The sequence below is a fragment of the Bradyrhizobium sp. USDA 4541 genome (assembly GCF_024171085.1).
GTDB classification, from domain to species: domain Bacteria; phylum Pseudomonadota; class Alphaproteobacteria; order Rhizobiales; family Xanthobacteraceae; genus Bradyrhizobium; species Bradyrhizobium australafricanum.
In genome coordinates this window covers 2,168,331-2,397,274 of sequence record NZ_JALJZF010000001.1, presented here as the reverse complement: position 1 = coordinate 2,397,274, position 228,944 = coordinate 2,168,331, and the positions used below count along the sequence as shown (strand labels likewise).

The 228,944-nt window shown below is 63.0% G+C and carries 208 protein-coding genes, 2 tRNA genes and 5 pseudogenes (2 of these 215 cut by a window edge); 95 read left to right on the top strand and 120 right to left on the bottom strand.

The features are described from left to right. Positions 1-636: the 5' portion of a sorbosone dehydrogenase family protein gene (locus tag J2R80_RS11165; protein WP_253638582.1), read on the bottom strand. It extends 666 nt beyond the left edge of the window; the window shows 636 of its 1,302 coding nt (coding positions 1-636); its start codon is at positions 634-636; its stop codon lies off the left edge, out of view. Between the two features lie 459 nt (positions 637-1,095). Between J2R80_RS11165 and J2R80_RS11160 the strand changes: the two genes are divergently transcribed. Further along, positions 1,096-1,383: a hypothetical protein gene (locus tag J2R80_RS11160; RefSeq protein WP_075969423.1), complete on the top strand. Its 288-nt coding sequence runs from the start codon at positions 1,096-1,098 to the stop codon at positions 1,381-1,383. A 111-nt stretch (positions 1,384-1,494) separates the two neighbouring features. Here the strand turns inward: J2R80_RS11160 and J2R80_RS11155 are convergent, their stop codons facing one another. After that, positions 1,495-2,763: a serine hydrolase gene (locus J2R80_RS11155; RefSeq protein WP_253638581.1), complete on the bottom strand. Its 1,269-nt coding sequence runs from the start codon at positions 2,761-2,763 to the stop codon at positions 1,495-1,497. A 67-nt stretch (positions 2,764-2,830) separates the two neighbouring features. Continuing rightward, complete coding sequence (glf, locus tag J2R80_RS11150) at positions 2,831-4,039, bottom strand: UDP-galactopyranose mutase (protein ID WP_253638580.1); 1,209 nt, start codon at positions 4,037-4,039, stop codon at positions 2,831-2,833. A 197-nt stretch (positions 4,040-4,236) separates the two neighbouring features. Here glf and J2R80_RS11145 point away from each other — a divergent pair, with 197 nt between their 5' ends. Both J2R80_RS11145 and J2R80_RS11140 read left to right on the top strand, forming a co-directional pair. After that, positions 4,237-5,469, top strand: coding sequence for a hypothetical protein (locus J2R80_RS11145; protein WP_253638579.1), 1,233 nt, complete (start codon positions 4,237-4,239; stop codon positions 5,467-5,469). A gap of 72 nt (positions 5,470-5,541) precedes the next feature. After that, positions 5,542-6,696, top strand: coding sequence for a caspase family protein (locus J2R80_RS11140; protein ID WP_253638578.1), 1,155 nt, complete (start codon positions 5,542-5,544; stop codon positions 6,694-6,696). 41 nt (positions 6,697-6,737) lie between these two features. On the opposite strand, the gene J2R80_RS11135 is transcribed toward J2R80_RS11140, so the two are convergent. The 5 genes from J2R80_RS11135 to J2R80_RS11115 form a co-directional block, all read right to left on the bottom strand. Continuing rightward, positions 6,738-7,301, bottom strand: coding sequence for a DUF488 domain-containing protein (locus J2R80_RS11135; RefSeq protein ID WP_256527830.1), 564 nt, complete (start codon positions 7,299-7,301; stop codon positions 6,738-6,740). Further along, entirely contained in the window at positions 7,294-7,503 is a 210-nt protein-coding gene (locus tag J2R80_RS11130; RefSeq protein ID WP_057017689.1) for a DUF2945 domain-containing protein, read from the bottom strand. The genes J2R80_RS11135 and J2R80_RS11130 overlap by 8 nt, the downstream gene beginning before the upstream one ends. Positions 7,504-7,820: 317 nt before the next feature. Beyond that, positions 7,821-8,432 carry a DUF502 domain-containing protein gene (locus J2R80_RS11125; protein ID WP_253638576.1) on the bottom strand — a complete coding sequence of 204 codons (612 nt, stop codon included), beginning with the start codon at positions 8,430-8,432 and terminating at the stop codon, positions 7,821-7,823. 232 nt (positions 8,433-8,664) lie between these two features. Next, positions 8,665-9,009: an HdeA/HdeB family chaperone gene (locus tag J2R80_RS11120; protein ID WP_233475664.1), complete on the bottom strand. Its 345-nt coding sequence runs from the start codon at positions 9,007-9,009 to the stop codon at positions 8,665-8,667. 60 nt (positions 9,010-9,069) lie between these two features. After that, positions 9,070-10,494: a lytic transglycosylase F gene (locus J2R80_RS11115; RefSeq protein WP_253638575.1), complete on the bottom strand. Its 1,425-nt coding sequence runs from the start codon at positions 10,492-10,494 to the stop codon at positions 9,070-9,072. Here J2R80_RS11115 and J2R80_RS11110 point away from each other — a divergent pair. After that, a complete protein-coding gene (locus J2R80_RS11110; protein ID WP_253638574.1) occupies positions 10,493-10,666 on the top strand; it encodes a hypothetical protein in 174 nt (57 codons plus the stop codon). The two genes, J2R80_RS11115 and J2R80_RS11110, sit on opposite strands and share 2 nt — an antisense overlap. Here J2R80_RS11110 and J2R80_RS11105 read toward each other — a convergent pair whose 3' ends face one another. The 6 genes from J2R80_RS11105 to J2R80_RS11080 all read right to left on the bottom strand — a co-directional run bounded on the left by J2R80_RS11105 (position 10,667) and on the right by J2R80_RS11080 (position 16,270). Continuing rightward, a complete protein-coding gene (locus J2R80_RS11105) occupies positions 10,667-11,971 on the bottom strand; it encodes a DUF3300 domain-containing protein (protein WP_253638573.1) in 1,305 nt (434 codons plus the stop codon). It abuts the gene before it with no gap. A 96-nt stretch (positions 11,972-12,067) separates the two neighbouring features. Continuing rightward, complete coding sequence (locus tag J2R80_RS11100; RefSeq protein ID WP_253638572.1) at positions 12,068-13,081, bottom strand: haloacid dehalogenase-like hydrolase; 1,014 nt, start codon at positions 13,079-13,081, stop codon at positions 12,068-12,070. A 74-nt stretch (positions 13,082-13,155) separates the two neighbouring features. After that, on the bottom strand, positions 13,156-14,862 hold the full coding sequence (locus J2R80_RS11095; protein ID WP_200844473.1) for an arylsulfatase: 1,707 nt from the start codon (positions 14,860-14,862) through the stop codon (positions 13,156-13,158). After that, positions 14,862-15,836 carry a formylglycine-generating enzyme family protein gene (locus J2R80_RS11090; protein WP_141342794.1) on the bottom strand — a complete coding sequence of 325 codons (975 nt, stop codon included), beginning with the start codon at positions 15,834-15,836 and terminating at the stop codon, positions 14,862-14,864. The genes J2R80_RS11095 and J2R80_RS11090 overlap by 1 nt, the downstream gene beginning before the upstream one ends. A 15-nt stretch (positions 15,837-15,851) precedes the next feature. Next, positions 15,852-15,992, bottom strand: coding sequence for a hypothetical protein (locus tag J2R80_RS11085; RefSeq protein WP_253638571.1), 141 nt, complete (start codon positions 15,990-15,992; stop codon positions 15,852-15,854). 32 nt (positions 15,993-16,024) lie between these two features. Continuing rightward, a complete protein-coding gene (locus J2R80_RS11080; protein WP_229192917.1) occupies positions 16,025-16,270 on the bottom strand; it encodes a hypothetical protein in 246 nt (81 codons plus the stop codon). Positions 16,271-16,542: 272 nt separating this feature from the next. On the opposite strand from J2R80_RS11080, the gene J2R80_RS11075 reads away from it, so the two are divergent. Continuing rightward, a complete protein-coding gene (locus J2R80_RS11075; protein ID WP_253638570.1) occupies positions 16,543-18,330 on the top strand; it encodes a hypothetical protein in 1,788 nt (595 codons plus the stop codon). Positions 18,331-19,465: 1,135 nt separating this feature from the next. On the opposite strand, the gene J2R80_RS11070 is transcribed toward J2R80_RS11075, so the two are convergent. Further along, positions 19,466-22,522 carry an autotransporter outer membrane beta-barrel domain-containing protein gene (locus J2R80_RS11070; protein ID WP_253638569.1) on the bottom strand — a complete coding sequence of 1,019 codons (3,057 nt, stop codon included), beginning with the start codon at positions 22,520-22,522 and terminating at the stop codon, positions 19,466-19,468. 160 nt (positions 22,523-22,682) lie between these two features. Further along, positions 22,683-23,009, bottom strand: coding sequence for a hypothetical protein (locus tag J2R80_RS11065; RefSeq protein WP_253638568.1), 327 nt, complete (start codon positions 23,007-23,009; stop codon positions 22,683-22,685). Positions 23,010-23,163: 154 nt separating this feature from the next. Here J2R80_RS11065 and J2R80_RS11060 point away from each other — a divergent pair, with 154 nt between their 5' ends. Further along, positions 23,164-23,616, top strand: a complete 453-nt coding sequence (locus J2R80_RS11060) for a hypothetical protein (protein WP_076827284.1) — start codon at positions 23,164-23,166, stop codon at positions 23,614-23,616. 364 nt (positions 23,617-23,980) lie between these two features. Here J2R80_RS11060 and J2R80_RS11055 read toward each other — a convergent pair whose 3' ends face one another. Next, a complete protein-coding gene (locus J2R80_RS11055) occupies positions 23,981-24,469 on the bottom strand; it encodes a MarR family winged helix-turn-helix transcriptional regulator (protein WP_057017678.1) in 489 nt (162 codons plus the stop codon). Positions 24,470-24,718: 249 nt separating this feature from the next. Here J2R80_RS11055 and ectA point away from each other — a divergent pair, with 249 nt between their 5' ends. The 8 genes from ectA (at position 24,719) to J2R80_RS11015 (ending at position 32,055) form a co-directional block, all read left to right on the top strand. Continuing rightward, positions 24,719-25,264, top strand: a complete 546-nt coding sequence (gene ectA, locus J2R80_RS11050) for a diaminobutyrate acetyltransferase (protein WP_225160841.1) — start codon at positions 24,719-24,721, stop codon at positions 25,262-25,264. Between the two features lie 4 nt (positions 25,265-25,268). Next, positions 25,269-26,597: a diaminobutyrate--2-oxoglutarate transaminase gene (ectB, locus tag J2R80_RS11045; protein ID WP_253638567.1), complete on the top strand. Its 1,329-nt coding sequence runs from the start codon at positions 25,269-25,271 to the stop codon at positions 26,595-26,597. 15 nt (positions 26,598-26,612) lie between these two features. Next, positions 26,613-27,026, top strand: coding sequence for an ectoine synthase (locus tag J2R80_RS11040; protein WP_076827282.1), 414 nt, complete (start codon positions 26,613-26,615; stop codon positions 27,024-27,026). A 65-nt stretch (positions 27,027-27,091) separates the two neighbouring features. After that, on the top strand, positions 27,092-27,970 hold the full coding sequence (gene thpD, locus J2R80_RS11035; protein WP_283812345.1) for an ectoine hydroxylase: 879 nt from the start codon (positions 27,092-27,094) through the stop codon (positions 27,968-27,970). Further along, the gene (locus tag J2R80_RS11030; protein ID WP_253638566.1) at positions 27,967-28,419 is read left to right on the top strand and encodes a hypothetical protein; all 453 of its coding nucleotides are present in this window, start codon (positions 27,967-27,969) and stop codon (positions 28,417-28,419) included. Before thpD ends, J2R80_RS11030 begins: the two co-directional genes overlap by 4 nt. Positions 28,420-28,439: 20 nt before the next feature. Then, positions 28,440-29,690: an MFS transporter gene (locus J2R80_RS11025; protein WP_141342790.1), complete on the top strand. Its 1,251-nt coding sequence runs from the start codon at positions 28,440-28,442 to the stop codon at positions 29,688-29,690. After that, a complete protein-coding gene (locus J2R80_RS11020; RefSeq protein ID WP_206601512.1) occupies positions 29,687-31,003 on the top strand; it encodes an MFS transporter in 1,317 nt (438 codons plus the stop codon). Before J2R80_RS11025 ends, J2R80_RS11020 begins: the two co-directional genes overlap by 4 nt. A gap of 109 nt (positions 31,004-31,112) precedes the next feature. Beyond that, a protein-coding gene (locus J2R80_RS11015; RefSeq protein WP_253638565.1) for an IS630 family transposase occupies positions 31,113-32,055 on the top strand; the annotation gives its coding sequence in 2 pieces (ribosomal slippage) (positions 31,113-31,451 and positions 31,453-32,055; 942 coding nt in all). Between the two features lie 222 nt (positions 32,056-32,277). On the opposite strand, the gene J2R80_RS11010 is transcribed toward J2R80_RS11015, so the two are convergent. From J2R80_RS11010 to J2R80_RS11000, 3 genes are all read right to left on the bottom strand, one after another. Continuing rightward, on the bottom strand, positions 32,278-33,012 hold the full coding sequence (locus tag J2R80_RS11010; RefSeq protein ID WP_076827272.1) for an AMP-binding protein: 735 nt from the start codon (positions 33,010-33,012) through the stop codon (positions 32,278-32,280). Between the two features lie 582 nt (positions 33,013-33,594). Then, on the bottom strand, positions 33,595-35,001 hold the full coding sequence (locus J2R80_RS11005; protein WP_143270850.1) for a DUF1254 domain-containing protein: 1,407 nt from the start codon (positions 34,999-35,001) through the stop codon (positions 33,595-33,597). A 574-nt stretch (positions 35,002-35,575) separates the two neighbouring features. Then, positions 35,576-36,121, bottom strand: a complete 546-nt coding sequence (locus tag J2R80_RS11000; protein WP_143270848.1) for a hypothetical protein — start codon at positions 36,119-36,121, stop codon at positions 35,576-35,578. Positions 36,122-36,504: 383 nt separating this feature from the next. Here J2R80_RS11000 and istA point away from each other — a divergent pair, with 383 nt between their 5' ends. Next, positions 36,505-37,812 carry an IS21 family transposase gene (gene istA / locus J2R80_RS10995; protein ID WP_253587187.1) on the top strand — a complete coding sequence of 436 codons (1,308 nt, stop codon included), beginning with the start codon at positions 36,505-36,507 and terminating at the stop codon, positions 37,810-37,812. After that, entirely contained in the window at positions 37,812-38,672 is an 861-nt protein-coding gene (istB, locus tag J2R80_RS10990) for an IS21-like element helper ATPase IstB (protein WP_141343233.1), read from the top strand. The genes istA and istB overlap by 1 nt, the downstream gene beginning before the upstream one ends. Positions 38,673-39,031: 359 nt before the next feature. On the opposite strand, the gene J2R80_RS43665 is transcribed toward istB, so the two are convergent. Both J2R80_RS43665 and J2R80_RS10985 read right to left on the bottom strand, forming a co-directional pair. Continuing rightward, positions 39,032-39,346 carry a helix-turn-helix domain-containing protein gene (locus J2R80_RS43665; protein WP_375162646.1) on the bottom strand — a complete coding sequence of 105 codons (315 nt, stop codon included), beginning with the start codon at positions 39,344-39,346 and terminating at the stop codon, positions 39,032-39,034. A gap of 340 nt (positions 39,347-39,686) precedes the next feature. Then, positions 39,687-40,049, bottom strand: a complete 363-nt coding sequence (locus J2R80_RS10985) for an AraC family transcriptional regulator (RefSeq protein WP_057017764.1) — start codon at positions 40,047-40,049, stop codon at positions 39,687-39,689. Between the two features lie 501 nt (positions 40,050-40,550). Between J2R80_RS10985 and J2R80_RS10980 the strand changes: the two genes are divergently transcribed. The 4 genes and pseudogenes from J2R80_RS10980 to J2R80_RS10965 all read left to right on the top strand — a co-directional run. After that, entirely contained in the window at positions 40,551-41,549 is a 999-nt protein-coding gene (locus J2R80_RS10980; protein WP_253638564.1) for an AraC family transcriptional regulator, read from the top strand. Positions 41,550-41,729: 180 nt separating this feature from the next. Beyond that, positions 41,730-42,131: a transposase gene (locus J2R80_RS10975; RefSeq protein ID WP_139486052.1), complete on the top strand. Its 402-nt coding sequence runs from the start codon at positions 41,730-41,732 to the stop codon at positions 42,129-42,131. After that, positions 42,128-42,475, top strand: a complete 348-nt coding sequence (tnpB, locus tag J2R80_RS10970) for an IS66 family insertion sequence element accessory protein TnpB (protein WP_092084175.1) — start codon at positions 42,128-42,130, stop codon at positions 42,473-42,475. The genes J2R80_RS10975 and tnpB (J2R80_RS10970) overlap by 4 nt, the downstream gene beginning before the upstream one ends. A gap of 47 nt (positions 42,476-42,522) precedes the next feature. Then, a pseudogene (locus J2R80_RS10965) lies at positions 42,523-43,155 on the top strand (IS66 family transposase zinc-finger binding domain-containing protein); the annotation flags it as partial. A 136-nt stretch (positions 43,156-43,291) separates the two neighbouring features. On the opposite strand, the gene ltrA (J2R80_RS10960) reads toward J2R80_RS10965, so the two are convergent. Continuing rightward, a complete protein-coding gene (ltrA, locus tag J2R80_RS10960) occupies positions 43,292-44,488 on the bottom strand; it encodes a group II intron reverse transcriptase/maturase (RefSeq protein ID WP_253638548.1) in 1,197 nt (398 codons plus the stop codon). Positions 44,489-45,105: 617 nt separating this feature from the next. Between ltrA (J2R80_RS10960) and J2R80_RS10955 the strand changes: the two are divergent. Next, positions 45,106-46,137 (top strand): annotated as a pseudogene (locus J2R80_RS10955) (IS66 family transposase); the annotation flags it as partial. An 814-nt stretch (positions 46,138-46,951) separates the two neighbouring features. Here the strand turns inward: J2R80_RS10955 and J2R80_RS10950 are convergent. Further along, positions 46,952-47,665 (bottom strand): HNH endonuclease, encoded by a 714-nt coding sequence (locus tag J2R80_RS10950; RefSeq protein WP_253638563.1) that lies wholly within the window; start codon positions 47,663-47,665, stop codon positions 46,952-46,954. Between the two features lie 295 nt (positions 47,666-47,960). Between J2R80_RS10950 and J2R80_RS10945 the strand changes: the two genes are divergently transcribed. From J2R80_RS10945 to J2R80_RS10935, 3 genes are read left to right on the top strand one after another with little or no spacing between them, the layout of a single operon-like run. Continuing rightward, positions 47,961-49,070, top strand: coding sequence for a hypothetical protein (locus J2R80_RS10945; protein WP_253638562.1), 1,110 nt, complete (start codon positions 47,961-47,963; stop codon positions 49,068-49,070). A gap of 49 nt (positions 49,071-49,119) precedes the next feature. Then, on the top strand, positions 49,120-50,064 hold the full coding sequence (locus J2R80_RS10940; RefSeq protein ID WP_253638561.1) for a DUF2971 domain-containing protein: 945 nt from the start codon (positions 49,120-49,122) through the stop codon (positions 50,062-50,064). A 3-nt stretch (positions 50,065-50,067) separates the two neighbouring features. Next, the gene (locus J2R80_RS10935; protein WP_253638560.1) at positions 50,068-50,340 is read left to right on the top strand and encodes a hypothetical protein; all 273 of its coding nucleotides are present in this window, start codon (positions 50,068-50,070) and stop codon (positions 50,338-50,340) included. A 91-nt stretch (positions 50,341-50,431) separates the two neighbouring features. Here the strand turns inward: J2R80_RS10935 and J2R80_RS10930 are convergent, their stop codons facing one another. Then, positions 50,432-51,214: a hypothetical protein gene (locus tag J2R80_RS10930; protein WP_253638559.1), complete on the bottom strand. Its 783-nt coding sequence runs from the start codon at positions 51,212-51,214 to the stop codon at positions 50,432-50,434. A gap of 213 nt (positions 51,215-51,427) precedes the next feature. Here J2R80_RS10930 and J2R80_RS10925 point away from each other — a divergent pair, with 213 nt between their 5' ends. The 13 genes and pseudogenes from J2R80_RS10925 to J2R80_RS10865 all read left to right on the top strand — a co-directional run. Next, on the top strand, positions 51,428-51,649 hold the full coding sequence (locus J2R80_RS10925) for a hypothetical protein (protein WP_253638558.1): 222 nt from the start codon (positions 51,428-51,430) through the stop codon (positions 51,647-51,649). 10 nt (positions 51,650-51,659) lie between these two features. Continuing rightward, a complete protein-coding gene (locus J2R80_RS10920) occupies positions 51,660-52,118 on the top strand; it encodes a hypothetical protein (RefSeq protein ID WP_253638557.1) in 459 nt (152 codons plus the stop codon). 276 nt (positions 52,119-52,394) lie between these two features. Further along, a complete protein-coding gene (locus J2R80_RS10915; protein ID WP_253638556.1) occupies positions 52,395-53,528 on the top strand; it encodes a DGQHR domain-containing protein in 1,134 nt (377 codons plus the stop codon). After that, positions 53,525-53,863, top strand: a complete 339-nt coding sequence (locus J2R80_RS10910) for a GIY-YIG nuclease family protein (RefSeq protein ID WP_253638555.1) — start codon at positions 53,525-53,527, stop codon at positions 53,861-53,863. Before J2R80_RS10915 ends, J2R80_RS10910 begins: the two co-directional genes overlap by 4 nt. A 190-nt stretch (positions 53,864-54,053) precedes the next feature. Further along, complete coding sequence (hsdR, locus tag J2R80_RS10905) at positions 54,054-56,426, top strand: EcoAI/FtnUII family type I restriction enzme subunit R (protein ID WP_253638554.1); 2,373 nt, start codon at positions 54,054-54,056, stop codon at positions 56,424-56,426. Positions 56,427-56,454: 28 nt separating this feature from the next. Further along, positions 56,455-57,975 (top strand): class I SAM-dependent DNA methyltransferase, encoded by a 1,521-nt coding sequence (locus tag J2R80_RS10900; protein WP_253638553.1) that lies wholly within the window; start codon positions 56,455-56,457, stop codon positions 57,973-57,975. Then, positions 57,972-59,111, top strand: a complete 1,140-nt coding sequence (locus J2R80_RS10895; protein ID WP_253638552.1) for a restriction endonuclease subunit S — start codon at positions 57,972-57,974, stop codon at positions 59,109-59,111. The genes J2R80_RS10900 and J2R80_RS10895 overlap by 4 nt, the downstream gene beginning before the upstream one ends. 61 nt (positions 59,112-59,172) lie before the next feature. Beyond that, positions 59,173-59,982, top strand: a complete 810-nt coding sequence (locus tag J2R80_RS10890; RefSeq protein WP_253638551.1) for a hypothetical protein — start codon at positions 59,173-59,175, stop codon at positions 59,980-59,982. Between the two features lie 143 nt (positions 59,983-60,125). Next, a complete protein-coding gene (locus J2R80_RS10885; RefSeq protein WP_253638550.1) occupies positions 60,126-60,749 on the top strand; it encodes a tyrosine-type recombinase/integrase in 624 nt (207 codons plus the stop codon). A gap of 409 nt (positions 60,750-61,158) precedes the next feature. After that, entirely contained in the window at positions 61,159-62,331 is a 1,173-nt protein-coding gene (locus J2R80_RS10880; protein ID WP_253638549.1) for a hypothetical protein, read from the top strand. Between the two features lie 384 nt (positions 62,332-62,715). Beyond that, positions 62,716-63,114, top strand: a complete 399-nt coding sequence (locus J2R80_RS10875) for a transposase (protein ID WP_057016786.1) — start codon at positions 62,716-62,718, stop codon at positions 63,112-63,114. Further along, positions 63,111-63,458, top strand: coding sequence for an IS66 family insertion sequence element accessory protein TnpB (gene tnpB / locus J2R80_RS10870; protein WP_057016787.1), 348 nt, complete (start codon positions 63,111-63,113; stop codon positions 63,456-63,458). Before J2R80_RS10875 ends, tnpB (J2R80_RS10870) begins: the two co-directional genes overlap by 4 nt. A 47-nt stretch (positions 63,459-63,505) precedes the next feature. Next, positions 63,506-64,129, top strand: a pseudogene (locus J2R80_RS10865) (IS66 family transposase zinc-finger binding domain-containing protein); the annotation flags it as partial. 136 nt (positions 64,130-64,265) lie between these two features. Here the strand turns inward: J2R80_RS10865 and ltrA (J2R80_RS10860) are convergent. Continuing rightward, positions 64,266-65,462 carry a group II intron reverse transcriptase/maturase gene (gene ltrA / locus J2R80_RS10860; RefSeq protein WP_253638548.1) on the bottom strand — a complete coding sequence of 399 codons (1,197 nt, stop codon included), beginning with the start codon at positions 65,460-65,462 and terminating at the stop codon, positions 64,266-64,268. Positions 65,463-66,079: 617 nt separating this feature from the next. Here ltrA (J2R80_RS10860) and J2R80_RS10855 point away from each other — a divergent pair. Next, positions 66,080-67,120, top strand: a pseudogene (locus tag J2R80_RS10855) (IS66 family transposase); the annotation flags it as partial. A gap of 168 nt (positions 67,121-67,288) precedes the next feature. Here J2R80_RS10855 and J2R80_RS10850 read toward each other — a convergent pair. The 4 genes from J2R80_RS10850 to J2R80_RS10835 all read right to left on the bottom strand — a co-directional run bounded on the left by J2R80_RS10850 (position 67,289) and on the right by J2R80_RS10835 (position 70,732). Then, positions 67,289-67,753, bottom strand: a complete 465-nt coding sequence (locus tag J2R80_RS10850) for a hypothetical protein (RefSeq protein ID WP_253638547.1) — start codon at positions 67,751-67,753, stop codon at positions 67,289-67,291. Between the two features lie 134 nt (positions 67,754-67,887). Then, positions 67,888-68,478 carry a hypothetical protein gene (locus J2R80_RS10845; protein WP_253638546.1) on the bottom strand — a complete coding sequence of 197 codons (591 nt, stop codon included), beginning with the start codon at positions 68,476-68,478 and terminating at the stop codon, positions 67,888-67,890. A 2-nt stretch (positions 68,479-68,480) separates the two neighbouring features. Beyond that, positions 68,481-69,491 (bottom strand): hypothetical protein, encoded by a 1,011-nt coding sequence (locus tag J2R80_RS10840; RefSeq protein ID WP_253638545.1) that lies wholly within the window; start codon positions 69,489-69,491, stop codon positions 68,481-68,483. Positions 69,492-70,546: 1,055 nt separating this feature from the next. Continuing rightward, positions 70,547-70,732 (bottom strand): hypothetical protein, encoded by a 186-nt coding sequence (locus J2R80_RS10835; protein ID WP_253638544.1) that lies wholly within the window; start codon positions 70,730-70,732, stop codon positions 70,547-70,549. A 445-nt stretch (positions 70,733-71,177) separates the two neighbouring features. On the opposite strand from J2R80_RS10835, the gene J2R80_RS10830 reads away from it, so the two are divergent. Together J2R80_RS10830 and J2R80_RS10825 are read left to right on the top strand one after the other, a co-directional pair. Further along, entirely contained in the window at positions 71,178-71,687 is a 510-nt protein-coding gene (locus tag J2R80_RS10830; RefSeq protein ID WP_253638543.1) for a hypothetical protein, read from the top strand. 83 nt (positions 71,688-71,770) lie between these two features. Further along, on the top strand, positions 71,771-72,100 hold the full coding sequence (locus J2R80_RS10825; protein ID WP_253638542.1) for a DUF3768 domain-containing protein: 330 nt from the start codon (positions 71,771-71,773) through the stop codon (positions 72,098-72,100). A gap of 5 nt (positions 72,101-72,105) precedes the next feature. Here J2R80_RS10825 and J2R80_RS10820 read toward each other — a convergent pair whose 3' ends face one another. Then, positions 72,106-72,408: a helix-turn-helix domain-containing protein gene (locus J2R80_RS10820; protein ID WP_253638541.1), complete on the bottom strand. Its 303-nt coding sequence runs from the start codon at positions 72,406-72,408 to the stop codon at positions 72,106-72,108. Positions 72,409-72,510: 102 nt separating this feature from the next. Between J2R80_RS10820 and J2R80_RS10815 the strand changes: the two genes are divergently transcribed. From J2R80_RS10815 to J2R80_RS10805, 3 genes are all read left to right on the top strand, one after another. Next, a complete protein-coding gene (locus J2R80_RS10815) occupies positions 72,511-73,047 on the top strand; it encodes a hypothetical protein (protein ID WP_253638540.1) in 537 nt (178 codons plus the stop codon). Between the two features lie 96 nt (positions 73,048-73,143). Beyond that, positions 73,144-73,317 carry a hypothetical protein gene (locus J2R80_RS10810; RefSeq protein ID WP_253638539.1) on the top strand — a complete coding sequence of 58 codons (174 nt, stop codon included), beginning with the start codon at positions 73,144-73,146 and terminating at the stop codon, positions 73,315-73,317. 462 nt (positions 73,318-73,779) lie between these two features. Continuing rightward, positions 73,780-74,736 (top strand): dienelactone hydrolase family protein, encoded by a 957-nt coding sequence (locus J2R80_RS10805; protein WP_253638538.1) that lies wholly within the window; start codon positions 73,780-73,782, stop codon positions 74,734-74,736. A 179-nt stretch (positions 74,737-74,915) separates the two neighbouring features. Here the strand turns inward: J2R80_RS10805 and J2R80_RS10800 are convergent, their stop codons facing one another. The 3 genes from J2R80_RS10800 to J2R80_RS10790 all read right to left on the bottom strand — a co-directional run bounded on the left by J2R80_RS10800 (position 74,916) and on the right by J2R80_RS10790 (position 78,793). Continuing rightward, positions 74,916-77,222: a phage/plasmid primase, P4 family gene (locus J2R80_RS10800; protein WP_253638537.1), complete on the bottom strand. Its 2,307-nt coding sequence runs from the start codon at positions 77,220-77,222 to the stop codon at positions 74,916-74,918. Further along, a complete protein-coding gene (locus J2R80_RS10795; RefSeq protein WP_253638536.1) occupies positions 77,215-78,261 on the bottom strand; it encodes a ParB/RepB/Spo0J family partition protein in 1,047 nt (348 codons plus the stop codon). The genes J2R80_RS10800 and J2R80_RS10795 overlap by 8 nt, the downstream gene beginning before the upstream one ends. A gap of 142 nt (positions 78,262-78,403) precedes the next feature. Then, positions 78,404-78,793 (bottom strand): hypothetical protein, encoded by a 390-nt coding sequence (locus J2R80_RS10790; RefSeq protein WP_253638535.1) that lies wholly within the window; start codon positions 78,791-78,793, stop codon positions 78,404-78,406. Positions 78,794-79,357: 564 nt separating this feature from the next. Between J2R80_RS10790 and J2R80_RS10785 the strand changes: the two genes are divergently transcribed. Beyond that, positions 79,358-80,395, top strand: a complete 1,038-nt coding sequence (locus tag J2R80_RS10785) for a tyrosine-type recombinase/integrase (protein ID WP_253638534.1) — start codon at positions 79,358-79,360, stop codon at positions 80,393-80,395. Positions 80,396-80,460: 65 nt separating this feature from the next. Here the strand turns inward: J2R80_RS10785 and J2R80_RS10780 are convergent. The 9 genes from J2R80_RS10780 to J2R80_RS10740 all read right to left on the bottom strand — a co-directional run bounded on the left by J2R80_RS10780 (position 80,461) and on the right by J2R80_RS10740 (position 86,860). Next, positions 80,461-80,536 (bottom strand) — tRNA-Phe (locus J2R80_RS10780). Positions 80,537-80,675: 139 nt separating this feature from the next. Continuing rightward, complete coding sequence (yacG, locus tag J2R80_RS10775; protein ID WP_057018155.1) at positions 80,676-80,870, bottom strand: DNA gyrase inhibitor YacG; 195 nt, start codon at positions 80,868-80,870, stop codon at positions 80,676-80,678. Positions 80,871-81,317: 447 nt separating this feature from the next. Continuing rightward, complete coding sequence (locus tag J2R80_RS10770) at positions 81,318-81,947, bottom strand: Maf-like protein (protein WP_018269043.1); 630 nt, start codon at positions 81,945-81,947, stop codon at positions 81,318-81,320. 192 nt (positions 81,948-82,139) lie between these two features. Next, positions 82,140-82,604, bottom strand: coding sequence for a low molecular weight phosphatase family protein (locus J2R80_RS10765; protein ID WP_076828053.1), 465 nt, complete (start codon positions 82,602-82,604; stop codon positions 82,140-82,142). A 114-nt stretch (positions 82,605-82,718) separates the two neighbouring features. Beyond that, the gene (locus J2R80_RS10760) at positions 82,719-83,225 is read right to left on the bottom strand and encodes a UPF0262 family protein (protein WP_016841326.1); all 507 of its coding nucleotides are present in this window, start codon (positions 83,223-83,225) and stop codon (positions 82,719-82,721) included. Beyond that, complete coding sequence (gene hisD / locus J2R80_RS10755; protein ID WP_253638533.1) at positions 83,222-84,517, bottom strand: histidinol dehydrogenase; 1,296 nt, start codon at positions 84,515-84,517, stop codon at positions 83,222-83,224. The genes J2R80_RS10760 and hisD overlap by 4 nt, the downstream gene beginning before the upstream one ends. Positions 84,518-84,715: 198 nt before the next feature. Continuing rightward, the gene (locus J2R80_RS10750; protein WP_057018152.1) at positions 84,716-85,144 is read right to left on the bottom strand and encodes a DUF2948 family protein; all 429 of its coding nucleotides are present in this window, start codon (positions 85,142-85,144) and stop codon (positions 84,716-84,718) included. A gap of 88 nt (positions 85,145-85,232) precedes the next feature. Beyond that, positions 85,233-85,892 carry an epimerase gene (locus tag J2R80_RS10745; RefSeq protein WP_253638532.1) on the bottom strand — a complete coding sequence of 220 codons (660 nt, stop codon included), beginning with the start codon at positions 85,890-85,892 and terminating at the stop codon, positions 85,233-85,235. 29 nt (positions 85,893-85,921) lie between these two features. Further along, complete coding sequence (locus J2R80_RS10740; protein ID WP_253638531.1) at positions 85,922-86,860, bottom strand: SDR family oxidoreductase; 939 nt, start codon at positions 86,858-86,860, stop codon at positions 85,922-85,924. 169 nt (positions 86,861-87,029) lie between these two features. Between J2R80_RS10740 and J2R80_RS10735 the strand changes: the two genes are divergently transcribed. Further along, positions 87,030-87,635, top strand: a complete 606-nt coding sequence (locus tag J2R80_RS10735) for a TetR family transcriptional regulator (RefSeq protein ID WP_253638530.1) — start codon at positions 87,030-87,032, stop codon at positions 87,633-87,635. A gap of 349 nt (positions 87,636-87,984) precedes the next feature. Here the strand turns inward: J2R80_RS10735 and J2R80_RS10730 are convergent, their stop codons facing one another. The 4 genes from J2R80_RS10730 to J2R80_RS10715 all read right to left on the bottom strand — a co-directional run bounded on the left by J2R80_RS10730 (position 87,985) and on the right by J2R80_RS10715 (position 91,802). Continuing rightward, positions 87,985-88,809: an alpha/beta fold hydrolase gene (locus J2R80_RS10730; RefSeq protein WP_050382324.1), complete on the bottom strand. Its 825-nt coding sequence runs from the start codon at positions 88,807-88,809 to the stop codon at positions 87,985-87,987. A 140-nt stretch (positions 88,810-88,949) separates the two neighbouring features. Next, entirely contained in the window at positions 88,950-89,450 is a 501-nt protein-coding gene (locus J2R80_RS10725; protein ID WP_057018160.1) for a hypothetical protein, read from the bottom strand. Between the two features lie 177 nt (positions 89,451-89,627). Then, positions 89,628-89,936: a UBP-type zinc finger domain-containing protein gene (locus J2R80_RS10720; protein ID WP_057018148.1), complete on the bottom strand. Its 309-nt coding sequence runs from the start codon at positions 89,934-89,936 to the stop codon at positions 89,628-89,630. Positions 89,937-90,104: 168 nt separating this feature from the next. After that, positions 90,105-91,802 (bottom strand): cyclic nucleotide-binding domain-containing thioredoxin-disulfide reductase, encoded by a 1,698-nt coding sequence (locus tag J2R80_RS10715; protein WP_253638529.1) that lies wholly within the window; start codon positions 91,800-91,802, stop codon positions 90,105-90,107. Between the two features lie 575 nt (positions 91,803-92,377). On the opposite strand from J2R80_RS10715, the gene J2R80_RS10710 reads away from it, so the two are divergent. Then, positions 92,378-92,452, top strand: a tRNA-Thr gene (locus J2R80_RS10710). Between the two features lie 56 nt (positions 92,453-92,508). Here J2R80_RS10710 and J2R80_RS43255 read toward each other — a convergent pair. Next, complete coding sequence (locus tag J2R80_RS43255) at positions 92,509-92,634, bottom strand: hypothetical protein (RefSeq protein WP_256527829.1); 126 nt, start codon at positions 92,632-92,634, stop codon at positions 92,509-92,511. 99 nt (positions 92,635-92,733) lie between these two features. Between J2R80_RS43255 and J2R80_RS10705 the strand changes: the two genes are divergently transcribed. The 6 genes from J2R80_RS10705 (at position 92,734) to J2R80_RS10680 (ending at position 102,868) form a co-directional block, all read left to right on the top strand. Further along, on the top strand, positions 92,734-93,054 hold the full coding sequence (locus J2R80_RS10705; protein ID WP_253638528.1) for a hypothetical protein: 321 nt from the start codon (positions 92,734-92,736) through the stop codon (positions 93,052-93,054). Positions 93,055-93,408: 354 nt separating this feature from the next. Further along, a complete protein-coding gene (locus J2R80_RS10700; protein ID WP_028333722.1) occupies positions 93,409-94,152 on the top strand; it encodes an outer membrane protein in 744 nt (247 codons plus the stop codon). A 250-nt stretch (positions 94,153-94,402) separates the two neighbouring features. After that, positions 94,403-96,547, top strand: a complete 2,145-nt coding sequence (locus J2R80_RS10695; protein ID WP_057018145.1) for a methyl-accepting chemotaxis protein — start codon at positions 94,403-94,405, stop codon at positions 96,545-96,547. A 216-nt stretch (positions 96,548-96,763) separates the two neighbouring features. Beyond that, on the top strand, positions 96,764-97,828 hold the full coding sequence (locus J2R80_RS10690; RefSeq protein ID WP_026191925.1) for an MBL fold metallo-hydrolase: 1,065 nt from the start codon (positions 96,764-96,766) through the stop codon (positions 97,826-97,828). A 184-nt stretch (positions 97,829-98,012) separates the two neighbouring features. Then, positions 98,013-99,242 (top strand): 5-aminolevulinate synthase, encoded by a 1,230-nt coding sequence (hemA, locus tag J2R80_RS10685; protein ID WP_057019433.1) that lies wholly within the window; start codon positions 98,013-98,015, stop codon positions 99,240-99,242. Positions 99,243-99,358: 116 nt separating this feature from the next. Continuing rightward, entirely contained in the window at positions 99,359-102,868 is a 3,510-nt protein-coding gene (locus J2R80_RS10680; RefSeq protein ID WP_253638527.1) for a PAS domain-containing hybrid sensor histidine kinase/response regulator, read from the top strand. Positions 102,869-103,053: 185 nt separating this feature from the next. Here the strand turns inward: J2R80_RS10680 and J2R80_RS10675 are convergent, their stop codons facing one another. Beyond that, on the bottom strand, positions 103,054-104,232 hold the full coding sequence (locus tag J2R80_RS10675; protein WP_076830933.1) for a beta-propeller fold lactonase family protein: 1,179 nt from the start codon (positions 104,230-104,232) through the stop codon (positions 103,054-103,056). A 193-nt stretch (positions 104,233-104,425) separates the two neighbouring features. After that, positions 104,426-105,100, bottom strand: coding sequence for a response regulator transcription factor (locus tag J2R80_RS10670; protein ID WP_057019436.1), 675 nt, complete (start codon positions 105,098-105,100; stop codon positions 104,426-104,428). 316 nt (positions 105,101-105,416) lie between these two features. Between J2R80_RS10670 and J2R80_RS10665 the strand changes: the two genes are divergently transcribed. Then, positions 105,417-107,081, top strand: a complete 1,665-nt coding sequence (locus J2R80_RS10665) for an MFS transporter (RefSeq protein WP_035631004.1) — start codon at positions 105,417-105,419, stop codon at positions 107,079-107,081. A 92-nt stretch (positions 107,082-107,173) separates the two neighbouring features. Here the strand turns inward: J2R80_RS10665 and J2R80_RS10660 are convergent, their stop codons facing one another. The 3 genes from J2R80_RS10660 to J2R80_RS10650 all read right to left on the bottom strand — a co-directional run bounded on the left by J2R80_RS10660 (position 107,174) and on the right by J2R80_RS10650 (position 108,988). Then, positions 107,174-107,647: a secondary thiamine-phosphate synthase enzyme YjbQ gene (locus tag J2R80_RS10660; protein ID WP_253638526.1), complete on the bottom strand. Its 474-nt coding sequence runs from the start codon at positions 107,645-107,647 to the stop codon at positions 107,174-107,176. A 162-nt stretch (positions 107,648-107,809) separates the two neighbouring features. Continuing rightward, positions 107,810-108,334, bottom strand: coding sequence for a hypothetical protein (locus J2R80_RS10655; RefSeq protein WP_057019438.1), 525 nt, complete (start codon positions 108,332-108,334; stop codon positions 107,810-107,812). Positions 108,335-108,364: 30 nt separating this feature from the next. After that, positions 108,365-108,988, bottom strand: coding sequence for a 2-hydroxychromene-2-carboxylate isomerase (locus tag J2R80_RS10650; protein ID WP_253638525.1), 624 nt, complete (start codon positions 108,986-108,988; stop codon positions 108,365-108,367). A gap of 274 nt (positions 108,989-109,262) precedes the next feature. On the opposite strand from J2R80_RS10650, the gene J2R80_RS10645 reads away from it, so the two are divergent. From J2R80_RS10645 to J2R80_RS10625, 5 genes are all read left to right on the top strand, one after another. Then, complete coding sequence (locus J2R80_RS10645) at positions 109,263-109,634, top strand: AtpZ/AtpI family protein (RefSeq protein ID WP_028338953.1); 372 nt, start codon at positions 109,263-109,265, stop codon at positions 109,632-109,634. Between the two features lie 72 nt (positions 109,635-109,706). Continuing rightward, positions 109,707-110,456 (top strand): F0F1 ATP synthase subunit A, encoded by a 750-nt coding sequence (locus J2R80_RS10640; RefSeq protein WP_016847053.1) that lies wholly within the window; start codon positions 109,707-109,709, stop codon positions 110,454-110,456. Between the two features lie 55 nt (positions 110,457-110,511). Then, entirely contained in the window at positions 110,512-110,742 is a 231-nt protein-coding gene (locus tag J2R80_RS10635; RefSeq protein WP_016847054.1) for a F0F1 ATP synthase subunit C, read from the top strand. Positions 110,743-110,854: 112 nt separating this feature from the next. Then, positions 110,855-111,421, top strand: coding sequence for a F0F1 ATP synthase subunit B (locus J2R80_RS10630; protein ID WP_076830944.1), 567 nt, complete (start codon positions 110,855-110,857; stop codon positions 111,419-111,421). A gap of 3 nt (positions 111,422-111,424) precedes the next feature. Continuing rightward, the gene (locus J2R80_RS10625; RefSeq protein WP_057019441.1) at positions 111,425-111,910 is read left to right on the top strand and encodes an ATP F0F1 synthase subunit B; all 486 of its coding nucleotides are present in this window, start codon (positions 111,425-111,427) and stop codon (positions 111,908-111,910) included. Positions 111,911-112,039: 129 nt separating this feature from the next. Here J2R80_RS10625 and J2R80_RS10620 read toward each other — a convergent pair whose 3' ends face one another. From J2R80_RS10620 to J2R80_RS10560, 13 genes are all read right to left on the bottom strand, one after another. Beyond that, on the bottom strand, positions 112,040-112,690 hold the full coding sequence (locus tag J2R80_RS10620; protein WP_057019442.1) for a hypothetical protein: 651 nt from the start codon (positions 112,688-112,690) through the stop codon (positions 112,040-112,042). A 116-nt stretch (positions 112,691-112,806) separates the two neighbouring features. Beyond that, positions 112,807-113,394 (bottom strand): GNAT family N-acetyltransferase, encoded by a 588-nt coding sequence (locus J2R80_RS10615; protein WP_026191927.1) that lies wholly within the window; start codon positions 113,392-113,394, stop codon positions 112,807-112,809. A gap of 212 nt (positions 113,395-113,606) precedes the next feature. Further along, positions 113,607-114,896 carry a pitrilysin family protein gene (locus J2R80_RS10610; RefSeq protein WP_076830951.1) on the bottom strand — a complete coding sequence of 430 codons (1,290 nt, stop codon included), beginning with the start codon at positions 114,894-114,896 and terminating at the stop codon, positions 113,607-113,609. Continuing rightward, positions 114,896-116,311 (bottom strand): threonine synthase, encoded by a 1,416-nt coding sequence (gene thrC, locus J2R80_RS10605; protein ID WP_168858994.1) that lies wholly within the window; start codon positions 116,309-116,311, stop codon positions 114,896-114,898. Before thrC ends, J2R80_RS10610 begins: the two co-directional genes overlap by 1 nt. A gap of 327 nt (positions 116,312-116,638) precedes the next feature. Next, positions 116,639-117,265: a glutathione S-transferase family protein gene (locus tag J2R80_RS10600; protein ID WP_253588721.1), complete on the bottom strand. Its 627-nt coding sequence runs from the start codon at positions 117,263-117,265 to the stop codon at positions 116,639-116,641. Between the two features lie 150 nt (positions 117,266-117,415). Beyond that, positions 117,416-118,009, bottom strand: a complete 594-nt coding sequence (locus J2R80_RS10595) for an N-acetyltransferase (RefSeq protein WP_057019444.1) — start codon at positions 118,007-118,009, stop codon at positions 117,416-117,418. 209 nt (positions 118,010-118,218) lie between these two features. Beyond that, positions 118,219-118,476, bottom strand: coding sequence for a hypothetical protein (locus J2R80_RS10590; protein ID WP_168858992.1), 258 nt, complete (start codon positions 118,474-118,476; stop codon positions 118,219-118,221). A 746-nt stretch (positions 118,477-119,222) separates the two neighbouring features. Continuing rightward, entirely contained in the window at positions 119,223-121,667 is a 2,445-nt protein-coding gene (locus J2R80_RS10585) for a penicillin acylase family protein (protein ID WP_253638524.1), read from the bottom strand. A 208-nt stretch (positions 121,668-121,875) separates the two neighbouring features. Then, positions 121,876-123,378 carry a glycerol kinase GlpK gene (gene glpK, locus J2R80_RS10580; protein WP_076830963.1) on the bottom strand — a complete coding sequence of 501 codons (1,503 nt, stop codon included), beginning with the start codon at positions 123,376-123,378 and terminating at the stop codon, positions 121,876-121,878. 161 nt (positions 123,379-123,539) lie between these two features. Next, a complete protein-coding gene (locus tag J2R80_RS10575; RefSeq protein WP_229191985.1) occupies positions 123,540-124,376 on the bottom strand; it encodes an IS5 family transposase in 837 nt (278 codons plus the stop codon). A 316-nt stretch (positions 124,377-124,692) separates the two neighbouring features. Continuing rightward, positions 124,693-125,682, bottom strand: coding sequence for an SGNH/GDSL hydrolase family protein (locus J2R80_RS10570; protein WP_253638523.1), 990 nt, complete (start codon positions 125,680-125,682; stop codon positions 124,693-124,695). A gap of 13 nt (positions 125,683-125,695) precedes the next feature. Beyond that, on the bottom strand, positions 125,696-126,478 hold the full coding sequence (locus tag J2R80_RS10565) for an SGNH/GDSL hydrolase family protein (RefSeq protein ID WP_141339786.1): 783 nt from the start codon (positions 126,476-126,478) through the stop codon (positions 125,696-125,698). After that, on the bottom strand, positions 126,475-127,734 hold the full coding sequence (locus tag J2R80_RS10560) for an OpgC domain-containing protein (RefSeq protein ID WP_076830969.1): 1,260 nt from the start codon (positions 127,732-127,734) through the stop codon (positions 126,475-126,477). The genes J2R80_RS10565 and J2R80_RS10560 overlap by 4 nt, the downstream gene beginning before the upstream one ends. Positions 127,735-128,021: 287 nt before the next feature. Between J2R80_RS10560 and apaG the strand changes: the two genes are divergently transcribed. Continuing rightward, entirely contained in the window at positions 128,022-128,420 is a 399-nt protein-coding gene (gene apaG, locus J2R80_RS10555) for a Co2+/Mg2+ efflux protein ApaG (RefSeq protein ID WP_076830971.1), read from the top strand. A gap of 109 nt (positions 128,421-128,529) precedes the next feature. Here the strand turns inward: apaG and J2R80_RS10550 are convergent, their stop codons facing one another. The 3 genes from J2R80_RS10550 to J2R80_RS10540 form a co-directional block, all read right to left on the bottom strand. Further along, on the bottom strand, positions 128,530-129,531 hold the full coding sequence (locus J2R80_RS10550) for an Hsp33 family molecular chaperone (protein ID WP_076830974.1): 1,002 nt from the start codon (positions 129,529-129,531) through the stop codon (positions 128,530-128,532). Positions 129,532-129,752: 221 nt separating this feature from the next. Next, a complete protein-coding gene (gene argF / locus J2R80_RS10545; protein ID WP_253638522.1) occupies positions 129,753-130,679 on the bottom strand; it encodes an ornithine carbamoyltransferase in 927 nt (308 codons plus the stop codon). Beyond that, entirely contained in the window at positions 130,676-131,887 is a 1,212-nt protein-coding gene (locus J2R80_RS10540; RefSeq protein ID WP_253638521.1) for an aspartate aminotransferase family protein, read from the bottom strand. The genes argF and J2R80_RS10540 overlap by 4 nt, the downstream gene beginning before the upstream one ends. A 487-nt stretch (positions 131,888-132,374) precedes the next feature. On the opposite strand from J2R80_RS10540, the gene J2R80_RS10535 reads away from it, so the two are divergent. Next, entirely contained in the window at positions 132,375-132,887 is a 513-nt protein-coding gene (locus J2R80_RS10535; RefSeq protein WP_076830977.1) for a GcrA family cell cycle regulator, read from the top strand. Positions 132,888-133,182: 295 nt separating this feature from the next. Here the strand turns inward: J2R80_RS10535 and phoB are convergent, their stop codons facing one another. From phoB to J2R80_RS10470, 13 genes are all read right to left on the bottom strand, one after another. Then, positions 133,183-133,893, bottom strand: a complete 711-nt coding sequence (gene phoB / locus J2R80_RS10530) for a phosphate regulon transcriptional regulator PhoB (protein ID WP_016844067.1) — start codon at positions 133,891-133,893, stop codon at positions 133,183-133,185. Between the two features lie 145 nt (positions 133,894-134,038). Beyond that, the gene (gene phoU / locus J2R80_RS10525; protein WP_016844066.1) at positions 134,039-134,755 is read right to left on the bottom strand and encodes a phosphate signaling complex protein PhoU; all 717 of its coding nucleotides are present in this window, start codon (positions 134,753-134,755) and stop codon (positions 134,039-134,041) included. A 106-nt stretch (positions 134,756-134,861) separates the two neighbouring features. Then, positions 134,862-135,680, bottom strand: a complete 819-nt coding sequence (gene pstB, locus J2R80_RS10520; RefSeq protein WP_074131128.1) for a phosphate ABC transporter ATP-binding protein PstB — start codon at positions 135,678-135,680, stop codon at positions 134,862-134,864. Next, positions 135,677-136,522 (bottom strand): phosphate ABC transporter permease PstA, encoded by an 846-nt coding sequence (pstA, locus tag J2R80_RS10515; RefSeq protein WP_050386784.1) that lies wholly within the window; start codon positions 136,520-136,522, stop codon positions 135,677-135,679. Before pstA ends, pstB begins: the two co-directional genes overlap by 4 nt. 4 nt (positions 136,523-136,526) lie before the next feature. Continuing rightward, positions 136,527-137,516: a phosphate ABC transporter permease subunit PstC gene (gene pstC, locus J2R80_RS10510; RefSeq protein WP_057019452.1), complete on the bottom strand. Its 990-nt coding sequence runs from the start codon at positions 137,514-137,516 to the stop codon at positions 136,527-136,529. A gap of 228 nt (positions 137,517-137,744) precedes the next feature. Continuing rightward, a complete protein-coding gene (pstS, locus tag J2R80_RS10505) occupies positions 137,745-138,755 on the bottom strand; it encodes a phosphate ABC transporter substrate-binding protein PstS (protein ID WP_076830985.1) in 1,011 nt (336 codons plus the stop codon). Positions 138,756-138,890: 135 nt separating this feature from the next. Next, positions 138,891-140,204 (bottom strand): ATP-binding protein, encoded by a 1,314-nt coding sequence (locus J2R80_RS10500; protein WP_057019526.1) that lies wholly within the window; start codon positions 140,202-140,204, stop codon positions 138,891-138,893. An 84-nt stretch (positions 140,205-140,288) separates the two neighbouring features. Continuing rightward, positions 140,289-141,344: a lysylphosphatidylglycerol synthase domain-containing protein gene (locus J2R80_RS10495; protein ID WP_026192163.1), complete on the bottom strand. Its 1,056-nt coding sequence runs from the start codon at positions 141,342-141,344 to the stop codon at positions 140,289-140,291. 332 nt (positions 141,345-141,676) lie between these two features. Continuing rightward, positions 141,677-141,904: a SelT/SelW/SelH family protein gene (locus J2R80_RS10490; protein WP_253638520.1), complete on the bottom strand. Its 228-nt coding sequence runs from the start codon at positions 141,902-141,904 to the stop codon at positions 141,677-141,679. Between the two features lie 19 nt (positions 141,905-141,923). After that, on the bottom strand, positions 141,924-142,832 hold the full coding sequence (locus tag J2R80_RS10485) for a haloalkane dehalogenase (protein ID WP_141339765.1): 909 nt from the start codon (positions 142,830-142,832) through the stop codon (positions 141,924-141,926). Beyond that, entirely contained in the window at positions 142,829-143,419 is a 591-nt protein-coding gene (locus J2R80_RS10480; RefSeq protein WP_253588714.1) for a TetR/AcrR family transcriptional regulator, read from the bottom strand. The genes J2R80_RS10485 and J2R80_RS10480 overlap by 4 nt, the downstream gene beginning before the upstream one ends. A gap of 107 nt (positions 143,420-143,526) precedes the next feature. Next, positions 143,527-143,823, bottom strand: a complete 297-nt coding sequence (locus tag J2R80_RS10475) for a hypothetical protein (RefSeq protein WP_057019456.1) — start codon at positions 143,821-143,823, stop codon at positions 143,527-143,529. A 2-nt stretch (positions 143,824-143,825) separates the two neighbouring features. Continuing rightward, positions 143,826-145,220 (bottom strand): OmpA family protein, encoded by a 1,395-nt coding sequence (locus J2R80_RS10470; protein ID WP_057019457.1) that lies wholly within the window; start codon positions 145,218-145,220, stop codon positions 143,826-143,828. 169 nt (positions 145,221-145,389) lie between these two features. On the opposite strand from J2R80_RS10470, the gene J2R80_RS10465 reads away from it, so the two are divergent. From J2R80_RS10465 to J2R80_RS10450, 4 genes and pseudogenes are all read left to right on the top strand, one after another. Further along, positions 145,390-146,448, top strand: coding sequence for a polysaccharide deacetylase family protein (locus J2R80_RS10465; RefSeq protein WP_141339768.1), 1,059 nt, complete (start codon positions 145,390-145,392; stop codon positions 146,446-146,448). Positions 146,449-146,617: 169 nt separating this feature from the next. After that, complete coding sequence (locus J2R80_RS10460; RefSeq protein WP_168858689.1) at positions 146,618-147,418, top strand: SDR family oxidoreductase; 801 nt, start codon at positions 146,618-146,620, stop codon at positions 147,416-147,418. Between the two features lie 138 nt (positions 147,419-147,556). Further along, positions 147,557-147,865: a type II toxin-antitoxin system RelB/DinJ family antitoxin gene (locus tag J2R80_RS10455; RefSeq protein WP_229191274.1), complete on the top strand. Its 309-nt coding sequence runs from the start codon at positions 147,557-147,559 to the stop codon at positions 147,863-147,865. Continuing rightward, a pseudogene (locus J2R80_RS10450) lies at positions 147,862-148,154 on the top strand (type II toxin-antitoxin system RelE/ParE family toxin). Before J2R80_RS10455 ends, J2R80_RS10450 begins: the two are co-directional and overlap by 4 nt. A 201-nt stretch (positions 148,155-148,355) precedes the next feature. Here J2R80_RS10450 and boxB read toward each other — a convergent pair. From boxB to J2R80_RS10430, 4 genes are all read right to left on the bottom strand, one after another. After that, positions 148,356-149,792: a benzoyl-CoA 2,3-epoxidase subunit BoxB gene (gene boxB, locus J2R80_RS10445; RefSeq protein ID WP_200844636.1), complete on the bottom strand. Its 1,437-nt coding sequence runs from the start codon at positions 149,790-149,792 to the stop codon at positions 148,356-148,358. A gap of 21 nt (positions 149,793-149,813) precedes the next feature. Further along, positions 149,814-151,502 carry a 2,3-epoxybenzoyl-CoA dihydrolase gene (gene boxC / locus J2R80_RS10440; RefSeq protein ID WP_057019461.1) on the bottom strand — a complete coding sequence of 563 codons (1,689 nt, stop codon included), beginning with the start codon at positions 151,500-151,502 and terminating at the stop codon, positions 149,814-149,816. A gap of 176 nt (positions 151,503-151,678) precedes the next feature. Continuing rightward, positions 151,679-152,488, bottom strand: a complete 810-nt coding sequence (locus J2R80_RS10435; protein WP_253588711.1) for an alpha/beta fold hydrolase — start codon at positions 152,486-152,488, stop codon at positions 151,679-151,681. A gap of 164 nt (positions 152,489-152,652) precedes the next feature. Continuing rightward, positions 152,653-154,185, bottom strand: coding sequence for a benzoate-CoA ligase family protein (locus J2R80_RS10430; protein ID WP_057019463.1), 1,533 nt, complete (start codon positions 154,183-154,185; stop codon positions 152,653-152,655). 80 nt (positions 154,186-154,265) lie between these two features. Here J2R80_RS10430 and J2R80_RS10425 point away from each other — a divergent pair, with 80 nt between their 5' ends. Then, positions 154,266-155,258 carry a helix-turn-helix transcriptional regulator gene (locus tag J2R80_RS10425; RefSeq protein ID WP_256527828.1) on the top strand — a complete coding sequence of 331 codons (993 nt, stop codon included), beginning with the start codon at positions 154,266-154,268 and terminating at the stop codon, positions 155,256-155,258. A gap of 142 nt (positions 155,259-155,400) precedes the next feature. Here the strand turns inward: J2R80_RS10425 and J2R80_RS10420 are convergent, their stop codons facing one another. Further along, positions 155,401-156,186, bottom strand: a complete 786-nt coding sequence (locus J2R80_RS10420; RefSeq protein ID WP_253588709.1) for an IclR family transcriptional regulator C-terminal domain-containing protein — start codon at positions 156,184-156,186, stop codon at positions 155,401-155,403. 125 nt (positions 156,187-156,311) lie between these two features. On the opposite strand from J2R80_RS10420, the gene J2R80_RS10415 reads away from it, so the two are divergent. Both J2R80_RS10415 and J2R80_RS10410 read left to right on the top strand, forming a co-directional pair. Next, a complete protein-coding gene (locus J2R80_RS10415) occupies positions 156,312-157,670 on the top strand; it encodes an aromatic ring-hydroxylating dioxygenase subunit alpha (protein ID WP_253588708.1) in 1,359 nt (452 codons plus the stop codon). A 187-nt stretch (positions 157,671-157,857) separates the two neighbouring features. Continuing rightward, positions 157,858-159,294 (top strand): glutamine synthetase family protein, encoded by a 1,437-nt coding sequence (locus J2R80_RS10410; protein ID WP_253588707.1) that lies wholly within the window; start codon positions 157,858-157,860, stop codon positions 159,292-159,294. Positions 159,295-159,425: 131 nt separating this feature from the next. Here the strand turns inward: J2R80_RS10410 and J2R80_RS10405 are convergent, their stop codons facing one another. Beyond that, on the bottom strand, positions 159,426-160,523 hold the full coding sequence (locus J2R80_RS10405; protein WP_253638519.1) for an enolase C-terminal domain-like protein: 1,098 nt from the start codon (positions 160,521-160,523) through the stop codon (positions 159,426-159,428). Between the two features lie 121 nt (positions 160,524-160,644). On the opposite strand from J2R80_RS10405, the gene J2R80_RS10400 reads away from it, so the two are divergent. Beyond that, the gene (locus J2R80_RS10400) at positions 160,645-161,220 is read left to right on the top strand and encodes a TetR/AcrR family transcriptional regulator (RefSeq protein WP_057019467.1); all 576 of its coding nucleotides are present in this window, start codon (positions 160,645-160,647) and stop codon (positions 161,218-161,220) included. A 149-nt stretch (positions 161,221-161,369) separates the two neighbouring features. Here the strand turns inward: J2R80_RS10400 and J2R80_RS10395 are convergent, their stop codons facing one another. From J2R80_RS10395 to J2R80_RS10375, 5 genes are all read right to left on the bottom strand, one after another. Beyond that, positions 161,370-162,098, bottom strand: coding sequence for an ABC transporter ATP-binding protein (locus J2R80_RS10395; RefSeq protein ID WP_253588705.1), 729 nt, complete (start codon positions 162,096-162,098; stop codon positions 161,370-161,372). A 7-nt stretch (positions 162,099-162,105) separates the two neighbouring features. After that, complete coding sequence (locus J2R80_RS10390) at positions 162,106-162,873, bottom strand: ABC transporter ATP-binding protein (RefSeq protein ID WP_253640957.1); 768 nt, start codon at positions 162,871-162,873, stop codon at positions 162,106-162,108. A 4-nt stretch (positions 162,874-162,877) separates the two neighbouring features. Beyond that, on the bottom strand, positions 162,878-163,825 hold the full coding sequence (locus J2R80_RS10385) for a branched-chain amino acid ABC transporter permease (RefSeq protein ID WP_375162573.1): 948 nt from the start codon (positions 163,823-163,825) through the stop codon (positions 162,878-162,880). Then, a complete protein-coding gene (locus J2R80_RS10380) occupies positions 163,822-164,739 on the bottom strand; it encodes a branched-chain amino acid ABC transporter permease (RefSeq protein ID WP_057019470.1) in 918 nt (305 codons plus the stop codon). Before J2R80_RS10380 ends, J2R80_RS10385 begins: the two co-directional genes overlap by 4 nt. 239 nt (positions 164,740-164,978) lie before the next feature. Beyond that, a complete protein-coding gene (locus tag J2R80_RS10375; RefSeq protein ID WP_253588704.1) occupies positions 164,979-166,151 on the bottom strand; it encodes an ABC transporter substrate-binding protein in 1,173 nt (390 codons plus the stop codon). A gap of 393 nt (positions 166,152-166,544) precedes the next feature. Here J2R80_RS10375 and J2R80_RS10370 point away from each other — a divergent pair, with 393 nt between their 5' ends. Continuing rightward, entirely contained in the window at positions 166,545-167,093 is a 549-nt protein-coding gene (locus J2R80_RS10370) for a DUF805 domain-containing protein (RefSeq protein ID WP_253588703.1), read from the top strand. A 32-nt stretch (positions 167,094-167,125) separates the two neighbouring features. Here the strand turns inward: J2R80_RS10370 and J2R80_RS10365 are convergent, their stop codons facing one another. The 3 genes from J2R80_RS10365 to J2R80_RS10355 form a co-directional block, all read right to left on the bottom strand. Further along, complete coding sequence (locus J2R80_RS10365) at positions 167,126-168,370, bottom strand: IS4 family transposase (protein WP_244558664.1); 1,245 nt, start codon at positions 168,368-168,370, stop codon at positions 167,126-167,128. Positions 168,371-168,804: 434 nt separating this feature from the next. Next, positions 168,805-169,701, bottom strand: coding sequence for a sigma-70 family RNA polymerase sigma factor (locus J2R80_RS10360; protein WP_253638518.1), 897 nt, complete (start codon positions 169,699-169,701; stop codon positions 168,805-168,807). A 35-nt stretch (positions 169,702-169,736) separates the two neighbouring features. After that, positions 169,737-170,045 carry a hypothetical protein gene (locus tag J2R80_RS10355; protein WP_057019474.1) on the bottom strand — a complete coding sequence of 103 codons (309 nt, stop codon included), beginning with the start codon at positions 170,043-170,045 and terminating at the stop codon, positions 169,737-169,739. Positions 170,046-170,226: 181 nt separating this feature from the next. On the opposite strand from J2R80_RS10355, the gene J2R80_RS10350 reads away from it, so the two are divergent. Both J2R80_RS10350 and J2R80_RS10345 read left to right on the top strand, forming a co-directional pair. After that, entirely contained in the window at positions 170,227-171,633 is a 1,407-nt protein-coding gene (locus J2R80_RS10350) for an MFS transporter (RefSeq protein WP_253638517.1), read from the top strand. Positions 171,634-171,748: 115 nt separating this feature from the next. Then, positions 171,749-173,023 carry an NAD(P)/FAD-dependent oxidoreductase gene (locus J2R80_RS10345; RefSeq protein ID WP_229189667.1) on the top strand — a complete coding sequence of 425 codons (1,275 nt, stop codon included), beginning with the start codon at positions 171,749-171,751 and terminating at the stop codon, positions 173,021-173,023. Between the two features lie 223 nt (positions 173,024-173,246). Here the strand turns inward: J2R80_RS10345 and J2R80_RS10340 are convergent, their stop codons facing one another. Beyond that, positions 173,247-174,197 (bottom strand): helix-turn-helix domain-containing protein, encoded by a 951-nt coding sequence (locus J2R80_RS10340; protein ID WP_253588700.1) that lies wholly within the window; start codon positions 174,195-174,197, stop codon positions 173,247-173,249. Positions 174,198-174,345: 148 nt separating this feature from the next. Here J2R80_RS10340 and J2R80_RS10335 point away from each other — a divergent pair, with 148 nt between their 5' ends. Then, complete coding sequence (locus J2R80_RS10335) at positions 174,346-174,999, top strand: isochorismatase family protein (protein ID WP_253588699.1); 654 nt, start codon at positions 174,346-174,348, stop codon at positions 174,997-174,999. 200 nt (positions 175,000-175,199) lie between these two features. On the opposite strand, the gene J2R80_RS10330 is transcribed toward J2R80_RS10335, so the two are convergent. Together J2R80_RS10330 and J2R80_RS10325 are read right to left on the bottom strand one after the other, a co-directional pair. Next, positions 175,200-176,426, bottom strand: coding sequence for an ABC transporter substrate-binding protein (locus J2R80_RS10330; RefSeq protein ID WP_253588698.1), 1,227 nt, complete (start codon positions 176,424-176,426; stop codon positions 175,200-175,202). A gap of 53 nt (positions 176,427-176,479) precedes the next feature. Then, positions 176,480-177,682, bottom strand: coding sequence for a cytochrome P450 (locus tag J2R80_RS10325; protein WP_253588697.1), 1,203 nt, complete (start codon positions 177,680-177,682; stop codon positions 176,480-176,482). Between the two features lie 82 nt (positions 177,683-177,764). Here J2R80_RS10325 and J2R80_RS10320 point away from each other — a divergent pair, with 82 nt between their 5' ends. Beyond that, positions 177,765-178,289 carry a MarR family winged helix-turn-helix transcriptional regulator gene (locus tag J2R80_RS10320; protein WP_253588696.1) on the top strand — a complete coding sequence of 175 codons (525 nt, stop codon included), beginning with the start codon at positions 177,765-177,767 and terminating at the stop codon, positions 178,287-178,289. A gap of 436 nt (positions 178,290-178,725) precedes the next feature. Here the strand turns inward: J2R80_RS10320 and J2R80_RS10315 are convergent, their stop codons facing one another. After that, positions 178,726-180,591 carry a feruloyl-CoA synthase gene (locus J2R80_RS10315; protein ID WP_375162572.1) on the bottom strand — a complete coding sequence of 622 codons (1,866 nt, stop codon included), beginning with the start codon at positions 180,589-180,591 and terminating at the stop codon, positions 178,726-178,728. 184 nt (positions 180,592-180,775) lie between these two features. Here J2R80_RS10315 and J2R80_RS10310 point away from each other — a divergent pair, with 184 nt between their 5' ends. After that, positions 180,776-181,306 carry a MarR family winged helix-turn-helix transcriptional regulator gene (locus tag J2R80_RS10310; protein ID WP_253588695.1) on the top strand — a complete coding sequence of 177 codons (531 nt, stop codon included), beginning with the start codon at positions 180,776-180,778 and terminating at the stop codon, positions 181,304-181,306. 194 nt (positions 181,307-181,500) lie between these two features. Next, positions 181,501-183,330, top strand: coding sequence for an allophanate hydrolase (gene atzF / locus J2R80_RS10305; protein ID WP_253590546.1), 1,830 nt, complete (start codon positions 181,501-181,503; stop codon positions 183,328-183,330). A 56-nt stretch (positions 183,331-183,386) separates the two neighbouring features. Here atzF and J2R80_RS10300 read toward each other — a convergent pair whose 3' ends face one another. The 10 genes from J2R80_RS10300 to ugpB all read right to left on the bottom strand — a co-directional run bounded on the left by J2R80_RS10300 (position 183,387) and on the right by ugpB (position 194,763). Continuing rightward, the gene (locus tag J2R80_RS10300) at positions 183,387-184,106 is read right to left on the bottom strand and encodes a GntR family transcriptional regulator (RefSeq protein WP_057019483.1); all 720 of its coding nucleotides are present in this window, start codon (positions 184,104-184,106) and stop codon (positions 183,387-183,389) included. Positions 184,107-184,119: 13 nt separating this feature from the next. Next, on the bottom strand, positions 184,120-184,512 hold the full coding sequence (gene hpxZ / locus J2R80_RS10295) for an oxalurate catabolism protein HpxZ (RefSeq protein WP_253588694.1): 393 nt from the start codon (positions 184,510-184,512) through the stop codon (positions 184,120-184,122). A gap of 1 nt (position 184,513) precedes the next feature. Further along, a complete protein-coding gene (locus J2R80_RS10290; protein WP_253638516.1) occupies positions 184,514-185,911 on the bottom strand; it encodes an AtzE family amidohydrolase in 1,398 nt (465 codons plus the stop codon). Between the two features lie 7 nt (positions 185,912-185,918). Beyond that, positions 185,919-186,098, bottom strand: a complete 180-nt coding sequence (locus J2R80_RS10285; RefSeq protein WP_018269566.1) for a DUF4089 domain-containing protein — start codon at positions 186,096-186,098, stop codon at positions 185,919-185,921. Between the two features lie 95 nt (positions 186,099-186,193). Then, entirely contained in the window at positions 186,194-188,020 is a 1,827-nt protein-coding gene (locus J2R80_RS10280) for an ABC transporter ATP-binding protein (RefSeq protein ID WP_253638515.1), read from the bottom strand. A 300-nt stretch (positions 188,021-188,320) separates the two neighbouring features. Continuing rightward, positions 188,321-189,220, bottom strand: a complete 900-nt coding sequence (locus J2R80_RS10275) for an ABC transporter permease (RefSeq protein ID WP_253588692.1) — start codon at positions 189,218-189,220, stop codon at positions 188,321-188,323. Positions 189,221-189,223: 3 nt separating this feature from the next. After that, positions 189,224-190,237, bottom strand: a complete 1,014-nt coding sequence (locus J2R80_RS10270) for an ABC transporter permease (RefSeq protein ID WP_253588691.1) — start codon at positions 190,235-190,237, stop codon at positions 189,224-189,226. A 7-nt stretch (positions 190,238-190,244) separates the two neighbouring features. Continuing rightward, on the bottom strand, positions 190,245-191,867 hold the full coding sequence (locus J2R80_RS10265) for an ABC transporter substrate-binding protein (protein ID WP_253588690.1): 1,623 nt from the start codon (positions 191,865-191,867) through the stop codon (positions 190,245-190,247). A 247-nt stretch (positions 191,868-192,114) separates the two neighbouring features. Continuing rightward, positions 192,115-193,083 (bottom strand): phosphotransferase, encoded by a 969-nt coding sequence (locus tag J2R80_RS10260; RefSeq protein WP_253588689.1) that lies wholly within the window; start codon positions 193,081-193,083, stop codon positions 192,115-192,117. A 360-nt stretch (positions 193,084-193,443) separates the two neighbouring features. Beyond that, positions 193,444-194,763 carry a sn-glycerol-3-phosphate ABC transporter substrate-binding protein UgpB gene (gene ugpB / locus J2R80_RS10255; RefSeq protein WP_256527969.1) on the bottom strand — a complete coding sequence of 440 codons (1,320 nt, stop codon included), beginning with the start codon at positions 194,761-194,763 and terminating at the stop codon, positions 193,444-193,446. A gap of 228 nt (positions 194,764-194,991) precedes the next feature. Here ugpB and J2R80_RS10250 point away from each other — a divergent pair, with 228 nt between their 5' ends. The 5 genes from J2R80_RS10250 to polA all read left to right on the top strand — a co-directional run bounded on the left by J2R80_RS10250 (position 194,992) and on the right by polA (position 203,796). Continuing rightward, positions 194,992-195,948, top strand: a complete 957-nt coding sequence (locus J2R80_RS10250) for a TRAP transporter substrate-binding protein (protein WP_253588688.1) — start codon at positions 194,992-194,994, stop codon at positions 195,946-195,948. Between the two features lie 103 nt (positions 195,949-196,051). Then, on the top strand, positions 196,052-198,049 hold the full coding sequence (locus tag J2R80_RS10245; RefSeq protein WP_168859052.1) for a HAMP domain-containing sensor histidine kinase: 1,998 nt from the start codon (positions 196,052-196,054) through the stop codon (positions 198,047-198,049). Beyond that, positions 198,019-199,767: a DUF3369 domain-containing protein gene (locus J2R80_RS10240; protein WP_057019490.1), complete on the top strand. Its 1,749-nt coding sequence runs from the start codon at positions 198,019-198,021 to the stop codon at positions 199,765-199,767. The genes J2R80_RS10245 and J2R80_RS10240 overlap by 31 nt, the downstream gene beginning before the upstream one ends. Next, on the top strand, positions 199,764-200,501 hold the full coding sequence (locus J2R80_RS10235; RefSeq protein WP_076831064.1) for a response regulator: 738 nt from the start codon (positions 199,764-199,766) through the stop codon (positions 200,499-200,501). The genes J2R80_RS10240 and J2R80_RS10235 overlap by 4 nt, the downstream gene beginning before the upstream one ends. A 256-nt stretch (positions 200,502-200,757) precedes the next feature. Then, positions 200,758-203,796, top strand: coding sequence for a DNA polymerase I (polA, locus tag J2R80_RS10230; RefSeq protein WP_253638514.1), 3,039 nt, complete (start codon positions 200,758-200,760; stop codon positions 203,794-203,796). Positions 203,797-203,842: 46 nt separating this feature from the next. On the opposite strand, the gene J2R80_RS10225 is transcribed toward polA, so the two are convergent. Then, on the bottom strand, positions 203,843-205,006 hold the full coding sequence (locus J2R80_RS10225; protein ID WP_057015126.1) for an IS4 family transposase: 1,164 nt from the start codon (positions 205,004-205,006) through the stop codon (positions 203,843-203,845). A gap of 383 nt (positions 205,007-205,389) precedes the next feature. On the opposite strand from J2R80_RS10225, the gene J2R80_RS10220 reads away from it, so the two are divergent. Next, positions 205,390-206,025 carry a LysE family translocator gene (locus J2R80_RS10220; RefSeq protein WP_253588685.1) on the top strand — a complete coding sequence of 212 codons (636 nt, stop codon included), beginning with the start codon at positions 205,390-205,392 and terminating at the stop codon, positions 206,023-206,025. A gap of 148 nt (positions 206,026-206,173) precedes the next feature. Here the strand turns inward: J2R80_RS10220 and J2R80_RS10215 are convergent, their stop codons facing one another. Next, positions 206,174-206,800, bottom strand: a complete 627-nt coding sequence (locus J2R80_RS10215; protein ID WP_229189680.1) for a glutathione S-transferase family protein — start codon at positions 206,798-206,800, stop codon at positions 206,174-206,176. Between the two features lie 214 nt (positions 206,801-207,014). Between J2R80_RS10215 and pyrE the strand changes: the two genes are divergently transcribed. Both pyrE and J2R80_RS10205 read left to right on the top strand, forming a co-directional pair. Next, the gene (gene pyrE / locus J2R80_RS10210; protein WP_057019495.1) at positions 207,015-207,578 is read left to right on the top strand and encodes an orotate phosphoribosyltransferase; all 564 of its coding nucleotides are present in this window, start codon (positions 207,015-207,017) and stop codon (positions 207,576-207,578) included. 390 nt (positions 207,579-207,968) lie between these two features. Beyond that, the gene (locus J2R80_RS10205; RefSeq protein ID WP_253640955.1) at positions 207,969-208,766 is read left to right on the top strand and encodes a DUF2865 domain-containing protein; all 798 of its coding nucleotides are present in this window, start codon (positions 207,969-207,971) and stop codon (positions 208,764-208,766) included. 107 nt (positions 208,767-208,873) lie between these two features. Here J2R80_RS10205 and J2R80_RS10200 read toward each other — a convergent pair whose 3' ends face one another. Then, positions 208,874-209,305: a hypothetical protein gene (locus J2R80_RS10200; protein WP_016843277.1), complete on the bottom strand. Its 432-nt coding sequence runs from the start codon at positions 209,303-209,305 to the stop codon at positions 208,874-208,876. Between the two features lie 186 nt (positions 209,306-209,491). On the opposite strand from J2R80_RS10200, the gene J2R80_RS10195 reads away from it, so the two are divergent. Beyond that, positions 209,492-209,782 carry a GIY-YIG nuclease family protein gene (locus J2R80_RS10195; RefSeq protein ID WP_168858359.1) on the top strand — a complete coding sequence of 97 codons (291 nt, stop codon included), beginning with the start codon at positions 209,492-209,494 and terminating at the stop codon, positions 209,780-209,782. 280 nt (positions 209,783-210,062) lie between these two features. Here J2R80_RS10195 and J2R80_RS10190 read toward each other — a convergent pair whose 3' ends face one another. Continuing rightward, positions 210,063-210,296 (bottom strand): hypothetical protein, encoded by a 234-nt coding sequence (locus J2R80_RS10190; protein ID WP_057019498.1) that lies wholly within the window; start codon positions 210,294-210,296, stop codon positions 210,063-210,065. Positions 210,297-210,588: 292 nt separating this feature from the next. On the opposite strand from J2R80_RS10190, the gene J2R80_RS10185 reads away from it, so the two are divergent. From J2R80_RS10185 to rocF, 3 genes are all read left to right on the top strand, one after another. After that, the gene (locus J2R80_RS10185) at positions 210,589-213,108 is read left to right on the top strand and encodes a glycogen/starch/alpha-glucan phosphorylase (RefSeq protein WP_375162571.1); all 2,520 of its coding nucleotides are present in this window, start codon (positions 210,589-210,591) and stop codon (positions 213,106-213,108) included. Between the two features lie 134 nt (positions 213,109-213,242). Continuing rightward, positions 213,243-214,064: an acyl-CoA thioesterase II gene (locus J2R80_RS10180; protein WP_253588683.1), complete on the top strand. Its 822-nt coding sequence runs from the start codon at positions 213,243-213,245 to the stop codon at positions 214,062-214,064. A gap of 102 nt (positions 214,065-214,166) precedes the next feature. Continuing rightward, complete coding sequence (rocF, locus tag J2R80_RS10175) at positions 214,167-215,144, top strand: arginase (RefSeq protein ID WP_076831116.1); 978 nt, start codon at positions 214,167-214,169, stop codon at positions 215,142-215,144. A gap of 269 nt (positions 215,145-215,413) precedes the next feature. On the opposite strand, the gene J2R80_RS10170 is transcribed toward rocF, so the two are convergent. The 4 genes from J2R80_RS10170 to J2R80_RS10155 form a co-directional block, all read right to left on the bottom strand. Beyond that, entirely contained in the window at positions 215,414-217,030 is a 1,617-nt protein-coding gene (locus tag J2R80_RS10170; protein ID WP_076831120.1) for a phosphoenolpyruvate carboxykinase, read from the bottom strand. Positions 217,031-217,207: 177 nt separating this feature from the next. Continuing rightward, positions 217,208-217,474, bottom strand: a complete 267-nt coding sequence (locus J2R80_RS10165) for a hypothetical protein (protein ID WP_141339785.1) — start codon at positions 217,472-217,474, stop codon at positions 217,208-217,210. Between the two features lie 112 nt (positions 217,475-217,586). Then, positions 217,587-217,853 carry a hypothetical protein gene (locus tag J2R80_RS10160; protein WP_158074224.1) on the bottom strand — a complete coding sequence of 89 codons (267 nt, stop codon included), beginning with the start codon at positions 217,851-217,853 and terminating at the stop codon, positions 217,587-217,589. A 53-nt stretch (positions 217,854-217,906) separates the two neighbouring features. Continuing rightward, complete coding sequence (locus J2R80_RS10155; protein ID WP_076831125.1) at positions 217,907-218,641, bottom strand: HugZ family protein; 735 nt, start codon at positions 218,639-218,641, stop codon at positions 217,907-217,909. Between the two features lie 241 nt (positions 218,642-218,882). Here J2R80_RS10155 and J2R80_RS10150 point away from each other — a divergent pair, with 241 nt between their 5' ends. The 5 genes from J2R80_RS10150 (at position 218,883) to J2R80_RS10130 (ending at position 222,876) form a co-directional block, all read left to right on the top strand. Then, positions 218,883-219,584: a response regulator transcription factor gene (locus tag J2R80_RS10150; RefSeq protein WP_016843287.1), complete on the top strand. Its 702-nt coding sequence runs from the start codon at positions 218,883-218,885 to the stop codon at positions 219,582-219,584. 110 nt (positions 219,585-219,694) lie between these two features. Then, complete coding sequence (locus tag J2R80_RS10145; protein WP_057019534.1) at positions 219,695-221,503, top strand: sensor histidine kinase; 1,809 nt, start codon at positions 219,695-219,697, stop codon at positions 221,501-221,503. Next, positions 221,500-221,940 (top strand): HPr kinase/phosphorylase, encoded by a 441-nt coding sequence (locus J2R80_RS10140; RefSeq protein ID WP_057019503.1) that lies wholly within the window; start codon positions 221,500-221,502, stop codon positions 221,938-221,940. Before J2R80_RS10145 ends, J2R80_RS10140 begins: the two co-directional genes overlap by 4 nt. 214 nt (positions 221,941-222,154) lie before the next feature. After that, positions 222,155-222,556 carry a PTS sugar transporter subunit IIA gene (locus tag J2R80_RS10135; RefSeq protein ID WP_021076632.1) on the top strand — a complete coding sequence of 134 codons (402 nt, stop codon included), beginning with the start codon at positions 222,155-222,157 and terminating at the stop codon, positions 222,554-222,556. Beyond that, positions 222,553-222,876 (top strand): HPr family phosphocarrier protein, encoded by a 324-nt coding sequence (locus tag J2R80_RS10130; protein WP_253588682.1) that lies wholly within the window; start codon positions 222,553-222,555, stop codon positions 222,874-222,876. Before J2R80_RS10135 ends, J2R80_RS10130 begins: the two co-directional genes overlap by 4 nt. A 184-nt stretch (positions 222,877-223,060) precedes the next feature. On the opposite strand, the gene J2R80_RS10125 is transcribed toward J2R80_RS10130, so the two are convergent. Continuing rightward, the gene (locus J2R80_RS10125; RefSeq protein WP_057019504.1) at positions 223,061-224,674 is read right to left on the bottom strand and encodes a glycosyltransferase family 39 protein; all 1,614 of its coding nucleotides are present in this window, start codon (positions 224,672-224,674) and stop codon (positions 223,061-223,063) included. 109 nt (positions 224,675-224,783) lie between these two features. Beyond that, entirely contained in the window at positions 224,784-225,059 is a 276-nt protein-coding gene (locus tag J2R80_RS10120; protein WP_256527827.1) for a M15 family metallopeptidase, read from the bottom strand. A 176-nt stretch (positions 225,060-225,235) separates the two neighbouring features. Between J2R80_RS10120 and lepA the strand changes: the two genes are divergently transcribed. The 3 genes from lepA to J2R80_RS10105 form a co-directional block, all read left to right on the top strand. Further along, positions 225,236-227,047 carry a translation elongation factor 4 gene (gene lepA / locus J2R80_RS10115; protein WP_057019506.1) on the top strand — a complete coding sequence of 604 codons (1,812 nt, stop codon included), beginning with the start codon at positions 225,236-225,238 and terminating at the stop codon, positions 227,045-227,047. A 100-nt stretch (positions 227,048-227,147) separates the two neighbouring features. Continuing rightward, positions 227,148-227,477, top strand: coding sequence for a hypothetical protein (locus J2R80_RS10110; protein ID WP_253588681.1), 330 nt, complete (start codon positions 227,148-227,150; stop codon positions 227,475-227,477). A 288-nt stretch (positions 227,478-227,765) separates the two neighbouring features. Then, positions 227,766-228,944: the 5' portion of an MFS transporter gene (locus J2R80_RS10105; RefSeq protein ID WP_253588680.1), read on the top strand. 48 nt of this gene lie beyond the right edge of the window; 1,179 of the gene's 1,227 nt are visible here — the first part of the coding sequence; its start codon is at positions 227,766-227,768; its stop codon lies off the right edge, out of view.

The window sequence follows — 228,944 nt, the reverse complement described above, 5'->3', positions numbered from 1 at the left end:
GCCGTCGGCGCTCGGCAGCAGGCTGCGCGTCCAGTGCCCGTCGGGCTTGAAGCTGACGAGCTTGCGTCCCGGCGCGGTGATGCGATCGGCGCCCGCAGTGTAGGGAAAAGCCACGACGCCGTCGGTGTTGCCGACATAGAAGGTGTCGCCGACCAGCGCCATGCCGAACGGCTGGCTCAATCCTTCCATGAAGGCGCCGCGACTTTCGGCGACGCCGTCGCCGTCACGGTCGCGCAGCAGCGTGATGCGATTGGCGCTGACGCCGAGCGCCGCGGCGCGCCGCATCGTCGCCTGCATCGCGTAGTGGAAGACGCTGCGCGGCTTTCCTGCGATCTGCGTCGCCTCCGCGATCAGCACATCGCCATTGGGCAGCACATTGATCCAGCGCGGATGATCGAGCCCGGCGGCAAAGGCGTTGACCTTGAGCCCGGGCGCGGCGACCGGCTTCTGGTCGTTGTCCCAGCCCAGCGCCGTCGGCATCTTGAGCGTCGGGATCGCGCCCTGGGGTTTGGCCTGCGGGATCTCTGGCGCGCTACCCCAGGCGGGCGCGGGCTGCGCGCCCTGCATCCGCCGCCACGCCAGGGCGCCGGCCCCGATCGCCGCGACGACGCGGGCAAAAACTCCAGACGTGCTCATGAAACTTCCCCTGTAATTGCGCAGTGTTAGCGCGCCTTGTCATTCCCTTGCCGACCGGCCGCGGCCCGCAGCAGCATTCGCATAATGCCGGCCCTGATGACAGTAGTTATACGATCTTCGCAGCCGCGCACGAATCGGGGAGACTGGCTGCACGCTCCCTTGTCAGGGCGCTTTCCTCCCTGAGACCTTGCCCGCCGCAGTGGCGGGCTTCCTTTTACGAACCGCCCCGGCTTTTCGAGGCGCCGCTCGCGCATCCGCCGTTATAGCCATAGAAGCATAACGGGCCGGCGACGGATGCATCCTGCCGGGCAGAGCCCGGCAGTGCCCTCCCGGAACACAAGCCCCTTCACAAGAACCTGACCCCACGCTCGCGCAGATTTGCCCTTGCGAGATGCATGGCAGATCAGGAACGCCGCTCCATGGCGGTCGTTGGTCGGGACACCAGCAAGGAGAGTGTGAATGCAACGAAAGACCAAGATATTGTCCCTCGCCGCGGCGTCCCTGATCGCAACAACGGCAGGCGCGTTCGCACAAGGCTACTATCCTTATGGGAACCCTGGTCCGAGATATTACGGCGGCCCCCGCTATCAGGCCGTGCAGCCTGACGTGATGTACTCTCCAGCGGAGCCGGGCTGGTACGGTTCGTTCAACGGCACCAACCACCCGACGCCGAGCTCGACCCAGGGTGACGTGGGTCCTGAAGGGAACAACAACGGTACGCTGACCGGCGTCTACAGGCGCTGGTAGCCACGCAAAATTTAAGGTCCGTCGCTCACTTGAGCGACGGACCTTTTTGCTGTTCCACGTTCCACGTATGCAAAACGTGGGAACGTGAGGTTCGACTTTCCTGCTGAGGTGTTACTTCACCATCGCGCCGTAGACGATGTCCTGCACATTCTCGCGATAATATTTGCGCAGCTCGCCCGGCGCTGCGGTTCCCACAACGACGACAAGGCGCTCCTTCGGATCGCAGAAGAACTGGGTGCCATAAGCGCCGTTCCATGTGAACTCGCCGGGATTGCCCGGCACCGACGACAGCCCCTCGCTGGTCCGCACCGCGACCGACAGCCCGAAACCGAATCCGCCGCGATGCGGTTCGACCGCCGCGACGTTGTTCTTGATCTCGGGCCCGAGATGGTTCGACGTCATGTGATGCACCGTCTTGGGGCTGAGGATGCGCTTGCCGTCGAGCTCGCCGCCATTGAGCAGCATCTGCCCGAAGCGCAGATAGTCGCCGACGGTCGCGAACGAGCAGCCGCCGCCGCAATCGAACCTGGTCGGCGTATCGAGCAGCTTGATGGCTTGCGGCTTGCCCGTGAGCGGATCGTTGGGGAACGGACGCGCCAGCCGCGCGCGCTGCGCCTCGGCCGGGTGGAACGTCGCATCCTTCATGCCGAGCGGCTTCCAAACATTGGCCGCGAGATATTCGCCAAGCCGCTGGCCTGAGACCTTCTCGACCACGGCGCCGAGCACGTCGATCGAGAAGCCGTACTCGAACTCGGTGCCGGGCTGATGCACCAGAGGCAGCTGGGTGATGCGGTCGATGAAGGCCTGGGTATCGCCCTCGACCGCCGGCGCGGTGCCGTCGGGATAGAGCCGCGCCAGTGCGCTCGAGCTGTCGGGCCGGCCGCCATACATCAGGCCGGAGGTGTGGCGATAGAGATCGTGGATGAAGATCGGCTGCGCCTGCGGCTCCATCTTCAGCGAGCCGTCGGCCTGCTGCACGCCGACCTTCATGTCGGCGAACGCCGGATAGAACTCGGCGACTTTGGCCTGCAGCGGCAGCTTGCCCTGCTCCATCAGCGTCAGTCCTGCAACCGCCGCCATCGGCTTGGTCATCGACGCCAGCGCGAACACCGCATCGATCGGCATCGGCGTGCCCCTCACCGGATCGAGCTGACCATACGCCTTGTAATGCACGAGCTTGCCGTCGCGCGCGATCGCCACCACGGCGCCGGGCACGCGCTTGGCCGCGATCTCGCGCGCGAAGAAGTCGTCGAGCCGCACCAGCCCCCGCTCCGAGAAACCGGCCTGGTGCGCCGACGTTTCCGGAAGCGGCGCGGCGTGGGCGATGCTGACAGCAAGGCTAGTGGCGGCGGCAGCCGCGGCAATAACGGTTTTTCTCATTGTTTCCTCACCGGGGACCGCGGGCGATTTGTTATGGCGTTCGTTGCCCGCAGCTCGCAGGATTAGATCACGCCGGCAAGGGCGACAAGACTTCGCGGCGCGCGGCCGCGTCACGCCGGTGCATGCCTTGCTGCGCGAAGAACGGCTCGACCTCGAGCTCGAACGTCTTCAGTGCCGCGCCGATCGCCTGGTGCATGTCGAGATATTTGTAGGAGCCGAGCCGGCCGCCGAAAATGACATTCGGCCGCGACGCCGTCATGGCGTGATAGGAGGCGAGCATGGCGCGGTCGGCGGCGGTGTTGATCGGATAATACGGCTCGTCGCTCCGGCCCGCGAAGCGGGAATATTCGCGATAGATCGTCGTCCGGCCTTGCGCATGCGCGCGCTCCGGATGCAGATGCCTGAACTCGTGGACGCGGGTGTACGGCACCTCGGCGTCGGCATAGTTGATGACCGCGGCGCCCTGGTAGTCGGCGACGTCGTGCACCTCGCGCGCGAAGTCGACGGTGCGCCAGCCGAGATGGCCGCAGGCATAGCCGAAGAAGCGGTCGATCGGACCGGTATAGACCACGAGCTGCCGCGGATTGATGCGGTCGGCGACGTCGAAATAGTCGACGCCGAGGTGGACCGCGATCCTGGGATGATCGAGCATCCGGCGAAAGATCGCGGTGTAGCCTTCGAGCGGCATGCCCTCATAGCGATCGGCGAAGTAGCGATCGTCGAACGTGAAGCGGACCGGCAGGCGGCCGATGATGTCGGCCGGAAGCTCACGCGGATCGGTCTGCCACTGCTTCTGCGTATAGCCGCGGATCAAGAGATCGTAGAGCGTGCGGCCGACCGAGGCGATTGCCTTGTCCTCGAGATTGCCGATTCCCGCGGCGCCGTGCGCGGCCGCCTCCGCCGCGATCACGACGCGGGCCTCGTCCGGCGTCATGGCGCGCCCGAACGCCGCGCACACGGTCGCAAGGTTGATCGGCATCGAATAGACGCGGCCCTTCGCCACCGTGAAGACGCGGTGACGGTAGCCGGTGAACTCGGTGAAGCGGTGCAGATAGCGCCAGACGGTCTCGGAATTGGTGTGGAAGATATGCGTGCCGTAGCGATGCACCTCGACGCCGCTGTCGGGGTCGAGCTCCGAATAGGCGTTGCCGCCGATATGCGGACGGCGGTCGAGCACGCAGACGGAGCGGCCGAGCCTGCTCGCCACCTGCTCGGCGATCACAGCGCCGAAGAAACCCGCCCCCACCACGACGACGTCGAAGCCATCAAGCTGCATGCGCTCTCGCCCTCATGTCGGATCGCGACGGCGCCCGACGCAGCTTCAACGTGACGACACGGCCGTTTCCGGCGAAATAAATCCGCCCATCAGGATAATTCCGAGCCCGGAACTTCCGGCTCGGCCGTTCAACTGACAGCAAGCAAGGCGACGGAAATGCCCGCGCGAGCAGCAACACCATCAAGCGCGGAGGTCCCATGTCCGTGATCTGCGTCCTGTACTCCAGCAAGACCACCTATGATTCGCTGCGCGGCATCCTCGCGATGGCCGCCGCCGAGTTCGACCGGCTCGGGCACGAGGTCAAGATGCTCGATCTGCTGGCGCCGGATTTCTCGGCCCGGCTCAACGCCCTGCTGCCGCGGCGCGCAGAGACCATGGCGCTCGGCTTCTCCGGTATCGGGCTCGATATCCACACCAAGGACGGCAGGCTGTTCTGGGACGCCGCCCAGATTCCCGTCTTCACCTGGTTCTGCGATCATCCCTGCTATTTCGCCCGGCGTCACGGGCTCGAGAGCCGCTACACCGCGCATGGCTACGTGTTCCCGGACCATGCCGCATTCAACCGCGATCATCTGGGGGCCAATGGCGCCGTGTTCGCGACCCATATGGGCATTCCCGATCCCGGCTTCTTCGGCAGCCTGCCGCCCGAGCGGCGCAACGGCCGGCTGATCTTCGCCAAGTCCGGCTGGAATCCGCTGGCGCTCGAGCGCGGCTGGCGCAAGACGATGCCGCCAAAACTGTTCGCGCTGCTGTTCGACGTGATCGCCGAGGCGCGCGGCAAGACCTGTGGCACATTTCCGAAGATCATCGTCGACGTCGCCGAGCAGCATCTGGTCTATCTGAAGCCCGGCGGCGACCTGTTCAACGTGATCCTGACACGGCTCGACAACTACACACGAGGCGTGCGCACCCGCGAGGTGGGCGCCGTGCTTGCCGACTATCCGGTCGACTTCATCGGCGGCGGCTGGAGCGATCTCGACGTCAGCGGGCGTCCGGCCCGCGTGCTCGGCGCGATGACCTTCGATGCGATGCGCGAAGGCCTCGGCAGCTACCTTGCCGCGGTCTCGCTCAATCCCAATATCGACCTGTCGGTGCATGACCGGGTGTTCTTCGCGCTCGGCGCCGGCACCGTGCCGGTGTTCGACGCCAACCGCTTCTCGGCCGCGGAGATGCCGCATCTCGCCCGCTTCAGCTTCGGCCAGGACACGACCAGCATCGCCGCCGCCGTCGAGGCCGTGCTGGCCGATCCCTCAGCAGCGCAGGCGGCGGCCGCGACCACCTTGCGCGAGCTTTATCCGCGCTTCTCGATGCAGCGGTCGGTGCAGGACATCCACGAAATCACGATGTCGATCGCGGGCGCCGCCGGCGCCAGCTTGTTGCCGGCCGAGCCGGTGCCGGCCGGCGTCTGGACGCCGAAGCAGGCGGCCTGATCGCGCGCCATTTCCGTGGCCGCGTCGCGCCCGCTACGCTACCATGCACCCGTCACTCCGATCGGGGCCAGCATGAACCGCCGCGCGTTTGTCTCGGGACTGGCCGTTGCCGCGGCGCTGGCGGGCTTCGCCGCGCCGGCTGCGGCCGACGGCAAGCGGGTGGCGCTGGTGATCGGCAACGGCGCCTACAAGAGCGTGCCGGCGCTGTCCAATCCGCCGAATGATGCCGGCGATATCGCAGCCGCGCTGCAACGCCTCGGCTTTGCCGTAACGCTGATCACCAATGCCGGCTTCGACGAGATGCGGCGCGGCCTGATCGCATTCGGTCGCAATGCCGCCGGCGCCGACATGGCTGCGGTGTACTTCGCCGGCCATGGCATGCAGATCAACGGCGACAACTGGCTGATCCCGGTCGATGCCGAGCTGAAGCGCGATACCGACGCCGCCAATGAAGCGATCAGCCTGCAAAGCGTGATGCTGCAGGTCGCCAACACCGCAAGCCTAGGCCTCGTCATCCTCGATGCCTGCCGCAACAATCCGTTCGCGGCGAAGATGAGCCGCTCGCTCGCCACCCGCGCCGCTGCCGGCAGCGGGCTCGGCCGCATCGAGCCGGTCGGCAATGTGCTGGTCGCCTATGCCGCGCGCGACGGCACCATTGCGCTCGACGGCGACGGCCGCAACAGCCCGTTCGCCGCGGCGCTGCTCCACAACATCGAGACGCCGGGCGTCGAGGTCACCTTCATGTTCCGCAACGTCCGCGACGACGTGATGGAGGCGACGCGCAACGCGCAGCAGCCGTTTGTGTACGGCTCGCTGTCACGCAAGGCGATCTACCTCGTGGCCGCTCCGCCCGCCGACGCCGCCGCCACGAAACAGGCGAACGCTGCGCCGGCAGCCGCCGCATTGTCAGCGCCATCGGCGACAGCAGCCGGCGCGATCGATCCCGCGCTGGTCGGCACCTGGGAGATCATGGTGCCGGGTGGCCGCGGCCAGTCGCGCTGGATCTGGAAGATCATGGCCGACGGCACCTATCAATTCCACGCCGAGCCCTCCCGCGCCGCGCGTCCGCACGAAGGCGCCGTCAGCTTCGCCAACGGCCGCTGGACGCTGCATGCGCTGAGAGGACTGAGGAACTACAGCGACGGCGGCTCCTACGAAATCCGCGACGCCATTGCCGTGATCACCGGCAAGCTCGGCACCGGCTATTGGAAACGCAGTGTGGAGTGAGTGGGCGCGGCGCGACGGTGCAGCCGCAAGCCTCACTCCTTTCATAAATCCAGTTCACCCGTAGCTGGATAGACCACCGTGCCGTCGCCCTGGACGACGGCGCCTTCGGTAAGACGGGCGGGCTCGAGGCGCCCCTCCCCCATGATGTGGACGACGGTCTCGCCGGACGCGATGAGGTAGTCGGCGACGATGCGGCGGTGGCAGCGCCACCACACGGCTTCCGAGCACATCATCGCACAGCGTTGCCGGCGCCCCTCGTCGCGCAGATGCTGGAGCGCCGCATGAAACTGCGGCGACAGCGCATAGTCGGCGTAGTTGTGAAAACTCTCGTTGCTCCAGAACCCGTTGACGGACGGCGCCACGCTTCGCGCCTTGCCGCGGAGCCCGCCGAGATCGGCCAGATGCTCATACGAGATGCCCGCGGCCTTAAGCGGCTTGGGCAGCGTATCCTTGTTGAACTGCGGATTGGTACGCGACCGCGGCACCGTTCGGATGTCAACGATGCGCTCGATCGCGGTCGCGCCGAGGAGAGCGATGAAATCCTCGAGGCTGCGGGTGGAATGACCGATCGTGAAGAACGGAAGCGCCACGTCTTTGCTAGGCATGATGCAGCGCGCTGCCCTTGTGGGCCGCGACGTGATCGGTCTTGTCGCTCTTGATCTCGTACTGCGGATCGGCCTCCGAGGCGCGGTGGGTGTGCCCCTTGTAGTCGAAATCGCTGATGTGGACCGCGATGATGGTGCCCGAGACGCGGCCGGCCTCGGAATTCCAGCTGACGTGATCGCCGACCTTGAATTTCCTGGCCATCGTTGCAGGCTCCTTCAGACGCGAAATTGATCGTACGATACGCCGCCAATCGACGGCACGGGACTAAAAAAGCCCGCCGGAGCAAACGAGCTCACAGCCGGCCAAGTTCCTGCCTCGCATTGGGGGTTCACCCGCAAATTGATGGTCTGGTTGCGGCATCCCGGAAGCTTGCCGCCGCCGTCCCGAATTCGATAGCGGGATTGATCGACGAAGCGACACCGGCAACGGACGCAGCAAGTCACAAGTTATATGGCTCAACGCGCAAGCCTAACGGAAGCTCGGTCAGATTCCCTCGTTACTTACGTGGATCCGCGGAATCAAGTTGCCGCCCTGCTCAGATCTTCTCCTTTGAGGGCCGCCGCGGATCCAATGCCGACATTGGTCACGATTGCCCTCGCCAGCAACATCGACATGCTCAGAGGACGAATGCGATCGACCGAGCAATATCTGACAATGCCGACCAACGGCGTCGGCGCCTGCGGGACGAAGACAACCACCCAGTCGTTCTCGAGTGTCTCGAGGAGATATCCGAGCTGCCAGCCACCCTCGACGTTCACCAGCACTGGCTTGAACTCATCGCTGGCGCCTTCGGCCTGAGCAAGGCCTTGAGCCATACTCTTCACCATCTGGTACTGTGGAAGGCTGCCAAGAAATGATTTTTCGACCCACGCGCTAATCCGAGAGCCGGTTTTGGTTCGCGCGACGATGCCGGCGAGGAACGACACCAGGATCAATAAAGCCACTGCCACGACTGTAACAATTCCAATGCCTGCGACCTTTCCGATCTGGTCGAAATGAAGGGCATGAGACACCGGAAGCGCGGCCTTCACCGCCAGACGCATCGCGTGGCTGAGAATCGCCAGTACAAGAGCGACGGGCAGGAGAAACAGTGCGCCTCCGATTAAAGTCGTTTTCAAAAACTCCTTCATTGCCGCGGCCTCTCCATTTGCACACGCCGTTTGAAACCGCGCCTTTCGCCAACAGCCGAAAGAACTCGCCCGGATCTACAAGAACGGCCATGGCCACCGGGCGTCAACAGACCGCCCACGTCGCCACAACCATCGCGTCCTGATGCGGATCATTGCGATGCTTGGCGAGTGAACGGGCAGTGCAGCGAGACATCCCGGTCTCGCCGCACCGGTTGCCTCGGGGAGCCGCCGATCATTTCTCGTTCTTGAAGAGAACGTCGATGGCCTGGATCACCTTGAGTTCCGGGTGGGCCTTGCAATACACAATGACTTCGTGCTCGCCGGATTTGGTCCGCGTAATATGGGCAAAATGCTTCTTCGCGAGGCCGTTGTACCAGCCGCTGTACCAAATCGCGAGAAAGTCGGCGTCCTCCTGATAAGTGTTGGCGAGTTGCGCGCAGGTCAAAGCCTGCACATCAATGAACCCTTTCGAGTCCATGTAGGTCGAGAGCGGGACCTGGGCATGAACAGAAGCAATCGAGATGACGAGAGCGCCAAGGCTGAGCCCAATCTGGTTCATGAAGGATTTGCGTTTCATGATTAGCTCCTCTTGATTTTGGTCCACCACCCAAGCCAGCGAACACTTTGAACAAGCCGATCATTTCTGCGATGGGTCGGCCGTTGCGCTCGCCGGAGCGGGCGAGCGAAGCGACTCGTAGGAGATGTAGTACTTGTAGATCTTGCCGACGTACTGAACCGTCTCCTGCCCGACGATCGCAGCCGCGCCGTTCTCGACATTGTCGAACCAGACGGTCGAGTCGAAGCCGTGCTTGCTCGCATAGTCCCGGAAACGCTTCAGGTTTCCCGGGCCTGCATTATACGCCGCCAGGGCCATGAACACGCGCTCGCGCGGATCGGTGACCGAAGCGTCGACATAGGTATCCGCCAGGTAGCGCAGGTATTTGGAGCCGGCGTGGATATTGGTGTCGGCACTGGCCGCGACGCCGGTGATCTCGATCGGCTTCTCCTTCGCGGTACTGGGCTTGATCTGCATGATGCCGGTGGCGCCGGAGGCATTGTGGCAGGCCTGGTCGAGCTCTGACTCCTGATAGCCCTGTGCAGCGAGCAGGACGGGGTCGATGGAGTATTGCACCCCGTACTTCTCGAAAGATCCGCGCAGCGCCTTGAACTTCTCCGCCTCGGCGTGCGCGAGGGCGTTCTTCAGCGGCTTCGCCGTCTTGAAATAGCGTGCACGCAGGTCGTTGCCGAATTCAGTTCCGATTTTGTGAGTACTGACGAATTCAGCGAGCTCCTTCCTGAGCGCCGGACTGTCCTTGCGGATCGCCCAGGCGATGTCGCCGCCTTCGTTGATCGCAATATCGTCGCGCACCGTCAGCCCCTTCAGGAGGCCCGCCCACGCCTGCGCCTTGAAGCGGTCGACGACGGCCCAGGGCAACAGGCCGGTGCTCACCATCTCCAGCAAGTCCTCGTCCTCGAGGTTCTTGTCGGCTGGCTTGACGACGATGCGTTCCAGCCCCTTGGCTGCCCGGTCCGCATTGAGCGCGTTCAGGTGCTCGAAATAGCTGCTGGCTTCCCGGACGAAAATCGTCTTTCCACCGAGCTCGTTCAGCGAGCCGATGCTCGGCGCCGCAGATCCCGTCACGAGCACTTCGCGAACGCCGGATGCCCAAGGATCAGCGAAGTCAACCAACTTGCTCCGATCCGGCGTGACCGTGAGCAGGCCGGCGGCGATATCGCCCTTTCCGGCGATCAAGTCACCCAGCAGTCTGTCGCGCCTGGTGGGGACGAAGCCGACATAGATCCTCTGCTTCTTCTTGCCGTACCGCTTGTTCAGCCAGCCCTCGAACTCGGCGCCGAGCTCGGCTTCGAAGCCGAGTGTCTCGCCCTTGTCGATGAAGAACGATGTCCTGTCGGTCGGCACGAGGATGCGCACGAGTTTGCGCTTCAGCATGCCATCGAAGTCGCCCTCCCAGACCTTCAGGGACGGCAGCGCCAGGACCTGTGGATCGGCCCTGGCGGATTTTTCTGCCACGACGACGGCGGCGGCGGTTGCGAAGGCCATGGCGAACATCCTGGAACTTGCGCAGGTCGATGAAAAATTCATGATCCAACCCAATCATTTGAAACGTGCCGCTGAAATCTGCCTGGACGTTACCTTTCTTCGTGGAAGCTGTATTGTAGTTTTTACGCAACCTTGGTTTGTAGATGTCGACGCGCGAGCCCAGGCACTCTGATCAGCGCCGCCGGCCACCGCCATGGAAACCGCCCCCTCCCCGGAAGCCGCCACCTCCGCGGAAACCGCCCACGCGGCCGCCTCCGTGGAAGCCGCCGGCCCGCATGCCGCCGCGAATCGCGGCCGGCCGGCCGCCTGCGTGAACACGTCCGCTGACGCGCGAGCGCGTGACGCTCCTGTGCGAGACCGCCGCGCGATTGCCCGCACCCGTACGTGCATGCGTGACACTCCTGCTGCTGGTGCGGCGCGATACCGAGGCACCGCGATTGCCGGCGCGTTGCGAGACCGCGGTCCTGGCCCGGCCTGTACCCGCATTCGAGATCCTGCCGCCGGGACCACCGGTGCGATTGCGCAGCGCCTCGCGCGCGGCGGGGGTATTGCCACTGCCGAACCGCCTCGCCACGCCGGCATCGCGATAGGCGACACCGCCGCGATGCGCCGGATTGTGGGCCCAATTGGTGTTTCTGATGTTGGTGCGGTTGAACTGGTTGTAACGGTTGACGTTGACGTAGACGTTGCGGCCCCACCAGTTGCAGCCGCCCCAGATCGCAGCGCCGACGGCCACGCTGGCGGTGAAGCCGATCACGCCCGCGGCGACATAGCCTGGCGGAGACCAATAGAACGGCTGGTAGTCGGGATAATCCCAGGCCCCGTAGACGACACCGGGATCGTAGACCGGGACGTAATACTGGTCGGGATCGACCGGCTCGATCGAGATCGCCTGCTGCATGCCGGAGGGCGCGGTCACACCGGCGGGGGGCGCGCTCTTCGTCACCTTCTGCTGTGGCGTCGACTTGAGATTGCCCGCGGCCTCGGCGCGCTGGCGCAGGGTCTGCACGGCGCTCATCACGTCCTGCTCCTGCGCGAGGAAGGCATCGCCAAGCTGCTGGGTCCAGTCGAGCTTGTCGTTCATCATCTGAAGAACCTGCGGCACCGCCGCGAGGGCCTTGACGCTCGGATCCCACGACTGCTTCTGCATGGCGTCTTCGAGCGCCTTGCCGGTGACGGTCTTGTTGTCTTGCGACCAGCGCGCCGCCTCGACGACTTCCAACGGATAGGTCGATGCCATCAGGATCTGCGACAGCAGCGCGTCCGGGTAGAGCGCGATCGGCGCGACCAGTTGCTCGATCTGTCCGTTCGGAAGCTTGCTGGCTGTCGGGGCCGGCGCCGGCGCGGCAGCCTGGTCCTGGGCCGGCTTCTGGTCCGCGGGTGTCTGCGCGTATGCCGGGCCTCCGAGCATCAGGCCAACCGCCAGCGCCGCGTTCGCAATGGTGAGCCGGCGCAATCCTGGAAGAAGTCGTGTCATGATGCCTCCTCGTTCTTCGTCTCGCTTGCATCACCGGCGGCGCCGGCGTGCTCCGCGGCGCCGGGCGTCAGCGATGCCTACGCAATCGTTCGGCCTCTATTCAAAGCGGAACATGCGTTTCCAGTCGTCCTTCATGCTGACAACGATCCAGCCATTGGAGTTCGCCGCGTCGAGCGCCTTGTCGAGTTTGCCGAATGAGGACTTCCGATCGTATGCATATTCTCGTTCGGCATCGGTGTGATGCACGATCAGGCCGAAGCGTTTCCCCGATGATTGCGTCGCCCATTGCAGCATCTGGAAGTCGCCGTCCGAATTGCCGAAGGCCGCGATCGGCCGGCGGCCGATATGCGAGTTGATGCCGACCGGCTTGCCGGGTCCGTCGTCGACGAGATCGATCGCCGGCAGCCGGATCAGTGTCGGTTTCCCCTTGTCGATCTCGAACTTCGTCTTGATGCTCGATCCGACGACCTGCTCCGGCGGGATGCCATAGACCCGCTCGCTCCATGGCCGCATGAACTCGATGCCGCCGCCCGAGACAATGAAGGTCTTGAAGCCATTGGCCCGCAGACAGGCGAGCAGTTCCAGCATCGGCTGGTAGACGAGATCGGTATAAGGCCGGTTGAACTTCGGGTGACGCGCCGACTTGATCCAGTCGCCGGCGATCTGCGCGAACTCGGCCGTTGTCATGCCGGCATGGGTCGCCATGACCAGTTCGACCAGGCCCTTCTCGCCGGCCTTGGCCAGCGCTGCGATGTCGTTGTCGAGAACCGCCCTGAACGGCTGCTTCTGCTTCCACTCCGGATGTTTGGGGGCGAGGGCCTTCACCCGGTCGAGCGCAAACGCAAGCTGCACATACATCGGCTGCTCGCACCACAGCGTGCCGTCATTGTCGAATGTCGCGATGCGTTCCGGCGCCGGCACGAAATCCGGCGTGCCCTCCCGCGTCACCGCGGCGACGAAGTCCAGGATCGACTGCTTCGGCCGGCCGTCATTCCAGGAGGGAAGAGGATCACTCTGCGCGCGTGCGATACGACCGGAGACCGACAGCGTGGCCGCCGACACCAGCAGACCGGCCAGGATCGTACGGCGATCAACCAAGCTTCCGTTCACGAATCTCCATCCTCCGGTTCAGCCATTCAGAGAGGAACGACCCCCGAGAGTGGGGGCCGCTCCATTTGCATCGATCAGTTGCCGGTAGGCAAGCCGATCTGGAAGCCGTCCTTGGCAAGTTGATCCCTGAAGAACGCGAACCGCTCATACTGTTGGATCGTGATCGGTCCCGCGTAGGTCTCGCTCTGAATCTTCCGTGGCGGATACTTCACATAGGTCTGCATCAGATCCTTGATCGCGGCATTGATCGAAACCAAGGACCAGGTGTGCTCGGTGTAGTTGTTCATGAAGATGTCGTACCGCTCCTGGGGGTCCTGCCAGAGATCGAAGACCTGCGGAACGGTCGCCACATAGGACTCCGGCCCCTTCCAGCCGAGGTTGCTGTCGACCGCCAGGCCGCCGGTCTTTGCGCCGTTGTCGCCGCGCAGATTGAACACCGCCTTGTAGTTGCCGACACGGGCGGCGCCAGGCGAGAGTTCGGATTCCGTGAAATAGAACCAGTTCTTGCGCTCGGACTTGCCGGTTCCGAACAGGATCGGCGACATATCGATGCTGTCGAAGATGATAGGCTTACCCTCGCGATCGTTCTCCGGCAGCTTCACGCCGGCGAGCTTTGCGAAGGTTGCCATGTAATCGAGGCCGCCGACGATGTCGGAATTCTTCGTGCCGGCCTTGATGCCTGGGCCCCATGCAAGGGACGGGACGCGGTTGCCGCCCTCGCGAACCGTGCCCTTGGTGCCGCGGAACGGTGTGTAGCCGGCGTCCGGATAGACGTCCTGCCAGGCGCCGTTGTCCGTCGTCCAGAACACATAGGTGTTCTTGTCGAGGCCGAGGGACCGCACCTTGTCCATGATACGGCCGATACGCGTGTCGTTCTCGACCACGGAGTCGGCATACTTGCTCTTGGACATCGACTTGCCCTGGAATTCGGGCGCCGGCATGTTGGGCTGGTGCACCTTCATGAAGTTGATGCTCATGAAGAACGGGCCCGATGACTTGTTGCGGTCCAGATACTCGAGCGAGGCCTTCTCGACGTAGTCGTCGAAGAAGGGAATGCCGACCACGCCCTTGTCCGGCGTGTTGACGTACTGGCCGTTGATCTTGAAATCTTCCTTCGCCGGCTGCCCGGCATTTCCGGAAAGTGCGCCTTTGGTGACCTTCTCGAACATCGCCCTCAATTCGGGGTCCATGTCGGGAAACCAGGTCGGATCGGCGTAGGTGTACGCATTGAGATGATAAAGGCCGGCATACTTCATCTCGTCGTAGCCTTGCGCGCTCGGCAACGCATAGTCGGCCTCGCCAAGGTGCCATTTGCCCGTGAAGAACGTTTTGTAACCGCCGGTCTTCAAAACCGAGGCAAGCGTCCATTCCGCCGCCGGCATGCCGCCGCCCTGGCCCTGGAACGCGACGGTCGTCATGCCGCTGCGATTTGGAATTCGGCCGGTTTGCACCGCGGCACGTCCAGGCGTGCAGCTCGGCTGCGCATAGAAGGACATGAATTGCAGTCCTTCATTCGCGAGACGATCGATGTTCGGGGTTGGCATGCCGCGATTTTCGCCGCCGCCATAGGGCCCGGAGTCACCATAACCGAAATCATCCGACAGGATCAGGATGATGTTCGGCTTTGCGCCGCCGGCCGCGCTCGAGGGTTGCGTGGTCCCTTGCGCCTGGGCGGTCTCGATGGGCGCCATCGCCGAGAAGGCGGCGATGGTGGCGAGCGAACTCGAGGCCGCGAGCAGGTTGCGGCGGCTGAAGGTGTCTGTCGTTGTCTTCTCAGTCATCACTTTCTCCCTGAACGTGTAATGCAGCGAAATCCGAGATGGCTGGTCGACGTATCGATCGGCTCGGCATGGCGCGCCGCCGGTCGATAGCGCCGGCAATAGTTCGGCGCGCAGAGATGCGAGCCGCCCTTGATCACCTTGCGCGGTATCCTGCTAAGCGGCAGCGACGGATCGTGGCTGTCATGCTCGCAGCCGCCCCGCGGGTTCTGGGGAATGCAGCAGGCCTTCTTTGCATCGGCGCGGTGTTTCGGAGCCCACCAGTCGCTGGTCCACTCCCAGACATTGCCGATCATGTCGAACACGCCATAGCCGTTCGGCGGATAGGTCATCACCGGCGAGGTGCGCGCATGGCCGTCCTCGCACCGGTTCTCGAACGGAAAGTGACCTTGCCACGTATTGGCTTGATGCACGCCGCCCGGCACGAATTCATCGCCCCAGGCATACTCGGCGCCATCGAGGCCGCCGCGCGCAGCAAACTCCCATTCCGCTTCCGTCGGCAAATCCTTGCCGGCCCATCGCGCATAGGCGAGTGCGTCAGCATGGGTGACATGCACCACGGGATGGTCGTCCAGCGATTTGATGTTGCTTTTCGGGCCATAGGGATGGCGCCAATTCGCGCCCTTGAGCAGCGTCCACCATTGGCTGTAGTCGCGCAGATCGACCGGATAATCCGGGGGCGTGAAGACGAGCGAGCCGGCGAAGATCAAATGCGGCAGCGCATCCGGATAGTCCTTGGGGTCCGGAGCGACCTCGGCGAAGGTGACGTGGCCGGTGGCACGCACGAACTGCTTGAATTGCCGGTTCGTCACTGGAGTGCGGTCCATCCAGAACCCGTCGACGCTCACCATGTGGGACGGCGCTTCTTCCGGATAATGCCGATCCGATCCCATGCGAAACGTGCCGCCGGGAATGAAGACGCTGTCTGACGCGCCGGTTTCGTCCACGTTCGCGATCGGTCTCTCGGCAATATTCAAGAAGGTTGCCTCCAGTTACTCGTTGCGGCCGATTGCGTGCTTGGTCGGTTCGGCGGCCTCGCTGCGCAGGATCTGTGTCTGACCGATCGCAGCACGCAGCATGCCCGCGGCAAGCACGCCTGATATCGAAAGGTTGACGAAAATCGCGTTGTCCACGCACTGCTCCAGTTATGCGAACGCCCCCTCGATCACGGCCGGTTCAGATGAACCAGAGCCTCGGCTTCCAGTTCGGCAACGAGCCGTTCGTAATCCGCGGCCTTCCGACTTCCTTCGCGGTCTCCTTGCTTTGCCGCTTGTTGCCAACGACGAAGCGCTTTCACAGCTTCATCATAATCTGCGCAAATCGCTCTAAACTGCGCGTCGCGATTGAAGCAGCGCCGAATGTCAAGTTCGCGCAGCGGAAAGCGGGTCACAATCGCGCGGAACTCCTCCATGATGAACTCGCTTGTGGCCAACGTGACCTTTGCTGCTGGTTCATCGAGGCTTCAAGGTACGAACATGTTCGTACACGGCGCGACGCTCGTTGAGCGCGCCGTCTCAGGCGCGACGGCTTCAAGGCCGATGCGACCAGCTGTCGCTGCAGTCGGGAACTCGTTGTTCCGATGATTGAAAGCTGTCGCGTCAGCGCCGGCTGCTTGCTTCGCTTACGAGTTGCAACATGTACTGAGAAGGCCTACCGTCGACCGACGATTGGGGTTGCCGGTTGATGCCTGATGTACCCTTCGCTCACGATGCCGTCAGCGGCTCATCCGATATCCCGCGTTGTGATGATTCCGCGGTGCCGCCGGCGCATGTAGAGAAAGAGCTGGACCGCATCCTCTCGAGTCCGCATTTCCAGGCGAGCGAACGGCGGCAAGCTTTCCTTCGTTTCATTGTCGACGAGACGCTTGCAGGCCGCGCTGATAGCCTGAAGGGCTACACAATTGCCTTGGCCGTGTTTCGGCGCGACGACTCTTTCGATCCCCAGGCTGACCCTGTCGTCCGTCTTGAAGCTCGACGATTGCGCCGCGACCTCGATAGCTACTACGTGGATTCGGGCCGCGATGATCCGGTACGCATCACAATTCCAAAAGGCTCCTATGTGCCCTATTTTGAGTGGCACAAAATGCATACTGCCGACGCTCCATCTCGCGAGCCTGCTCTTGAACTGCACGATGATTCGACAACTGCTGCTGCTACACGCGCGAATTGGACGACCAAGCCTGGCATCAGGCGCTATGGGCCCGTCGCTGCCGCGCTGGCAGCCGGCGTGGTGGCTTGGATATGGCTTGCAGCAAGACCGCCTCCGGCCCCAATGACGCCACGCGAACCCGCGGTCCTCGTGATGTCATTCACGACGCTGACTCCCGGGGAAAACACGCGGCTCTTCGCCATCGGCATGGGACAGGAACTGACCAGCAACCTGTTTCGCTTCGGAGGATTCCGGCTCTACACGTCGCCGTCGAATGCGCTCTCCGCAAAAGGCGACGAGGCGCCCCAACCTGGTCGTCCTCTCGGTGCTTCCTATGTCGTCCGTGGAAGCGTTCAAACGAGCGCCGAAGAAGTGCAAGTCACAACGACTGTCTTCAACGCCGAGAACGACGAGATTGTATGGATGCGGACATATGCTCGACCGTTCGATCCTCAGTCGCTCATGAATGTCCAGCGCGAGCTCGCGAGCGAAATCGCAACCGTCGTCGGCCAATCCTACGGCGTGGTTAGAAACGACATTCGCGCGGATCCACCGAGGAATATGGAAAGCTATCTCTGCGTCCTGCGCGCTCAGGCCTATCGCAGCACTTTCCGGCGCGTCGACTTCGATCCGGCCATGCAGTGTCTTCAGCAAACCGTTCAGCGGGATCCGCAGTATAGCGATTCATGGGCCATGCTTGGATGGCTGCATCTCGACGCCGGACGGTTGGGCTATTCAGCCGACGGCAATCCGCAAACGGAGTATGACAAGGCCCTTGAGGCAACGTCGCGCGCCATCGCCCTGCAGCCGAACAGTCCCCTGGCGCTGAAGGCCCTGGCTGCGGCCTACCATTTCACGGGACGTTACGCCGATAGTGATCGCATCAGCCATCTGGCGATCGACCTCAACCCCAACGATCCCGACATTCTTGCCCAATTCGGCTGGCGTCTCGCCATCCGCGGGAACTTCTCGGAAGGCGTGCCGATGCTCAAGCGCGCGATCGAGCGCACGTTGCATCCGCCAGCCTGGTATCTTCATTTCATCGCGGTCGACCTTTACTTGAAGGGTGAATACAAGCAGATGCTCGACGTGGCCGAGACGGCATCGTTGCGCGATTCCGGATTCAGCCAACTGTTGATTGCGATAGCGAATACAGAGCTGGGGCGCCGCGATGCGACCCAAACGGCCTTGAAAGGAATGTCGCGGTACAAAGCGTTGGCCGATGATCCGGCCGGCTTCTTGCGCCGCAACGGAGCGGCGGATCAGGTTGTCGACACTCTCGTGGCCGGATTGCGCAAGGCCCAGGCTCTCGTCGCAAGCTGACGTTCCCTGCAGTTTTGGCGCCGCTCAGCCGGCATCTTCGGCTTTCGACGGCCATGCCGCCGTCGCCGTTTTTCACTGCGCATGGAATAGACCGCCCGAAGGCGGCCTTCCATGGGTTAGCGGAAACCAAAGCGGATTACGGGCGAATGCCGTTCTTTCGCGCGCAATCCCGATAGGCGGAATAGCCCGCCGAGTTTCGGGCGGCAGTCGCCCCGCTTGTCATGTTCGCACCGCCGGCGGCAGCGGCTTCATTCGCCTGCCTGAAGCATTCAGCGCGAATTGCATCGACATTCTTGCCACTATTCTTCGGAGCCGCATTTGCCGGAACCGCAACCAGCAAGACCAACGTACTAAGCACACATATCTTCCACATAGTCGTCTCCCTGTTCCCTGTAGTGGACCAGCTGCCGTACCAGTTCGCCAATTTGCCGCGTCGGCAGTAAGCGTCAGCATTGTTTCACCCAGGGAGGTCTTCAAGGTACGAACACGTTCGTACCTGCCCAGCGCCGACGAAGTCCGACGGATCGAGCTCGACAATACCGCTTGCTACGCTTGCGCCCCGAAGCCACGACGCGCTGTATTGAGCATGCATCTTGTGCCAGCGTGGCACGCAGTTGAACCAACGGAACGAAGCACGTTCAGCGGGATTGGTTGGGACACCCTTGCAAGGAGTCCGGATATGCGACCAACCAAGGCTTTGCTGGTTCTCAGCTTCATCGCATCTGCAGCAATGATACTCCCTTATGACGCCCAAGCCCGGCCCAGAGGAGCCGGCGCTCGATCGGCTCACTTCCACGGCGGAGGAATGCGGCCTGGTTGGCACGGCGGCGGCACGCGATGGCATGCCGGCGGTTGGCACGGCGGCCGCGCACGTTGGGCCGGCGGCGGCTATTACCGCGGTGGCGGTTACTATCGAGGCGGTTGGGGCGCCGGAGCTGCCGCAGCCGGTTTGGCTACTGGCGCAGCCATCGGAGCCGCGACGGCCTACAACTCCTGCTATCAGACGCGAAACGTGTGGAACGGTTACGCGTATGTTCAGCAAAGCGTGAGGGTCTGTTAGGCACTTCCTCGTCCGCTATGCCTGCGCGAGTGCGTTTCGCCGACCCTGTCTGGGCCGACGTCACGCCCTCGCGCGCTACCAGTTAACGCGCAGTCCGGCTTTCCCGCCGTAGGAGAAGCCGCCACCGTCGAACCGGCTCTGATAGGAAGCGTTGGCATAAAGCGACGTGGTCGACGTGACCTGTCCGCTGATGCCGGCATTGATCTCGCCCCACAGGCCGCCAAGGCTGGCCTGGAATGGAACGAAGCCGGTGTCCGACGAGAACAACGTTTTCGGGTTACCGAGGGATTCGTTCCACAGGCTCGGACGGATCCAGGCTGTCAGCGTACGCGGACTGTCATCGACCGCCCATGTTCGGCCAAATCGGGCACCGATCCGGGTTGCGAGCGAATCCACGTCCGCAAAGCGGATTTGCGCCGCGATGTCGCTGGCGTCGTTGATGTGGATGTTCTGATACACCAGTTGCGCCTGCGGCTCGATGAAAAAGCCGCCGGCGAACTTGAAGGGATATCCGCCCTCCACCGACGCAGCCCCACCCTGAGCACCGGTCTTGAGCGCCGGAATGCCGCGATTTGCGCTGCTCGTGATGTCGTAGAACGTGCCTTGCAGGATCGAGTCGATGTACCAGCCGGTCGGCCCGAAATGCGTCCAGTAGCCACCGAGCGTGTAGGCGGAGAAGGTGTTGTCACCCTGGCTGCCATCGAAATGGGTGACCCGCCCGCGCGCGCCGCCGATCGCGAAATACGCCCCCGCCTGGTCGCGCGAACCGTCGGGACCGTCGTGTCGATAGACATCCATGCCCGCCTGCAGCGCCAGGAAATCATAGCTGAAGTGCGGTCCGGCTTCGCCACCCAACACGCCAAAGCTGTCGCCCTGATGCACGCCGTTGACCCCAAGCACGCGACCCCATCCGACCCTGGCGTTCTCGGGATTGGCGCGGAAGCGTTCGTCCTCCTCCTCGCCCACGCGTTCATGCAGCGTGTCGAGCAGGCTGCGTCCGTACAACAGCGTCATCGCCGGAATTGCCGCGTAGAGCGAAGTCTCCTCGCGGTAGTCGGGGATATCGCCGCCGCCGCCGTCGGCTCCGCCTCCACCGCCGCCTCCACCGCCACCGCCGCCTCCGCCGCCACCGCCTCCTCCACCGCCTCCACCTCCGCCGCCGCACCTAGGCACGTTGGGCAGATTGGAGCAGTTGATGAGACCGCCACCGCCGCAGGCACGCAGATTGGGATGCGCGACACAGTCGAGGGTGTCGCGCAAATACCAGGCTTGCGGGTTGCTGGAGTCGACGCTCGAACGGAACAGCGAATATTGGTAAGGGCCGGCCAAGACGGGGTGAGACAGGCTGAAGGCACCAGGCGTCGTCGTCGCACCATTGATCGCGTCGACGACGAGGATGCCGTTGCCGGTGGTGAGCGCGCCGCCGCCCGTGGTGTTGCTGATCTTCAGGAACGTGTTGCCGCCTGCCGTGCCGCCATTGATGACGAGCCTGTCCGACGGCGAACCGTCCCTGCCAAGATATGTATTGAGCCCGATGGTGCCGCCCTGGCCGACATAGTTCACCGCCGTCAGCGTCTTGTAGCTCGACAGCTGCGTCGGATCGCCGACAGGGGACGTGAACTGGATGATGCTCGAAGCGTTGATCAAATTGGTGACGTTCGAGTTGCCGGTCATGGTCCAGAGCGAATTGTTTTTCAGCGCGACGCTGGAGGTGCTGCCGGAGTCGGTGAGCGCAACGCCCTGCAGGGTCGAACTGTCCGCGACGAGGTTGAGCGTGGAGCCGCCGCTGACGTTCAGCCATTGATTGTTGTTCGCGACCGCAGTCACGCCGGTCAGGCTTACGCTGCTGATGCCGCCCGGGGCGGCGATCGACGCACCGTTCGGACTGGTCATGGTGACTCCGGAGAGCGTCGCTGCACCGCCACTTATGTTGAGCGCGTTGGCATCGGCTCCATTGGCCGTGAGTGAGCCACCGGTCATGCTCAGCGTACCGCTGCTTGTCACGCCGGCCGCATGGGTGCCTGCGCCTGATGTGGTGACCGTCGAGCTGCCGTCGAGCGTGACGCTGCCCGAATTGTCAGCCTGCACTCCGCGGCCTCCGCTGCTGTTCGGAACCGTTACCGTCACGCCGCTCGCCGTGAGCGTGCTGCCGGTGCCGCTGGCCTGCAGGCCGATCTCGCCCCCGCCGCTGCCCGTCGCGGCGACGCTGCCTCCCCTCAAGGTGATCGCGCCGCCGTCGAGTGCCTTGGCACCGACATCGCCACCGCCGCCGGAAACCGTGACCGCAACGCCGTTTGCCGTGACAGTGCTTCCGGACGATTGCGCCAACAGGCCGGTTTCGCCGCCGCCGTTCCCCTCAACGCTGACAGTGCCGCCGGTCAGCGTGACCGACCCACCGGAGTCCGCGCGCGCGCCAACGTCGTTGCCGCCGCCGCCGGGCATCGAAATGGTTGTACCCGTCGAGCTAATCTGGCTGCCGGCGCCCGTTGCCCACAGGCCGGTGTTGCCGCCACCGCCGACCGCATAGGCGATTGAGCTGTTGAGCAGACTGACCGTCGCCGCGTTGGCCGCCTTCGCAGCGACGTTGTTGCCGGCGCCGTTGAGACCGATGGTGAGTCCTGTCGCGCTGATCTGACTGCCCGTTCCATCAGCGCTCAGCGCAGTTCCTCCGCCGCCGAAGGCCGGATTGATGATCGAACCCGACTGAAAGATGATCTGGCCGCCGCTTTGCGCCGACGCGGCAGTGCTCCAGTTGCCGTTGATGCTCGCCCCGGAACTGAAGATGATCGTACCTGCAGCATCCGCCAAACCACCGATACTGCCGCCATTGAAGGGATTGATGTTGACGTTGTTGGTCGTGATCTGAGCGCTCGAACTTGCGTGAACGGCAGGCGTTCCGGTCAACGTCGTATTCGCGTCGATCGCGCAGCTTCCACTCGTTGCGGAGACAGTCGAATCCGGCGCGACCGTGCAGGACTGAGCCGAGGCCGCATCAACCAGAGCGGCCGACGCAATCAAGGCAAGCGCGGCGAGCCGGAACCGGCTCAGACAGGTCGCGACACATGGTCCCGCCTTATTCCCGAAGAATTGGACCAATGATTGCAGGGCAGCGCGCGTCGACGCCTGTTCCATGCGATTGCGCGCGCAAGATCCAAGGAGAGTCGAGCCGGTAAAGCACTTCATTTGCGCCGCCTTCCAAACCTGTCGTTCTCAACAACGTCAAATTGAAAAGAACGAGTTGTTCGGTCGCGGTGCAAAAGCAGGGGCGGCTACAATTCAAGATCGCAAATCATCATCCGACTATCGGGACGAAGATCAACTCGAATGTGGCGATCCGAAACGCGCGCTGCCGTTTGTTGGCAGTTGATGCTTTCGCATCACACAACTTATGCAGTTCGTGCCAACCGTCGTGCTCTCTCGCGCACGTCCGACGCGACTTGGCGCGGTCATCGGGCAGTTCCGCGATCACGCAACCTTTCATCACTCTGTCCGGATTCGTCGGACGAATGGAATTGCCGTCCCATCGTTTGGGCATTGATCGCAGCATCCTTGCTACGCCGCGACTCCCTGCCGCATCCATGCCGCTTCTGCTGAAGTCGCATTCCAGATCGATCGGCAAGTCACGTCGATTTGATGCCGCGCACGAGATGCACAGGAACCACTTCCGGAGGTTGCATTTGGTTAGGTGCGAGAAAACGGGAACTTGCGGACCTGGCATTCAGTCATGCCAAGCTTCGTAAGTGTCGCAGCAAACCAAATCCAGGGAGCAAGCCATGATGAGTCTAAGAGTTCTTGGCGCGGCTGTGATAGTGGCGTCGGCAGTTTCGAGCCCCGCATCGGCGCAAGCGGTCTTCTCCAACCCGGCCGCCTGTTCATCTCAATTCGCCAGCGCCAACTGCCTCAACCGAGGAGCCGGGAGCCCGTACGACAGCAGGAGGGGCTATTATCAGCGGCGAGCCGCCTATCGCGAACCCGTGGGGCCGGTGGGGGCCGCTGCCGGCGTGGCCGGCGCTGCCGTCGGAACCGCCGCGGCGATCGCGACCGCTCCCTTCGGCGGCTGGCGCAATTCCTACGCCGCATACGGCACCTACGATCGGCCCGCCGCGTATGGCGACTACTATGCGTGGAACGGCGACTGGAACAGTTACGCGTCGCACAACGGCATCGTCTGCAGGCCCGGCACCTTTTTCAAGGGATCCGACGGACTCCAGCACCCCTGCCAATAGGGCTCTTCTGCTCTCAGACTAATCTACAGGCGGCCTGCATGGGCCGCCTGCTCCAGTCCTGCCGGTCGCGTCGACAGCGCCTGCGCGGCTGAAGGATCGTATGCGCCCGAGCTGCCTAGTCGGATCGACGACAATATCCGGCTTCGTCCTCCGCGCTGCGCCGGAACGAGCGCCTGCGCGGAGCGATTGCTGGATGCGCAGCCCACCGATACCGACATTCAGTGCAGGTTTCGATGCGGCCCGAGCTGCTCGTCCGACTCCGCAATCATCCGATCCGACGTCGGCTTCTGATGATATGTCGGCCACTAACCTGCGCGGGAAGATCCGGCTCTGTCGAGCCGTCCACGCAGTCGAGGCAATCGACCTATCTGGGTTGGGATCGATCGATGGCCCCGCTGTCCAGCAATGGCGCGGCATCGATGTTGTGCGCGTCCATCAGCATGGCCAGCCGCTCTACTGCAGCAAGGATCATGGCCTGCTCCCATTGCGGCAACTGGACGAAGCGATCTGTAAACGTCAGGTGAAGCAAGTCGGGTGCGTTGGCCACGATGTCCCTGCCTGCCGGCGTCGCCGTCAGAAGGAACTGGCGCTTGTCGTTTGCGTTACGCTGGCGCTGCACTAGATCGAGCGCCACAAGCCGATCGACGATCGTCGTGATCGTTGCCTGACCGAACTGAAGCGCCTGCGCAATGACACCCGGTGTGGTTTTCTCGCGCGCGTCGATCTCTCGCAACACGAGCCATTGCGATGTCGTAAGGCCGGTCGCAATGGCCAGCTGGCGACTGCCGATCTCAGTTGCCCGCAGCACTCTTCGCAGGGCGCGCAGCGTCAGTGAGGCGATCTCTGATTTCATGTGGCTTTTCTTATAGCTACGGCCGCGCCGAGGCGAATCGTAACCGGTTCCAAGTCAGCCCTTCAAATTTTATTCGGATAACGAAATATCTACGAAGCTTTTGATGTGAGATCTCAAGCCAATTTTCAAGATTTCGCCACTTATTTTCCTATAAGGAAAGCGCTATATATTTCGGAGAATGAAGCGATTAATTCGAAATCTGAAGCAATAGCCGGCCCTCGGGTCGATGCTTTCGGTGGATCCTCGCCAGTGGCTTTCGACGCTGCTCCGGATGTCAACGAAGCGTTCCAGTTGAGAAAGCCGTCGCCCGCTGACGGCCCCGCGGTTACCCGTCTGGTCGCAGCCTGCGCGCCACTGGACTCCAATTCCGCCTATTGCAACCTCCTCCAGTGCACGCACTTCACGGACTCCTGCCTCGTTGCGGAACGTCACGCGCAAATTCTAGGATGGGTTTCAGGTTATCGCCCGCCTTCGGAACCGAACAGCTTCTTCGTCTGGCAGGTCGCGGTCGCGAAGGCGGCGCGCGGCAAAGGCCTTGCTCAGCGCATGATCAACGCGCTGCTGGATCGCCCTTCCGCCGAAAGTGCCAAGTATCTCCTCACCACAGTGACCGACGACAACGCTCCATCCTGGGCATTGTTCAACGGACTGGCCCGCGCGTGGGGCGCTCCGCTGATCCGCAGTGTGATGTTCGAGTGCGACGCGCATTTCGCCGGTAAGCACGCCACAGAGTGGCTGGCCCGCATTGGCCCCCTGCCAAACCGACAGCCCGGAGCCAGAGATCAGGAGAACTGACGACATGACCACAACAACCACACTTGCTCGCCATACACGACCCAAGCCGACCAGCCATATCCCGAACCGATCCATTTACGAACGCCGGGAGTCGGTCGTGCGGAGCTATGCGCGCACCATGCCGCGCCAGTTCAGCCGAGCTGACAATGTCTGGATGTATGATAATCAGGGCGGACGCTATCTAGACTTCCTGTCGGGATGCTCGACGCTTAATTACGGACACAATCATCCCGCGCTGAAGCAAGCGCTGATCGACTACATCTCGACTGACGGCATCACGCACGGGCTTGACCTGCATACCGACGCCAAGGCGGAGTTCCTCGAAACATTCGAGTCGCTGATTCTGAAGTCACGCGGGCTGGACTACCGCGTGATGTTCACCGGACCGACCGGCACTAACGCGGTCGAGGCCGCCATCAAACTGGCCCGCAAGGTGACCGGCCGTGGACTGGTGATCGCTTTCACGAACGGTTTCCACGGCATGACCCTCGGTGCGCTGGCCTGCACCGGCAATGCCGCCAAGCGCACCGGCGCGGGCGTACCACTCAGCCATGTCAGCCACGAGCCTTACGATGGCTATCACGGCCCGGATCTCGACACCGCCGCGCTGCTGGAACGGCGGCTGTCCGACCCTTCCAGCGGGCTCGATGCGCCGGCCGCGATTCTAGTCGAGACGGTTCAGGGCGAAGGCGGTCTCAACACCGCATCGCCGGATTGGCTGCGTGCAATCGCCGATATCGCAAAACGCCACGGCGCACTCCTTATCGTCGACGATATTCAAGCCGGATGCGGACGCACCGGTCCGTTTTTCAGCTTTGAAGGCATGGGTTTTACGCCCGACATCGTCACCATGGCAAAATCGCTGTCCGGCATGGGGCTTCCCTTCGCGCTGACACTGTTCCGACCCGAGTTGGATCAATGGTTGCCCGGCGAACACAACGGCACGTTCCGGGGCAACAATCACGCCTTCATCACGGCCACCGCGTCTCTGCGGAACTTCTGGAAGGATGACGAGTTCGAGCAGGACGTCCAGCGCAAGGGACGATTGCTCGCACGACGCCTGGATGCCATCGCTTCTGGATTCGGCCTTTCGACACGCGGCCGCGGCATGATGCGCGGCATCGACGTCGGGTCCGGTGAAACTGCCGATGCCATCACCAGCGCCTGTTTTGCCGCCGGACTCATCATCGAAACGAGCGGCGCACACGACGAAATCGTCAAGGTGCTTGCACCTCTCATTATCGACGACGCCGCTCTCTCGGCCGGCCTCGACATCATCGAGGAGTCGGTCCGCGCGGTGCGGACCGGCAGCTACGGCATTGCAGCCGAATAACGAAAGGAAAGAACAATGATCGTTCGTCAACTCCGCGACATTCAAAAGACCGATCGTCTCGTCAAATCGAAGGGCTGGGACAGTGCCCGCCTTCTGCTCAAGAGCGACGGCATGGGCTTCTCTTTCCACATTACGACGATGTACGCGGGCGAAGAACTCAAGATGCACTACCAGAACCATCTCGAGGCGGTTTTCATACTGAAGGGAACCGGGACCATCGAAGACCTCGGGACCGGCGAAACGCACAAGCTCGCACCGGGCATCATGTACGCACTCAACAAGAACGACCAGCATATCGTTCGCCCGGACACTGACCTCCTGACGGCCTGCGTGTTCAACCCGCCGGTCACCGGCCAGGAAGTGCACGATGAGACTGGTGCCTATCCGACTGATGTCGAAGCGCCGCGCGAGGCGGCCGTTAACTCCTGAAACAACTGAAAGAGGGAAAGGCATTGACAGACATTTACCCATCCCGTCTCACCTCGGAGGCCCAGATGCTTCCGCGTCTCGATCCCGTTATTCATAGCGACTGGAGCGAGAGCGCACCGCTAACGCGGCAGCAGGCCGAGCAGTTCGATCGCGATGGCTTCCTCGTGCTCAAGGATGTCCTCTCTCCCGAGGAAGTCGACCACCTGCAGACGCAGGCAAAGAAACTGCTATCGAGCCCTAACGGCCTCAATCCGGAAACGATCATCGCCGAGCCGGACAGCCAAGAAATCCGTTCGGTCTTCGAGATCCACTCTCAGAGTAGAGTGATCGGGCGCCTCGCCGCCGACGCACGCTTGTCAGGCATCGCTCAGTTCCTGCTGAACGACAAGGTCTACATCCATCAGTCACGCCTGAACTACAAGCCCGGCTTCGAAGGCAAGGAGTTCTACTGGCACTCCGACTTCGAGACTTGGCACGTGGAAGACGGCATGCCGCGCATGCGAGCACTCTCCATGTCAGTCCTGCTGGCGGAAAATACGCCGGACAATGGCCCCCTGATGCTGATGCCCGGATCGCACCGCGTCTTCCTGACCTGTATTGGGGCGACGCCGGAAGACCACTATCGCACGTCACTGAAGAAGCAGGAGTATGGCGTGCCCGACCGGCAAAGTCTGACCGAGTTGGCGCACCGCCACGGCATCGTGGCGCCGACCGGTAAGGCGGGCACGGTGGTGATCTTCGATTGCAACACGATGCACGGATCGAACGGCAACATCACGCCATTTCCACGCGCTAACGCGTTCTTCGTCTATAACGCCGTGAGCAACCGGCTGCAGGCGCCATTCGGCGTCAAAAAACCGCGGCCGAGCTTCGTTGCCGCGCGCAGCGACCCGAAAGCTCTCGTGCCTCAGCACGGCCCGTTGATGGAGGATGCTCTCGCATGAGCGGTTTTCATAGTGTCGAGAAGATCGGCGGCACATCGATGGCCGCGACTGGCACGCTATTCGACGACGTTCCGATCGCGGAGCGCAAGGGCGAGGACCTTTACAATCGCGCCTTTGTCGTCTCCGCCTGTGCCGGGATGACTGACCTGCTGCTGGAGCACAAGAAGACCTACGAGCCTGGTATCTATGCACGCTTTGTTGCCGATGACGGCGCGGACGGATGGCGTCAAGCGATAGCCGACAGCGACATCGCTTGGCCAGGCTTGGTGTTCGATGCGCTGCGAGCCCTCGATAACGCACGAATCGACGTGATTGCGACGCGGCATCAGATTCGCAATGCTGACGTTCAGTTCGTCGTGACCGTTTGCCACTTCGATGGTAGCGCTAGGGTTCTGCATCGTGTCCCGGTGGAGGCCGACGGGGAAGCGGAAGGCCGGCGCGCGGCCTGACGGCGCGCGTCGCAATCGTCATGCTTGCGGCAATCTCCCCGGTTCGTAGCCTGCTGCTCGCCATCTTTATGCTCATGGCGGGAAGCGGGTTTATGGCGACGCTCCTGAGTTTGCGGCTCGAGCGGGCGGGACAGGGCACGATCGTGATCGGCGCGGTGGCGACCGCCTATTTTGCCGGGCTGGTCGTCGGAGCCCTGCGCTCGGGACGTATCGTCCGGCGCGTGGGACATATCCGCGCCTTTGCGGCGTTCGTTGCGCTTCTCTCCGCGAGCACGCTCGGCTACGCGCAAATCATCCATCCTCTGCTCTGGTCGGGACTGCGGCTGATCGACGGCTTCTGCGTCGCCGGCGTGTTCGTCTGTCTCGAGAGCTGGCTAAACGAACGCGCTGACGCGGCCTCGCGCGGCAGCATTCTAGCGGCCTACATGGTTGCACTATATTGCGGACAGGCGGTGGGACAGTTGCTGCTAGGAGCCAGCGGTGATTTGCCTGCTGTTCCGTTTCAACTAGCCTCAATGCTAATCTCGCTCGCGATCATTCCACTTTGTCTCACACGCAACTCGGCGCCGCCGCCTGCCGAAGCCGCGGCGTTCGGAACCCGAACACTCTTTGCCGCATCTCCCCTCGGTGCTGTCGGAGTAATGACGACCGGCTTGATGTTAGGGGCATTTTACGGATTGGCCGCAGTGCAGGTTCGACGCCTAGGGTTCGATTTATCGCAGACAGCCCACTTCATGATGATCGTGATTCTTGGCGGCGTGATCCTGCAATGGCCGCTCGGACGCATTTCCGACCGCTATGATCGTCGCCAGGTCATCGTGCTCAGTTTCGCGGCAACCCTGTGTATCAGCTTGGTCATCTCCTTTCTCTCGTCGGTCGGCCCGTGGCTGCTGATTCTCGGAACAATGTTTGGTGGCCTCAGCTTTGCGCTCTATCCACTCTGCGTGGCCCATTGCAACGACCGTCTGCACGCCGCACAACGTATCGCCGCAAGCGGACGGCTGGTGCTGCTGTATTCCGTCGGCGCCGCGCTCGGGCCGATCGGTGGAGCAATATTCATGACAGGCTGGAGCAGCGGCGGGCTTTTCCTTTTCATCGCCCTTTGCGCCGGCGGCGCGGCCGCGTTCGGCATGTGGCGGCAGACGGCAACCCCACCTGTTCCTGCACCCGAGCAGCAGGACTTTCAGATTCTTCCACGCACGACGCCGATTGCATCGCTGCTTGACCCCAATACGCCCGACGCAGCGGTGATCGGAGAACAGCAATCGTGAATGCCTCCGTTTCCGCACCTGATCCAACTGCTGATCGCGCCACGTTGCGCCGTGCGATTGCCGCCTCTGCCGTCGGCAATGCGACGGAATGGTTCGACTACGGCATTTATGCGTATGGCGTGACGTACATTTCCGCGGCACTGTTTCCCGGCGACGTCGGGGAAGCGGTGCTTTTTGCGTTGGCCACGTTCGCGATCTCCTTCCTCATACGGCCGCTAGGCGGGATATTCTGGGGATCGCTGGGAGACCGGGTGGGCCGAAAGTCCGTGTTGGCGCTAACGATACTGCTGATGTCGGGCGCGACGCTGTGCGTCGGGCTTATTCCCCCCTACAACAGCGTCGGCTTCTGGGCGCCACTGTCGCTCGTTCTTCTCCGCATCGTACAGGGCTTTTCGACCGGTGGCGAATACGGCGGCGCCGCGACGTTCATGGCCGAGTACGCTCCCGATGACCGACGCGGCTTTTATGGGAGTTTCCTGGAGTTCGGAACGCTGGCCGGCTTCTCGCTGGGCGCATTCCTGATGTTATCTTTCTCGCTCTTTCTGGGTGATCAGGCGATGCACGACTGGGGATGGCGCGTTCCGTTTCTGGTCGCCGCGCCAATGGGCCTCGTCGGCGCGTATCTGCGCGCGAGAATGGAAGATACGCCGGTCTTCCGTGCCCACGAAACCGCAAGCCAGGCACGATCCTCACCAGGCCTGATCGCCCTTCTGGCACGTCACCGGCGTCCTATGCTCGTCGTCGGCGGCCTGGTGGTTGCGCTCAATGTCGTCAATTATACGCTGCTCAGCTACATGCCAACCTATCTTCAGAGCCGCATCGGCCTGTCGCCGGATGAGGCGCTTGCGGTGCCGCTCCTCGGCATGCTGTTCATGATGCTGTTCCTGCCATTTGCTGGCCGGCTCTCGGACCGAATCGGGCGCCGTCCGATGTGGAGCTTCTCCCTGATCGGGTTGTTTCTGCTGGTGGCCCCTCTCTACATGCTCATGGGCACGGGCCTCGTCGGCGCCTGTGTCGGCTTCATTCTGCTCGGGCTGCTCTACGTACCGCAACTCGCGACCATTTCGGCGACTTTCCCGGCCATGTTTCCCACCCATGTGCGTTTCGCCGGCTTCGCCGGCGCTTACAACATTTCGACATCCATTTTTGGCGGCACGGCGCCGGCAATCAACAGCGGCCTTATCTCTGTTACCGGGAACGAGCTGATGCCGGCCTATTACATGATGGCTACATGCGTTGTTGGGCTGATCGCGCTGCGCTTCATGCCGGAGACAGCCGGACGGACTCTTTATGAAGATCCTTTCGCGCGATAGGCCTAGCTAGAGCGGTTTCCAGTTGAGGTGAATCGGAACAGTCAAAGGGGATTCCCACGGGCACGCAAATCAGATTCGGTGTTGCCCGCGACAACATGCGGGGCATGCGATGGCGAAGGGATACTCCAAGGACCTCAGGGTGCGTGCGGTTGAGCTTGTTGAGTCCGGCGAAAGCGCACGTGAGGCTGCGCGCATTCTCAATCTCGGCGCTTCGACTACGATCCGATGGATGGATCGTTGGAGGAAGACCGGAAACGTTGAGGCCAAGCCCGGCACCGGGCACAGCCGCTCGCCGTTGGAGCAGCACAAGCAGTGGCTGATCGAGCTGATCGCCGCGGAGCCGGACCTGACGCTCGAGGAGATCCGCGCGCGTCTGCGCTCTCAGAGAAAGCAAAAGGCCGGCATCGGTTCGATCTGGCGTTTCTTCGACCGTCACAGCATCACCTTCAAAAAAAACACTGCACGCCGCCGAGCAGGATCGACCTGACGTCGCTGCCGAGCGTGCCGCGCTGAAAGCCGAGCAGCCCAAGCTGCGTGCACCGCGCCTCATCTTTATCGACGAGACTGCGGTCACGACGAAGATGGTCCGGCACTATGGGCGCTCTCCTCGCGGTGAGCGCCTCGTCTCTGGCGTGCCCCATGGTCACTGGAAGACGCTGACGCTTGTCGCCGCGCTGCGCATCGATGGCCTCACGGCGCCCTATGTCATCGACGGTGCAATGGATGGGCCCTCGTTCCTGGCTTATGTCGAGCAAGTCCTGGCGCCGACCTTGCGCAAGGGCGACATCGTCTTAATGGACAACTTGCGCACTCACAAGATCGCCGGTGTCCGCGAGGCGATCGAGGCTGTCGGCGCCCGCGTGCGTTATCTGCCGGCCTACTCGCCCGACCTCAATCCAATCGAACAGGCCTTCTCCCGGTTGAAAGCTGCGCTGCGCAAAGGCGCCACCCGCACGGTCCAAGCCCTGCTCAAACTCATCGGCAAACTCGTCAAGTCGTTTGCGCCGCAGATGTGTGCCAACTACTTTAGGCATGCTGGATACACCAGATGATCCACATCATGTGGAAAATGCTCTAGCACGCCAAGCTTCCGAGGCCGAGGAACGGCTGGAGCGCCTTTATGCGGCCATTGAGAGCGGCGCTATCGATGGTACCGATGGATCCGGATCCCCCAAGAACCGGATCGCCGCGTTGATGGCAAGCCGGGGTAGGGCCGTTGTGGCTCTCCATTATGCGAAGAAGTTCGCTATCGATCGGTTCACCCGCCTGATGCGTCAGCAACTCGTGACCTCACGGCCCGGCTCGGTCGCCTCCGGCAAAAACGCCTTGAACTGCTCGGTGTTGGCGACCAGGTTGCGGTGGCTCAAGATCGCGCCCTTCGAGAGGCTGGTGGTGCCGCCCGTGTACTGGAAGAAGACGATGTCATCGCCGCCGAGTGCTACCGGATCGAGCCGCAGCCGCGCACCCTCGGCGAGCACGTCGGCGAGGCGCAGCGTCGAGGTTAGCCGCAGGTCGACCGTCGGAGACGGTATGGCAAGGCCGCTGCAGTCGCCGAGGTCATGAGTGATCACCGTCTTGACCGGAGTCTGATCGATGATCTCGGCGAGCGCCGGGGTGGAGCCGCCAAAAATGACGATAGTCTCGACGCCGGCATCGTTCAATTGGTGAGCAAGCTCGCGTGGTGTGTAGAGCGGGTTGATGTTCACCTGAGCGGCACCCGCGCGCAGGATGCCGAGCGTTACGATCGGGAAGGCGAAGATGTTCGGCGACATCATCGCCAGACGGTCACCGCGACGCACGCCGAGCTTCTGCTGCAGATAGGCCGCCAGGGCGCGCGAGGCGCGGTCGATCTCGGCGTAGGTCATGGCACGGCCAAAGCACTCGAAGGCCGGCATGTCGGCGAAGCGCTCAACCGCGGCGTCGAAGAGCGCGACGACCGAGGGATAGGCGTCATCGTCGATCTCTGCGGGGACGCCGGGCGCGTAGGTCTTGATCCAGGGCTTGTTCATCGGGAATTCCTCCCAACCCCCTCGGGGACAATGCGACTTGTTATGGTTGGCGCTGGCTCGACTAGGACGCCTTGTCTTGCCTCGGCAGGATGGCCTCAGGCTCGATCGCCTCCTCGGACTTCGCTCGGGGCGCCGCCGTGGTCCTTGCGTCGCATGGAGCGGATGCTCTGTGCTTGTGACGGCGCGATCGGAATTTGATATCGCGCGACAATCGAGACGGCCCGGCAAGGTCCAATGGATTGCCCGGGATCAAGGTTCACTGCAGCGGCAGCGCGCGCGACCCGTATGCGAAGCGATCGAAGTCGCATACAACGGTGCAGTTCCTGAGATACGCTCTAACAGCTCAACAACTTAGCGCTGGCGGACCGCGAACCATGGTCGCAGAAATCTATATTCTGCGACGGAGCAAGCGCCGTGCTCATCACAACAGCAACAGCGACCGTCGAGAACGATTCACTCGATGATGCCGCCGGTCTCGTTGCCCTCGCGACGATGACGTGGGTAGAAACCGCAACGCTCGCAAAAGTCGCCCCGGCAGCTCGTCGCTGCCGGGTCCAAGTCGAAACTGATTGCCGCCTTCGGTCAATTGACCTTGACTACTTTCGGCGGCGTCCAACTGCCGTTGAGGATCGAGGGACTGGTTTCCTGCGGCCAGTACATGCGCAACATCAGGTTGAAGTCGCCCTTGGGAGCCGGCAACCAATTGGCTTCCTTGTCTTTGCCCGGCGATTCGGTCTGGAAATAAAGCGTGACCGTGCCGTCTGCGTTCTTCTTCAGATCGTCGCGCGGGCTGACTGTGAATTTGTTCAATGCGTTCGGAACGAACCACCAGCCCTGGTCGATTTGATACATGGTGATCGACCAGAAGCCCTTCACCGGCGGCTCCTGGCCCTTTGCAAAGGTCACCGTATACTTGTTCGCACCGTTGAGAGAGGCACCGGCACTATCCACCATGGTATAAGGATAGACCGCGTCCTCCTGCACGTTCGAAGGCCAGCCGAAGGCCGCCACGACCGCGCGCTTCATGTAGTCGGTGCCGAAATCGCCAAGGCCCTTGGTGATCAGCCAGCCATCGACGATCTGGCCGAGGCTCTTTTGATTGTCGCCAATCTTCTTTAAGGCCTCCTGAGGGAGGTCCTTGAGGGCCGCCTGCGTCTGGGCGTCGAACTTGCCCATGTCAAAAGCTTCGCACGGCTTCAGGCCGATCCGCGCCATCTTCTCAACAATCGGCGCGTCGGCGGCAACGGGCGGGGCGTCCTTGCACATCAGGCTGGCGAGCATGTCGAAATAGCCCTTGGTCCCCATGTCGAGGATGACCTTCTGCGGCTTGTCGGTCATCGAGAAGGGCGGGTTCGGATTGAGCGGCGCGGACTTGGGTTTGTAGTCGGTGCCCCAAGCGGAAAGCGGCGTGACTTTAAGCTGTGCCTGTAGACCGTTCACCGCCTTGTAGTCCGCTTCCGTCCCGTTAGCGTAAGTGCGCCCGAGGATGACCATGTAGCGGGTCTCGACCGGCACATGGACCATCCCTTTCGGCACCTCACCCTTCCAGTCCGAGCGCGTCAGCAGATAGTTCGCCGCGCCCTGGCCGGCGGTCCGGCTGCCCTTCGAGGCAAAGTCGACCATCCACAGGTTGTACATGGGAAACATGTAGAAGCGGCCGTCTGGCATCGCCGGATGGCTGAAGACCTGCGGCTCCGACACGTCGATCCAGGCGATCGAATAGAGCGTGTCAGCATTGGGGGCCGAGACGCCGCGATAGTCCGCCGGCGGATAACGCGGCACGTTGAGGAACTGGGCTAGCGGCGACTTCAGTTCTTTCAGCGACACTTCGGCCGTGTGGGTCATCTGCACCCGCGTGACATCGGTGGTGATGAGCGAATAGCCGTAGACATAGGCATCCATGGCGATGCCTTTCACCTCGTCGGCTGTCAGTGCGAGCGCCGGCCCCGAACTGGCTACAAGTCCGGCAGCGAGCACCAGGCTCGCCATTCTTTTGCAATTCATTAAAATGCTCCAGCTTTCTGTTGTATTCCATCAAGGCACGGCCGCTCCCGGCACTCGGAAGGATACTTCATTCAATCCGCTCTGCAGGCTATGCAATTTCGGCAGAGGCCTCGATTGTTCGCGCTGAGCGCGACCGAGTTCGTGGTCCCCGCAGTTAAGCGGCTTTCCTGGGACGAGAACGAGAGCTGCTGCCTGACAGTTGGATGCGCGCCTATCCTTGGTCGCCGACGGAGGGGCGCATTTCCAAATGCCCTTTCCCAAACGAACAACGGAAGCCGGCCGCAGTATCTTAGATTTCACTGGTAACGTCTGGCTTGAGCCAACCTCGATATGGCGGAATCAAAATGCCGTATCAAGCCGTCGAAATCGTCCGCTCAATGACAAATCATTGGCATACCTGAATAGATCCAAAGTGCACCAGCGGCGATTCCACTGAACCATGCAATTACCAGCCAGCGCCTTTCATGCCGCAACCATGCCGCAAGACGTGATTGCTTTGTTGTGCGACGGCATGAAAGGCTGGACATATTATCGAACCGCCACCGGTCAGCTTGGTGTGTCATCGAAATTGGGCCGACGCTCTGCGGATGCCGGCGAACGAATAACAAACGCCAACCACATAGACGGCTATGCTAAGTCCCTGCGCCGCGAGCCACAGATTCTTTCCGGTCGGAATCGCATGGTAATAAAAATTCGGCCAGAAATAATTGCAAATCACATAGCCCGCAGCAGCGGATACGAGCGTTGCGATCAGACCGAATGAGCACAGCACGGGCGCAACGCGCTCGTGACTGGAAATATTCGCCGACGCGCCCTGCCGATTGATGGCCTGATAGCAAAAGCCGATTGCAACCATGCCAAGGCCGCCTGTCTTGAGAGTCAATTCCGCCAGCACCGCCGGACAACCCCACCAGAGCGTAATGTTTCTCAGGAAGTCCGGCCCCACGTCTCCGGCTATGGCACCGTACATGTAATGCGCGATCGGGATAAAGCCCGTCAAGAATCCTGTGATGAACAGCCCGAGACCCCAGCGGATGAAATTCCAGCTTAGTGTCGCGGGCGTGACAGCGGCTTGGCCGTCTATTGCAATGGTCGCGTTGCTCATTCCTACCTCCATTTTGTGGCGCGAGTTACCGGTCCCCCACTCTCATCATGCGTTCAAGGTTATTCAACCGACCTTCTTGGCGGCAGGGACCGTCCATGTGCCGTTGATGATCGACGGGCTCGTTTGCGGCCGATACATGCGCAGCATGAGGATGAAATCTCCCTCCGGCGCGGGCCGCGCCTACGCCAAAGAAGGAATCCTGCGCAAGGGCTGATTTTGTTGCAGCCGCACCTGCCAGCGCAGGCCCATTCCACCAAATGCAAGGGATCGACGAGTGATCTTTATCTATCTCTCCTTAGTGGCCGGTGTCGCGCGCCATGGAAAACTGCCCCCTCGGCGTCATGAGGAATTGCCCCCTCCTCGGATAGCTGAGGAGAGAGCGAATGAACGAGGAACGAATCACTAGAGGCTCGCCGTGGAGTGATCCACGGGGGCAGGTGATGAAGACGCCGGATGACGTGGCGGAGATGTTGCGCCTAAGGGCGTGCGGATGGGGGCTGAAGCGGATTGGGCGCCAGCTGGGCTGCAGCCATCACACGGTGAAGGACTACGTGGCGGCGGGCGGGGTGAAGCCGTTCAAGTCGCCTGAGCGGCCGAAGCTGCTCGACGGCCTTGAGGGTTGGCTGCACGAGAGGTTCATTCGCCATCGCGGCAATGCTGACGTGGTTCGCCAGGATCTGTTGGCCGAGAAAGGCGTGGAGGTAAGCCGGCGAACGCTGCAACGCGCCGTGCAGCCCTATCGCCAGGCGCTGAAGGCGGAGGCGCTGGCGACGACGAGGTTCGAGACGCCTCCTGGCCGACAGCTGCAGATCGACTTCGGGGAGCGTCTGGTCGAGATCGGCAGGGTGAAGGTCAAAGCATTCGTGTTCGTGGCAACGCTCGGGCATTCGCGACGGCTGCATGTGCGTGCGTTCCGGGCGGAGAAGCAAGAGCACTGGTTCGCCGGGCTCGAGAGCGCATTTACGACCTTCGGCGGCGTGCCGGAGGAAGTGCTGATGGACAATCCACGCGCGCTCGTCGTGCGTCACGACGCGGTGAGCCGGTCGGTTCAGTTCAACGACAAACTCATCGCGTTTGCGAAGCATTGGGGCTTCCGTCCACGCGCCTGCGCGCCATATCGGGCACGCACGAAGGGCAAGACGGAGAATGGCGTCGGCTACGTGAAGAAGAACGCGATCGCGGGGCATTCCTTCGTAAGTTGGGAGGCATTCGAGGCGCATCTCGCCAAGTGGGAGCGTGAGGTGGCGAACGTGCGTATCCACGGCACGACCGGCGAGGCGCCGATGGTTCGCTTCGTACGCGACGAGGCACACCGGTTGAAACCGCTCGGCGGGCAGCCCTCGTTCGGATCATTGCGCGAACTAACCCGGGTCGTCGGCAACGATTGCGCCATCGAGATCGACACGAACAGTTACTCAGTGCCGTGGCGCCTAATTGGCGAGCGCGTGGCGGTAACGGTCGCGGCCGGCGAGGTGCGGATCCGCCATGGATTGCACCAGGTGGCGGTCCACAAGCAATCGGAGGGGCGCCGGCTGCGGATCGCCGATCCCGCCCATCTCGATGGTGTTGCCGGGCGCAATGGCGCGGTCCGCCGGCCGGAGATTGCGGCGGCGGTGCCGGGGTCGTCTCCACCGCCTTCGTTGTTGCGTCCTCTTGCCGAATATGAAGCCGTGATCGGGGGAAGCTTCTGATGACGCGCGCAAAGAAGGCAACCGAAGTACCGACTGATCCCCTTGATGCCATGCTGGCGCGATTGCAGCTCTCCGGCATCCGCGATCAGCTCGATAGCCTGCTCGACGAGGCAGCGCGCGCGAACCTGTCGGCACGTGAGACGCTGATCCTGCTGTGCGAGCGCGAGATCGCACGCAAGGATCATCGCCGCATCGACATGGCGCTGAAGCTTGCACACTTCCCGGCCGTGAAGGAGCTTGCTGGCTTCGACTTCGAGGCGCAGCCGTCGATCGATCCGAAGCAGATCCGCGACCTGGCCGCGTCACGTTGGATCGCCAACGGAGAGAACGTGCTGCTGCTCGGCCCGCCGGGCGTCGGTAAGACGCACTTGTCGATCGCGCTCGGGCGAGAGGCAATCCTGGCCGGGTATACGGTGCAGTTCACCACGGCGACGACGCTGGTCGCTGGCCTTGCCAAGGCGCATGGCGATCGGCGCCTGGACGAGAAACTACTCGCGCTGTCGAAGCCAAAGCTACTGATCGTCGACGAGCTCGGCTATCTGCCGCTGGAACCCGACGCGGCCCATCTGTTCTTCCAACTGGTCAGCCGGCGCTACGAAACTGGTGCCATGCTGATCACGTCGAACCGCAGCGTTGCCGAATGGGGCACCGTGTTCGCCGATCCGGTGGTCGCCACCGCGATCCTCGACCGGCTCCTGCACCACAGCTACGTGTTGACTATCCGCGGCGACAGCTACCGGCTCCGCGCCAAACGGAAGAGCGGCCTCATCAAGCCGCCGCCCGTCGGTGACGGCCCTCCGGTCGGCTCCGCCTCCCTCCGTCCCGTCACCGACGGAAGCAACCTTCAACCAAGATCATAACCCGATGGTGGGGGCAGTTCTTCATGACGCAAAGGGGGCAGTTCCGGATGGCGTTTGACAGGCCGGACTGAAACGACTTCGCGAATCGTGCTGCTGATGCGTGAGGAGATCAGCGTCTTCTTGCCACGCCGGTGTCCAAAGTCAGCATAAGGCGCTCAGATCAGCCTGTGCATGCGCTGACTAGATGATCGGAAGGCTTAGCGTTAGCGACACCGCAACGACAGTCATTTGCCGCCTGGCACCTATTTGCCCCAACGGATGAAGTCGGTCGACCTATGACCGCACGGCGCGACGCGTGGATGAACATACCTCGGCCCATCGACCTTCTCCTGTCCACAGTCCATGTAGTTGGCGCCACTTCAGGAAGCCGCGCTATGCAAATTCCAACCTCGACGTTGCGCCGACGCCACGCTCGACCCGATACAGCAGGTCCGAACTCTTCCATAAAGCGTTTGAGACGGACTCTCGCCGAATGCCTTTCTATACTCGACAGAAAAGCGCCCCAGCTCACTGAAGCCCCAAGCTGTTGCAACATGGGTAACGGTGGTCAGCTCGCGGTCAGCCACCAGAAGGACTTTCCTAGCGTGCAGCAACCGCAACATGCGAAGACGCCGGCAGGGCGGGACGCCGTGGATCTCGTTGAATGCATTGCGCAGCGTACGCTCACTCACCATAAGGGTACGACATATGACCGAAACAGATAGCGGTTGATGAGGACGACTCAAGGCCAACCTCTCCGCTCGTCCGACGACATCGCAACAGGACTCTCTCCGTTGCTCGGGCATCATTTCCACAACGGGGCCAGCCGGTGGCGCTGAATCCCATGCGCCAGATACGCGACTGCGATCGGCTCAGACGGCTTCCAAAGCACACCGTGTTCCATGAACGTCAAAACAGTCAGATCCTTCCGGAGCGTGATAATCTCACTAAACTTTTCGCGCCAATTCAGGTCACGCGTCTTGCCATTTCGCGCCAATCATCTGGGATACTTCAGCGGTGGATTGCGCACCGGTCCTATGCGATGACGCGCCCGCTCAGCTTACGGGCACGTTGCTGCCGCCTGTATACAACGGGCTGAACTTTCATCGAACGCACGAAAGCGCGGCTGAAGCTGCTTGCGTTGGAATAGCCAAGGAATTTCGCGATATCCGACAGGTGCTTGCTGGAATCCACGAGTAACCGGCACGCCAAGTCGAGGCGAACGTCCGCGAGCATTTCACTGTGACTTGTGCCGATTCGACCGAGGTGACGCTGCAACGTCCGGACGCTAATCTTGAGTGCGCGAGCGGTTCGACCTATGGTTACGTCACCTTGTCGCAGCGACGCGACAATAGCCGCGCGGATCGCCTCCGACGACGGCAAACGAACAGCTCTCATCTGTTGGATGTAAGGCACGAAGCCCTTGCTCACTCTAGAGAGAAAATTCAATGGGCTTCGAGGCTGTAGGTGTTCTGGGCCTCCCTCTGGCCAACCGCCCGGGAAAAACCGGGGCTCGCCAGAAATTGCCTTACGATCACCCAGCGGCTCTCGCTCGACCATTGTCGCGCGCACGCAATACTGCGAAGGTACGATGATAGGATTCATAGAACGCGGAGCGACAGGCTGCGCTTCCTTCCACTCCGGCTCTAGTCTTGGTCTTATGTCAGCCTATGAAGCGAGTCGTTGGCCGTCTGGCCATAAGGCGCCAAAAAAGCCGGCAAGACCCGCATCGAAAGAGCCGCATCTCTGCTCGACGCGAGATCTAGCTGCTGTGCGAGAACGAGGCCTGCCGGGAGAGGGACAGCGAATTCTCCCATTCTTGTCGGCGACGCAAACGCCCGGGCCCGGCGAAATTGGCGCGGACGGACAGTATCAATTCTACGATCGAGGGGCAGCCGGGTGGCAAATATTCATTTGACGCGCTGCCAATTCCTGATTCCCTTCGCTGATATCCTTAGCGATATCGGCGCATCGACAGGTTCGTTTCTAGAAAGATCTCGTCTTCCGGCATCGCTGGAAGAAAAGGCCAACCACTACGTACCGATACTGCAGGCAATCGACTTCGCGGAAATCGCCCGGAGGTCGCAAGGCATTACAGATTTCGGATACCACGCCTCCCGACGTCTGCACTATTGTCACCTGAGCGAGAAAACCCGGACCCTGATCAGCCATGCCCCGACGCTGTTGGTCGCGCTGCAGCAGGCCTGCAAATGGGCGTCGATCGAGGACTCGAACTTGAGCAACTGGATCGAGCGATACGACGATCACGTGAGGTTTTGCAGCAGACTCACTGGAACAAAAGGGCTCCTGCATCTCGAGCATTCGCAATGGCTCCAGAATATTTTCCCCATATACATGGTCCAGCAATTCGCCGGGCCGGATTGGGCCCCGGCAACAATGGCCTTTGAAGCCCGCTATACGCCCAGCCCCGCGTGTCAATCATTCTGGCCAAACACGCGCTTCCTGTCCGGTCAGGACGCATCGTGGATCGATATTCCCATCTCCCTCCTCAGCCTCGTCAATCGCGCAAACGAAAAAATGCTTTCTCCGCAGGACGATGGGGCTGGCCCAGCCGGTCATGATATTATCGCAACTCTCAAATTGATGTTGCCGTCTTATCTGGGTGAAAGACTTCCTGCTCTCGCTGAAATCGCGGAGATGGCTGGCGCAAGCACCAGGAGCTTGCAACGCAAGCTCGCGCACGCCGGCCTGACATACTCGGATCTGATCGATACCATTCGGTTCGAAAATGCCAGAAAGCTTTTACGCGACACGGATTTCAAGATCATCGAAATCGCATTCGCCTCCGGCTACACTGATCCGGCGCACTTCACCCGTGCCTTCCGCCGAATTGCCGGTGCCGCTCCGCGGCAGTATCGGGAGGAATCGCGACAATGATTAGAGGCGCACTTCGCCAAAGCTCGGCCCGTACATGCTGACCAAGCGCGATTTCCTGCGATCTGCTGCACTTGCGACCACCACCGTGGCTGGGTACGCATCCGACGGGGGCCGTCTTGCGTGATGGGTGGCAATTCGCGAAGCGTGTGGCCTTAAGTCTAGCTTTAAGGTCATCAGGCGATGCGGGTCGAGGTTTTGGGCGGGTTGGAGCGGCGGCGGCGCTGGTCGCAGGACGACAAGGCACGGATTGTCGAGGAGACATTGGCACCGGGCGCGAAGGTGACTGAGGTTGCGCGTCGCAATGGAGTAGCGGCCAGCCTGGTGTTTACCTGGCGTCGACAAGCACGGACATCGGAACAAGTTGTGCCATCTTTTACGCCGGTGCAGATCGCCGCCGTAGCGGCCTCGGCTGAGGAAGCTCCGAAGCTTTTGCCTACGGTTGATGGCCGAGTTCGCTCCGTGACAGCCGCGCGTACTGGATTGATAGAGATCGATCTCGGCAACCGACGGTGCATCCGGGTGGATGCGCACGTCGATCCGGAGGCGTTAGCGCGGGTCCTCGATGTGCTTGGACGCCGATGATTGCGATACCGGGGAATGTGCGAGTGTGGCTCGCGACAGGCTACACGGATATGCGCAGAGGCTTTCCGTCGCTGGCACTCCAAGTGCAGGAGGTGCTGCACAAAGACCCGCTCAGCGGTCATCTGTTCGTCTTCCGCGGTCGCCGCAGCGATCTTGTGAAGGCGATCTGGCACGATGGCCAGGGAGCCTGCTTGTTCACAAAAAGACTCGAGAGAGGAAAGTTCATCTGGCCATCGGTTACCGGAGAATCGGTAACGATCTCGCCGGCGCAGTTGAGCTATCTGCTGTCTGGAATCGATTGGCGTAACCCTCAAGAAACCCATCGGCCGACGCGGGTCGGATAGCCGCTTTTACGGTTTGAATCTGCTGCTTGATCTGATTCAATGGCTTCATGATATCGAAGCCGGACGATCTTCCATCGGACCTCGTCAGTGCCCTGGCGGCGCTGCAGGCCGAGCGTGAGGCACGGCTGCGAGCTGAGGCGGTGGCTGCCAATTGGCAGGCGCAAGCCGCGAATGCGCAGGCGCAACTGTCGGATACCGAGGCGCTGATCGCGCATCTCGAGTTGCGCATCGAGAAGCTGAAACGCGAACTGTACGGGCAACGCTCCGAACGCACGGCACGGCTGCTCGAGCAGTTGGAGCTAGAGCTGGAAGAGCTCGTCACCACAGCGAGCGAGGATGAGCTTGCCGCGCAGGCCGCAGCGGCGAAGACGCAGAACGTCCGCCCCTTCATGCGCAAGCGGCCGGTGCGCAAGCCGTGGCCGGACGACATCGAACGCGAGCGCGTCGTCATTGAGGCTCCAACGACCTGCGCCTGCTGTGGTGGATCGCGGTTGGCGAAGATCGGTGAGGATGTGACCGGGACGCTGGAGGAGATCCCGCGGCGCTTCAAGCTGATCGAGACGGTACGGGAGAAATTTACCTGCCGCGATTGCGAGAAGATCAGCCAGCCGCCGGCGCCGTTCCATGCCACGCCGCGTGGCTTCATCGGCCCACAATTGCTGGCGACGATGCTGTTCGACAGTAGGGTCGAGGACTGGCGCGCCGCTCGACCAAATTTTCGATCGCACACGTTTCCAGCCCCCGCCACATCGCACGCAGCATGCGGATTTCCCGCACTACGCGCTCCCATTTGCTTCGCACCAAGGCTTATTTGACCTATCGTGCTGGAGCGGCTTTCGCCTTGCCAGTACTCGCCCGGTAGCCATTAAACAGCTTCAAGGTATCGTACAGCCACGACCTACTCCACTGCTTCCAGCCGAAGCCTTTTCGTTTCCGAGCCTTCGCCAGATGGCGTCTGACCTTCTTCTCTACCCAGTTTCTGATGTAGGCGAAACATTTACCGGAATCGCCCATCGCGAAGTAGTTTACCCACCCTCGGAGCTTCGGATTGATCAGGCTTATCACCCGGCCAATCGGTTGCGACCGGTGGCGGCGAAACACTTCCTTGAGCCCCCGCAGAAGCGCCGTCCGCTTTTTGAGCTTGGGCGTGTAATACGGCCGCATCACTCCGCGCAGACTGCGGAGGTAGCGGAAGTCGAATCCCAGAAAGCCGAAGCTCTCGCCTCGTTCCAGATCGACTATGCGGCTCTTCTCATCATTCACTTCAACCTGCAGTTTGGTGAACTCTTCCCGTAATCGCTTGTCTATGGCACCGAGCAGCCAGTCATGTCGCTTGTGGGCGTCGATCAAGACCACCAAATCGTCAGCGAATCGTGCATATTCGACGTTGGTGTACTTGCCGCGACGAGTTACCTCACGCGCTCGCTCCAGCATCTTATCCACCTCGTTGAGGTAGAGATTACTGAGCAAGGGTGAAATTACCCCGCCCTGTGGAACCCCCTTCTTGCCAGATGCTTTCAGCATCAGCCGCAGCAGATGCAGAATTTCCTTGTCGTCGATTCGCAGAGCCACCTTCTCTAGCATCCGATCGTGCCGGATGTTGTCGAAATAGGCGCGCAAATCAACGTCGAGAATCCGCGTCTTCCGCTCGGCTACCGCCTGGGCAACTCGCTTGATCGCTTCATGTGCCGTACGCTTGGGCCGATATCCAAACGATCCCGGTTGGAAATCCGCCTCGAATACAGGTTCGAGTACGAGCTTGAGCGCGCCTTGCACCACTCTGTCGCGAATAGCCGGAATCGACAGAACGCGGACCTTGGAGCCCCCGTCCTTCGGTATTTCCCGCTTCCTTGATGGGAGTGGCTGATAGCTGCGCCCGATCAGTTCGTCCCGTAATTGTTCGAGTAGCGACTCCACGCCTCGCGCTTCGATGGCTTCGAACGTCACTCCGTCTATTCCCGGAGCGCCGTCGTTTTCTTTCGCCATCTCATACGCTGCGCGCAGCGTCTCCATCTTACACACGTGGACGTATAGACCCCAGAAACGCCAAGACGGTTCAGCCTTCGCCTTGACGTATAGCCTCCGCCTCAGGTCCTGCAAATCGATGGACGCCTTTGTCATCTCGTCCTTGCCTTCCTTACGTTGGAGACATCACAAATGGCAGGGTCCCTTCGCTCCACGGGTGTTACCCCGCTTCAGCGCTACTGCGGACCCGGCCGCCACCTTCTCATCTTCGGCCGATTTCCCGGGGGCGCCGGTTATACGGCCTACCTTCTTCCGGCGATTTCTCTCCGGGATGAGGAAGGCTTCTCCAGTTGCTTTGCATGTCCTTGTCACCGTGCTGTCGCTTTCACCCCGCCGAAATGATCCGTCGCATCAGTTAGCATTCGTCGGATCATGCTGCCTTCGCCCCTAAACTGCGGGCTCGGCTTTCGGTTCTGAGCATTTTCGAGGCCACAGCGCGTTCTCTTTTGATACGGCCCGGTGACTCGTGAGCTCCCCAAGGGAGTCTTTGTCGATAGGCTTCAGAAATTCGGTTTCTCTCCTTTCTGCTATCCACACTACGGGGAGCTAACTTTTTCCCCGGCAGGACTAACTCCTGCTGAACATGCCAGCCTTCGCTGGACGCACAGTTCGGCATGCACATCCCGCTCAACCGCCAGAGTGCGCGCTTCAAGGCCGAGGGGATCGACCTGCCGTTGTCGACGCTGGCGGACCAGGTCGGCCACGGGACCTTCGCCGTCATGCCGCTCTTCCACTTGATCGAACGCCATGTGCTCGCGGCCGAGCGTCTTCATGGCGATGACACCACCATCCGTATCCTGGCGAAGGGCAAGTGCACGACCGGGCGGATCTGGACTTATGTGCGGGATGACCGGCCCTTCGCCGGGCCTGCGCCGCCGGCGGCGGTCTATTACGCCTCGAGCGATCGACGAGGCGAGCATCCCCAGAAGCATCTGGCGGCCTTCGCCGGTATCCTGCAAGCCGATTGCTACAACGGCTTCGAGCCGCTGTTCGACCCGCAGAAGAAGGCGCTGCCGATTACGCCGGCGTTTTGCTTTGCCCATGCGCGGCGGGGCTTCTTCGAGCTGGCTGACATCGAGAAAAATGCTCGGGAAGGCAAGAAGGGCAAGCCGGTCTCTCCGATCGCGCTGGAGGCGGTCAAGCGCCTCGATGCGTTGTTCGAGATCGAGCGCGCCATCAACGGCCGTGGCGCCGACGAGCGGCGCGCCGTGCGCCAGGAAAACAGCAAGCCGCTTCTCGAGGACATGCACGCTTGGCTGCTGCGTGAGCGCGAAACCCTCTCGCGCTCCTCCGAGGTCCTGAAGCCGATCAACTACATGCTCAGGCGCTGGGACGACTTCGCCCGCTTCCTCGACGATGGCAGGATCTGCTTGACCAACAATTGTGCCGAGCGCGCATTGAGAGGCATCGCATTGGGAAGGCGCAACTGGACCTTCGCCGGCAGCCAGCGTGGCGCCGACCGCGCCGCCATCATGCTGACGATGATCACGACCTGTCACCTCAACGACGTCGATCCCAAGGCCTGGCTTGCCGACGTCCTCGCCCGTATCGCCGATCTTCCCGCTTCGCGTCTGCACGAACTGCTGCCCTGGGAATGGAAACTCCTGCGCCAAGCCGCCGGTCAGCAGGCCGCCTGACCTTCACGCAACGCCATCATAGAGCCCGCCGCGCCCGCGCGCATGCGTCAATCAGGCGGTCTTCGTCGTATGCGTACGTGGCTGGCACCAAATCAAACCAAGCTTGGGCCCAATCATCAGTGCGCCCGGGCTTGCCGCGACCGGGGTCGAGAGTCTGATCCATGCGCGCCGGGCCACGCTGAATACGTCATAATTGGACGTTGCCCATTTCTACCGATTCCTTGGCGATCACACGTTCGCAGCCCCATTCCAAGCAAATCGAGCCCTCGACAACGGCAATCGATGACTTAAGCGATGTTGTCCCCGCTTAACCAACCACTCATTTCGCGAAACACACTACTTAGGAAATGGCTTGCTTCGCAGCCGGCGCCTCTCCTCGGATGCTCCCGCTAGCCCTACGAAATCGCAGAAGATCGTAGTTTGGCGTAGAAAATCGTACGATTGGTAGCGGGGGAGCGAATCGAACCCCCGAAAATGTTTTTTGTCGTCACTATAGTCCGCAGAATTTTTCGCCGTAGGCTGGCCCCGAGCGCTACTCCTACGTGCACAAATTGATCCTCTGCTAGGCGCTTATCGACGCTATCGCGCAAAATCGTAGTCTGGCGCACAAAAGCGTAGTTTTGGTGCCCAGGGGCGGGATCGAACCACCGACACTGCGATTTTCAGGCTAGTGTTACTTTAAATATTACAAATACTTACGTAAGAAAGCGCGATCTAACCGCGCATCGAATATCAATGGCATGGGATGATTTTGTCTAACCCAAGTCAGCTGGGATCGATCACGAGAACTGCGGTGGCAGAATTTAGGCCATAGCTAGTCATCATCCCGGAAAACCGACAAGACCACGACCGTGGCACCTTCAATCGCAAACTCGACATCGAGATCGTCTGGACCTTCGATGAGGTATTGACCAATTTGACTTGGGATCTTGCGCGCCGTTGCGCTCCCCCCAATGAATCCTTCCAAAACTACTTGAGCCACATCGTTAGCTGCGAAGCGGCGGGCTTCCATCCGCTGCCGGGCCTGTTGCGTAAACCCTAAAGGCTTCGCGTGAGCCCAAATTCGCCCAGGCTCCAGCCTGGCTACACTCGGGTCGTGATCCCGCTCAGCATTGGCAACGACCTTCTGAATCTGGTTCAGCAATTCTTCCGAGCTGAACGCTCCCTTATCAAGAGATCGGGCGACTGCTCTTAGAATAAATTCGAGGCTCCGATCTTCCCGCTTCTTCTGTCGGTTTGCTTCAAGGATCGGGAGCTTACGAGCGATACGTGTGAGCGCTACCGCCGTTGCCCCCTCGATCAGAATCGAACCGCTTTTTCGGCCGTTACAACTCTCACATGAGGGTGCAAGGTTTTCATTTCCCAGAATATTGAACGTCTCCGGCAATCCGATCTTGGTAAGCACAGCTTTGCGGCCTTCCTCCTCACCATGGTGAAGACGTTCGGGGACGATATGATCAACCCGCATATCGACAAAGGGCAGTTCGCGGCTGCAGTGGAAGCACTTCTTGTCGAAGGTCTCCCACAACGCCTCGCGGAAGCTGTTGCTAAATCTCTGTTATGCCATTCAACGGTACGCCCCGAAAAACTCTACAGGCGGCGACCGAGGGCGGGAATTGGGCTAATCGCCAACGCCATATGATTCGCGCTCAATTAGGCTGTGAATAATTGGGACAACCCTGAATGGCAACACACAAGATAGCACCAAGCCGCACTTGCATTTATACTAAATATAGGCGCCCGAGTCGGGGCGCTGGTGGAGCCCGAGGGACCGAGAATAAGAACAAAATGAGTCTTCTGGGTTCGTTCTCATAGGGGCGTTTATGACCAAAGGCGGCCGTAAGTCGCGTGGCGTAAAGAGTTCTGAGACCAAGTTGCTTCCATGGCGACCATTCCGTGATAGGCCAACCGGTATCTGGATTGACGAGACGGTAGCGCGAATTAAAGAGACCGCTCAGCCGGAGCTCATCGAGTCCTTGTACCGAAATCAGCTCCCGAAGGATGCCAAGTTTCGTGTCCTCAGGCATCTCATCACTGTGGACGGCAAAAAGAGGCCGGAGGCCGATAACTGCCCCTGTCCGATGTGCACGCCCAACCGGTTCCTGACAGGCTCACTGGTCTGGTTTCCCGAGCTTCAATGCTGTGCCTTCATCGGAAACTGCTGCGCCAATGACGACGTTCTTGCTGAGGCGGAGAGAGAACGCAAATGGCGCGAGAAGCGCGATCATGAGGAAGGCTACCTGCTTGAAGCGCTGCCCCTCGTCGCCCCGAAGTTGACGATACTGGAGAGCTTGAAGCCAGTCGCCCTCGAAGCCGTCCGCGCCTACCGGAAAATCCGCAACACCCTGCCCCAAGTTCACGAGCAGCTCCGAAGAATGAAGCAACAGCATGGCGGGCAGCTTACCCTCACAGAAATCATTCGAGACGAGTCAGAGGAGAACGATGACTACTTCGGCCCCGCGGGATTCAAGGGGCGTGGAAAGGACAGCGTCGAAACTCGGGATCACACCTTTGGGACATTCGCGGGTCACATTGCTGTTGTCAGGGACTACAACCCTCAAAAGGAATTGGAGACCATTCAGCGAAGCCTGATGTCGGTAGCGGCAAACGCCTACGACCAAAGCGCCTTGGATTTCATCTGCGGGATGGATGAGAAGCAGCGCCAGGCCGCTGTAGTCATTCTCAAAGACGTTGAAGACAGCATTCTCAAATTCAAGGTGCGACTGCAGGATCTCGCCTCCTTCTATTCGCGCGAGAACGCGGACAAGTTCAACACGTTCTTCACCCACGACCTCAATAGCGTTTACTACCGGGTCGAATACACTACGATACGAGGCCAACCGACACTTAGGTTCAAGAAGAGCACCAGCCACTATGACCTCATACGTGGCTCATGGGCCGAGAAGTTGGAATTTGATTGGCCGACCTCATGAGCCGAGGCATCCCCCCTTTGAGGTGATCAAACGGCTAGGAAAAAGTACTATGGATGGCCCAATCCAGATCGTTCACCTACACAAAATCAAAAGCGCGGATCGGTATCTTTACCATTACACGAGAGCCGAGACGGCCATCGACTATATCCTCGCGAGCGGCACGCTGAGAATGTCGCCGTTCACAGCAGTGAACGACCCTTGGGAAGCAAAGCATTGGTTCGCTGAAGCTGTTCTCAACCCAGGTGACGATCAAGCAGCGCACGAGTTCATGATACAAACTGCAAGCCCGGCTTTGAAGGGCGAGAGTAAGCTATTGTGTTTCACACGCGACGAGCCACAGGCAGAAATCGATCCAGCTGCGCCAAATCATTTTGATTTTGGAACGATCTGGTACCGAGGTTTCTGTCGGCCGCGAATGTGGGCTCAGTATGCGAGCACCAGGGGCGTGAACGACGGAATTTGCCTCGTGTTTGACGCCACACTCCTGGAGACCGCGCTCGCTGAACATTTATCGGAATCGGCGCCAGCCGCGATCTTTAGAAAAGGCGACATCAGCTACCGAGACCGCGTTAGGTACCCCTCACCCGAGTTCACCTTTGATTATCATCGCATCAAATCGCTTGGACTAAAGACCGCGATTTCGGAACATCTGGAAGTACACTGGCGATCTCTGTTCTTCACCAAGGCAACCGATTGGCGCGACGAGCGTGAATTCAGATTCTTCGTTGCAAACGTCTCGACTGACTACATCACCTTCCCTTTCAAGAACGCGCTTAAGGCTTTAGTAGTCGGCCCCGATTTTGCGGAGCCCCAAGTCGCTCACCTTATCGAACTTTGCGAACGATCATTTGGTTTTCGCCCATCACAATTGTTCTGGCAGAACGGATACCCGCAGCCCTACCCACAAATTCCGCCTCCCGGGTTCAAGAGCCATGTGGACGTGTCGCGGCCCCGAATAAATCCCTCGTCAAATGACGCAATGAAAGGCGGCTAAACGATGCCGGATTGGGACTGGTACGTACGCAAGGACGAGATCACCGCAACCATGAGCGGCGCAGCCGACCTTCTGGGAGTCGAGATAGCCTTCGTCAACAAGGACTGGGTACTTATGCGCAGCGGCGATCCACTTCGCCGCGAGATCATGCGGGCCATCTGGAGACAGGAGCGAAACGCCAAGATCCAGGTTGTAACGACTGCAAAGCCTGCGGCCATCACAGCTAAGATCAAGACCCCAGCCTATTCTCGGCCCCGTGTCCTACGTTGGCGATGACGAACAGCACTAGGCGGGCGAGAACGCCTATCGCTCCTTGAGTTGGGCTCTTAGGTCGGCGGAGGCAACCTAGAGATACGACATATCAGACTCAGGAAGACGCAGAAGAACTGCTTCGGGGCAAGACACTGGCCAATTGCCGAAACGTCGCGGCAACATTTTTGGTCAGAGCGATGAACTCTCGCGGATTGGGAAGATGTTGCCCCGTAAGCCGGAGGTTACCCCGTGAGATCAGGAGCTCCGATAGGTACTGGCAAATCCGCACGGCGGAAACATACAAAGTCAGCACGTTAATAATGACGTTATCGGGAATGTCCTTGCTACGGCCCGCAGGCTTCAAGCCGTGTAGAAATTCATGCCTGTTTCCGATGTATTTCAGCGATCTCTGGAATCGGAGATAGCCAGACGACGCAGGCTTAGATTCTTCGACATCGGCGTATGCAAGATCGAGAAATACGAGCTGGACGAGAAGAAACGGATCGGTCTTCGAGAGAATTTCGATACAGGCTGCCGGAGTTCCACGAACAATATGATTGAGGATGATGTATCGAGCTTCACGGAATTTCACCACACTTCGCGCCGGGGGCTCATAGACTTTTTGGCGAAAGATTTCCTCGATTTCAGGGAAGATGATCCGAAGCACAAATTTAGGAGGGCACTTTCCAATGAGCGGCGCGAGCTTGTCGAGAAAGTCGGCCTCTGAACGAAGTCCGCGTTCCGCCAGATAATCCCGCAACGACGTTGCGTAAGTGATCGGCGATACCGCAATGTCTTTCATGAGAACTTCATGCGGAATGAATTTCCTTCGGAGGAATTGATATTGGATGCGGTTGATCGCGTGAACGAGGTCCGCACTCTCCTTCATTGTGGTCATTGATTGCCTCGACGTACTTCAAAAAGGAAGCTGTGGCCTCAACGAAATACGAGCGTGTGAACCGGGCTCTTTGCAGCACTTTGTCGCCGCTCTTGATGTTAAAGCCCTATTCCAAACAGACCACGGCCTCTCAATTCCCCGTAAAATTCCGGGGTATCTTCTCTTTGTACGGAGAATTGGGCTAGGTTCACAACCTCAAGAGGCAAGACCGGTTTGACAAACAAGAAGCGGATTAATGTTGAAGACCGTCCAGCGATCCTGCCGCGTCTCCGTCGTATACAAGCATGGCGGAGAGCGCGATTCCAGCGCCTTCTATCTGATCCCAACATCGCGCAGAATGACCCGGAAAGGCGCAAGTCTATCAAGGCCGCGCAGCATTACACCGCCGTGTCGATGCGCGCGGAAGCCATCCTACGCGGCCTGATCGGCGAGTAATGGAGCTGTGATGCAGTTTTCAAATTGGGTGAAGTTCAATGATCGGGACCAGTTGAAGGGCACGAGCTACCCGGGAATATATGCGATTGCCATTTCCAGAGCGAATATCACCGGCACGCGATTTAGGTGGGTCAAAAACATCGCGTACTTCGGCTTTACAAACGCGGCAGGCGGACTTCGGGGGCGTCTCAATCAATTCAACAACACTCTCCGAGAGTCGCGACCGGGTCACGGTGGTGCGCAACGGTTTCGGCGCAAGTATCCCGATGGCGACGCACTCGCGAAAAGGCTCTACGTTGCCGTCTGTGCTTTCGAGTGCAACGTATCGACGAACAAGCCTGCGGATCTACGGGTAATGGGCGATGTCGTGCGCGCCGAATATCTCGCGTTCGCAAAGTACGCATCGCTCTATCGTCGCCTGCCGGAGTTTAACGACAAAGAAAAATCACCGAAGCAGCAGCAGCTTTGATCGTCGGTGACGCCCTGCAGTGTTGCAGCCTCTCCGTATTCATTCTCAAACAACGGAACGATCCAGACTTTCAGCAAGCTGTGTCGAGCGCATCGGCGCGAACCAGCAGTTTTTGCTTCCTTCGTTAACCTGTTCAACCTTAAGTGCAATTGCCTCCCTACTCTACAAGCTTTAGTATAGGCAAGCATCAGACCAAAGGGCTTAAGACCTTCGCGGGCTCCTTCCCAATGAGTAGGTCCACCGGCGCTCGCTCGCCGCTTTCGATGGGGGAAAATCGTGTCGAAAATCATTATTCCTGCCGCGCGTGTCAGGCAAGGCGGCCTAACGCTATACGCTACGACACTCAAAGTCAGAGATATCGTGACCAAGGACTTTTACAGCGTAGAAACTCTCGACCCGGCCGATGCAGCCAACGACGGTTATCAACGGCTGCTCAACACCGCGCGAGCCAAAAAACTCGCCGACTACATTATCAAAGGACAAGACAGCCACGACGCCTTCCTGCCCACTTCCGTGTTCTTGGCGACTGATAAGACCGTCCCGTTCAATGAGAAAGACAACACGGTTGAGATTGATACGTCGGCCGTGTGCCCGCTCAGTGTAGTAGACGGCCAGCATCGCCTAGAAGGATTGAAAATGGCCGCGGCCAAAGATCCGCGCGTTCTCGATTTTGAGATTCCCGTGAACATAGCTGTTGGCCTTCCCAAGATTGCGCAGATGTGCCACTTCCTTATCGTAAACACGACCCAAAAGAGCGTCGATAAGGCTGTAGAACAACGGATCATCGCTCGGCTGACAGATGCTCTTGACGTTGAAGACCTTCCAAGCCTTCCGAAATGGATATTGAAAACTGTCGAACGTGGTGAAGTTGAAAAAGCTATCAAGCTCGTTGACTACCTCAACAAGGCTGAAGGATCTCCTTGGCAAGGTAAGATCCTGATGGCGAACTCCGACGGGGATGGCGCAACTATCAATCAACGATCCTTTGTGAAGGCCATTGTCAAGTACGTACTCACCGCCAACAACCCTCTCGCAAGCTTTGGTGATTTTGAGAAAGAAAAGAAGATTTTTCTGAACTACTGGAAGGCGGTCGCCGCGCAACTAGACGATGGCAACGCTTCTGTTCTGTACAAGTACAACGGCGTCGAATTGTTCTGCAAATTCTCCATCCCGTTTTTTATGAAGCTCTTGGATCGGGGTAGCTTCACAGTGCAAGCGATGGAAAAGCTACTGCAGTCCTGCTTTGATAATGTCGAAGGCGACTATGCAGGAGTTGGTCATCCCGATTGGTGGTCGAAAGGCAGCAAAGCGAGCTTCTTAAACGCTGGTGCGATCAACGTTGTCTCGCAAGAACTGTCGAAAGCTCTGCACAAAGTCTCAATGAACACAGCCGCCCAGATTGAACTATGAATATTGCTCTATTGATTCCTCAACCCAACCATCGAGCGACCTTCAAGAGGAGCCACGAGCACCTAGTTCCAGACGTGCCAGGTTGCTATGCGTTGGCCACCTTTTCGGGCGAGATTTTGTACGTCGGCCTAACCGACAATCTTCGACGAAGAATGGACCAGCACCTGGACAATCCTGAAAAAACCGGGGAGACCAAGCTCGGTCGCGCGGTGTTTTTTTATTGGGTTGAGACCGCCGACACTTTCAAAATCGAACGAACTTGGATGAACATTCACATTCAGCACGAAGGCGCCTGGCCGCTTTTAAACAAGGCGTATTCACCAACGTCAACCTGATTAGTACGCAGCCTCGGACTGATCGGAGATTAAAAGAACGCCTTTGAGGAACAAATGGGGGAGAACGGGGAGGTATGGACACGGTTGAACACACGCAAACCATCTCTATCCTTGCGGAGCCGCCCGTCGGTCGCGAGTTCCGGCTGGGCTGGAAACGCACTTATGACATACGCGCTGCAGGAAATGCGGGATGACGAACGAGGCTGATACTTGCCGGAAATTTGTCGTCCCAAAGTTGCAATCGGCAGGTTGGGATAGCGAACCTCATTCCATCGCCGAGCAGCGCACCATCACAGATGGACGCGTTATTCCCGTGGGCAAAGGTTTTGTCCGCAAGCCCCCCAAGCGGGTGGACTACCTTTTGCGCTACACGCGAGACTTTCCGCTTGCCGTGGTCGAGGCTAAGGCCAACTACAAGTCCGTAATGGAGGCCGTGCAGCAGGCGCGCAGCTACGCGGAAATTCTCGGCCTCAAGTATGCCTATGCGACCAATGGCATTGAAATCATCGAAATCGACTACTTCACGGGACAAGAAAAGCGTGTCGCGGATTTCCCAAAGCCAGAAGACCTCTGGCAGCGCTATCAGGCGGGCAGCGGGATCGATGCGCCCGAAGACGCGGATCACCTGATCGCCCCTTACAACACGGTCGGCGGCAAGCCGCCCCGGTACTATCAGCAAATCGCCATTAACCGGACGGTCGAGTCCATACTTGCCGGAAAGCAACGCCTGCTTCTCACAATGGCGACGGGCACGGGCAAGACCATCGTTGCTTTTCAGATTTGCTGGAAGCTCTGGTCGAGCCGCTGGAACAGAACCGGAGAGCATCGCAAGCCGCGCATCCTGTTCCTTGCGGATCGCAACATCCTGATTGACGACCCAAAGGACAAGACCTTTACCCCTTTCGGGGACGCACGCCACAAGATCGAATCCGGCGAGATCGTCAAAAGCCGAGAAATGTATTTCGCCATCTATCAGGCGCTGGCCGAGGATGAGCGCCGCGCGGGGCTTTTCCGGGATTATCCGCCAGACTTTTTCGACCTCATCATCGTCGATGAATGTCACCGGGGAAGCGCGCGGGACGATAGTTCATGGCGCGCCATCCTTGAGCATTTCAAACCTGCCTATCAGCTCGGCATGACGGCGACGCCGCTGCGCGAGGATAACCGCGACACCTATCTTTACTTCGGCAACCCGATTTACGAATACAGCTTGCGCCAGGGCATCGACGACGGCTTTCTCGCGCCCTATCGAGTGCATCGCATCGTCACCCAATGGGACGCCGCCGGATGGCGGCCGAGCAAGGACGAGGTTGACCGCTTTGGCCGCGCGATCCCCGATGACGAATACCAGACCAAGGACTTCGAGCGGGTCATCGCCTTGCGCGCGCGCACAAAGGCCATGGCCCGCCATCTGACCGACTTCCTGAAAAAGACGGATCGCTTTGCCAAAACTATCGTGTTCTGTGTCGATCAGGAACACGCTTCGGAAATGCGGCAAGCTCTGGTCAACCTCAATGCCGACCTTGTGGCGCAGTATCCCGACTACGTGGTGCGCGTTACCGCCGACGAGGGCGCAATCGGGCGCGGCCATCTATCGAAATTTCAAGACCTCGAAACCAAAACGCCGGTTATACTCACATCGTCGCAACTGCTGACGACGGGCGTTGATGCGCCGACCTGCAAGAATGTCGTTCTGGCGCGCGTCGTGGGATCAATGAGCGAGTTCAAGCAGATCATCGGGCGCGGAACTCGCCTGCGCGATGATTATGGTAAGCTCTGGTTCAACATCCTCGACTACACCGGATCGGCGACCCGCATGTTCGCCGACTCGGACTTCGACGGTGATCCGGCCCGGATCACGGAAGAAGAAGTGAACGACGCCGGAGAAACCACCTCGACGACGGAGACTGTGCCCGAAGGGCAGGAACCGGAGCCTGCCGCGCCGGAGGAAGGCGAACCCGGCCTAATCGAACCTCCGACCGGGGAGCCGCGCAAATTTTACTTCGACGGCGGCCAGGTCGAAGTCGTGGCCCATCTGGTCCACGAGCTTGATCCGAACGGCAAGCAGCTTCGCGTCGTCAAATACACTGACTACGCGGCCGAAAGCGTTCGTTCGCTTGCGCCAACTTCCGCCGAGCTTCGCAAGCGTTGGGCGGACGCTGATCAGCGCAGCGAGATTATCGCCGCGCTGAACGAGCGCGGCATTGACTTTGAAGTGCTAGCAGAACAGACAGGCCAGACCGACGCCGATCCCTTCGACTTGCTTTGCTATCTGGCCTTCAATGCGCCTCTCCGCACCCGGCGCGAGCGGGCGCAGCACCTAAGGGCCGAGCGCAAGGACTATTTCGAGAAGTATTCTCCTGAAGCACGTCAGGTCCTGGACGAGCTTCTAGAAAAATATGCGGAACACGGCGACGCGCAGTTTGTCCTGCCGGACGTGCTCAAGGTTCCCCCGATCTCAACCCACGGTCAACCCGCTGAAATCATCAAGCTGTTCGGGGGGCCTGATGAGCTTCGCCGGGCCGTAAACGACCTGCAAGGATTGCTCTATGGCACGAACTAGAAAGAAGAACGGCGCAGACGGTGGACCGATGACAACTTCCCAGATGCTCGGGAGCCTCCTGAAATCCGCGCGCGACATCTTGCGCAAAGACAAGGGGCTGAATGGCGATCTCGACCGTCTGCCGCTGCTGACATGGATCATGTTCCTCAAATTCCTCGACGACCTTGAGCAGCAGCGCGAGGAGGAAACCGCGCTATCCGGTAAGAAATTCAAGGCGGCCATCGAAGCCCCCTATCGCTGGCGAGACTGGGCTGCCGATCCGCAGGGCATCACGGGCGATGAACTGCTTGCCTTCATCAATTCCGACGAAGCCGTGCGCGCCGACGGCCAGAAAGGCCCCGGCCTGTTCGCTTACCTGCGGGCGCTTTCCAGTTCTAACGGCGACAACCGCCGCGACGTGATCGCCACGGTTTTCAAGGGCGTGGATAACCGCATGAAGAGCGGCTATCTGCTGCGTGACATCATCAACAAGGTTGGTGGAATTCACTTTACGTCGTCGGACGAGCTTCATACCCTCGGCGCGCTTTACGAATCAATGCTCCGCGAAATGCGTGACGCGGCGGGTGATTCCGGCGAGTTTTACACGCCGCGCGCCGTCGTTCGCTTCATGGTGGAAGTCACCGATCCTCGCCTAGGCGAAACCGTCCTCGATCCGGCCAGCGGCACAGGCGGGTTTCTGGTGGAAGCGTATAATCATCTCAAGAAGCAGCTGAAGACCGTCGCCGACCGCAAGCGTCTGCAGAACGATACCATCACCGGTTGCGAACCCAAGTCCCTGCCCTATCTGCTTTGTCAGATGAATCTTCTGCTGCACGGACTGGATGCGCCGCAGATCGATCCCGGCAACGCCCTGCGCTTCAAGCTCTCGGAAATCGGCGAGAAAGAGCGCATTGATGTGATCCTCACGAATCCGCCCTTTGGAGGTGAGGAAGAGAAAGGCATTCAGAGCAATTTTCCCGGCGACCGCCAGACGGCGGAAACCGCACTGTTATTCCTGCAACTCATCATGCGCAAACTCAAACGCGAGCCGACAGCTACCGGTCGTCCCGCGCGCGCCGCTGTGGTCGTGCCGAACGGGACGCTTTTTGCCGATGGCGTATGTGCGCGCATCAAAGAGGAACTCCTCAGAGAGTTCAACCTTCACACCATCGTGCGGCTGCCGGAAGGGGTCTTTGCGCCATACACTAATATCGCCTCTAACCTTCTGTTCTTCGAGCGCGGTGGCCCAACCAAAGCTATTTGGTACTACGAACCTCCTCTCCCCGAAGGCCGCAAGAAATACAGCAAGACGGCCCCCTTGCAATTCGAGGAACTATTGCCGGTATTGGCTTGGTGGAAGCAGCGCGAGGAAGGCCCACAAGCGTGGCGGGTCCTCACCAAGGACGTCGCCGCCAGGGGCTACAACCTCGACCTCAAGAACCCGAACGCTAAGCTCGGCCTGGAACATGCCGACCCCAAGGAGCTGATAACCTCGATGCGCAGCCACGAGGCCGAAGTGCTCCGTTTGCTGAGTGAAATTGAACTATTGGTCGACGGGGTTGAATCGTGAACGCTTGGCCGACCGTTGCTCTTGGCGAGTTGCTTCGTCGTTCCGAGCGCACCATTCGGCTCGACTCCGAAGCGACCTACAGAGAAGTCACCGTTCGCATGAATGGCAAGGGCGTCGTCGAACGTCGTCAAGTGCAGGGGCGCGAGGTTGCTGCAGATCGCCGTCACCAAGCAAAGTCAGGGCAATTCATCATATCACGCATTGACGCGCGGCACGGTGCGAGCGGCCTGATTCCCGACAAGTTGGATGGGGCTATCGTCACTAACGACTTCCCCCTGTTCGATATTAACACGGATCGTCTCGACGCAACGTTTCTTAACTGGATATCAAAGACCACATCATTTGTTGAGTTGTGCAAGGCCGCCAGCGAAGGCACTACCAATCGCGTCAGACTTTCAGAAGAACGCTTTAAGGCTCTTAGCATTCCGCTCCCGTCACTTGATGAGCAACACCGCATCGCCGCGGGCCTCGACGCTATCTCAGAAAAGCTTCAACAGATCGAAGCACATTTGGATGCCGTTGAGCGTGATGCCGCACATCTGCTTGCATTGCGTTTTCGCGACATCATCGCTGACGCATCTCTGCTTCCGATATACGAAGTTGCGCCTGCTGTTCGTCGCCCGGTCGAAATCCAAGTTACCGCGCGTTATCGCGAAATCGGTGCCCGCTCATTCGGCAAGGGTCTGTTCGCCAAGCCGGACTTTGATGGCGCCACAGCCACTTGGGAAAAGCCAGTTTGGGTCAAGTCAGGCGATCTAGTGCTGAGCAACATCAAGGCATGGGAAGGTGCAATCGCCGTCGCAAGCGATGCGCATGATGGCTGTATCGCATCCCACCGCTACATCACTTGCGTCCCAGACCCGATGACCGCGACCGCAGGCTTTCTCGCCTACTATCTTTTGAGCGAAGACGGTTTGGTGAAAGTGATTTCCGCGTCGCCAGGCACCGCTGACCGAAACCGAACGTTGAGTCTCGGCAACCTCGGCAAGATCGAAGTTCCCGTCCCTCCGCTCGGCGCCCAGCAATCCTTTGACCGCCTCCAAGCCGAAGTGGCAGCACTCAAAGCGAAGCACGCCTCCATACGCGCAGCTAACTCCGCGCTACTGCCCGCAACGCTGGAACGTATGTTCTCATGATAAATTGCAAGATCAGCATACTCGCCAAGAATGCGGCAAAACCCCTACTGAGGTGAGTTTGGTGAGAGGCTGGTTCATCGATGATGCCGTTCGGCCTCCCTTCGCTTTGCCTCCACGCTACTTGGTGCGCTCAAATGTCATCGAGGAGAGCCGCGCCACACTCAATGCCCTAGCAGATGCGTGCGCCTTCGCCCGGGAGTGTTCCAACACTAACAGGCCGGTGCGGTGGCGACCCTTTGAAATCACAGATGGTGAATTTCCCGGCTTTATTTTGGATTCGCCTGCATTACGTGACGCTTTGAGCCGAGCAGAACGACTAGGATTTTTAGGTGAACGTCAGGGCTACGAAAGCCTTTCATCGCCAGACCAAGTCACCGTTATTCGAATCATACGAGGGGTAAGCCCAATCCTGCGAGGTTACGTCGAACACGTTCAAACCGTGCCATTAAGAAGTGACGCACGGGTCGCGCTATACTTAAAAATAAGCGGGTTGTCAGATATCTTAAACCGAGATCACCATGGAGTCGGCTGGCACTTTCACTATTGCGACAAGGATGGCAGACGCTCGGACACGATGCTTTCATTCGATACAAACCAGCCCCCTCGTACCGAAAAAGATGGGCGGCAAGTCCCGTTTGAAGAAAATGCTCCACTATTCTGGGAACGTCATAGCGAGGCAAATAAGAAATTTGATGCCTGCCCCGAGGACTGGGGAACGAAGAAGCGTTCAAGTATTTTTAGCGCCGCTCAACCGCAGTTGACGAAACTAAAGCCCCACGACTTTCGTCGCCCCGCAGCCGTGGCGCGGCCCGTCTGGCCTGTCGGTTCTACGCTAAGTCCACCGCCAGCAATGCCCAAGTCATCCGGGTAGTGCCTGCATCAAGGCGCCTGAGAGCCGCACGCGAACCACACAAGAATTCGCAAACCAAACGGTTATGCGCTCAAAATTCAGCGAATCCAAAGTTCGTAGAACAGCCGTTTTTCGAACAGTTCACTCAAAATCGAGCATTAAACATGGCAAAATCAGCCTCTAAAGTTGGCGCGCCAATCATCAAAATACGAACAGTTGCTACGCCACTTCGGCGAAAAAACGCCGATCTACGAACGCGCGAGTATTTAACCGATGACGAAGTGCAGCGCCTGACCGAGTCTGCTAAGGGCAATCGCCATGGCCATCGTGACGCGACCATGATTCTCGTCGCTTACCGACACGGCTTTCGTGCCGCTGAGTTGACTGACCTCCGTTGGGATCAGATTGAGTTCACCTCGGCCTCGCTACACGTGCGCCGCGTCAAACAAGGCACGCCGAGCACGCATCCGATTCTGGGCGACGAATTACGCGCACTTCGCAGGCTTCAACGCGAACAAGCGCCGAAATCGCCATTCGTGTTTACGTCGGAACGTGGTTCGCCATTCACTACGGCGGGGTTTGCTCGAATGATCGAACGAGCTGGCATCGTGGCAAATTTCAAATTCAAGGCGCACCCGCACATGCTGCGGCACGCCTGTGGTTACGCCCTCGCCAACAAGGGTCATGACACACGTGCGCTACAAGCCTACCTGGGACATAAGAATATCCAGCACACCGTGCGCTATACTGAGTTGTCGCCAACCCGCTTCAAAGACTTTTGGCGTTAGATTGCAACCGATGTGACATGTCCACGATAGCTTCGAAAGCAGACTTCGGTTCGGAAATCCTTGAAAACGGGCAACTGAGCGATAAGGTTTACTTGGCCGATTGCTTCGAGGCTTTCGGGGGGAGGGGAGCAGATGGCGCTCACGATGATACGCCCATCGCAAGTTGATGGCGTCCACGGCGGCCTTTGGTCACCGACCTCAAAAGTCTAACCAAAGGTATGGGGCATCAGATCGGCTAGAGCCAGCAAGCAGAATAGACGGTCCAGCTGGTGAAATGCGTTCAATGTCGTCCACGTCCTTTTCTTTCCCGCCCCGTCTTGAACCGCTGCTGGCTGCCTCTCAATGGTGAGGTAGAGCCTTGCCTATCCATCTACTGCTGATAGCATGCGGCGCGTAGGTGGGGGACGTCATGCTGGTTCGTTTGGGCACCGTATTTTCCCGGATTTTTGTTGCGGCAGCTATTTTTCTTATCCTATGGGCCGTCATTGCATTTCTTCGTACGGGCAGCTGGCATCTCGTCACTCTCGCAGAAACACTAGCGTTTTATCACATTGTTGTTCCTGACTTCGGCTTACCTGGGCTACGGGATATTTATGCCGTGCTCGGACAAGGCTGGCTTGCAGCCTACCTTGTGATCTTTGGCACACTGTTCGCCTTGACTTCGGCCAAAGCTGCGCCAGGTTCAACTGCCCGTTATCTCAAATTGATATTTCTTTCCCCATTCACCTTGATAGGACTAACGATAGCTAGTTTCTTCAACGTCGTTAGGGGGATTGTAAAGTACACGTTCATTGCTGTGATGACGTGTGTTCTGCTTACCTGTGTTTGGTGGGGGTTGAACTATTTCTTTTATGCTTATCAATTCTCTGATTCAGCCAGTTGCTCTCTTAGGCAAACGATATTTGGAGCTGTTCCTAAATTTGACTTCGATTACGACTGCGCGGATGCCAGCGGCATGGCGTCCAACGAGGATAAACGATACTATATTTTGTTTATGGCCAATGGGACTTCGGTAGAAGCGGATAGCGGACACGCTTGGTTGGCTACAGCAGCACTTAAGAAGGTAAATAATGGAGAATTTTTACTGACCGATTATGTTGTCACAGGCTATGGCCCAAAAGGCCCTCCAACCGGTCAGTGCTACCCGCTCCTCGCGCGGCTCTACCTTGTGATTCGCCCGATAATCCCCCTACCATCAAACTTCGAAGCTCATTGGTGCGAGGGCGGCACGACGAGAGCGGACGGGCCGCCACCGACACATGCCCCCGCCGGTACACCTTTGCCAAAGACGGCCGACCCAAAAGCGGTGGACGCGATGCTTGGAGTCAATCCAACAGTCGTTTTCGCGGTCAGTATAAATCAGAATCAGTATGATAGAGCGAATCGAAGAATCGACGCCACGGCAAAAAAGCCGCCTAACTATCAGCTACTCCTTCACGACTGCACCACGTTCGTTCGTGATGTCGCTGAAGACGTTGGTCTGTATGTGCCCCCGAGAATGTTGGCGCCTTATCCCGCCGAAAGCATCTACTCTATTATGAAATACAACATGCGGCATAACAAAGAGGCGCCCTCAAGCTAAGGCGCGGACACTTAGGAGCAAAACGAGCAAGATGCCCGCGACAGGGTTTCTCAGACACCCGCACGAGTACAGACCTGATCGAACGCTCGAAATGGACGAGGCAAATGTAGGCGATTTGCTGACAGGCCCTCCCATCACCAACTCGCCCGCAACCTTGATCGTCCCAAAAACATCGATGGCCGCTTGCGACGAACGAGGTTTATGAGCCTGGATTACATTGTAGCGATCCCTATGCCATGGGAACGTGCTCCAATCCCGAATTGCGGCGTGAGATCCTGGAATAGATTGGATCTGATCGCGTCGGAAGTATCCCTCCGTTGAGGGCCGCCTTGTTTGACGAACGCGATCGCTGCAGGTCCTAGGGGTAATCCTAGGAGAAGCGCTATGACGATTTCGAGGGCGGAGGTGATCACGTCGGTCGAGCGGCGGCGCCGCTGGTCGCAAGATGAGAAGGAACGGCTTGTTGCAGCGTCGCTGGAGCCCGGCGCCAATGTTTCCGAGGTGGCTCGCGTGGCCGGGCTTCATGTGAGCCAGCTGTTCAGGTGGCGCAAGGAGCTTTGCAGGCACGGCGAAGCGAGCATAGCGCCGTTTGTTCCGGTCGAGATTGGGTCGTCCGCGCCACCGCGGGAGGTGGCCGAAGCGCCGTTGACGACGACGACGCGTCGACGCAAGAGCCACGGCATCATCGAGATTGATCTTGGTACCGGGCACCGCATCCGGGTCGATGGCGACGTTGATGGAGACGCGCTACGTCGTGTTCTCGATGCTTTGGTCCGCCGATGATCCCAGTTCCCACGGGCGCGCGAGTGTGGCTCGCGACAGGCTACACGGACATGCGCCGAGGCTTTCCGTCGTTGGCACTCCAGGTGCAGGAGGTGCTGCGCAAGGACCCGCTCAGCGGTCATCTGTTCGTCTTCCGCGGTCGCCGAAGCGATCTTGTGAAGGTGATCTGGCACGATGGCCAGGGAGCATGCCTGTTCACCAAGAGACTCGAGAGAGGAAAGTTCGTCTGGCCATCGGTTGCGGGTGAAGCTGTGACGATCTCGCCGGCTCAGATGAGCTACCTGTTGTCCGGAATCGATTGGCGTAACCCTCAAGAAACCCATCGGCCGACGCGGGTCGGATAGCCGCTTTTACGATTTGAATCTGCTGCTCGATCTGATTCAATGGCTTCATGACATCGAAGCCGGACGATCTTCCTTCTGACCTCGCGAGCGCCTACCTTGCGCTGCTGGCCGAGCGAGAGATGTTGCAGGCTGAGCGCGATGTCGCCGTCGCGGATGCCGCCAGTGCGCGGGCGGAGCTGTCGGACAACGAAGCGCTGATCGCACATCTTGAGCTGCGGATCGAGAAGCTCAAGCGCGAACTGCACGGGCAGCGATCCGAGCGCTCGGCACGGCTGCTCGAGCAGTTGGAGTTGGAGCTCGAGGAACTCGTAACCACGGCGAGCGAGGATGAGCTTGCCGCTCAGGCGGCGGCGGCGAAGACGCAGAACGTCCGTCCCTTCACGCGTAAGCGGCCGGTGCGCAAGCCTTGGCCAGACGATATCGAACACGAGCGCGTCGTCGTTGAAGCTCCAACGACCTGCGCCTGCTGCGGTGGATCACGGCTGGCGAAGGTCGGCGAGGATGTGACCAAGACGCTGGAGGAGATCCCGCGCCGCTTCAAGGTCATAGAGACGGTACGCGAGAAGTTCACCTGCCGCGATTGCGAGACGATCAGTCAGGCGCCTGCGCCGTTCCATGCCACGCCGCGCGGCTTCATCGGTCCACAATTGCTGGCGACCATCCTGTTCGACAGTAGGGTCGAGGACTGGCGCGCCGCTCGACCAAATTTTCGATCGCACACGTTTCCAGCCCCCGCCACATCGCACGCAGCATGCGGATTTCCCGCACTACGCGCTCCCATTTGCTTCGCACCAAGGCTTATTTGACCTATCGTGCTGGAGCGGCTTTCGCCTTGCCAGTACTCGCCCGGTAGCCATTAAACAGCTTCAAGGTATCGTACAGCCACGACCTACTCCACTGCTTCCAGCCGAAGCCTTTTCGTTTCCGAGCCTTCGCCAGATGGCGTCTGACCTTCTTCTCTACCCAGTTTCTGATGTAGGCGAAACATTTACCGGAATCGCCCATCGCGAAGTAGTTTACCCACCCTCGGAGCTTCGGATTGATCAGGCTTATCACCCGGCCAATCGGTTGCGACCGGTGGCGGCGAAACACTTCCTTGAGCCCCCGCAGAAGCGCCGTCCGCTTTTTGAGCTTGGGCGTGTAATACGGCCGCATCACTCCGCGCAGACTGCGGAGGTAGCGGAAGTCGAATCCCAGAAAGCCGAAGCTCTCGCCTCGTTCCAGATCGACTATGCGGCTCTTCTCATCATTCACTTCAACCTGCAGTTTGGTGAACTCTTCCCGTAATCGCTTGTCTATGGCACCGAGCAGCCAGTCATGTCGCTTGTGGGCGTCGATCAAGACCACCAAATCGTCAGCGAATCGTGCATATTCGACGTTGGTGTACTTGCCGCGACGAGTTACCTCACGCGCTCGCTCCAGCATCTTATCCACCTCGTTGAGGTAGAGATTACTGAGCAAGGGTGAAATTACCCCGCCCTGTGGAACCCCCTTCTTGCCAGATGCTTTCAGCATCAGCCGCAGCAGATGCAGAATTTCCTTGTCGTCGATTCGCAGAGCCACCTTCTCTAGCATCCGATCGTGCCGGATGTTGTCGAAATAGGCGCGCAAATCAACGTCGAGAATCCGCGTCTTCCGCTCGGCTACCGCCTGGGCAACTCGCTTGATCGCTTCATGTGCCGTACGCTTGGGCCGATATCCAAACGATCCCGGTTGGAAATCCGCCTCGAATACAGGTTCGAGTACGAGCTTGAGCGCGCCTTGCACCACTCTGTCGCGAATAGCCGGAATCGACAGAACGCGGACCTTGGAGCCCCCGTCCTTCGGTATTTCCCGCTTCCTTGATGGGAGTGGCTGATAGCTGCGCCCGATCAGTTCGTCCCGTAATTGTTCGAGTAGCGACTCCACGCCTCGCGCTTCGATGGCTTCGAACGTCACTCCGTCTATTCCCGGAGCGCCGTCGTTTTCTTTCGCCATCTCATACGCTGCGCGCAGCGTCTCCATCTTACACACGTGGACGTATAGACCCCAGAAACGCCAAGACGGTTCAGCCTTCGCCTTGACGTATAGCCTCCGCCTCAGGTCCTGCAAATCGATGGACGCCTTTGTCATCTCGTCCTTGCCTTCCTTACGTTGGAGACATCACAAATGGCAGGGTCCCTTCGCTCCACGGGTGTTACCCCGCTTCAGCGCTACTGCGGACCCGGCCGCCACCTTCTCATCTTCGGCCGATTTCCCGGGGGCGCCGGTTATACGGCCTACCTTCTTCCGGCGATTTCTCTCCGGGATGAGGAAGGCTTCTCCAGTTGCTTTGCATGTCCTTGTCACCGTGCTGTCGCTTTCACCCCGCCGAAATGATCCGTCGCATCAGTTAGCATTCGTCGGATCATGCTGCCTTCGCCCCTAAACTGCGGGCTCGGCTTTCGGTTCTGAGCATTTTCGAGGCCACAGCGCGTTCTCTTTTGATACGGCCCGGTGACTCGTGAGCTCCCCAAGGGAGTCTTTGTCGATAGGCTTCAGAAATTCGGTTTCTCTCCTTTCTGCTATCCACACTACGGGGAGCTAACTTTTTCCCCGGCAGGACTAACTCCTGCTGAACATGCCAGCCTTCGCTGGACGCACAGTTCGGCATGCATATCCCGCTCAACCGCCAAAGCGCGCGCTTCAAGAGCGAGAGGATCGACCTGTCGTTGTCGACGCTGGCGGACCAGGTCGGCCACGGGACCTTCGCGGTCATGCCGCTCTTCCACCTGATCGAACGCCATGTGCTCGCTGCCGAGCGCCTTCATGGCGATGACACTACCATCCGGATCCTGGCGAAGGGCAAGTGCACGACCGGACGGATCTGGACGTATGTACGGGATGATCGGCCCTTTGCCGGGCCTGCGCCGCCTGCGGCGGTCTATTACGCCTCGGGTGACCGACGAGGCGAGCATCCCCAGAAGCATCTGGCCGCCTTCGCCGGCATCCTGCAAGCCGATTGCTACAACGGCTTCGAGCCGCTGTTCGATCCGCAGAAGAAGACACTACCAATTACGCCGGCGTATTGCTTTGCCCATGCCCGGCGAGGCTTCTTCGAGCTGGCTGACATCGAGAAAAATGCTCGGGAGGGCAAGAAGGGTAAACCGGTCTCCCCGATCGCACTGGAGGCGGTCAAGCGGCTGGACGCGTTGTTCGAGATCGAGCGCGCCATCAACGGCTGTGACGCTGACGACCGGCGCGCCGTCCGCCAGGAACAGAGCAAGCCGCTTCTCGACGACATGCACGCCTGGCTGCTGCGCGAGCGCGAAACCCTCTCGCGCTCGTCCGAGGTCCTGAAGCCGATCAACTACATGCTCAGGCGCTGGGAGGGCTTCGCCCGCTTCCTCGACGACGGCAGGATCTGCTTGACCAACAATTGCGCTGAACGCGCATTGAGAGGCATCGCCTTGGGACGGCGCAACTGGACCTTCGCCGGCAGCCAGCGTGGGGCCAACCGTGCCGCCATCATGCTGACGATGATCACGACGTGTCGTCTCAATGACGTCGATCCAAAGGCCTGGCTTGCCGACGTCCTCACCCGTATCGCCGATCTTCCCACTTCGCGTCTGCACGAACTGCTGCCCTGGGAATGGAAGCTTCTGCGCCAGGCTGCAGAGCCCTCCGATCAGCGGGCCGCCTGATCTTCACCCAACGCCATCATAGCGCTCTCGAGACCCGCGCGCATGCGTCAATCGGGCGGCCCTCGTCGTGTGCGTACCGTCGGAAATAGGCTGCATCATTTAAAATCTACTCTCGTTTTAGAACCTTCGCGCTTGGCTTCGTTCGCCTTGGCGATGATGCACAACAGCTCAAGTTTCAACACCGTGAACTTCCGATAAGTAAATGCTCATCAGTTTCGCTATCCCTCGGACCGGCGCTTGGTAGCTGATCTCTAAGTGCGAAATTTCGTTGCGACCGAACCGACTTTGCAACGCCCAAAAGGCGTCCTCCGGCAGATAAGCTAGCGTCGAGTTTTGGCCGCGACGAAGATTGACACTCAAGAAAAGAGGCTCCCCCGCTTTTCGCTCGCCTTCAGATACGAAGGATCTCGCCGTCACGAACCTGCAATCAAGTGCTTGTCCGATGCGCTCCGGTTGCGGCGGTTCGATTTTGACTATCCGCGCGACAACTTCAACAATCGCTTCGTCGTCTACTCGCGTCGATGTCCGCGATGTTTCACGGTCGGCAATGAAATAGCTAAACGTCGATGTCTCAACCATCGCCGAAAGCCTGTGTTCTACTAGCGCGGGCTTTTTCCGAGTTCTTCGCGCCATTATTGGTGCTCCTCGCAATGCAAGCCCATATTCAACACGCATGCGGCCCCGCATCGCCGTCTCATGAGGACTAAAACACGCCCACGCTACAACACCGCTCTCTTAAAGCACATTCGTGCGGCGCTTGCCGCTCTCTAAGTCGCCCTGATTTTGTTTACTTTGTCGAACAAAAACGTGACAGCATAAATTGTAAGGGTCACGTAGTGAAATACGAAAAAGAAGGATGCGAACAAGGCAGCATTATATATCCATTGAAAATGGCTCGAAAATACAGCCGACAAGTCTAGTCCAGACGCAAACACATAGACCAAAACGTAGGCGATGCCCACCGAACACAGATATCCAAACAACAGGCTCGCATACTGCCTGAGCGTTACTTCATGGTAGAAATAATCGTTGTCGGTATTGCTCCAGATTCTGATTTGCGCTTCCGATCCTGGCAGCTTGTCGTTTAAGCCAGCCGCCTGATAAGTCGAAAGCGCAGCCAAGGCTGCCAAATGAAAAGGCACCACAAACACCATCACCTGAAACACGCTCGCCGAGAAATTCTTCAGAAATGACGGCGCGAAGATGCCGGGAAAGAACAGATAGACTGCGGAAGCAGCGACCGCGCCGCAAGCAGGCAGCACAAACTCATAGACGCGCTTCGACTGGAAAAAGCCCTTGTTCCCAGTAATCGCTATGAACTTGAAGCATGATAACAGTTCGCGGAGCCACCAGAACATGACTATTTCCAGTGATCTGGCGTCTGCAGACATTTCATGGCGAATTGCTTAGTGGGAAGATGGAACGCACTGTAGCACTCTGCTTCCTCCACCCCCGCATCTGGAATGCCCACCGTTTTGCAGTATCGCATGTCAACATCGTCAAGGTTCGCTATATTGATCGTATTGGCCGAAACGTTGTCGATGTGATGACCACTGTCGTCCACCAGCTCTACGTTCAATGCCTCGAATGAAATGGCATTTAGGGTCTGCCGCACATGATCGACCAATCGCTTAACCTTCGAAAAGTCTTGAGTCGGAGCAATCTTCGCTTGTAGTTGAACATCAAGTCGCTGTACCGCTGGCTCGTCAGCTTCACCCTGAAATTTCGTTGAACCACGAGTCAGCTTAAAGCCGCCGATCCTGCCTTCTTCCAAGTCCTTCTTGAGATTTCCATTCATTTGAGGGTGGAAGCGAACGGTAGGACGATATGCAATCGACTCGGGTTTGTCGCGCTTACTCCTCCGCTTCTTTTGAGCGACAAACCTATGAGGGTTCTCATTGGCAAACCGTTGCATGAGGAGCGTAAGAAAATCTTTCGCCAATGTGCGACCTATGCCCTTCGTCTGTTCCATTACCATTCGGAAGCGCCCTTGATCATTTCCTGAGGCGATCTCTTGCCTTGAGATGACGATGTGGCACGACGCACCGGGAACGAAACCAGGGTCTTCCGGCTTCGACTGAATCACTACCCGCGACATCGGATTAACGAATGCAGGTATTGCGCGCTTGGGATCACCACGTACTAGAAGAAGCGAGAAGTAGTTAGGCGTTTCTTCAAGATCCGCTATATAGATCGCGTTTGTTGGATCGGGTGATGCAGCCTGCAAACCGGGGCCGACCACGTAGGCAATCGCTTCGTCCTTCGCGAAATAATATTTGCAAATCTCAATTAGAACGCTTGATGGCACCACTGCATCGACGGCCGGGTGTCTACCCATAGCCATCTTCATCAAGACCACTTGGCCCGCCATTCTCCTCCCACCCCCTGTTGTGCTCGCCTCATACCACAACCAAATTCACCGTTCTATCTCGCAGGAACAGCATTGGGTTGCTTCTTTCGACGGATACCTTCGGGATTGTCTGGCGGTCGATTTACGAATCTCATCTCATGAGACCGCGGCCTCTTTCCCAGGGCCGCGCGACCAACGATGCAAGACGATGCAGCCGCAGCACACGCGAATTTGCCGCTTGAGCCTCGCTCACGCCCTGCAAATCGGCTCAGCCTTAAATTTCGATGGTCTGTCACTCAAATGGCTTCGAACGGCAGAAATCGTCATATTATTCTGTAAAATCAATGGTTTGATAGCGATTTTAAGGCTTGAAATCGGCATTTTTTGATGTCATTCTGATCACGAACTGATTTGCGGAATTGTGCTGGCGCAGGCCATGAGCGAGAATCGACTGGCCTTCACCGATACCCCCGTAGATGCGTTACGGAGGCCGCGCAGCGCACGTCCCAAGTTGGTCGCCTAGGCCGCGTGGTGGGAGCAAGCCGGACCAGCTACAAACGGCCCGGTAAGTCCAGAAAGCCCCGGAGACATCGTAACGAGGGTGCTAACCTCCTAGCCCTGGATCGCGCGGTATCACTGGTCGATACGGTCTGTCGCCTGGCTGGCGCAGAAAATCTGATTAGCTCGGAATCCAATCGACTACGACACGCAATTATAAACCAGGATACTCCGCAGCTATTTGAGCATCTACTGGAAGCGTTTTCGCTGCAGGGCATCAGTGATCATGCAGCACGCAGCTATATGGATGATCATGGCAGTCCTGCCTGGCATGATCTACAGCGAGCGACCTCTCGGCCTCCGCTCTGCTCCAAGCTGCGCAGCTACTGGAGCTTTCACGGGTGCGGTTATCGGAAAGGTAGTCGGACGTGCGCAAAGCCAGAGATTGCTTCTCGCTGTTCACTTCCCAAACACGACCTGCGCAACGGGCGTCTGAACCAGACGACATATTCACTCTTCTTATTTATCCGCGATGTAGCAGATGGCAACTTGGTCGATTGGATAGACCAAACGCTTGATCAAGCGAGGTTCAGTGACAGGCCCGAGCACCGCGCTTCAAGGATGCGGCGCGCATTGATCGAACCTCTGCGGAACGTTATCGGCGTATCCGACAAATTGTTGAATATGGCACTGGCCGATATCTTGATGGCCGCGCCATCGAGCAAACCTGCCTGGAGGGAAGCAGGTTCGGGCATGATTGCCATCGACACCCTCGTGCACAACTTTCTACTGCGTACCGCCATCCAACGCAGACTCGGAACTAAGCACGCTTTTGGACCTGCCTGCTACGCACCGGGCGGATGTGCAGACGTCATTGCACGAATCGCGCCACGAATTGATGCAAGCCAATTCAACTCAGACTATCCGCAGGTCTTCCCGAGATTCGTGCAACACGCAATCTGGCGCTACTGCGCACAGCTTGAACTCGGGATTTGTAATGGCAACAACATGGATGATCGCTTGCGATGTAGCAACAAAGGTTGCCCGCTATTCCATCGCTGCGAACGCGTAGCTCTACATGCCTGACGTAACAGCCGCGGGATGAGGTCGCGTCCAGCAGGCAGACAGATGTGACGAACGATCATCACTTAACCACCACCACTTGAGGTCCGGCTGCGGGCCTCTTTTGATTCTAGAGGAGAGCCTTGCATGTCAAAAAAGCCGACAAAGCCCAAAGCGAAGAAACCTGCCGCCAAGACCATCATCATGTTCGGACTGGATAAAGACGGCAAGCCGCATGCAGCCCGGTTCACTGGCGAGAATGAGGCGCTGTTGGCAAGAGCCGCAGCAGCGATGGGATTGCGGCTGGCAATACCAGCGACCAGAAAGCACTTCGAGATCGCGAACAAGCTTCCGGCTGGTAGAATTCATGCAACCGGTAATGGCCTCGTGCCAACTATCGATCAAATACTCTACGATCAAATCAATCTATTAGTGGGTGGCGAGCCCGGCGCAATATCTGCATCGCTTCCCAAGACCTCGTCACAGCTTGCGCCTGGCCATCTCGTCATCGCACAAGACACGGTCGATGATGGCTGGTGGCCCGCGATTGTCATGAAGCGAAGCAACGACACCCTGACACTGAGATGGCGCGACTACCCGAGCGCGTCTGAATTCGTGCGACCGGTCAGTTCGGTCGCGTTGCTAAATAGCGATTGACATTTTTCCACGACCTCCGTGGCGCAGGTTGCTAACGCGACTGTGCCCTTTCGTTTCATCGCCGATCTTCACGGACACAGCAAATGAACGGTCAGAAAGAAATCATTCGCTTTCTCAACGACGAACTTCGTCGCGATCTCACCCGCGGCGCTGCGTTCATGACGCCGGGTGTGGCGGCTCTAGGGCCGGACTTGGCGGAGCGCATCTTCGATGCGATCACGCTCTACGACGATTTCTGCAAAGATTCAGACCCCTATGGGGAGCACCACTTCGGCTCCCTTCAAGTCGAAGACCACACGGTCTTTTTCAAGATCGATTACTACTCGAAAGACATGACCATGGGATCACCCGACCCCTCAGATGCATCTGTAACCGAACGCATCATCACCATTATGCTAGCTGACGAGTACTAGGTCATTCACCGCTGCCTTTTGGCAGGGGTCCTTGAACGTCGAATTTGTTCGCGAGACCGACGCCCGCTTTTCAATGGCTTTGGTGGTTGTTCGCCTGGTGACGGCTTGCGTAACAGCTCAGAAACGTGGATCTCCAGGACCGCCGCGAACCGATCCAAAACTCCGACGGTTGGGTTCTCTTCCGCCCGCTCTAATCGTCCGACGTAACTGCGGTCAACTTCCGCATCGACGGCCAGCGCTTCTTGGGACAATCCCCGCTGAACACGGAGCCGCCGCAAATTCCAAGCCACTAGTTGTCGCCCCTCCATACGGCAAAGCAACCACCTAGCGGTGTATCAAACCACGGTATATACTGCCCCTATTAATTTATGGATTGACAGATTCGTTGGGCCACCAAACGGAGCGAATTAATGAAGACTTTTCGTTGCGCAATTCTCGGATTTACTGTCACGATTTTGCTCAGCGCATCTCAATCGATTGGTCAGACCTTGCCTCAAACAGCCGCCTACATTCTTAGCGGCGGCATCGTTGAAGTGAAAGACATGAAAACGGATGGTGACGATACAGTATATGTGCCAAGCTTCATGATAGGGCTGACGAACATGATACCCGCGATGGCGGTACATGTCAGCAATCGAGAACGATGCGAGATCACTTTTGAACCGGTGAAGTCCGATCAAGTCAAAAGAGTGTCCGTCTATTTCAATAATGTAATTCCAACTGAAACCAGAAACCAACTAACCGCTAAAAATCAGCTGCAGAGCATAAGCACCTTCTATCTGATTGGAGAGGAGCAGGTCGTTTGTGCGGAGGTCAACGGCAACAAAGGTTGCTCCCGTACACTCGACACCCCGGCTTACACAGAGAACTTGCCCCGGGTTTATAAAGCAATCGACTACTTGTTTTCCAAATTCTGTTCGCCAAGCCGAAGGAAAGGCGCGTTCTGATTCTGCGCAGCGCGTCATCGCTGGGAATTCAAAAAATCAAGAAATATTGCTGGTTCTCGCCTCGAATGTCGCCTGAAATGTCGCTTTGATCAAAGCATGACCCCTGCATTCTCCACGACGCTAATTTTCAGCATCGCCTTGAACGAAGGACATGCTGATGAAGAGTTCGCACAAATCCTTACTTCCGTCCGAGCGCAAAATCATCGAGCGGATAACCAAGATACGAAAGACGGCGGACCACGTATCCAGGAGCAAACGCCGGTTCGCTGAGTATCGATACCTTCGGGCCATACTTCGAGGCTACCGATACCTCGTCAACAACGAGCTTCTTAGTGGGATGATGGAAATCGCACCTGCCGTCTTGATTGTTCCAGTGCGCGCCAATTGGCATCCGCTCCGAGTACTCATTGAGGCGACGATATGGACTGAAATCGATTATCGGACGCGCAGCAGATGGACTAGGGCTTTGCAATACGCTGTCGCAAGCGAGATCGACCCCGATCAACTATCGAGATTCTTTCGAGCCAATGGCGGAATCGCCGGTTGCGCCGATCTAGCTAGCAGAACGCGACCGGCAAGACGTAAACCTTCACCGCACACTACCCGACTGAATCTCAAGTCGCCCGCGCAGCCACAATTCAGGACGGGCCAGATTCGCCCCACCGCGGCGCGCGTGACAACTCGCATACTTTCACAGAATTGAGCCCATCAACGCACAACGGATTTTCGGAGATGATACGCGCAACCGTTTTAGTATTCATGCTGACCACTACGACAGTGTCTGCCGAGCAATTCAAGCTTCCCTGGAAGGGCGACTATCCGCACAATTCAAGCAAAGCATGGTCACGCGACAACCCGAATGACTCCGGCTTCTCCAAGAACTTTCTCAATGGCACGCTGGAAGAAGGCGGCAAGGTGGAACGGATGGGCGAGCTATGGGCCGAAACCATGCTGCCCGAGAAGGCGACGGGCCCTATTCCGTTCGTGATCGTGATGCACGGCTGCACCGGTATGACCAGCTTGACCAGCGCGTGGGTGCATCGGATGGGTCGAGTATTCAACGCTGATGGAATCGGGGTGCTGATCCTCGACAGCTTCACCACTCGCAAGGTTGATAAGAGCTGCGGTATGCCCGACTTACATTGGGGGCGTCGCCGCGCCGACGACGCCTACTCGGCGCTTGATTATCTGATCGAAAAGAAGCTGGCCAAGGCCGACGAAGTTTACGTGATGGGACAAAGCGGTGGCGGTACGGCCACTTTGATTGCAATGACCAAAGCTCAGACCGACCACAAATACCGGTTCGCCGCGGGCTTCCCAGTAGTCCCACCGTGCGTTTACCCTTCAGTACGCAACGCCGATTTCTATGGCGCGCTCGTTCTATTCGTTGGCGAGAAGGATGATGCAAACGATCCGAAGCAATGCGTTGAACTAGCGAAAAGGAAGCGCAACGTTCCCGTGCAAGTGATTGTCTACGCCAACGCTGATCATGGCTTCATGGAAGATTACAAAGAGCGTGTTGCCAAAGGTTGGACAGATGCTCACGGCAAAGACCACTATTGGCATCTGAGCTACAACCCACTCGCCGATAAGGACATGATGCGGAGCATTATCTCAAGAATTAAGACACGGAAGTTCGTGGGCGGCGTCGAATTCAGGCCCACGGACGCCGCTGAGCATCGGAAATAATGAAATATGTTCGGCCTTGCAGCGCCTCCGGCGGCTGCCAATGCCGGTACGCCCTCCCGGGCGTGAATCATTGTAGGAGGTTGCAGGGGTGGCAGAGAACTTCATAATCACTTTTCGGACTAATGATATCTGAAAAGTAATAAAAGAGCTGCCACCCCTGTCACCATGGCTGGCCGGTGCTACAGGCGATATTTGACGCCAATCCAAATGCTGCCCCGCTTAGTACGCTTATGGCTTATGTTATGCCCATTAATTAGGGCCTCCTTGAACTTGATCATGCTGAGGCCGGTCTCGCCGTTGCGGCTACACCATTGCGTGTAATAATCGTACAGCGGCTGCGCCGCAATCGTATTGCCGGTATCGTCGATAAGCATTTCATCCACGAAACGCTTCAGATGATCCGCGGCCTTCGCCCATTCTCCTGCGGCGGCGCGAGCAGCGACTGGCGGACGGAGACCCCTCTTCTGCCAATCGATACAGCCTCGTACCGCCCAAGCTAGAATACCCGGCCACTCTTCGCGGAGCTTAGCGGATAGGTTCTTATCCCTTTCTTCTTGCGGAATCTCCACGTCGAAGGGAATGACGCAGATGCGACGCCATAGCGCGGTGTCCGTACCACGAACGCGGGGTCGATCATTGGCCACAAGCCAGAGCTTGAATGCGGGAGTAAATTCAAAGAACTCCTGACGCATAAATCTCGCAGTGATCTTCTCGCCGCCGGTCATAGCCTTGATTTTCGCCTCGTCCATTTGTCTATTAAAGTTCGCCTCGATGGCCGTGACCATGCGAACACCAGCGAGCCGCGCTTGATCGTTTGAGATCGCGTTGTCGTATTGCTTTGTCATCAGCGTCTCTGTCGGCGTGTGACAACCATAATCGCCGAGCATGTCGCGGACGAGGTTAATGAGCGTGGACTTCCCATTGCTCCCCGACCGGCCGTGGCAAAAGAAGAAGACCTGCTCTTTAGTCTCGCCTGTGAGACTGTAGCCTATGGCGTTCCTAATGAAGCGGATCAGTCTCTTGTCGTTTTTAGTTATCCGCTTGAGAAACTTCTTGAAAAGCGGGCACTTGGCTGAGCGGTCGGCCACGACGGGCGAAATCTGGGTAAGCAAGTCGCTGGGGTCGTGCTTCTCGACATATCCTGTGCGCAGGTCAACGGTGCCATTCGCCGTGTTGAATAGCCAAAGGTCTGCATCTAGTTGCCGATCATCAACCGCAACTAGTCCTTTCGCCAGATCCAGCATGCGTTCGAGACCACCTTTCGACAGCGACGCCTTAGCGAACTGAGCACGCGCCGCCTTCGCTTGGTCGGTTCCGAGATACTGTGTCTCATGCGCTATCATACGAGCTGCATCCTTTGCCAACTCGATGCACTGCGGACCAGCTTCAGGCAGCCATCGTCCTTCTTTATATACGAGCCAGCCTCTGCCCTTTGTGTAGATGATTTCGTTGGAGAAACGAGTGGCGAGCCGCTGCGCGTTGTCAGTGTCAGTTTCCCCGAGCTTGGAAAGTTCTTTGGTCAAGTCCGCGTTGGGGGATGGCGATGGTAGCTCGGCATTTGCCTGGTCGTCTGAGCGGAAGAAGGGCAACGAACGCGGACGCCCCTCCCCCGCTTTGAGCCCACTCTCAAGAGTAGCGCCGATCTCGTTCTCTTCAAGACCGATGTCCGTAGCCACTCGCGTCAAATCGCGTACAATTGCGGCGCGATCAAATAGACCATACGGCAATAGTTGGCCAAGCTTGAACGCGCTCCTATTGAGACTGTCATTGCGCTGATGTTTGGGCGCTTTGCCTAAGCGTTCGATTTCCCTCTGCAATGCCGAGGCCATATAAGCCTTCGCGCGATCAACTTTGGACGGCGGGATCGGCAGAACTAGCTGCGGCTGTAGAGCCTCCCTCATTTCAAAGGCTTTCCGCAACCACTTGGGCGCCTTCGCGATCTCGATATCGCTCAAGCCACGCCCTTTAATGAACTCGTACAGCATGCCGGATTGGTGAACACTGCCGGGAGCAACCACGTATCCGCCATCTCCCCGGATATCGACGCCCTTGCCGAGGCGACCGACTGAGTTCTGAACCGTCTTGTTGCCCGGTCGTAGATAGTAGTGCTCCCCCTTCCCGGTCTTCACCTTAGGGGTTCGAGGGAGCTTGCCATTCTTCTTGACGAGTTCAGCAAGTGATATTTTGCCCTCCGCGCCATCGACATCCACAACTACGAGGTTTGAAATTTTGCCTGTTGCAATTCCAATGTTAGCATCAGGATTTTCGGCCCACCACCTTTTGATCGTTTTGCGATTGGTGGTTGCGTCCTTAACTCCCCGCGGTGTTATGGGATGCTTGCCAGGCTTAGAACACTCAGCGCTGTCCCGACACGAACATCGTCCATCGCGAACGGAATGGACAGGTATCACGTAAATTCCTTTAGACGCATACCGAAGCGCCTGCTTCATGAGCGGGACCGAGCGGCTCTTAACGTTTTCAGCCATGGTCGGCCTCCGACTGCATAGACGGAGCCACGCAAGGTTCAACATGCAGCACTTCGAATACAAAGCGAGAGCGCGCAACTGGCAACGCATCAGCCCACGCGACCCGTAGAAGGGACGCGACATTCCACGCCGCGAGAAGTTTGTTGAAGTGTTCTTCTGGATCGCCTCTTTTAAAAAAATCCGGTATGGGAAGGTCGCTGCTCGCCGGTCCGCCACAGGATGCGACATAGTTCACCGGCGGAAGCTGGGGTTGGCTGACCATTGCTGGCGCACTTGCTGCTTCGATTGAGCACAAGCGAGACCTTTGGTTCTTTCGCTCGATAATATCGGTTGCGATTTTAACTTGGTCCTCGGCCGTCAACCCCTTCGCGATTTTGAGAAGCGCCGACTGGTTGTCATGAAGCTTAAGCTCGCGTGCCTTGAGTTTTGCTTCCGGCGAGATACCGGCGATTTGTTGCGCGCGCTTTAACTCTCTGCGCGACACATCTAGTGTGCGCGATGTTCTGCTAATGCCACGATCATTCGGTTGATGCCGAGAAGACTGGGCAAGTTGCCCAGGATCGTTTTGGGATGCCTGCAACCACTCGTTCTCTGCTTCGGCCCTTTCGAGCGCACAGTATCCCAGCCGATGTAGATTCTCTGAAAGGGTAAGGAGCCGATTGTTTGTTACGTCTGCGTCTAAAACAAAGGCATCGATATGTGTCCGGCCCAAGCGACGCATCGCTTCTAGCCTGTGCTGGCCCGCAATGAGAGTGACGACACCTAGCGGCCCTACCACGACGAAGATCGGCGTGGTTAAATCGATCCGCTCTATCGACTTTCTGAGTTCCTCGACGTGGTCATCATTTAGCGCGCGATGACCCGATCCAAGCGCAATGTCGGCTAACGCAACACGCTGAATGTTTCGCTTGACCGACGAAATAATTGCGCCACTGACCGCGCGTGGCGCGAAGGCACCTCCCGCGGCGGGAACGGCGCCCTTTGAAAGCGAAATTGATGGTTGGGGATATTTAGATTCGGAAGACTTACTGCTTTTCATGTGGATCTCCTGGTTCGGAGGAGCCCACAAAGCGGACATCGCTGGCGGAGAATACGTGGGGTGGATTTTTGCCAACTAAGCCGTGGGCTCAAATGAGATCGGCCGGACCGGGCTTAGCTTTGGCGACGCTAAGTCGCGCAATCTACGAACGTTCGTCGGCAATACCCAGAGCAATCCCCTTCATCATTCTCTGCAATTCCCGAAAGTTTTCCTCGAACGAACCAAAATCAAGTGAGGCCACGTGACTGCGAAGAGTCCTCAGCGTTATCGAGCTGTATTGCGCTTTGAAACGTTTATCTGATTTCAGCCGCCTCGCGATCTCAATGTGGGTTTTGAGATGTCGATCCCGCATGAGTTCAGCGACGTGCTCTGATAGATGGAAATATTTAATGTGAACCAATTTTTTTCTAGGCCCCGGCCCCTTCATGCCTACTTCGACGAAGGATTCAAGAAGCAACCTCCAGTGCCATGGGTTGTTTGGATCGAGTTCGAAGCGCGAAAAGCTTCGAGCATTGGCCGGTGATGCTTCCATTGTGGGTCCAACGAAAATGCAAATTTGACGGATGCAGATTTGTTCGCGCTAAGCGGTTCATCTAACGACAGCTGCTTCGTTAGTCCTCGCTTAGTCACTAGCTTTTCTATCTCTGCAGACACGATCTTGCGCTGTTCTACAGCTTCCCTTAGCTCCTTCATGAAATCGGATTCGGTCATCGACTCCTCGTGCGAGTTGGCAAAAATTCCCTAGCACTATCTTCGGCCAGTCTCTTCTATCAAATTCAGACGACCGCGAAATCGCTTCCGGCAGTTAACCGATGCTGACTCGCCGCGGCACATTCTGCACAGCTGTTAGGTCTCTCTTATATGCAAACCAAAGAGCGCCGGATTGGACCTCGCCTTCTGACATTGAAAGAAGCCGCTCTATATTGTGGCGTTAGCATTTCCATTTTCCGGAATCACTGTCCGATCAGATCCGTCGCTCTCGGTCCAGGAGCCAAGCTTCGACGCTTCGACCGCCAGAGCCTGGACGAATGGATCGACGCGCTTGGAAATGAACCGCTGTCAAAAAGGGATTGGCTAGCCGAATTGGATCGTACCGATGACCATACTCAGAATTAAGGGCTTAAAACGATATCGCGTGAAGGGACGCTGGTATGCCTATCATAGAAAATCAAACACAAGGCTTAAGGCTGAATTCGGAACGGCTGAGTTCATTGCGGAGTTAGCAAAGTTAGAACGCAAGCTAAGGAAGACCGAGGCACTACCAGGAACGCTCGGAAAGCTCTTCGCCTCCTACAAAGGGTCGGCGGCCTATGGTGACCTCGCTTTCGCAACCAAGCAGGGCTACTCGCGCATGATGAATTTGCTGAAGCCACTCGACGAGATGCCACTTGTCGAGCTGACGCCACAATTCATCGCTGGCCTGCGAGATCGGATTGCAGAGAAGCACGGTCGCAGGCAAGCAAATTACGTCATGGCTGTCGTGTCCGTTGCATGTGAGCACGGCAAGGAGCACGGGATCGTTCGCGAAAATCCCGTGAAAGGCGTTAAGCGAGTAAAGCATTTACGAAATAGGTCCGCTGCGAATCGACCGTGGACAATCGATGAGCGCAGGATCGTGCTGGCCCAAATCCCTGATCAACTGAAACTGCCGGTCGCGCTGGCTATGTTCACCGGCTTGCGTAAAGGCGACGTGCTGTCGCTCGCGAAAAGCGCTATTCGAGACGGAAAAATTTGGCGGCGGACCAACAAGACCGGGCAAGAGCTTTCACTTCCGATCCACCCTGACCTTTCTGAACTCCTAGGCCGGTACTCGCAGCACGATGCCATCACGGTGGCGGCGACAACGAATGGCACGCCTTGGACAGAGAGCGGCTTCAATTCAAGCTTCATAAAGGCGATGGCCAAATTGAAGATAGAGGGCAAAATCGGTGACGGCCTGACCTTCCACGGGTTGCGCCACACGGTCGGCAAGTTACTCGTCGAGGCCGGTTACGACATTGACACGGTTCGTCGCTGGCTCGGCCAACGGACCTTCGTGATGGCGGCCTATTACACGGAGACCGCGGATATCTCGCAGCGGATGCGGGAAGTGGTCGCGAAGCTCGACCCGCTGGGGAGCAAATCGCGAACATAAGTGTCTAACTCGCGGCCGGAATTGTCTAACGGGCCAGGAGACATTCGGCTAAGTCATTGATTTTATGGTGCCCAGGGGCGGGATCGAACCACCGACACTGCGATTTTCAGTCGCATGCTCTACCAACTGAGCTACCTGGGCATACCCGCGGGGCCGAAAGGCCGGAGTGAGCGGGCGGTTTATAGAGAGGTCGGGGCGCCGTGTCCACCCGCCTTCGCCAAAGGCTTCGCCGGCCGCGGCCCGCCCGGCACTCTTTCCCCAACTTGTTGAGAAATCTTGGCTATTCCGGGTCCTCCGCGTCGTCCTCGCGGCCCGGGACGACATAGCGGCCGGTCAGCCAGCGGTTGAGATCGACGTCGCGGCAGCGCGCCGAGCAGAACGGGCGGAAGGCCTGCTCGACGGGCTTGCCGCAGATCGGGCAGGCACGCGGGGTGGCAGAGGGTATGGCCTTGGGCGTTCGGGCTTGGTCGGTCATGGCTGGGCCGGAGTTTACATCATCTGCCGCATGTTCCGCTGCGCTCCCCTCTGCTTGCGGGTAGGGCAATCGCATATGCGTCTTCGCCGGCCGCGCAGGTGCTTGGCCTCGTGGATCGAGACGGCGCCCTCGCCCGCAAGCGCAGGGCGATAGCCTCGGAGCGAGGGGCGTCTCCGCGATTTCTGGATAATGGAAGAATGCCGCTGATTTGCCCGACGAGTCAAGTTGTCGTGTCGAACGCCCGCAGCCGCCGGCACCTTTGCATGGGGTTGTTTTCGATATTTTGGCAGCGCGCCCCTGCGGCAGGCTATCGCGTCCGGCTATCGGCCTCGTTGCATAGCCCGGCCATGACGATGTGGAGCAGTTGGGGTGGGGTCTCATCGCGAGTCGTTCACGAGGAAAGAGCCCCATCCGTATCGCATTTGCGATACGACCTCAGTGGATACCTCACACCGCGACGGAGTTGAGCCAGCCGTGGCGGATCGGAAAGCCCTCGCCGCCGAGCAAGGTCACGGTCTCGTAGAGCGGCAGGCCGACCACGTTGGTGTAGGACCCGACCATCTTGACCACGAACGATCCGGCAATGCCCTGCACCGCGTAGCCGCCGGCTTTGCCGCGCCATTCGCCGGAGCCGATATAGGCCTGGATGTCGTCCTCGCTGAGCCGCTTGAAGCGTACGCGCGTTTCGACCAGGCGCTGACGGAATGCCTCGCGCGGCGTCACCACGCAGATCGCGGTGTAGACGCGGTGATTGCGGCCCGACAGCAGCCGCAGGCACTGCGCGGCCTCGTCGACCAGATTGGCCTTGGGCAGGATGCGGCGGCCGACCGCGACCACGGTGTCGGCGGCAATGATGAAGGAGCCGCGCAGGTCGTCGTCAAGATGCACCGATTTCAGCGCCGCGTCGGCCTTGGCGCGCGCCAGGCGGTTCGCGCAGGCGCGCGGCAACTCGCCCCGCCGCGGAGTCTCGTCGACATCGGCCGGGCGCAGCGCATCGGGCTCGATGCCGGCCTGGTTGAGCAGGGCCAGCCGCCGCGGCGAACCGGAAGCAAGAACGAATTTGGGACGGCCTAGCATGCGGGCTTTTGGGCTGAATCGGGGGGACAGACGCGGGCGGAACCTATCGGATGGGGCATGGATGCACAACCTTGGAACCGACCGCGAATCGCGCCCCCGCCTGAGACCAGGCCCCATAAGCACAGCTGTTTGTCAGTCTGGCGACAGGCGGCGGTTCTGCGAATCGGAACAAGCTGGTCCCCTCGCCGCGCCTCACAGGTTTGCCGCGCCGGCCCTGGCAAAGCGGCGGCGGATGCGCAGCAACAGGCCGTCGCAGACCTCGCGGTAGGCGGCGAGCTTCTGCTCGCGGTTGCCGCTGGTGCCGGTCGGATCCTGCGTCGGCCAGTATTCGACATCGGCGGCGAGCGTGCGGGTGAGATCCAGCGCCCTGTGGTGCGCCTCCGGCGACAGCGTGATGATGAGATCGAAGTTCAGCCCCTCCCAGTCCTCGAGCTCCTCGAAGGTTTGCGGCTTGTGGCTGGAAATGTCCTGGCCGAGTTCGGCCATCACCGAGACGGCGAACGGGTCGAGCTCACCCTTCTTGACGCCGGCCGAGCGCACATAGAGGCCTTGCGGAAACATCTGCTGCAGCAGGCTTTCGGCCATCGGCGACCGCACGCTGTTCAGGCCGCATGCGAACAGCACGGCCTGGGGATTGCGCGCGCGCGGCGCTTCCATGCGATCAGGCTTTTTTCGATCGGGGTACGCCCCCGTCAATCACCGCTTCACCGATCATGCGCCACTTCGATTGGCGCATAATCTGATCCGAAAACCGGTATCCACTTCTCGGGATCATGCGCCTTCACCCTTCCAGTGCAGCACAGTGATCAGCGTGAACAGCCGCCGCGCGGTCTCGAAATCGACGCGCACCTTGCCCTTGAGCCGTTCCTGCAGCGTGCGCGAGCCCTCGTCATGGATGCCGCGGCGGCCCATGTCGATCGCCTCGATCTTGTCCGGCGTCGCGGTCCGGATCGCCTGATAGTAGCTGTCGCAGATCATGAAGTAGTCCTTCACGACGCGGCGGAACGGGGTCAGCGACAACAGATGTGCGACCACCGGCGCGCCGTCCTCCTTGCGGATATCGAACATCAGCCGGTTGCCGGTGATCGCGATATGCAGGGTGTAAGGCCCCGGCCCGGCGGCGCCCTCGGGCGCGAATAGGTTCTGCTCGATCAAATCGTAGATCGCGATCGCCCGCTCATGCTCGATATCGGGCCCGGAACGGCCGATCGATTCCTCGTCGAGCGTCACCGCGACGATGCGATTGTTGGAATCCTCGTCGTCTGGTGGCTTGTTCATGAGAGGTTGAGGCGCAATCCGACGGAACGTGAATGGGCATCGAGACCCTCGGCCTGGCCGAGCGTCATCGCGGCGGGCCCGAGCGCACGGAGTTGATCCGGCCCGCACCGCAGGATCGAGGTTCGCTTCATGAAGTCAAGCACCCCGAGGCCCGAGGAGAACCGCGCCGAGCGCGCGGTCGGCAGCACATGGTTGGAGCCGCCGACATAGTCGCCGATCGCCTCCGGGGTATGGGCCCCGAGGAAGATCGCCCCGGCGTTGCGGACCTTGTTCGACAGGCCCTCGGCATCCGCGGTCATGATCTCGAGATGCTCGGCCGCGATCGCATTGGCGAGCTCGACCGCGTCGTCGAGTTTTGCCACCTTGATCACGGCACCGAAGTCGTTCCACGAGGTGCGGGCGATCTCGCCGCGCGGCAAGGTCGCTAGCTGCGTCTCGACCGCGCGCTCGACGTCGGCGGCGAGCCGTGCACTGTCGGTGATCAGGATCGACTGCGCGCTGACGTCATGCTCGGCCTGCGCCAGGAGGTCGGCCGCGATCCAGTCGGCATTACCGGTGTCGTCGGCGATGACCAGCACCTCGGAGGGGCCGGCGATCATGTCGATGCCGACCTTGCCGAACACCAGCCGTTTTGCCGCGGCGACATAGGCGTTGCCGGGGCCGACGATCTTGGCGACCGGCGCGATTGTCGCGGTGCCGTAGGCCAGCGCCGCCACCGCCTGGGCGCCGCCGACCCGGTAGATTTCCGAGACGCCGCCGAGATGGGCGGCGGCGAGCACCAGCGGGTTGAGCTTGCCGTCCGGCGCCGGCACCACCATCACCACCCGCGGCACGCCGGCGACCCTGGCCGGCACCGCGTTCATCAGCACCGAGGACGGATAGGCCGCGGTGCCGCCGGGCACGTAGAGGCCGACCGCATCGACCGCGCTCCAGCGCCAGCCGAGCTCGACGCCGGCGGCATCGGTGAAGCGCTCATCCTTCGGCAACTGGCGGCGGTGGAAGGTCTCGATCCGGTCGCGCGCGAACCTCAGGGCGTCGACGGTCTTGGGATCGCAGGCCGCAACCGCGGCGTCGATCTCGGCTGCGGTAATGCGCAGGCCGGCCGCCTCGATATCGAGGCGGTCGAACTTTTTGGTCGCCTCGAGCAGCGCCGCGTCGCCGCGGGCCGCCACGTCGTCGACGATCGTGCGGGTGGCGCGCTCGACGTCGGCCGACACCTCGCGCTTGGCCGCCAGGAAATCGCGGAATCGCTGCTCGAAATCGGCGCTCTGTCGGTCCAGGCGAACGGGCATGACGGCTTTCTTAGGAGGAATTCGGGTCCCTGCTCAATGGCGCGACGGATAATGGCCGTCAACCCTTGGGGGATGTCATTCCGGGATGGTCCGAAGGACCAGACCCGGAATCTCGAGATTCCGGGTTCGGTCCGGAGCCTGTCATCGGGCCGCGCCTTGCGCGGACCCGTTGGGACCGCCCCGGAATGACGTGCCCAATCACCCCGGCGCCACGCCGAGATCGTCGATGCCCAGATCAGTCAATTCGCACTCCAGGCACTCGACATCCAGCCGCAGCGCCCCACCATGGCCGAACATCAGGAGCGCGCTGCCGCCCGGCGGGTCGGAGGCATAGAACTCGATCCCGAGCAGTTCCAGGGTGGCTTCCGGGACTTCCAGGTCGATATTGCGCGACTTGCATGCCAGCACCCGGTCGAACCTGAGCGCGGCGATCAACCGGCGCGAGCAGGCGCCGCCCGACAGGGTCTGCTCCCAGTCCAGCCGGTTCAGGCCGACCACGAGCCGCTTCTCGTCCTGGCGCCAGACGATGTCGGAGGGCTGGACGTGGGCGTCCTGCACATGAGCCGAGATGACCGCGAGGTCATCGGCATCGAGAGCAATCAGTTTCAGCGGCGCGGGTGGGGACATGACGGTGGTTATAACGCCTCGCGGCCCGGGAGGTACCAAGAGACCTGGCGAAATCGCCGCGCGAGGGAACCGGCCGGCCCACCACGCTTCAGAGGCGATTGATGTCCTCGCTCTCCAGCACCGGCCTGGGGTAGCCGTCGCGGGCGACCTTCAGCATGGCGCGGCCGAGCTGTTCCGATGTCGTCATGTAGCTCGGGGCGACCCGCACCAGAAAGGAAAGCAGCGGCGAGGTCGCGAGATAGATCGCCTGCACCCAGCCGGTCTTGGAGCGGACGCCATGCAGCGGCTGGATCCCGGCGGGCCGGAACATGTAGGCGGCCTTGAACGGCAGCTTGAGCAAATCGTTCTCGGTCTTGCCCTTCACCCGCGCCCACATCAATGGGCCGCGCTCAGTGGAATCGGTGCTACGCCCCGTGACATAGGTGAACACCATGCCGGGATTGAGCCGCGCCAGCACCGTCGCCGCGGCCAGCGTGATGTCGTAGGTGAGATGGCGGTAGCGTGCCTCGTCCATGCCGATCGAGGAGACGCCGAGGCAGAAGAAGCAGGCGTCGTAGCCGGCAAGCTGAGGCTCGATCGCGCTGTAATCGACGAAATTGTCGTGGATCAACTCGACAAGCTTGGCATCGCGCTGCCCGGTCGGGCTGCGCCCAACCGCGAGCACGCGCTCGACGCCGGGATCGAGCAGGCATTCGCGCAGCACGCCCTGCCCGACCATGCCGGTCGCGCCGAACAGGATGACCTTCATCTCGATTGCCCTGCTGCCGCCCGATCCGTTCAGGCGGCGGTTGCGACCTGATCAAACGATACACCGGTCAGCGCCGCCGAGATATCCCATAGCCGCTGCGCTACCGCGGTGTCCCTGGCGTGCGGCATGATGCGCGCCGGCGCAGGTGGGCCCTTCAACTCGTAGAACCCGTTGGGGCCGTAATAGCCGCCCGGCTGGGCCGCGGCTGAGGTCGCCGCGAACAGCGTCGGCAACGCGCCCGCCGCCGCGGAGTGGCTCATGATCGGCTGCAAATATCGACCGAGCCGCCATGACAGGCTGTCGGTGCCGGGACCGTTCGGGATCAGCTCGGTGCGCGCGTAGCCGGGATGCGCGGCATTGCTCATCAATCCCCAGCCGTTGATCGCACTGCGACGCTGCAATTCGAGCGCGAACATCAGCATCGCAAGCTTCGACTGGCAGTAGGCGCGCCACGGCGCGTAAGAACGGCGGGCCTGCAGATCGTCGAAATTGATGACGCCGGAGCGATGCGCAAGGCTGGAGAGATTGACGACGCGGGTGCTGTGGCCGCGGCGGAGCTGCGGCAACAGCAGCGCGGTCAACGCATAGTGGCCGAGATAGTTGGTGCCGAACTGCACCTCGAACTCGTCAGCGGTGACCTGCCGCTTCGGCAGCGACATCACCGCGGCATTGTTGATCAGGAGATCGAGCGCGGTATGCGTGGCGGCGAAGCGCCCGGCGAAATCGGCGACCGATGCGAGGTTCGCGAGGTCGAGCGTTTCATAGCTCACCGCGGCATCGGGAAGCTGCGCGCGGATCCGCGCCAGCGCATCCTGCCCCTTGGCGCCGTTGCGGCCGGTGAGCACGACATGGGCGCCGGCGCGCGCCAATTCCAGCGCGGTCTCGTAGCCGAGTCCGCCGGTAGCGCCCGTGATCACTGCGGTCCTGCCGCCCTGCCGCGGAATGTCTGCAGTGCTCCAGCCGGTCATGCTTATATCTCCTTGCGACACGATTCGGGTTTCTCGTCGGGTTCTTGCGGGTCCAGCCGCATCCGACGAAATGTGCACTAGGTGCATTTTTGCAAGGGGTGAAAAATTGCAACGTCCGGCGCCCGCGCGAAAACCGGCCAGGAAATCGGCCAAGAGACCAGTCAAGTCGATGCAATCCAAAGCGAATCCGGCGCCGCCGGCGGCGGGCCTGCGCGCGCGCAAGCGGCAGGAGACCCGGGAGCGGCTGACCAAGGCGGCGATGATGCTGTTTCTGGAGCGCGGCTTCGAGGCGACCACGCTCGACGACATCGTCGCCGCCGCCGACGTCTCGCGCCGCACCTTCTTTCACTATTTCGCCTCGAAGGAAGACGTGGTGCTGGCCTGGCAGGAGGACGGTACCGCGGCCCTGATCGCAGCCGTTGCGGCGCGCCCGGGCACTGAATCAATGCTGCAGGCCGCCGAGAACGCCATCGCCGACATGGTCAGGCAGATCGACCCGCGCGAGGCGGTCGCGCTGGCGCGTCTGAAGCGCGACAATCCAGCGCTGCAGGCGCGCGATCAGGCCAAATATGAAAGGCTTGAGCGTGAGCTCGCCAACGCGTTGCTCAAGCGCACCAACCACAAGAACGACCGGATGAAAGCCCGGCTGGTCGCGATGATCACGACCGGCGCGATGCGCGTCGGCAGCGAGCTCTGGGCCGACGATGGCGCCCGCGAGAAGCCGGACCTGGTCGCCAAGCGCCTGTTCGCCGCAATCCGCGCGATTTTTGAGTGAGCGAGCCGATCACGGCGCTTCCGAAACATAGTCTCCGTAAGGCGAGCACATGCTTCGGACTCCTCCCCCTTGTGGTAGGGCAATCGCATATGGCCGTTTGAGGCGATCGGAGTTCCCACAAACTCGTCATGCCCGGGCTTGTCCCGGGCATCCACGTCTTCGTTTCCACGCGAAGAGAAGACGTGGATGGCCGGGCTAAACATCAAGCCCGGCAATGACGGCGCGGAAGAATCGGTTCATTCCATATGCGATAGCCCTGCCCTTGTGGGGAGAGGAGTGAGCCACCGGGCGAGGTGGATTGAGGCTGCGCAATGTTGAGACGCGCGGCGCAGAGCACAGCCTCTCACCTTCAGCCCTTGATGAACGCCAGCAAGTCGGCATTGATCGTCTCGGCCTCCGTCGTCGGCATGCCGTGCGGAAAACCTTTATAGGTCTTCAGCGTGCCGTTCTTCAGAAGCTTGGCCGAGAGCGGGGCGGAGTCGGCGTAGGGCACGATCTGGTCGTCGTCGCCATGCATCACCAGCACCGGCACGTTGATCTTCTTCAGATCCTCCGTGAAGTCGGTTTGCGAGAACGCGACGATGCCGTCGTAATGCGCCTTGGCGCCGCCCATCATGCCCTGCCGCCACCAGTTCTGGATCACGGCCTCCGACGGTTTTGCGCCGGGCCGGTTGTAGCCGTAGAACGGCCCGGCCGGCAGGTCGCGGTAGAATTGCGAGCGATTGGCGGCGAGTTGAGCCTGCAAGCCGTCGAATACCGACTTCGGCAAGCCGCCGGGATTATTCGCCGTCTGCACCATCAACGGCGGCACCGCGCTCAGGATCGCCGCCTTCGCCACCCGGCTCTCGCCGTGGCGGGCGATGTAGTGCACCACCTCGCCGCCGCCGGTGGAATGGCCGACATGGACGGCGTTCTTCAGATCGAGATGCGCGGTGACGGAAGCGAGGTCGTCGGCATAGTGATCCATGTCATGACCGTCGGCGACCTGGGCGGAGCGGCCGTGGCCGCGGCGGTCATGGGCGACGACGCGAAAGCCGTGCCCCACGAAGAACAGCATCTGCGCGTCCCAGTCGTCCGACGACAGCGGCCAGCCATGGCTGAACACGATCGGCTGGCCCGAGCCCCAATCCTTGTAGAAAATCTCGACGCCGTCTTTGGTGGTGATGGTGGGCATTGGAAGCACTCCTTCAGCTGATCGTCATTCCGGACACGCCAGGCGTGAACGAACCTTGGGCGACGGCGCATCGCGGACACGCCACCGCATCTCGTCTTCTATGCTGCGTGTCGCTACGAAATGAGGTCATCCGCCCCGGATCAGGCGAACGTGACCGCCCTGAACCGGCGCCAGGCACCGATGGTCACCAGGACGAAGAACACCAGCACGATGCCCTGCACCACGGCAAAGACCGGCCCGGATGGCGGGTTCGGCGGCACGGCTGGCGCCAGCGCCTGCAACGCCGGCACCTTGAGGAAGCTCTGGATGACCAGCACGAAGACGTTGAGATAGAGCGAGACCATCGCGGTCACGATATAGATCGGACGCCAGGCGCCCTTGAGCTGCATCGCATAGAGCGCAATGCAGGCGATCGCGAGCAGCACCAGCGAAAGCCCGCCGATGATGTGCGACGGCAGCAGCTTCTCGGTCACCAAAGGCGGGATCACGAAGCCGGTGGCGCTGGTCAGGATCGTGAGCGCGAGGAAGATCGCGGTCAGCCCCGGCATCGCGCGCGAGCCGAGCAGCCCGAACATCACGAGCACGCCGGCGACGATTGCAATCAGGCTGATAATGACGTGCACGAGCACCAATGTCGTCATGTGGCGCACTCCCCGTTGAGACCCGCGTGCGAGGTTACGATGCGTGACGGAAAATTGCTACATGCTTCGATGGCAGGACGGCCGACATCCCATCAAAAATTGCCGGCGCGGGCGATTGCTGAAAATTTTCGCACATATGTCACACGATGCGGCACGTGCGCCGTGCGAGAAGCCTCATCAATAATAGCGCGGGATCGGTCCATTATGCGGCGTCTTGCGCTTCGACAGGTCGAACAGCACCTCGTCGACATAGCACCAGCCCCAGCCTTCCGGCGGATCGTAGCCCTCGATCACGGGATGGCCGGTGGCGTGGAAATGCGCCGTCGCATGCCGGTTCGGCGAATCGTCGCAGCAGCCGACATGGCCGCAAGTGCGGCAGATGCGCAAATGCAGCCAGCGGCTGCCGCTCTTCAGGCATTCCTCGCAGCCGAGCGCGCTCGGCGTGACATCCTGGATGCCGGCGATATGGGTGCAGCCTTTCGTCATTTTTCGGCCCTTACCTGTCGCAGCTATCTGATCCGTCATCCTGAGGTGCGAGCTCTTGCGAGCCTCGAAGGATGCACGGCCACACTGTGGCCGATTCATCCTTCGAGACGCCGCTTCGCGGCTCCTCAGGATGACGGGAAAACGTTTGCGTGCGTTGCATCGACGTTGCTACAGCGTATGATCACCCGCGTCAGCAAGATAGCCGTGCAGCGCGGCGACGACCTGCGCGCCCTCGCCGATCGCGCCGCCGACGCGCTTGACTGATCCGGAGCGGACGTCGCCGACCGCGAACACACCGGGCACCGTGGTCTCGAGCAGCGGCACGGCGCGCGCGCCTTCGCCGGTCTGCACGCCGGTCGTCACGAAGCCGCCGCGGTCGACCTGCACGCCGCAGCCCTCGAGCCAGCCGGTCGCGGGATCGGCGCCGACAAACAAAAAGAGATTGCGGATATCCATGGTGAACTCGTCGGGCGCGAGCCGGCTGCGCCAGCGCACCCGCTGCAGCGTCTCCGCGCCGTCGAGCCCGATCACCTCGGTGTTGAACATCAATTCGATGTTCGGCGTCGCCTCGATGCGCTCGATCAAATAGCGCGACATGCTGGCTCCGAGCCCGCCGCCGCGGATCATCATGTTGACCTTGCGGGCATGCGCCGACAGGAACACCGCCGCCTGCCCCGCGGAATTGCCGCCGCCGACCAGCACGACGTCCTGGTTGGCGCAGAGCCGCGCCTCGATCGGCGAGGCCCAGTACCAGACGCCGCGACCTTCAAACGCATCGAGATTGTCGATCTCGGGCCGGCGATAGCGCGCCCCGCTGGCGACCACAACGGATTTCGCGCGCAGCGTATGCCCGCAGGCGGTGTCGAGCACGAATGCGCCGGACGCTTTCGTGCAGTCGAGCGATTTGATCGAGACCGGGATCAGCATCTCGGCGCCGAATTTCTGGGCCTGGTTGAAGGCGCGCCCGGCCAGCGCCTGTCCGGAGATGCCGGTCGGAAAGCCCAGATAGTTTTCGATGCGCATGCTGGCGCCGGCCTGGCCGCCGAAGGCGCGGGAATCGAACACCGCAACCGACAGGCCTTCCGACGCCGCATAGACCGCGGTGGCAAGCCCGGCCGGGCCGCTGCCGACCACGGCAACATCGTAGAGTTTTTCATGCGCGCTGTTGCCGATCATGCCGAGCGCCATCGCAAGTGCGGTCTCGGACGGATTGCGCAGCACCGTGCCGTTGGGACAGACCACCAGCGGCAGCTCGGCGCGCGTCGGCGAATAGCGCGCGACGAGGTCGGCGGCATCCTTGTCGGTCGCGGGGTCGAGGAGGTGGTGCGGCTGGCCGTTGCGCGCCAAAAAATTCTGCAGCGACGCCATGTTGCCGACCGAGGCGGGGCCGATCAGCACCGGCCCGCCGGCGCCGCCCTGGATCAGGCTGACGCGGCGCAGGATCAGCGCGCGCATGATGCGCTCGCCGAGATCGGCCTCCGCAACCAAGAGCGCGCGCAGCCGGTCGGGCGGCAGCAGCAGCGTCTCGACCACCCCATCGGCATGGCCGTCGACCAGCGCCGGGCGGCCGGAGAGCTGGCCGATCTCGGCGAGGAACTGGCCCGGTCCCTGGTCGATGATCGGCGCGACATGGCCGAGGCCGTCGCGCTGGGTGATCGAGACATTGCCCGACAGCACCACGAACATGCCGGGCCCGGGTTTGCCGGTCTCGAACAGCGCCTCGCCGTCCTGGTATGAGCGCGGCTCGCCGAAGCGGCGCATCCGCTCGATCTCGTGCGCGGTCAGGGTCGGAAAGGTCTGCTCATGGCGCGGGAAGGCGTAGGCGGTTGCGCTCAGCCGATCGATCGTCGTCTCATCTACAGCCATCTCGGCAACCCGCTTCCTTATGACAGCACGAACTGGGTTAACGGCGCGGCTCGTTTCCGCCGGCGTCATCTGGTGAGCCGCCATCTAGCGAACCATGGGCGGCTTCGGAAGAGGCCGCATCGTCACGACCGCGCGCCTGCGATTTCCGCCGCTTCAGGTTTTCGCGCAGCGCGAGCTTGAGACGATCCTGTCGTGAATCCTTCACGCGGGCTCCGGCCTGCCCGCCGCCTCTGTCCTGGTCGCCTGTCATTGCATAACTCTCGAACCGCCGCCGCCCTGCGCAAGGGGAGGATAGGCCGAGCATAGCCAATGGCGGATGCCCGCGCACCCTGCCCGGTCGGCCAGTTGCGGCGATATGATTCGGCGGCAAGCGCGGATCGGGATAGTTTCGGCGCAATCGGGAACCCAAACCGGCCGAAATCGGCCAGATTGGCCGGAATCATCGGCGAGGCGGTCGATTTCTGCCGATTTCAAGGGCGGCAGGGGCGCTGTTTCGCTTGCGCCAAAGGGAGGCCTGTGGCAAGAACCGCCCGCTTGGACGGGCCCTCGGGGCCGATTCAATTTTTCCCGGGCATGCTGCCGTAGCTCAGTGGTAGAGCACTCCATTGGTAATGGAGAGGTCGACAGTTCAATCCTGTCTGGCAGCACCAGGATCTTCGCAAACGATGGCAGTCGCAGGCACGCGGTGCGCCCGCGTGCGCTGGAATCAACGCGCCAGCAGCACACCCATCCCGCCGATCGTCAGCACGACGTAGAAGGCGAACACACTGCCGACCCATTTCCAATCGATCTGATCGTGTTCGGGGCTGAGGCTTTCGATGATGCCGTGCATGATGGTTTCCTTTAGAACTCGCCTGCGTGGCGTATAACCCGCGCCTCGAGCACATCATGTGACTCACTTCACATTTTGCCATCGCGGAGCGGACCAAGCGTGACCGGCCCAGAACTGAAGAAACTGCGCGAACATCTCGGCGAGGCGCTGGGCCGCGAGCTGACGGCGGCTGACATGGCAAAGCTGTGCGGGCTATCGGCCGCCGGCGGCGCCGAGAAGCTGCGCAGATGGGAAGTCAGCGGCCCGACCCCGAAGGTCGCCGCCCTGCTGCGCGTGCTGGCGATGGCGAGCGAGCACTATCCGATCCTGGAGAAGTTCGACGTGTTCGATCGCCACGACGTCCCGGTCAAGGATCGCGCCGCCCGCCGCCAGGCGTTCCGCGAGCAGATGCGCGACGATGTGCGCAAGCGCCTGGCCTAAAGCGCGATGACATTAGGTTGAATCATCATCGCGCTTTAGCTCCTTGTTTGAGCATGATCTCCGCAAACGCGTTCCGCGTTTGTCGAGAGGGAAAACCGCTTCGCACTTTTCCGGATCATGCTCTAACCGACGGCTTGGTTAACAGGAAATGCGCGCCGCGCACACCGCGTTAAGCCTTGCTTCATTCCACCTTAAGCGTTCGTTAGGCACAACAAAACGTTTCGCCGCAAAGGCTGCGACTTAACGCTCCGCGCAGCGTTCCGGTGACTGCATTTTATTCAAATGCGGTCTAACCCGTCGCCGTGGATGGCGCCATTCACGCTGCGCCTCATGACTTGTCCGGAGACTGCCCCCATGAAGAAGTTCCTGCTCGCAACCGCCGCCGTCGCGGCGGCCGTCGCTGCCTTTGGCGCGACCGCCAACGCCGCCGATTTCAACCGTGGCTATTATCAGAAGGCGCCCGCGCCTGTTTACGCCGCTCCGCTCTACAACTGGACCGGCTTCTATCTCGGCGGCCATCTCGGCGGCGTTTTCTCCCAGAACAACAATTTCAACGGCCTCGCGCTGTCCGACTCCGACGCCCGCTTCATGGGCGGCGTGCAGGCCGGTTACGACTGGCAGCTGTCGCCGATGTGGGTGATCGGCCTCGAAGGCCAGTATTCCTGGGTCGGCGGCCATCAGCTCAACGCGATCTTCCCGGGCGGCTACGTCTACAACAACAACCAGCGCGGCATCGGCTCGATCACCGGCCGCGTCGGCTACACCTGGGGTCCGGGCCTGATCTATGTGAAGGGCGGTTATGCCTATTCCGACAACAACGAAACGGTGACGCTCGGCGGCGCGCCGGTCGGCTTCAGGCTCAGCGACAACCACAGCAACGGCTGGACCATCGGCGGCGGCGCCGAATACATGTTCGCGCCGAACTGGTCGGCCAAGGTCGAGTACCAGTACTATGACTTCGGCGACAGCCGCTTCACCGCGCCGGGCGCGCTGGTGCCGGTCGGCAGCTTCCACAATGACGAGCACACGGTGAAGGCGGGCCTCAACTACCGCTTCAATCTCGGCAACCTCGGCGGCCCTGCTTACGGCCGCTACTGAGAGCACGCCCACAACCAACAGTGGAAAAGGCCGGCGCAAGCCGGCCTTTTTGCATCCGATCGCGTGCATCGATTCCGCACGGCGAACCGAGACGTCGCCACTGCGCGGCAGCCCTGAAAAATCCCGCAGATCGTCGCAATTTTCCCGATTTTGTTAACCGGCCGCACCGATACTCCCGCGCCGGGGAAACATCCAAGAGTAGTGGCCAGGGATAGTGGCCAAGCGTAGTGGGCCAGGGGGCACAGGGGCAATGGCGTTTCGGTTCAAGCTCGGCAAACCAAATCTCAAGCGTATCCATCTGCCGCAAATGGGCGTCAGGGGCAGCCTGTTCGCGGCGTTCGCTGTGATCGCAGGCATGGCGCTGGTGATCAGCGCAGGCGCCGGCATCGTGCTGCATCAGCTCGGCGGCACCATGACCGATCTCTCCGGCCGCGACATTCCGCGGCTTGCCGCGAGCCTGCAACTTGCCGCGCAAAGCGCTTCGCTCGCGGCGCAAGGCCCCGGCCTGCTCGCCGTGCAGAGCGAGGACGCGCTGAACGATCGCACCAAGAAGGTGCAGGACGTCGCGCGGCTCACCAGCGCCAAGCTCGGCGAGATCATCGAGCTCGGCGCCGACAAATCCGTGGTCAGCGCATTGCAGGAGAACGTCAAGAACACCGACGAGGCCACCAAGAGCCTGATCTCGGCGGCGCGCGAGCGGCTCGAGGTCGGCGCGCTGCGCGACAAGCAGTACAACGCACTGCGCAAGGCGCAGGCGGCGTTCGTCTCCGCCGCAAGTCCCGCGATGCTCGACGCGCAGACCCGGCTCAACGCCATCCTCGCCGCGGCCGAAGTCTCCGCGGACGACGCCACTGAAGCTGCCCGCACCGTCGGCCAGATCAGCAACGTGCTCGCCGCCGGCAATCTGATGGCCGCCGACATGACCGCGGCGCTGTCGGCCAATTCCAGCGAAACCCTCGATGCGATCGAGGCCGAGTTCAAGGCCGGGCGCGAACGCGTCAAGTCCAACCTCGAGGACTTGCCGAACAATCCCGCGATCGTCGCGGTGCGCGACACCGCCTCGAGGCTGCTCGTGCTCGGCGAAGGCAAGACCGGCGTGTTCAAGATCCGCCAGAAGGAGCTCGACGCGATCGACTACGGCCAGACCATCCTGGAAGAGACGCGCAAGCTCAATGTCGGGCTCGGCATCAGCGTCCAGCAGCTGGTCGACGCGGTGCAGAAGGAGACCGACAGTTCGACCTTCCAGGCGCGGCAGCAGATCTCGCTCGCGACCATGGTGATGATCGGCCTCGGCGCGCTGACGCTGGTCGGCTCGTTCCTGTTCGTCTGGCTCTATGTCGGACGCAACATCCTGCGCCGCATCCGCGGCCTGCAGCGCTCGATGCAGCTGCTGTCCGACGGCGACCTCGACACCGAGATCCCGCAGAGCCGCCAGCGCGACGAGATCGCCGTCATGGCCGACGCGCTGCAGGTGTTCCGCGAGAGCATGGTCGAGAGCCGCGAGCTCACGGAAAACCAGAACAAGGATCGCAGCGCCAAGGCGGAGCGCGCCTCGCGCATGGAAGCGCAGATCGTCACGTTCGAATCCAACGTCCGCAGCGCGCTCGGCAGCCTGCAGACCGCGGCGAACTCGATGCAGTCGACTGCGCAGAGCATGTCGGCGACCGCCGACCAGTCGAGCGCGCTGGTCAATGCCGTCGCGTCGGCCGCCGAGGAAACCTCGGTCAACGTGCAGACGGTGTCGGCCGGCACCGAGGAGCTGTCGTCCTCGATCCAGGAGATCGGCCGCCAGGTCGTGACCTCGGCGGAGATCGCCCGCAAGGCGGTGGAGGAAGCCAGCGCCACCGACAGCACGATGCAGGGGCTCGCCGACAATGCCGCACGCATCAGCGTCGTGGTCGACCTGATCCAGACCATCGCCTCGCAAACCAATCTGCTCGCGCTCAACGCCACCATCGAGGCGGCGCGCGCCGGCGAGGCCGGCCGCGGCTTTGCGGTGGTCGCCTCCGAGGTGAAGAACCTCGCGAGCCAGACCGCGAAGGCAACCGAGGAAATCCGCCAGCAGATCGTCAGCATGCAGGAGGTGACGACGACGGCAGTCTCCGCCATCCGCAACATCTCGAGCACGATCGGCGAGATCAACGACGTCACCACCGCGATCGCCGCCGCGGTCGAGCAGCAGGGCGCGGCGACCCGCGAGATCGCCCGCAACATCCAGCATGCGGCGGGCGGCACCAGCGAGGTGTCGAGCAACATCGTCGGCGTCTCGACCGCCTCGGCCGAGGCGGGCACTGCCGCCGGCGAGGTGCTGAGCGCCTCCGACGCGCTGCGCCGCGAGGCCGACGTGCTGCGCTCGGAGATCGACGGCTTCCTGTCGAACATCCGCGCGGCGTAGGTACAGCGTCGTTCCGGGGCTATGCGAAGCATAGAACCCGGAACCTCGAGATTCCGGGTTCGCCTCTTCGAGGCGCCCCGGAATGACGGGCACGTATTCGCAAGACCGTTCGCTTCATCCGGGCTACGGAATTCCGGCGACTTCCCAACGAATTCTCCGGACGACTATCTGATTTTTCGGCTGGCGCGGCGGCCCGTGTGCCGCTAAGCCGGTAGCATGCATACGAAGACCGACCCCGTGCACTCCTCGGCGGAGGCACTGCGATACCCTTGGGAAAACCATCCTGGCCACGACCAGGTCGTGGAGGTGGCTCCCGGCGTGCTGTGGGCGCGGCTGAAGCTGCCGTTCCGCCTCAACCATGTGAACATCTATCTGCTCGCCGACGGCGACGGCTGGACCATGGTGGACGCCGGCTTCGGCAATGAGGAATCGATCGCGGCCTGGACCACGCTATTCGAGGGGCCGCTGAAGCACGTCAAGGTCACCCGCCTGATCGTGACGCATTCGCATCCCGACCATGTCGGTCTCGCCGGCTGGATCACCGAGCGCTTCGGCTGCCCGCTGTTCATGTCGCAGGTGGAATATCTGCAGTCGGTCTATCACCAGAACCGCGGCACCGAGGAGCGGCGCAACGCGCAGCGGCTGTTCTTCCGCCGCCATGGCATGGACGAGGACCTCACCGAGAAGCTGCTCGGCCGTGGCCAGGATTACCTGAAGCGCGTGTCGGTGCTGCCGCCGTCCTATCACCGCCTCACCCATGGCGACGAGGTCGTGATCGGCACGCGGCGCTTCAAGGTGATCACCGGCGGCGGCCACGCGCTCGACCAGGTGATGCTGTATTGCGCGGCCGACAAGCTGTTCCTGTCCGCCGACCAGGTGCTGAGCAAGATCTCGCCCAATGTCAGCGTCTGGGCGGTCGAGCCCGAGCAGAACTCGCTCGGCGAATATCTGGCCTCGCTGGCAAGCCTGACCACCACCCTGCCCTACGACGTGATGGTGCTGCCGGGCCACGGCGTGCCGTTCTACGGGCTGAAGACCCGGATCAAGCAGCTCGCCGATCACCATGAGGAGCGCTGCCGGCTGATCGCCGAGGCCTGCCGCGAGGTGCCGCAGACCTCCAAGGAGCTGGTGCCCGTGGTGTTCCACAAGCACGTGCTGGACGAGCACCAGATGGGCTTCGCCGCCGGTGAGCTGGTCGCCCATGTCAATTACATGCTGGTCGAGGGCCGCCTGACGGCCGAAATGCACGCCGACGGCATGCTGCGCTTCAAGACGACCTGAACCCGGCCGGGCGGCAAGGCATCGCCCGGCGATTTGACCGAAATCGAGCCGAACGGCCCCGGCTAGGGCAATTTGCCCAACTGCGACGCATGCCCAGATGTGGGTCAATGCATGGACATTAGAGCTGGAAAAGCTCTAAGAAGAAGCAGTCATTCCGGTCAGGTTCCGCTTTCTGGGTTTGCCGATGGATTACAGCCAGTTCTTCAATACCGCCCTCAACCGCCTGCACGACGAGCGGCGCTACCGGGTGTTTGCCGACCTCGAACGGATCGCGGGCCGCTTCCCGCACGCCACCTGGCATTCGCCGAAGGGCAGCCGCAACGTCGTGATCTGGTGCTCCAACGACTATCTCGGCATGGGCCAGCATCCCAAGGTGGTCGGTGCCATGGTCGAGACCGCGACCCGGGTCGGCACCGGCGCCGGCGGCACCCGCAACATCGCGGGCACCCATCATCCGCTGGTGCAGCTCGAGGCGGAACTCGCCGACCTCCACGGCAAGGAAGCCTCGCTGCTGTTTACCTCGGGCTATGTCTCGAACCAGACCGGCATCTCGACGCTCGCCAAGCTGATCCCGAACTGCCTGATCCTGTCGGACGCGCTGAACCACAATTCGATGATCGAAGGCGTGCGCCAGGCCGGCTGCGAACGCCAGATATTCCGCCACAACGACGTCGCGCATCTCGAGGAGCTCTTGATCGCCGCCGGTCCCGACCGGCCGAAGCTGATCGTCTGCGAGAGCCTTTATTCGATGGACGGCGACGTCGCACCGCTCGGCAAGATCTGCGATCTCGCCGAGCAATACGGCGCCATGACCTATCTCGACGAAGTGCATGCGGTCGGCATGTACGGCCCGCGTGGCGGCGGCATCGCCGAGCGCGACGGCGTGATGCACCGGATCGATATCGTCGAGGGCACGCTGGCAAAAGCCTTTGGCTGCCTCGGCGGCTACATCGCGGGCCGCGCCGAGGTCATCGACGCGGTGCGCTCCTATGCGCCGGGCTTCATCTTCACCACCGCGCTGCCGCCGGCGATCTGCTCGGCCGCGACGGCTGCGATCCGGCACCTGAAGACCTCGAACTGGGAGCGCGAGCGCCACCAGGACCGTGCTGCCCGCACCAAGGCGATCCTGACCGCCGCCGGCCTGCCGGTCATGTCGAGCGACACCCATATCGTGCCGCTGTTCGTCGGCGATCCCGAGAAGTGCAAGCGGGCCTCCGACCTGCTGCTCGAGGACCACGGCATCTACATCCAGCCGATCAACTATCCGACGGTCGCCAAGGGCACCGAGCGGCTGCGCATCACGCCCTCGCCCTACCATGACGACGGCCTGATCGACGCGCTGGCCGAGGCGCTGCTCCAGGTCTGGGACCGGCTCGGCCTGCCCCTGCACCAGAAGTCGCTGGCCGCCGAGTAACCCTATCCGCTTCCGACCCCGAATTTGGGCCGGCCGTGCATCGCGCGGCCGGTCCTTTGCGTTATAATCCTGACAACCGGCCCTTCCCCAGCGGCCGGGACAGGAGATGAGCAGCGATGCTGCACGACTGGGGCGTAATCGCCACGGCGTTCGCCTACATCGGATTGTTGTTCTTCATTGCCAGCCGCGGCGACCGCAGCTCGCCGGGCGAGCGCGGCCGCGCCAGCCAGTGGATCTATCCGCTGTCGCTGGCGATCTACTGCACCTCCTGGACCTTCTTCGGCTCGGTCGGCTTCGCCACCCGCACCAGCATCGACTTCCTGGCGATCTATGTCGGCCCGATCGTGATGGTCGGATTGTGCACGCCGCTGCTGCGCCGGGTGATCGCGCTCGCCAAGTCGCAGAACATCACCTCGATCGCCGACTTCATCGCCGCGCGCTACGGCAAGAGCCAGGCGGTGGCGGCGACCGTGGCACTGATCGCGATCATCGGCTCGGTGCCCTACATCGCGCTGCAGCTCAAGGCGGTGGCGGCGTCGCTGGAGACCATCCTGAGCGAGGACCAGGCGTTCTCGAAAATCCCCGTGATCGGCGACATCGCGCTGATGGTCACGCTGGCGATGGCGGTGTTCGCGGTGCTGTTCGGCACCCGCCACACCGACGCGACCGAGCACCAGCACGGCCTGATCCTCGCGATCGCGGCCGAGTCCATCGTCAAGCTGGTCGCCTTCATCGCCGCCGGCGCTTTCGTCACCTTCTGGATGTTCTCGCCGGTCGAGCTCTACGAGCGCGCCCTGAAGACGCCGGAGGCGGTGCGCGCGATCGAATATGTCCCGTCGATCGGCAATTTCCTGATCATGACGCTGCTGTCGTTCTGCGCGGTCATGCTGCTGCCGCGCCAGTTCCATGTCAGCGTGGTGGAGAATTCGACGCCCGCCGAAGTCACCCGGGCGCGCTGGCTGTTCCCGCTCTACCTCATCGCCATCAACCTGTTCGTGATTCCGATCGCGATCGCAGGCCTCGTCATCTTCCCGTTCGGCGCGGTCGATGCCGACATGTTCGTGCTGGCGCTGCCGATCGAGGGCAATTCGCAATTGCTCAGCCTCGCCGTGTTCGTCGGCGGGCTGTCGGCGGCGACCGCGATGGTGATCGTCGAATGCGTCGCGCTGTCGATCATGGTCTCCAACGACATCGTGCTGCCGCTGGTCTTGCCGCGCAGCGACGACGCCAGCGCCGGCCAGAAGGACTTTGGCGATTTCCTGCTGAAGGCGCGCCGCTTCTCGATCTTCGCCATCATGGTGTTGGCGTATTTCTACTATCGCGCGCTCGGCAACACCCAGCTGGTCGCGATCGGCCTGCTGTCGTTTGCCGCGATCACCCAGCTGGCGCCGGCGTTCTTCGGCGGCCTGTTCTGGCGCAGAGCCACCGCACGCGGCGCCATGGCGGGCATGCTGGTCGGCTTCGCGACGTGGCTCTACACGCTGTTCATCCCGAGCTTCCTGGAAACCTCGACCACCGGCCTGATGCTGCTGCAGCACGGGCCGTTCGGGATCGAGGCGTTGCGGCCGCAGGCGCTGTTCGGCGCCGACCTGCCGCCGCTGCTGCACGGCGTGCTGTGGAGCCTTGCGCTCAACATCCTCACCTATGTGCTGTTCTCGCTGGCGCGCGCGCCGTCCTCGATCGAGTTGTTGCAGGCCGACGTGTTCGTGCCCAACGCGCTGGCCCCGATCGCGCCCAGCTTCCGGCGCTGGCGCACCACGGTGACGGTGGAGGATATCCAGAGCACGGTGACGCAATATCTCGGCCCCGACCGCACCCGCGAGGCCTTCGCCTCCTTCGCCGTCGACCGCAACATCGTGCTGCTGGCGTCGGCTCCGGCCGATTTCGAGTTGCTGCAGCATGCCGAGCGGTTGATCGCCTCCTCGATCGGGGCCGCGTCCTCGCGCCTTGTGATGTCGCTGCTGCTGCAACGGCGCACGGTGTCGGCCAAGGCCGCGCTGAAACTGCTCGACGACTCCCACGCCGCCCTGCACTTCAACCGCGAGATCCTGCAGACCGCGCTCAATCACGTGCGCCAGGGCATCGCGGTGTTCGACGCCGATCTGCAGCTGATCTGTTCCAACCGCCAGTTCTCCGAATTGCTGGGGCTGCCGCAGCATCTGGTGCAGCTCGGCATCCCGCTGTCCGAAATCCTCGAATTCATGGGCGCGATCAGTCCGCCTGCGTCCGGCGACGGCGACAGCCTGCTGCCGGCCCGCCTGCGCGCCTACACCACCGAGGGCGAGCCTTATCTGGAACGCTTCACCGACCGCCATCTGGTGATCGAGGTGCGTGCCAACCGCATGCCGGGCGGCGGGCTCGTCATCACCTTCTCCGACGTCACGCCGAGCTTCGAGGCGGCGGAGGCGCTGGAGCGCGCCAACGCGACGCTGGAAAAGCGGGTGCGCGACCGCACCGAGGAGCTGACGCGGCTGAATTCGGAGCTCGCGCTCGCCAAGGGCATCGCGGAAGACGCCAACGCCTCGAAGACGCGCTTCCTTGCGGCCGCCAGCCACGACATCCTGCAGCCGCTCAATGCGGCGCGCCTCTACGTCACGAGCCTGGTCGAGCGCCAGAACGGCGGCGAGGATTCGCGCCTGGTCGAGAACATCGACGACTCGCTCGAGGCGATCGAGGACATCCTGGGCGCGCTGCTCGACATTTCCAGGCTCGATGCCGGCGCCATGACGCCGGCGATCACGAGCTTCCGGATGGCCGACCTGATGCGCTCGCTGGAGATCGAGTTCATGCCGATCGCCCGCGACAAGGGCCTCGACCTGCGCTTCGTGCCGTGCTCGCTGCCGGTCGAATCCGACCGCTCGCTGCTGCGCCGGCTGCTGCAGAACTTCATCTCCAACGCGATCAAATATACCCCGCGCGGCCGCGTCTTGATCGGCTGCCGCCGCCGCGGCACCACGCTCCAGATCAGCATCTTCGACACCGGCGTCGGCATTCCCGTGCAGAAGCGCGGCGAGATCTTCAAGGAGTTCCACCGCCTCGAGCAGGGCGCCCGGATCGCCCGCGGCCTCGGCCTCGGCCTGTCGATCGTCGAGCGGCTGGCGCGGGTGCTCAACCACCGCATCGCGATCTCGGCCAATGTCAGCGGCGGCTCGGCGTTCTCGGTCACCGTGCCGGTCGCGACCGCGGTCAACCATACTGCGGCCGTCACCACCGCCACGCCCCTGTCGAAGACGCCGATGAGCGGCTCGCTGATTGTCTGCATCGAGAACGATCCCGCCATCCTCGACGGCATGAAGACGCTGCTGACGGCATGGGACGCCGAGGTGATCGCGGTGCTCGACGCCGACGGCGCGATCAGCGCGATCGAGGCCGCCGGTGGCCGCGTCACCGGCGTCCTGGTCGACTACCATCTCGACCGCGGCAACGGCGTCGCCGCGATCCGCGAGATCCGCCGCCGCTTCGGCGACGGCATTCCGGCGATCCTGATCACCGCCGACCGCAGCCCTGCGGTGCGCGCCGCCGCGCGCGAGGAAAACATCGCGGTGCTGAACAAGCCGGTGAAACCCGCCTCGCTCCGCGCCCTACTCGGACAATGGCGCACCCAGCAGATGGTGGCGGCGGAGTAGCGCGCGGCGGCGCAATCCGGGCGCGCATCTCGCATTGGATCATGATGCGACTGGATCGAATCGCATCATGAAGGCACGGCAAAGACACGGCGCTCCCTCCCGCAAGCGCGTGAGGTGAAGCGAGCCTGCGCAGTGGCCGGCTCAACCGAAAATCACATGCTCCAGCAAGATCGCCAAGCGTCGGTTCAGTTCGGTCCCATTCCGGCCGACGCCGGGTGCCCTGGCACCTGAAAGCGCTTGCCTGTGTCGGTGACGTTGGTTCCGTCGACCTTGAGGATCGAGAAATCCTGGCTGAGGTAGTTCCCGACCAGGATGTATTTTCCGTCAGGCGTGAAGACCGCGGCCTCAGGCAGTCCGCCGACTTCGATATCTCCGGTCTTGGTCACTTTCTTGCCGTCGATCTTCAGGACCGAGACGCTGCCGTTCTTCTCATGGAAGAACGCATTCTTCATGTTCGAGCCGCGCAGGATCACCGAGACTGCGAGATCCCCCTTCGGACTGACGCCAAGCCCCTCCGGTCCATCGCCGACCACCACGCGATCGATGATGCGCGGCGGCTTCGCTTCGAGATCGATGACGCTGGCCGTGTCGACGCTGCCGTCCGACGCGCCTGAGTTGCCATTGTCCGACGTCAACGCGATCTTGCTGTTCGGAGTCACTGCCACATTGTAAGGCCATTGGCCGGCCGGCAGGTCTATCTTGGCGTAGGTGACTTTGTCGCCGGCGATATCGAGCACCGATATCTTGTGCCCGGGAAAACGCGCGACCAGCGCGTGCTTGCCGTCTGGCGCGAACGCGACATGTGCGACACTGTCTGGCATCGATATCGTGTCGGTGATCTTGACGTCAGTGCCGTTGACCGAAAGCACGCTGATCGAATTGTCCCCGCGGTTGGCAACCAACGCCATCTTGCCATCGGGACTGAAGCTCAACCCTGATGGCTGCTTTCCGCCGGCAATGGTCGCTGCCAGCTTGGGCGGGGTCGCTTTGAGATCGATCACATAGATCTTGTTATCCGGCACCTGCTTCAGAGCGTCGCCTTCCTTCACCACGTCGACCGAATCCGCGACCAGCGCCACGGTTCCGGTCGGATCGATAGCGACGTTGACCGGGGGGCCGACTACCGAGTTCTTCAATGGGAGAGAGGCCGCAATCTTCGGGTTCTCGGGATCGGCGAGATCGATGATCAGCACTTGATCCTTGCCGGGCGGGGACAGCACCGGCTTGCCGTCGTCGTCCCACAACAGCTTCTCGTCCAGGCCGACGATCATCAAGGGCTTGGCCTGAGCGCAATTGAAAGAGCTGATACCGAGAAGGATTGCCGCAGCCAGAGATAGTCCGGCGACGCGAGTGATGGAAATCATGGCGTTCTCCCCAAAAGCACGCGGCCTCTCACGGGCCGGTGCCGGACAGGATACTCGGTTTTCGACCGATGCGCAGTTTGAATGGGATCTGGATGGCTTCGCGAAAGCGTGCCATCGGGCGCGCTTTCGCGCCACCCGCCGGCTCGCAATGCCGTGGCCCGAGCCCGGCAATCACAGCTGGAGTTGCTCGGGACTACGTCGGCGGCGTGCCCTGGCGCCATTGGCCGCCGGCGATCTTGGCGGCGGCGATCACGGCTTGGGTGCGGCTTTCGACGCCGAGCTTCTGCAGGATCGCCGAGACATGGGCCTTGATGGTCGCTTCGGAAACGCCGAGCTCGTAGGCGATCTGCTTGTTGAGCAGCCCCTCGGACAGCATCATCAGCACCCGCACCTGCTGCGGGGTCAGCGTCACCAGCCGGTCGCGCAGCCGCGTCATGTCGGGATCGCCGGCCGCCGACAGATCGGTGTCCGGCGGCACCCAGACGTCGCCCTCCATCACCTTCATGATGGCATCCCGCAGCGTCTCGACGCCGAAGCGCTTGGGGATGAAACCGGAAGCGCCAAAGTCGAGCGAGCGGCGGATGGTCCCGGCATCGTCACTGGCGGATACGATCACCACCGGAATCGCCGGATACTGCGCCCGCAGATAGATCAGGCCGGAGAAACCGCTGATCCCCGGCATGCTCAGGTCCAGCAGGATCAGGTCGACCTCGGAGTCCCGCTCCAGCAGCGCGGTCAGATCCTCGAACGATCCGGCCTCGCTGATCGTGGCCGAACTCACGACGCTCGACACCGCCTGACGCAACGCATCGCGGAACAGCGGATGGTCGTCGGCGATGACAAGATGAGTATTGGCAGCAGCAGTCATCTCAGTCCCACAAGCGGGCTTTAGGCAAACCCGCGTCGCTCGGTTTTCGCCCGCGCGGCAGTATCACGCAAGCGCTTGATAATACCAGATGCCAACGCGGTTAACCCGCGCAGCTTGTGCGCCGCAATAGACGCCTGCGGAGGCGTTCCATCCTGCTCTTCCTTCAGAAGATAGGTTCGATCCTGAAAAGGCCAAAAGTCTTATTGGGGCGGGTTTCACTGCGATGTTACCTTCATCTCAAGCCGAGGGCCTATTCGGGCCTCACCCGCCAGCCGGGGGCGAGCATGGCAGCAATATTTCGGGGGGAGCAATCCAGATGTCCACTATGACTGCAACTTCGGCGCGGCCCGCCGGCATGACAAAGGATGAGCGTTTCGTCATCCTCGCGTCGTCGCTCGGTACCGTGTTCGAGTGGTACGACTTCTATCTCTACGGTTCGCTGGCCGGCATCATCGGCGCGCAGTTCTTCTCGGACTATCCGCCGGCGACCCGCGACATCTTCGCGTTGCTGGCATTCGCCGCGGGCTTCCTGGTGCGCCCGTTCGGCGCGATCGTGTTCGGCCGGGTCGGCGACATCGTCGGCCGCAAATACACCTTCCTCGTCACCATCCTGATCATGGGTCTGTCGACCTTCATCGTCGGCCTGTTGCCCAACGCCAAGACCATCGGCATCGCGGCGCCGATCATCCTGATCTCGCTGCGCCTACTGCAGGGCCTCGCGCTCGGCGGCGAATATGGCGGTGCCGCGACCTATGTCGCTGAGCATGCCCCGCCCGGCAAGCGCGGCTACTACACCTCGTTCATCCAGACCACGGCAACGCTTGGACTGTTCCTGTCGCTGCTGGTGATCCTGTTCACGCGAACCCTCACCGGCGAAAAGGACTTCGCCGACTGGGGCTGGCGCATTCCATTCCTGGTGTCGGTGCTGCTGCTCGGCATCTCGGTCTGGATCCGGCTGCGGCTGAACGAATCGCCGGTGTTCCAGCGGATGAAGGAGGAGGGCAAGACCTCCAAGGCGCCGCTGACCGAGGCCTTCGCGACCTGGAGCAACGCCAAGATCGTGATCCTCGCGCTGCTCGGCCTGACCATGGGCCAGGCGGTGATCTGGTACACGGGCCAGTTCTACGCGCTGTTCTTCCTGCAATCGATTCTGAAGGTCGACGGCTACACCGCCAACCTCTTGATCGCCTGGTCTCTGTTGCTCGGCACCGGCTTCTTCCTGGTGTTCGGCGCGCTGTCGGACAAGATCGGCCGCAAGCCGATCATCCTGGCGGGCTGCCTGATCGGCGCACTCACGCTGTTCCCGATCTTCAAGATGATCACGACCAACGCCAATCCGGCGCTCGAGAAGGCCTATGAGACGGTCAAGGTGCAGGTGGTTGCGGATCCGGCCGGCTGCGGCGATCTGTTCAACCCGGTCGGCACCCGCGTCTTCAGCGCGCCTTGCGACACCGCCCGCGCCTTCCTGGCCCAATCGTCGGTAAAATATTCGACGGTGCCGGGCCCGGCCGGCTCGCCGGTGAAGATCCTGATCAACGACAAGGAAGTGCCGTATACGGACGCCAAGACGTCGAACCCCGCAATCCTCGCGGCGGTGCAGGCGGCGGGCTATCCGAAGCCGGGTGACGCCGGCATCGTGAAGATGTCGCACCCGTTCGATGTCTTCCGTCCGCAGGTGGCCGCGGTCATCGGCCTGCTGTTCATCCTGGTGCTCTACGTCACCATGGTCTACGGCCCGATCGCCGCCATGCTGGTCGAACTGTTCCCGACCCGCATCCGCTACACCTCGATGTCGCTGCCCTATCATATCGGCAACGGCTGGTTCGGCGGCCTGCTCCCGGCGACCGCGTTCGCGATCACCGCCTCGACCGGCGACATCTACTCCGGTCTCTGGTATCCGGTCATCTTCGCCGCAATCACCGTCGTGGTCGGCGCGCTGTTCATTCCGGAAACCAAGGACGTCGACATCACCAAGACCTGACCGTCGACATCGCGATCACAATGCATCGGCCGCGGAGCGATCCGTGGCCGATGTCATTTGGAGGCCGCGTCTTAAAAGACAGGTCGCGCGCGTCAGCGCGTGGCGCCGATGAATTGCAGCACGATCTCGCGCCGGTGCGGACGGGCGCGATGCTCGATCAGATAGATGCCCTGCCAGGTGCCGAGCGCCATCTCGCCGTCGAGCACGGGGACCTGCAGCGAGGTCGCCGTCAGCATGGTCTTGATGTGCGCCGGCATGTCGTCAGGGCCTTCGGTGTCGTGACGCCAGCCGCCGTCTTCGGGCGCTGCGCGGTCGAGCGCCGTCTTCAGATCGACGAGCACGGTCGGATCGGCATTCTCCTGGATTGTCAGCGAGGCCGAGGTGTGGCGGATGAACAGCGTGACCGCACCCTCGCCGGCACGCGCCTCGCGCAGGAATTTGGCGACCTCGCGCGTGATGTCGGTAAAGCCGGCGCCCGACGTTTCGACCGCCAGGCGCGACGACACGATGCTGGTTGCCGCGACGGAGGATGGCGCCGAGTGCGACATTTGCTTCGATGAACTCATCTTACCTCTAGACCGTCGTCCCGGCGAAGGCCGGGACCCATAACCACCGATGTTCATTGGTTACGCGAGATATCAACTCCGAGTCGTCGAAATCGAGAGGCTACGGCGTATGGGTCCCGGCTTTCGCCGGGACGACGCTGGAGAGACAGCGCCAGCACAACATCAAATCTTGCCGCCATTGACGTCGCGCTGCACGCGGTTGGCCATTTCGATCAGTCGCCGCCAGGCCCGCTCCACGAACGACATCATGCGATCCATGTCGCGGTCGCTCGGCAGCGGGATCTCGATCTTGCGCTCGCCCTCGGCGACCTTCGGCTCGGTCTTGGGCTCCGGCTTCTTCAGCTGATCGGATTTCGGCAACGCTTCGTCGGTCTTGGCCGACGGTGCGCGCGCGGCGAGCTCATCCTTGAGCTTGTCATTGTCGGCTTGCAGGCGCCCGATCTCGGCATCCAGCGCCGCCCGCTCGTCCGGCACCATGTAACAGGCCCAGCCGGCGCTGGAATTGGTGCAGGTCGACACCGCGCCGGTGCGCGTGTCGAGCCGCAGGAAACCATCGCCGGCGGGTGATAAGGCGTAGCGGCCATTCTCGGTGTCCGGCACGGTTTGCGCGATCGCCGCGCCGCCGCTTGCGATCAGGATGGCAGCAATTGCGATGGACAATTTCGACGGCGACATCGCGATGGGCATGGCTTGCTCCGCCTCAACCTGATTCCTGCCCTAGACCACAGAGCTATAGGGCTTGCGGCCTGACTTCAACGCGTCTTCAAGCAATTCGATCCGGTCCTGGCCCCAGAACACCTCGCTATCGAGCACATATCCGGGCGAGCCGAACACGTCGGCGTCCAATGCATTCTGGCGATTCTGCTCATAGGCCGCGCTGATCGCTTCAGTGCTCGAGCGCTCGACCAGCTGCCGGCCGGGCAAACCGGCATCGTCGGCGAGCTTCACCAGCGTCGCAGGATCAGCAAGATTAAGCTGCTGCTCCCACACCGCGGGATAGGCCCGTTGCAAGAACGGCTCGGGGTCGAGGCCGGCCTCGAGCATCGCGATCACCACGCCATCGGCAAGGCGCCCGTTGAACGGCCAGTTGGCCGGCTGCAAATGAAAATTCAGTCCGCGCTTGTCGCGCCAGCGCTGCAACTCGATCATCCGATAGCGCTGCCGCACCGGATGGCGCTTGGCGAGCGGCAGTCCGCCGGTCTCGGAGAACAGATCGACCAGCAGCACAGGCCGGTAATTTACCTTGAGATCGTAAGTGCTTACGAGTCGAACGAAGGGCTTGTGGCCGATATAGGCCCAGGGGGATTGCAGCGAGAAGTAGTAATCGATCTGGCGCGACATGCGGAACCTGACTGCGTGAGAGGACGGGACTTTCGGCGATCCCAGCAGAGCGGGAATAGCCACGCAATATCGCTCAATGCCACGCAAGCTGTTGCACTGCGATCACTGCGTCACTCTGACCTTGAATATCTCCAAATAAAACCAGCAGAATCAAAGCAATAACTGGTTACGACGCAATCTTGACTTGATTAGACGCGGTAAGTATGGTCCGCGCGGCTTTTGACGGGGACGGGCGCAATTTCCATCATCCGCGGCATCGGTTAGTGTTTCCAGCATGGCTGAGAACACCAACGACGGCGCAAATGGAAGTCGCGATCAATCGCCTCCTGACGAAGCTGCGCTTTCCGCAAGGCTCGGAAGTCTCGATCATCGGTTGTCAGAAATTCGCGACAGCCGCAGGAGCAAGACTGATCAATCCGGTAATGAAAGCGGGGACAGTGCGGCCAGAGCTTCGGCTATGGCGCTCGGTTTTCGTCTTTCCTCGGAGCTGATCGCGGGCGTTGCCGTCGGAGCGGCGATTGGCTGGGGGTTCGACCGTTTGCTGTCGACGTCGCCATTCGGCTTCATCGTGTTAACGCTGCTCGGCTTCGTCGCCGGGGTGGTCAACGTGGTGAGGTCCGCGGGCGTGGCCTCGGGCAAGCGCTGAGCGCTGGCGGGAAGTCACGACATTTGAAATTCGATTACCGGCACGATAGCCGGTGGACCAAGAGCCGCGCGGATGAAAATCGACCCGATCCACCAGTTCAATATCGAGCCCCTCTTCACGCTCGGCCACATCGGCAATCACACGATCGCCTTCACCAATTCCTCGCTCTTCATGCTCATCGCGGTGCTGCTGATTGCGCTGCTGATGCTGGCGAGCGGCCGGGAACTGGTTCCGGGACGGCTGCAGTCGGTCGCCGAGATCTCCTACGAGTTCGTCGCCACCACGATTCGCAGCACGGCCGGCGCGGAAGGCATGAAGTTCTTCCCGCTGATCTTCTCGCTCTTCATGTTCCTCTGCGTCTCGAACCTGGTCGGCGTCATCCCCTACACCTTCACGATCGCGAGCCACCTGATCGTCACCGCGGCGCTCGCGCTTTTGGTGTTCTTCACCGTCCTGATCTACGGCGTCTACAAGAACGGCCTGAAATTCTTCAGCATCTTCGTCCCCCACGGCGTTCCGATCTACATCCTGCCGCTGGTCATGTTCATCGAGATCCTGTCGTTCTTCCTGCGGCCGGTCTCGCACAGCGTTCGTCTGTTCGCCAACATGCTGGCCGGCCACATCGCATTGAAGGTGTTCGCGGGCTTCGTCGCGATGCTCGGCTTCTCGCTGGGCGCGCTCGGCTGGGTCGGCGGCGTGCTGCCGCTGGCGCTCACGATTGCGCTGTATGCCCTCGAACTGCTGGTCGCGTTCCTGCAGGCCTACGTGTTCGCGATCCTGACCTGCATCTACCTCAACGACGCCATTCATCCGGGACACTAAGCGGTCCGGGGAATCTCCACCCACCAATCTGTCTATCTTTCTCAAGGAGCTACATATGGAACCGGCAGCAGCAAAACTTATCGGCGCGGGCATCGCGTGCATCGGCATGGGCGGCGCGGGCGTCGGCGTGGGTATCATCTTCGGCAACTACCTCGCCGCTGCGGTGCGTAATCCGTCGGCCGCTCAGGGCCAGTTCGGCAACCTGATCTTCGGCTTCGCCGTGACCGAAGCGCTCGGCATCTTCTCGCTGCTGATCGCGCTGCTCCTGCTGTTCGTTCCGCTCTGAGCGGCACGCCGGTTCCGCTCTGCGGTAACCCGGTTCCGCTTTGCGGTAACCCCTTCGCGCCGCTCAAGGTTCGTTCCAAGGGCGGCGCGCATGACAGCAACAGGAGAACACCATGGCTGAGAGTCATGGCGAGGCAAAAGGCCAGAAAGCCGGCGCCCACACCGAGACCGACGGCGGACATCACGGCGGAGCCTTTCCGCCGTTCGATTCGTCCAACTTCGCCTCGCAGCTGGTGTCGCTGGCGATTGCATTTGTCGCGCTCTACCTGATCGTGTCGCGTATCGCCCTGCCGCGCGTCGGCGGGACGATCGATGCACGTCAGAACAAGATCGAGGGCGATCTGGCCGAGGCGCAGAAGCTGAAGGACGAGTCCGACGCGGCGCTGAAGGCCTACGAGACTGAGCTGGCGAATGCGCGCGCCAACGCGCAGGCGATCGGCAACGAGACCCGCGAAAAGCTGAACGCGGCCTCGGAAGCCGAGCGCAAGGCACTGGAAGAGAAGCTGGCGGCAAAGCTCGCCGACGCCGAGAAGCAGATCGCAACGACGAGGACCAACGCCATGAGCAACGTCCGCGGCATCGCGGCGGATGCGGCCGGCGCCATCGTCCAGCAACTTGCCGGCGTCACGCCGGACGCCAATGCGGTCAACAGCGCCGTCGACGCGTCGCTGAAGGGATAGACGATGTTTTACGAACCGGAAACCTGGGTTGCGATCGCCTTCGTCCTTCTGCTGGTCGTGTTCGGCTATCTCGGCGTTCATCGCACCCTGCTGACGGCGCTCGACCACCGCGCCGAGCGCATCAAGGCCGAGCTGGAAGACGCCCGCCGTCTGAAGGACGAGGCCAACAAGCTGCTCGGCGAGTACAAGGCGCGCCGCGCCAGCGCGGAGCGCGAGGCCGAGGAGATCATCTCCAACGCCAAGGCCGAAGCCGAGCGGATCGCGGCCGAGGCCAAGACCAAGATGGAAGATTTTGTCGCGCGGCGGACCAAGACCGCCGAGAGCAAGATCGCCCAGGCCGAGGCCCAGGCCGTGGCCGATGTCCGCGCCGCCGCGGCCAACGCCGCGGTGACGGCCGCCTCGACCATCCTGTCGCAGTCGGTCAAGGGCTCGGTTGCCGACGACCTCGTCGGCAAGGGCATCGCCGAAGTCCGCTCCAAGCTGAACTGACGTGATCTGAACTCCTTAAAAAAAGGCCGGCGCGAGCTCATCGCGCCGGCCTTTTGTTTTGTCCAAATTCGTCCGTTTGACGCGTTTTCGTCACGCGAACCGGTGTCCACTTCGCTCGAAAACGCGCTGTTACTTCTTCTTGTGCGGCGCGCGGGCCTTGGGCTCCGGCTTCAGGGCCTGCGGGTCGAAGCCGATATAGAAGATGTAATTGTCGTTGTCGGCCGGAGACGGCGCCGGATAGACGACGTCCTCGGCGACCAGGCTGAACGGCACGCTGCCGCTTTCGTCCATCTGCACCGTGGTGGTGTAGGCCTTGGTCATGATGGTCTTCTCGCCGACACCGCCCTGCACCACGGCAACGCGCAGCGGCACCTGAATGCTCGGTGGCGCGCCCTGGGGACCGACAATGATCCGCCCCTGAATACCGATCTTGGCCGTGATCTGGCCGCTGTTCAGATTGCATTGCCGCGCCGTGCGCGTGATCGAGGCCAGGAACTTGACGTCGTTGCCGACCGCTTCCTTGCCGTTCGCGGCCACCGAATAGGTCGAGGCTCCGGAGCGGATCTGCACCGGCGGGCAGGTCAGTTCGGCGTCGGCATCGTTGAGCTGCTGCGGCGCTGCGGGCGTCGCCGGCTTGTCCTGGTCGGACGAGCCGCCGCCGAACAGGCTCTTGAAGCGGTCGCTCAGCGACTGCGCAGGAGCTGCCGAAGGCAACAAAGTGGCACCCAGACCGATCGATACCGCCGCTGCGAGCGCGAACCTGATCACCCTTTCACCCATCAATATCCTCAAATTTCCCAACCGGGGTTCCCTGTTTTGCGGCCGTTATAGCAAGGCAATGGCGGCGAACCCAAGGCATCGAGGGTGGCACCGCCATCCACAAAAAGGCTTACGGATCAGCCGCGGAAATCCTCGTGCAGCAGGCCGAACAGCAGATGGTCTTGCCAGATCCCGTTGATGCAGAGATAGCGCCGCGCCAGGCCCTCGCGGGTGAAGCCGCACTTCTCCAGCACGCGGATCGACGAGGCATTGGAGGGAATGCAGGCCGCCTCGATGCGGTGCAGATTGAGCTCGCCGAACAGCGAGGGCAGCAGCACCCGCAGCGCCGTCGTCATGTAGCCGCGATGGGCATGCGGCAGCCCGACCCAGTAGCCGATCGTGCCGGCCTGCACGATGCCGCGCCGGACATTGGCGAGCGTGATGCCGCCGATCATCACCCCGTCCGATTCGCGGAAGATGATGAACGGATAGGAGCGGTCGGCGGCGATGTCCTCGGTGTAGCGGCGCAGCCTGCGGCGGAAGCCGGCGCGGGTCAGGTCGTCGGAGGGCCAGATCGGCTCCCATGGCGTGAGGTAGGCGCGGCTGAATTCGCGCAATTGCGCCCATTGCGGGAAATCCGACATCTGCGGCGCGCGCAGCAAGAGCCCGTGACCGCGCGGCATCAGTGCAGCGGGTCCATTGGACGGCAAACGAAACAGGGCCATGGCCCAACACTCCCCGCCACTTCTCCCTCGCCCCGCCCTTGCGGGGAGAGGGTCGGGGTGAGGGGTCTTACCGCAGATTCGGTCTTGCGGCTCTACCCTCACCCGAAGCCTTCGGCCATAGCTGAGGTTCCGCCTCGGCGTATGTCCGTCAACGGCCGCCGGTAGGCGGCCTATGCTCTCCCCGCAAGCGCGGGGCGAGGTAAGCAGAATTCTTAATGCAGCAGCGTCTTTGCCTTCGAATTCGTCAATCCTTCCGCAAAAGCCACCGCCGTGTCCAGACCCCTGCCGCTGCCGAGCGCGACAACGGCGGGCCGGCTGCGCGCCAGCAGGGCACGGGCGGCGTTGCGGCTCGATTCGACGCTGACCGCGTCGATTCGGGCCACCAGTTCTTCCACCGTCTGCGGCCGGCCATAGGCTAGCACATGGCGTGCCAATTGTTCGGCCCGCGATGAACAGCTTTCCAGCGCCATCAACAAGCCGGCCTTCATCTGCGCCTTGGCGCGGGCGACCTCGGCCTCGGTCAGGGTTTCGACCGCGTCGTTGATGACGTCGACGATGACTTCCATCATTTCCGGCGCATCGGCCGGATCAGTCCCGGTGTACAGGCCGAAGAAGCCGGTGTCGGTGTAGGGCGCGTGGAAGGTGTAGATCGAGTAGCACAGCCCGCGCTTCTCGCGCACCTCCTGGAACAGCCGCGACGACATCCCGCCGCCGAGCGTGTTGGTGAAGACCTGCAGCGAGAACAGCGACGGGTCGGTCTGCGGCACGCCTTCGAGCGCAAGCGTCAGATGCGCCTGCTCGAGATCGCGATGCACCACCCGCGAGCCGCCTTTGCCGAACATCGCGACCTGCGGCTTCGGCGCCGGGGTGGCGTCGAAGCTCGCAAACTTCTGCGTGACGTCCTCGACGATCCGCGCGTGATCGACCGCGCCGGCGGCCGCGACCACCATGTCGGGGGCGCGGTAATGCGTCGAGAGATAGCCGCGCAGCATGTCGCGATCGAAGACCTTCAGCGTCTTGGCGGTGCCGAGCAGCGAGCGCCCCATCGGCTGCTCCGGATAGCAAAGCTCGTTGAGATGCTCGAACACGACGTCGTCGGGAGTATCCTGCGCCGCGCCGATCTCCTGCACGATGACGCTCTTCTCGCGCTCCAGCTCGTCCGGCACGAAGGACGGGTTGGCGAGGATGTCGGACAGCACGTCGAGCGCCAGCGGCACGTCGGCCTTCATCACCCGCGCATAATAGGCTGTGGTCTCGGTCGAGGTCCCGGCATTGAGGTCGCCGCCGACCGCCTCGATCTCCTCGACGATCTCGCGCGAGGAGCGCCGCGCCGTGCCCTTGAACGCCATGTGCTCGAGCAGATGCGAGATGCCGTGCTCGTTCGGCTTCTCGTCGCGCCCGCCGACGCCGGCCCAGACCCCGAGCGCCGCGGTTTCCAGATGCGGCATGGTGTCGGTGACGATTGTCAGTCCGCTCGGCAGCTTGGTGATTTCAACGCCCATCAGGCGACTCCCTGCTTGGCAGCACGGCTGACCGACAGCACGAAGCGCTCGACCTCGGCGGAATCATTCTTCATGACCGTGATGTGTTCGGATTTGCTCATCAGGCCTCCGAGCCAGACCGGCAGCTGCGGACGCACCCCGCAGGCGGCTTCCACCGCGTCGGGGAATTTGGCCGCGTGCGCGGTCGACAGCACGATGTTCGGGATCCTGGAATCCGAGGTGTCGCGGTCGGCGACCGCGAGCGCCACCGCGGTGTGGGGATCGACCAGATCGCCGGCCTCGCGCCAGGCGGCGCGGATCGCGGCCGCCGTCTCGGTCTCGTCGGCGCGGCCGGCGTCGAAATCACGGCGCACGGCGGCCAGCGTCGCATCCGGCAGCACGAAACGGCCGGACTGCTTCAGCGAGGCCATCAGGCGGCGGACCTGATCGGCGTCGCGGCCGCTCGCCTCGAACAGCAGCCGCTCGAAGTTCGACGACACCTGGATGTCCATCGACGGCGACGTCGTGGCGTGCACCTCGCGGACCTCGTAGATGCCGGTCTTCAGCGTGCGCGCCAGGATGTCGTTGACGTTGGCGGCGATGCGCAAGTTCCGGATCGGCAGCCCCATCCGCTTGGCGACATAGCCGGCGAAGATGTCGCCGAAATTGCCGGTCGGCACCGTGAAATCGACGGTGCGCTGCGGCGAGCCGAGCGCGACCGCCGAGGTGAAGTAATAGACCACTTGCGCGACGATGCGCGCCCAGTTGATCGAGTTGACGCCCGACAGCGCCACCTGGTCGCGGAAGCGATGGTTGTTGAACATCGCCTTCACCAGCGCCTGGCAATCGTCGAAGGTGCCTTCGATCGCGAGCGCGTGGACGTTGGCGGCGCCGGTCGTCGTCATCATGCGGCGCTGCACCTCGGAGATGCGGCCGTTCGGGAACAGCACGACGAGGTCGACATTGTCGAGATTGGCAAAAGCCTCAACCGCGGCGCCACCGGTATCGCCCGAGGTCGCGACCACGATGGTGGTGCGCTGTGCGCGCTTGGCCAGCACGTGATCCATCAGCCGCGAGATCAGCTGCATCGCGACGTCCTTGAACGCCAGCGTCGGCCCGTGGAACAGCTCGAGCAGGAACTGGTTCGGCCCGGCCTGGTCGAGCGGCACCACCGCGGGATGGCGGAACGTGGCATAGGCCTCGTTGGCCATGCGGCCGAGCTCGGCGTCGGAAATCTCGCCGGCGACAAACGGACGGATGATCTCGACCGCGACCTCCCAATAGGGACGGCCGAAGAAGGTGGCGATGGTCTCGGGCGACAGCTGCGGCCAGGTCTCGGGCACGTAGAGCCCGCCGTCACGGGCAAGCCCGGTCAGCATCACATCGCAGAAGCCGAGCACCGGGGCCTCACCCCTGGTCGAAATATACCGCGTCAAACCGCCCTCCAAAGGCTTCGATCCGAGCCTTAAGCCTTTGATATCATGGAATTATCGAGTTCGCCTCATGCGACCCGAACGGTTCACCATAGAAGATCGGACCAGCAATGGGTAGCCCGAAGCGCGCGCCTCGGGGTCGCGGGCGAGTGCGTGGCGTTGCTGAGGGAGATTGGCGGGCGCGCCGCAAACACAACCGTCGTCCCCGCGAAAGCACGCGAAGCAGGGACGACAGCAAATGTGTGGTGCCGCTTGTGAGTCATAATCATGCGTTCTCGCGACATCCGCGCGCGAGGGGTACACGCCAATCAGCGTGGGTCGCGCCATCCACTAACCGCTCGGCGGCGCCAGCGGCTGCACGATCTCCTGGAACGGCGGCAGCGCCTCGCAGCACGCGGCGTGGGCCTCGAGCGCCGGATAGCGCGCGTCGAACAGATGCGGATGCGCCTCGCCGGTGAAGCGCAGCGCGCAGGCCACCGCGACGTCGGCATGACCGATGCGATTGCCCAGCCAGTACGGCGTCGGCACCGCCGCGCGCTCCTGCTCCAGCACCGCGAGCACGCCCGCGATCTGCGCCTCGCAGCGCTCGACCCAGAGCTTCAACTGCTCCTTGCGCAACACGCGCTCATAGACAAGGCTCACCGCCTTGTCGGCAAGCCCGGTCGCCAGCGCCGTGATGCGCAGATGCTTGCGCCGCTCGGCGCCTGAGCGCGCGATCATCGCCTTGTCCGGCCCGACCAGCTCGTCGAGATAATCCAGGATCGCACTACTCTCGATCAGCGCCTCGCCGTCATCGAGCACCAGCGTCGGCACCCGCCGCACCGGATTGTAGGCCGCAACCTTCTCCGCATCGCCGAAGGTCGACCACGGCTTGTGCTCGAACGGCAATCCATAGAGCCGCAGCGCGATCGCGGTCCGACGGACAAAGGGCGAGTCGTACTGGCCGATCAAAAACATCTGTCATCTCGTCGGTCATGCCGCAGCAAGCCGCCTCGAAAACAGAGATTTCGAAGTGTGCGAATGCCGGGGACAAAGGTTGCACTTTGCACCATCGTAGATGGGCCGCGCCGCATTGCAACCGGATCCTGATCCGGTCCGTTAGGCGAGCTACCCAATCACCGGCACGTGCCTCGCCGCATCGCGCGGCAATTTGCCGTCGAGCCTCGGATCATCCGCCACCTCGATCTGCCGCAGGAACGGACGGAAGCCGGAGCGCTGGTAGAACGCGACGGCCGAGGGATGATCGAAGGTGCAGGTGTGCACCCAGACGCGGCTGACGTCGCGCGACCAGGCGATCTCGAGCGCGCGGTTCATCAGGAAGCGCGCGGCGCCGGTGCCGATGAATTTTGCGGTGACGCCGAAATACAGCAGCTGGCATTCGCCGGCCACGCTGAAATCGAGTTCGAGCAGGCCCTCATCCTGGCCGTCGACGGCCAGCCCGTAGAGCTCGTTGCCGGGGGCGTGGATCCTCGAGGCGAGATCGGAATCATCGAGCCCGGTGCGGGTGAACCACAGCCACTCCTCGCCGACCCGGCGATAGATATCGCGATACCAGTCGAGCGCGGGCGGATCGACCTTGCGCAGGCGCCACGCGCCGGGCGGGTCGACGCGCAGCGGCGGACGCGCGGTCATTTCCAGATGGGTGACGACGGCAGCGATCTTGCCGTGGGGGATGTCGGAGTAACCATCGGGCAGCAGCATCGCGCGACCTCTGTTTGCAGGCTGTCGGCGGGACATAACCGCACGTCGCCGCAGATGCAATGCAACGCTGCACGCAATGCCTGGTCAGGAGAAGAAGAGGTAACCCGCCGCATCCGCCGCTGCTCATTCGAGCGGCCAGGTCCAACGAGCGGGATAAACCAGTTTGAACGCGCTTTGAGGGAGGGCCCCCCAGGCCCTCCCGTACCCGGTTAGTTGCCGACCCAAACGTTGCCGTTCGCGTCGAAATCGTTCTTCGGGTTGTAGCCGGACTCGCGAAGACTCCGCATGCGCATCGCGCGGTCGCTGACATCGCCATTGAGACTGGCGTTGGCATTGAGCACGGCAGGACTCAGTGCGGTACCCATCACGAGACGCTGGTGGGTCCGGTGTTGTGCCGTGCGTGCATCGGCGAGTGCCGCCGTGGACAGACAAACAACTGCGATCGAAACAAGAATAGTTTTCGTCATGGTCAGCTCCTGTGAAGTAACCAGCTGAGCTTTCAATCGCTTCCAGAAAATGCGTGCTCGCGCCGGATGTGAGAACCGTCACAGGCCGGCGGCGATCACGATCGGTCAGACTAACAGGCAGAAGCCAACGCTTCTTGGACGCCCGCGCACAGTGTTGCGGGAAGTCCGTGCGCAAATCGCAAACGTCAACTTGTAGTGATCCAGATGCGCCGCCGCGTTGATGGCACGAAGTGAATAGTGGCTGGCCGCCGCAGTCCGCGTCGGCATTCGCATGGATGAATCCAGGGTCGCGCTTCCGCTTTCAGGAGAAGCAGGAAAAGTGAGCGCGGTGCTCGCCACACGTTTGACGTCGTCCCGGCGAAGGCCGGGACCCGTTACCACAGGACTAGGTTGTTGAACGACGCTGCTGCGGCCCCAACATCGCAGGACAATTGGCATTCGTGGTTATGGGTCCCGGCCTTCGCCGGGACGACGGCGGAGTTTGTGGCGCAGCCGATGAGACGCACTCGCTCCCTCATCTCGGCGTCAGCTGATCGCGTCCGCGGTTGCGGCTACAGTGTGCCGAACACTCGGTGTCGTCCGGCGAAGGCCGGGACCCATTACCACAGAGTTGGGTTGTTAAGGCACGCTGTGGCCCCAGCACCGCAAAGCAATCGGCATTGGTGGTTATGGGTCCCGGCTTTCGCCTGGCTTTCGCCGGGACGACGTTGGAGTTTGTGGCGCAGCCGGTGAGACGTACTCGCCCCTCACCTCGGCGTCAGCGTGATCGCGTCAGCGGTTGCAGCTTCCACGGCGCCGCGGCTGTAGAGCAGCGGCACGTACTGGCCCGTCGCCCATAGCGGCGCGAGGTCGCGGTAGTGGCCGCTGAAGGGATCGCCGGATTGGCCCGGCGTGTTGACGGCGCGGCTCGCATCCCAATTGCCGACATCGAGCACCATGCGGAATGAAGCGCCGGAGATCAGATGATAGTCGGAGCGGCGATAGGTGGCGGCGCGCGGCACGTTGGCGGCGCCGCCAAAGGCGAGCGGGCCGACCTGCATCTGCGCCGCGGTCGCCTTGTCGGCGAGCGGCATCAGCGCGTGATTGAATTGCGCGACATGCAGCCGGCCCCAGCGCCAGGTCGACGCATCGGGACCGAGCTTGTCGGCAACATCGGTGACCGCCTCGCCGAGGCTGTCGCGCAGCACGCGGTCGCGCTCGCCTGAGGGATCGCTGCCGAGCGCCGCGTCCGGCTTTTCGAGATAGCCGACAATGGCTGAGATGCTGGAGGCCTCCGGCGCGATCAGCTCGGCCGCCTTCGGCGCGGTGGTCTTGAGCAGCACCGGGCCGAGATGGTTTGCGATCCACACCTCATAGACCGCGGCGGCCGCGCTATCGGCCGCATCACGCGCATCCCACGCCTTGAGCAGATCGAGGCCCTTCCTGACGTTCGCATCATCCGACGTGAGCGGCTTCAGCAGCGCGACGAGGCGCCGCGCGAGCATGCCGGTGTCGTCGTTCTGCAGCGCCATCGCGTCCGCCAGCGTCACCTTGCTGTTGGCCTGCAGCACCTCGGTGATGCGCTGCCAGCGCGCGCTGTCGGCCCATTCGAATCCGACCCTGCGCTCACCCACCGGATAATCCGCCGGCAGGTTCATCTGGTTGGCGGTGGCGATGAAACCCTGCTTCGGCTGGTACAGCTTCGGCAATTCGTCGAGCGACAGAAAGCCCTGCCACTCGTAGCGGCCGTCGCCGGGCACCGGCATCAGGCCGTCGAAACTGGCTCGGCGCGGCGTCTTGCCGGCGGCGACCCAGCCGATATTGCCTGACGTGTCGGCATAGACCTGGTTCTCCGACGGCGCGCCCCAGCGCCGCATCGCGCCGAGGAAGCCGTTCCAATTCTTCGCCGTCATGTAGTCGGACGAGCCGAAATAGGCCGAGGTGCCCGGCTCGAACCAGATCGAGCGCACGGCGAACGCATGCTTCTTGTCGGCGTCGACGAAGATCACCGGGCCGTGGCGGGTGAACCTCAGCTCGAGGTCGCGGTCGGCCTCGCCCTTCACCGCTTCCTTCTCATGCACGATCCGCATGTCCTCCCAGCCGCTGCCGTAGCGGTACTGGTTCGGATTGTCGGGGTTGAGCTCGTAGACGTAGAGGTCTTCCTGATCGACGTTGAAGATGGTCAGCCCGAACGCGATGGTGTCGTTGTGGCCGATCGAGATGCCCGGCAGCGCCGGCTCGCCGGCGCCGATCACGGGGATGCCGGGCGCGTTGAGGCCGACGATGTAGCGCAGCGACGGCACCGAGTGCTCGCGATGCGGATCGTTGGCGAGGATCGGACGTCCGGTCGCGGTGCGCGATGCCGCGATCACCCAGTTGTTGGAGCCGATGGTGTCGCGCTGCTGGTCGGCCTCGGCGAGGTAGGTGTCGGGATCATGCGCCAGCGCCGCCTTCTGGTCCTTCGGCGCGGCGAACTTCACCGGCCGCGTGGCAAGATCGTAGGCGGCGAGCACCGCCTTCGGCACGCTGCAGGGATCGAGCCCATCGGGGATCCTGGTGGTCCAGGTGGGCTCCAGCTTGACGCGGAAACGATCGGCATCGAGGCCGGCAGCGCAGGCGACCCGCGAGCGCTTCACCTCGGAGGCGACGTTGCGGGTCAGGCCATGGCTGCGGACGCGCACGACATCCTCTGCCGACCACAAATCCGGCATCGTGCCTGCGATCCTGAACTCGATCGGCAGCGCGCGCTTGCCCGCCTGGACGTCGGCGACATAGGCGTTGACGCCGGCGACGAACGCCTCCGCATAGGATTTCGCCTTCGGGCCATAGGCGGCCCATTCCGCATTCATGTCGCCGCGATAGAGGAACAGGCGCAGCGCCTTGTCCTGCTCGGCATAGGCAGGGCCGAAATCCTTCGCCAAGAGGCCGAGCCCGCGCTTGCGCCAGAGATCGATCTGCCAGAGCCGATCGCGCGCGGCGTTGAAGCCCTGCAGGAAGAACAGGTCGTGCTCGTTGCCGGCATAGATGTGCGGGATGCCCCAGACATCGACCAGGATCTGCCCCGGCGCGTTCAGCCCGGCGACGTCGGTCTTGACCTCGCGCGCCGCGACGAGCGGGCTCGGCTTCTCACGCGCGGTGGCGGGAGCGGCAAGTATTGCGGCGCAAAGTGCGGCAGTCAGTAGCTTGGTGACGCGGTTAAGATCCGTGTTCATGTTGTTCTCCGATGGTTGTTATTGATTGTTGCGCACACTTGGCGAGATTGAGCGGCAGCCGCAGCGGCGCCGCTTGCGAGACTCTTGGTGAGGAGAGAGCCCCCACCCGTAGCGCATCTGACGATGCGCTACGACCTAAGAGCGAGCTTCGCTCGTCTCGACCCCGCAAGCGGGAGAGGTGGAGAAACATCGCGGCGACACCGCTCCCCTACTCCCCCTCGTCGCTCGCCAGCACGCCCTTCACGGCGCGGGCCCAGCCGGCGAGCTTGCGCTCGCGCGTCGCCTGGCTCATCGCCGGCCTGAAGCGGTGCTCGAGCCGCCAATTGTCGGCGAACTTGGCGGGCTCCGGATAGACGCCGGCATCGAGGCCGGCGAGATAGGCGGCCCCTAACGCCGTGGTCTCCTGGATCATCGGGCGGTCGACCGGCGCGTTGAGCAGATCGGCGAGCCGCTGCATGGTCCAGTCCGAGGCGGTCATGCCGCCGTCGACGCGCAGCACGGTGTTGGCGGCGTTGGCCTCCGGCCAGTCGGTGCGCATCGCGGCCCACAGATCGAAGGTCTGGTAGCACACGCTCTCCAGCGTCGCATGCGCGAGCTCGGCCGGGCCGGTGTTGCGGGTGAGCCCGAACAGCGCGCCGCGCACGCGCGGATTCCAGTACGGCGCGCCCATGCCGACGAAGGCGGGCACCAAATAGACGCTCTGCATGGAGTCCGATTTGTCGGCAAGCGGTCCGGTCTCGGCGGCGTGCTTGATGATGCCGAGCCCGTCGCGCAGCCACTGCACCGCGCTGCCGGCGACGAAGATCGAGCCCTCGAGCGCGTAGGTGCGCTGGCCGCCGAGCTGGTAGGCGATGGTGGTGAGCAGCTTGTTCTTCGAGGCCACCGGCGTGGTGCCGGTGTTGAGCAGCGCGAAGCAGCCGGTGCCGTAGGTCGACTTCATCATGCCGGGCTCGAAGCAGGCTTGGCCGATGGTCGCGGCCTGCTGGTCGCCGGCAATCCCGGAGATCGCGATCGGGCCGCCGAACAAGTCCGCCGTGCTCTCGCCGAACCGGGCGGAGGAATCCTTCACCTCGGGAAGCATCGAGCGCGGTACGCGCAGCAGCCTGATGAGGTCATCGTCCCAGGCGCCGGTATGGATGTTGAACAGCAGCGTGCGCGAGGCGTTGGTGGCGTCGGTGGCGTGGACTCTCCCGCCGGTGAGCCGCCACAGCAGATAGCAGTCGACGGTGCCGAACAAGAGTTCGCCGCGCTCGGCGCGCTCGCGCGCGCCCGGCACGTGATCGAGGATCCAGGCGACTTTGGTGCCGGAGAAATAGGGATCGATGATCAGACCGGTCTTGGCCGAAATCACCGACTCATGGCCCTCGGCCTTGAGTTTTGCGCAGATGTCGGCGGTGCGGCGGTCCTGCCAGACGATGGCGCGGTGCACGGCCTGTCCGGTGGCGCGGTCCCACACCACGGTGGTCTCGCGCTGGTTGGTGATGCCGATCGCGGCGATGTCCTTCGCCTTGAGGCCGGCCTTCTCCAGCGCCTCGCGGCACACCATCACGGTCGAGGTCCAGATGTCCTCCGGCTCGTGCTCGACCCAGCCGGAGGCGGGGAAATGCTGCGGAAACTCCTGCTGCGCGACGGCGGCGATGGAGATGTCGCCGCGAAACACCATGGCGCGCGACGATGTGGTGCCCTGATCGATGGCCAGCACGAAAGACATGAGCGTTTCCCTTAAAGAGCTTCATTCCGAGAGGGATCGGTGCAGGCGTCAAGGGAGCGGATTACCGCGGCGAGGTCAAGATTGGTGGTGAGTGCCGAGATGGTCGAGGCAAGAGTCCGCGAGGGTATCAGTCCCGTCATCCTGAGAGTCTGACTCATAAATCACCCAACCTTAGCTGCAGCCGCGAGTCTGCGGGTCAGGAGCCTGATGTGTGCAATCAGCAGCCAGGCAGCTTCGGTTGCCACCGTCGCCTCGAAGTCCTTGGCGAGGCGGCGGCATCTGCCGAACCAAGCGAATGTGCGTTCAACCACCCACCGCCTCGGCAGAAGCTGGAAGCCTTTGACGCCTTGAGGCCGCTCGACGATCTCGACAGTCCATGGACCGCAGTCTGAGAGCGCGTCGAGGAGTTGATTTCCGCGGTAGATCCGGTCGGCAAAGACGTGGCGCAGCCGGGGGAAGTTCATCCGCACGTTCTTCAGCAGCGGTACGGCGCCATGGCAGTCCTGAACGTTGGCGGGATGAACATGAACCCCAAGGAGGAGGCCATTGGTATCCGTCACAATGTGCCGCTTGCGGCCGTAGATGCGCTTGCCTGCATCGTAGCCGCGCGGTCCACCAGCTTGGGTGGTTGGCGCACTTTGACTGTCGATCACGGCTGCCGTCGGCTTCGGTGTCCGTCCAAGCTTTTTTCGCGCCCGTCGGACAAGCACGCTGACAATCCTCTGCCACCGGCCTGTATCCCGCCATTTATAAAAATAGCCCTGCACCGTCGAATAGGGCGGGAACTCCTGCGGCAACGCCCGCCACTGGCAGCCGGTCGAAACGATATAGAGGATCGCTTCGATCACACGACGCAGCTCCGTCTTACGCGGCCGGCCGCGCCGGTTCGCTCGCGGCAACAGGCGTCTGATCACCGCCCACTCCGCATCGGTCATATCGCTTGCATAACGCAGATCGTCCCGCCGATATTGCTCCCGAGTGATCTTGGTCCAGGGCATCGTGCTCTCCCTCGAATCTTTGCAAATCCGATGGAATCACACCCCACTGAGATCACTCACCCATTTTTCAGTCAGGCTCTGAGGTGCGAGCGGAGCGAGCCTCGAAGGATGCACGGCCCCCCAAGTCGGGCCGTCGACCCTTCGAGGGCCGCTGAAGAAGCGGCCACCTCAGGGTGACGGTGATGGAAATGAGCGCACCGCCTCAACCGTCATTGCGAGGAGCGAAGCGACGAAGCAATCCATCCATCAGCGCAAACGGACGAATGGATTGCCTCGCTTCGCTCGCAATGACGGTTGGAGCGGCCGGGCAGCCCGATCACATCGGCCGGTAGGTCCGCACATCGGCGGGGACGTTGACGCCGATCTTGATCGCGCCGACCGAGCGGATGATGTCGTCGCCGAGCAGCTGGGCGAAGCAGGCATAGCCCCAGTCGTTCATGTGCAGGCCGTCGGCGATGACGAAATCGGTGATCGGGATCGCCTGTTTCTCGTGCCAGTCGCGCATCACCTCGAAGCGCGGGAAGATGCCGACATGACGCAGGGCGGCGATGCGGCCGAGCAGCTTCACCATGCCGCGCGCGCTTTCGGGGCGCTCGGTGACGCGCGGCGAATATTGCGGATCGACCAGCACGACGTCGGCGCCGGACGCCTGAAGGCGCGCCACGCCGTCCTCGACCTGCCTGGCGGTCTCGGTCGGATCGAGGTTGCGCAGCACCGCGTTGGTGCCGACCTGCCAGATCACCATGTCGGGATGGACGTCGATCACTTCGGTCTGCAGCCGCTTCATCATCTCGGGCGCGTCCTCGCCGCCCTTGCCGCGATTGAGCACGGTGATGTCGGCGGACGGATACTGCCGGCGCAACTGTCCGGCGAGCCGGTTCGGATAGGTGAATTCCGGCGCCGACGAACCATAGCCCTGGGTCGAGGACGAGCCGAATGCGATGATGACGACCGGCTTGCCGGCGGCGAGCTTGGCCGCGACATGCGGCAGCGAACCGGTGCTGTTCGGCACGCCCTTGGGCTGCTGACAGGGCACGCGGTGGAAGATGTCGCTGGCGGATTTCGCGGCCTGCTTCACCCTGTCGAACGCCTTCGCGGCGACGCCGGGTTGCGGCGGATTGGTCGCATCGGCCGTCGCAGCGGGCTGCGTTGCATCAGGCTTTGCGGCCTCGGTCTTGCCGTCGGACGAAAGCGCTGCATGCTGGTCGGTCTGCGCGCGCGACGGCACAACCGCGAGCAGCGTCAGCACCGCAACGGCACAGAGACCTCGCCCTGCGGAAGCGCGAAAAGGGAACGCAAAACGCATTTACTCTGCTTCCTTAATTCTGCTGCACCGGGCCCAGATGGGCCGCATCGATCACGAATTTCGCCAGTGCGCGGCCGAGACAGGCATGAACCTTCTTGGCCAGATCGACACCGTGCGAGGTGCTGAACAGGTCAAAATATCCGGCGTCGCTCCACTGCTTCATAATCGCGAACCGGTCGAACAGCGGAACGTCGTGCTGCTGCGCCACCACCTTCATGTTGTCGAGATAGGGCGGTGCAGAGATCATCGTCTCCGTACGCGGGCTGTATTGCAGATTGACCAGCACCACGTCGGTCCCGGCGTCCCGCAACGCAACAACGCCTTCGTTGATGGCGGTACGGAAATCGTCGGGATCGATTGCTCGCATAGCATCGACGGTTCCGGTCTGCCAGATAACCAAAGTAGGCTTTTTTGCTTCAACAAGCTTAACAAGAGTTCCCGCGGTCTCCTCGGCGGTGCTCTTTCCCTGTAATTCTACGGATAGATCGATCGTCGACGACGGCAACGCTTCCTTCAGCGCCGCCTGCAGCGTGGCCGGATAGGCGCTCGCCTCGTTGCCCTGGATGGTCGAGGAGCGGCTGCCGACCACCAGCACGTTGAGCGGCCGGTTGGACTTGATGGCGTCGGTGACCTTGGGCAGCGAGCTCTCGCTCGTAAGCAGATAGGCGGGCACGTCGCAGGGCGGCGGCGGGGGCGGCTCCGCGGTGTCGCCGGCGCACGCGGGCGCCGCCGCCAAACCGGCCGTCAGGCAGGCTGCGAGCAGCGTCAGGCCCAGCATCGTCCGCGCGGACTTCATGCTCCCCCTCCCGCCAGATCGGCGTTGCCGGCGGCGCCTTTTTTCGAGGCGCCTTTGTCGGCGGAGTGCTTGTACCACGAAATGATCCACGCCATGCCGCACATGATGAGGATGCCGCAGACGCTGATCAAGGCGTGCAGTGCGGCACCGCCAGATACTTCGGCAAGCACGAAGTGACCGGCGAAGGCGAGGAAGACCCCGAGGCAGAATATCTCAAGCGAATGCTGGCCACACAGGATCAAAGGTCGCAGCCAGGGCGATTTCAGCCCCGGCCAGTCCTTGGGCAGGAAGCGCACGGTGAGCGCGGCGAGCGCCAGGAAGTGCGCGAACCGCAACACGTCCAGGTCGGTCTTGTTGATCGGATACATCCATTGCTCGATCACCTTCGGCATGATGTGGCCGAGCTGCGGCACGTACCAGGTCAGGGTCACGAAGAACGCCGCGACCAGATAGACGATGCAGATCCACATCGTGATGTTCGACGACAGGATCCGCGACATCCGCCGCGCCCCGCCGAGCGCGCACCAGGCGCCGAACACGAACAGCAATTGCCAGGCGAACGGATTGAACGCCCAGAAGCCGTTCGGATAGGCCGAGAGATAAAGGTCGAACTGCCAGGTCAGCGCGTAGAGCACGACCGAGAGACCGAGCGTGACGTCGGGCTTCCATTTCATCAGCCACAGGATCAGCGGCAGGAACAGCATCAGCACGATATAGAGCGGCAGCACGTCCATGTTGACCGGACGGAAGCGCAGCAGCAGCGCCTGGACGATGGTGACGTCGGGCTGCTTGAGGAAGTCCATGATCCCCATTTCCTCGCTGTAGAGCGGGTTCTCGAACGAGGTCGCGACATAGGAGATCTCGGCGAGGAAGATCGTGAACAGGAAGACGTGCGCGACGTAGATCTGCCAGACCCGGCGCAGGATGCGCGCGGTCGCGATCACGAAGCCGCCCTCCAGCATCGCGCGGCCGTAGACGAAGGCCGCGGTGTAGCCGGAGATGAAGATGAAGATCTCGGTGGCGTCGGAGAAGCCGTAATTGCGGATCGTCAGCCAGGTCAGAAGATTGGTCGGCAGATGATCGATGAAGATCAGCCACAGCGCGAGCCCGCGGAACAGATCGAGGCGGAGCTCGCGCTCGCCGGTCGCCGGCAGCGTGATCGCGGGCGCAGCAACCTTCGCCTCGGCCTCTGCCTTTACTTCGGCCTTGACGTCAGCCACCGGCGAACCGGCTATGGGATCGGCAATCGAGCTCATCAAACACCGTGTCGGCCGCGGACGCCCCGCACGCCGTGCTGAAAAGATAATATCGGTCCGCGAGTTGCCGACAAAGCACGGAGTGCGGCGGCATGCGGCCGCGCTTTAGAGCGGAACTATGTTGAAACCGCGATGAACGGGCCGCCCCAAATCCGGCTTTCCAAGCCCGCCCTTTCGCGGCCTGGCAGGCGATTGGTTCCGGCGGTTCAATTGGCTATGATAGCGCCCTGTTTGAGCATGATCCGGTCGAAAACGGACCATGCGCCAGGACCATCGGATTGAGCCGCATGTACCGCGCCGTTACCCGCCAGATCGAAGTCACCGTCGAGCCGAACTTCATGCCGGAGCGCTCGTCGGTCGACCGGCGCGAATATTTCTGGTCGTACAAGATCGTGATCGTCAATTCGGGCCCGGATACGGTGCAGCTGCGGACGCGGCACTGGATCATCACCGACGCCACCGGCCGCCGCCAGGAGGTGCGCGGCGAGGGCGTGGTCGGCGAGCAGCCGGTGCTCGCGCCCGGCGAACGCTTCGAATACACCAGCGGCGTGCCGCTGCCGACCGCCTCCGGATTCATGACCGGCAGCTATCAGATGGTCACCGAAGCCGGCGAGCGCTTCGACATCGACGTGCCGACATTTTCGCTGGACAGCCCGAGCCCGGGCGGCAAAAGGGTGCTGAACTGACGCCTGCGTAGCCCGGATGGAGCGAAGCGCAATCCGGGGCAGGTGCATCCGCGGTTGGAGCGGCCCCGGATTTCGCTGCGCTTCATCCGGGCTACGATGACGAACGCGTCTACTCCACGCCGGCTTCCTGCGGCGTGAATTCATACACCGACGAGCAGAACTCGCAGGTCACGACGACCTTGCCGTCCTTGACCATCTCGGCGCGGTCGTTCGGCGCAAAGCTCTTCAGCATCGACGACACCGCGTCGCGCGAGCAGGAGCACTGCGCGCGCAGCGTTTGCGGGTTGAAGACACGCACGCCACGTTCGTGGAACAGGCGATAGAGCAGCCGCTCGCCGGACAGATCGGGATCGATCAGCTCGACGTCCTCGACGGTCGAGATCAGCGACTGGCCCTCGACCCAGGCGTCATCGTCCGGCACGCTATGCGTGGCCGTGCCTTCCGGCGCATCGCCGGGATGCAGATCGGCCTGCTTGGCGCGCTCGGGCGCCTTGGGCAGGAATTGCAGCAGGATGCCGCCGGCACGCCAGTGCAGCTTGCCGCCCTCGCCGCCGCGCATCTCCTCGCCGACCGCAAGCCGCACCCGCGTCGGAATCTGCTCCGAGCGCAGGAAATATTCGTGGGCCGCCTCTTCCAGGCCGCCGCCGTCGAGCGCGACCAGTCCCTGGTAGCGGCTGGTGTTGGAGCCCTGATCGATGGTCATCGCAAGGTGGCCCTTGCCGAGCAGCTCGCCCGAGCTCTGGCCATTCTTGAGGCGCGATGCGTCGTAGCGCGCATAGGCGCGCAGCCGGTCGGGCGCCTGGAAATCCACGATCAGGAGCGAGACCGGACCTTCGGTCCGGGTCTGCAGGATGAAGCGGCCCTCGAACTTGACCGACGAGCCGAGCAGCGTGGTCAGCACGATCGCCTCGCCGAGCAGCTTGCCGACCGCGGGCGGATAATCGTGCTTGTGCAGGATCTCGTCGAGCGCGGGGCCGAGCCGGGTCAGCCGGCCGCGCAGGTCCAGCGCGCCGACCTCGAATGCCAGCACGGCATCGTCGACCGGAACCGCTGAGGGCGCGCGAACCGGCGCCTCGGGCGTGATTTTGATGTCGGGGGATTGTGAAACCATGGCGCTCTATCTGGGGTCTCGGACCATGAAATAAAGGGGTTCACTAACGCGGATGTTTCCGTCGTCCCTGCGAAAGCATGCGAAAGCAGGGACCCATAACCACCGATGTGAGTTGCTTGCATCAAGCTGGTGCCCCAGCCTTCGCAACAATTGACAGCGATGGTTATGGGTCCGGGGTCGCGCTTCGCTTGCCCGGGACGACAACGCTTACTGATCTCCGACTACGCGACCGCGTCGAAACACCAGGTCAGAATGCCCTTCTGCGCATGCAGGCGGTTTTCCGCCTCGTCGAACACCACGGATTGCGGCCCGTCGATCACCTCGTCGGTGACCTCCTCGCCGCGATGCGCGGGCAGGCAGTGCATGAACAGTGCGTCCGGCTTGGCGAGCGACATCAGCTTGGCATTGACCTGATAGGGCCGCAGCACGTTGTGGCGGTGCTCGCCCTCCTTGTCGCCCATCGACACCCAGGTGTCGGTGACGACGCAGTCGGCGCCGCGCACGGCGGCTTCCGGATCGGTGCCGAGCATGATCGGCGCGCCGGTCGCCTTGATCCAGTCGCGCATCGGCTTCTTCGGCGACAGCTCCGGCGGGGTCGCGACATTGAGCTGGAACTTGAACCGCTCGGCGGCATGCGCCCAGGAGGCCAGCACGTTGTTGTCGTCGCCGGTCCAGGCCACGGTCTTGCCCTCGATCGAGCCGCGGTTTTCCTCATAGGTCATGAGGTCGGCCATCACCTGGCAGGGATGCGAACGCCGGGTCAGGCCGTTGATGACGGGAACGGTGGCGTGAGCCGCGAGCTCGAGCAGCGCGTCATGGTTGAGGATGCGGATCATGATCGCATCGACATAGCGCGACAGCACGCGCGCGGTGTCGGCGATGGTCTCGCCGCGGCCGAGCTGCATCTCGGCGCCGGTCAGCATGATGGATTCACCGCCGAGCTGGCGCATGCCCACGTCGAACGACACCCTTGTGCGGGTCGACGGGCGCTCGAAGATCATCGCCAGCGTCTTGCCTTCGAGCGGCTTCCTGCCCTTCTCATGCGCCTTCAGCTTCGCCTTCATGGCGGCTCCGGCGGACAGCATGTTGCGCAGTTCGCCGAGCGGCAGCTCGTTGATATCGAGGAAGTGACGGACCGGCTTGCTCATTGTCCAGCCGCCTTCTTCGGCTGCGCCACCGACAATGTCGCGCAGGCGCGCTCGAGCGCGGTGATCGACTGGTCGATCTCGGACTCGGTCACGATCAGCGGCGCCAGGAACCGCACCACATTGTCGCCTGCGCCGACGGTGAGCAGCTTCTCGCTGCGCAGCGCTGCGATCAGGTCGCCCGACGGCACCACGGCCTTGACGCCGATCAACAGCCCCTCGCCGCGTACCTCCGACAGCACGCCGGGATAGCGGTCGACGACGGAGGCGAGCTTCTGCTTGAGCAGCAGCGACATCTTCTGCACATGCTCGAAGAAGCCGGGTTTCAGCATGACGTCGAGCACGGCATTGGCGGCGGCGACCGCGAGCGGATTGCCGCCGAAGGTCGAGCCGTGCGAGCCGGGCGCCATGCCGGCCGCGGCCTGCGCGGTCGCCAGCACCGCGCCGATCGGGAAACCGCCCCCGAGCGCCTTGGCCAGCGACATCACGTCCGGCGTGACGCCGGTGCGCTTGTAGGCGAACAGCTCGCCGGTTCGGCCCATGCCGGTCTGCACCTCGTCGAAGGCGAGCAGCAGGCCGTGCTCGTCGCACAGCGCGCGCAGTGCCTTGAAGAACGCCTGTGGCGCCGAGCGCACGCCGCCCTCGCCCTGCACCGGCTCGATCAGGATGCCGGCGGTGTGCGGACCGATCGCCTTCTTCACCGCGTCGATGTCGCCATGCGGCACCTGGTCGAAGCCGTCCATCGGCGGGCCGAAGCCCTCGAGATATTTCGCCGAGCCGGTCGCCGCCAGCGTGCCCAGCGTGCGGCCGTGGAAGGCGCCCTCGAAGGTGATGATGCGGTAGCGCTCGCCATGGCCCTTGGAGAAGTGATAGTGGCGGACCAGCTTGATCACGCCCTCCATCGCTTCAGCGCCGGAATTGCAGAAGAACACGAAGTCGGCAAAGCTCTGCTCGCACAGCCGCGCGGCAAGCACCTCGCCGTCCGGGCTCTTGAACAGGTTCGACATGTGCCAGAGCTTGGTCGCCTGTTCCTGCAGCGCCTTGACGAGATGCGGATGCGCGTGCCCGAGCGCGTTGACCGCGACGCCCGAGGTGAAATCGAGATAGCGGTCGCCGTTGGTTGCGATCAGCCAGGCGCCCTCACCGCGCTCGAAACCGAGATCGACCCTGGCGAAGACGGGGAGCAGATGCGACGTGGCAGCGTTGGTCATGACGATCACTGACGGTTTTTAAGCCGACAATTGCCGCGCGCCTTGACGCCAGCGCAGCAACGGCCAGCTTCGGAAAACAAAACGGCCGCCTTTGCGGGCGGCACGTGGCGGGCATTCTATGCTGCGGTCGGTAAGTGTCAATCGCCACGAAGTGGCCTTCCTGCAATGCGAAACGAGCGCAATCCGGAGCATTCCGGTGCGGTGGAAAAGCCTCATCGCGATGCTTAACTGTGTGGGAACATGTGGACGCACGACCGCGGACTCTTGCGCCAGAGTCACGCCATATTGTAGCGTTTGGCCTGTCGGGTACGACATCTCGTGCGGCGGTACTGGACCCTCTAAGTAGCCTTTGTGTCTCGCGTAAACGTTCGGGCGCAACACCGTGCCCGGCGAGGGCTAAGGGATTCTGGCCGCAGGGATATTTGTCCAGATTGGCTCGCAGCGCCGCTCCAATGATTGGCCGGCGCTACGCGAAGGGAAGAATGCGATGACTGTATTGACCTGGTCCGACGATCGCGTCGAGCAGCTGAAGAAACTCTGGGAGTCCGGCCTGTCGGCCAGCCAGATCGCGGCGGAACTTGGCAATGTGACGCGAAACGCCGTGATCGGCAAAGTGCATCGGCTCGGCCTCTCCGGCCGCGCCAAGGCACCCTCCACGGCCGCGCCGCGGCAGCGCAAGGCCCGCCCCGCCCAGCACATGATGCGGGTGGCGCGCCCGGTCTCGCGCGGCAACACCGCGCTGGCGCACGCCTTCGAGGCCGAGATGGAGCCCGATCCGATCTCCTACGACAATGTGGTGCCGATGAGCCAGCGGCTGTCGCTGCTCGAGCTCAACGAGGCCACCTGTCACTGGCCGGTCGGCGATCCCTCGAGCCCGGAATTCTTCTTCTGCGGCGGCAAAGCGCTCGGCGGCCTGCCCTATTGCGCGCATCACTCGCGCGTCGCCTACCAGCCCGCCGCCGATCGCCGCCGGCCGTCGGCGAAACCGCAGATCAAGTGAGCACTCGGGAAAACGACGGAAGACCTCAAAGACAAATCCCCGCGAAAGCGGGGATTTTTTTGTGTGACGCAGCCCGGATGGAGCCAACGGGGCGCTCGTTCGCGCGACCCGTCGGCTCCATCCGGGCTACCGCTACATCACCGGCCTCGTCCCGGCGCAGGCCGGGACCCATAACCACGAATGGGTGTTGTTAGAAAGCCGTCTGGCCGCGTGCCGATTGCGCTGGCCGCGGCGTATGGGTCCCGGCTTTCGCCGGGACGACGCCGTGTTGCGGTTTATGAATGCCGCATGGCCGTTACGGCTGCGGCTCGGCCTTGGCAAAGCGGTCGTCGAGCGCGTAGCCGGCGCCGCGCACAGTGCGGATCGGATCCTGCTCGCGGCCCGGATTGAGCAGCTTGCGCAGGCGGCCGATATGCACGTCGACGGTGCGCTCATCGATGTAGATGTCGCGGCCCCAGACGCTGTCGAGCAATTGCTCGCGGCTGAACACGCGGCCGGGATGCTCGAGGAAGAATTCGAGCAGGCGATACTCGGTCGGCCCGAGATCGATCGGACGGCCCGAGCGCGCCACGCGGCGCTTCTCGCGGTCGAGCTCGATGTCGCCGTAGGTCAGCACGGTCGCAAGCCGCTCCGGGCTGGCGCGGCGCAAGAGGCCCTTCACCCGCGCCAGCAGCTCCGGCACCGAGAACGGCTTGACGATGTAATCGTCGGCGCCGGTGGCAAGCCCGCGCACGCGCTCGCTTTCCTCGCCGCGCGCGGTCAGCATGATGATCGGAAGCTGCTTGGTCTCGGGCCGCGCCCGCAGGCGGCGGCACAGTTCGATGCCGGACAGGCCCGGCAGCATCCAGTCCAGCACCACGAGGTCGGGGACGCGCTCCTTCAGCCTTGTATCCGCATCGTCGCCGCGCCCCACCGTCTCGACATCGTAGCCTTCCGCATCGAGATTGTAGCGCAACAGCGTCGTCAGCGCTTCCTCGTCTTCGACTACCAGAATGCGTGCGCTCATCGGTTTAAGTTCTTTCTCTGTGGTGATCCGTTGCCCAGACGCAAACCGAAACGCTTACTTCCTTGAGCATAGTCCCCGCGGAAACGATTTGTCGCGAGGATCGTCCAGTTTCGCTCTTGCCGGTTCCGTGCTTGCCGATCATGCCTCAGTTGCCCGGCACCGTGGTGGCAAAAGTGGTCATGTCGCCCTTCGGGCGCTTGTCGGTGATCTGCTGGCCCTCGATCATGTAGAACACGGTCTCGGCGATATTGGTGGCGTGATCGCCGATCCGCTCGATGTTCTTGGCGCAGAACATCAGATGGATGCAGAACGAGATGTTGCGCGGATCTTCCATCATGTAGGTGAGCAGTTCGCGGAACAGCGAGGTGCAGATCGCATCGACCTCCTCGTCGCCCTTCCAGACGTTCATCGCCGCCGGCAGGTCGTGCGCGGCATAGGCGTCGAGCACCGACTTGACCTGCGACAGCACGAGGTCGGTCATGTGCTCGAGGCCGCGGATCAACTTCAGCGGCTGGAAATCGCTCTCCAGCGCCGCGACGCGCTTGCCCATGTTCTTGGCGAGGTCGCCGATCCGCTCGAGATCAGTGGCGACGCGCATCGCGCTGACGATCTCACGCAGGTCGATCGCCATCGGCTGGCGGCGCGCGATCGTCAGCACCGCGCGCTCTTCGATGTTGCGCTGCAGATTGTCGATCTCGATGTCGGCGGCGACCACGCGCTTGCCGAGCGCGACGTCGCGACGGATCAGCGCGTCGACCGACTCGGTAATCATTCGTTCGACCAGGCCGCCCATCTCGGCGACCAGGCGGGTCAACTCCTGCAGGTCGCTGTCGAATGCCTTGGCGGTATGTTCAGAAGCCATCGCTTGTCTCCCTCAACCATGATCCCGGGGATCATGGCTTCGTGTCCTGAATTTTAGCATGACCTGATCGGAAAACCGGTTTCCACTTTTCCGGATCATGCGCCGGTCAACCGAACCGGCCGGTGATGTAGTCCTGGGTGCGCCGATCGCTCGGTGAGGTGAAGATCTTGTTGGTGTCGTCGAACTCGATCAGCTCGCCGAGATACATGAAGGCGGTCTTGTCGGAGACGCGCGCCGCCTGCTGCATGTTGTGGGTGACGATCGCGATCGTGTAGTCCTCGGAGAGTTCCTGGATCAGCTCCTCGACCTTGGCGGTCGAGATCGGGTCGAGCGCCGAGCACGGCTCGTCGAACAGGATCACCTCGGGGCGCACCGCCACGGTGCGTGCGATGCACAGGCGCTGCTGCTGGCCGCCGGAGAGCGACAGGCCGGAGGCGTTCAGCTTGTCCTTGACCTCGTTCCACAGCGCGCCGCCGCGCAGCGCCTTCTCGACCCGGTCGTCCATCTCGGACTTCGAGATCTTCTCATAGAGGCGGATGCCGAAGGCGATGTTCTCGTAGATCGTCATCGGGAACGGCGTCGGCTTCTGGAACACCATGCCGACCCGCGCGCGCAGCAAGTTGAGGTCGAGCTTGGGGTCGAGAATGTTGGTCTGGTCCAGCATCAGCTGGCCGACCGCGCGCTGACCCGGATACAGGTCGTACATCCGGTTGAAAATGCGCAGCAGGGTCGACTTGCCGCAGCCGGACGGGCCGATGAACGCCGTGACGCGGTTGGTGCCGAGCGTCAGGTTGATGTTCTTCAGCGCGTGGTGCTCGCCGTAATAGAAGTTGAGGTTGCGCACCGTGACTTTCGGCGGCGCTTCCGGCAGCGGAACCTGGGGAATGTGGCCTGCGGCAGTCGTGGAGACGGAAAGCTCGGTCATTTTGCGGCCCTTTCGGCACCAAGGATACGCGCGCCGATATTCAACGCGAGCACGGTGAATGTGATGAGCAGCGCGCCGCTCCACGCCAGCTCTTTCCAGTAGGCGTAGGGGCTCTGCACGAAGTTGTTGATGGTCACTGGCAGGTTGGCCATCGTCTTGGTCAGATCCAGGCTGAAGAACTGGTTCGACAGCGCGGTGAACAGCAGCGGCGCGGTCTCGCCGGCGACGCGGGCGGTCGCCAGCAGCACACCGGTGATCAGACCCGATCGCGCGGCACGATAAGCGATCCGCTTGATCACCAGCGAACGCGGCAGGCCGAGCGCGGAGGCGGCCTCGCGCAGCGGATTGGGCACCAAGAGCAGCATGTCCTCGGTGGTGCGCAGCACGACCGGGATCACGATCACCGCGAGCGCAAGGCTGCCTGCGATCGCCGAGAAGCCGCGCATCGGCACCACCACCGCACCATAGATGAACAGGCCGATGATGATCGACGGCGCGCTGAGCAGGATGTCGTTGATGAAGCGGATCACCGAGGTCAGCTTGTCGTGCTTGCCGTATTCGGCGAGGTAGGTGCCGGCGAACAGGCCAAGCGGCGCGCCGATGCCGACGCCGATCACGGTCATGATGACCGAGCCGACGATGGCGTTGAGCAAGCCGCCTTCGGTCGAGCCGGGCGGCGGCGTGTTCTGGGTGAACAGCTGCACGCTGAGGCCGGCAAGGCCGTTATAGAGCAGCGTGATCAGGATCAGCGCCAGCCAGGTGACGCCGAACAGCGCCGCGCCGACACAGAGTGCGCGGATGACGATGTCGCTGCGGCGGCGGGATTTGTAGATCGGGTTCATGGCGTTACTTCCCCGCCTTCTTTTCAAGCCGCATCAGCATCAGCCGCGCGCCGGCGAGCACGAAGAAGGTCAGCACGAACAACAGCAGGCCGAGCAGGATCAGGCCGGACTGGTGCAGGCCGTCGCTCTCGGCGAATTCGCTGGCGATCGCCGCCGAGATCGTGGTGCCCGGCGCGAAGATCGACGACGAGATCCGGAACGAGTTGCCGATGATGAAGGTCACCGCCATGGTCTCGCCGAGGGCGCGGCCGAGCGCCAGCATGATGCCGCCGATCACGCCGACGCGGGTGTAGGGGATCACGACGCTGCGAACGACTTCCCAGGTGGTGCAGCCCATGCCGTAGGCGGCCTCTTTCAGCACCGGCGGCACGGTCTTGAACACGTCGACCGAGATCGCGGTGATGAAGGGCAGCACCATGATCGCAAGGATCAGCGCGGCGTTGAACAGGCTGAGATAGGACGGCGGGCCTGCGAACACCGCGCCCAGCACCGGGACGCCCTCGAAGATCCGGATCATGAAGGGCTGGAACGTGTTGGCCAGGAACGGGCCGAGCACGAAGAAGCCCCACATGCCGTAGATGATCGAGGGGATGCCGGCGAGCAGCTCGATCGCGATGCCGATCGGGCGGCGCAGCATTTGCGGGCAGAGCTCGGTGAGGAACACGGCGATGCCGATGCCGACCGGAATGGCAATCAGCATCGCGATGACCGAGGTGATCAGCGTGCCGTAGATCGGGCCGAGCGCGCCGAGCACCGGTGGATCGGCCGAGGGCGCCCAGCGCTGCGTCCAGAGGAAGGCGAAGCCGTATTCCTTCATCGCCGGCCAGGCGCCGACGATCAGCGACAGGATGATGCCGCCGAGGATCAACAGAACCGAAATCGCCGAGATACGGGTGATCCAATAGAAGGTGAGGTCACCGAGCTTGAAGGCGCTGAGGGCCTTGGCGCGATCGTAAGGTCCCGCGGCTTCCATCACATCGCTCTGAACAGCCATGTCTGCCACGCCAATCCCCTCTTTAGTATGCAAAAGCCACGCAAACCGCTACGCCCCGAAGCGATCTTCACTGACGCATTTGGCCGGGCGTCGTCGTTCCAGCCACGCCCCTTGAGGCGCGAACCCGGCCTCGATCGCGCGCTTGTTGCCGCGGTGATGGAGACCGGGTCTTGGTCGCTCAACCTGTGCCGCGATCGAGTCGGCACAGGCCCTGTCGCAGCGTCGGACTTAGCTCTTGATGTCCGACGACCAGGTCTTCTCGATCAGCTTGACGACCGAGTCCGGCATCGGGATGTAGTCGAGCTCTTCGGCCGCCTTGTCGCCCTTCTCGAAGGCGTACTTGAAGAACTTGAGCGCTTCCTGCGAGGCCGCCTTGTCGGTCGAGTCCTTGTGCATCAGGATGAAGGTCGCCGCGGTGATCGGCCAGGAGGCTTCGCCCGGCTGGTCGGTCAGGATCACGTAGTAGCCGGGAGCCTTGGCCCAGTCGGCATTCGAGGCGGCAGCCTGGAAGGCAGCCATGGTCGGCTGCACGGTCTTGCCGGCCTTGTTGACCAGCCCGGTGTAGGTCAGCTTGTTCTGCTTGGCGTAGGCATACTCGACATAGCCGATAGCGTTCTTGGTCTGGCTGATGTTGCCGGCAACGCCTTCGTTGCCCTTGGCGCCGACGCCGACCGGCCACTCGACCGCGGTGCCGGAACCGACCTTGGACTTCCAGTCGGCGTTCGACTTGGAGAGATAGTCGGTGAAGTTGAAGGTGGTGCCCGAACCGTCCGAACGGCGCACGACGGTGATGGCATCGCCCGGCAGGGTCAGCTTCGGATTGAGTTTGGCGATCGCCGCGTCATTCCACTTGGTGATCTTGCCGAGATAGATGTCGCCGAGCACTTCGCCCGACAGGATCAGGTCACCCGGCTTGATGCCTTCGAGGTTCACGACCGGGACGATCGCACCCATCACCATCGGCCACTGCACGAGGCCGTCCTTCTCGAGTTGCTCGTGCTTGAGCGGCGCGTCGGTGGCGCCGAAGGTCACGGTCTTGGCCTGGATCTGCTTGATGCCGGCGCCGGAGCCGATCGACTGGTAGTTCAGACCGTTGCCGGTCTCCTTTTTGTAGGCGTCAGCCCACTTCGAATAGATCGGGAACGGAAACGTCGCGCCCGCGCCGGTAATATCGGCAGCGAAGGCCGACGTCGAAGCGGCGATCACGCCGGCTGCGACGATTGCTTTGATGAAATTCATGGGTGGTCTCCATCCAGTGAGCGAAGCGCCGAATGCGCCCGATCGCGCTCACGCCGGTCCATCTAGGAGCGGTCGGTGCTGCTTTTACGAAGGTTGGATGACAGTTGGATGACAGTACTAAGCTTCTGAAAACGCTTAGCTTTGAGTTGGCAACGGCGTCTTCGGCCGGGGAAAACAGGCGGTAAAAGTGGCCCCGTTCTTCGGCACGCTCTCGATCAAAAGACGCCCGCGATGACGGTTAAGAATATGTTTCACCAACGATAATCCGAGGCCCGTTCCGCCCTGGTTGCGGCTGTCGCCGACGTCGACCCGGTAGAAGCGCTCGGTCAGCCGCGGCAGGTGCTCGGGGGCGATGCCGGGGCCGAAATCCCGTACCATGACACGGATTTCGGGGGCCCCTTCGCCCGATGCACCCGAAACGGCCTGATTCAGCGACACTATGACGCGCCCCCCGGAGGCGCCGTATTTGAGGGCATTCTCGATCAGGTTCTCGAACAGGCGGAGCAGTTCCTCGCGGTCGCCGGCGATCATGACCGGAGCCTGAGGCAGGTCGACCTCGATCTCGACCTGGCGCTCGCTGGCCAGTGCCTCGAGCCCGTCGGCGACCTGGCGGATGATCGGCACGATGTCGATCGAGGCCTCGGGCCGCACATGGGCCGACAACTCGACCCGCGACAGCGACAGCAAATCGTCGATCAGCCGCGCCATGCGGGTCGCCTGGGTGTGCATGATGCCGAGGAAGCGCTCGCGCGCCCGCGCGTCCTCGCGCGCCGGCCCCTGCAGCGTGTCGATGAAGCCGGACAAGGCGGCGAGCGGCGTGCGCAGCTCGTGGCTGGCATTGGCGACGAAGTCGGCTCGCATCTCCTCGACCCGGCGCAGCGGCGTCAGGTCGTGGAAGGTCATCAGCATGCACTTCTCGGTGCCGCCGAACTGGGTCGGCACCGGCACCGGCGTGATCACCAGTTCCATCCAGCGATCGACCGGAACGTGGTCGGTGTAGGTGGCGCGGCGTGGCTCGGTGGTCGCGATCGCCTCGCGCAGCGCGGTGATGATCTCCGGCGAGCGCAGGGCAAATTGCGCCAGTTCGTTCTTGCGCAGCGCAGGCGCGAGCTGCGCCGCTGCGGCGTTGAGATGGATGACGCGGCCGGCGCGATCGAGCAATACGGCCGGATCCGGCATGCCGGCGACGACCGCGCTGACGGCGGCGGCCTCGACCGGATTGACGCCGCGGACATCCTCGCGCGAGGTTCCGGCATCATGCAGCCGCCACGGCACCAGCGCCGCGGCCGCGATGCAGACGAACACGGCGCAGGCGCGCACCAGCGACAATTCGCCGAGCGCGACCACCACGCTCAAGGCCAGCGCTGCGGCAAGCAGGATCAGCGCGGAGTGGCGCAACCGGTCGGGCCAGGGCGAGAAGATGGAGGAATGCGAATCGTCAATTGCCATCGCGGCGGCTTTCATCCCGTCGGTTCATGTCTCGCCCAGGCGCGGTCATAGCGACCTTCCCTCGGGAGGCATCGGGCCGCTTCATCAGACCCCGGAGTCACCGCGCTTGCGAACCAGAACCGCCTCATGGTGCGGCTCGGCGCGGGGACCCGAATCAGCCTGCGGCAGCCGTTTGAGTCGGGCGCCGACAATAACCTCCCGAAACGTCAGCAAGATTACAGATATGACGAACGGCGCAATATAGTAGAGCAGCCGGAACAGCAGCATACCGCCGAGCAGGTCCTCGCGGTCCATCTGCCAGAGGCCGACCAGCATAGCGGCGTCGAACACCCCGAGGCCGCCGGGGGAGTGGCTGGCGAAGCCGAGCAGGGTCGCCGACACGAAGATGACGGCGACCACGACGAAGCCGAGATTTGGCTCGTCCGGCACCAGCACGTACATCGCCAGCGCGCAGAAGCCGAGGTCGAGGATGCCGATCGCGATCTGCAGCAGCGTCAGCGGGCCACCCGGCAGGGTCACCGTCCAGGGGCCGCGGCCGACCACCCGCGGCTGGGTCCAGACCCAGACCACATAGGCGACCAGCGCGGTGATGATCGCGAATGCCAGCGCCCGGTTGAGCCAGGGCGGCAGCTGGTCGATGTTGGCGGCGGCCTCGGGGTGGTAGGCGATGCCGAGCCCGAGCACCGCGGCATTGCCGAGCCAGAAGGTGAGCCCGGCGAGAAAGCAGATCTTGGCGACGTCGATCGCGTTCAACCCCCACGCCGAATAGATCCGGTAGCGCACCGCGCCGCCGGTGAAGACGCTGGCGCCGACATTGTGGCCGATCGAATAGGAGGTGAAGGCCGCGAGCGCGTTGATGCGATAGGGCACATGGGCGTGGCCGATCGCGCGCACCGCGAACAGATCGTAGAAGGTCAACGTGAAGTAACCCGCCGCGACGAACAGTCCCGCCAGGGCAATCTGCCGCGGCTCGGTGCTCTTGATGGCCTCGAGCACCTCGTTGGTGTCGATGCCGCGCAGCATGTGATAAAGGACGTAGCAGGCGATGCCGATGACGGCGATGCTGATGACAACACCCAGCCGATGCAGGATTTGCTTCTGGCGCAGAAACGCCATCGCCCTGCGTATTGCTTCCAGCATCTAGACCTCGAATTGCGATCCCGCGACGACGGCTCCCGGGCGATCTCCACCGGCGCTTCGCTGTGCCCTGGCCCGTGTAGCGCGTTTTAAACCGGAGTGGAATTCGTCAAAAGACAATAAAACGCGCATCTTCAAGATATTACGGATGATTCATGACAGCGGGTGCACAAATATGCGCGTTTCCCGCCGCCTTCGACAAGACTTGACATGCGCGTGCGGCAGTTAGCCCGCCGAACGGTCCGCAAGGCCATCCGGAAAACTACGGTGAAGTACCGGCACGGCCGAATAGAGAATGATCTTCCGGTACCCGCCGGGAGGCGCTCCGCCGATCATCAATCCCGCGCGGCCGTGACCGCGGCGACGATCTCGGCGGCATCGGGAAAATGTCCCTTCGTGCGCCTGGCGACAACCTCGTCGCCGAGCTTGACCTGGAAGATGCCGCCCTTGCCGGGGATCAGCGTCGCATCGACGCCGAGGCGCTCGCGCAACAGCGCCGCGGCCTCTTTGGCACGCTTCTCGTAGCCGCACGGCCGGCAATAGGTGATCGAGACATCCCTCATGTCACGCGCTCCGTGCCCCTCATGCGGCGTGGCGCTGCGCGGAGGCAGCCTCGACGCCGGCGATCCAGCCGGCCACAGAGCGGCCGATCGCCTCCGGATGATCCTCCTGCAGATAGTGCGCGCCCGCACCGAGTTGAATGACCGCGCAATGCTTGAGCGTCTTGGCGAATTCGGCGGCAAAGGCCGGTGACACCAGCGCCCCGGGCGTCGCCGCGAACAGCAGCTTCGGATAGGTCGATGCCGCGAGCGCCGCATGCGCCACCGTGAGCGCCTCGGCGACATCGGCCGGCTCGCCGGCGATCGGCAGCTCGCGCGGCAGCATCAAGGTCGGCTTGCGGCTCTCTCGCGTCGCAAACGGCGCGCGGTAGGCAGCCATCTCCTCGTCGCTGAGCGTGCGCAGGATCGAGCCGGGCAGCACGCGTTCGACGAACGCATTGTTGTCGAGGATCATCGCTTCGCCCTCGCCCGGCGTGCGGAATTTCCGGAACGTCTCCCGCGCGGCGTCGTGCTGGTGGAAGTCCGACCAATCGCGCATCGGGCGGATGAACTCCATGAAGGCGAGCCCGCGCACCAGTTGCGGACGGCGTGCCGCGAGGTGGAAGGCGAGCGCCGTGCCCCAATCCTGGGCGACGAGATAGGCCGAGGCAATGCCCAGCTCGTCGATCAGCGCATCGAGATAGTCCGCCTGGTCGAAGAAGCGATAGCCGATGTCGGGTTTGCCGGACTGGCCGTAGCCGATCAGGTCGGGCGCGATGCAGTGCCCGACGGGGGCGACCAGCGGCATGATGTTGCGCCAGATGTAGGACGACGTCGGATTGCCGTGCAGGAACAGCACGTGCGGCGCGTCGCTACGGCCGGTCTCGCGATAGGCCATCGTAGACCCAAGCACGGCGCGATGATGCAGGCTGATATCGGGGGATCTGGTCATGGCAACTCCTTGAACACGGTTTGGAATGCGATCGTCTTGAAACGCGTCAGCGCCGCTTCGCTGCGTTCGACCTTCATGCGCAGCATCGCGCCCTGCCAGGATGCGAGCAGGAAATCGGCCAGCTGATCGGGATCGAAGTCGGAGGCGATCTCGCCGGTGGCCTGAGCCTCGGCGATGCAGGTCGCAAACGGCGCGCGCCATTCCCGGAAGATGTCGTCGAGCTGCTCGCGCAGCATCTCGCTCGAGCCCGACGCCTCGAGGCTGAAATCGCCGATCAGGCAGCCGCGGGTGAAGCCGTCATGCGCGAGCTTGCCGGTGATCAGATCGAGATAGCTCCTCAGCCTTTCGCGCGGCGTCAGCGTCGTGTCGCCCAGCGCTTCGGCAACGAGGCCGCGCACATAGACGAAGTAGCGGTCCAGCACCTCGGATGCGAACAGCTCCTTCGAGCGGAAATGGTTGGTGAAGGAGCCCTGCGGCGCGCCGGCGGCGGCGGTGACGTCGCGCACGCTGGTGCCGTGATAGCCGGTCCGGAACATTTCCTTCAGGCCGGCGTCGAGGATGGCATCGCGGAGAGAGGGTTTTGGCATGGACAGAATTTAATACGTACGTACGTATTGATGTCAAGCGCTAAAACGAATGCAGTTCGCCCTGCGCTTGGCGACGCCGCTCAGGCCTGTCGGATCAGGGATTGAGGTCAGCTCGCGGGCTTGCTGCGCGAAACCACCCAGTCGCGCAGCCAGGAGCCGATCGCGCAGCCGACGAGATAGAGCGCGAACATCACCAGGAAGAGATCGAGCCAATAGCCGAAGCGGCCGGGCACGATCCGCGCGAACGACGCCGCCACCAGCGCGGCGGCGAGCAGCGCCAGCCAGCGCATCCAGACCTTCGAGACGCCCCGCGCCCGATGCACCACCGCGATCCAGCCCATGCAAAAGCCGAGCAGCGCCGCGCCGAGCAGCCAACCCCAGAAGAATGTCGCGAGCACGGTCATCGCTACTTCACCACGAATTCGATGCGGCGGTTCTGCGCCTTGCCGTCTTCACTCTCGTTGCCGGCCAGCGGCTGCGTGCTGCCATAGCCGATCGGCGTGAAGCGGCTGGCAGGCAGCCCGGCGCGCACGAGGTAATCCACCACGGCCTGCGCGCGGCGTTCCGACAGTGCCTGGTTGGCGGCCTCCTCGCCGTCGCTGTCGGTATGGCCGGCGATCTCGATCGTCGCATTGGGGCAGCGCAACGCGGTCTCGATCAGGCGGTCGAGCAGGCCGGCGGAATCCGGCACGATGTCGGCCTTGCCGGACTCGAAGCGGATCTTGCCCTTCGAGAGAATTTCGGAAAACAGCTGCTGGCACACCGTGGGATCGACCGGGGCAGCCGCCGGCTTGACCGTGACCTCGGCCTTGTACTGCCAGCCCTGCGGAAAATCCTTGCCGAGCCCGTCGCGGATCTGGCCGGCGGCAGCATCGTAGAGCGCATCGCCCGACAGCTTCACCTCGCGGTCCGATACCACCAGCGTTCCGGTCGATAGCCGCGACAGCGCGCCGAGCGCGGGCACCACCGCGGCCGCGAAACCCGACGGCGCGCCGATGCTGGCCTTGAGATTGTCGACCACCTTCTCGCTGAAGAACTTGCGGCCGGCGGCGGCGACCAGCGCGGCATGCACGTTGTTGTCGGGCACGTAGCCGGTCAGCGTCAGCGTCACCGCAACCGGGTCCTTGTAGGCCTGGAACACGTAAGGCGGCGCCTTGATGTCGTTGGCGGCGATCGAATAGCCTTCCGGCAGGTTCTTCAGCGCCGCGGCGACCGCTTCGCGTCCGCCGAGCTCGCGCGCCATGCCGGCGAGGGCAACCTTGCTGTCGGTGAGCGTGATCTTGCCTTCCTTCAGCTTGCCGATCTGGTCGAGCAACAGCAGCGCCGCCGCGTCGAACCGCAGCGGCGCGCCGCGGGCGAGCACCATCTGATCCACCACCTCGACGCCGCCGAGACCGGCCTTCGCGGCCTCGGTCAACTTGCCCTTGCTCGACGGCAGCGGCGCATTGCCACCGAGCGTGACCCGCACCACGTCGCGTTCGGCGGACCAGACAAAGGGCTTGGCTTCGGGAACAAGGCGGGTCTCGTCGTTGACCAGCCGCACGCCGGGCACGGCTTCGACCGACGCCACCGCGCTGAGGCGGCCGTCTTCGGAGAAGGCGTTGGCCGCGAACGTCACGTCGCGGCCGTCGACGCTGATGCGGCGCTTGTCGAGGACTGTGTCCTTCAGTGCGGCATTGGAGCGCGCGGCAAGGTCCGCTTCGACCGTTGTGGTGCTCGTCCAGGCCGCGATACCCCAAAGCACGACCAGTGGAATCACCCCCGGCCACCACTTGCTACTCCACTTGAAAAGTCCGTGCATTCAGCGTCCTGCGGGGTCGGGAACCAGAGAGAAAACAAACCCTTGGCTGACTGTCAAACCCCAAATGACGCGCCATGGCGGGGGCGCCATGTCGGACCGGGATAACAGTTTCTTCAGTGGTCTTTCGCTAAGTTTGCCGCGGAATGCAAATCGGCCGGCCCGCGCCCACATGAAACAACTCCGCAACACCGTGATCCGTGCCGGCATGGAGGCGTTGTATTTCTCGGGTGCGCATATCCTGCTGCGGCCGATCTTCGCCGGCGTCGGCGCCATCTTCATGCTGCACCACGTCCGCCCGCGGCGCGGCGACGCGTTCCAGCCGAACCATCATCTCGAGGTCACGCCGGATTTCCTGCGCGCGATGCTGACGCATCTGCGCGCGCTCGACGTCGACGTAATCAGCATCGACGAGGCGCATCGCCGTCTCGCCGAACGGAATTTCGCGCGGCGCTTCGCCTGCTTTACCTTCGACGACGGCTATCGCGACAACCGCGATTTCGCGCTGCCCGTGATGCGCGAGTTCGGCGCCCCGTTCACGGTCTATGTCGCGAGCGATTTCGCCGAGGGCTGCGGCAGATTGTGGTGGATCGCACTGGAGCGGGTGATCGCGGCGGCGTCCGCGATCGAGGTGCCGATCGACGGCACCATGACGCGGATCGACACCGCGACAGCGCAGGCCAAGCGGACTGCCTTCGGCCGCATCCACGACTGGCTGCGTTCACTGCCCGGCGAGCAGGCGATGCAGGCCGAGATATCCGCGCTGTGCGCCCGTCACGGGGTCGACGAGACCGGCATCGCGCGCGAGCTCTGCATGTCCTGGGACGAGTTGCGCGGCTTCGCCGAGGATCCGCTGGTGACGATCGGCGCGCACACCATCACCCATTGCAATCTCGCCAAGCAGAGCGAGACCATCGCATCGTTCGAGCTCGCGACCAGCCGGGCGCGGATCGAGGATGCGCTGCAGCGGCCGGCATTGCATCTCGCCTATCCCTATGGCGACCGGATCGCCGCCGGGCAGCGTGAATTCGCCCTCGCCCGGTCGATCGGCTTTCGGACCGCGGTGACGACGCGGCCCGGCATGCTGTTTCCCGAAAGCGCCGACCATCTGACCGCCTTGCAGCGGGTCTCGCTGAACGGCAATTACCAGGACGCGCGCCTGCTGCCGGTGCTGACATCAGGCGCCGCTACAGCGGTGTGGAACGGCTTTCGCCGCATCGACGCGGCGTAAGCTACTCTTCGTAGCCCGGATGCAGCGAAGCGTAATCCGGGGCCGTCGCATCCGCGGATAGCATTTTCCCGGATTTCGCTTCACTGCATCCGGGCTACCGATCCCTTCCCTCTCCTTGACTCGCTCCCCGGGCGCGCCCAGAACCACTGGCAACGCAAAGGAGGAGCGCATGTTCAAGGATCTGTTCTCGCTGAAAGGCCGCGTCGCATTGGTGACCGGGGGATCGCGCGGCATCGGCAAGATGATCGCGGCCGGCTTCCTCGCGCAGGGTGCCGCCAGGGTCTACATCACCGCGCGCAAGGCAGGTCCCTGCGAGGCGACCGCCCAGGAGCTGTCCGCCGCCTATGACGGCGAATGCATCGCGCTGCCGATCGACATCTCGACCGTCGAGGGCTGCGAGAAGCTCGCGGGCGAGATCATCAAGCGCGAGCCGAAGCTCGACATCCTCGTCAACAATGCCGGCGCGGCCTGGGGCGCGGATTTCGACGAATTTCCGGAGAGCGGCTGGGACAAGGTGATGAACCTCAACGTCAAGTCGATCTTCTTCCTGACCAAGGCGCTGGCCAAGCCGCTGCGTGCGGCGGCGACGCACGACAGGCCGGGCAAGGTGATCAACATTGCCTCGATCGACGGCATCTTCGTCAACCCGATGGAGACCTATTCCTATGCCGCCAGCAAGGCTGCGGTGATCCATCTGACGCGCCGCATGGCGACACGCCTGATCAAGGACAACATCAACGTCACCGCGATCGCACCGGGCGCCTTCAAGTCGGACATGAACCGCGCCGCGCGCGACCACGCCGACGAAGTCGCCAAGCGCGTGCCGGCGAAGCGCGTCGGTACCGACGAGGACATGGCGGGCACCGCGATCTACCTCGCCTCGCGCGCCGGCGACTATGTCGTGGGCAACACCATCGCGGTCGATGGCGGCGTGGTCTACGCGACCGCGGGGCTGGAGATCGCGGGCTAAGCAGCCGCGCGACCGACCTACGGCAACGGCTCCGCCGAAGGGCGGGGCCGTTTTCGTCGCTGGCTCACCTGCTTCCATAGGGCTGTGGGCGCTTGTCATTCAAATGCATTACATTGGATGCGAGTGAAGGAGATCGCTATGGCTTCGAATGCCCTGGTCCAAACCCGCATCGATGCGGACGTAAAGGAAAAGGCCACCGAGGTTCTGGAGAACATGGGTCTCACGGTATCCGGCGCCGTGCGGATTCTGCTGACACGCACGGCCAATGAAGGAATGCTTCCACTGGAACTCGTGAGCAACAGCCAGGCTTACGACAGCTGGTTTCGCGAGAAGGTGCACCAGGCGTTGGCGGATGCCCGGCCCGGTCTCGATGATTCCGAGGTCGAAGCGCATTTCGCGCAACGCCGCGCCGCCGCGCTTCGAAAAGCGACAAGGCGTAAGCGGTGAAACTCGTCTGGTCGCGCTTCGCGTTATCCGATCGCGACGACATTTTCAGCTACATCGAGGCCGAGAATCCTCGCGCGGCGGTCCATGTTGACGAACAGATTGCCGATGCTGCGCGGCGCCTGCTCGACTTTCCTGTGGCCGGCCCGGGCGTGTTGCCGGCACGCGCGAGTTGGTCATCCCGCGCACACCTTATGTCACGGCGTACCTTGTCGACGGTGAGACTGTTCGCATCCTGCGCGTGCTTCACGGTGCGCAGATGTGGCCCGACGAACTTACAAATGACGATTGAGGCCGCGCCTCCGTACCGGCATCTGACCAAAAAGAAAGGGACGAGCCCCGGGACCTTTTCGGCTCGCCCCCTTCCTGTTCTCTCCCTGCGGAAAGAAACTGTTAGGTCACGATGCGATTTTCGCATCATGACCTATCCGTTGTTTGAGCATGATCTCTTCGGAAAACCGCTTCACACTTTTCCGGATCATGCTCGCGCCGATCAGCTCTCGATCCTCACATACTCGAAGTCGCCCGGCTTGTTGTCGATGCCGACCTTGGGCGGCGAGATCCAGGAGGCGAACTGGCCGGGTTCGGTCACCGGTTTCATCAGCGAGGCGATGAAGTCGCCGTCCGCGGTCGACGGCAGCCAGTCGTTCTTGCGCTTGGCCCAGGTGGCGTCGTCGATCAAGAGGCCATCGGGCGTCGCATGGACGTCCTTGAACTCGCCGATCTGGCGGTGGAAGGCGGTGTTCGGCACCGCGAGCTTGTAGTCGATGCCGGCGGTCGAGATCACCTTGTTCCAGCGCAGCATGCCCTTGACGCAATCCTGCGTGTAGTCGTCGCGCAGCCGCATGTTGAGCGCGGTCAGCGCCGGCTCGTCGACCATCTTGATCTGGCCGTCCACCATCTTCATGACCGGATAGGTCGAGCTCTTGAGCTGGTGGTCGTCGTCGATCGTGGTCTCCTTGTAGCGGCCCTTGATGCCGGCGTTGAAGGCATTGGCCGCGTTGGTCGACACTTCCGAGCCGAACAGGTCGAGCGACAGCGAATAATGCAGGTTCAGCTTCTTCTGGATGGTCGGCAGGTCGATCACGCCAAGCGCGCGGATCTTGGCGATGTCGTTCGGATCGATGATGCCGGCTTCCTTCATCGCATCGCAGGTGCGCTGCACGACGCGGGTGATGCCGGTCTCGCCGACGAACATGTGGTGGGCTTCCTCGGTCAGCATGAAGCGGCAGGTGCGCGACAGCGGATCGAAGCCCGACTGCGCCAGCGAGTGCAGCTGCATCTTGCCGTCGCGGTCGGTGAAGTAGGTGAACATGAAGAACGACAGCCAGTCCGGCGTCGCCTCGTTGAAGGCCCCTAACATGCGCGGGCTATCCGCGTCGCCCGAGCGGCGGCGCAACAAATCATCCGCCTCCTCGCGGCCGTCGCGGCCGAAATACTTCTGCAAGAGGTAGACCATCGCCCAGAGATGGCGGCCTTCCTCGACATTGACCTGGAACAGGTTGCGCATGTCGTAGAGCGAGGGCGCGGTCTTGCCGAGATGGCGCTGCTGCTCGACCGAGGCCGGCTCGGTGTCGCCCTGGATCACGATCAGGCGGCGCAGCATGGCGCGGTGCTCACCGGGAACTTCCTGCCAGGCCGGCTTGCCATAGTCCTCGCCGAACGGAATGACGCGGTTCTCTTCCTGCGGCGCGAGCAGGATGCCCCAGCGATATTCGGGCATCCGCACGTAGTCGAACTTGGCCCAGCCGCGCGGATCGACCGAATAGGCGGTGCGCAGATAGACCAGCGATTCCTGGAAGCCGTCCGGCCCCATGTCGCTCCACCAGTCCATGTAGCCGGGGTGCCAGCCTTCCAGCGCCTTGAGCACCTGGCGGTCCTCGGCGAGATTCACATTGTTCGGAATCTTGGTCGAGTAATCGACGTTCATGATGTTCATGGCCGTGCTCCCTTAAACTCGCGTCATGTCGAATTGCGCCTTCTGGCCGGTGCCGTAGCGGCGCAGTGCGCCGTCCTCACCGACCGCGTTCGGCCGCTGGAATATCCAGTTCTGCCACGCCGTGAGGCGGGAGAAGATCTTCGATTCCATGGTCTCCGGGCCGACGAAGCGCAGATTGGCTTCCATGCCGGTGAGACCGTCGGGCGAGAACGAGGTGCGCTCCTCGAAGAACACGCGGACCTCGTCGTCCCAGTCGATGTCGTCGAGCGCGAAGGTGACGAGACCGAGCTCCTCGGCCTCCTCCGCGTCGAGCGCCTTGCCGATCGAGCCTTGCGCGCGCTCCAGATCCGACGGATCGGCCTGGAAGCGCGATTGCAGCCGGGTCAGGCCGTGGCTCATCGGATAGGGCCCGAAATTCATCGCCGTCAGCTCGATCGCCGGCGGCGGGCGGTTGTCGCCCTGCTTCTGGCCGATCAGCATGTAGGAGCGGTCGGCGGCGAACACGAGCTCGGCCAGCGTGCCGACGAAGCAGGAGCCGGGCTCGACCAGCGTCACCAGCGTGCGCGAGGTGACGTCGATGCGCTTGAGCACGCGCTTCCAGTAATGCCTGACCTCGTTGACCAGCCAGTGCGCCTTGTTGGCCTCCAGGAACGCATCATAGGACACGACATTGGCGCGGTCGCCATGGCTCTTGAACACCAGCATCGCGATCTCGAGCTCGTTGATGCGCAGATGCAGGATCGCGTCATCGAGCTCGCGGGCGACCTGCAGCGGCCAGAACGCAGCGCCTTGCGCGATCATGCCGTCGATGTCGGCGGGCGCCGTGGTTTCCGGCGCCTTGATCGAGATGGTGGCGATGCGCGCCGCGCGATCGATGTCGACGCTGACGAAGCCATAGCGGATGGCGCTGTCGTCGATGGTGCGCGTCAGCGGCGCCAGCGCGATGCCTTTGCCGGCGCCGTTGCGCTTCGACTTCGCGGCGAATTCCTTGACGCGCTCGGCCAGCTTGCCCTCGAGCTTGGAGTTCGGCGCGATCTCGTCGACCAGGCGCCAGGAAACGGCGCGCTTGCCCTTGATGCCTTCCTCGATGGTGCAGAAGAAATCGGCATGGTCGCGGCGCACCTTGCGCTTGTCGACGACGCGCGTGAGCCCGCCGGTGCCCGGCAGCACCGCGAGCAGCGGCACTTCCGGCAGCGCGACGGCGGCAGCGCCGTCGTCGGCCATCATGATGTGGTCGGTCGCGAGCGCCAGTTCATAGCCGCCGCCGGCCGCGGTACCGTTGACGACGGTGATGAAGCTCTGCCCGGAATTCTCGCTGGAGTCTTCCAGGCCGTTGCGGGTCTCGTTGGTGAATTTGCAGAAGTTGACCTTGTGGGCATGGGTCGAGCCCGCCAGCATGCGGATGTTGGCGCCGGCGCAGAACACCCGGTTCTTGCCCGAGCGCATCACCACCACCTTGACCTCGGGATGCTCGAAGCGCAGCCGCTGCACGGCGTCGGCAAGCTCGATGTCGACGCCGAGGTCATAGGAATTGAGCTTGAGCTGGTAGCCTTCGAACAGGCCGGCGTTCTCGTCGACGTCCATGGTCAGCGTCGCGACGTCGCCCGCAGCGTCGAGCTTCCAGTGCCGGTAGCGCGACGGGTCGGTCTGGAAGTCGATGTACTTCGCCCCGCCTGCAAGGACGCGCTCGTCACCAGCCATGGGCCACCCTTATCTGTTGTCTTGCTGTTGTTCGTTTGAAGGTTCGTCGTCGAGGTCTTCATGCACAATAATGCATGTTTTTGATCTGGTCTAGTTCAAAACGCAAAAACATGCATTTTGTTTCATGTTCACGAAATTCACTCGCTCGGCCAATGACCTGGCACCGGCACCAAAGGTCAGGCCGCCAGTGCCGGGTCGTCGCGCAGCGCCGCTTTGGCGAATTCGGCGACCGCCTCGAGCGTCACCGCGGGCGCCTCGCGATGCGGCGAATGGCCGGCACCATCGATGGCCGTGACATCGACCGGGCAGTAGCACTCCTCCTGGGCGATCTCGACCTGGCGCATGGTGCCGTACTGGTCGGCCGCGCCCTGCACGATCAGCACGGGCACGCGGATATAGGCGAGATAGTCGGAGATATCCCAGTCGCGGAATGCCGGATCGAGCCAGGCGCCGTTCCAGCCATAGAAGGCGTTGTCGACGTCCTTGTGCCAGCGCGCCAGCTTCTCCTTCAGATTGGTGGTCTCATACGCCGTCTTGATCTCGGCGATCGACTTCACCGAAATGTCCTCCACGATGAAGTGCGGCGCCAGCAGCGCCAAGCCGTGCAGGCGATGGTCCTGATGCGCACCGGCATAGATCGCCGCGATCGACGCGCCGTCGGAATGACCGAGCAGCAAGCCGCGGCGGAAGCCGATCCGGTCGAGCAATTTCGGCAGCACGTCGAGTGCCTCGCGATGCATGTAGTCGACCGGACGCGGCAGCTGCGCCGGCGACGAGGCGCCATAGCCTGATCGCGAATAGACGAATACGCCGGCGCCGGTCGCCGCCTGCAGCTTCTCGGGGAAGTCGCCCCACAGCCCGACGCAGCCGAGGCCTTCATGCAGCATCACGATGGTCGGCGCCGCGTCCGGCGAGGGACCGATCATGCGGTATTCGAGATCGGCGCCGTCGATGCTGAGGAAGCCGGAGGGTTTCAAGTTTGTCATGGTAGGCCTTCCTCATCGTCGTCCCGGCGAAAGCCGGGACCCATAACCACAGGCGTTAGTTGTTGCGCAAAGCTGTTGAACAGCGCCTCTCGAAACGAAGGCCGCGGCGTATGGGTCCCGGCTCCCGTGCGCAATTGCGCACTAGGCCGGGACGACGCGGGGAGCTAGTGCTCGTGTTCCCGCAATTTGAACCGCTGGATCTTTCCGGTCGCCGTCTTCGGCAGATTGTCGACCACATCGATCCAGCGCGGATATTTCCACGGGCCGATCTTCTGCTTGACGTGCTCCTTCAGCGCCTCGTGCAGGCCGGCGACTGAACTGTCGGGCCGCAGCACGACATACGCCTTCGGCTTGAGCAGCCCTTCCGGATCGGCCTCCGGCACGACCGCCGCCTCCAGCACCGCGGGATGGGTGATCAGCGCGCTCTCGACCTCGAACGGTGACACCCAGATGCCGGAGACCTTGAACATGTCGTCGGCGCGGCCGCAGAAGGTGTAGCGGCCGTCGGCATCGCGCGTGTATTTGTCGCCGGTGCGGGTCCAGGCGCCCTCGAAGGTGGCGCGGCTCTTGGCCCGTTGATTCCAGTAGCTCTCGCCGGCCGAGGGCGCATCGACCAAGAGTTCGCCGACCTCGCCGTCCGCGACGTCGGCGCCGGCCTCATTGACCAGCCTCACCTTGTAGCCGGGCACCGGACGGCCGGACGAGCCGTATTTGATGTCGCCGGGCGCATTCGACAGGAAGATGTGCAGCAGCTCGGTCGAGCCGACGCCATCGAGGATGTCGACGCCGAACCGCGTCTTCCAGGCATTGCCGACAGATTCCGGCAGCGCCTCGCCGGCCGAGGTGCAAACGCGCAAACGGTTGCCGCCGGACTGCGCCTTGGTCGCCTCGTCGTTCAGCATCGCCGCGAACAGGGTCGGCACGCCGAAGAAGATGCTGGGATGATATTTGTTCATCAGCGCGAACATCACCGCCGGCGTCGGCCGCTCGGAGTTCAACACCGTGGTGGCGCCGACCGACATCGGGAAGGTCAGCGCATTGCCGAGCCCGTAGGCGAAGAACAGCTTGGCCGCCGACAGGCCGACATCATCCTCGCGGATCCCGAGCACCTGCTTGGCGTAGGTCTCCGCGGTCGCCGCGAGATTGGAATGCAGATGGCGCACGCCCTTCGGCATGCCGGTGGAGCCCGACGAATAGAGCCAGAATGCCGGCTCGTCGGCATGGGTCGGCGCGGTGGCGAACACGTCGCTCTCGCGCGCGATCTCATCGGACAGCTTCTTATGGCCATGCGCATCCTTGCCGGAGACCACGACATGCTCGAGGTCGGGCATGCGCGCGATGATGTCCTTCACGACCGGCAGCAGCGCTTCCGACACGAACAGCACGCGGGCGCGGCAATCACCGAGGATGTAGGCGTATTGCTCCGCGGTCAGCAGCGTGTTGAGCGGCACCGGCACCACGCCGGCGCGGATCGCGCCGAGGAACACGATCGGGAAATCGACCGTGTCCAGCATGATCATGGCGACCCGCTCTTCGCGGCGGACGCCGAGCTGGCGCAGCATGTTGCCGACGCGGCGGGTCTGCTGCTGCAACTGGCCATAGGTGATTTGCGACACCGTATCGTCGAACACGACCTTGTCGCCGCGGCCTTCATCGACGTTGCGGTCGAGCAGCCAGGAGACCGCGTTGTAAGTCATGCTCCGCTCCTCGGACCCGGACGTGCCACGCTTCCCTCTCCTGTGAATTTAAGAATTATAATTCATACAAAGCCACCACGTTGGCTTGCTGTCAATCCTTATCGGCACTATGTTTCCTAGAACCTCGGTCTGATTCAGTCAGGACCGCGCGTCGCACAGGGATCATGACCGCAGCCAACGACCCGGAAACCGACTTCCTTGAACAGCTCGGCCAGCGCGTGCGCACGATGCGCGCCCTGCGCGGCATGTCGCGCAAGGTGCTCGCCAAGGTTTCCGGCATTTCCGAACGCTACATCGCCCAGCTCGAAAGCGGCAAAGGCAATGTCTCGATCGTGCTGCTGCGCCGTGTCGCAGGCGCGATGGGTGCGCATCTCGAGGACCTGATCCCCTCCAGCGAGCCCGTGCCGGACTGGGCCGTGATCCGCGACCTGCTGCGCAAGGCGTCGCCGAACCAGATCGCGCAGGCCAAGGACATGCTCGCCGGCAGCAGCCCGTTGGCGCCGCGGCGCGCCTCGTTCTCCGGCATTGCGCTGATCGGCCTGCGCGGCGCCGGCAAGACCACGCTCGGCCGGATGCTGGCGAAGAAGATCGGCTGGAGCTTTGTCGAGCTCAACAAGGAGATCGAGGCGCAGAACGGCCTCTCGGTCGCCGAGATCATCGCGCTGTACGGCCAGGAAGGCTTTCGCCGCATGGAGCAGGCCGCGCTGACGCAGCTGCTGGCGCGGAAGGAATTGATGGTGCTGGCGACCGGCGGCGGCATCGTCTCCGAGGCGCTGACCTTCGACCTGATCCTGTCGTCGTTCTACACGATCTGGCTGAAGGCCGAGCCGGAGGAGCACATGGCGCGCGTGCGCCGCCAAGGCGATCTGCGCCCGATGGCCGACGACCGCTCGGCGATGGCGGAATTGCGCAACATCCTGGTCAGCCGCGAGCCGCTCTACGCCCGCGCATCGGCGGTGGTCGACACCGCCGGCCTCTCGGTCGACGCCGCCGCCGCGCGGCTGATCGATTCCGTGCGGCCGGTACTGCAGAACGAGGCGCGCGCGTTCGGTCTGCGCAGCGTGGCGCTGTAATCTCACAGCACAAAAAGAAACACTACCCCCGTCATTGCGAGCGAAGCGAAGCAATCCATCTCTCCGCGCGCGTGGATGCATGGATTGCTTCGTCGCTATCGCTCCTCGCAATGACGAAAATCGTCAGCGAAGTTGGACTACCTTAGAGCAGCCGGCTCTTCACATCATCAGCACCATCCCGCAGCAGCGGCAGGAAGCGGTCGATCAATTCCTGCATCGGTACGCGATCGACATGCGCGCCCATGTTGATCGCGGCGACGATGGTGCCGTCGTAGCGGCGCACCGGCACCGAGATGGAGCGGAAATGCGGCTCGGCCTCGCGGTCGACCAGTGAATAACCCTGCGCGCGATCGGCGATGATGGTGGCGAGCAGCCTCTTCAGATCGGTCGTGGTCTGCGGCGTCACCGGATCGCGGCGCATCGCCTTCAGCCGCGTCGCGAGTTCGGCATCAGTGAGGCGGCCGAGCATCGCGCGACCGACCGAGGTGCAGAACGCTGGCAGCCGGTAGCCGATGTCGAGACCGGCGGAGAACACGCGCGTCGGGCTCGAGCGCGCCACGAACACGACGTCGTCGCCGTCGAGCAAGGCGAGCGAGGCGATCTCCTGCGCTGCCGTCGCGATGCGGTCGAGCACCGGTTGCAGCACCGTCACCACCTGGTTGGATTGCAGGAACGAGCCCGCCAGCGTCAGCACATGCGGCGTCAGCGTGAACAGCTTGCCGTCGGTGGCAACGAAGCCGCCATGCGCGAGCGTGAACAGGATGCGGCGCGCGGTGGCGCGCGGCAGATCGGCGGCACGCGCCAGATCACTCAGCGTTGCCGGGCCGGACACGGTGCCGAACACCTGCAGCAGGCGCAGGCCGCGATCGAGCGCTTCGACGAAGTCGGTGGCGCGCTCGTCCTGATCGGTCCGCTTCTGCTTGGGCATGGCGTTTCAGATTGGGGCTCGGCTTTGAACGGTTCAAAAATTGCGCTTGCTGTCCAAAACAGACATGGCATAATTCGCACATTCGTTCAATAGGCGAACAAATCCAAATCCGGGGAGACGCCGCCATGATGAGCCAGGAAGCGAACGATCTGATCACCCGCACCGGGCGCAAGGACCCGTGCGGCAAGCTGATGCGGAGCTACTGGCAGCCGGCGGCGCTGGTCGACGAGCTGGAAGGACCGCGCCCGGTTCGGCCGGTGCGGCTGCTTGGCGAAAACCTGGTGTTGTTCCGCGGCGAGGACGGAAGCTACGGGCTGATCGATCGCCACTGCGCGCATCGCGGCGCCGATCTCGCCTTCGGCCGGCTCGAGAATGGCGGGCTGCGCTGCGCCTTCCACGGCTGGCTGTTCGACACATCAGGCCAATGCATCGAGACGCCGGCGGAGCCAGCCGGCTCGCAGCTCTGCAAGGGCATCAGGCAGCGCTCCTATCCGGTAGTCGAGAAGAGCGGCATCCTGTGGGCCTGGCTCGGCGAAGGCGCCCCGCCCGCCTTTCCGGAGCTCGACTGCTTCGTCGCGCCCGGCAGCCATACGTTCGCGTTCAAGGGCCACATGAACTGCAACTGGCTGCAGGCGCTCGAGGTCGGCATCGATCCGGCGCACGCCTCCTTTCTGCATCGCTTCTTCGAGGACGAGGACACCTCGGCGGCTTACGGCAAGCAGTTCCGCGGCGCCTCGGCCGGCAGCGACATGCCGATGACCAAGATCCTGCGCGAATATGACCGGCCGATCATCAATGTCGAGCACACCGAATATGGCCTGCGCCTGATTGCGCTGCGCGAGCTCGACGCGGAGCGCACCCATGTGCGCGTCACCAACCAGCTGTTCCCGCACGGCTTCGTCATCCCGATGTCGACCGAGATGACGATCACGCAGTGGCACGTGCCGGTCGACGACGAGAACTGCTACTGGTACGCGATCTTCACCAGCTATGCGGCGCCGGTCGACAAGCAGAAGATGCGCGACCAGCGGCTCGAGCTCTATACGCTGCCGGACTACAAGTCGCGCAAGAACGAGAGCAACGATTACGGCTTCGATCCGCACGAGCAGGCGACCGAGACCTATACCGGCATGGGCACCGACATCAATGTCCACGACCAGTGGGCAGTGGAGTCGATGGGGGCGATTCAGGACCGCACCAACGAGCATCTCGGCCAGAGCGACAAGGCGATCGTGCAGTACCGCCGCCTGCTGCGGCAGGAGATCGAGAAGGTCTCCGGCGGCGAGAAGCCGATGCTGTTCCTCGACGACGCCTCCGCGCGCAGTATCCAGGGCCCGGCCACGATGGACGGCATCGGCCCGACCCAGGGCTGGGAGCTCTACTGGATGGAAGTCGACGTCAAGCGCCGCCGCGGCGCACCATGGGCAGCTCCCGTGCCGCGCGAGATCGCCGGCAAGGTGCATCATCTGACGGCGGCGGAGTGAAGATGGTATCAATGGCTCCCCATTGTATCCTTCACCTCGCCCCGCTTGCGGGGAGAGGTCGGATCGCGTTAGCGATCCGGGTGAGGGGGTACAGGTCTATCGGCATATCGAGTCGGCGGAGAGAGCCCCTCACCCCGACCCTCTCCCCGCGAAGAGCGGGGCGAGGGAGAAGTGAAGGAGTGACGCGGTGAGCTTCGTCGAGCGTCACGGCCTGTGGTCGGATGAGCAGAAGGAGGCCGCACAACGCCTCCGCCGCATCGTCGAGGAGAAGAACCTCGAAGTCATCCGCCTGTCGTTCCCCGACCAGCACGGCATCCTGCGCGGCAAGACGCTGATCGCCGGCGAAGCGGTGCGCTCGCTGGAAAGCGGCTGCTCCATCACCACGACGATGCTCGCCAAGGACACCTCGCACAAGACGGTGTTTCCGGTGTTCACATCAGGCGGCGGCTTCGGCATGAAGGAGATGGAAGGCGCGGCCGACGTGCTGATGGTCGCCGATCCCACCACGTTCCGCGTGCTTCCCTGGGCTGACAACACCGGCTGGCTGCTCTGCGACCTCTATTTCAGCGACGGCCGGCCGGTGCCGTTCGCGACCCGCAACCTCTATCGCAAGGTGCTCGATCAGCTCGCCGGCCGCGGCTACGATTTCGTCGCCGGCCTCGAGGTCGAATTCCACCTGTTCAAGCTCGACGACGCCCACATGGCGCCGGAGGATGCCGGCCAGCCCGGACGGCCGCCGTCGGTCAGCCTGCTATCGCACGGCTATCAATACCTCACCGAGCAGCGCTACGACCTGATGGAGCCGGCGCTCGAGATCATCCGCCGCGACATCATCGCGCTCGACCTGCCGTTGCGCTCGGTCGAGGTCGAATTCGGTCCGAGCCAGTGCGAATTCACTTTCGCACCGACTGTCGGTCTTGCGCCGGCCGACACCATGGTACTGTTTCGTTCGGCAGTGAAGCAGATCGCGCGCCGCCACGGCTATCACGCGACCTTCATGTGCCGGCCGAAACTGCCGAACGTGTTCGCGAGCGGCTGGCACCTGCACCAGTCGCTGGTGTCGCGCGCCAATGGCGAGAACGTCTTCATGGCCAAGGAGACCGGCGAGCCGCTCAGTGCGCTCGGCCGCGGCTGGCTCGCCGGCCTGATCGAGCACGCCCGGGCCTCGACCGTGTTCACGACGCCGACCATCAACGGCTACAAGCGCTACCGCTCCTATTCGCTGGCGCCGGACCGCGCGATCTGGGGCCGCGACAACCGCGGCGTTATGATCCGCGTGCTCGGCGGCGCCGGCGATCCGGCGACCCGGCTGGAGAACCGGATCGGCGAACCCGCCGCCAATCCCTATCTCTACATGGCAAGCCAGATCCTCTCCGGCCTCGACGGCGTCGACCGCAAGCTCGACCCCGGCCCGTCGGCCGACACGCCCTACGAGGCCAAGGCCGCGCTGTTGCCGAAGTCGCTGCGCGAGGCCGTGTTCGCGCTCAACGACGATCCGTTCTTCCGTCAGGCGCTGGGGCCGGAGTTCGTGGACTATTACGTCTTCATCAAGAACGCGGAGATCGAACGCTTCCAGGCCGAGGTGTCGGACTGGGAGCACCGCGAATATTTCGAGATGTTTTGACGGAAGCGTCGGCGCAGGCGCTCCGCCGCTCTAGAGCATGATCCGGAAAAGTGTGAAGCGATTTTCCGCAAAGATCATGCTCAAACAAAGAGCTAAAGCGCGATGACGATTCAACCCAATCTCATCGCGCTTTAGACGCTTGCAAGGTGAGCCGCGACGGCCGCTTCGTTCCATTCCAGACCGACACCAGGCGTGTCGGGAATATGCAAAAGACCATCCTTGATTTCATACGGCCGTTCGAGAATCGGATCGGCCCAGTCCTGCCATTCCAACCAGTGAGCGGTCTCGGTTGCGCGCATGACGTGAGCGGCGACTTCCGGATAAAGATGCGTTGAGATGGGGATACCCGCGGCGCCGGCGATCGCAGCCGCCCGCATCCAGCCCGTCACTCCGCCGATACGCATGAAATCCGGCATCACCAGGTCGCAGGCCTTTCTCGCGATCGCCTTATGCATCTCCCTCGGACCATAGAAGTTCTCGCCGATCTGGATCGGCGTCTTCAGCTCCGCCGCCAGTCGGGCGTGTCCGTCGAGATTGTCATAGACGACGGGCTCTTCGATCCAGTCGAGGCCATAATCATCGATCGCATGGCACCGCTCGATGGCTTCGGCGAGATTTAGCCCCTGGTTGTAGTCCACCATCAAATGCATCCGATCCCCGACTGCTTTTCGAACGGCGTCGAGGGTCGTCAGATCCTCGCGCGGATCGCTTCTGCCGAGGCGCAATTTCAGGGCTGAGAACCCTCCTTCGTCGCGCAATTCCAAAGCCTCGGCCGCGACGGCGGCCGGCTCCTTCAGCCAAAGGCCGTTGCTATTGTAGGATCTCACGGCGCCGACCGTCGCCCCCAACAGCACGCACAGCGGCTTGTTTGCGGCTTTCGCCAACGCGTCCCACGCGGCCATGTCGAGGCCCGACGCCGCGATCATCGACAATCCCTCATAGCCGACAAAGTGAAGCGATTTGCGCGCCGCCTCGAACAACTCGACAGGCGCCACGCTCCGACCTCTGAGCAATTCGCCGAGATCATGCAACGCCGGAACCAGATATCGCAGCGATTGCACGATGTAAGGCTCGAGATAGCTTCGCCCGACAATGCCCTCCTCCGTCACCAGATCGATGAGGACGAGCGGCCACTCCGATATCGTGACAATGCGCGCGACCACGGGCCGCTTCAGCTTGAGCACCACCGGACGAGCTTTGATTTCTCTGAGCGTCAACGAATCGGGCATGGCAATGGCTTTCGCAGCGCGAGGAAGCTGGCTGGCGCGGGCCGAAAAATCCCGGAAGCCATTCCAATTGGTTTTTCAACCGATGTAAATTCACTACTCGGTATATTTAAGAGGTGACTGCATGGCGCGATCTGCAGAACCGACACGGCGGCGCATCCTTGCTGCCGCATACGTCCTGTTTCGCCAGCGCGGATACAGCCGCGTGAGCATGGACGAAATCGCATCGGCGACGAGGGTGACGAAGCGCACGCTCTACAACCATTTTCAAAGCAAGGATCAGCTGCTCGCCTTCGTGCTCGAAGCCCAGAACGAACTGGCCTTGGCCGCGTTCGCGACGTTCGGCGACAAGCTGTCCGGCTCGCCGGCGGCGATCATCGACGGCCTGTTCCGCGACCTGGCGGTCTGGGCGGACAGGCCGCGATGGGCCGGCTCGGGATTCACCAGGCTGGTCATCGAGTTGGCCGATCTCCCTGGCCATCCCGCACGCGCAATTGCGCGCCGGCACAAGGCCTTGCTCGAAACCCATCTCGGCGCGCTGCTGAAGCGGGCCGGTGTCCGCGACGCTCACCGCCGTGCGCGCGAGATCTGGCTGCTGTCCGAGGGCGCGATCTCCCTGATGCTGGTGCATGGCGATCGCGCCTATGCCGCAGCAGCGGCCGACGCAGCGAAACGACTGCTGCGAGGCTCTTCACGGTAAGCCGCGGCAGCCCGCCTCTCTGATCCGTCATCCTGAGGAGCGCGTAGCGCGTCTCGAAGGATGCACGGCCACCAGCCGGGCCATCGATCCTTCGAGACGCCTGCTACGCAGGCTCCTCAGGATGACGGCGATACGGCAATGCTTGCTGCTCAAATCCCGAGATACTTGTGCTGCAGCTCCGGCTCGGCGACCAGCTGTTCGCTGGTGCCGCTCCACACCGTGCGGCCGCGCTCGATGATGTAATGGCGGTCGGCGATGCGGGCGAGGTTTCCGACGTTCTTGTCGATCACCAACACCGACTGCCCGCGCTCCTTCAGCATCGACAGGCAGCTCCAGATCTCGTCGCGGATCAAGGGCGCAAGACCCTCGGTCGCCTCGTCGAGGATCAGCAATTTCGGATTGGTCATCAGCGCGCGGCCGATCGCCAGCATCTGCTGCTCGCCGCCGGACAGCGTGACGCCCATATTGCCCGAGCGTTCGGCGAGCCGCGGGAACAGCGCATGGATCTTGTCGATGGTCCACGGATCGGAGGCACTGAAGCGATTGCCCGACGCGGCGACGAGATTTTCGCGCACCGTGAGGTTGGGGAAGATCTGGCGGCCTTCCGGCACCAGGCCGATGCCGAGCTTTGCGATCTTGTAGGACGGCAGGCCGCGCACCGCCTCGCCGGCGAAGCGGATGGCGCCTGACCGCGCCGGCGTCAGGCCCATGATCGAGCGGATCGTCGTGGTCTTGCCCATGCCATTGCGGCCCATCAGCGCGACCATCTCGCCCGACTTGATCTTGAGCGACAGGCCGAACAGCACCTGGCTCAGCCCGTAGCAGGTCTCGATGCCATCCACTTCGAGCAGGGTTTCAGCGGTTTTGGTATTAGCCATCCTGGTCTCAGCCATGGCGCGTCACCGCATGCTGTTCGCCGAGATAGGCGCGCTTGACCTCGTCGTGCTTGCGGATCGCGTCCGGCACGTCGCAGGCGATGACGCGGCCATAAACCAAGACCGTGATGCGGTCGGCGAGCGCGAACACCGCCTCCATGTCGTGCTCCACCAGCACGATGGTGACTTCCTTGCGCAGCTCCTTCAGCAGCGCGACCATCCGCGCCGATTCGGTGACGCCGAGCCCGGCCATCGGCTCGTCCAGCAGCAACAGCTGCGGCCTGGTGGCGAGCGCGACCGCGAGCTCGAGCTCGCGCTGCTCGCCATGGCTCAACTGCGACACCACGATATCGGCGCGCGTGCCGAGGCCGACGCGCTCGAGCGCCGCGCGCGCGGCCTCGCGCAGATGCCGTTCCTTGCGCGCACTGCCCCAGAAGCGGAACGAGTGGCCGTCATGCGCCTGCGCCGCCAGCGCGACATTGTCGATCGCGGAAAAATCCTTCAGCAGCGAGGTGATCTGGAACGAGCGCGCCAGCCCGAGGCGGCTGCGCTTGTAGGACGGCAGGTTCGTGACGTCGCGGCCGGCAAAGCGGATGGTGCCGGAGTTCGGCATCACCTGCCCGGTGAGCTGGCTGATCAGCGTGGTCTTGCCGGCGCCGTTGGGGCCGATGATGGCGTGCAATTCGCCCGGCACCACCTCCATCGAGAGGTTGTCGGTCGCGGTGATGCCGCCGAAGCGGCGGACCAGATTGTCGACGCGGAGCAAGGGATCAGGCAAGGAATCAGCCACGGCGCATCCTCCCGAGCAGGCCCATGATGCCGCCGCGCGCGAACAGCACGATCAGGAGCAGCACCGGACCGAGGATCAGCCCCGAATATTCGGTGAACTGCGACAGCAGCTCCTCGAGCAGGAGATAGACGATCGCGCCGATGACGGGACCGAACAGCGAGCCCATGCCGCCGAGGATCACCATCACCATGAGATCGCCGGAGCGGGTCCAGTACATCACCGCGGGGCTGACGAAATCGGTGTTGTTGGCAAGCAGCGCGCCGGCCAGGCCGCAGATCGTGCCTGATATCACGAAGCAGACCAGTCGGTAGCGGTTGGCATGGAAGCCGATCGCCTGCATGCGCTGCTCGTTGGAGCGGACGCCCTGCACCACGAGACCGAAGCGCGAATTGACGATGCGCCAGATCAGGTAGAGGCCGCCGAACAGGCAGGCCAGGCAGAGGTAATAGAACTGGTTGCGATCCGAGAGGTTGATCAGGCCGGCGAAATCGCTGCGCTTGTAGACGGTGAGCCCGTCGTCGCCGCCGTAGCGCGACAGCGCGGAGGCGATGTAGTAGGCCATCTGCGCAAAGGCCAGCGTGATCATGATGAAGTAGACGCCGCGGGTGCGCAGCGAGAGGGCGCCGATCAGCAGCGCAAACAACGCCGAAACGGCGAGCGCCACCGGCCACTGGATGAAGCCGGAGCCGACCCCCTCGGCGGCGAGGATGCCGACGGCATAGCCGCCGATGCCGAGATAGGCGGCGTGGCCGAAGCTCATCATGCCGCCATAGCCCATGATCAGATTGAGGCTCGCGGCGGCGAGCGCGAAGATCACGATCCGGGTGAACAGCGTGAGGATGAAGATATTGCCCGTGACCGCCGAATAGAGCGGCAGCAGCATCAGGGCGGCACACATCAGCGCCGCGACCGCATTGGAGACGTTGAGCTTTCGCATCATCGTTTGGCCGCCGGGAACAGCCCCTCGGGCCGCAGCACAAGGATGATGGCCATCAGGAGGTAGATCAGCATCGAGGACAGCGCCGGCGCCGCGGTGGACGCCGCCGCCCCGCTCAGCACCTTGCGCAGCAGGTCCGGCAGGAAGGCGCGGCCCATCGTGTCGATGATGCCGACGAAGATCGCGGCCATGAACGCGCCGCGGATCGAGCCGATGCCGCCGATCACGATGATGACGAAGGCCAGGATCAGGATGTTCTCGCCCATGCCGATCTGCACGGTGAGGATCGGTGCCTGCATCAGCCCGGCGAGGCCGGCCAGCGCCGCGCCAAGGCCGAACACCAGCGTGAACAGCAGCTTGATGTTGATGCCGAGCGCCCCGATCATCTCGCGGTTGGAGGCCCCGGCGCGGATCAGCATGCCGATGCGGGTGCGCATCACGACGAGATAGAGCATTGCTGCGACCGCCAGCGCGACCACGATGATCATGAGGCGGTAGGCCGGATAGTAAACGCCGGGGATGATCTGCACCGGCACGGTGAGCCAGGCCGGCAGCGGCAGCGCGAGGCCCGCCGGGCCCCAGATCAGCCGGACGGCGTCGTTGAAGAACAGGATCAGACCGAACGTCGCCAGCACCTGGTCGAGATGGTCGCGGCCATAGAGATGCCTGAGCGCGACATATTCCAGCGCGATGCCGAGCAGCAGCGTGGCGCCCAGCGCCATCAGCGCGCCGAGCACGAAGCTGCCGGTCCAGGCCACGAAGGTCGCCGCGAAATAGGCGCCCATCATGTAGAGCGAGCCGTGCGCCAGATTGACGAAGTCCATGATGCCGAACACCAGCGTCAGCCCGGCCGCCAGCAGGAACAGCAGGAGGCCGAATTGCAGGCCGTTCAGCAGTTGTTCGACGACGAGATACATGGATCCTTCATACCGGGCTAAAACAAAACAGCGGCAGCGCAAGCACGCCGCCGCATTGCACATTGCGGGTTCTCCCTCGCCCCGCTCTTGCGGGGAGAGGGGTTGGGGTGAGGGGCTCTTTCCGCAAACCGAATGCCGGGAAAGAGCCCCTCACCCAATCGCTTCGCGATTGACCTCTCCCCGCAAGAGCGGGGCGAGGTAAAGAGAAGCAAGCCGCGCGCCAAAAAGACGCCCGACAATCACTTCATCGGACACTTGTCGTGGAAGCGGTCCTGGTCGTCCTTGACGATGGTCGCGACCGTCTTCAGCGAGAGCTGGCCCTCGGCGTCCTTGACCACGTCCTGCAGATAGAAGTTCTGGATCGGAATGTGGTTGTTGCCGTACTTGAACGGACCGCGCACCGATTTGAAGTTCACCTTCTCCATCTCGGCCTTCATCGCGTCCTTCTTCGTCAGGTCGCCCTTCACCGCGACCACGGCGCTGTTGATCAGGTTGGCAGCGTCGTAGGACTGGGCGCCGTAGAAGGTCGGCCGCAGGCCCGGATACTTCTTGCGGTAGTCGGCGACGAACTTCTTGTTCTCCTCGTTGGGCAGGTCGTTGACCCATTGCTGCGCGCCGGGAACGCCGAGCGCATTGTCCTTCTGCAACGGCAGCGACAATTCGTCGATGGTGAAGGCGGTGTAGAGCGGAATCTGCTGCTTGATGCCGGCCTGCGCATACTGGTTCAGGAACTGCACGCCGGCCGCGCCCGGATAGAACACGAAGATCGACTCGGCCTTGGAGTTCTTCGCCTTGGTGAGCTCGGCGGAGAAGTCGAGCTGGCTCGGCCACACCGTATATTCCTCGCCGACGACCTGGCCCTTGAACGTGCTCTTGACGCCGGCCAGCATGTCCTTGCCCGCGGCGTAGTTCGGGCCGATCAGGAACACCGACTTGACGCCCTTCTGGTTCATGTAGGTGCCTACCGCTTGCGGGGTCTGGTCGTTCTGCCAGGAGGTCGAGAACACGTAAGGCGAGCACAGTTCGCCGGCGAGCTGCGACGGACCGGCATTGGCCGAGATCAGGAAGGTCTTGGAATCGACCGCGGTCTTCAGCGACGCCAGCAGCACGTTCGACCAGATGTAGCCGACGATGAAGTCGACCTTGTCGGACTGCACCAGCTTCTCGGTCTTCTGCTTGCCGACATCCGGCTTCTGCTGGTCGTCCTCGTAGATCACCTCGACCGGCTTGCCGTCGATCTTGCGGCCGAGATGGTCGAGCGCGAGCTCGAAGGAATTGCGCATGTCGTTGCCGATCGCGGCGGTCGGACCGCTGAAGGTCGAGACGAAGCCGATCTTGACGCTGTCAGCCGCCATCGCGGGCTGCGCCAGCGCCACAGCCATGGCGCCTGCCAGCCAAAATGCCTTTTTCATATTCACTCCCCTCCTCAACCAAAGATCCCACCAGGCTCGATCACGAGGGCCCGGGGGTCACGCTTTGCGCGCGTCGTTCTGTGACGTATTTTGTGCGCGATATCGCAAGTCTGCAGCAAGCATGAACCGACGGCGCTGACTTAGAACCTTCGGCGCATACCCCAGCACCTTGCATCATAATTCGTCTAAATCGACCATGGCAAGAAATATAATGCCGGTTGCGTGGGCAACGATTGTCGCAGGCACCGGCCTTCCGCAACGACCCACGCCCGCACTGCAGCAGGCTTTAACGATCCGGTAAAGCACCCGGAAACCACAGGCCGGCAAGCGCCTGCGGGCTTCATGGTCCGGAAAGCATCCCTGGCCGACGCTGCCGCCAAAGGGGTGCGTCACATGCTGAATTACATCTTCGGCTTCAATGCCCGGATGGGCCGACTGGCTTTCTTCTTCTGCACCTTCGTGGTGGGCCTCGGCTTTATGATGCTGGTCTACGGCGTCACCGGCAACGCACCGGCGAGCGGCAGTATGGACGTGCTGCTGGCGCAGGCATCGAGCAACTCCGTGCTGGTCATTGCCTTCTACGGCATGCTCGTCATCTGCTTCATGCTGCAATCGATGCGGGTGCGCGACATGGGCTGGGATCCGGTCTGCGTGATGGCGGCATGGATCGCCCTCCTCGTGCTCGACAGGGCGATTGCCGGACGATTTCCCGAATATGCGCTGACCTATCAGCACACCGAAACGGTGGTCGGCGCCGCCGTCAATGGCGCAATGAACATCGTCCTGCTGGTCTGGCGGAGCGGCGGCTATTACGAAGAAGCCCCGCCATCGCCGCGCGAGACCGGCGGCGATGGCCCGTTCGAAAGACGCAGTACGCCGGCCACAGGCGGCAGCCGCGTCGCGCGGATCGCCAACGGCGAATTCGGCGGAAAGACGCGGTAGCAGCCGTCGTCCCTGCGACAGCACTAGTGCATCTACACGTTTGTCGGGCCATTTGCGAGGATTTGGAAGCGGGCCATTCCGGTGTGGAAGGTGATTGGTCCAGGTGGACGGTGGGAGGCGTAGCCGGTCCATCCGCCGAGTTTTGCGATGATCCATGCCGCCCAAGCAAGAGTGTTGGGGCGATGGTGGTTTTTCTGAAGCTCGGTGCGACCTTTCATGGTTTTGTTGATGGCCCTGAGCGTCTCGATCTCTTCTGCGGTGAAGACAAATTCAGCCGGCAATTCTTCGCCACTGTTGCGGGCCTGAACGAGTTGAATGACGATACATGCCGCTCTGGTGGCGACCGCCACGAGCTTGATCAGGCCTTCGGCGCTCTCGATCTGACTATCCTCGATGCGCAAACCCTGGCTCTTCAGCGAGCGAAAGAGTTGCTCAATGATCCAGCGCTGGCGGTACCAGGAGACGATCTGCCAGGCGTCTTTAACGGTGGCGACCGGATGAGTGGTCAGGAGCAGCCAGCGAATGGGCTCCGCACCTCTCGGCGGATGCAACTCGACCACTTCTACGAAGCTGAGTTTGATGCCCTCCGCCAAGTCGGTGACGCCGGGCCTCTGCGGCCGCTTGAGCACGACGGTTCCGAAGCGCATCGAGAGATGGGCCTGCCGGCCGCGCCGATCCATTCGCTGCGGCAGATCGATCACCGCGTTGTCGCAGAAGCGGCTCCGCTCGACCGCCTGATAAAGTGTGTCGCCATCGACCAGCGCATGGTCGTGCATGGCACGCGACAGAAGATGGACATTCTCAGCTGGCGTCAGCGCCCAGTGAGCAAAGAAATCCCCCTCGCGGTCGTTGACGACGGTGATCATGCGGGCATCTGCCAGGACGTCGCGGCCTTGCTCGGCGGCCGTCACCCAGCGCGCCGACTCCTTGTCGGCCAAGGCGCGCCGCTCATGCGGGATTTTTACCTTGCCTTTGCGCGTCCAAACGTTGCCGCCAGTAAGGCCAAGACAGACCCCGCTGTCGGCATCCACCGCCATCATCGCATGCAACAGCACGCCGCGAGCATTGCCCTTGCCGACTTTGCCCAGCCCGCGCCGCCGTCCCGCCTGGGTCTGGAACTTGACCTCGCTCGTATCCTGGATCGCCAGCACATGACGCCCGCTGACCGCAGTCCGCGTCTGCGTGCTCCAGCCCTCAATCAATTTATCGATCGTGACTTGGGGGTTGTTCACAAACCGCCAGAACGCCATATTGGCAGCCCAATCGCCCCGGGCCATCTGGCGCAAGCAGACGCTGCGCGTGCAAAGCATAGCCCGGAGAAGCGTCGCCCCCTTTTGTCGAGACGAACGTCCCCGAACTCACCCAAAGACAAATCCGGCTGCATCGCTGGCGCTCCTTCGAATCAAAGCGCCAGTGAGAGAATCATACAACATGCTGCAGAGACGCCACTTCTTGCTGCACCGAGTCAATCTGTCGCGCCCCAAAACCGTGTAGACACGCTAGTGCGACAGCAGGGACCCATAACCACAGGATCAGATTGTTGAAGAGCGCTGGGGCCCCAGCGACCAAGACGATTCCCATTGGTGGTTATGGGTCCCGGATCGCGCGGAGCCTGTCATCGGGCGGCGCTTCGCGCCGACCCGTTGGCTTGTCCGGGACGACGCGGAGTTTGCCGCGCGATCACTGAGCCAAAGGCTGGGGCGAAAGCCGATCACCCCTTGTCCACCGCCCATTCGGCGCCGTCGATCGCATAGGACGCGTGGCGGAAATCCCTGATCGTCGCAACCTTGTCGGCCGACCAGTCGAGCAGCATGAACGATCGCGGCGGCGCGTCCAGAGCGGTCGGATCGAACACCAGGATCGCGGGCCGTCCCTCGACCTGTCCGGTCACCAAGTGCCAGTCGTCGATCTTCGAATAATTGCCGAAGTAGCGCGACACCTCGGCCTTGCCGTTCAGCCGCGTGCGGTTGACGAGCTCGAGCCTGATGTCATCGGCGATCATGGCGCGGATGGCGTCGAAGTCACGGGCGTTGAAATGGCTGACATAGGCGTTGAGCCTGACGCGATCGGCCGGCGACAGGCCGGGCCGCGGCGCGTCGTCCGGCTCGCTGGCAAACTCGCGCAGCTGCGTGCGTCCACGGTGCAGCGCGGCCTTCACCGCGGGCAGGCTGAAATCCATGATGCCGCAGATCTCTTGCAGCGAGCAGCCGAGCACGTCCATCAGGATCACGCTGGAACGCTGCGCCACCGGCAAGCGCATGAAGGTGCGCAGGCTGGTCGCGGCGATCTCGCGGCGGCCCAAATCATCGAGCTCTCCGGCCATCATGTCCACCTCCTCCGGCGCGTGGAGCGCTTCCTGGCGGTTGCGCCGCCTGAGGAAATCGAGCGCGGTGTTGTGCGCGATCCGGAACAGCCAGGCTTGCGGATTCTGGATCGGCGCGGCGGACCCGAAGGCTTCCACCGCCTTGATCAGCGCGTCCTGCAGCACATCCTCGCCGTCGATGACGGATCCGACCATGCGGGCGCAGTAGCGATGCAGCCTCGGCCGCATCGCCGCCAACAGCGTGTCGACGTCGGTCGCGGCCGGCGCTTGGTGTGGTGACGTCATGATGGCTCCGCCAGATCGGTGCACTGCCCGCCGGTTCACGGCTCATCCAGCATACGATAATTCCCGACAATCACCGCACTGCGAACCAGCGGCGGCTCGGCGCAACGATCGCGGATGCCGTCCTGGAACGCCTGGAACGCGGCCAGTTTCGGGATCGGGCTCGAACCGTCCTCGGCCGTGGTCTCGACCATGTGGATGAAGGTATCGTCCTCCAGCCGCAGGGTCAGATAGCGCACGCCGTCGGGCCTCGCCGCCTTCAGCTCGGCGAACACGGCCGACACCAGCGCGGCATTCTTCTCCGCCATCTCCGGCTTCGCCTTGTACCTGATCAGGGTCCGTCTCATCGCAGCCTCCTTGGCCTGGTTCTGCGGCCTGAATCGGCCGCCTCAGACCCAAGGACGTTCGCGAACCGCCAAAGGATGCGGTCCGGCAAAAATAAACTTCGGCCGCATCCTTTGCCCGTTCCGGTTCGTCCTTGCCGGCGAAGCGCGCCGCAACCTCGCGGCGCAGCAACGGAGAACGACCATGCAGACCCCTCGAGAGCGCGCCGAACAGCGCTGGGTGCTCGGCCTCACCGCGCTGGCATCCTTCATGATGGCGCTCGACGCCATGATCATGACCACGGCCTTCGCCACCATCCGCGCCGATTTCGGAAGCGCCGTGGAGACGCTGCAATGGACCGTCAATGCCTTCAACCTGACCTTCGCGGTGCTGCTCCTGACCGGCGCGGCGCTCGGCGACCGGTTCGGGCGGCGCAGGATGTTCGCGGCCGGGATCGGCCTGTTCGTCGTGGCGTCCGCGGCCTGCGCGCTGGCCGGCAACGCCGCGGCCCTGATCGCCGCCCGCGCGTTACAGGGCGCGGGCGCGGCACTGGTGATGCCGCTGGCGATGGCGATCCTGAGCGGCGCGTTCGGCCGGGAGGAGCGCGCCCGCGCGCTCGGCATTTTCAGCGGCATCACCGGATGCGCGCTGATCATAGGTCCCGCGATCGGCGGCTTCATCACCGAGCATCTCGGCTGGCGCTGGATTTTCTGGATCAACTTACCGGTCGGCCTGATCGCGATCGCCCTTGTGATCACGCGCCTGCGCGAAAGTTTTGGGCCGACGGCGCCGCTCGACATCACCGGCCTCACGCTGGTCGCGCTCGCGGCGCTGGCGCTGGTCTGGGGCCTGCTGCGCGGCAACGGCGTCGGCTGGGCCAGCGCGGAAGTGACGGGCGCGCTGATCGCCAGCGTCGCGCTGGCGGCGACGTTCGTGCTGTGGGAGCTGCGTGCCACAAGCCCGATGGTGCCGATGCGGCTGTTCGCGGCACGGCCGTTTGCATCCGGCATGGCCGCAAGCGTGCTGTTCTACGCCGCGATGTATGGCGTGCTGTTCCTGCTGCCGCAGTTCCTGCAGATCGCGCTCGGCTTCGACGCCTTCGGTGCCGGGCTGCGTCTGCTGCCGTGGACGGCGACGCTGTTCGTCACCGCGCCGATCGCCGGCGCCGCGGTCAACCGGTTCGGCGAGCGCACGCTGGTCGTCACCGGCCTCTTGATGCAGGCGATCGGGCTCGGCTGGATCAGCGAGATCGTGAGCCCCGCAGTGCCCTATTCGGCGCTGGTCGCGCCGCTGGTGCTCGCCGGCGTCGGCGTATCGATGGCGATGCCGGCCGCGCAGAACGCGGTGCTGGGTGCGGTCGCCGTCAGCGAGATGGGCAAGGCGTCGGGCGTCTTCAACATGGGCCGCTTCCTCGGCGGCATGTTCGGTATCGCGGCGCTGGTGGCGAGCTTCTCCGCCAATGGCGCAGCCGATTCATCCGGTCATTTCACCAACGGATTCGCGTCGGCGATGAGCCTTGCCGCAACGCTGTCATTCGCCGGCGCGGTCGCGGGACTGTTCCTGCCGATGCGGCGGCGGGCCGTGGCCGCGGCCGCGCCGCAGGATGCGTGAAGCTTGCGGCGATTGGGTTTTGCTATCGGGCGATCAGGCATTTCGTGTTGGAATGGGGCTGCGAATGAATACATAATCAAACGACGAAGCCGTTCGAAACCGGGAGCGACATCAGATGACGCAAGCGCCGGCCAAACCTCATCGCGTGGTGATCGTCGGCGCCGGCTTCGGCGGCCTAGAAGCCGCTTTCGGTCTCAGAGGGGCGCCGGTCGAGATCACGCTGATCGACCGTCGCAACCACCATCTGTTCCAGCCGCTGCTCTATCAGGTCGCGACCGCTTCGCTTGCCACCAGCGAGATCGCCTGGCCGATCCGCTATCTCTTGCGCGACCGGCCCGAGGTGACGACGCTGTTCGCCAATGTCTGCGGCATCGATGCCGCGGCGAAGCGGGTAGCGCTCGACGACGGCGGCAGCATTCCCTACGACACGCTGGTCCTCGCCACCGGCGCGCGCCACGCCTATTTCGGCCACGACGAATGGGAGCCGTTCGCGCCCGGCCTGAAGACGCTGGAGGACGCGACGACGCTGCGGCGGCGCATCCTGGTCGCCTTCGAGCGCGCCGAGCGCGAGACCGATCCGGACAAGCGCGCGGCGCTGCTGACCTTCGTCATCATCGGCGCCGGCCCGACCGGCGTCGAGATGGCCGGCACCATCGCCGACCTCGCCAAGGACACGCTGCCGCAAGACTTCCGTCACATCGACACGCGCAAGGCGCGCGTGGTGCTGATCGAGGCCGGCCCGCGCGTGCTGGCCGGCTTCCCCGACGATCTCTCGGCTTACGCGCAGGCGTCGCTGGAAAAACTCGGCGTCGAGGTGATGCTGGGCGAGCCGGTCACCGAATGCTCGGCCGACGGCGTCGTGTTCGGCGGCAAGAGGCTGGAGGCGCGCACCATCGTCTGGGCCGCCGGCGTGCGCGCCTCGCGCGCCGCCGAATGGCTGAACGCGCCGGCCGATCGCGCCCATCGGCTGCAGGTCGAGCCGGATCTGACCGTGCCCGGCCATCCCGATGTCTTCGCCGTCGGCGACACCGTCACGATCAAGGATCCCGACGGCAATCCGGTGCCCGGCATCGCGCCGGCCGCCAAGCAGGAGGGACGCTATGTCGCCGCGCTGATCAAGGCCCGGCTCGACGGCAAGACGCTGCCGCCGTTCCGCTACAAGCATGCCGGCAGCCTCGCCCAGATCGGCAAGAAGAAAGCGGTGATCGATTTCGGCTGGCTCAAGCTGCGCGGCTCGCTGGCATGGTGGATCTGGGGCCTCGCCCACATCTACTTCCTGATCGGCGTGCGCCATCGGATTGCGGTGGCGATGAACTGGCTCTGGATCCACACCCGCGACCAGCGCGCCGCACGGCTGATCACACAAGGCAGCAGCAAGGTCGCGCAGTAGGTGACTCGGCGCTGCGCTATCCCGTTATCCGTCATCCCCGCGCAAAGGCTCCGCCTTTGTCGCTGGAGGAGCGCTGCACGCGCGTCTCGAAGGATCGACGGCCCCGCTAGTGGCCGTACATCCTTCGAGGCTCGCCCAGCGCCGCAATTTGCGCCGCAAGGCTCGCACCTCATCAGGATGACGGATAACAATCTGTCTTAGCCTCTCAGCGCTGTACGCATTCTCACCCCATCACCTGGTGCGGCGAGCGGCCGAACGCGGCCTTGAAGGCGCGGCTGAAATGCGAGACGTCGCTGAAGCCGAAGCTCAGCGCAACATCGGTGACATGACTGAAGCGCCGCTCCGCCAGCGCCTGATAGGCGGCGGCGAGGCGCTGCTGCCACAGCCATCGGATCGGGGTCGTGCCTTCGCGCGCAAACAGGCGATTGAGCGTGCGCGGCGCCATGTTCTGCGCGGTGGCGATCGCATCGAGATCGAGCCCGGGATCGTCGAGATTGGCCAGCATGTAGGCCTTGACCCGCGCCAGCCTTTCGTCGCCGCGCTGCGGCCCTTCGTCCGTCAGCTCGGTCTGCAGCGTGGTTGCGAAAATATCGAGCGCCGCCGCGCCAAGCCGTGTCGCCGCAGGTCCGGCCGCGTCGTCGAGCCGCGTCAGCCGGCGGATCAGCGATCCCGCCAGCGCTCCCACTTTCGACGCGTTGCCGACCCGCCGCGCCGTCAGGCGCTGCGCATCCGGCAGGCGCACGAGCAGCAGCGGCCGCGGGATCGACACCATGATCGCGCGCGCGCTCGGGGCGAATTCGAGCGTGAACGGCTGCGCCTGGTCATGCAGCATCAGATCGCCCCGGCGCATGCGCACGTCGCGGCCGCCCTGGGCAAAGCTGACCTCGCCGCGCAGCGTGAGCCACAGCATGAAATAGTCGCGCGGATCCCTGCGGACGTCGCTCGCGCTGCGCATCACCCGGATGCGGTCGGCGGCCGGCGTCGACGACCAGATGTCGTTGATAGCCAGCGGGCCGAGATGGCGGATCGAGATCGACGCCTGGAACGCCTCGTCGACGACGCGGCGGCATTCGGTCAGCGAGAATTCGCGGCAGGTGACGTGATGCCAGCGGTCGAAACTGTCACCCGGCGCGACAAGCGTTTGCGCGACGACTGTATGATCTGGGGTCTGCATCGGACCTTGCTCCCGCCCAACCCGGCAGCGGGATATTCTGCGTCCAGCCCTCCCTTCTGGCAAGCAGAGACCAGCGACTGGCCGGCGCAGCCAAGAACGATCGCGGGAACCGGCGTAGAAATTGTCTCTCACCAGGAGGAGACACCACATGGGCTACCAATGCGAAATCATCGATCCGGCGCGAACCGTCATGATCGTCGTCGACATGCAGAACGATTTCGTGGCCGAGGGCGCCAAGCTGCGTTCGGCGCAGGCCGCCGCCATGGTGCCGCGGCTGGCGCAGACCCTGAAGGCCTGCCGGGACAAGGGCATCCGCGTCATCTACACCGCGCATGTGCATCGCCGCGACGGCAGCGACATGGGGCTCTATGACGATCTCTATTCGCCGATCGCCGACCGGTCGTCGCTGGTCGACGGCAGCGAGGGCGTCGAGATCTTCAACGACCTCGCCCCCGCCCCCGGCGAGCACGTCATCAAGAAGCACCGCTACAGCGCGTTCTTCGCCACCGATCTCGATCTCATCCTGCGTGAATGGGGCATCACCACGGTGATCATCTCGGGGACCACGACCGAGAACTGCTGCCACGCCACCGCGCGCGACGCCATGTTCCACAATTACAAGGTCGTCTTCCTGTCGGACGCGACCGGCACGTTCGACTATCCCGATGTCGGCCAGGGCGCGCTGTCCGCCGACGAAGTACACCGCGCCACGCTGACGATCCTCGCATTCTCAACGGCACATGTGATGACGGCGGCCGAGATGCTGGCGCGGGTGAAGGTGGCGGGTTCGAAGGCGGCGTAGCGAGTTCACGAACAGCGCATCGCACATTCGGTCTGCCTCTCCCCTTGTGGGAGAGGCCGGATCGCATGAAGCGAAGCGCAATGCGATCCGGGTGAGGGGTTGCGGTCTCTCCGGTCCGTACGCCGTGTGCAGAGATACCCCTCACCCCAGCCCTCTCCCACAAGGGGAGAGGGAGCGCAGCAGCATTCGCGGCGAAGAGCTCACTTCACCAATGAGCAGCCGCCATCGGCCAGCGGGCGGAACGCCTGGTCGGCCGGGATGGTCGCGATCAGCTTGTAATAGTCGTAGGGGTACTTCGACTCTTCCGGCTTCTTCACCTCGAACAGATACATCGGGTGGACGACGCGACCGTCCTGGCGGATCGTGGTGTCGCCGAACAGCTTGTCCTTGCCCTTGAAGGTCTTCATCTGCGGCACCACCGCCTTGGCGTCGTCGCTGCCGGTGGCGGCGACCGCGTTGAGATAGGCGAGCGTCGAGGCATAGACGCCGGCCTGGTTGCCGCTCGGCATCTTGCCGTTCATGCCGGGACGCGCGGCGAAGCGTTTTGCGAACGCGCGGGTGTCGTCGTTCATGTCCCAGTAGAAGGCTTCCAGCAACTGCAGGCCCTGCGCCACCTTCAGGCCCATGCCGTGGATGTCGTTCACGAACAGCAGGAACGCCACCATGGTCTGGCCGCCCTGCTGGATGCCGAACTCGGCCGCCTGCTTCACCGCGTTGATGGTGTCGCCGCCGGCATTGGCAAGCCCGATCACTTTTGCTTTCGAGCTCTGCGCCTGCAGCAGGAACGACGCGAAGTCCGAGGTGCCGAGCGGATGCTTGCTCGAGCCCAAAACCTTGCCGCCGTGCTTCTCGATGTAGTTGGTCGCTTCAGCCTCAATGCCTTTGCCGAGCGCATAATCGACCGTCACGAAATACCAGTCCTTGCCGCCACGCTGCATCATCGCGGCCGCGGTGGTGTTGCCGGTGGCCCAGGCGTCGTTGACCCATTGAATGGTGTTCGGCGAGCAGGCCTTGCCGGTGAGGTCGGAACTCGCGGTCGACGACGCCAGGAACGTCATCCTTGAGTCGCGCAGGATGGTGTTGATGGCGAGCCCGACCGCCGAGTTCGGCACGTCGACGATGGCATCGACGCCTTCGACATCGAGCCATTTGCGCGCGATCGCAGAGCCCACGTCGGCCTTGTTCTGGTGATCGGCATAGACGATCTCGACCTTGATGCCCTTGCCGCCACCGCCAAAATCTTCCGCAGCCATCCGCGCGGCTTCCACCGAACCCATGCCGTTGGTGTCCTGGAAGATGCCGGAAATGTCGTTGAGCACGCCGACGCGGACCACGTCGCCGGAAATTTCCGCGCGTGCGCTGCCCGCGGCGCAGGCCAATGCCAGCGCAAGTCCAATCCTAGATCGCCCAGCCCCGAAGCCCCTCATCGTCTCCCTCCCATGTTTCCTCAATCGACCTTTTGCTGGTCTTGTGCGTTTCGTCAGGCCGGCGTGATCTCGACCGGCAGGCTGCTGAGCCCGCGCAGCGTGTTGTTGAAAAGGCGCTTCGGCTCGCCGGTGATGTCGATCCTGGCGACACGACGCGCCAGCGCCGCCAGCATCACCTCGCCTTCGAGACGGGCGACGAGCTGGCCGACACACATATGGATGCCCGAACCGTAGCCGACGTGGCCCGACGTACGACGGGTGATGTCGTAGCTGTCGGGCGCTTCCCAGCGGCGCGGATCACGATTGGCCGCAGCGAGGAACATCAGCACCTTCTCGCCTTCAGGAATGCTGGCCCCACTGAGCTCGACGTCGCGCGTCGTGGTGCGGAAGAAAGTCTGGACCGGACTTTCGAACCGCACGGCTTCCTCGAAGGCGTTGCGCGCCAGCGTCGGATCGGCGAGTAGTTTCTGGAACTGGTCGGGGAAGCGGGCGAGGCAGTAGACGGCGGCGCCGATGCCGTTGACGGTGGTGTCGAGACCGGCCGACAGCAACGAGCGCACCAGCAGCGGCGCTTCGGTCGCGGTAATGGCGCCGGTATCGACATGGGCGTGAATGCAGGCGCCGATGCCGCCCGGGGTGAGATTGTCGCGCTGGCATTGCTCGGCAACATAGGCCTGATGCGGCGCCGAGCGCTCGATCGCCTCCTTGCGGAGCTCGTTCGGCGGGCCGAAGGCATTGAACACCAGACTGGCGTAGGGCAGCAGATGCTCGCGGCCCTCCGGCCTCAGGCCGAGCGCATCCGGGAAGACCGACAACGGATAGGCTTCCGCAAGGTCCGCGATCGCGTCGAACCTGCGCTTCTCCAGCAGCGCGTCGAGGCGGGCCTCCGCGGCGGCGGCAAATTGCCCGCGAAGCTGCTTCATCACGGTCGCCGACAACACCGTGCTCAGCACGGCGCGGGTCCGGGTATGGGCGGGCGGGTCGGCCTCCAGGATCAGGCTCGCCGGCCGCCACGGCTTCTCCTTGGAAAAGTCGCTGAGGCCGACGCCGCGGCTGGAGCAGAAGGTCGCGGGGTCGTTCAGCACCGCATGGACCTCGGCGTAGCGCGCAACCCCATAGACATTCCACTTGTCGAGATAGACCACCGGCCCGGCCTCGCGCAGCCGCTCATGGGTCGGGAATGGGTCGGCGAAGAACTCGAGCGCGAACGGATCGATGTCGAGATGCGGGACGGACGCAGCTTCTGTTGCAGTCATCGGGACCTCCCGAGGTTTGATCTTGTCAACACGGGCCGCATATCTATTGCTCCCGGACAGTTTCGCAGCGATGATTTGAGAGATGAGCAGCCAGCCCTTCCCCCGAAAGCCCCGCCGGCCGAGACCGGCCGATCCCGCAGACGCCAGTGACGGCCCGCTGCTGGACCTTGATCGCTATGTGCCGGCGTTCATCACCTTCATCGGCAACAAGCTGTCGAACAGCGCCACCGCGTTTTACCAGAAGAATTTCGGCGTCAACGTCACCGAGTGGCGGATCATCTCGCAACTGGCGATCGAGCCGGGGATTCCCGCTTCCCGGATCTGCCAGGTGATCGGCTTCGACAAGGGGCCGGTCAGCCGCAACCTCGCGGCATTGCAGAAGCGCGGCCTGCTGACCATCCGCACCGCTCCGGACGACGGCCGCACCCATTCGATCACGCTGACCGCGCGCGGCCGCGCCGTCCATGACAAGGTCATCGTCGCGGCGCTGGAGCGCGAGCGGCGGCTGCTGGCGTGCCTGAAGAAGGACGAGCGCGAGGTGCTGATCGAGCTGCTGCGTCGGCTGCACGAGAATCTCGGCGCCGTCACCGGGCAAGGCACGACCTGACGGCGCAGCCGTGCCATGGTCGCCGCGCTGCGCCCCCACAGTATTCGCCCGATCTTCCATGCGTGCCGTTCGCGCCGTGCTGCGCAACATTCTCCTCCCAAACGCGTGGCCGTTGACCGGCCCTGTCCCTATGGGTGCGGAAACTCGCACAGCTTAGTTGCTATGGCAACTAAAAACGCAGCCGCGTGCAGCGCGGCAAGTGGAAGCAGCGGGGACCTGGCGGGTTGGACAGCTGAAACTTGGATGATCCGTGCCACAAACGCGGTGTCGTCCCGGCCTCCGAGCCGTGACCCATAACCACAAATGCTGATTATCGCATGTCGGCGGAACGACGAACTTTGTTCACAATTTCGGCCGCGGAATATGGGTCCATGCTTCCGCAGGGACGACGGCAGTGTACGCGGCGCGCTGCTGGCGCGTCAGAAGCACAAATCGCTCACAAGCCCGCGCAGGCAATCGCCTCACCCGACCCGTCGTCCTCCAATACCGCCACTGCTGCGGCGCGGCGCGTCAGCACGGCGCGCTGATTGATGTAGCCCTTGTCGGTGATCTCCCCGCCGTCGACCGAGGCGGACTCGGCCAGCAGCAGCGCGCGGGTGGCATGGCCGGAGGAATGGCCGCCTTGCGCCTTCAGCGTCGCCAGCCCCCGCCCAACCGCAGCACGGACCGCCGGATGACCGATCACCTCCCGCGCATCGGCGCTCTCGGGCAGCCCTGCCAGCGAACGGCAGGCGGCGAGGTTCGGAAACACCAGGAAGCGCACCTCGTCGCGGCCATGGCCTGTGACGACGATGTCCTGCGCGAGCGGCGCCAGCGCCGCGATGCCGGCGACGCGCAAGGTGCCGACGCTGACCCAGGTGCCGGAATTGAGCTTGAAATCCTCCGCCACGCGGCCGTCGAAGAACAGGCCGAGATCGGGCCGTGCGGGATCGGCGAAGGTGACGGCGTCGCCGATCTTGTAAAAACCCTCGGCATCGAAGGCCTCAGCGGTCAGCTCGGGCGCCTTCCAGTAGCCCGGCGTGACGTTGGGCCCGCGCACGCGAACCTCGAGCTTGTCGCCCGACGGCACCAGCTTGAGCTCGGTGCCGGGGATCGGCACGCCGATATTGCCGGAGCGCTTGGCCAGGAAGTGGCAATCGGTCGCGAGCGGCGAGGTCTCGGTCGAACCCCAGGCCGACACCATCGGCAGCCGGCGGCCGACCGTCCGCAACGACAAGTCCTCCAGCGCGTCCCACAGATTCTGCGGCAGCGCCGCGCCGGCATAGAAGGCGAATTTGGTGCCCTCGAAGAATTTTCTGCGCAGTTCGTCGTCGGTGCGCAGCGCCGCGATCAGCATGTCGAAGCCGCGCGGCACGTTGAAATAGACCGTCGGCACCACGCTGCGCAGGTTGGCCAGCGAGGTCGCGAACAGCCCGGGCGCCGGCTTGCCGCCGTCGATATAGAGCGTGCCGCCGTTGCGCAGCACCAGGTTGAAGTTGTGGTTGGCGCCGAAGGTGTGGCTCCACGGCAGCCAGTCCAGGATCACCAGTTCCTCGCCCGCTTGCTCCAGGAACGTCCAGGTCTGCGCCTTGGCTTGCTGGCTCGAGGTCAGCATGCGCTGGGTGTTGATCACGGCCTTCGGCGTGCCCGTCGAGCCCGAGGTGAACAGGAATTTTGCGATCGTGTCCGCCGTCACCGCCGCGAACGCCTTGGCGACCCCGGGCGCTTCCGGCGTGGCAGCGACGGTACGGAACGACAATGCGTCGGCGTCGTCCGGATTGCCGCTGACGATGGTTGCGCGATGCAGCGGCTTGATTGCGGCAAGCGCCGCCGCGAACGGCCTTGTGCTTGCGACGTAGATCGCGCCGGGGTCGAGCAGCTCGATCATGCTCTTCAGCTTGTCGAAGTCTTTCGACATCAAGGAATAGGCCGGCGAGATCGCGGCCGAGGGCACGCCGACATGCTGCGCGGCGAGCGCGAACAACGCGTGATCGATGCCGTTGTCGGAGAGGATGACGAGCGGACGTTCCGTGCTCAGCCCTCGCGCTAGCACCCACGATGCGGCCCGCCGCACGATGCCGAGCGCGTCGCGATAGCTGACGGTGCTCCAGGGCGCATCGGCATTGGCGCGCTCGCCGAGAAAGATGCGATCCGGCGCCTGCCGCGCCCAATGCTCCAGCCAGTCGCCGACGCAGCGGGCGCCTTGCTTCAGCGGCGTGGTGGAGCGGACCAGGATGCTGCCGTCGTCGCGGCTGACCGCAACGATCGCGGGCGTCGCGAACAGGCTGCTCGGATTGTCTCCGCCGGCGGCGGCCATCGTCATGGTTTCCTCCTCGCCCAAGTCTTGTCACCCAAGTCTTGTCACCCGTGTCTTATCGGGATCGCGCCGCAACATGGTGCGGCGCCGCGGTCCCGGCCGGGCTCTTTGGTCATAATGTTGCGGACATCAATTGTTGTCGTCAACAACAATCTTTCCATCCCAGCTTGGGCGCGCTAGCCTTGCGGTCATGGCGAGCCAGCAAAAGACATCGCGCAAGGCGGCAGGAACGGCAGCGGCGATCCGCCGCCCCCGATCGCATGGAGCAAATGGCGGGGCGCCCGGCGGCGAGGCCGGCGACGACATCGGCCTCGACGCGCTGGTCGGTCACGCCGGCTATGCGGTGCGGCGCTTCCAGCTCTGGATCTTTCAGGACTTCATCAAGACGCTGGCGACGGTCGATATCCGTCCAACCCAGTATTCGGTGATGACCGTGATCGGGGCCAATCCGGGCCTCAGCCAGATGGCGGTGGCAAAGCGGCTCGGGATCGAGCGCGCGCGGCTGGTGCATCTGCTCGACAGCCTGGAAGACCGCGACTTCGTCAGCCGCGTCCCCTCCGCGACCGACCGCCGCTCCCATGCGCTGCATCTGACGGCGCGCGGCAAGACCGCGCTGGCGCAGTTCAAGCGGCTCGCCGCCGAGCATGAGCGGCATGTCGCCGAGAAGATCGGCAAGGAAAATCGCGAACAGCTGCTGCAGATCCTTGCCTGCTTCACCTGACCTCGCGACGAGACTTCGGCCTGACCGGATTTGCCTCTAAATTGGGCAGACACGCTCTCAGGCCAGCCTGCGCTCGCTCCCGACGAGCGTTTCAAGCAACTGATATTGTACAATAATCCGCCTCGCAACGGACGCGGGCGAATTGTACACAATGGCACATTGCTTGCTTCGATCAGGCTGCAATTCCCTTGCGGATGGCGTCCGACGCCTCCCGCTCACGAGATGAGGCCAAGCACGTGACTGAAACTGTCGCCGCGATCGTCGCCGCGCACCGCGCCGGGACCATGACGCCGGCCCAAACCGTGGCGCGCAGCTACCAGCGCATCCGCGAGCACAACGATCCCGCCATCTTCATCAGCCTGCGCGACGAGAAGGATGCGCTTGCCGAGGCCGAGCGGCTCGCCGATCCGACGTTGCCGCTTTACGGCGTGCCGGTCGCGGTGAAGGACAATATCGACGTCGCGGGCCTGCCGACCACCGCCGCCTGCCCGGCGTTCTCCTATCTGCCTGAGCAGGATTCCACCGCGGTCGCCAAACTGCGCGCGGCCGGCGCCATCATCATCGGCAAGACCAATCTCGACCAGTTCGCCACCGGCTTGGTCGGCGTGCGCTCGCCCTACGGCATTCCCAGGAACCCGGTGCGCGGCGATCTCGTGCCGGGCGGGTCGAGCTCGGGCTCCGCGGTCGCGGTCTCCGCGGGCCTGGTGCCGCTGTCGCTCGGCACCGACACCGCGGGCAGCGGCCGCGTGCCGGCGATGCTCAACAACATCGTCGGGCTCAAGCCGAGCCTTGGGCTGATCTCGACCACCGGCGTCGTGCCGGCCTGCCGCACGCTCGACTGCGTCTCGATCTTCTCGCTCACCGCCGACGACGCGCTGGCCGCGCTCGCCGTCATGTCCGGGCCGGATGACGCCGATCCGTACTCGCGCGACCGGGCGCTGGCCCCGCTGGCGAGCTTTCCGGCCAAGCTGAAGCTCGGCATTCCCCAAACCGGCCAGTTGAAATTCTTCGGCGATCGCGAGGCCGAGGAGGCCTATGGCGAGGCGTGCAAGCGCTGGCAGGCGCTCGGCGCCAACCTCGTCGAGTTCGACCTCGCGCCGTTCTACGAGACCGCGCGGCTGCTCTATGAGGGCCCGTGGGTGGCGGAACGGTATCTCGTGATCCGCGACCTGCTCGCGTCGTCGCCCGAGGCGGTCCATCCGGTGACGCGCGAGATCACCGTCGGCGGATCGCGCCCCACCGCTGCGGACACCTTCTCGGCGCTGTACCGCCTCGAGGCGCTGCGCCGCATCGCCGAGCGCAGCCTTGCGCAACTCGATGCGATCGTGCTGCCGACCGCCCCGACCGTGTATTCCACCGCTGACGTGCTCGCCAATCCGATCGAGCTGAACTCGCGGCTCGGCACCTACACCAATTTCGTCAACCTGCTCGATATGTGCGGCCTGGCGCTGCCGGCAGCGATGCGGCCCGACGGCGCGCCGTTCGGCATCACGCTGCTCGCGCGCGCCGGCCGCGACGCCGAGCTTGCCGGCATCGGCCGCGTGTTTCACGCCGACACCGGACTTACACTCGGCGCCAATTCACTTCCGCAGCCGCCGCTCACCGCCGCGCCGACGCAGGCCGGCTCCGACGACATCACCATCGCGGTGGTCGGTGCGCATCTCTCCGGCATGGCGCTGAACCACGAGCTGACGACGCTCGATGCGCGCCTGCTGGAAGAGGCGGTCACTGCACCGGACTACAGGCTCTACGCGCTCGACACCACGCCGCCGAAGCCCGGCATGCTGCGCATCGAGGCCGGTGCCGGCGCAGCGATCAAGCTCGAACTGTGGGCGATGTCACCGGCAGCATTCGGAAAGTTCGTCGCCGCGATCCCGCCGCCGCTGTCGATCGGCACGATCAGGCTCGCCGACGGACGGCAGGCCAAGGGCTTCATCGTCGAGCCCGCCGCGATCCAGGGCGCGAAGGACATTTCCGCCTATGGCGGCTGGCGCGCATTCATGGCGGAGAGGGCGAAAGCCTAGCCGCTCCGGCGGCGCACTCCCTCGCCCCGCTCTCTCGGGGGAGAGCTAAGGAGAAGCTACACCGACACCGCGTAGGTCTCGTACTCCCCGCGCACCTGCTCGATATGGGCGCGCATCGCCGCGGCGGCGCCTGTCTTGTCGCCGCGCATGATGGCGACGACGACGCGGTCGTGCTCGGCGTGGGATTTTGCCAGACGGCCGAGGTTGCGGAACTGGGCGCGGCGGAACGGCTGCACGCGCACCCGCGTCGCCAAGGTGATCTCGGCGATGTAGGCGTTCTGCGACCCGGCATAGATCGCGTTGTGGAAGCGCTCATTGACCTCATGGAAGCGCTCGGGATTGCCGGTGTAGCTCAGCACCCGCAACTCCTCGTGGATCGCTTCCAGCGCGTGGCGCTCCGCCGCCGTCATCCGCTCGGCGGCGAGGCCGGCACAGATCGCCTCCAGCTCGGCCATCGCCTCGAACATGCCGGTGAGCCGTTCAAGCGAGGGCCGCGCCACCACGGCGCCGCGATGCGCTCGGGCATCGATCAGGCCGCTGGCGGCAAGCTGCCGCAGCGCTTCGCGCACCGGGGTGCGCGAGACGTTGAAGCGCCGCGCAAGGTCGGTTTCATCGAGCCCGGCCCCCGGCGGCAGCGTGCCACGCACGATCTCGTCGGCGAGTTGCAGCCGCAGCTCTTCGGCACGGGTGACCTTGTCGACCAGCGACGACGGCCGATCGATGCGGCGCACCGTCATCTCGGATTCTGCGCCCTGCGGCAGATCTTCCAGGCTCATCCTCAAGCGCCCTTCAAGCACCTTTGGGTTCGTCGATGACGCTGACATGGGCGGCGACGATTCTCCAGCCCTCGGGGAAGCGAATCCACGTCTGCATCTGCCGCCCCACTCTGCCCGGCGCGCTGTCCCGGTAGAACAGCGTCGAGGCGATCGCGGTGTCGCGGCCATAGGTCGTGATCACGGTCCGCTCGATCTTGCGCATCAGCCCGACCGGCGAGCGCCCGGCGCGAAACGCCATGATCTCGGCATAGCCATAAAGGTTCTCGCCGATACCGTAACGCAGCGTGCGGCGGTCGTCGCGGAACAGCTCGTCGAGCACCGCGACGTCGTTCGAGACCAGCGCCTTCTCATATCGCTGGAACTGCGCGGTGACCTCGGCGACGACGTCGGGAATATCGATTTCCATATCAGAGTCCTCTCGGCGCCGGCGCGGCCGCAACGCCCATCTGTTCCAGCGCATAGGCGACCCGCAGCGCGACGTCCTCGCGCCAGGGCGCCGCGATGATCTGCACGCCGATCGGCAGCGGCTCAAGCGGCACCGGCACGGCGACCACCGGCAGACCGATGAAGGAGATCGGCTGGGTGTGGATGCCGATATTGGCGCGCACCGGAAGCTCGACGCCGTCGAGCGTGAAACTGGCCTGACCGATCTTCGGCGCGGTGCACGGCGTCGCCGGCGCCAGGATCACGTCGACCGACTGGAACAGCTCCATCACCTTCGCGCGATACCAGCGGCGGAATTTCTGCGCCTTGTCGACATAGACCGCCGGGATCATCGCGCCCGCAATGAGACGGTCGCGCACCGCCGGATCGAAATCGTTGGGACGCTTGCGCAGGCGATCGAGATGCAGCGCGGCACCCTCGGTCGTGGTGATGATGTAGGCCGCGGCGCGAGCGCGCGCCGCTTCGGGAAGCTCCACGATCCGCGCGGCACCGAGCGCCTTCGCGACACGCGCGACCGCCTCTGCCGCCTCCGGAAACAGATTCTGCTGGAAATAGCCGCCGGCGATCGCAACCCGCAACCCGCCAATATCGTTGGCAAGCAACGGCACGGTCGGCTCGACCGACTGCACAATGCAGGCCGGATCATCGGCATCAGGCCCCTGCATGGCGTCGTAGGCGAGCGCGAGATCCTTCACGCTGCGCGCCAGCGGGCCGAGATGATCGAGGCTGGCGACGAACGGATAGGACCGCGCGCGCGACAGCCGGCCATAGGTCGGCTTCAGGCCGAACGTGCCGCAGAACGACGACGGCACGCGGATCGAGCCGTTGGTATCGGAGCCGAGCGCGATCGGCACCAGCGCGCCGCCGACGGCGCTGCCGGAGCCGCCGGAGGAGCCGCCGGTCATTCGCGCCGGATCATGCGGATTGCGCGACGGGCCGTCATGCACATTCTCGCCGGTGAAGTCGTAGGCGTATTCGCCCATGTTGAGCGCGCCGACCAGCACCGCACCGGCCGCTTCCATCCGCTCGATCAGCGTCGCATCGCGCGGCGACGGCGGCAGGTCGCGGTTGATCTTCGAGCCGGCGCGGGTCGGAAGGCCCTGCACATCGAACAGGTTCTTGACCGCGAAGGGGACGCCGGCGAGCGGGCCGACCGGTTGACCGGCGGCGATCGCGGCATCGACCGCGCTGGCCCTGGCGCACGCGCGATCGGCGGTGACGTCGGTGAAGGCATTGAGGACCTTGTCATGCGCTGCGATCCGCGCCAGCGCAGCCTCGGTCGCGGCAAGAGCCGTGATCTTGCGGCTCGATACGGCCTGCGCGATCTCGGCGGCCGACATGGGAACGGGAGTTTCGGACATCGGGGTCTCAGGTCGAATAGACGGCGGCCGACACGACGTCGTCCGGCAGCGGGAAGTCATCGACCAGCCGCGCCAGTCGCAGCGAGACGTCGAGATTGGCGCGCACCGCCGGACGCCAGGCGTCCTCCAGCGGCAACGCCATCGCGCGGGCGACGGCGTTCATATAGTCGTCGAGATGATCGGTCATTTCGCTCCCAATAACGATTTTGCGCATGATCTCCGCGCAAACGCGTTCCGCGTTTGTCGCGAGGAAAACCGGCCCCCACTCTTCCGGATCATGCGTCAAGACACCGGCAGCGGCGGATGCGGGATCGCCGTCAGCAGCTCCCTTGTATAGGCATCCTGCGGATTGCCCAAGACGTGTTCGGATGTGCCCTGCTCCACGATGCGACCGGCGCGCATCACGATGACGCGATCGCACAGCAGGCGCACGACATTGAGGTCGTGCGACACGAACAAATAGCTCATGCCCATCGACTGCTTGAGGTCCTGCAGCAAATTGAGCACCACCGCCTGCACCGAGACATCAAGTGCCGCGGTCGGCTCGTCGAGGATGACGAGCTTCGGGTGCAGCGCGATGGCGCGCGCGATGCCGACGCGGGCCTTCTGGCCGCCGGAGAGCTGGTGCGGGAAGCGGTCCAGCAGATTGACCGGCAGGCCGACCAACCGCGCAAGCTCCTCGCAGCGGGCGCGGAGCGCGTCGCGTCCCCTGATGTCGCCGAGTTGCATGATCGGGTCCGCGATCGCGCGCGCCGCGGTGAAGCGCGGGTTGAGGCTGTCGGTCGGATCCTGGAACACCATCTGGATCTGGCTGCGCCGCGGCAGCCGCGCGAACGACTGCGGCGTGATGCCGCCGATGTCCTCGCCGTCGAACATGATGCGGCCGGAGGTCTGGTCGAGCAGCCGCATCACCATCATCGACGTCGTCGACTTGCCGCAGCCGGATTCGCCGACCAGCCCGACGCTCTCGCCATGATCGATCGAGAAGCTGATACCGTCGACCGCACGGAAGGTCTCTTCCTCGACCGGCGGCTTGCGCCCGAACAACTTTGCCAGCATCCCGCCCGCGCCCTGGCGCGGGTATTCCTTGACGAGCTTTTCGACTGATAGGAGAGGCTCCATCCGCCCCCTCTCCCCGTTCTTTACGGGGAGAGGGTTGGGGTGAGGGGCCGCATCCGCAGGCACGGCCCGTGGAGGGTCCCCCTCACCCGCCACGCTCTGGCGCGCGAGTGCGCTGCCGAGCGTGTCGGCCTCTCCCCGCACGCGGGGAGAGGCAAGCGAATCCTCCTCCGGCAACAGATCCCGTAGCGACACCCCGAGCCGCGGCGTCGCGCGCATCAGCTTCCTGGTGTAGGCATGCCGGGGCGCGGCGAAGATGTCGGCGGACTTGGCGGTCTCGACCACACGGCCCTTCTCCATCACCACGACGCGGTCGCAATAGGCGGCGGCGAGGCCGAGATCATGCGTGATCAGGATCGTCGACATCGCCCGGCGCCGGGTCAGCTCGACGATCAGGTCCATCACCGCCTTCTGGGTGGTGACGTCGAGGCCGGTGGTCGGCTCGTCGGCGATCAGAAGCTGCGGATTGCAGGCCAGCGCCAGCGCGATGACCACGCGCTGGCACATGCCGCCGGACAGCTCGAACGGATAGGCGTGGTAGCGCTCGCGTGCGCGCGCGATCTTGACCTGCTCCAGCGCCTCGACCGCCGTCTCGCCGCGATCGGTGACCTGCGCCTGCTGCACATGCTGGCGCAGCACGTCCTCGATCTGGTGACCGACCTTGCGGATCGGATTGAGCGCGGCGCGCGGATTCTGGAAGATCATCGAGACTTCGCGGCCGCGCAGATCGCGCATCTGGCTCTCCGAGGCCGACTTGACGTCGATACCGGAGAACATCACCGAGCCCTCGGCGATCCGGCCGGCGCGATCGAGGATGCGCATCACGGCATAGGACGTCACCGACTTGCCGGAGCCGGACTCGCCGACGATGCCGACAGTCTCACCCTTGCCGACTGATATGTCGACGTGCTGCACCGCCTTGACGATGCCGCGGCGGGTGGTGAACTCGACCGTGAGGTCTTTGACGTCGAGCAGCGGCTGGGCGGTCATGCGCACCTCCCCCCACAGGGTGCGTGATCCAAAAATCCGCAAAACAACCCCATGCAAAGGAGCGGAGCGGTAGCACGGCACCGGACCGGGACAGGCATCATGTTCTCCGCCTGTCCAGTGCGCCCCCTCGCCCCGCTCTTGCGGGGAGAGGGTTGGGGTGAGGGGCATCTATCGGCACGTACAACTGGCTGAGGAGTGCGCGGAGCGCCCCCCTCACCCGGTCCGCTAACGCGGCCCGGCCTCTCCCCGCACGCGGGGAGAGGCGAAGAAAGCGCGCATGCGTTAGCCAGGTCCACATCATCACGTCCTCCGCTGCGGATCGACGATGTCGCGCAGGCCGTCGCCGAGCAGGTTGAAGCAGAACACCGCGATCATCAGCGCGAGGCCCGGGAACAGCGCGATCCACCACTCGCCCGACACCATGAAGCCTGCGCCCTCGGCGACCATGATGCCCCACTCCGCGGTCGGCGGCCGGACGCCGAGCCCGATGAAGGACAGGCCCGCGGCGTTGAGGATCGCATAGCCCATGGTCAGCGACATCTGCACGATCATGATCGGCATGATGTTGGGCAGGATGTGCCCGAGCAGAATGCGGTACTCGCCGTTGCCGGACAGCCGCGCCGCCTGCACGAAGCCGGCATTGCGGCGGACGTTTGCTTCTGCGCGTGCGACGCGGGCATAGAGCGGGAAGTTCACGATCGCGGTCGCGATGATGATGTTCTGCACGGTGTTGCCGAGCGCCGCGACGATGCCCATCGCCAGCACGAACAGCGGAAACGCCATGATGGTGTCGGCGATGCGGCCGACGATGCGGTCGGTCCAGCCGCCGAAATAGCCGGCGGCGATGCCGGCCAGCCCGCCCATCAGGAACACCAGCACGACGGAGGCGACCGCGATGAAGGTGTCGAGCCGAGTTGCGACGATGACGCGGCTGAAGATGTCGCGGCCGAGCTGATCGGTGCCGAACCAGTGCGCGGCCGACGGCGGCTTCAATGCAGCCGCGGTGTCGGAGGCGAGCGGGTCGTACGGCACCACGTAGGGCCCGAACAGCGCGGCAAACAGGATCAGGACCAGCAGCGCGAAGGCAAAGCCGGTGACCTTGTTTTCGCTCAAGACGTAGCGGGTTTGCTCAAAAGCCGCGGCAAGCCCCGACGTGCGGGCGGGTCCTGCGGGTTCGACGGTTGGAGCTACGGTGCTCATGCTCTAGCCCTCCAGCCTGACGCGGGGATCGATCACGCCATAGAGGATGTCGATCATCAGATTGAGCAGCACGTACATGACCGCCATGGTCAGCACGAAGCCCTGCACCGGCGCGAAGTCGGAGGCGATCAGCGCCTCGACCGCGTAGGAGCCGATGCCGGGCCAGGCGAACACCTTTTCCACCAGCACATTGGCGCCCAACAGGAACGAGAACACCATGCTGAGCGTGGTGATGACCGGCAGCATCGCGTTGCGGAAGGCGTAAGTGACGATCACCTTGCCGGGCGACAAGCCGCTGGCGCGCGCGGTGCGGACGAAGTCGGACGCCAGCACCGCCAGCATCGAGGCGCGCGTCATCCGCGCGATCGGCGCCAGCGAGAAGATCGCGAGCGTCACCGCCGGCAGGATCAATTGGCTGAGCGCAGAACGAAACGCCTCGAAGTCCCGCGCGATCAGCGTGTCGATGAGATAGAAGCCCGTGACCGTCGGCGGCGCGCTAGCGAACACGTCGAGCCGGCCGAGCGGCGCCGGCGACCAGCCGAGCCGGAAATAGAACAAATAGACCAGCACGAGCCCGGTGAAGAACACCGGCAGCGACACGCCGGCCGTGGTGGTGACGCGGCAGAGATGGTCGATCCAGGAGCCCGGCCGCGTCGCCGCCAGCACGCCGAGCGGGATCGCGATCACGATGGAGACGACAAGGCCGAGCAAGGTAAGCTCGGCCGACGCCGGCAGACGGTTGCGCAGCTCGGCCGCCACCGGCTGGCCGGTGGTGAGCGACGTGCCGAGATCGCCATGGGCGAGATCGTTGGTGTAGCGGACGAACTGCTCGATCAGCGGCTTGTCGAAGCCGAGCTTCTTCCGGATCTGGTCGACCGCCTCCTTGGTGGCCGCGGGGCCAGCAAAATACGCCGCGGGATCGCCCGGCAGCGCACGCGTCAAAAGGAACGTCACGATCACGACCCCGATCAGCGACGGGATCGCGAACAGCAGCCGCTTGCCGATCATCGCAAGCATGAGCGCCTCACCCCTTCGCCATCGCGCGATAATCGAGGCGGCGGTGGAACCAGTATTGGTAGCCCGTCACGTTCTTCTGCATCGCGACGTTGACGAAGGGCTGATAGAGCGGGATGCGCGGGATGTCGGTGTAGGCGAGATCGACGAAGCCCTTGACGTCGGCATCGTAGGCCGCGGTGTCGCCATTCGCGGCGGCGATGCGCGCGCCGTCGATGAGCTTGTCCATCTCTGATGACTTGTAGCTCATCGTGTTGAAGATCGAATTGTTGCCGTGATAGCACCAGTAGAAGAAGTACTCGGGGTAATCGAGCCAGCCCGAGAACACGTTGGTGAACAGCGGCATTTCCTTCTTGGTGAGCTCGGTGCGCCAATTGGCGCCGGGCACCTTGTTGATCGTGGTCTTGATGCCGAGCTGCGCCAGGCTCTCCTGCACCAGCACGCAGAGCGGCTCGTTGACCCCGGCGAAATTCAGGTCGAACGAGATCGTGGTCTCGAATCCGTTGGCGTAGCCGGCTTCAGTGAGCAGCGCCTTGGCCTTCTCCATGTCGGTGTAATATTTGGTCGGCTGCGGCCAGGCGACCTCGGTCGGCCTGTCCTTGGCCGCGCCGAACATCGGGTTGGCGAGACCGAACAGCACCGCATCCATGATCTTCTGGTACGGCATCGCGTAGGCCATCGCCTGCCGTACCTTGGGATTGTCGAACGGCGGCTTGGTCACGTTCATGCCGATATACTGGATGCCGTTGGAGAACGGCAGCGAGACCACGTTGAGCTTGCCGCTCGCCTTCATCTCCTGGAAGTCCTTGAACGGCAGCTCATACGAGATGTCGGCGTCACCGCGCTCGAGCAGCGCACGGCGGTTGCCGGCCTGCGGCACCATGCGCCAGATCACGCGCTTGATCTTCGGCAACGGGCCGCAGACCCACTCGTCGTTGCGCTCCATGACGACTTCGGTGCCGGCGGTCCACTTGGTCACCTTGTAGGCGCCGGAGCCCGCGGTCTGCTGCTTGGTGAATTCGAGGCCCCACGGATCCTTCTCGCTGGCGTTCTTCTTCACCAGCTCGGAATTGACGACGCAGGGCACGATCACAGCGAGGTCGGGGATCGTCAGCTTGTCCTTCCTGAGGAAGTCGACGCGCACCGTATAATCATCGACGACCACGAACTGCTCGGGCTTGGTCAGCGAGCCCGCGCTCATCTGGAAGGTCGGGAAGCCGCCGACAGAGACGGCACGGTCGAGCGACCATTTGACGTCCTTCGCCGTGACAGGCGTGCCGTCATGGAATTTGGCGTTCTTGCGCAGCTTGAAGGTGACCGACATGTCGCCGATGTTGATGTCCTCGGCGAGCTCAGGCTTGAACTTGTCGCGGTCGTAATAGGGCACGCCGCCCGGACCGCTCTTCATCTCGTGGCTGATCAGGCGGTCGTAGCAATTCCACGACACCTCGTAGCCCGGCACGTTGGTGCCGACGCCGTGGATATCGAGATTGTTGGGACCGCCTTCGGAGACGATGAGCAGCGTCTCGGAGCGCGCGTCGGCCTTGGCCGGCGACCAGATCGCGGGCGCGGTCGGCGCCAGCGCCCCCGCGGCCAGCCCGGACACCGATTTGAGGAAATCGCGACGCTTCATGTGATGCTCCAACGCCTTGGGAAACGGCCTTGGAACTCAGATCGCAAGGATTGTGCCAACCCTTAACGAAATCTTATGTCCTGCTAATGCCTTGCCGGAGCGAGGTAAAACGTCGGCCGGTATCCCGGTCGGGCAAAATCTCAGATCGCCAATTGCATACAAAGCCAGGCTATATGCTCAACAAATGAGCATGAAGCGGCTTCTGCTTGCTTTGTGGCCGGCAATAGAGGCCGCGCGCTGAAGCGCGCTAATCCGGCCAAATCAGCTCCTGCAATTGCACGAAGTCGTCGACCCGGTCCGGCCAGCCGTCGATGCAGATGTGCCGGAGCGGATCGCTGGCAGAGTGCAGCATCAAGAGCGCCATCAGCCGCCGCTTCAGCGTGAACGTCACATCAGTGCGCGAGATGCCGAAGCCGTCGAACAGGCTGCGCACCCGGCGCGAATGCCCGGCGGCCATGAAGGCGCTGGGACCGAGCAGGTCGTACTCGCCCCATCCGGCCCGGACGTCGCCGAAGTCGAACAGGCCGGCGACGTGCCAGCCGTCGGCCCGGCGTCCGAGCAGAAAGTTCTCCGGGATGTATTCGCCGGTCAGGATCACCGGCGGCGCGTTCATTGGGATCAACTCAGCGGCGTCACGCAGGAGATCGTCGAGCGAGGTGAGGAATTTTTTGGGCAGGCCGAGCCGCTCATGGCGCGCCCGGCACTGCGCGATCTGCCCGCGCATGAAGGCCTCCCAGCGCGGCTCGATAGCGCGCAGGCTGCCGGGCGGCACGCGCTGCACCTCGGCAATCACGGCCCCGATCTCGGCGAGCACGCGCTCGCGCTCGGCTTCCGACAGCGATGGCCAGACCTCCGAGCCGACGGTGCCGGACAGGCGAGTGATGACGAGATACGGCCAGCCGTCGCGTTCGCCCTCCGCGACAAGGTCGGGAATCGGAATGCCGAGCCGTCCGCGCAACCCGGCAAGCGCGCCGCGCTCGGACACGAATTGCGGGCGCAGAAACGGCGGGAAGAGTTTGAGGATCAGGTTATCGTCCAGCCCGACAACCAGATTGGTGCCGGTCGAGAACACATGCGGCGCGACGCACGACAGCCCGTGGCCATCAGCAATATCGCGCGCGACCGGCAACCAGCGCGACGTGTCGCTGCGCCAGGCGCGGTAGCTGTCGTAGTTGGTGAGGAGTGGAAGGGAAGCGATCATCTCTCGGACCGTCATTGCGAGCCACCCGGTCGGCGCGAAGCGCCGCCGGATGAAGCAATCCATGGCACCGCTTGTACAGCGAATGGATTGCTTCGTCGCTTCGCTCCTCGCAATGACGGGAAGCTATTTCGTAGCCCGGATGAAGCGAAGCGTAATCCGGGATTCTGTGCCGCCTGAAAGACCGGCCCCGGATTTCGCTTCGCTTCATCCGGGCTACACAGCCGTCTTCTCCTCCCCCTGAAAGGGGGAAGGTCGGGATGGGGGTCAGCCGCAAGCGACGCTGCAAGTGGTGAGAGAAGATCCCCACCCGCTTTGCTCTGGCGAGCAAAGCGACCTCCCCTCTTCAAGGGGAGGTTAAGGCAACGCATAACCTCATCACCTATCCGGATTGGCGCGCTCGAACTGGCGCAAGAGGCGGTTGCCGCGCTCGACGGCGTTGTCCATCGCGGCTTGCGCCGAACGCTTGCCGGCGAACACCTGCTCGAGTTCCTCCTCGATCACGTCGCGGATCAGGACGAACGAGCCGAGGCGGATGCCCTTCGAATTGTCGGTCGGCGGCTTCAGCGTCACCTCCTCGATCGAGATCGAGGCGCCGGGATTGCGATCGTAGAAACCCTGCGCGCGGGTGAGATCGAATGCGGCGCGGGTGATCGGCAGGTAGCCCGTGTTCTGGTGCCAGGTGGCCTGCACCTCCGGCCGCGACAGATAGGCGAAGAACTTCGCCACGCCGGCGTACTCCGCGCGCGGCCGGTCGCGCAGCACCCACAGCGTCGCGCCGCCGATGATCGAGTTCTGCGGCGCGCCCTGCACGTCGGGTTCGTACGGCATCATGCCGTAGCCGACCTCGAATTTGGAATTGGCCTTGATGTCGGCGCGCGTGCCCGACGAGCCGATGAAGATGCCGCACTCCCCTTTCTGGAAGCGCGGCTCGGCCGCCTGCCCGCGGCCGCTATAGTCGAAGGCCTTGTCGGCCTGCCACTGCGCGAGCTGCGCGATGTGGCGAACCACCAGCGGATTGTTGAAGATCAGCTGGGCGTCGAGCCCGGAAAACCCGTTGGCCTTGGTCGCGATCGGCAGATTGTGGAAGGCGGAGAAGTTCTCGACATTGATCCAGGACGGCCACGACGTGGTCAGTCCGCACATCGCGCCCGCCGCGCGCAGCCGCTTGGCCGCGACGCCGAGCTCCGGCCAGGTCCTCGGCGGCACACTCGGATCGAGCCCGGCGGACCGGAACATATCCTTGTTGTAGTAGAGGATCGGCGTCGAGGCATTGAATGGGAACGACAGCATGTTGCCGTCGACATCGGCATAGTAGCCGGCCACCGCGGGCAGATAGGCCGACGGCGCGAATGCCTCGGACTGATCGCGCATCAGCTCGAACACCGGATAGATCGCGCCGCGGGCCGCCATCATGGTTGCGGTCGCGATCTCGTTGACCTGAACGATCGCCGGCTGGCTGCGCGATCGGAAGGCGAAGATCGCCGCGGTGACGGTCTCGGTATAGTTGCCCTTGTAGGCGGGCACGATCCGGTAATCGGATTGCGAGGCGTTGAAATCGGCGGCAAGCTTCTCGAGCTGCTTGCCGAGCTCGCCCGACATCGCGTGCCACCACATGATCTCGGTGGCCGCCCGCGCCGGCGACACAAGCAGAAGAGCCGCGACGACGAGGTACAAAAGCTTCAAGGCGAGCTTCAAAGCGAACTTCACGACGAGCCGTTCCCGGATGCCACCACGCCCTCATAAGGCGCCACAACCGCAGATTCAACCTACACCGCAGGTTGCACCGCGGATTTAACGTTTGGCCGATGGCGAACCAGCGCCATTCTGCTAAAAATGCGTTGAACCTTTTCTTCCCGCCCTGGACACAATTCACAAGGGGAATAGTAGCCTGTGTACCGCCGCGCCGGCCTTTCGCGGATAACGATGCTTGCCGTCGCGCTGTCATGGGCAGCGGTCCCGGCGAGCGCTTTCGCGCGCGAATTCCGGACCGCCGATACCCAGAATGAGGACTATCCGACCGTCCAGGCGCTGAATTACATGGACCGCCTGATCGCTGAACGCACCGCCGGCCGGCACCGCATCGTGGTCTTCCATTCCCGCCAGCTCGGTGAGGAGAAGGAGACGCTGGAGCAGACCCGGGCCGGCGCCATCGATTTGAACCGGACCAATGTCGCGCTGATCGGGACAATGGTGCCGTCGGTCAACGTGCTGGCAATGCCGTTCCTGTTTCGATCGCCCGAACACCTGCAAACCGTGCTGGATGGACCGATCGGCAGCGAGATCCTGAACAGTCTCGGGGATCACGGCTTCATAGGGCTGGCCTTCTACGATTCCGGCGCCCGCTCGATCTACAACAGCGTGCGCCCGGTGCGTTCGCTCGACGACCTCAAGGGACTGCGGGTGCGCGTGCAGCAATCCGAACGGATGTCGGACATGGTGCGTGCGCTCGGCGCCCAGCCGGTCCAGATGCCCTACGGCCAGGTGCTGACCGGATTCGCCACCGGGCTGATCGACGGCGCCGAGAACAACTGGGCGTCCTTCGTCACCACCGGCCACTACAAATATGCCGGCTACTACACGCTGACCCGGCACACTTTCAGTCCGGACGTGCTGCTGATGTCGCAAAAGGCCTGGGCCAGCCTCTCGCCGGAGGAGCAAACGATCTTCCGCGAGGCCGCGCAACGCTCCAGCGCCTACATGCGCGAGAGGTGGCGCGAGCTCGAGGAGCGCTCGCGCCAGCAGGCGGAGCTGGCCGGCGTCAAGATCGTGACCGACATCGACCGCAAGCCGTTCGAAGCTGCAATGGCCGGCATCTACGCCAAGGCCGAGCGCGATCCTGCGGTATCAGCGCTGATCGAACGCATCCGCAACATGGAGTAACCGGATCTTGGACGCACCAGAGCAGGACGGGACGAAGCGACGGCGGGCGGCCTTCGGGCCGCAGGGCCGTTTCCGCATCGTCCAGTTGCTGCGTGCGGTCCCGATCCGCTGGCGCATCCTTTCGATCGCCCTGCTCAACTCCGCGGTCGTGATCGTGCTGGCGGTGCTGATCTGGAACGGCTCGAAGGTGCTCGGCTCGGCCTGGGAGGATGTCCGCCAGGTGCGGGAATCCGACAAGATCCTGGCCAAGCTCGAAAGCGAGACCAGCCGTCTGCAGAACCTGATCCATCGCTACATCAATCAGCCGAGCCCGGACCTGTTCGCTGAAATCCTGCTGCTCCGCGAGGCCGTGCTCGGCACGCTGACCAACCGGGCCTCGACCGACCCGATGCTGTCAGGCTCGGTCGAGCAGCTGGAGCGCGTCACCAGCCGTTTCCTCGACGGCTTCGGCGAACTGCGCACCGTGCAGACCAGGATCGCCAAGACCTATGACGAGCAGGTGCTGTCGCCGACCAAGGACATGGCCGGGCTCTATTCGATCATCGAGGGCGCGACCGGCCATCGCGATGCACTGATCTGGCCCGCGCTCGGCAAGTCGCGCGAAGCGTTCACCTCGCTGCTGGTCGCCGCCAACGCCTACTACCTCTCGCTTGCCTCCTCGTCGGCCGAGGAGGCCCGCCGCAACATCGATACGATCGAGCGGACGATTCCCGTCATGACCGATCTGGCCGAGAACGATCTGCAGCGGATGGCGCTGGCGCGGCTCAAGGTCAAGACCGCCGAGCTGCGCGACGGGCTCGGCAAGCTCAGCGAGCAGCTCACCAACCGCACCGATCTGCTGCGCAACTCGATCGACGCCAGCCAGGCGGATGCGATCGGCGCGATCGACGATCTCTCGGTGAAGATGCGCCAGCGCGAGCAGAAGGCGCAGGAGACGTTCGACAAGACGCTGACCTCGATCTCGCGCCGGGTGCTGTCGATTGCCGTGATCTTCCTCGGCGTCATCATGTCGGCCGGCGTCATGATCGCGCTGTCGATCCGGCTGCCGCTGGCGCAGATCATGGCCGCGATGCGCACCATCACCTCGGGGGACCTCGACCGGCCGGTGCAGGGCACGTCGGCCAAGGACGAGGTCGGCGCCATGGCGCGTGCGGTCGAAGTGTTCCGTGAAAACGCGATCGCCAAGCGCAAGACCGAGGACGAGCTGCGCACCGCCAAGGAGGAGGCCGAAAGCGCGCTGCTCGAGCTCAACACCGCGCAGCAGAACCTGATCGATGCCGAACGCCTCGCCGCGCTCGGCGGCCTCGTTGCCGGCGTCGCCCACGAGGTCAACAACCCGATCGGCATCAGCCTGACGGTGGCCTCGAGCTTTGCCCGCCGCAGCGAGATGTTCGAGAACGATTTGAAGACCGAGCCGCTGCGCCGCTCCAGGCTCGACGAGTTCGTCCGCGCCTCGCGTGACGCATCGCAGCAACTGGTCTCGAACCTGACGCGCGCCGGCGAGCTGATCCAGTCGTTCAAGCAGGTCGCCGTCGACCGCTCGCATGCCGAACGCCGCCAGTTCGCCTTGAGCGAATCCACCGACCAGATCGTGGCGAGCCTGCGGCCGGTGCTCAAGAAGGCCGCGATCGCGCTGTCGGTCGATGTGCCCGAGGGGCTCTTGATCGACGGCTATCCCGGCGCCTATGGGCAGATCTTAACCAATCTTTTCCTCAACGCCGTCAATCATGCCTTTGCCGATGGCCGCTCCGGCACCATCACCATCTCGGCGCGCGGGCGCGGCGCCGACGATGTGGAGATCATCTTCGCAGACGACGGGGCTGGCATGACGCCGGACGTGCAGCGGCAGGCGTTCGACCCGTTCTTTACGACGCGCCGCAACGAAGGTGGTACGGGCCTTGGCCTCCACATCGTCTATAACCTCGTCACCCAGCAGCTCGGTGGACGCATGATGCTGGAGTCAAGGGTAGGACAAGGCACCACTTTTCGCATTATCATGCCCAGGATCGCCAAGGGGGCTGCCAAGGGCGAGCCCACGATCGCTGACGCAGCAGCCGACGGAACCAGTCAATGGCCGAACAGGACGATGTCCTCCAACTGATCGACGATACCGAGAGCCCCCCGGAGGACTCGTCGGCCCGCAAATGGAAGATCGCCGTCATCGACGACGATCACGCCGTCCATGAAGGCACCCGTTTCGCGCTGAGCGATTACAACCTGAACGGTTCGACGCTGGAGATCCTCTCGGCCTACTCTGCGGCCGAAGGCCGCACGCTGATGCGGGACAACCCCGACATCGCGGCCGTGCTGCTCGACGTCATCATGGAGACCGACGTCGCCGGCCTCGAGCTCGTCGAGTTCATCCGCAACGAGATCAAGAACGAGACCGTGCGCATCATCCTGCGCACCGGCCAACCCGGCCAGGCGCCGGAGCGGCGCGTCATCGTGCAATACGACATCAACGACTACAAGGCGAAGACTGAGCTCACCGCCGACAAGCTGTTCACGTCGCTGACCGCCGCGCTGCGCAGCTACCAGCAGCTCGAGCGCATGGTGCAGACGCGGCGCGGGCTCGAGATCATCATCGACGCGGCCTCGACGCTGTACGATTTCAAATCGATGCAGCGGCTGGCCGAGGGCGTGCTGACCCAGCTCGCCTCGCTGCTCAACGTCGACTGCGCCGGCATTCTGGTGCTGCGCGACGACGGCAATTCGGCGGCGGCCGATTTCTCGGTGCTGGCCTGCTCGGGCTGCTACAGCCGCTTCATCGGCACCACCTCGTCGAAGGCGCTCGATCCGGACCTGCGGCACATGGTGGAGGAAGCATTCCAGCGCCGCAAGAACGAGTTCGCCGACCACCGCAGCGTGCTCTATTCGCGCACCGGCAGCGGCCGCGAGGTCGTGGTGCTGCTGCAGGCCGAGCGCCAGCTCTCCGACACCGACCGTGCGCTGGTCGAGATCTTCTCGAGCCGGCTGTCGATCGCGTTCGACAATGTGATCCTCTACCAGCAGCTGCACGAGGCCAACACCCAGCTCGAGGACCGCGTCGCGCAGCGCACCCGCGCGCTGATGCAGGCCAACCGGCGGCTCTCGGCGCAATGGCTGCGGCTGCAGCGCGCCAACGGCTTCAAGAACGAGATCCTCGGCACCGTCGCCCACGATCTGAAGAACCCGCTCGGCGTGATCCTCGGACGCACCGAGATGCTGACCGAACTGATCGGCGCCGGCTCGCCGAAGGAAAACGTCACATCGCAGGTCGAGCACATAAGGGACGCGACCAAGCGGCTGACCTCGATGGTCGACCATCTGATCTCGGACGCGATGGCCGACGCCTTCGACATCACCATCCGCCGCGAGCCGGTCGACGTCGCGGCCCTGGTCAACGAGGTCACCGAGGCCAATCTGCCCTCGGCGGTCAACAAGCAGCAGAGCATCTCGGTCTCGGGGCCGCAGCAATTCGTCACGATGTGCGACGCCGACCGGATTCGCGAGGCGATCGACAACCTCGTCAGCAACGCCATCAAGTACTCGCCGATCGGCGGCAAGATCACGGTCACGGTCAGCCATGAGGGCGACGACACCGTGATCCGGATCGCCGACCAGGGACCCGGCCTCAGCCCCGAGGATCTCGGCCGGCTGTTCGGCCGGTTCCAGCGGCTGTCGGCCAAGCCGACCGCGGGCGAGAGCTCGACCGGGCTCGGCCTTTCCATCGTCAAGCGCATCATCGACATGCATGGCGGCCATGTGACCGCGCAGAGCCCGGGCCCCGGACAGGGGTCGACCTTTACGGTTACACTGCCGGCAACAGAGACATCATGAGCCAGAACCCGCATATCTTCATCGTGGACGATGAGGCGCCGGCCCGCGAAATGGTCGGCGATTACCTCAAGATGCACGGCTTCGGCGTGACGCTGTGCGACGGCGGCAAGAGCCTGCGCAAGGAGATCGAGGGCTGCACGCCCGATCTCGTGGTGCTGGACCTCAACATGCCCGAGGAGGACGGGCTGTCGATCATTCGCGACCTCAAGAGCAAGATCAACGTCCCCGTCATCATGCTGACAGCTACTGCCAGCCCGATCGACCGGGTGGTCGGGCTGGAGCTCGGCGCCGACGACTACGTGGCCAAGCCCTGCGAATTGCGCGAGCTGATGGCACGCATCCGCTCGGTGCTGCGGCGGAGCGGGCCGGCGAAAGCGGCGGCGCCGGAACCGGCGAACGCGAAGGCCGAAAAGGAGCAGCTGGTTCGGTTCGGCACCAAATGGCTCGATCTCGAGGCCCAGGCGCTACGCGACGACGAGGGCAACGAGCATCCGCTGACGGCCTCCGAATTCGGCCTGCTGAAGGTGTTCGCGGCCAACCCGAAGCGGGTGCTGTCGCGCGAGCGGCTGCTGGAACTCGCCAATGCGCGCGACGCGGAGGCCTTCGACCGTGCCGTCGACCTGCGCATCATGCGCATCCGCCGCAAGATCGAATTCGACCCGACCAAGCCGTCGGTGATCCGCACCATCCGCGGCGGCGGCTACCTGTTCTCGCCGACCGGCGACAAGGCGTAGTCATTCCGGTGCCGTCCCCGTCATCCCCGCGCAAAGGCTTCGCCTTTGTCGCTGGAGGAGCCGCGCAGCGGCGTCTCGAAGGATGCACGGCCCCGGCTGGTGGCCGTCGATCCTTCGAGGCTCACTGCGCTCGCACCTCAGGATGTCGGGACTACGCCCTGCATCATCCTCGAATGTATCGATTTGGCTGTGCGACACACCCAGAATCCACACAGCAAAGGCTGTCAATCCGCGCAAAAATCCCTAAGTTTCGGCCATGCCGAAAACAGCCTCCAAAGCCCCCGCCAAGCCCGCATCGAAGACCGCCGCCAAGCCCGTTGCCGCCAAGGCCACGGCGAAGGGCGACCATGTCTTCCTGGTCGACGGCTCGTCCTACATCTTCCGCGCCTACCACGCGCTGCCGCCGCTGAACCGCAAATCCGACGGGCTGCAGGTCAACGCCGTGCTCGGCTTCTGCAACATGCTGTGGAAGCTGCTCCGCGACATGCCCGAGGACAACCGGCCGACGCATCTGGCGATCGTGTTCGACAAGTCGGAGATCACGTTCCGCAACAAGCTCTATCCCGACTACAAGGCGCACCGGCCGCCGGCGCCCGACGATCTGATCCCGCAATTCGCGCTGATCCGCGAGGCGGTGCGCGCCTTCGAACTGCCCTGCCTCGAGCAGGTCGGCTTCGAGGCCGACGATCTGATCGCGACCTATGCGCGGCTCGCCAGCGAGCGCGGCGCGACCACGACGATCGTGTCATCGGACAAGGATCTGATGCAGCTCGTCAACGACAAGGTCGTGATGTACGACACGATGAAGGATCGCCGCATCGGCCGCGACGAGGTGATCGAGAAGTTCGGCGTGCCGCCGGAGAAGGTGGTCGAGGTGCAGGCGCTGGCCGGCGATTCCACCGACAACGTGCCCGGCGTGCCCGGCATCGGCGTCAAGACCGCCGCGCAGCTGATCATCGAATATGGCGATCTCGATCAGCTGCTGTTCCGCGCCGGCGAGATCAAGCAGCCGAAGCGGCGCGAGGCGCTGCTCGAGAACGCCGAGAAGGCGCGCATCTCGCGCCAGCTGGTGCTGCTTGACGACAAGGTCGACCTCGAAGTGCCGCTCGACGACCTCGCCGTGAACGAGCCCGACTCGCGCCGGCTGATCGCCTTCCTCAAGGCGATGGAGTTCACCACCCTCACCCGCCGCGTCGCCGACTACGCGCAGATCGACCCGGCCAATGTCGATGCCGATCCCGGCAACAAGAGCGGCGCGAGCGTGTTCTCGCCGTTGCCGCCGTCGGATGTGACGCCGGCGCCCGGAGACGCTCCGGCATCGGCGGCGGCGCCGCTGCCGAAAGCCAAGCCGACCGGCGCGCGCGACGACAAGAATTCGAACCTGAAGGGCACGCCGGCAACGCTGGCCGAGGCCCGCGGCGAGGCGATCCGGAAAATTGGCTTCGACCGCAAGGCGTATCAGGCGATCGGCAGTCTCGATCAGCTCAACGCCTTCATCGCCCGCGTGCCCGACACCGGCTATGTCGCGATCGAGGCGATGTCGGAATCGATCGACCCGATGCAGGGCGAACTCGCCGGCCTTGCACTGGCGCTGGCGCCAAACGATGCGTGTTACGTCCCGCTCAGCCACCGGCAGGCCGGCGGCGGCGCGGGCCTGTTCGATGCCGGCCTCGCACCGGGCCAGATCAAGACCGCCGAGGCGCTGGCGGCGCTGAGGCCGCTGCTGGAGTCCGTTGGAATCCAGAAGGTCGGCTTTGACGTCAAGTTCACCTCGGTGATGCTGGCGCAGCACGGAATCACGCTGCGCAACATCGACGATGCGCAGCTCATGAGCTACGCGCTCGATGCCGGCCGCGGCTCGCATGCGCTGGAGGCGCTCGCCGAGCGCTGGTTCGGCCACGCCGTCGTCAATTACGGCGGCCTCGTCGGCAGCGGCAAGGGCAAGCTGACCTTCGATCAGGTCACGATCGACAAGGCCAGCGAATATGCGGCCGAAAGTGCCGACGTGATCCTGCGGCTGTGGCGGGTGCTGAAGCCGCGTCTCGTCGCCGAGCGGATGACGACGGTGTACGAGACGCTGGAGCGGCCGCTGGTCTCGGTGCTGGCGCGGATGGAGCACCGCGGCATCTCGATCGATCGCCAGGTGCTGTCGCGGCTGTCGGGCGATTTCGCCCAGACCGCTGCGCGCGTCGAGGCCGAGATCCAGGAGATCGCCGGCGAGCCGGTCAATGTCGGCAGCCCGAAGCAAATCGGCGACATCATCTTCGGCAAGATGGGATTGCCCGGCGGCAGCAAGACCAAGACCGGCGCGTGGTCGACCTCCGCGCAGGTGCTCGACGAGCTCGCCGAGCAAGGCCACGAATTCCCGAAGAAGATCCTGGAGTGGCGCCAGGTCTCGAAGCTGAAATCGACCTACACCGACGCGCTGCCGACCTATGTCAATCCGCAGACCCATCGCGTCCACACCACCTACGCGCTGGCCGCGACCACCACGGGCCGGCTGTCGTCGAACGAGCCGAACCTGCAGAACATCCCTGTACGTACCGAGGACGGCCGCAAGATCCGCCGCGCGTTCATCGCGACGCCGGGCCACAAGCTGGTGTCGGCCGACTATTCCCAGATCGAGTTGCGGCTGCTCGCCGAGATCGCCGACGTGCCGGTGCTGCGCCAGGCCTTCCGCGACGGGCTCGACATTCACGCCATGACCGCATCCGAAATGTTCGGCGTGCCGATCAAGGACATGCCGAGCGAGGTGCGCCGCCGCGCCAAGGCGATCAACTTCGGCATCATCTACGGCATCTCGGCGTTCGGCCTCGCCAACCAGCTCGGCATCGCCCGCGAGGAGGCCTCGGCCTACATCAAGAAATACTTCGAGCGCTTCCCGGGCATCCGCGCCTATATGGACGAGACCAAGGACTTCTGCCGCCGCAACGGCTATGTGACGACGTTGTTCGGGCGCAAGTGCTACTACCCCGACATCAAGGCGTCCAACGCCTCGGTGCGCGCCTTCAACGAACGCGCCGCCATCAATGCGCGGCTGCAGGGCACCGCGGCTGACATCATCCGCCGCGCCATGATCCGCGTCGAGGACGCGCTCACCGAGAAAAAGCTCTCGGCGCAGATGCTCTTGCAGGTGCATGACGAACTGATCTTCGAGGTGCCCGACGACGAGGTCGCGGCGACGCTGCCGGTGGTGCAGAAGGTGATGCAGGACGCACCCTTCCCGGCGGTGATCCTGTCGCTACCGCTGCAGGTCGACGCCCGCGCCGCGAACAATTGGGACGAGGCGCATTAGCGCTTCCTCACCTCGCCCCGCTTGCGGCAGGGGTGTCCGGGGAAATTCAGGCATAGCGGAGCTCCATCTGGTCAGGTGAGATGGTTGATTTCCGACGGCTGGGGTTGATGGGCGGAGGTTTGTCGATGGCAGCGAGGGATCGACGCGTGAGCAGGAGCTGGCCGACGAGTTCGGCGAACCTGAGCGGGAGCATTTTGATGCAGTTGGTGTGAGCGGCGATGCGCAGCAGCAGGTAGGCAATCATCGCAGCGAGCACCTGAAGGCGGATCGCGTTGTCGTTGGCGCCGAGGAACTTGCGAATATCGAGATGCTGCTTGATCCAGCGGAACAGCAGCTCGATTTGCCATCGGCTCTTGTAGAGGGCGGCGATCTCGACGGCGCTACGGGCAAGGTCGTTGGTCAGGAGTGTGATCTTGCCGCCTTTCTCGCGTCTGATCTTGATGCGGCGGAGCGGGATTGGAAGGCGCGAATCGCCCTTGCTGGTGAGCTTCACCTCGTCATCGGCAAGGATTTCGAAGCCATCCCCGTTACGCTTGCGGATGGCGCGATGCCTGAGCGAGCGAAGACGGATGCTCGTCTTCGCCCGGGTAACGAAGAAAGCCTTGCTATCATTGATCTTCTGCCACCAGTCGAAACGGCAATAGCCCTTGTCAAACACATAGGTGGTGGCGGGCTGGATTGGGGTCTGTCGGCCGATCTCGATGTCATTGACGTTCGCGGCCGTCATCTCGACGCAGGTCGGGACATCGCTCCTTGGGTCGTAGACGACATGCAGCTTCATGCCGCGGATGCGGCCGTTCCACGTCGCCCAACTGCAGACCTTGCCGAGCGGGATCGGACTGGCGTCGATCAGACGCACCATCTCCATGCCTTCACTCCGCAGCTGGCGACGCGCCATCGCCGACAGCGCCGCAAAGGTTTGCGCGAAAATGCCGATCGGACGGCGGGCATTGGCATCGGACAACGTCGAGCGCGACAGCTTGCCGGTTCCCAAGTGATAGTGATGCTGCGAATTGGCGTTGAAGCCAGTCACCACCCCGCGCAGACTGCTGTTGCCGCTAAGCTGGGCATAGATCAGCGCCACCAGATGATCCCAGCTCCTGAACGACTTGTCGTAGGCATCCCCGTCCAGACGATCCACAACCGTCTGAAACTGCCGTCGATTGATCGGTTCAAGCAGCCTTCCAAAAATGCTACCGCGATATCGCATGCTCGGCCCTCTGTGTCTCGACAACCAGAAAAGACCGATTTGCCTCGGTCCTGCCGAGCATGCACCGCGACACAGTGAATCATTCCCCGGACACCCCTGCGCTTGCGGGGAGAGGTCGGATCGCTCTTGCGATCCGGGTGAGGGGGTACAGGTCTCACCTCGGTCCTTGCACGTTGAGAGAACCCCTCACCCCAACCCTCTCAGAGCGAGCTTCGCTCGTCTCGACCCCGCATCCGCCTTCGCCCGAAGGCGGGCTTCGGCGGACAAGAGAGCGGGGCGAGGGAGCGCACCACCGCCCCGCCACATTGCTCCGAGAGCAATTCCGCGATGGCCGCGCGGCGGACGGCACGCTAGAAGCGTGCGCATCCCTCGCGAGACCCGTCATGCCCCACACCTCCGCTTTGCTCGGCTTTGCGCTCATCTGCCTTGGCATGGTGCTGACGCCGGGGCCGAACATGATCTACCTGATCTCGCGCTCGATCACGCAGGGGCCCGCGGCGGGCATCGTCTCGCTCGGCGGCGTGGCGCTCGGCTTCGTGTTCTACATGATGTGCGCGGCGTTCGGCATCACCGCATTGCTGTTTGCGATTCCCTACGCCTATGACGCGCTGCGCTTTGCCGGCGCGGGCTATTTGCTGTGGCTGGCATGGCAGGCCGTGAGGCCCGGCGGCCGCTCGCCGTTCCAGGTCAAGGCGCTGAAGGTCGACGGCCCGCGCAAGCTGTTCGCGATGGGCTTCGTCACCAATCTGCTGAACCCGAAGATCGCGATGCTTTATCTGGCGCTGCTGCCGCAGTTCATCGATCCCACCGGCGGCAGCGTGCTGACGCAGTCGCTCGCGCTCGGCTCGATCCAGATCGTGATCAGCGTCAGCGTCAACGCGATGATCGCGCTCGCCGCCGGTTCGATCGCGGTGTTTCTCGGCACTCGCCCGACCTGGCTCCTGGTGCAGCGCTGGCTGATGGGCACGGTGCTCGCAGGGCTGGCGATGAAGATGGCGCTCGAAGCGCGGCGGGCCTAGCTTTCTTCACCTCGCCCCGCTCTTGCGGGGAGAGGTCGGCGCGTAGCGCCGGGTGAGGGGCGCATCCGCAAATTCAATTCCCACCGTTATCGGGTAGATAGCCCCTCACCCCACCCCTCTCCCCGCAAGGGCGGGGCGAGGGAGAAGATCAATCCAGCTTCGCCTCCATGCCCCGCTTCGTCGCCGGGCGAGCCATCAGCGTCTCGTACCAGCGCTTGACGTTGGGGAAGTCGGCCAGCTCGACCTTGTGGCGCGGATGGCGCCAGGCCCAGCCGAGGATGGCGAAATCGGCGACCGAGAGATCGCCGGCGACGAATTCGCGCTCCTGAAGCCGGCGGTCGAGCACGCCGTAGAGCCGCCGCGTCTCGGCCATGTAGCGCTTCAGGCCGTAGGCGCGGTCCTGCTCGTTCTCCAGCGCGATGAAATGGTGCACCTGGCCCGGCATCGGGCCGAAGCCGCCCATCTGCCACATCAGCCACTCATAGACCGGGATCCGCTCCGCCAGCGGCTTCGGCAGGAACTTGCCGGTCTTCTCGCCGAGATAGAGCAGGATCGCGCCGGACTCGAAAATGCTAACCGGCTTGCCGCCCGGCCCATCCGGATCGACGATCGCCGGGATCTTGTTGTTCGGACTGATCGCGAGGAAGGCGGGCGCCATCTGCTCGCCCTTGCTGATGTTGACCGGGATCACCTTGTAGGGCAGCCCCATTTCCTCCAGCGCCACCGAGATCTTGCGGCCGTTGGGGGTGTTCCAGGTGTGCAGCTCGATGGTCATTTCCGCTTCCCGTGCAAGTGTTTGGGCAAGTGTTCGGCCGAGTGTTTGGCGCCTGCTTACGGGGAACGGAACGGCCGCACAACCGCGCTTTGCGGAAAGCACGCCCGCGGAAATCGCGGCTGGGGCACTGTTGACGGCCCGATTTCCACGCTGGAATGTGCCGGTAAGCGTGGATAGATTGCCGCCCGCCTCAAACCCTCAAGGGAAAAAGTCTTTGTCCAAATCAGCCTCCCGCGCCCGCCTCGCCGAGATCATCCGCAAGCGCTCGTTCGGCCGCGGCGAGATCACGCTGGCGTCGGGCCGCAAGAGCGACTTCTATTTCAACCTGAAGCCGACGATGCTCGATCCCGAGGGCGCGGCGCTGCTCGCCGAGCTCACCTATGAAGCGCTGAAGGATGACAAGCTCGATTTCGTCGGCGGGCTCGAGATGGGCGCGGTGCCGCTCGCCGGCGCCATCGCGCAACTGTCCTGGCTGAAGGGCCACCCGATCGCGGCGTTCTTCGTGCGCAAGAAGCCGAAGGAGCACGGCGCGAAGCTGTCCGTCGAAGGGCTGGCCAAGGGCGAAAGCCTTGCGGGCAAGCGGATCGTGATCGTCGAGGACGTCACCACGACAGGCGGCTCGGCGCTGAAGGCGGTGGAAGCCGTGCGCGAGGCCGGCGGCGAGATCGCCCTGGTCTTCACCATGGTCGACCGCGAGGAAGGCGCCACCGAGACGTTCGCCGAAGCCGGGCTCCAATTCCGCGCGCTGTACAAGGCCGGCGAGTTCCTGAAGGACTGACGGTCTCTCTTCTCCCTCGCCCCGTTCTCTTGTCCGCCGAAGCCCGCCTTCGGGCGAAGGCGGATGCGGGGAGAGGGTTGGGGTGAGGGGCCTCTCTCCGCGCTTGCAATTGTCGAGAGACCTGTACCCCCTCACCCGGATCGCATCTTACGATGCGACATAGCCGAAGCCTTGCTTCGGCGTTCTTGGGGACGGCCGCCGAAGGCGGCCTATGCCTCTCCCCGCAAGCGGGGCGAGGTAAGCGAGATTCGCTTTCCTGTGACGCAGTCACGCTCAATCAATCGCTCGTTTACCATCACGCCTTAAGGTGAAGCCGCCGGGGCAGCTTGTCGCCGCGGCGTGGCGCGTCGGGTGGAGTTGGCGTTGCGTACAGAGTTGAGTGATCGGCGCATGCGGCGCCGCGTGATGCTTGCCGCCGCGGCCTTTGCGGGTTCCATCCTGGTGGTGCCCGCGCCTGTCTCGGCCGAAGGGCTGTTCGACTTCTTCTTCGGCGGTTCCCAGAAGCAGCAGGGCCGGCAGGCGCCGCCGCAAGCCAATTTCTTCGCCGACCCGTTCGGCCTCAACCAGCAGGCTGAACGGCAGCCGTCCGCCCCCATCTCGGCGCCGCGCGTGGCTGGTTCCGGACCGGCGTATTGCGTGCGCAGCTGCGACGGCAAATATTTTCCGCTGACGATGCGCGGCAACGCCACGCCGGCGCAGCTTTGCCAGGCGTTCTGTCCGGCGAGCGCGACCAAGGTCTATTACGGCAGCCATATCGACAGCGCCGCATCGACCGCCGGCGAACGCTACGCCGACAGCGAGAACGCCTTCGCCTATCGCAAGGCGTTGCGCGCCGACTGCACCTGCAACGGCCGCGACCCGGCGGGGCTCGCGCCGGTCGACCTCGCGCTCGATGCCTCGCTGCGTGCCGGCGACGTGATCGCGACCACCGACGGCCTCGTCGCCTATACCGGCATCCGTGTCGGCAACGAGCAGTCGTTCGACTTCACGCCGGTTGCCTCCTATCCCGGACTGACTTCGGCGGTCCGCGCGCGGCTCGGCGAAATGAAGGTCGCCCCGGTCAGCGCCGAGATCGCCGGCGACGCGCCGCTGCCGGAAACCAGAAGCGATGTCGCGCCGTCGCCGCCGTCGTCTGTTGCGCCGAAGGGCAACGCCGCAAAGCCGGCAAGGCGCGCCGAAGTGAACTGACGGGCGTCAGCCCGTCATTCCGGGATGGTGCGTAAGCACCAGACCCGGAATCTCGAGATTCCGGGTTCGATGCTTCGCATCGCCCCGGAATGACATCGCGACAACTATCAGCGCGCCACGATCACGCCGATCACGTTCGGCGCGGCCATGTATTTCTCCTCGATCGCGGCCCGAGCGGCCGCGCGGTTCTCCGGATTGAGGATGCCGCGCTTCTCGGCAAGGATCATCCAGCAATAGCCCCACCAGTCCGTCAGCATGCCGTGATCGTCGACGAGATCATAACCCTGCTCGCCGGCGAAGATCCGCGCATGCGCTTCATCGAGCGAGTCGAGCCAGGCGTGATCCTCGTCCGAGAACAGTTCGTCGCTGAAATCATCCGTGGTGTAGCCCCAGATCGACATGCAGACCGCGTTGAACTCGCGATCGAGCTGGTCGTCGTCGATCGGCTGGCGGCGCGAGGCCTGGTGCAGCCGCGACAGCGACCGCGCGAAATCGGCAATCCGGGTCAGGGCGAATTGATCGAAGGCGATGGTGGACATGTAGTCCTCGCAGAGACTGAAAGACCATAGATATTGTGTCGGCGCAGCCGCCGAATCACAATGATATATCAAAGACTTGCTAAAGTGTTCTTAATTCGTTCTGATGCTATCAGTAGACGTCGCCCCGGCGAAGGCCGGGGCCCATAGCCACCGCTATCGGACATCTCACGTGATCGGTGCCCCGAAATGAATACCGCAGTCTATTACGTCTACATTCTCGCGAGCCGCCGCCATGGGACACTCTACGTCGGCGTCAGCAACGATCTTTGCAATCGGCTTACGCTTCACCGCTCTGGACACGGCTCACAGTTCGTCAAGAAATACGGCGTCACGCGACTGGTTTACGTGGAGGTCTACGTCACACCGCAGGAAGCGATCGCACGGGAAAAAGCGCTGAAGGAATGGCGCCGCGACTGGAAGATTCGCCTGATCGAGAAAGACAATCCGGAGTGGGGCGACCTGTCCCATCTTCTCTGACGGCTGTGGTTATGGGCCCCGGCCTTCGCCGGGGCGACGCATTGCGGTGACTGTCTTCGCCTCATGAAAAAACGGTGGCCATGAAAGGCCCCAAAAAGCAATTCGGGCCGCTGACCAGGTCAGCGGCCCGTTGAAAATGGCTTCGGAATGAAATGCGTCGGAGCTGAAAAATGTGCCCGCCCCACGAGCGACAGCTGTGTTTGTAAAGGCTCCGTTAAGGCTTGGAAATCCGTATCACCACGGTGTCCCGATTGAGCGTGAAAGCGCGTTGCGCGGCCGCTCAATTCATCGCCGAGAGCAGCTTGTCGCCGCAGGCATTTGCGTAGAACTTGCCGCCGCATTGCCGCTTGATGGCGGCACAGCGCGCGGCGGGCGATGCGTTCTGCGCCACGCTGAAGCCGCAATTCAGGCCGTCGGCGCTGCGGCCCGGTCTGCCCGCGGCATCGGCTGCGCTGGTCGCCGTGATGCACACCACGAGCAACGCCGCGGCCGCGATTTCGATCAAGAGTCTCATCACGCATCCTCCGGTCAATTGTCGCGAAATCCCGGCTTCTGCAGCGCCATCGTAACACCCATGACGGCTGGTCCGGAAGGTTCCCGAAGCGGCCCGGTCCTTGCATAAAATCACGGCAGCGCTGTGTATGGCACCGTCCCTGACGGTTTCGATTGCCATGCAAGGCGGGTATCATTGCGCTGGAGCGTAATCGGAAGGCCGCGGAACCGGGATTTCCGGGGAACCATGCTCCACCAATGAGATGGGGTCATGATGCGCATCACCGCATCATGTTCCGGTTGAACGGCAGGGATTGGGCGCGTTGCAGGAACAGACAAACTACCCGGCATTGAACCAGCCGATCGACGAGCTGGCGCTGACCGAGATCAAGAGCGCGATCCTGGCGAAGCTCCGGCTTGCGATCGGCAAGGACGCCACCGTTGCGACCAGACGCGACTGGTACAAGGCCGCGGCACTGACGCTGCGCGACCGCATCGTGCACCACTGGCTGACGGCCGAGAAGCAGAGCTACGACGCCGGCGCCAAGCGCGTCTATTATCTCTCGCTCGAGTTCCTGATCGGCCGCCTGTTCACCGACGCGCTCAACAATATGGGACTGCTGCCGCTGTTCGAGGCGGCGCTCGGCGACCTCGGCGTCGATCTCTCGGACCTGCGCAAATGCGAGCCGGATGCGGCGCTCGGCAATGGCGGCCTCGGCCGGCTTGCGGCCTGCTTCATGGAGAGCATGGCAACGCTGGCGATCCCCGCGACCGGCTACGGCATCCGCTACGATTTCGGTCTGTTCCGCCAGATCATGAACCATGGCTGGCAGCAGGAATATCCCGACGAGTGGCTCGCCTTCGGCAACCCCTGGGAATTCCAGCGGCCGGAGGTGGTGTACAACGTGCACTTCGGCGGCCATGTCGAGCATGTCGACGAGCGCGGCCGCGACCGCGCGACCTGGCATCCGGCGGAAACCGTGGAGGCCATGGCCTATGACACGCCAATCGTCGGCTGGCGCGGCCAGCACGTCAACGCGCTTCGCCTGTGGTCGGCGCATGCACCCGATCCGCTCGAGCTCGACGTCTTCAATACCGGCGACTACGTCTCGGCCAGCGCCGAGCAGGCGCGCGCGGAAGCAATCTGCAAATTCCTCTATCCGAACGACGAGAGCGCGGCAGGCCGCGAGCTCCGGCTGCGCCAGGAATACTTCTTCGTCTCGGCCTCATTGCAGGATCTCGTCAAGCGGCATCTCGCCTCCGACGGCGGCCTGCGCAATCTTGCGCAGAAGGCGGCCGTGCAGCTCAACGATACCCATCCGAGCCTTGCGGTCACCGAGCTGATGCGCATCCTGGTCGACCTGCACAATTTCCGCTGGGACGAGGCCTGGAAGATTACGGTCGCGACCCTGTCCTACACCAACCACACGCTGCTGCCCGAGGCGCTCGAGACCTGGCCGGTCGAACTGTTCGAGCGGCTGCTGCCGCGGCATCTCGAGATCATCTACCGCATCAATGTGGCCCATCTCGCGCTCGCCGAGGAGCGTTTCCCCGGCGACATCGAGTATCGCGCCTCGGTCTCGCTGATCGACGAGCGCAGCGGCCGCCGCGTGCGGATGGGCCAGCTCGCCTTCGTCGGCTCGCACCGCATCAACGGCGTCTCCGCGATGCATTCCGACCTGATGAAGGAGACCGTGTTCCACGACCTGCATCATCTCTATCCGTCGCGCATCACCAACAAGACCAACGGCATCACGTTCCGCCGCTGGCTGATGCTGGCCAATCCGCGGCTGACCGCGCTGCTGCGCGAAGCCTGCGGCGAGGCCGTGCTCGACGACTTCTCGCTGCTCGAGCGGCTCGAGACCCATTCGAGCGACCTGGAGTTCCAGAAGCGCTTCCGCGACGTCAAGCATCACAACAAGCTGGCGCTGGCAAGGCTGATCGGCGAGCGCAACCACATCAAGGTCGACCCATCGGCGCTGTTCGACGTGCAGATCAAGCGCATCCACGAATACAAGCGGCAACTGCTCAACATCCTCGAGACGATCGCGCTGTATCACGCGATGAAGGACGATCCGCGGCGCGACTGGGTGCCGCGCGTGAAAATCTTCGCCGGCAAGGCGGCGGCGAGCTACCGCTACGCCAAGCTGATCATCAAGCTGATCAACGACGTCGCCGAGGTCGTCAACAACGACGCTTCGCTCGGCGGCAGGCTGAAGGTCGCCTTTCTCGCCGACTACAATGTCAGCCTCGCCGAGGTGATCATTCCGGCCGCCGATCTCTCCGAGCAGATCTCGACCGCCGGCATGGAGGCGTCCGGCACCGGCAACATGAAGCTCGCACTGAACGGTGCACTGACGATCGGCACGCTCGACGGCGCCAATATCGAGATCCGCGACAATGTCGGCGAGGAGAACATCGCGATCTTCGGCCTCGAGGCCGGCGACGTCATGGTCCGCCGCAAGCAGGGATTGGACGCCAGCGACGCGATCCGCAAATCGCCACGGCTGGAGCGCGCGATCCGCGCCATCGAGAGCGGCGAGTTCTCGCCCGGCGATCCCGCACGCTTCGCCTCGATCGGGCACGCGCTGCGCTACCTCGACCACTACATGGTCTCGGCCGATTTCGATTCCTACTACGACGCGCAGCGCGGCATCGACGCCCGCTGGATGGTAGCGCCGGCATGGACCCGCGCCTCGATCCTCAATGTGGCGCGCATGGCCTGGTTCTCCTCCGACCGCACCATCCGCGAATATGCCGAGGACATCTGGCACGTGCCGATGCATCCGGGTGCCTCGCCGCAGCTCGGCAACCAGCGCGAGGCGAAGGGATAATCCCGGGACGCGGAAATCGATTACGCCCGACGTCATTGAAATCAGCGCAATGCTCGCGATATTGCATGACGAACGTCATTGCTCGTCATTGCGTATGGCGATACGGAAGCGCCAGTCGATATTGAAAGACCTGCATGCTCACCAAGACCCCGCACCTTTTCGATGAAGCCACCGCCGTGACCGCCGGCGACAGCCGCTGGCAGGGACGGACCAGTCCCGATTACTGGGCGTTCGTCGGCCCGTTCGGCGGCTGCACGGCCGCGACCATCCTGCGCGCGCTGATGCAGCATCCGCAGCGCGCGGGTGATCCGCTGGCGCTGACGGTCAACTACTGCGCGCCGGTCGCCGAGGGCGCGTTCGATCTCGATGTCCGCCTGGTCAAGGCCAACCGCTCGAGCCAGCACTGGTCGGTCGACATGACGCAGGGCGGCGGCGAGGTCGCGACACTGGCGACCGCCGTGTTCGCCGAGCGCCGCCCGTCCTGGTCGCACCAGCCGGCCGGGTTTCCGGGCGCCGTGCCGTTCGAACATCTGCGGTCCTTTCCAAAGCTCAAGATGACCTGGGCCAACCAGTACGATTTCCGCTTCGCCGAGGGCGAGCCGAAGTTCGCCGGGGGCGGCGGCGCGAAACAGCCGTCGAGCCCGTATTCAAAGCTCTGGATCGCCGACCGTGTGCCGCGCAAGCTCGATGCGCTGTCGCTGATGTCGATGTCGGACGCGTTCTTCGGCCGCGTCTTCCACGCAAGGCACGAACTGGTGCCGTTCGGCACCGTGTCGCTGACCACCTATTTCCACGTCGACGCGGCCGACCTGGACGCGGAGGATACCACCCGCGTGCTCGCCACCGCGGACGCCAAGAGCTTCCACAAGAGCTACGGCGACCAGCAGGGCGAATTGTGGTCGCCGTCCGGCCGGCTGCTCGCGACCACGACGCAGATCGCTTATTTCAAGGCGTAGCCAAATATCCACATTGGTCTGTTACGACCGCATTGCCTATTTCAAGGGTTGAGGGAACATTGGCACGTCGCTTCTGTTCCACACCTTTGGGAGCACTGCTGCATGTCCGAAGCCGACACGTCAAAGCCCTCGCGCATCGCCCTGCTTGGCGTTCCCATCGAGATCGGCGCATCGCAGGCCGGCCCGCTGATGGGACCGGACGCGCTGCGCACCGCGGGCATCGCGCGCCTGCTCGAGCAGCTCGACTTCCAGGTCGATGATCACGGCAACCTTGCGATCCCCGCCGTGGTCGCCGACGGCCCGGTGCCGGCCAACACCAGGTTCTACGATGAAGTGAAGACCTGGACCCGCGCGCTCTCCGAACGCGCCTATTGGCTGGCGCATTCCGGCGCGATCCCGATCTTCATGGGCGGCGATCATTCATTGTCGATGGGGTCGATCAACGGCGTCGCGCGCTACTGGCAGGAAAAGGGCCGGCCGCTGTTTGCGTTGTGGGTCGACGCGCATGCTGACTACAACACGCCGGCCACCACCATCACCGGCAACATGCACGGCATGTCGGCCGCGTTCCTGTGCGGCGAGCCCGGTCTCGACGATCTGCTCGGCGGACTGCCGCGCGCCTCGATCCCGCCTGATCAGCTCGACCTGATCGGCACGCGCTCGGTCGATCCGCTGGAGCGCAAGCTGCTGCGGCAGCGTAATGTGTCGATCGCGGACATGCGCCAGATCGACGAGTTCGGCGTCGCCGTGCTCACGCGCCGCGTCATCGAACGCGTCAGGGCGAAGAACGGCGTGCTGCATGTCTCGTTCGATGTCGACTTCCTCGATCCGGCGGTGGCGCCCGGCGTCGGCACCACGGTGCCCGGCGGCGCGACCTATCGCGAAGCCCATCTCATCATGGAGCTGCTGCACGATTCCGGGCTGGTGCGCTCGCTCGACATCGTCGAGCTCAATCCCTTCCTCGACGAGCGCGGCCGCACCGCGCGTGTCGCCGTCGAATTGATCGGCAGCCTGTTCGGCCTGCAGATCACCGACCGGCAGACGCCGAGCAACGCGGTGCTGCCGGAGATGGGGGAGTAGTGGAGCAACACGCGCGATGTCGTCCCGGCGAAAGCCGGGACCCATAACCACCGATGGTCATTGTTGCGCACCGGTGGAATGACGAGTCCCAACCACAACATCCGCTGCGGAGTATGGATCCCGGCCTTCGCCGGGACGACACTGGAGTATGTGGCGCCGTTGGCTGCTCAGCTTGCCGGATCGAAAAGGTGCGCGCTTCGTTGACTGCGTAAAAATCAAAAAGGCGGCCACGAGGGCCGCCTTTTCAAATCGCGTATCGCTTGCGCGGCTTACTCCGCCGCCAGCTTCACTTCCGGTGCGGCGGCGCGGACTTCGGCGTCGACCTGCGCTTCGAACTTGGCGAAGTTCTTCTGGAACATGCCGACCAGCGCACGCGCGGTCTTGTCGAACTCGACCTTGTCGGCCCAGGTCTTGATCGGATCGAGGATGTGCGGCTCGACGCCCGGCAGCGAGGTCGGCACCGCGAAGCCGAAATACTTGTCGGTGCGGAAGTCGGCGTTGCGGAGCGAGCCGTTCAGCGCCGCGGTGAGCAGCGCGCGGGTCACCTTGATCGGCATGCGGCGGCCGGTGCCGTACTTGCCGCCGGTCCAGCCGGTGTTGACCAGCCAGCAATCGACATTGTGCTTGGCGATCAGCTCGCGCAGCATGTTGCCGTAGACCGACGGATCGCGCGGCAGGAACGGCGAACCGAAGCAGGTGGAGAATTCCGGCTGCGGCTCGTTGCCGAGGCCGCGCTCGGTGCCGGCGACCTTCGCGGTGTAGCCGGACAGGAAGTGATACATCGCCTGCGCCGGCGTCAGCTTGGCGATCGGCGGCATCACGCCGAAGGCGTCGGCGGCGAGCATCACGACGTTCTTCGGATGCGGTGCGCAGCCGGTGCGCGAAGCGTTCGGGATGAAATCGAGCGGATAGGCCGAGCGGGTGTTCTCGGTCTTCGAGCCGTCGTCGAAATCGGGCACGCGATCATTGGCGCCGAGCACGACGTTTTCCAGCACCGCGCCGAAGCGCTTGCTGGCGGCGTAGATTTCCGGCTCGGCCTCGCCCGACAGCTTGATGCACTTGGCGTAGCAGCCGCCTTCGAAATTGAAGACGCCGTCCTCGCTCCAGCCATGCTCGTCATCGCCGATCAGCGTGCGCTTGGGATCGGCCGAGAGCGTCGTCTTGCCGGTGCCGGACAGGCCGAAGAAGATCGCGGTGTCGCCGTCGGCGCCGACATTGGCCGAGCAGTGCATCGGCATCACGCCCTTCTCGGGCAGGTAATAGTTCAGCGTGGTGAACACGCTCTTCTTCATCTCGCCGGCATATTGCGAGCCGCCGATCAGGACGATCTTGCGGGCGAAATCGATCGCGACGACGTTCTCCGACTTGCAGCCGTGACGCTTCGGATCGGCGCGGAAGCTCGGCAGGTCGATGATCGTCAGCTCGGGCACGAAGCTCGCGAGTTCCGACGCCTCGGGACGAATCAGCAGCGTGCGGATGAACAGCGAGTGCCAGGCAAGCTCGGTGAAGACGCGGGTCTTGATGCGATGCTTCGGATCGGCGCCGCCGTGAAGATCTTGCGCGAACAGCGTCATGCCTTCGGCATGCTTGAGGAAGTCGGCATGGAGCGTGGCGAACTGCTCCGAGGTGATCGACTGGTTGCCGGCCCACCACATGTTCTTGTCGGTGAGATCGTCGCGGACCGTGAACTTGTCCTTCGGACTGCGCCCGGTGAACACACCGGTATCCGCGCAAAGCGCGCCATCGGCCGACAGCACCGCTTCGCCATTACGCAGCGAATGCTCGTAAAGCTGAGGTGCGCCATAATTCCAATGCACGCCCTTGAGTTTTTTTAAGCCGAATTTGTCGGCGCCGAAGGCACCGTTATGCACGCCCGTCTCTTGCACGAAGAACCTCCTCGAACCCGCGTATCCTTGTTCGCGCGAATGTCGCCAATCGCGCCCCGCCGCGGTGACCGTGATCAGAATATAGCCTCTCGGCTTCGGTCCGGCGACCTAATAGTGGGGATCGCCGGGCTTGCCAAGCCAATCGAACGGCTTTTGGCTGATTCCAAGGCAGGCCCATCATCTGGCGCGAATACCGCAGCGCGAAACCCTTTCGTCTTGCTTTCGTTTTCTCATTGTTTTGCCGGCAGTCGGGCGACGTTTCATCGCCTTTCCCGCCGCGCACGGAGCTTTGCGATGCACAAAAAGTGCCAGCCGGCGGGCGGCGCGTTCGCCGATCGAGGCGAACGGCGCGGAGAATGCCGGGTATGCATTTCGCGCTGAGGATGTATCGTTGAGATGAGCCGCCGCGCGTTGACGCAGCGCTGCAGAGCCGAGCATGACCATCGTGTTGCACGCGGCACCACCTGATCGGCATTGAGCTGCAAGTGAGAAGCTGCTGATGAGCAGTTTCGACTGCGCTCAACACACCTTCGTTGAAGCCCGATTGGTACAACGCTCAACTGCCGTGAACGTTCCGCAACGCGTAGCGTTCGGCGGCGAGGCGATCGCTGACCCCGCGATCGATGATAACGCAATCAGCGTGGTCGCACGCGCGCGTCATCGCGGTCGACATCGCGATCCGGCTGATTTTCGGATGCAGCCGCGCCAGACATTCTTGCATGCAGATCGAGCCAACGGGCGATGACACGACACGCCCGTGCGAAATGATCGCGCTGTCAAATCCGGACCGCGCAATCGCGCCGCCGCAGCCATGCGACACCATGCCTCGCCACAGCCGCAGCGCCGCCGTGAGGACAGGTCTTTCTCCTATCCTTGCTATCCCTTGGCGCGCGCCTCGCCGGCGAGCCGCACCAGCATCTTGCGCAGCTCGGTGCCGGTGGTGACGCGCTCAGGGAAATCCAGCCGCAGCGTGTCGCGGCCGGCCTGCATGTCCATGCCATCCGGATCACAGCCGGTGCAGAGCCAGTCGGCACTTTCCGCGCCGAGCAGCCGCGTCGCGTAAAGGTTCATGGCCTCGCGGTGATCCTCGTTCATATGCGCCACCGCGCCGGGCTCGGCTTCGAGCAGCGCCTCGGCTCCGCCGAGATCGGTCAGGAATTGCGCGGGTTTGAGGTCCACGATGCGGCCGAACCCGGCGACCAGATGGGCACCGCTTGGCTTGATCCGGAAGAACGAGAAATCCTTAAATTCCACAAAGGCTTCCGCTGACGGATGGGCAGCGAGATAGCGCCTTCGGACGAGCTCCCGCCCGGCCTCCCCGACCTCTTCCGCCTTGCCCGCCAGCATGATCCGGGCGCCCTCCAGCGGATCACCCTCGGCGCGCTCGTCCAGCATCAGCGACACCCGGCTATCGGCCAGGACGTTCTTGGTATGCAGCGCCAGCCGGGAAATCAGCAGGATCGGCGAGCCGTCGGGATGGCTGGCCAGATTGACCAGCGAGCAGTAGGGATCGCCGGTACCGGCCATCAACGTGGCGAGGGCGCCCTGGCGGCTGCGGCGGAGCAGCGAGCGGGCAAGGTGGGCAGGATCGAAGTCGGCGGTCGGTTGCATGGGCCTATCGGGTCATTTTATGGGCGAATCGGGTGGGTTCCCTATGAAAAAAGGGCCTTTTCTCATGGTCTAAGGGTGCTATATGGGGACCCATCGCGTGGGTCGCAGAAGCGGATTTTTGCGGAACTCGGTCACACTTCAGCCCAGCTTGCATTGCTCGTTGACCGCGTTCGAAGCCCAATTCTACGGCGCGTCGCCAGAGTGCCCGCCGTCTAAGCCACTCTCATTGTGAAAGCAGCACATGCCCACAATCGCCCTGGTCGACGACGACCGCAACATTCTCACTTCGGTTTCGATCGCGCTCGAAGCCGAAGGCTATCGCATCATGACCTACACGGACGGTGCGTCGGCGCTGGATGGGTTTCGCACGTCGCCGCCCGATCTTGCGATCCTCGATATCAAGATGCCGCGCATGGACGGCATGGAAACGCTGCGCCGGCTGCGCCAGAAGTCCGACCTGCCGGTGATCTTCCTCACCTCGAAGGATGAGGAGATCGACGAATTGTTCGGCCTGAAAATGGGCGCCGACGATTTCATCCGCAAGCCGTTCTCGCAGCGCCTGCTGGTCGAACGGGTCAAGGCCGTACTCCGCCGCGGTCAGCCGAAGGATCCGACCGCCGCGCCGAAGGAGCCGGACGCCCGCGCGCTGGACCGCGGCCTGCTGCGGATGGATCCGGAGCGCCACACCTGCACCTGGAAGAACGAGCCGGTGACCCTCACCGTGACCGAATTCCTGATCCTGCAGGCGCTCGCCACCCGCCCCGGCGTCGTAAAGAGCCGCAACGCGCTGATGGACGCGGCCTATGACGACCAGGTCTATGTCGACGATCGCACCATCGACAGCCACATCAAGCGGCTGCGCAAGAAGTTCAAGGTGGTCGACGACGACTTCGAGATGATCGAGACGCTGTACGGCGTCGGCTATCGCTTCAAGGAAGCCTGATCTGCGCTTCCCGGGCGGCTTGTTAACTGACAGGCTCCGCACGGCTGGGGTAAGCTCGGGCGAACGATTGCTTCGCGGGACGACATCCATACCAACCGGCAGCTTTGCCAGTGCTTGATCGAACGCAGCTCGAGCAAGGCCTGAACACCGAGGACGCGTCACAGCTCCTCGATCAGGACGCCGTTGCCGAAGACGTGGCGCAGGACAAGGGCTGGCGCCGTCCGCTCGGCTGGCTGCGCCGCGCCGGTCAGTTCTTCTTCGCGCTGTCGTTCTCGAGCCTGACGCGCCGTATCGTCTCGCTCAACCTCGCCGGCCTCGTCGCGCTGGTCGCCAGCATCCTCTATCTCTCGCAATTCCGCGCTGGCCTGATCGAGGCGCGCACGCAGAGCCTCCAAGTCTATGCCGAGATCATCTCGGAGGCGATCGCGGCCTCGGCCACCGTCGAAGGCAACACCGTCACGATCGACCCCGATCGCCTGCTCGACCTCAAGCCCGGCGAAAGTTATGGCCAGCCGGATGAATCGGCGGATTTCCCGATCAATCCCGAGCGGGTCGCGCCGGTCCTGCGCCGCCTGATCGCGCCGACCAAGACGCGGGCCCGCATCTTCGACCGCGATGGCGGCCTGATCCTCGACAGCCGCAATCTGTTCGCGCGCGGCGACGTGCTGCGCATGGAGCTGCCGCCGCCGTCGGAGAAGCCGTCGCTCTATGAAAGGACCAAGGCCACCATCAAGACCTGGCTCAACCGCGGCGACCTGCCGATCTATCGCGAACTCGGTCCCGAAGGCGGCAAGGGTTATTCCGAAGTCGCGCAATCGCTCGAGGGCATGAAGGGCAGCGCCGTGCGCGTCACCGAGCGCGGCGCGATCATCGTGTCGGTCGCCGTCCCGGTGCAGCATTTCCGCGCCGTGCGCGGTGCATTGATGCTGACCACGCAGGGCGACGACATCGACCAGCTGGTGATGTCCGAGCGCCTCGCCATCCTCAAGATCGGCGGCGTCGCCTCCGCCGTCATGATCATGCTGTCGCTGCTATTGGCGAGCACGATCGCTGGCCCGGTGCGACGGCTCGCCGACGGCGCCGAGCGCGTCCGCCACCGCATCCAGACCCGCGTCGAGATTCCCGACTTCACCGGGCGCCGCGACGAGATCGGCCATCTCTCCGGCGCGCTGCGCGACATGACCAACGCGCTGTACAGCCGCATCGAGGCGATCGAGATGTTCGCCGCCGACGTCGCCCATGAGCTGAAGAATCCGCTGACCTCGCTGCGCTCCGCGGTCGAGACGCTGCCTTTGGCGCGCAACGACAACAGCCGCGCGCGGCTGCTCGCCGTGATCGAGCATGACGTCAGGCGGCTCGACCGCCTGATCTCCGACATCTCCGACGCCAGCCGGCTCGATGCCGAATTGCAGCGCCAGGACATGGCGCCGGTCGATCTGCGGCGGCTGCTGACGACGCTGACCGGCGTCGCCAACGAGACCAGGCTCGGCCACGACGTCGCCGTCGAAGCCCGCTTCGAGGGCCGCGGACCGACCGATACGCTCTCTGTGCCCGGCCATGATTCACGGCTCGGCCAGGTGATCTCGAACCTGCTGTCGAACGCGCAATCATTCTCCAAGCCGGGCGACAAGGTGCGCATCGTCTGCCGCCGCAACCGCGGCGAGGTCGAGATCGTGGTCGACGATGACGGGCCCGGCATCGGCGAGGACGCGCTGGAGCGGATCTTCGAGCGCTTCTACACCGACCGGCCGCACCAAGGGTTTGGCCAGAACTCCGGCCTCGGGCTTGCGATCTCCAAGCAGATCATTGAAGCCCATGGCGGACGCATCTGGGCCGAGAACCGCGCTGGCCCTGCGGACGCAGACGGCAAGCCCACCATCGCCGGCGCACGCTTCGTGGTCAGGCTGCCGACACTATGAGCGACAATTCAAGCGTGCACGCATCCGCCGTTCTGGTCGGCGAGCGTGCGGTGCTGATCCGCGGCCCGTCGGGCGCCGGCAAGTCGCGTCTGGCCTTTGACCTGATTCTCGCCGGGCGCACCGGAGCGCTTCCGCCGGCCATTTTGGTGGGGGATGACCGTGTCCGTCTCGACACAGCCGGCGAACAATTGTGGGTTCGTCCGGTCCAGCAATTGGCTGGTCTGATCGAGATCCGAGGCCTCGGAATCCGCCATTGTCCGTTCGCAGATGAAGCCGTGGTGGGGCTGATCGTCGACCTCGCCGCTGACGACGCCGAGCGACTGCCGCCGCCGGAGGCGCTCACGATTCGCCTTAATGGTGTTTTGTTACCGCGAATTCCCGTCGGCGTTGGCTTCCAACCCCTGCCGCTGGTTGTCGCCGCGCTGACGACAACCTGAAAGTTCATGTTCCCGTAATCTTGCGGCCAATTGTGGGAAGGGAATTGGTAACCATATCACATCCACTATCGCGTCGGATTTTGCCGGCGCAGCCTCCCCTCTCTACCGCCAGGAACCGGGAGACTAGCCAAGATGCCCTCTTGCGTAGGGCCTCTGGATGGTCAAAGTGGCGCGTTCGTGCGGTGCACCAAAGGGCGCCCGCGAGGAGTTTCCAATGATTGGTCTAGTGCTGGTGACCCATGGGCGCCTTGCCGACGAGTTCAGAGCGGCGCTCGAACACGTCATGGGTCCGCAGAAACAAATTGAAGCGATCACGATCGGGGCCGAGGACGATTCCGATCTCTGTCGAAGCGACATCATCGAGGCGGTGAACCGCGTCGATAGCGGCGACGGCGTTGCGATCCTCACCGACATGTTCGGCGGCACGCCGTCAAACCTTGCGATCTCCTGCATGAGCCGCCCGAAGGTGGAAGTGCTCGCAGGCATCAACCTTCCCATGCTGGTCAAGCTTGCCAAGGTTCGCGAGGAGCGTTCGCTGCCCGACGCGATCGCGATGGCCCAGGAAGCCGGCCGCAAATACGTCACCATCGCCAGCCGCGTTCTCGCAGGCAAATGAGCGACGAAGCCCCGGGAAATCAGGTCGGCCCGGGCGTGCCAGCGGGCGCCATTTCCCGTGAGCTCTTGATCGTCAACAAGCGCGGCCTGCATGCGCGGGCATCGGCCAAGTTCGTCCAGCTGGTCGAGCGATTCAACGCCGAGATCTGGGTCACCCGCGGCACCGAGACCGTCGGCGGCACCTCGATCATGGGCTTGATGATGCTCGCCGCCGGGCCCGGCACCACGGTCGTGGTCTCAGCAAAGGGCGACGAAGCGCAGCAGGCGCTCGACGCCATCGCCGAACTCGTCGCCAGCAAGTTCAACGAGGAAGGCACGTAAGGCAGTCACCTCTCACCTCGCCCCGCTTGCGGGGAGAAGTCGGATCGCATCGAACGATGCGATCCGGGTGAGGGGTACAGGTCTATCGATAGATCGCCATCGCGGCGAGAGCCCCTCACCCCAACCCTCTAAGAGAGAGCTTCGCTCGTCTCGACCCCGCAAGCGCGGGGCGAGGGAGCGACAGCTACTTCGCCGGCGGCACCAGATAGACCTTCCAGACCGTCGACGGACCGGGATGGCCGTTGAAGAAGCGCATGGTGGTCATTACCAGCGGCTCGGCGTCCTTGGCGTGCTCCGCCATCCACGCCTCGCAGGGCTTCAGGAACACCGGATCGGTGGTGTCGCAGACGCCGATGAAGCCGAGACGCTTGGCTTCGTCGAGCGACGTCAGCCCCGACGACCAGGCTTCGCCCGGCACCAGCGATGCCGGATGATCCGGACTGTAGAACGTCATCGGCTCGCCGATATCGGACCGCGCGACGACCACGGCCCAGCGCGAATGGAATCTGTCCTGCCAGGTCTGGGTGAGTTCGCGCGCGAGCTCGGAGCGCGCGGCGTAGGTCGAGCCGCCGACATGGTTGGACGCGATCTCCTGCGTGGCGATGCTGGGCGCGGCGATCAGCGTGGCGATCGTGGCCACGAACCAGATCGCGGTGATCGAGAACAGCGCCATGCGCGGGAAGCGAAGCGAGGGAATCGCGACCAGCGCAAGCGGCACCAGGAAGAACAGCGGGATGCCCCAATCGGTCTTGATATAGACGGTGAACGCCAGCGCGCCGAGCGGCGGCCCGATCGCGACGATCAGCTGGATGATCCAGACGTTGAGCGCCTGCGGAAGGTTGACGGCGGGATTGGGTCCGCGCGACCAGACCCGCGCCAGCACGTCCGACGGCCGCCACGGCACCGAGCCCAGCAGCAGCGCCACCAGGCCCAGCACGACGGGAATCGCGAGCAGCCCGACATTGTGCACGACATAGCCGATCACGAGCTGCACATTGAGTGCGCGGCTCGACAGCGCGTAGACGTCACCGGCATAGGTGAACGGCACGAAGTCCACCTCCTCCAGCCACACCAGGTGCGGGATCATCGCCACCGCCATCGTGCCGATCGCAACCCATGGCGCCGGCGAGCGCAGGAATTGCGTCCGTTGCGGATGGATCAGCGCGGCCAGCCCGACGGCGCCGATCATCGTCACCACCCAGTACTTGGTCATCAGCGCCAGCATGCCGGCAAAGCCGAGCCAGAGACCCGACTTGAAGCTGCGCTTCTCGAATGCGTTCAGATAGGCCAGCACCAGCAGCGGCAACGGCACCAGTTGCGCGAGATCGGCGTTGTATTTGAAGCCCTTGAAATTGAAGATCGGGTAGAGCGCGAGCATCACCACCATGAAGAACGCGCGGCGGCGATCGACGACACGCAGCGCGATCAGCCAGCACACCACCAGCGCGAAGCTGACCGTCGTCATCGCAAGCGCATAGGTCGACCAGTTGGTGACCGGAAAAATCCTGAACCAGACCCCGGCGATCCAGCCCGACAGCGGCGGGTGCTTGCCATAGCCGAGCAGGAAGCGCTGGCCCCAGGCATAGGCTTCCGCAACATCCATATGGATGTCCTGTGCGGCCTTGAGCTTGACCAGGATCAGCGTCCACAGCACCGCATGAACCAGCGCGAAGCCGATCACGAACCACAGGCTGGTCCTGGGATCGGTGGCGCGCGAGGCGATCCAGGCGGCAATCCGCCGGATCGTCAGCTTGCGTTTGGTGCGCCGGGCGGCGGGGAGCGTGGAGGCGGTCGACATGGCCTGTGCCTGAGGCATGCCCCGGAAAAGTGGAAAGCGGTTTCCCGGAAGGATCATGCCCGAATGGAAGCGGAAGCGCGATGAGTGCTCATCCGCATTTCAGCGCGCTTTAGCGCGTTTTTGTGGCCAGTGAAATCAGCTTGGCGTGAGAACGCCTCCAGCCAGCGGATTCACTTTCGGGGAAGTCCGGCCGGTGCTCGAAATGCATGGTATCGTAGTGACACCATTTGCCGCCCCAGATGAAGCCGTGACGCTCGAAGATGTCGACGATCTCGCGCGGCATCCAGTTGTTGCAGGGGATGGTCTTGCCTTTGCCGGCCCACAGCCGGTCATCCCGAACTTTCAGGTTGAGGTCGATGGCGGCGGCGTAGCCGTGCATGCTCATCCGCCCGGTGTCGGCGACGCGAAAGACGATTTTCGGGCCGCCGAACCTGGCAGGAACATGCCCGGGAATCGGTCACGGCAACCCAGCCGGAAACGGCGCCGTGATTCGTCGTCACACCGCTGCAAAATACCGCAATTTGGTTGCCCGCGCGGGGGTGCGGATGCTATCCCGCGCCCATGACAACTGCCCCGATTTCGAACATCCGCAACTTCTCCATCGTCGCCCATATCGACCATGGCAAATCGACCCTTGCCGACCGCCTGATCCAGATGACGGGCGGCCTGTCGGATCGTGAAATGGCGGGCAAGGAGCAGGTGCTCGATTCGATGGATATCGAGCGCGAGCGCGGCATCACCATCAAGGCGCAGACCGTCCGGCTGAACTACCGCGCCAAGGACGGCAAGGATTACATCTTCAACCTGATGGACACGCCCGGCCATGTCGACTTCGCCTACGAGGTCTCGCGGTCGCTGGCGGCCTGCGAGGGTTCCCTGCTCGTGGTTGACGCCAGCCAGGGCGTCGAGGCGCAGACGCTCGCCAATGTCTATCAGGCGCTCGACAACAATCACGAGATCGTGCCGGTCCTGAACAAGGTCGACCTGCCCGCGGCCGAGCCCGAGAAGGTCAAGCAGCAGATCGAGGACGTGATCGGCATCGATGCGTCCGACGCCGTGATGATCTCGGCCAAGACCGGCGTCGGCGTGCCTGACGTGCTGGAAGCGATCGTCACCCGCCTGCCGCCGCCGAAGGGCGACCGCGACGCGACCCTGAAGGCGTTGCTGGTCGACAGCTGGTACGACGTCTATCTCGGCGTGGTCGTCTTAATCCGCGTCGTCGACGGCGTGATGAAGAAGGGGAGCCGCATCCGCATGATGGGCACCGGCGCGGCCTACGATATCGAACGCGTCGGCTTCTTCACGCCGAAGATGGAGCAGGTCGAGGAGCTCGGCCCCGGCGAGATCGGCTTCATCACCGCGGCGATCAAGGAAGTTGCCGACACCCGCGTCGGCGACACCATCACCGATGACAAGAAGCCGATCAGCGAGATGCTGCCGGGCTTCAAGCCGGCGATTCCGGTCGTGTTCTGCGGCTTGTTTCCGGTCGACGCCAACGACTTCGAAACGCTCCGCGCGGCGATGGGCAAGCTGCGGCTCAACGACGCAAGCTTCTCCTACGAGATGGAAACCTCCGCCGCGCTCGGCTTCGGCTTCCGCTGCGGTTTCCTCGGCCTGCTGCATCTGGAAATCATCCAGGAGCGGCTGTCGCGCGAATTCGACCTCAATCTGATCGCGACCGCGCCGAGCGTGATCTACAAGATGAAGCTGACCGACGGCACCGAGCTCGAGATCCACAACCCGGTCGACATGCCCGACGTGGTCAAGATCGCCGAGATCGAGGAGCCGTGGATCGAGGCGACGATCCTCACGCCCGACGAATATCTCGGCAGCGTCTTGAAGCTGTGCCAGGACCGCCGCGGCTCGCAGAAGGAGCTCACTTATGTCGGCTCCCGCGCGATGGTGAAATACGACCTGCCGCTCAACGAAGTGGTGTTCGACTTCTACGATCGCCTGAAGTCGGTCTCCAAGGGCTACGCCTCGTTCGACTATCATCTGACCGACTACAAGCCGGCCGATCTGGTCAAGATGCAGATCCTGGTCAACGCCGAGCCGGTCGACGCGCTGTCGATGCTGGTGCATCGCACCCGCGCCGAGGGCCGCGGCCGCGCCATGGTCGAGAAGATGAAGGAGCTGATTCCACCGCACATGTTCCAGATCCCGATCCAGGCGGCGATCGGCGGCAAGGTGATCGCGCGCGAAACCGTCCGCGCGCTGCGCAAGGACGTCACCGCGAAGTGCTACGGCGGCGACATCACGCGCAAGCGCAAGCTTCTGGAGAAGCAGAAGGAAGGCAAGAAGAAGATGCGGCAGTTCGGCAAGGTCGACATCCCGCAGGAAGCCTTCATCGCCGCGCTCAAGGTGGACAGCTGAGGCGGCGCTACCGGCGCGACTGTTGCCCATTCTTGTCCCAGCAACAAAACGCACCATGATTTGAATCGCCACTGCATCGCGCTCCGACTAGACTGCGATCATGTTGCGCATCCTGTTCCTCCTTATCGTCATCCTCGCACTGATGCAGCCGGACCTGAGCTCCGCCGTCTCCTCGAAGAAGCGGCACGGCACCCGCTGGCACGGCTATGGTTTCCTGCCCGGCTACCGGCAGCCGGCGAACCAAACCATTCCGGTGTTCGGCCCGCGCGGCGCCGCCCGCGGCTACCCGGACTATTCGCCGCAATATTGGTATGGCGGGGATTGGTACTATTTCGGCCGCCCCGGATTCTACCGCGGCCGCTACAATGGCGGCAGTTTTGGCCCGTGCTGGACCTGGACGCCGATCGGGCGCGCCTGGCAGTGCGGCTAGAGCGTTTTCGAGCGAAGTGGCTCCGGTTCGCGTGAAGAAAACGCGTCAAAGCAAGAATCTAGAGCCCCGTTCCGATTCTATCGGAACGGAAAAGGCTCTAGCCGCACCTCGCTGCGACATCTTGCGCATGCAACGCACAATCCGCTGGTCCCGGAATGTGCGCATGCAACGCACAATCCGCTGGTCCCGGAATGAGAGGCATGTTGCCCGTCATGTTGCCCCTGGACCTCAGATAGGCCAGCATCCTCCCTGCGCGCACCACAACAAACAACAGCGCCGGGGAAACGCATGAGCAAGGCCGCTCGGTTGGATTATGGCTGGGTCGTCGTCGGCGCGGGCGCGCTGATGACCTGCGTCGGCTTCGGCACCATGCTGTCGCTCGCGGTGTTCCTGCAGCCGATCTCGGATGCGATGGGCTGGTCGCGCGCCGGCGTCTCGGCGGCGGCGACGCTGGATTTCCTCTGCATGGGTTTTGCGGCGTTCGCCTGGGGCGCGCTGTCCGACCGCTTCGGTACCCGCATCGTGGTGCTGGCGGGCAGCCTGTTGCTCGGGCTTGGCCTCGTGACGGCAAGCCAGGCGCAGAGCCTGTGGCAATTCCAGCTCTGCTTCGGCGTGCTGATCGGGATCGCCGCCGGCAGCTTCTATGCGCCGATGATGGCGCTCGCCAGCGCCTGGATCGACAAGCATCGCAGCCTCGCGGTCGCGCTGGTGTCGGCCGGCATGGGCGTATCGCCGCTGACCGTCGCGCCGTCGGCAAGCTGGCTGATCACGGCCTATGACTGGCGCTTTGCGATGCTCGTCATCGGCATCGCCGCATGGGCGTTGCTGATCCCCGCATCGTTCCTGGTGCGCCCGGCGCCGCAGGGAACGGACGTCGCAATCCCGACCGCCGCGAACGTGCCGCAAACTGAATGGACCGCGGCGCAGGCGCTGCGCACGCCGCAATTCATCACGCTGGCACTGGCGCATTTCGCCTGCTGCGCGGCGCATTCGGGACCGATCTTCCACATGGTGTCCTACGCCATGGTGTGCGGCATCGCGCCGCTCACCGCGGTCACAGTCTACAGCCTCGCCGGCTTCTCCGGGCTCGGCGGCCGGCTGCTGCTCGGCGTGCTCGCCGACCGGCTCGGCGCCAAGCCGGTCCTGGTCGGCGGCCTCCTGGTGCAGGCGCTGTCGATCGCGACCTATCTCGCGGTGGCGCAGCTCGGCGAGTTCTACGCGCTGTCTGTCGTGTTCGGGCTGGCCTATGGCGGAGTGATGCCGCTCTACGCCGTGCTGGTGCGCGAGTTCTTCGGCGCGCGCATCATGGGCACGGTGTTCGGCGCGGTGTCGGCCTTCGCGAGCCTCGGCATGGCGCTCGGGCCGTGGGCCGGCGGTTACGTGTTCGACACGTTCCACGGCTATACGTGGCTGCACGCCGGTTCCTTTGCGATCGGCCTCGCCGCGGTCGCCGTGGCGCTGAGTTTC

Coding starts and splice junctions, on each gene's coding strand:
- J2R80_RS11160 (WP_075969423.1), top strand. CDS start 1,096: ATGCAACGAAAGACCAAGATATTGTCCCTCGCCGCGGCGTCCCTGATC.
- J2R80_RS11155 (WP_253638581.1), bottom strand. CDS start 2,763: ATGAGAAAAACCGTTATTGCCGCGGCTGCCGCCGCCACTAGCCTTGCT.
- glf (WP_253638580.1), bottom strand. CDS start 4,039: ATGCAGCTTGATGGCTTCGACGTCGTCGTGGTGGGGGCGGGTTTCTTC.
- J2R80_RS11145 (WP_253638579.1), top strand. CDS start 4,237: ATGTCCGTGATCTGCGTCCTGTACTCCAGCAAGACCACCTATGATTCG.
- J2R80_RS11140 (WP_253638578.1), top strand. CDS start 5,542: ATGAACCGCCGCGCGTTTGTCTCGGGACTGGCCGTTGCCGCGGCGCTG.
- J2R80_RS11135 (WP_256527830.1), bottom strand. CDS start 7,301: ATGCCTAGCAAAGACGTGGCGCTTCCGTTCTTCACGATCGGTCATTCC.
- J2R80_RS11130 (WP_057017689.1), bottom strand. CDS start 7,503: ATGGCCAGGAAATTCAAGGTCGGCGATCACGTCAGCTGGAATTCCGAG.
- J2R80_RS11125 (WP_253638576.1), bottom strand. CDS start 8,432: ATGAAGGAGTTTTTGAAAACGACTTTAATCGGAGGCGCACTGTTTCTC.
- J2R80_RS11120 (WP_233475664.1), bottom strand. CDS start 9,009: ATGAAACGCAAATCCTTCATGAACCAGATTGGGCTCAGCCTTGGCGCT.
- J2R80_RS11110 (WP_253638574.1), top strand. CDS start 10,493: ATGGCGAACATCCTGGAACTTGCGCAGGTCGATGAAAAATTCATGATC.
- J2R80_RS11115 (WP_253638575.1), bottom strand. CDS start 10,494: ATGGCCTTCGCAACCGCCGCCGCCGTCGTCGTGGCAGAAAAATCCGCC.
- J2R80_RS11105 (WP_253638573.1), bottom strand. CDS start 11,971: ATGACACGACTTCTTCCAGGATTGCGCCGGCTCACCATTGCGAACGCG.
- J2R80_RS11095 (WP_200844473.1), bottom strand. CDS start 14,862: ATGACTGAGAAGACAACGACAGACACCTTCAGCCGCCGCAACCTGCTC.
- J2R80_RS11080 (WP_229192917.1), bottom strand. CDS start 16,270: ATGGAGGAGTTCCGCGCGATTGTGACCCGCTTTCCGCTGCGCGAACTT.
- J2R80_RS11075 (WP_253638570.1), top strand. CDS start 16,543: ATGCCTGATGTACCCTTCGCTCACGATGCCGTCAGCGGCTCATCCGAT.
- J2R80_RS11070 (WP_253638569.1), bottom strand. CDS start 22,522: ATGGAACAGGCGTCGACGCGCGCTGCCCTGCAATCATTGGTCCAATTC.
- J2R80_RS11060 (WP_076827284.1), top strand. CDS start 23,164: ATGATGAGTCTAAGAGTTCTTGGCGCGGCTGTGATAGTGGCGTCGGCA.
- J2R80_RS11055 (WP_057017678.1), bottom strand. CDS start 24,469: ATGAAATCAGAGATCGCCTCACTGACGCTGCGCGCCCTGCGAAGAGTG.
- ectB (WP_253638567.1), top strand. CDS start 25,269: ATGACCACAACAACCACACTTGCTCGCCATACACGACCCAAGCCGACC.
- J2R80_RS11040 (WP_076827282.1), top strand. CDS start 26,613: ATGATCGTTCGTCAACTCCGCGACATTCAAAAGACCGATCGTCTCGTC.
- thpD (WP_283812345.1), top strand. CDS start 27,092: ATGCTTCCGCGTCTCGATCCCGTTATTCATAGCGACTGGAGCGAGAGC.
- J2R80_RS11030 (WP_253638566.1), top strand. CDS start 27,967: ATGAGCGGTTTTCATAGTGTCGAGAAGATCGGCGGCACATCGATGGCC.
- J2R80_RS11025 (WP_141342790.1), top strand. CDS start 28,440: ATGCTTGCGGCAATCTCCCCGGTTCGTAGCCTGCTGCTCGCCATCTTT.
- J2R80_RS11010 (WP_076827272.1), bottom strand. CDS start 33,012: ATGAACAAGCCCTGGATCAAGACCTACGCGCCCGGCGTCCCCGCAGAG.
- J2R80_RS11005 (WP_143270850.1), bottom strand. CDS start 35,001: ATGGCGAGCCTGGTGCTCGCTGCCGGACTTGTAGCCAGTTCGGGGCCG.
- J2R80_RS11000 (WP_143270848.1), bottom strand. CDS start 36,121: ATGAGCAACGCGACCATTGCAATAGACGGCCAAGCCGCTGTCACGCCC.
- istA (WP_253587187.1), top strand. CDS start 36,505: ATGAACGAGGAACGAATCACTAGAGGCTCGCCGTGGAGTGATCCACGG.
- istB (WP_141343233.1), top strand. CDS start 37,812: ATGACGCGCGCAAAGAAGGCAACCGAAGTACCGACTGATCCCCTTGAT.
- J2R80_RS43665 (WP_375162646.1), bottom strand. CDS start 39,346: ATGGTGAGTGAGCGTACGCTGCGCAATGCATTCAACGAGATCCACGGC.
- J2R80_RS10985 (WP_057017764.1), bottom strand. CDS start 40,049: ATGAGAGCTGTTCGTTTGCCGTCGTCGGAGGCGATCCGCGCGGCTATT.
- J2R80_RS10975 (WP_139486052.1), top strand. CDS start 41,730: ATGCGGGTCGAGGTTTTGGGCGGGTTGGAGCGGCGGCGGCGCTGGTCG.
- tnpB (WP_092084175.1), top strand. CDS start 42,128: ATGATTGCGATACCGGGGAATGTGCGAGTGTGGCTCGCGACAGGCTAC.
- ltrA (WP_253638548.1), bottom strand. CDS start 44,488: ATGGAGACGCTGCGCGCAGCGTATGAGATGGCGAAAGAAAACGACGGC.
- J2R80_RS10945 (WP_253638562.1), top strand. CDS start 47,961: ATGACCAAAGGCGGCCGTAAGTCGCGTGGCGTAAAGAGTTCTGAGACC.
- J2R80_RS10940 (WP_253638561.1), top strand. CDS start 49,120: ATGGATGGCCCAATCCAGATCGTTCACCTACACAAAATCAAAAGCGCG.
- J2R80_RS10935 (WP_253638560.1), top strand. CDS start 50,068: ATGCCGGATTGGGACTGGTACGTACGCAAGGACGAGATCACCGCAACC.
- J2R80_RS10930 (WP_253638559.1), bottom strand. CDS start 51,214: ATGACCACAATGAAGGAGAGTGCGGACCTCGTTCACGCGATCAACCGC.
- J2R80_RS10920 (WP_253638557.1), top strand. CDS start 51,660: ATGCAGTTTTCAAATTGGGTGAAGTTCAATGATCGGGACCAGTTGAAG.
- J2R80_RS10910 (WP_253638555.1), top strand. CDS start 53,525: ATGAATATTGCTCTATTGATTCCTCAACCCAACCATCGAGCGACCTTC.
- hsdR (WP_253638554.1), top strand. CDS start 54,054: ATGACGAACGAGGCTGATACTTGCCGGAAATTTGTCGTCCCAAAGTTG.
- J2R80_RS10900 (WP_253638553.1), top strand. CDS start 56,455: ATGACAACTTCCCAGATGCTCGGGAGCCTCCTGAAATCCGCGCGCGAC.
- J2R80_RS10885 (WP_253638550.1), top strand. CDS start 60,126: ATGGCAAAATCAGCCTCTAAAGTTGGCGCGCCAATCATCAAAATACGA.
- J2R80_RS10880 (WP_253638549.1), top strand. CDS start 61,159: ATGCTGGTTCGTTTGGGCACCGTATTTTCCCGGATTTTTGTTGCGGCA.
- J2R80_RS10875 (WP_057016786.1), top strand. CDS start 62,716: ATGACGATTTCGAGGGCGGAGGTGATCACGTCGGTCGAGCGGCGGCGC.
- tnpB (WP_057016787.1), top strand. CDS start 63,111: ATGATCCCAGTTCCCACGGGCGCGCGAGTGTGGCTCGCGACAGGCTAC.
- ltrA (WP_253638548.1), bottom strand. CDS start 65,462: ATGGAGACGCTGCGCGCAGCGTATGAGATGGCGAAAGAAAACGACGGC.
- J2R80_RS10850 (WP_253638547.1), bottom strand. CDS start 67,753: ATGGCGCGAAGAACTCGGAAAAAGCCCGCGCTAGTAGAACACAGGCTT.
- J2R80_RS10845 (WP_253638546.1), bottom strand. CDS start 68,478: ATGTTCTGGTGGCTCCGCGAACTGTTATCATGCTTCAAGTTCATAGCG.
- J2R80_RS10840 (WP_253638545.1), bottom strand. CDS start 69,491: ATGGCGGGCCAAGTGGTCTTGATGAAGATGGCTATGGGTAGACACCCG.
- J2R80_RS10835 (WP_253638544.1), bottom strand. CDS start 70,732: ATGGCAATCATGCCCGAACCTGCTTCCCTCCAGGCAGGTTTGCTCGAT.
- J2R80_RS10830 (WP_253638543.1), top strand. CDS start 71,178: ATGTCAAAAAAGCCGACAAAGCCCAAAGCGAAGAAACCTGCCGCCAAG.
- J2R80_RS10825 (WP_253638542.1), top strand. CDS start 71,771: ATGAACGGTCAGAAAGAAATCATTCGCTTTCTCAACGACGAACTTCGT.
- J2R80_RS10820 (WP_253638541.1), bottom strand. CDS start 72,408: ATGGAGGGGCGACAACTAGTGGCTTGGAATTTGCGGCGGCTCCGTGTT.
- J2R80_RS10815 (WP_253638540.1), top strand. CDS start 72,511: ATGAAGACTTTTCGTTGCGCAATTCTCGGATTTACTGTCACGATTTTG.
- J2R80_RS10810 (WP_253638539.1), top strand. CDS start 73,144: ATGACCCCTGCATTCTCCACGACGCTAATTTTCAGCATCGCCTTGAAC.
- J2R80_RS10805 (WP_253638538.1), top strand. CDS start 73,780: ATGATACGCGCAACCGTTTTAGTATTCATGCTGACCACTACGACAGTG.
- J2R80_RS10800 (WP_253638537.1), bottom strand. CDS start 77,222: ATGGCTGAAAACGTTAAGAGCCGCTCGGTCCCGCTCATGAAGCAGGCG.
- J2R80_RS10795 (WP_253638536.1), bottom strand. CDS start 78,261: ATGAAAAGCAGTAAGTCTTCCGAATCTAAATATCCCCAACCATCAATT.
- J2R80_RS10790 (WP_253638535.1), bottom strand. CDS start 78,793: ATGGAAGCATCACCGGCCAATGCTCGAAGCTTTTCGCGCTTCGAACTC.
- J2R80_RS10785 (WP_253638534.1), top strand. CDS start 79,358: ATGACCATACTCAGAATTAAGGGCTTAAAACGATATCGCGTGAAGGGA.
- yacG (WP_057018155.1), bottom strand. CDS start 80,870: ATGACCGACCAAGCCCGAACGCCCAAGGCCATACCCTCTGCCACCCCG.
- J2R80_RS10770 (WP_018269043.1), bottom strand. CDS start 81,947: ATGCTAGGCCGTCCCAAATTCGTTCTTGCTTCCGGTTCGCCGCGGCGG.
- J2R80_RS10765 (WP_076828053.1), bottom strand. CDS start 82,604: ATGGAAGCGCCGCGCGCGCGCAATCCCCAGGCCGTGCTGTTCGCATGC.
- J2R80_RS10760 (WP_016841326.1), bottom strand. CDS start 83,225: ATGAACAAGCCACCAGACGACGAGGATTCCAACAATCGCATCGTCGCG.
- hisD (WP_253638533.1), bottom strand. CDS start 84,517: ATGCCCGTTCGCCTGGACCGACAGAGCGCCGATTTCGAGCAGCGATTC.
- J2R80_RS10750 (WP_057018152.1), bottom strand. CDS start 85,144: ATGTCCCCACCCGCGCCGCTGAAACTGATTGCTCTCGATGCCGATGAC.
- J2R80_RS10745 (WP_253638532.1), bottom strand. CDS start 85,892: ATGAAGGTCATCCTGTTCGGCGCGACCGGCATGGTCGGGCAGGGCGTG.
- J2R80_RS10740 (WP_253638531.1), bottom strand. CDS start 86,860: ATGACCGGCTGGAGCACTGCAGACATTCCGCGGCAGGGCGGCAGGACC.
- J2R80_RS10735 (WP_253638530.1), top strand. CDS start 87,030: ATGCAATCCAAAGCGAATCCGGCGCCGCCGGCGGCGGGCCTGCGCGCG.
- J2R80_RS10730 (WP_050382324.1), bottom strand. CDS start 88,809: ATGCCCACCATCACCACCAAAGACGGCGTCGAGATTTTCTACAAGGAT.
- J2R80_RS10725 (WP_057018160.1), bottom strand. CDS start 89,450: ATGACGACATTGGTGCTCGTGCACGTCATTATCAGCCTGATTGCAATC.
- J2R80_RS10720 (WP_057018148.1), bottom strand. CDS start 89,936: ATGACGAAAGGCTGCACCCATATCGCCGGCATCCAGGATGTCACGCCG.
- J2R80_RS10715 (WP_253638529.1), bottom strand. CDS start 91,802: ATGGCTGTAGATGAGACGACGATCGATCGGCTGAGCGCAACCGCCTAC.
- J2R80_RS43255 (WP_256527829.1), bottom strand. CDS start 92,634: ATGCACGGCATCATCGAAAGCCTCAGCCCCGAACACGATCAGATCGAT.
- J2R80_RS10700 (WP_028333722.1), top strand. CDS start 93,409: ATGAAGAAGTTCCTGCTCGCAACCGCCGCCGTCGCGGCGGCCGTCGCT.
- J2R80_RS10695 (WP_057018145.1), top strand. CDS start 94,403: ATGGCGTTTCGGTTCAAGCTCGGCAAACCAAATCTCAAGCGTATCCAT.
- J2R80_RS10690 (WP_026191925.1), top strand. CDS start 96,764: ATGCATACGAAGACCGACCCCGTGCACTCCTCGGCGGAGGCACTGCGA.
- hemA (WP_057019433.1), top strand. CDS start 98,013: ATGGATTACAGCCAGTTCTTCAATACCGCCCTCAACCGCCTGCACGAC.
- J2R80_RS10680 (WP_253638527.1), top strand. CDS start 99,359: ATGCTGCACGACTGGGGCGTAATCGCCACGGCGTTCGCCTACATCGGA.
- J2R80_RS10675 (WP_076830933.1), bottom strand. CDS start 104,232: ATGATTTCCATCACTCGCGTCGCCGGACTATCTCTGGCTGCGGCAATC.
- J2R80_RS10670 (WP_057019436.1), bottom strand. CDS start 105,100: ATGACTGCTGCTGCCAATACTCATCTTGTCATCGCCGACGACCATCCG.
- J2R80_RS10665 (WP_035631004.1), top strand. CDS start 105,417: ATGTCCACTATGACTGCAACTTCGGCGCGGCCCGCCGGCATGACAAAG.
- J2R80_RS10660 (WP_253638526.1), bottom strand. CDS start 107,647: ATGAGTTCATCGAAGCAAATGTCGCACTCGGCGCCATCCTCCGTCGCG.
- J2R80_RS10655 (WP_057019438.1), bottom strand. CDS start 108,334: ATGCCCATCGCGATGTCGCCGTCGAAATTGTCCATCGCAATTGCTGCC.
- J2R80_RS10650 (WP_253638525.1), bottom strand. CDS start 108,988: ATGTCGCGCCAGATCGATTACTACTTCTCGCTGCAATCCCCCTGGGCC.
- J2R80_RS10645 (WP_028338953.1), top strand. CDS start 109,263: ATGGCTGAGAACACCAACGACGGCGCAAATGGAAGTCGCGATCAATCG.
- J2R80_RS10640 (WP_016847053.1), top strand. CDS start 109,707: ATGAAAATCGACCCGATCCACCAGTTCAATATCGAGCCCCTCTTCACG.
- J2R80_RS10635 (WP_016847054.1), top strand. CDS start 110,512: ATGGAACCGGCAGCAGCAAAACTTATCGGCGCGGGCATCGCGTGCATC.
- J2R80_RS10630 (WP_076830944.1), top strand. CDS start 110,855: ATGGCTGAGAGTCATGGCGAGGCAAAAGGCCAGAAAGCCGGCGCCCAC.
- J2R80_RS10625 (WP_057019441.1), top strand. CDS start 111,425: ATGTTTTACGAACCGGAAACCTGGGTTGCGATCGCCTTCGTCCTTCTG.
- J2R80_RS10620 (WP_057019442.1), bottom strand. CDS start 112,690: ATGGGTGAAAGGGTGATCAGGTTCGCGCTCGCAGCGGCGGTATCGATC.
- J2R80_RS10615 (WP_026191927.1), bottom strand. CDS start 113,394: ATGGCCCTGTTTCGTTTGCCGTCCAATGGACCCGCTGCACTGATGCCG.
- J2R80_RS10610 (WP_076830951.1), bottom strand. CDS start 114,896: ATGGGCGTTGAAATCACCAAGCTGCCGAGCGGACTGACAATCGTCACC.
- J2R80_RS10600 (WP_253588721.1), bottom strand. CDS start 117,265: ATGTTTTTGATCGGCCAGTACGACTCGCCCTTTGTCCGTCGGACCGCG.
- J2R80_RS10595 (WP_057019444.1), bottom strand. CDS start 118,009: ATGCTGCTGCCCGATGGTTACTCCGACATCCCCCACGGCAAGATCGCT.
- J2R80_RS10590 (WP_168858992.1), bottom strand. CDS start 118,476: ATGACGAAAACTATTCTTGTTTCGATCGCAGTTGTTTGTCTGTCCACG.
- J2R80_RS10585 (WP_253638524.1), bottom strand. CDS start 121,667: ATGAACACGGATCTTAACCGCGTCACCAAGCTACTGACTGCCGCACTT.
- glpK (WP_076830963.1), bottom strand. CDS start 123,378: ATGTCTTTCGTGCTGGCCATCGATCAGGGCACCACATCGTCGCGCGCC.
- J2R80_RS10575 (WP_229191985.1), bottom strand. CDS start 124,376: ATGCCCTGGACCAAGATCACTCGGGAGCAATATCGGCGGGACGATCTG.
- J2R80_RS10570 (WP_253638523.1), bottom strand. CDS start 125,682: ATGCGTTTTGCGTTCCCTTTTCGCGCTTCCGCAGGGCGAGGTCTCTGT.
- J2R80_RS10565 (WP_141339786.1), bottom strand. CDS start 126,478: ATGAAGTCCGCGCGGACGATGCTGGGCCTGACGCTGCTCGCAGCCTGC.
- J2R80_RS10560 (WP_076830969.1), bottom strand. CDS start 127,734: ATGAGCTCGATTGCCGATCCCATAGCCGGTTCGCCGGTGGCTGACGTC.
- apaG (WP_076830971.1), top strand. CDS start 128,022: ATGTACCGCGCCGTTACCCGCCAGATCGAAGTCACCGTCGAGCCGAAC.
- J2R80_RS10550 (WP_076830974.1), bottom strand. CDS start 129,531: ATGGTTTCACAATCCCCCGACATCAAAATCACGCCCGAGGCGCCGGTT.
- argF (WP_253638522.1), bottom strand. CDS start 130,679: ATGAGCAAGCCGGTCCGTCACTTCCTCGATATCAACGAGCTGCCGCTC.
- J2R80_RS10540 (WP_253638521.1), bottom strand. CDS start 131,887: ATGACCAACGCTGCCACGTCGCATCTGCTCCCCGTCTTCGCCAGGGTC.
- J2R80_RS10535 (WP_076830977.1), top strand. CDS start 132,375: ATGACTGTATTGACCTGGTCCGACGATCGCGTCGAGCAGCTGAAGAAA.
- phoB (WP_016844067.1), bottom strand. CDS start 133,893: ATGAGCGCACGCATTCTGGTAGTCGAAGACGAGGAAGCGCTGACGACG.
- phoU (WP_016844066.1), bottom strand. CDS start 134,755: ATGGCTTCTGAACATACCGCCAAGGCATTCGACAGCGACCTGCAGGAG.
- pstB (WP_074131128.1), bottom strand. CDS start 135,680: ATGACCGAGCTTTCCGTCTCCACGACTGCCGCAGGCCACATTCCCCAG.
- pstA (WP_050386784.1), bottom strand. CDS start 136,522: ATGAACCCGATCTACAAATCCCGCCGCCGCAGCGACATCGTCATCCGC.
- pstC (WP_057019452.1), bottom strand. CDS start 137,516: ATGGCTGTTCAGAGCGATGTGATGGAAGCCGCGGGACCTTACGATCGC.
- pstS (WP_076830985.1), bottom strand. CDS start 138,755: ATGAATTTCATCAAAGCAATCGTCGCAGCCGGCGTGATCGCCGCTTCG.
- J2R80_RS10500 (WP_057019526.1), bottom strand. CDS start 140,204: ATGGCAATTGACGATTCGCATTCCTCCATCTTCTCGCCCTGGCCCGAC.
- J2R80_RS10495 (WP_026192163.1), bottom strand. CDS start 141,344: ATGCTGGAAGCAATACGCAGGGCGATGGCGTTTCTGCGCCAGAAGCAA.
- J2R80_RS10490 (WP_253638520.1), bottom strand. CDS start 141,904: ATGAGGGATGTCTCGATCACCTATTGCCGGCCGTGCGGCTACGAGAAG.
- J2R80_RS10485 (WP_141339765.1), bottom strand. CDS start 142,832: ATGACCAGATCCCCCGATATCAGCCTGCATCATCGCGCCGTGCTTGGG.
- J2R80_RS10480 (WP_253588714.1), bottom strand. CDS start 143,419: ATGCCAAAACCCTCTCTCCGCGATGCCATCCTCGACGCCGGCCTGAAG.
- J2R80_RS10475 (WP_057019456.1), bottom strand. CDS start 143,823: ATGACCGTGCTCGCGACATTCTTCTGGGGTTGGCTGCTCGGCGCGGCG.
- J2R80_RS10470 (WP_057019457.1), bottom strand. CDS start 145,220: ATGCACGGACTTTTCAAGTGGAGTAGCAAGTGGTGGCCGGGGGTGATT.
- J2R80_RS10465 (WP_141339768.1), top strand. CDS start 145,390: ATGAAACAACTCCGCAACACCGTGATCCGTGCCGGCATGGAGGCGTTG.
- J2R80_RS10460 (WP_168858689.1), top strand. CDS start 146,618: ATGTTCAAGGATCTGTTCTCGCTGAAAGGCCGCGTCGCATTGGTGACC.
- J2R80_RS10455 (WP_229191274.1), top strand. CDS start 147,557: ATGGCTTCGAATGCCCTGGTCCAAACCCGCATCGATGCGGACGTAAAG.
- boxB (WP_200844636.1), bottom strand. CDS start 149,792: ATGAACGTCGATTACTCGACCAAGATTCCGAACAATGTGAATCTCGCC.
- boxC (WP_057019461.1), bottom strand. CDS start 151,502: ATGGCTGGTGACGAGCGCGTCCTTGCAGGCGGGGCGAAGTACATCGAC.
- J2R80_RS10435 (WP_253588711.1), bottom strand. CDS start 152,488: ATGACAAACTTGAAACCCTCCGGCTTCCTCAGCATCGACGGCGCCGAT.
- J2R80_RS10430 (WP_057019463.1), bottom strand. CDS start 154,185: ATGACTTACAACGCGGTCTCCTGGCTGCTCGACCGCAACGTCGATGAA.
- J2R80_RS10420 (WP_253588709.1), bottom strand. CDS start 156,186: ATGCCCAAGCAGAAGCGGACCGATCAGGACGAGCGCGCCACCGACTTC.
- J2R80_RS10415 (WP_253588708.1), top strand. CDS start 156,312: ATGATGAGCCAGGAAGCGAACGATCTGATCACCCGCACCGGGCGCAAG.
- J2R80_RS10405 (WP_253638519.1), bottom strand. CDS start 160,523: ATGCCCGATTCGTTGACGCTCAGAGAAATCAAAGCTCGTCCGGTGGTG.
- J2R80_RS10400 (WP_057019467.1), top strand. CDS start 160,645: ATGGCGCGATCTGCAGAACCGACACGGCGGCGCATCCTTGCTGCCGCA.
- J2R80_RS10395 (WP_253588705.1), bottom strand. CDS start 162,098: ATGGCTAATACCAAAACCGCTGAAACCCTGCTCGAAGTGGATGGCATC.
- J2R80_RS10385 (WP_375162573.1), bottom strand. CDS start 163,825: ATGATGCGAAAGCTCAACGTCTCCAATGCGGTCGCGGCGCTGATGTGT.
- J2R80_RS10380 (WP_057019470.1), bottom strand. CDS start 164,739: ATGTATCTCGTCGTCGAACAACTGCTGAACGGCCTGCAATTCGGCCTC.
- J2R80_RS10375 (WP_253588704.1), bottom strand. CDS start 166,151: ATGAAAAAGGCATTTTGGCTGGCAGGCGCCATGGCTGTGGCGCTGGCG.
- J2R80_RS10370 (WP_253588703.1), top strand. CDS start 166,545: ATGCTGAATTACATCTTCGGCTTCAATGCCCGGATGGGCCGACTGGCT.
- J2R80_RS10365 (WP_244558664.1), bottom strand. CDS start 168,370: ATGGCCCGGGGCGATTGGGCTGCCAATATGGCGTTCTGGCGGTTTGTG.
- J2R80_RS10360 (WP_253638518.1), bottom strand. CDS start 169,701: ATGACGTCACCACACCAAGCGCCGGCCGCGACCGACGTCGACACGCTG.
- J2R80_RS10355 (WP_057019474.1), bottom strand. CDS start 170,045: ATGAGACGGACCCTGATCAGGTACAAGGCGAAGCCGGAGATGGCGGAG.
- J2R80_RS10350 (WP_253638517.1), top strand. CDS start 170,227: ATGCAGACCCCTCGAGAGCGCGCCGAACAGCGCTGGGTGCTCGGCCTC.
- J2R80_RS10345 (WP_229189667.1), top strand. CDS start 171,749: ATGACGCAAGCGCCGGCCAAACCTCATCGCGTGGTGATCGTCGGCGCC.
- J2R80_RS10340 (WP_253588700.1), bottom strand. CDS start 174,197: ATGCAGACCCCAGATCATACAGTCGTCGCGCAAACGCTTGTCGCGCCG.
- J2R80_RS10335 (WP_253588699.1), top strand. CDS start 174,346: ATGGGCTACCAATGCGAAATCATCGATCCGGCGCGAACCGTCATGATC.
- J2R80_RS10330 (WP_253588698.1), bottom strand. CDS start 176,426: ATGAGGGGCTTCGGGGCTGGGCGATCTAGGATTGGACTTGCGCTGGCA.
- J2R80_RS10325 (WP_253588697.1), bottom strand. CDS start 177,682: ATGACTGCAACAGAAGCTGCGTCCGTCCCGCATCTCGACATCGATCCG.
- J2R80_RS10320 (WP_253588696.1), top strand. CDS start 177,765: ATGAGCAGCCAGCCCTTCCCCCGAAAGCCCCGCCGGCCGAGACCGGCC.
- J2R80_RS10315 (WP_375162572.1), bottom strand. CDS start 180,591: ATGACGATGGCCGCCGCCGGCGGAGACAATCCGAGCAGCCTGTTCGCG.
- J2R80_RS10310 (WP_253588695.1), top strand. CDS start 180,776: ATGGCGAGCCAGCAAAAGACATCGCGCAAGGCGGCAGGAACGGCAGCG.
- atzF (WP_253590546.1), top strand. CDS start 181,501: ATGGCGTCCGACGCCTCCCGCTCACGAGATGAGGCCAAGCACGTGACT.
- J2R80_RS10300 (WP_057019483.1), bottom strand. CDS start 184,106: ATGAGCCTGGAAGATCTGCCGCAGGGCGCAGAATCCGAGATGACGGTG.
- hpxZ (WP_253588694.1), bottom strand. CDS start 184,512: ATGGAAATCGATATTCCCGACGTCGTCGCCGAGGTCACCGCGCAGTTC.
- J2R80_RS10290 (WP_253638516.1), bottom strand. CDS start 185,911: ATGTCCGAAACTCCCGTTCCCATGTCGGCCGCCGAGATCGCGCAGGCC.
- J2R80_RS10285 (WP_018269566.1), bottom strand. CDS start 186,098: ATGACCGATCATCTCGACGACTATATGAACGCCGTCGCCCGCGCGATG.
- J2R80_RS10280 (WP_253638515.1), bottom strand. CDS start 188,020: ATGACCGCCCAGCCGCTGCTCGACGTCAAAGACCTCACGGTCGAGTTC.
- J2R80_RS10275 (WP_253588692.1), bottom strand. CDS start 189,220: ATGAGCACCGTAGCTCCAACCGTCGAACCCGCAGGACCCGCCCGCACG.
- J2R80_RS10270 (WP_253588691.1), bottom strand. CDS start 190,237: ATGCTTGCGATGATCGGCAAGCGGCTGCTGTTCGCGATCCCGTCGCTG.
- J2R80_RS10265 (WP_253588690.1), bottom strand. CDS start 191,867: ATGAAGCGTCGCGATTTCCTCAAATCGGTGTCCGGGCTGGCCGCGGGG.
- J2R80_RS10260 (WP_253588689.1), bottom strand. CDS start 193,083: ATGACGGTCCGAGAGATGATCGCTTCCCTTCCACTCCTCACCAACTAC.
- J2R80_RS10250 (WP_253588688.1), top strand. CDS start 194,992: ATGCTTGCCGTCGCGCTGTCATGGGCAGCGGTCCCGGCGAGCGCTTTC.
- J2R80_RS10240 (WP_057019490.1), top strand. CDS start 198,019: ATGGCCGAACAGGACGATGTCCTCCAACTGATCGACGATACCGAGAGC.
- J2R80_RS10235 (WP_076831064.1), top strand. CDS start 199,764: ATGAGCCAGAACCCGCATATCTTCATCGTGGACGATGAGGCGCCGGCC.
- polA (WP_253638514.1), top strand. CDS start 200,758: ATGCCGAAAACAGCCTCCAAAGCCCCCGCCAAGCCCGCATCGAAGACC.
- J2R80_RS10225 (WP_057015126.1), bottom strand. CDS start 205,006: ATGCGATATCGCGGTAGCATTTTTGGAAGGCTGCTTGAACCGATCAAT.
- J2R80_RS10220 (WP_253588685.1), top strand. CDS start 205,390: ATGCCCCACACCTCCGCTTTGCTCGGCTTTGCGCTCATCTGCCTTGGC.
- J2R80_RS10215 (WP_229189680.1), bottom strand. CDS start 206,800: ATGACCATCGAGCTGCACACCTGGAACACCCCCAACGGCCGCAAGATC.
- J2R80_RS10205 (WP_253640955.1), top strand. CDS start 207,969: ATGCGGCGCCGCGTGATGCTTGCCGCCGCGGCCTTTGCGGGTTCCATC.
- J2R80_RS10200 (WP_016843277.1), bottom strand. CDS start 209,305: ATGTCCACCATCGCCTTCGATCAATTCGCCCTGACCCGGATTGCCGAT.
- J2R80_RS10195 (WP_168858359.1), top strand. CDS start 209,492: ATGAATACCGCAGTCTATTACGTCTACATTCTCGCGAGCCGCCGCCAT.
- J2R80_RS10190 (WP_057019498.1), bottom strand. CDS start 210,296: ATGAGACTCTTGATCGAAATCGCGGCCGCGGCGTTGCTCGTGGTGTGC.
- J2R80_RS10180 (WP_253588683.1), top strand. CDS start 213,243: ATGCTCACCAAGACCCCGCACCTTTTCGATGAAGCCACCGCCGTGACC.
- rocF (WP_076831116.1), top strand. CDS start 214,167: ATGTCCGAAGCCGACACGTCAAAGCCCTCGCGCATCGCCCTGCTTGGC.
- J2R80_RS10165 (WP_141339785.1), bottom strand. CDS start 217,474: ATGGTCATGCTCGGCTCTGCAGCGCTGCGTCAACGCGCGGCGGCTCAT.
- J2R80_RS10160 (WP_158074224.1), bottom strand. CDS start 217,853: ATGGTGTCGCATGGCTGCGGCGGCGCGATTGCGCGGTCCGGATTTGAC.
- J2R80_RS10155 (WP_076831125.1), bottom strand. CDS start 218,641: ATGCAACCGACCGCCGACTTCGATCCTGCCCACCTTGCCCGCTCGCTG.
- J2R80_RS10150 (WP_016843287.1), top strand. CDS start 218,883: ATGCCCACAATCGCCCTGGTCGACGACGACCGCAACATTCTCACTTCG.
- J2R80_RS10140 (WP_057019503.1), top strand. CDS start 221,500: ATGAGCGACAATTCAAGCGTGCACGCATCCGCCGTTCTGGTCGGCGAG.
- J2R80_RS10135 (WP_021076632.1), top strand. CDS start 222,155: ATGATTGGTCTAGTGCTGGTGACCCATGGGCGCCTTGCCGACGAGTTC.
- J2R80_RS10130 (WP_253588682.1), top strand. CDS start 222,553: ATGAGCGACGAAGCCCCGGGAAATCAGGTCGGCCCGGGCGTGCCAGCG.
- J2R80_RS10125 (WP_057019504.1), bottom strand. CDS start 224,674: ATGTCGACCGCCTCCACGCTCCCCGCCGCCCGGCGCACCAAACGCAAG.
- J2R80_RS10120 (WP_256527827.1), bottom strand. CDS start 225,059: ATGAGCATGCACGGCTACGCCGCCGCCATCGACCTCAACCTGAAAGTT.
- lepA (WP_057019506.1), top strand. CDS start 225,236: ATGACAACTGCCCCGATTTCGAACATCCGCAACTTCTCCATCGTCGCC.
- J2R80_RS10110 (WP_253588681.1), top strand. CDS start 227,148: ATGTTGCGCATCCTGTTCCTCCTTATCGTCATCCTCGCACTGATGCAG.